Here is a 230,686-nt window from a genome sequence, read left to right as displayed (position 1 = left end):
CTTCACTTGCAGGCGCGGGCTCATTTCCCCAACGCCGTCGAGGAACAACGTGCCTCCCGCGGTCAGCTCCAACAGGCCGAGCTTGCCTTCGGCCCGGGCGCCTTCAAAGGCCCCGGGGCCATAGCCGAACAACTCGGTCTCGGCCATGGACTCCGGCAGCCCGGCGCAGTTGAGCGCCATCAGCGGTGACTGCCCGCGCGGACTGGCCAGGTGACAGGCGCGGGCCAGCAGTTCCTTGCCGGTGCCGGTCTCACCTTCTATAAGCAGCGGCGCGTCCAGCGGGGCCATGCGCCGTGCCTCGCGAACCACTGCCGCCATCACTTTCGAACTCTGGAAAATGCTGTCGAAGCCGCGCAGCTCCTGCTTGCGCACATTGTAGATACGCTCGCCGACCCGGTCGGCGCGGTGCAGGGTCAGCACCGCGCCGGCCATGGCTTCGCTGTCGTCGTGCTCCGACTGCAGCGGGGCGATGTCCGCCAGGAACACATCGCCCTTGACCTTGACCCGCAGCCCGTTGATACGCGACTGGTTGGCGCGCACCAGCTCCGGCAAATCGAAATCCTCGGCGTAGCGGGACAGCGGGATGCCGGGCACTTCGTCGACCCGCACCCCGAGCAACTGCGCCGCCGCCCGGTTGGCCGCGACAATAGAGCCGCCCATGTCGATGGACAGCACCGGAAACTCGAGAGCGCCGAGCAAGGCGTTGAGCTCCATGTGCCGACGCTCGCTGGGCATCAGCCCTACCCGCTTGACGCCGAATACCCCGGCGATCCCTTCGAACTTCGGACGCAACGCCTGGAACTGGATATTGATCAGGTTCGGACAGTGCAGGTAGATCGCATTGCCGTGCTCGCCCCCCACTTCGCCACGAGCGACGTTGATGCCGTATTCCACCAGCAGGTTGAGGATGTCCCGCAGGATACCGATGCGATTCTGGCAATGGACTTTGATGCGCATAAGAGGACCCAGGTGCATATGAGATAGAAAAGCGCGCCATTCCAGCCCCTCTGTGGCGAGGGAGCTTGCTCCCGCTGGGCTGCGCAGCAGACCCAAAACAGGGGCCGCTTCGCGCCCCAGCGGGAGCAAGCTCCCTCGCCACAAGTTTTTTCGGCGCAACAGCGCAAATAGCCGTCAAGATTATGTGACAGTTGTAGGACCTTTTACAGCCTGCTATCCCTTCAAAGCGGCGATACCCGCAAATACGTAACGAAAAGTTTACAGAATTGCCGCAGATAAGCCTTTCAATCTTGAATCGACCTGCTGCACCCGCTCCCGCTTCGAGTTATCTCTAATGCATCGCTGGACATAACAAAAAACAAGTCTTCCCTTGAGGGATATCAGCAGGAGAGCAGCATGAAGCAGACGCAATACGTGGCCCGCGAGCCCGATGCGCAAGGTTTTATCGACTACCCCGCCGAAGAACACGCGGTGTGGAACACGCTGATCACCCGCCAGTTGAAAGTCATTGAAGGCCGTGCGTGCCAGGAATACCTGGACGGCATCGACAAGCTTGGCCTGCCCCACGACCGCATCCCGCAACTGGGGGAAATCAACAAGGTGCTCGGCGCGACCACGGGCTGGCAAGTCGCCCGGGTACCGGCGCTGATTCCGTTCCAGACGTTCTTCGAACTGCTCGCCAGCAAACAGTTTCCGGTCGCGACGTTTATTCGTACCCGTGAAGAACTCGACTACCTGCAAGAGCCGGATATTTTCCACGAGATCTTCGGCCACTGCCCGTTGCTGACCAACCCATGGTTCGCTGAATTTACCCACACCTACGGCAAACTTGGCCTACAGGCTTCCAAGGAAGAACGCGTTTACCTGGCGCGCCTCTATTGGATGACCATCGAGTTCGGCCTGGTGGACACCCCGCACGGTCGGCGCATCTACGGCGGCGGCATCCTGTCCTCCCCCAAGGAAACCGTTTATTGCCTGTCGGACGAGCCGGAGCATCAAGCCTTCGACCCGCTGGAGGCCATGCGCACGCCGTATCGCATCGACATCCTGCAGCCGGTGTATTTCGTCCTGCCCGAGCTCAAGCGCCTGTTCGACCTGGCCCACGAGGACATCATGGGCATGGTCGGGCGCGGCCGGGAACTGGGCCTGCACGCGCCGAAATTTCCACCGAAAGCGGCGTGAACCGCTACTTTTGCTTTCAATTGAGTCTGTTGCGCCACGCGGCTTTGCTTTAGCGTGGGCGCATCGACGTTTTCCAAATATTCGATCCGGGAACACACCATGAACACTCTGAACCAAGCCCATTGCGAAGCCTGCCGCGCCGATGCCCCGCAGGTCAGCGACGAAGAACTGCCGATCCTGATCAAGCAGATCCCCGACTGGAACATCGAAGTGCGCGACGGCGTGATGCAGCTGGAAAAGGTTTTCCTGTTCAAGAATTTCAAGCATGCCCTGGCGTTCACCAACGCGGTCGGCGAAATCTCCGAGGCTGAAGGGCATCACCCCGGCCTGCTCACCGAGTGGGGCAAAGTCACCGTGACCTGGTGGAGCCACTCCATCAAGGGTCTGCACCGCAACGACTTCATCATGGCCGCCCGTACCGACGACGTCGCCAAGACTGCCGAGGGCCGCAAGTAATGCATTTCGATGCCATCGGCCGCGTGCCCGGCGACCCGATCCTCGGCCTGATGGAGGCCTACGGGGCGGACAGCAATCCTGGCAAGTTCGACCTGGGCGTGGGTGTCTACAAGGATGCCCAGGGCCTGACGCCGATTCTCCAGTCAGTGAAACAGGCCGAACAGCAACTGGTAGACCGTCAGTTCACCAAGACTTACATCGGTGGCCATGGTGACGCCGCGTTCGGCCGGTTGATCAATCAACTGGTGCTCGGAGCAGACTCGCCGCTGCTCGCCGATAAACGCGCCGGCGCCACCCAGACGCCGGGCGGTACCGGCGCCCTGCGCTTGAGCGCCGACTTCATCGCCCAGTGCCTGCCGGGCCGTGGCGTCTGGCTGAGCAACCCGACCTGGCCAATCCACGAGACCATTTTCGCCGCCGCCGGCGTCAAGGCCAGCCACTACCCCTACGTCGGTGCCGACAACCGCCTGGATTTCGAGGCAATGCTGGCAACCCTGAGCCAGGTGCCAAAGGGTGACGTGGTGCTGCTGCACGCCTGTTGCCACAACCCCACCGGTTTCGACCTGACCCATGAACAATGGCGCCAGGTGCTCGACGTAATGCGCAGCCGCGACCTGCTGCCGCTGATCGACTTCGCCTACCAGGGCTTTGGCGACGGGCTGGAGCAGGACGCCTGGGCTGTGCGGTTGTTCGCCGAAGCGCTGCCCGAAGTACTGATCACCAGCTCATGCTCGAAGAACTTCGGTCTTTATCGCGACCGCACCGGTGCGCTGATCGTCTGCGCGCGCGATGGGGAGAAACTGATCGACATCCGCAGTCAACTGGCGAACATCGCTCGCAACTTGTGGTCGACGCCACCGGACCATGGTGCGGCGGTGGTTGCGACGATCCTTGGCGATCCGCTGTTGAAAGGCCTGTGGGCAGATGAAGTGGAAGCCATGCGCCTGCGCATCGCGCAGTTGCGCAGCGGCCTGCTGGAAGCGCTCGAACCCCACGGTCTGCGCGAACGCTTCGCCCATATGGGGGTGCAACGCGGTATGTTTTCCTACACCGGACTCTCGCCGGAACAGGTCGGGCAACTGCGCGAGCGCCATAGCGTCTACATGGTCGGCACCGGCCGGGCCAACGTGGCCGGCATCGACGCGACGCGCCTGGATGCGCTGGCGCTGGCGATTGCGGATGTTTGCCGTTAACCCAGCGGGCTATTGCCGTTGTGGCGAGGGAGCTTGCTCCCGCTCGGCGGCGCAGCCGTTGTAAATAGGCTAACGCGTTCCGTCTGAAGGATTGCGTTGCCGCCTTCTGGGTCTGCTGCGCAGCCCAGCGGGAGCAAGCTCCCTCGCCACGAAAGCAACGCCAGGGTTTATGCCTGTGGCCCGTTCCATTCCTGCACAAACTGCCCGATATCTTCCTGCGGCGCCGCGCGCGCCTCTTTCTGCGGTGTACCCAGGTAAAGGAAGCCGATCACCTCCTCCCCTTCTTCAAGCCCCAGCCCCCGCGCGACGTGGGGCGAATAGGCCAATTCCCCGGTACGCCACACCCCGCCAACGCCCTGGGCATAAGCGGCCAGTAAAATCCCATGGGCCGCGCAGCCGGCTGCCAGCAATTGCTCAGGCTTGGGAATCTTGAAATGGTCCTGCAATCGCGCGATCACCACCACGACCAAGGGCGCGCGCAATGGGCCGTTAAGGGCCTTCTCCACCACGGCTTCCGGCACCAGCGGATCATTGAAGCGTGCCGCCTCGGCCAGCAGCTCACCCATGCGGTGACGTGCTTCGCCTTCGACGGTCAGGAAACGCCACGGGCGCAGTTGGCCATGATCCGGCGCACGCATCGCTGCGGCGAACATGACCTGGCGTTGTTCGGGCGTGGGCGCAGGGTCCACCAGACGCGGAACGGAAACACGGTTGAGCAAAGCGTCGAGAGCCTGCATCGGCGACCTCCTGGAAAAATGTTCGGCTATTCTAGTGGCTTGTGCCGCCAGTTCGTTAGTGCAAATTCAGTTGCAAGCAGCGCCGGGCGCCGGTTTACATGCCGCTTGTCACAGGTAGAATGGCGCCCTTTCCCCTATCAGCCCGAGCGGACTTCATGGCGTTGCCGACCCTGCGGATCATTGGTTTCATCATCGGCATCTTCCTGATCACCCTGGCGATCTTCATGATCGTGCCGATGGCCACGTTGCTGATCTACGAACGCACCAGCGACCTGCCATCATTCCTCTGGTCGAGCATGATTACCTTTGTCGCCGGCCTCGCGTTGATTCTTCCCGGACGCCCCGAGCACATCCACCTGCGCCCCCGGGACATGTACCTGCTGACGGTCAGCAGTTGGCTGGTGGTGTGTGTCTTTGCCGCGCTGCCGTTCTTGCTGACTCAGCACATCAGCTACACCGATTCTTTTTTCGAAAGCATGTCGGGCATCACCGCCACTGGCGCAACGGTCCTCAGCGGCCTGGACACGATGTCGCCGGGGATCCTGATGTGGCGCTCGCTGCTGCACTGGCTCGGCGGTATCGGCTTCATCGGCATGGCGGTGGCGATTCTGCCGTTGCTGCGCATCGGCGGCATGCGGCTGTTCCAGACCGAATCATCCGATCGCTCGGAGAAAGTCATGCCGCGCTCGCACATGGTGGCGCGGCTGATCGTGGCCTCCTACGTCGGCATCACCATTCTCGGCACGCTGGCACTGTGGTGGGCCGGGATGAGTCTGTTCGATGCGATCAACCATTCGATGTCAGCCATTTCCACCGGCGGTTTTTCCACCTCCGACCTGTCCCTGGCCAAATGGACGCAACCGGCCGTGCATTGGGTCGCCATTGTCATCATGATCCTCGGCAGCCTGCCGTTTGCCCTCTACGTCTCGACCCTGCGCGGCAACCGCCGGGCGCTGATCAAGGACCAGCAAGTCCAGGGGCTGATCGGCGTGCTGCTGGTCACCTGGCTGGTGCTCGGCACCTGGTACTGGGCCACCACCGACCTGCATTGGCTCGACGCCCTGCGGCACGTGGCGCTGAACGTGACGTCCATCGTCACCACCACCGGTTTTGCCTTGGGCGACTACAGCCTGTGGGGCAATTTCTCGCTGATGTTGTTCTTCTACCTGGGTTTCGTCGGCGGCTGCTCGGGTTCGACCGCCGGCGGGATCAAGATTTTCCGCTTCCAGGTCGCCTACATCCTGCTTCGGGCCAACCTTAACCAACTGATTCACCCGCGCGCGGTGATCAAGCAGAAATACAACGGTCACCGCCTCGACGAAGAAATCGTCCGGTCGATCCTGACATTCTCGTTCTTCTTCGCCATCACCATCTGCGTGATCGCGCTGCTGCTGTCGCTGCTGGGCGTCGAATGGATGACGGCACTGACCGGCGCGGCCAGTACCGTGTCCGGTGTCGGCCCGGGGCTTGGCGAGACCATCGGCCCGGCCGGCAACTTCGCCCCGCTGCCGGATGCCGCCAAGTGGATTCTTTCCGGCGGCATGCTGCTCGGCCGGCTGGAGATCATCACGGTGTTCGTGCTGTGTATTCCGGCGTTCTGGCGTCACTGACCGGCGTCGCTACAGCCCGCGCCCGGTATTCGCCGGGCGTGGTCCCGAACCAGCGCCGAAAGGCCCGGAAAAAATTGCTCGGGTCGGCAAACCCCAACAGATAAGCCACTTCCAGCAGCGTCATGGTCGGCTGCGCCAGGTACTGCTCGGCCAGTTCGCGGCGCGTATCGTCCAGCAAGTTCTGGAAACTCGTGCCCTCATCCTGCAAGCGCCGCTGCAAGGTACGTTGCGACAAGTGCAGGGTCTGCGCGACCACGTCCCGCTTGGGCTCGCCCCGGGGCAGCAGCCGGCAGAGCACCTGCCGCGCCTGGTGGGTCACGCGGCTTCCGGAAAAACGCGCGAGGTATTCGCCGGCAAACCGATCGTGGAGCTGCGCCATGGCCTCGTTGGCCGTGGGCAGCGGCGCCTCCATGTCTTCCTGCTGGAAAATCAGCGCGTCGTAGGGAGCATCGAACACCAGTGGCGCGCCAAAAGCCTGTTGATACGGTGCCAGGTCAACGGGTTCGGAACCCTGGAACAGTACCTTTACCGGATGCAAGGTGCGTCCGGTCAACCAACTGCACAAGGACAGCGCGCAGGCCAGGGAGGCTTCGGCACTTTGCCGGGTCGGCGGAAGGTGATCGCCATGCACGGTGAGAATCAGCCCATAGCTCTCCTCCAGATGACGAAAACTCAAGTCGGCGCTTTCGGCAATGATCCGCTGGTAGCGCACCAGCCGCTGGAAGCCTTCGACCAGCGTGCGACTGGACATCAATGCGTAACCGACCACATGGAACGATGCCGGGCGTACCACCTTGCCCATGTTCAGGCCGATGGCGGGGTTGCCGGAGCGAGCCACCGCCAATTGCCAGAGCCGAGTCATCGAGTCCTGGGTAAAGCGCGCGTCGGGATCTTCCAGCGCAGCAAAATCCAGCGCCAGTTGCTTGAACAGCGCTCGACAGTCCAGGCCGTCCATTTCCAACGCCTTGACAATCCCCATCGCCCAGCTTGAAGAAGTCGTTCGTTCGCTCATGACGTTTTGCTTGCATGACGAGCCGCAGGGTACGGCTGGATTTGCGAAGGATACTAAAGTGGCGCTGATTGTCACTGGCTGTTGCGTTTGGTAGCTCTAGACTTCAAATATCAGAACAATAACCAAAGAGCCTGCATTCTTGGAAAACACCAAACGATTCAACACCTTCGCCGAGTTCTACCCGTATTACCTCAGCGAACACAGCAACAGCACCTGCCGGCGCCTGCACTTCATCGGCACCTCTCTGGTCATCCTGGTTTTCGCCCTGGCCCTCGTCGTCGGCGCCTGGTGGCTGTGGGTTGCGCTGCCGGTGGCCGGCTACGGCTTCGCCTGGGTCGGGCACTTCTTCTTCGAAAAAAACCGCCCTGCGACTTTCCAACACCCTCTCTACAGTCTGCTCGGCGACTTCGTCATGTACCGCGACATGCTGCTGGGCAAGGTGGCGTTCTAAGGAGATTGCCGATGACGTCTCACGCGCGCTTCACCCACATGCAGGACGGCAGCCGGGAAGACTGGGCAATCATCGCCGCCGACTTCAGCGCTTACGCGCGGCAGTTGCCGGGCCGGATTCTGACCCACCTGAGATTGCTCGATGGCGACTTCGGCGGTTTCCCCGTGGATCGCCTGACCCACTCCCTGCAAACCGCCACCCGTGCCTACCGCGACGGGCGAGACGAGGAGTACGTGGTCTGCGCCCTGCTCCACGATATTGGCGACACACTGGGTTCGTACAACCATCCGGACATCGCGGCGGCGATCCTCAAGCCGTTCGTCAGCGCCGAGAACCTGTGGATGGTGGAAAAACACGGGATATTCCAGGGCTACTACTTCTTCCATCACCTGGGCATGGACCGGCACCTGCGCGAGCAGTTTAGGGAGCACCCGCAGTACCAGGCGACGATCGATTTCTGCGCAGAATACGACGCCGCGGCGTTCGATCCCGAGTACGACACGCTGCCCCTGAGTTTCTTCGAACCCATGCTGGAAAGGCTGTTTGCGGCACCGAAGCAATCAATCTACAAGGCGGCGATGGCCGAAACGTGAAAAACACACTTCCCTGTGGCGAGGGAGCTTGCTCCCGCTGGGCTGCGCAGCAGCCCCCTCTCGGTGTGCCTGAATGATCACGGATCCAGTGATTATTCTTAGGACTGCTTCGCAGCCCAGCGGGAGCAAGCTCCCTCGCCACAAAAGCTCCTCTGCACTAAACGTTTAAAGTTCAAGCAGGCTCAGTCACTTTCAACTCAGCCTTGACCAGCGCTTCGCGCGCCTGGGCGTCCGCCAGGCGATAGAGCTCGATCGAGCCGTCCCAATGCTCGATCAGCGCCGTGCACGACTCGACCCAATCGCCGCAGTTGAGGTACTCCACCCCGCCCACCGTGCGAATCTCGGCATGGTGGATGTGCCCGCACACCACGCCATGCAATTCACGCTTCACACATTCATGGGCGATGGCTTCTTCAAAGTCGCTGATGAAGCTGACGGCGGTCTTGACCTTGTGCTTGAGGTACGCCGACAGCGACCAGTAACCGTAGCCGTAACGGGCCCGCCAATGATTGAGCCAGCGATTGAGGGTCAGGGTGAACTCGTAGGCCGAATCCCCAAGAAAGGCCAACCAACGGTGATAACGGGTAATCACATCGAACTGGTCGCCATGGATCACCAGCAGGTGTCGACCATCGGCGGTGACATGCACCGCTTCGTCCACCAGTTGAATGTTGCCCAGGATCAGCTTCGAATAGCGTCGCAGGAATTCGTCATGGTTGCCGGTGACATAGATCACCTCGGTGCCGCGCTTGCTCATGGTCAGCAGGCGACGAATGACGTTGGTATGGGCCTGGGGCCAATACATGCCACTGCGCAGTTTCCAGCCGTCGATGATATCGCCCACGAGGTAGACCTTGTCGGCGTGATAGCCCTTGAGAAAGTGCGACAGGTGCTCGGCCTGGCAATCTCGCGTACCCAGGTGAACGTCGGAAATCCACAGGGTGCGGACACGCTGTTTGCGGCTGGGCCTGGCGAGCTCGGCGCTGGTCATTGGGCAACCCTCTGATCGTTTTCACCACAGTGCACCCCAGCGGTTAATGGCCCATGACACTAATACGTCGGTTGCATGACAGCGCGAGGCGGCGCGCCCTCGGTGTAGACTGGCCGCCTGCCACGGGAGACCGCGATGAGACCGATCCTCACGCTACGCCACTACAGCCACGATCTGATTGTCCACAGCCACGATCATGCGCAGCTGGTGTTCGGCTTGTCCGGCGCGCTGGACTTCGAAGTCGAAGGGCGTGGCAGCCAGGTGGTGCAGCAGAGTTTCGTGGTGGTACCCGCCGGCGCCCATCACGCCTGCGGCAGCCCCCAGGGCAGCCGTTGCCTGGTGCTGGATGTGCCTGATGATGACTGGGTCGGGCAGTGCCTGGGCGATCACGCCGATGCCAGCCGGCGCTTGCTCGACCGCAATATCCGCCTGCCCCTGGATACGGGGCAGAGCCAGTTGGTAAGTTGGCTCGCGGGCAGTCCGGTGGACGATCCGCTGATCGCCCAGCAAGGCGCGGTGCTGCTGTTGGCCAGCCTCAACGGCACCCGCCAGCAAACGAGCGGCAGCCGGCGCCTGCCCTATGCCGCGCTGGACGCTCATATCGACCAGCACGCGGCCTATCCGCTGCAAGTGGCGGACCTGGCGCGGGTCGCCGGGCTTTCCAGCGCGCGCCTGCATGCGCGCTTCGTCGCCGAACGCGGGCAGACGCCAATGGAATACATCCGCAGCCGCCGCCTGCACAAGGCCGTGGGACTGTTGCGAGACTCAAACCTGCCCATCGGCGAAATCGCCCATCAGGTTGGCTACAGTTCGCAAAGTGCCTTCGCGGCGGCGGTGCTGCGCGAGTTCGGTGTTTCGCCGGGCAAGCTTCGGCGCTAGATCCGCGCTAAAAATCGCTAGGTTCGCGACAGACAGAAGCGGCTGGCAAAGGGTTCAATAGCCGGACGCTCAACCGCTCAACAAGGATTGCAATGACTCCCCGTACCGCCCTCGGCGCCTTGCACATCGGCGCGCTCATGTTTGGCCTGACCGGCGTGTTCGGCAAACTGGCCGCCGCCTCGCCGGCGGTCATTGTGTTTGGCCGTGCGGTGTTCGCCGTGCTGGCCCTGGCGGTGTTTGCCCGGTTCGCCAGCCGCACCCGCTGGCAAAAACTGCGCGGCCGCGACGCTCGCCGGTTGCTGCTCGGCGGGCTGTTGCTGGCCGGACACTGGGTCAGTTTTTTCATCTCGGTAAAAGTCGCCGGGGTGGCCATCGCCACGCTGGGGTTCGCCAGTTTCCCGGCCTTCACCGTATTGCTCGAAGGGCTGATTTTCCGCGAGCGGATCCGTGCCAACGAAATTTTCCTGGTGGTGCTGGTGAGCGTCGGCCTGGTGCTGGTCACACCGGATTTCGACCTGGCCAGCGGCGCCACCACCGGTTTGCTCTGGGCCGTGGCTTCGGGACTGTTGTTCTCGCTGTTGTCGCTGACCAATCGCGCCGGCTCCGCGCACGTACCGCCGGTGCAGGCCGCGCTGTGCCAGAACGTGGTCGTGGGGTTATGCCTGTTGCCGATGGCCGCGCCACAACTGAGCGATGTGCGCCCCATCGACTGGTTGTGGATCGGCCTGCTCGGGGTGTTCTGCACCGGCCTGGCCCACAGCCTGTTCGTCGCCAGCCTCGCGGTGATCAAGGCGCGCACCGCGGCGGTAGTGTTCGCCATGGAACCGGTCTACGGCATCACCATTGCCTGGCTGCTGTTCGATGAAAACCCGACGCTGCGCATGCTGCTCGGTGGCGCGCTGATCATCGTTGCGATCGTCGTGTCGAGCCAGCTCGACGGCACGAAAAAATCCAGCGCCGGCGCCCAGGCCTCGTCTCACTGAGCCAGGTTACTGAAACGAGTCACTGGACCCGGTCGTTGTGCCCCAGGTCGCGCTCCGGGTCGATCCGGTCGCGGACCCGCTGTTTGAGGACCTTGGCCTCGGGAAAACCGCCGTCAGCCTTGCGCTCCCAGACCTGCGTACCGTCACAGCGGATATGGAACACCCCGCCGGTGCCCGGCACCAGGGACACCTTGCCCAAATCGTCGCCAAACGTGCTGAGCAACTCCTGGGCCAGCCAGGCGGCGCGCAGCAACCATTGGCACTGCGTGCAGTAAGTGATGACGACTTCCGGTTTGTGAGCGGTCATTGCGGGTGAACTCCTGCGGTCAAAGGCCTCGTTATACTACCGCCTTTGACCGCCTGCCCCGAGATTGACGATGCGCCGCCTGCTGCCATGCCTGCTCCTGCTACTGCTGCCCCTGTTCGCCAACGCGGTCGAAGCGCCGCGACCGAAGATCGGCCTGGTACTTTCCGGCGGCGCGGCCCGTGGGCTGGCGCATATTGGCGTGCTCAAAGCCCTGGAAGAACAAGGCATCAAGATCGACGCGATCGCCGGCACCAGCATGGGCGCGGTGATCGGCGGCCTATACGCCTCCGGGTACAAGATCGACGAGCTGGAGAAGCTCGCCCTGGGCATCGACTGGCAGCAGGCGCTGTCCGATGCCCCGCCGCGCAAGGACGTGCCCTTCCGGCGCAAGCAGGACGATCGGGATTTCCTGGTCAAGCAGAAACTGAGCTTTCGCGACGACGGCAGCCTCGGCCTGCCATTGGGCGTGATCCAGGGACAGAACCTGGCCCTGCTCCTGGAAAGCCTGCTGGCCCACGCCAGCGATACCCGGGATTTCGACAAGCTGCCGATTCCCTTCCGCGCCGTGGCGACCGACATCGCCACTGGCGAAAAAGTCGTGTTCCGCAAGGGCCACCTGCCCAAGGTCATCCGTGCCAGCATGTCGATCCCGGCGGTGTTCGCCCCGGTGGAACTGGACGGGCGGCTGCTGGTGGACGGCGGCATGAGCGACAATATTCCCTTGGACGTGGCCCGGGAAATGGGCGTGGACATGGCCATCGTCGTCGATATCGGCACGCCGCTGCGTAACCGCAAGCAATTGGTCACGGTGGTGGATGTGCTGAATCAGTCGACCACCCTGATGACCCGCCGCAACTCGGAGGAACAACTGGCGACGCTGAAAAACAACGACGTGCTGATCCAGCCCGCCCTGGCGAGCTTTGGCTCCACCGATTTCGGCCGCGCCACGGAAATAATCGACGCTGGTTACCGCGCCACCCGGATACTCGAGGCGCGCCTGGCGCACCTGCGTCGCCCTGAACCGGCCGACGCCGAGCTGATGGCGGCGCGCACCCCCAGCGAACGCACGCCGGTCATCACCGCGATACGGGTGGAAAATGATTCGAAAGTCGGCGACGACGTGATCCGCTATTACGTTCGTCAACAGATCGGCGAGCCGTTGGACCTGGGTCGGCTGCAAACCGACATGGGCACCTTGTACGGCCTGGATTATTTCGAGCAGGTGCAATACCGCGTAGTACACAAGGGCGCGGACAACACCTTGGTGATCAGCGCCCGGGGCCGACGCACCGGCACGGACTACCTGCGCCTGGGCCTGAGCCTGTCGGACGACATGCGCGGCGACAGCGCTTTCAACCTCGGTGCCAGCTACCGGGTCAACGGTATCAATCGCCTCGGCGCCGAATGGCTGACACGGGCGCAGATCGGCGACAAGCAGGAGCTGTACAGCGAGTTCTACCAGCCGCTGGACGTCGGTTCGCGCTACTTCATCGCGCCCTACGGACAATTCGAATCGCGCAACGTCGAGTCGATCCTCGATAACGACCCGGTCGCCCAGTATCGGGTCGAGCGCTATGGCTTCGGCCTGAACCTGGGCCGGCAGATCGGCAACAGCGGGGAAATCCGCTTCGGTGTCGGCCAGGCCTGGGGCAAGGCGGACGTGCGCATCGGCGATCACGACCAGCCCAGCGAAAACTTCAACGAAGGCTTCTACGAGCTCAAGTATTCATTCGACTCGCTGGACAACGTCTACTTCCCCCATGAAGGGGAAGACATCGGCTTGTCCTGGCGCCAGTACGAACCCGGATTAGGTTCCGACCAGCGTTATCGCCAGTGGGAATTCAGGTTGGACAAGGCCCTGAGCAGCGGCCCGGATACCTTCATCCTCGGCGGTCGTTATGGCCGGACCCTGGACACCGCCGAGGTCGTGACGTCGAGTTTCGTCCTCGGCGGCGCCCGACAGCTGTCGGGCTTTCGTGAAGACGGGGTATCCGGCCAGAACATGAGCCTGATGCGCGCCGTGTACTACCGCAGGCTCACGCCGCGCGCCTACCTGCCGCTGGATTTCCCGCTGTATGTCGGCGGTTCGCTGGAGCGCGGCCGGGCCTGGAACAACGACAATGAATTCGACAGCGGCTACATCAACGCCGCCAGTATTTTCCTCGGGTTCGACACGCCGCTGGGGCCACTCAACTTCAGTTACGGCTTCAACGACGATGATGAGCAGGCGGTGTATCTGAATCTGGGGCAGACGTTCTAGCGTCATGCACCAGCCCCCCTGTGGGAGCGAGCCTGCTCGCGAAGAGATGGTTCAGCCATGGAGATCCTGCCGCCATTTTCGCGAGCAGGCTCGCTCCCACAGGGGTAATCAACGAATCCCGGCCAGCAGCACCCGGGCCGTCTCCTTGAGCGGCTCGTCGCCCTCTTCCACCAGTTCCTCCAGCAGCGTAATAGCGCTCTTGAGGTCTCCCTCATCGATACGATTCTGGGCTTCTTCGAGCTTTTCGGAATGCTGCGAGGGTTGCGCCTCAAAGGACACCGGTTCGAGCGACAGGGAGTCGAATTCCGGTTCGGCGGTCAGCGGCTCCAGCTCCAGCGACTGCTCTTCGTCGGCAAACCCGTCGAGAAAATCATCGTCCAACGACTCGGTTTCCAGAGGCGCGCCCCATTGCAGGTCGGGCTCATCGAACCCCGAGAGCGACAAGGTGCCGGTTTCGAAGGTTTCCAGGGGTTTCGGTTCAGCGGCTGCCTGCGGGGTGTCGGTCAGGTCCCAGCTGTTCTCCATGGACAAGCTATCGAGCTTCAGTTCGAATTCGTCGCTGGGGGGACTGGGCGGTTCGGGCTCTGGGATGCGTGCCAGGGGTTCTGTCGGCGCAGGCGCATCAAGCGGCGTATCACGCGGCGTATCAAGGGAGGTCTCAACGGCCGCGGTAACCATGGAGATCCTCGGGTAGCGCCCGCGGACTTCTTCCAGCGCCTGGCGATCGATACCCTGGGCCAGCAGGTGGTTCTCCTGGGCCTGGAAACCGATGACATCGCCCTGCTTGCCCAGCACGTCGAGCAACTTGAGGCCCAGGTCGGTACGCTCCGGCTCCGCCAGCAACGCGGCGCGCAACAAGCCCGCCGCTTCGGTGAAGCGGCCATAGGTCAGGTAGATTCCCACCCCTTCGAGCACATCGCCGAGAGGCGCATCGCCGTTGTTGAACGACGCGGCGACTTCAGGGCGTTCGGCGTCCGATTGCCCGTAGGTTTCGGGTTCGTCATCGTCCAGGATCAATTCGCGAGGCTCGGACATCGGCTGCGGATCCGCCAGATCCTGCTGTTGCCGACGGCGAAGAATCAACAACACGACGAGCAACCCCAGCAGCCCCACCAGCCCCGCCACCCACACCCAATCGATGCCCTCTGCCTCGTCGGCCGGCGCCGCCTCGACCACCGGAGTGGGCTCGACGTTTACCGCTGGCGCCGCTGTCGCGGCAACGGCATCCGGCGGCTCCTGGGCCAGTTGCGCCTGCAACTCGCTGATCTGCTGGCGCTGGCCGGCGATTTCCGCGTCCTGGGCCTGAAGCCGAGCTTGAAGTTCGTCGATGGTTTTCTGTTGTTGCTGGTTTTGCAGCACCGAGGCGGCGAGTTGCTCGGCATTGCTGTCGGGGGCGACAGAGGCCGGCGTTGAAGGGGTTGCGGCGGGAGGCGGCAATATGGCCGAGTCGGGCAGCAACAGGCGCTGACCGATGGAAAGCCGCTCGCTGCCAGGGTTCAGCGCCTGGATGCCCTGCATGAGCTCATTGACAGAGGCATTGCTGCCGGCGTCATGCAGGCGTTTGGCGATGATCCAGGGGTTGTCGCCCTGCACGACGGTGTAGCGCTTGCCTTGTGTGGCCGGTGGCGGCTTGATCGCGGGTGTCGCTTCGGCCGCAGCGGAAGGCTCGTCCATAGCCGGCACAATCCCTGGCGTGCCCGGCGGATCGATCAGCACGGTGTATTCGCGCAGCACCCGGCCGTTAGGCTGGTTGAGCTGTACCAGGAAATTGAGGAAGGGTTCTTCCACCGGCTTGCTGGAAGTCACCCGGATGAAGCTGCGCTCGCCGCGCAACACCGGCGTGAAACGCAGGCTGTTGAGAAAAAATACCCGCTCCACCCCGGCGCGACTGAAATCGTCCGGACTCGCCAGGCTGGCCGACAAATCCCCCTCGCCCAGGCCGGCCGCATCGACCAAAGCAATATCGGCGCGCAACGGCTGGTTCAGCGCGGAATGAAGCGTGATCTCACCCAGCCCCAGCGCCGACGCCAGGGCCGGAAAGCCCAGGGCACCCACGACTATCAACACGTTGACCCAGTTGCGCAACGTGGACTGCAGACTTTCAAGCATGGGCATCCCTTTCGATTACCAGAACCAACCTCGGCGCAAACGCTTCCATTAGGAGCGCTTACTACTGGTTATAGTTCGCTAACCGGCGAATCTCAAAAAGCTGGTGTCAGGGATGTGCCTCAGGATTTTTCCAGGTTGGCCAGGATTCTGCCGTGAACCCGCATGCACACCCGCATATCCTCTTCGTCAACGCCTTCAAACAACTCCCGACGCAGCTGCGTGGCAATGGTTTCGATCTGTTCAATCAGCGGCAAGGCCGGCGCGCAGAGCACGATTTTCTTGGCGCGGCGGTCCTCGGCCACGGCCTGGCGCTGCACCAGTCCCTGGGTTTCCAGGCTATCGAGCAAGCGGGCCAGGGTCGGGCCTTCAACGGCGACGCTCTGGGCCAGCTCACGCTGGGTCGGCGCCTGTTCAAAGCGGGCCAGGTGCAGCAGCACCAGCCAACGCGCCTGGGACAGGCCCAGCCCGGCGAGGCGACGGTCCAGCTCGGCTCGCCAGCCCCGGGACATTTGCGCCAACTGCATGCCAAAGCGGTGTTGATCGGTTAGAGGCATAAAAAACTCATCAGAATCTAAATAGAGAAATACTAATTATTAGTCAGCTAAGCATGAGCTTCGGATTCAAGCAAGGCTGGCACTGTAGTGAATCGTTAAAGGAGCGTAACCATTTGATCAGACTTCAAATTCCGATTGCAGTGCAGCCCTGACGCAATACAGGACGCCTTCCGGAACGCGGCCTGCAAACAGCGCGGCAACGTCAGATACCGCGGGCAATTCACCCTCGCCGTCGAGAAACGCGTCCTGGATTTCGCCCATCAGTTCTTCGGGCAAATCCAGCGCCTGCTCCAAGGAAAGCTGCTGCTGGCCGATCGCCTCGGCCAGCATCGTGTAGACATTCTTTTCCGAACACTGCAGTTGCCCGGCGATCTGTAGCGGGGTCATGCCGGCACGAGCCAGCGTGATGAGTTCGTGGCGTACATCGGCCACGGCTTTCGGCGCTTCGGCTTCGCCGCCGAGCACCTGCAGGAAAGCCTCGCCGTAACGCTCCAGCTTGCGCGCACCAACGCCACTGACCCGGGCCATTTCCGCCAGGGAAGTCGGTTGGCTGCGGAGCATTTCCAGCAAAGTCGAATCGGGGAAAATGACATAGGGCGGCACGCCATGCTCCTCCGCCAGCTTGCGCCGCAAGGCGCGCAAGGCCTCCCACTGATCGCGCTCCTCGCCACGCACCAGTTGGCTGGCCTGGCTCTTGCTGCTCTTGATCGCTGTTGCGGGCTTGAGGTCGCGGCGCAGTTCCAGGCTGACCTCGCCTTTGAGCAAGGGCCGGCAGGTCGCGCTCAGGCGCAGGCCGCCATAACCTTCCAGGTCGATGTCCGCCAGGCCGCGCGCCACCAGTTGCCGAAACAGCGAGCGCCATTCGCTCTCGGCGCGGGCCTTGCCCACGCCGAACACCGAAAGGTGCTGGTGGCCAAAACTGCGGACCTTCTCGTTGTCCTTGCCCAGCATTACATCCACCAGATGCCCCACGCCATAGCGCTGGCCGGTGCGATAGATGGCCGACAGCGCCTGGCGGGCCGGCTCGGTGGCGTCCCAGGTCTCCACGCCATCGACGCAGTTGTCGCAGTGCCCGCAAGGCTCGGGCATGTCTTCATCGAAATAGGCCAGCAAGGTCTGGCGGCGGCAACGGGTTTCCTCGCAAAGCGACAGCATCGCGTCGAGTTTGTGCTGTTCCAGGCGTTTGTGGCGCTCATCGCCCTCGGAGTTCTGCAGCATCTGCTTGAGCATCACCACGTCCTGCAGGCCGTAGGCCATCCAGGCATCGGCCGGCAAACCGTCACGACCGGCACGGCCGGTTTCCTGGTAATAGGCCTCCAGGGACTTGGGCAGATCCAAATGCGCGACGAACCGTACGTTGGGCTTGTCGATACCCATGCCGAACGCCACGGTGGCGACCATGATCAGGCCTTCCTCGTTGAGAAAGCGCTTCTGGTGATAGGCCCGCAGATCGTTGGGCAGGCCGGCATGGTAGGGCAATGCCGGAAAACCTTGCTCGCTGAGGAACGCCGCCACCTCCTCGACTTTCTTGCGCGACAGGCAATAGACGATACCCGCGTCGCTGCGGCGCTCGGCGAGGAACGCCAGCAATTGCTTGCGCGGCTGTTCCTTGGGCACGATGCGGTAGAAAATGTTCGGGCGGTCGAAGCTGGAGAGGAACCGCTCGGCGTTCTGCAGGTGCAGGCGCTCGACGATTTCTTCGCGGGTACGTTTGTCGGCGGTGGCGGTCAGGGCGATGCGCGGCACGTCGGGAAACAGCTCGGCCAATTGCCCCAATTGCAGATATTCACGACGGAAGTCATGGCCCCATTGGGATACGCAGTGGGCTTCGTCGATGGCAAACAGGGCGATTTCCAGGCTCTGGAGAAAAGCCAGCATGCGCGGCTGCACGAGACGTTCAGGCGCCAGGTAAAGCATTTTCACTTCACCGCGCTTGATGCGTTCCGCCAGGTCCCGCTGCTGCTCGGCGCTCAGCGTGGAGTTCAACGCGGCGGCGGCCACGCCCAGTTCTTCGAGGGTCGCGACCTGGTCGTCCATCAAGGCGATCAGCGGCGACACCACCACCGCGAGGCCGTTGCGCAGCAGCGCGGGTACCTGGAAGCACAAGGACTTGCCGCCGCCGGTAGGCATGAGCACCAAGGCATCGCCACCGCTGGCCACGCGCTCAATGATGGCACCCTGGCGGCCACGAAAACTGTCGTAGCCGAAGATGTCCTTGAGGACGCGTTGAGCCTGTTCGAGCATAAAAACTCCAAAAATCACCGAAACATCCCTGCAAGGCTGGTCCAGAAACACAAACGCTGCACCAGCGAATCGTAAGTGCACGTTTCGAACCGCCGGGATGCCGCAGGGCATCACAAAACGCGGCAGTATACCCGAGGGCTTCGTTGCGAAGGGGGTTGCTGACAGGAGGTTTCAGGGCAAATGCCGGACAAGCCCCACCCCGTGGCGAGGGAGCTTGCTCCCGCTGGGTGGCGAAGCCGCCCCAAAAAAACAGGGCCGCTGCGCGACCCAGCGGGAGCAAGCTCCCTCGCCACAGGGACTCTGTAGGCTCGAGACCAGGTGATGCATGACCGGCAAGAAAGCAAATCCACCACGCGGCTGGCCTGAGCGCTCAAGAAAGCCTAGAATTCCCGCATTGTTTATTCCCCAAGGTAGCCTGTAATGTCCTTCGCTGAGCAACTGACCCGCCTGCAAGTCTTCCTCGACGCCGATGAGCTGCACGAAGAAGCGCTGGATTACGTGGCCGCTCATGGCTACCTGACCGCCCTGTCGATCTGCTCCGAGCAGGTGCCGGAGCGTGAATGGATCGACGCCCTGTTCGCCGAAGAACCGCACTACAGCGACGAAGCCCAACGCGCCGAAATCGAAGCGACGCTGGTCGGCCTCAAGGCTCACATCGCCCGCCAACTGGCTTCCGATGAAGAATTCGAGCTGCCGTGCGAGCTGGACCTGGGCGACGATCCGGACGATTCGGAACTGCGCGGCTGGTGCATCGGCTTCATGGAGGGTGTGTTCCTGCGCGAAGCGGCCTGGTTCGAAACCGCCGAAGAGGAAGTCAGCGAAATGCTGTTGCCGATCATGGTCGGTTCCGGCCTGTTCGACGAGCAACCGGAGTTCTCCGACATTGCCGCCGACGCGAACCTGATGGACGACATGATCGTGCAAATCCCCGAAGCGCTGACCGCCTTGTACCTGCTGTGCAACGCCCCGGACGAGAAACCGGCGATCCTCAAGCCGCGCCACCACTGAGTCAGCGGGTGCCTGCGCCCCTCGGCAATCGCCCGCTGATCCTGCGCTACGCTCTGCTCGCCATCGGCTGGCTGAGCGTGGTGCTGGGCGTCATCGGCATCTTTATTCCCGTCCTTCCCACCACCCCCTTCCTGTTATTGGCCGCGGCCTGCTTCGCCCGCAGTTCGCCACGCTTCTACCGCTGGCTGGTGGAGCATCCGCGCCTCGGCCCCTGGATCGGCGACTACCTCAGCGGCAACGGCATCCCGCTCAAGGGCAAGGTCTACGCTATCGGGTTGATGTGGGCGAGCATCCTGCTGTCGTGCTACCTGGTGCCCCTGCCATGGGCGCGGGTGTTCATGCTGACCAGCGCGGTGCTGGTGACGGTGTATATCCTCAGGCAGAAGACGCTACGCAAACCTGATTGAACGCCCTTGTGGCGAGGGAGCTTGCTCCCGCTGGGAGGCGAAGCCGCCCTGAAATCAGCTGATGCGATTCCCCAGGCAGACCGCGCCTGCCGATTTTACGACTGCTGCGCAGCCGAGCGGGAGCAAGCTCCCTCGCCACGACAGCTGTGTCTTCAGGCATGCCTGGGTCCGGGAAAATTTTGCGCGGGCCAAAATGAAAAACCCGCCATCTCCAGAGCAGAGATGGCGGGTTTTGTCGTTTCAGCTCATCTCACACTGTGTCGACCTTCAACGAATGGTCGTTCAGCATGCCGTTGATGATGGTCGCGGTATCCGCGCCGCCGATCATCCCGCCCGCGCCCGGCGTGACGCCGTAGTGACTGGCGAGGTTGACGCCGGCCAGGTCGATGGTCTGGTTCGGCGTGGCGCCGGCGGTGCTGCTGACGTCGATGCTGGTGATCAACGAGGCTCCACTGCCGGTCACGCTGAAGTGCAGATAGTCATCAAGCGACGCCGCGCTGCCGTTCTCGCCCAGCAGCAGTTGCGACAGGTCGAGTTTGTCGAGGCCCGGGGTGAAATCCGTGATGACGTCGTGACCGCTGTTGCCCGCTTGCCATTGGAACGTGTCGGCGCCGTTGCCACCGGTGAGGGTGTTGTTGCCCAGGCCGCCGATCAGCAGGTCATCGCCGTCACCGCCGTTGAGCACGTCATGGCCGAGGCCGCCGTCGATGCGATTGCTCAGGCTGTCGCCGGTCAGGTGGTCGTTGAAGTTCGAGCCGACCAGGTTCTCGATGCCAGCCAGGGTGTCGGTGCCGGCCCCCAGGGTGTTCTGTCCGGCCAGCAGGCCGAGATTTACCGTGACGCCGCCGGTGGCATGGGCATAACTGGCGGTGTCGTTGCCAGTGCCGCCGTCGAGCAGGTCGTTACCGGTACTGCTGTAGAGCAAGTCATCGCCAGCCCCGCCATGCAAGGTGTTGTTGCCCGCGCCGGTGCTGAGGATGTCGTTGCCGTCGCCGGCGTTGAGCACGTTGTTGCCATTGCCGGCCAGCAGTACATCGTCGCCCGTGGTCCCCGTCAGGGTGTGGCCCGCCTGATAGCTGATGCCCACCCCGGCGGAGTCACTGCCGCCGTGGTTGTCGCTGGCAGTGTAGCTGCCGTGATAATCGGGTGCAGTGTCCTGGGCACCGGCGTAGTTGACGGTCAGGGTCAGTTGGTAATTTTCCGAGGCATTGGCGTTGCCATTGCCGGGGTTGGGAATGTTGGTGACGTGGATCTGATAATTGCCATCCGCCGCCGCGGTGAACGAGGCGCCGTCGTTGATTGCGATGAAGGGGCCGCCGTTAAGCGAATATTCCATGGCGATGCGACCGGCCGTGAGATTGTGATCCAGGGTCAGGGTTTCGCCTTGCTTGAGGCTGATGTTGAGCCGGTCTTCATCGTTGGCGTTGTTGTTCGACACCGCTCCCAGCGCCCCGCTGACCACCAGCACTGCGGTCATGCTCGCGGTGTTGGCGACGAAGGCACTGCGGTTGAGGCTGATCGACTGGGCGTTGTTGCCAGTGAAACTGGCGGTACCGGTGCTGCCGGTGAAATCCGCGCCCCTGGCCACCCAACCGGTGTTAAAACTGGTCGGCGATGCGGAGAGCGGGTCGCCGTTGGCGTCGCTGTCATTGCCCAGCAGCAGTTCACCCGGAACCACGATGTTGCCCGAGAGCACGTTGGTGATGACGTTGTCATCGACCGCCACGGGCGCACTGTTGGGTTGGACCTTGATCACCAGGTTGGAGCCCGCCAGGTCACCATCGTTATCGCTGAGGGTGTAGCCGATGTTCTCGGTGATCAAAGTGCTGGTGGTGGTCTGGGAGGTGTAGCTGAACGCGCCGGTATCAAGATTCACCACGAGCATGCCGTCATGCCCGGTGGCGATGCTGACGGTGTTGGTCGCGGTGTTGAAGGTGCCGTGGTTGGCCCCGCCGCTGACGGCCAGCGCGCCCTGGCCACCGTTGGCATCGGGGTTGTAGCTGTAGGTCGTGCCGTCCACCACCAGGCTTTTGATAAACCCGCCGTCGGCACCGAACGAGCCGCCTTCGCCAAACAGGCTGCCGGTAACCGGCACACCTTGCACCGTGCCGGAAAGCACCGAATTGAGCTGGTTCAAGTCAGTCACCACCACCGCGTTGGTGTTGGTGTGGGTGCTGCCGTCGTAGGCCAGAGGGTCAAGATTGACGTTTCTGGCGCCGCTGCCCAGGCCGACGGCGTAATTCTTGATGCTGTTGGCGTCGAGGAAGGCCTTCCACGCGGCCTCGTCCGCCGGGCCGATGTCGCCCTTGGTCGGCTTGCCGTCGGAGAAAAAATAGCCAATGTTCTGGGCGCCGGTCAGTTGCCCCGGTGTTGCGAACGCCGTCTTGGCCATCTCCACGGCCGCATCGTAATTGGTGTCACCGTCCGCCTTCAGCGCGGCGATCAGTGTCTTGGCGGTTGCCACGTCCACCCACACGGCACTCTGGCCGGTGGCGCTGCCGCTGAAGGTCACAAGCTGGACTTTCACGTCGCCCATGTCGTCGTATTTGTCGAGCAAGGCGCTGATCGCCTGTTTGGCCAGGTCCATTCGCGAGAGGCCCGGCACACCGGAATCGTCTTTCATGCTGCCGGACACGTCGAGCACGATCAGCAGGTTCGAATCGATCTCCACCGCCGTGACCGAACGCTCGGACGCGACAGCCTTGGGCACATCGTCGACGATACTCACCACCAGGTTGCCGGTGGTGCTGTTGCCCAGGGAATCGGTGGCCTGATAGGTGAAGCTTTCGGTCAATACGTTCGGGCCATTGTTGGCATGCGGCGTGGTATTCGCCGGCGAGGTCAGCGTATAGGTGTAAGAGCCGTCGGCATTGAGCAGCAACTGGCCGTGGGCGCCATTGGCGTCTCCCACCAAGGCAAATGTCACGGCGCCGGTTGCACCGCTGACCGAACCGACCAAGGTGCCGGTGGCGGTTTCGCCGGTGCTGCCCGGCTCGCTGCCGGTGGCGGTGCCGGGGGCCAGGTCCTGGCCATCCTGTTTCAGGTCCAGGGCTTTTTCGTAAACGGTGACGTCATGATCGGTTTCAGCCACCAGGCAACTGTTGTGCACGTCGATGGTGATGGTCGTGGTGCTTTCATCCCCATCGGCGTCGCGCACGGTGTAGGTGAATACATCGGTGGCACCCGGTACGCCAACGGAGTCCGGATTGCTGTGATAGACCGCGTTGCCATTGGCATCCAGGGTCAGGTAGCCGTAGGTGCCGTTGATCTGGCTGTTCAGGCCGCCGTTGGCCGGGCTTGACGTATCGTTGCCGGACCGCACGCCGATCACCACGCCACCATCGGCGCCGAGCACGTCGTTATCCAGCACGTTGCCGCTGACCGTCCCGCCCTCCACCACCGCGGCGGTATCACAATGCGCCTTGGGCACGTCGTCAACAATGTTGATGACGATGGTGCTGGTGACGCTGTTGCCGAGGGAGTCCGTAGCTTGATACGTGAAGCTTTCGCTCAACACGTTCGGACCATCATTGGCGGCGGGCGTTGTCGTGGCGGGCGACGTCAGGGTGTAGGTGTACGAACCGTCCGGGTTGAGCAACAGTTGTCCATGGGCGCCAGTGGCATTGCCGATCAGGGCGAAGGTGACGGCGCCGACGGCACCGGTCACCGAGCCGACAAGGCTGCCGCTCGCGGTTTCACTGCTGGCATTCGGCGCACTGCCGGTGACGGTGCCGGGGGCCAGATCCTGGCCATCCTGGTTGAGATCCAGGGCTTTTTCATAGACGCGGATTTCCTGGTCAGGGGTTGCGGCCAGGCAGCTGTTGTAGACGTCAATGGTGATGGTCGTGGTGCTCTCGTCGCCATCGGCGTCGCGCACGGTATAGGTGAACACATCGGTGGCGCCCGGTGCGCTGACGGCATTCGGGTTGCTGTGGTAGACCGCGTTGCCGTTGGCGTCCAGGGTCAGGTAGCCGTAGGTGCCATTGATCTGGCTGTTGAGGCCGCCTACGGCGGAGGTCGATGTATCGCTGCCGGCGCGTACGCCGATCACTGCGCCGCTGGCGGCAGGCCCGTCGGCGCCGCCCTCGTCGTTGTTCAGCACGTTGCCGCTGACCGTCGCGCCCTCTTCCACCGAGGCGGAGTCGGCGTGGGCCTTGGGCAAGTCATCGACAATGTTCACGTCCAGGTTGCCGGTGGCCGTGGTGCCGTTGTCATCGGTGACCACCACGCTGAACTGCTCGCCCAGGCTGTTCGCGCCGTTGGCATTTGGATGCGCTTCGTTGTCGAGCAAGGTGTAGCTGTAGCTGACCACGCCCGTGGCGGCGTTGAAGCCGGTGACGGTCAAGGTGTTGCCCAACGCGGTGGTGATCGATTGCGGGAAACCGGCGGCGACGCCACCGCTGACCACAGTGATACCGCCGACGCTCAGGGTCTGCACGCCGTCCAGCGCGGTGATGGTGAACGTGCCGCTCTGGGCCAGCGCCGAGGCGTCCGGGTTGCTGCCGTCGCCGAGGTTTTTCTCCTGCACCGTGAGCTCGCCGCCCTCGGTGTCGAGGCCGTTGATGATCACCGGGTCGTCGTTGTTGTGCACTTGCAGCACCAGGTTGGCGATGCTGGTATCGCCGTCGGCGTCGGTCAGGGTGTAGGTGAAGGTTTCGCTGCCGTTGCCGCCGCCGTGCAGGCCTTTGAAATCGGTGTCGCCAGGGTTGAGCGTGTAGGTGTAGGAGCCGTCCGCGTTGAGCACCAGCGTGCCGTAGGTACCGGTGAAAGTGCCGGGAGTAATCGGCCCGGACGCCACCTGATCGGCGCCTTGGCTGTCGTTGGGCAGCACGCTGCCGGTCAGGGTCAGGTTGTTTTCCGAGGCGATCCCGGCGTTGCTGTCGTCGATGGCTTGAGGCACGTCATCGACAATGTTCACGTCCAGGTTGCCGGTGGCCGTGGTGCCGTTGTCATCAGTGACCACCACGCTGAACTGCTCGCCCAGGCTGTTCGCGCCGTTGGCATTTGCATGCGCTTCGTTGTCGAGCAAGGTGTAGCTGTAGCTGACCACGCCCGTGGCGGCGTTGAAGCCGGTGACGGTCAAGGTGTTGCCCAACGCGGTGGTGATCGATTGCGGGAAACCCGCAGCGACGCCACCGCTAACCACAGTGATGCCGCCGACGCTCAGGGTCTGCACGCCGTCCAGCGCGGTGATGGTGAAAGTGCCGCTCTGGGTCAGCGCCGAGGTGTCCGGGTTGCTGCCGTCGCCGAGGTTTTTCTCCTGCACCGTGAGCTCGCCGCCCTCGGTGTCGAGGCCGTTGATGATCACCGGGTCGTCGTTGTTGTGCACTTGCAACACCAGGTTGGCAGTGCTGGTATCGCCGTCGGCGTCGGTCAGGGTGTAGGTGAAGGTTTCGCTGCCGTTGCCGCCGCCATGCAGGCCTTTGAAATCGGTGTCGCCAGGGTTGAGCGTGTAGGTGTAGGAGCCGTCGGCGTTGAGCACCAGCGTGCCGTAGGTGCCGGTGAAAGTGCCGGGAGTAATCGGCCCGGACGCCACCTGATCGGCGCCTTGGCTGTCGTTGGGCAGCACGCTGCCGGTCAGGGTCAGGTTGTTTTCCGAGGCAGTACCGGCGTTGCTGTCGTCGATGGCTTGAGGCAAGTCATCGACAATGTTCACGTCCAGGTTGCCGGTGGCCGTGGTGCCGTTGTCATCGGTGACCACCACGCTGAACTGCTCGCCCAGGCTGTTCGCGCCGTTGGCATTTGGATGCGCTTCGTTGTCGAGCAAGGTGTAGCTGTAGCTGACCACGCCCGTGGCGGCGTTGAAGCCGGTGACGGTCAAGGTGTTGCCCAACGCGGTGGTGATCGATTGCGGGAAAACCGCAGTGACGCCACCGCTGACCACAGTGATGCCGCCGACGCTCAGGGTCTGCACGCCGTCCAGCGCGGTGATCGTGAAAGTGCCGCTCTGGGTCAGCGCCGAGGCGTCCGGGTTGCTGCCGTCGCCGAGGTTTTTCTCCTGCACCGTCAGCTCGCCGCCCTCGGTGTCGAGGCCGTTGATGATCACCGGGTCATCGTTGTTGTGCACTTGCAGCACCAGGTTGGCGGTGCTGGTGTCGCCGTCGGCGTCGGTCAGGGTGTAGGTGAAGGTTTCGGTGCCGTTGCCGCCGCCGTGCAACGCAACGAATTGCGGGTCGCTGGTATTCAGGGTGTAGGTGTACGTACCGTTGGGGTTGAGCACCAGCGTGCCGTAGGTACCGGTGAACGTGCCGCCGATGATCGGCCCGCTGTCGGGGCCGGTGGGTATGCGATCAGCGCCCTGGTCATCGTTGGGCAACACGTTGCCAGTGAGGGTGACGAGGGTCTCCGATGCGCTGCTGGCGTGGCTGTCGTCCACGGCTTGAGGCACGTCGTCGGTGATGTTGACGTCCAGGGTTCCGTTGGCCGTATCGCCGTCGTTATCGACGGCCACGACCGGGAATTGCTCGCTGATGGTGTTGGCACCACCGCCCGCCGGATGGGTTTCGTTGTCGGTCAGGGTATAGGTGTAGCTCACCACGCCAGCGGCCGGGTCATAGCCGGTGATGGTCAGCGTGTTGCCCAGCGCCGAGGTGACGGACTGCGGGAAACCTGAAGCCACGCCGCCAACGATCACGCTGATACCGCCGATGCTCAGGCTGTTCAAGCCGTCGGGGGCGGAAATGCTGAAGGTGCCGCTTTGCACCAGCGCACCAGGATTGCTGGCGGTACCGTCGGCAAGGTTGGCCTCGTTGGTGCTCAGCTCTCCGCCGTCCACGGTCACGCCATCAAGGGTGACGGGGTTGTCCGGCGTTTCAGGAATGACCGGCGGCACGGTTCCATCGCCATCATCGCCATCGTTGGCGTCCGGATCAGCCGCCAGCTCCAGTTGTGGAAACTCGGGAATCCCGTTGAACCCGGCGGTTGGGAAGCCAATCAGAGGATCAACCTCCCCGGCTACCTCCTCCAGCAGCACAAAGCTGTGCCCACCGCCCACTCCGCCCGGGTTGCCGCCCTCGGCGCCCGCCGCCGTGGCCTCGCCCGTCTGGGTCGGGTCGGCGCCGGCGGCGATGGCTTGCTGCAATTGCTGCACATCGGTCAGTTGCGCATTACTTGGCACTGGCGCTTCGGGCGTGTCGACAGGCGCTGCCTGGTTGGCGAGTAGCTGCGGGGTCAGGGTCAGGTCACTTTCGCGGCCCAGGGTCAGTTCCCGGCCGTTCTGCAACTGCACCGCTACCGCCCCCTCAGTGCCGGTGATCAGGTGCTCACCGGCGTACAACCGATCACCTTCGATCAACGGGCGCCGCAGCCCACCGGCGGCCTCTGCGAAAACCTGCCCTACGACCTTGCTGACGGTACCGATGAGCGCTGCCATGTGCATTTCCTCCGTTGCCAACCGTAGTCGGCACCTGTGCTGGGTGAAGAAGCGAGACTCAGGCTGGCCGTCAGAATCTGGAAAATCTGCCAGCTTTCGCGAGATCGGAAGGTAGCGGATTTTCGCCACAACGACAAAAAACCGTCACGTATACCGCCTCACTTTTAAATCTTTTTGCCCTTCTTCACATCGTTTCGAAATTTATCTGGAACTTTTTATTGACGTCTGTAATCCGTCAAGAGCCTTAAATACAAAGGCTTTCCCGTTGAACAATGTGCCGGTTTTTTCCGAGCTCATAAGTTTTTTTTGGAATAAGTATTATGAGAAATTCTTCTTAGGCTTTTCCTGGAATGTTCTTAGCTGTGTTGTTACAAGGTTGAAACGGTTTTGATCTTTTACACGTCAATATTCTGGCGACAACGAAGCACAACAGACCTCAGGAGATGCATCCCATGCGCGTTCTTACCCCTCTCTGCAGCGCGGTTTTGCTGGCCATGGCCTGCTCTTCTCAAGCGCAGGCCCTGTCCTTGACCGAAGCGATACAGAGCACCATCGCGACCCACCCGGAACTCGCACAGCGGGTGGACAGCCGTTTGTCGGCCAATGAAGACGTCAAGGTCGCCCGGGGCGGTTTTTTCCCGTCGGTGGATTTGAACGCCGGCTACGGTCGGGGCTACAGCGACAACACCAACACCCGGGCGCTGGGCAACCATCACACCAATATCCTCACCTACACCCAGTCGGAGCTGCGCCTGCGTCAGATGATCTTTGACGGGTTCAATACCGCCAACGAAGTGGAACGCACCAAGGGTGTGGTCAACTCCCGCGCCTATTACGCCCAGGGCACCGCGCAGGACCTGGCCCTACGGACCATCGAGGTCTACCTGGAAGTACTCAAGCGTCGCGAGCTGGTAACCCTGGCCAAGAACAACCTGCAGGCGCACCTGCGCGTCAACGACCAGATCGGCCTGCGCACCGAGCGTGGGGTGGGCAGCACGGCCGACTCCGACCAGTCCAATGCCCGTCGGGCCCTGGCGGAAAACAACTACGATACCGCCCAGGTCGACCTGGCCGATGCCGAGGCGAACTTCTACAGCGTGGTCGGGCGCATGCCCGATGAGCTGGAAGCCCCGCCGTCGACCAAGGGCGAAATCCCGGTTGACCTGCGCGAAGCTCAGCAGAGCATGGTGGATAACAACCCGTACCTGAAATCGGCCCAGGCCGACATCCAGTCCGCCGAAAGCCAGTATGAAGTGGCGAAATCACCCTTCTACCCACGCTTCGATGCGGAAGCGGCGGTGGGTGCCAACAACAACCTCGGCGGAGAAGAGGGCCACGACAACAACTGGCGGCTGGGTGTGGTGATGAACTACAACCTGTTGCGCGGTGGTAGCGACAAGGCCCGGCTGGCCTCCAACGCCCACCAGATCAACCAGGCTATGGACATCCGCAACAACGCCCTGCGCCAACTCAACGAAGACACGCGCCTGGCCTGGAACGCGATGCTCAACGCCCGCAAACAGACCCCGACGGCCCGTGAGTACGCCGACACCACCGCCCGCGTGCGTGCCGCTTATCAAGACCAGTTCGGCCTCGGCCAACGGACCCTGCTCGACTTGCTCGACAGCGAAAACGAGCTGTACAACGCCAACCGTCGCTACACCGAGGTGCGCTACACCGAGGAATACTCCATGTACCGCGTGCTGGCGAATATGGGCCTGTTGTTGAGCAAACAGCGGATCGTGCTGCCGGCCGACGCGGTCGCCCAGACCGAAGTCAAGAACCAGGCACGGCTGCCGGAACTGAAGTAGTCCATGGGAGCGATCGACATGACCCGCATGGAACCGGTAATCCCCGGCGCCGACCCGCGCCTGAACTTCGATGACCCGTTGCTGGACGGCTTGTTGATCCTCTGCAAACTCCATGGCGCGACTGTCAGCCGCGCCAGCCTCAGCGCCGGGTTGCCAATGGCGCACCAACGCCTGAGCCTGGACCTGCTGCCTCGCGCAGCGGCCCGGGCCAGTCTGCAGGCGCGGCTGCTGCGTCGCGACCTGGCGGACATTTCAGCGCTCAATCTGCCGGTGATGCTGATTCTGGCCGGAGGTCGCTGCGCGATATTGCGCCGCTGGGGTGATGACGGCCAGGCGCTGATCCTGCCCAGCGAAGCCGATGGCGGCGAACAATGGGTCAGCCGCCAGGAGCTGGCCGCCGACTACAGCGGCCAGGCCTTGTTCGCCCGACCGCGCCACGAACTGGAAGATTTGCGCGCGCCGCTGGTGCCGCGAGTCGAGGCCTGGTTTCGTGACACCTTGAAATTGTCGCGCTGGCTGTACAGCGACGCGATCCTGGCGAGCTTCCTGATCAACCTGCTGGGATTGATGGTGCCGCTGTTCGTAATGCAGACCTACGACCGCGTGGTGCCGAACCAGGCCACGTCGACATTGTGGGTGCTGGCCGTCGGGCTGCTGATCGGCACCGGGTTCGAACTGGTGTTGCGGGTCGTGCGGGCTCATCTGCTGGACAGCGCCGGCAAAAAGACCGATGTGATTCTCTCCGCCACGCTGTTCGAACGCATCACCGGCATGGCGATGAAAGCCAAACCGGTGACCATCGGCGGCTTCGCCCAGAGCATCCACGACTTCCAGGGCCTGCGGGAATTTCTCACCGCCGTGACCCTGACCAGCCTGATCGACTTGCCCTTTGCCGTGCTGATGCTGGTGGTGATCGGCCTGCTTGGCGGCTGGCTGGTTGTGATACCCGTGGTGGCGTTCCCGATCACCGTGGTTTTCGCCATGATCATCCAGGCGCGCCTGCGCGACACCGTGCAGAAAAGCCTGGCCCTCGGCGCCCAGCGCCAGGCCTTGCTGATCGAAACCCTCGGCGGCCTGGAAACCCTCAAGGCCTGCAGCGCCGAAAGCGAACGCCAGCATCAGTGGGAAAGCACTCATGGCGCCCTCACCCGCCTCGACAGCCACGCCCGCAACCTTTCGGCGCTGGCAACCAATGGCACGCTGTTCCTGCAACAACTGGCCGGCATGGCAACCATCGTTGCCGGCGTCTACAGCATCATTGCCGGCAACCTCAGCGTCGGCGCACTGGTGGCGACCTACATGCTCGGCAGCCGGGTCCTCGCGCCGCTGGGCCAGATCGCCGGGCTGATCACTCGCTACCAGCAAGCCCAGCTCACCATGCGCAGCACCGATGCCTTGATGGCCCTGCCCCAGGAGCGCGACGCCAGCCAGCGTCCGCTGGAGCGCACCCAATTGCAGGGCGCCCTGGATGTCAGCGGCGTGACCTTCCACTACGACGGCCAGAGTACTCCGGCGTTGGCGAACGTCAGTTTCAGCCTCAAGCCTGGCGAGCGCGTCGGGATCATCGGCCGCAGCGGCTCGGGCAAAAGCACCCTGGCGCGCCTGGTGATGGGTTTTTATGCCCCGCAGGAAGGTCAGTTGCTGCTCGATGGCCTGGACCTGCGGCAACTGGACGTCGCCGACCTGCGTCAACAGATCGGCTACGTCGCCCACGACCTGCCTCTGCTGGCCGGCAGCCTGCGCGACAACCTCACCCTTGGCGCCCGCTACATCAGCGACGGCCGCATGCTGGAGGTGGCGGAACTCACCGGCGTGACCGAACTGGCGCGCCAGCACCCGCAAGGCTTCGATCGCCCGGTCGGCGAGCGCGGCCAGCTGCTGTCCGGCGGTCAGCGCCAGGCCGTGCTGCTGGCCCGGGCCCTGCTGCTCGACCCGCCGATCCTCTTGCTCGATGAACCCACCAGCGCCATGGACAACAGCAGCGAAGATACCTTGCGGCAAAAACTTCACGCCCATGTGCAGGGCAAGACCGTGCTGCTGGTCACCCACCGTACCTCGATGCTGAGCCTGGTGGATCGCCTGGTGGTGCTGGAAAACGGACGGGTCGTGGCGGACGGACCGAAGGACGCGGTGATCGATGCGCTGCGCAAAGGGCGGGTGGGGTCTGCGGCGGTGTAGAAGCCGACACATATCCTGTTTGGTCCGGGGAAACATGGCGAGGGAGCTTGCTCCCGCTGGGCTGTGAAACAGCCCCAAGGCCATTCACCTGGTTGTGTCAGGCAGACCGCGTCGGCAGGTTTTACGACGGCTTCGCCGCCGAGCGGGAGCAAGCTCCCTCGCCACAAAAAGCAGCACTGTGAATCTATTAATCAACGGGTACCGTCCATGCCAGCTCAAACACCTGATTCAGCCGCCCGAAGCTACTTCGGCAGTTTCAGCAAAAGCGCCGAAAGCGAGTTCATGCCGGAAACCGCCAGCGCGACATTGCAGGACTCGCCCCGGCGTTCGCGCGTGACGGTGTGGCTGGCCGCCGGGCTGATTGTCAGCGGGTTGGTCTGGGCCAAACTGGCCGTGCTGCAGGAAGTCACCACGGGCGAAGGCAAGGCGATTCCATCAAGCAAGATCCAGGTGATCCAGAACCTGGAAGGCGGCATTGTCACCGAGATTTTCGTGCGCGAAGGCCAGATGGTGAACAAGGGCGAGACCCTGCTGCGCCTGGATGACACGCGGTTCCTGTCAAACAAGGGCGAGAGCGAGGCCGATCGTTATGCCCTCACGGCCCAGGTCGAACGCCTGTCGGCCGAGGCTGAAGGGCGGCCGTTTGCGCTGTCGGCAGAGGTGACCGCCAAGGCCCCGCAAGTGGCCGAGGACGAACGTTCGTTGTATCAACAACGCCAGCGGCGCCTGGCCAGCGAGCAACGCACCCTCACCGAACAGCTGCGGCAGAAAACCCAGGAACTCGCCGAGTTTCGCTCCAAACAAGGCCAGTTCAGCTCCGCCCTGTCCTTGCTGCAGGAAGAAATGAACATGTCGGCGCCGCTGGTGCGCACCGGGGCGGTTTCACCGGTGGAAATCCTCCGGCTCAAGCGCAGCGCGGTGGAGGCGCGCGGCTCACTCAACGCCACCACCCTGGCGATCCCTCGGGCCGAGTCGGCGATCAACGAGATCAAGAGCAAGATCGACGAATCGGAGCAGTCCTTCCGCTCCGACGCGGCCAAGGAGCTCAACGAGAAACGCACTGAACTGTCGAAAATCACCGCATCGAGCATCGCCATCGATGACCGGGTGACCCGCACCACCGTGGTCTCGCCGGTGCGTGGGGTGATCAAGCAGCTCAAGGTCAACACCATTGGCGGCGTGGTCCAGCCGGGCAGCGACATGGTCGAAATCGTCCCACTGGAGGACAACCTGCTGATCGAAGCCAAGGTCCGCCCACAAGACGTGGCCTTTCTCCACCCGGGCCAGAAAGCCATGGTCAAGTTCAGCGCCTACGACTACACGATCTATGGCGGCCTGAGCGCCAAGCTCGAACTGATCGGCGCCGACACCATCACCGATGACAAGGGCAACAGCTTCTACCTGATCCAGGTGCGCACCGATAAAAACCATTTGGGCGGCGATGCCAAACCGTTGCTGATCATCCCGGGGATGGTGGCCACGGTGGACATCATTACCGGGGAGAAAAGTGTACTGGATTACCTGCTCAAGCCGGTGTTGAAGGCGCGGACCGAGGCGATGCGTGAGCGCTGAGCCGGATTCCACTCAACCCGTGGCGAGGGAGCTTGCTCCCGCTGGGTTGCGTAGCAGCCCCGAGACCATTCACCTCGTTGGGTCAGGCAGACCGCGCCAGCGGGTTTTACGACGGCTGCGCCGCCGAGCGGGAGCAAGCTCCCTCGCCACAGGGTTCTTCTAACCTCCATGGTTTTTTTGGAAGATCTCCTCCCCCATCGCCGCGATCTGCCCCTCGATCAGCGCCTCGAACGGCCTCAGCAACGGCTCGAAACTTGTCGGTGCTTCGAGGGTTTGCAGTGCCTGGACAATCGCCTCCACCGTCGACAACGCGCCCGGCCCGGGCGCCTTGCGCAAGCGGTAACGGGACACGCCGCCGTTGGCCAGGGTGACCCTCGGCAGCGCCGCCAGCAACGGGTTCAGGTGCAGCAGCTTGCGCGCCTTGCGCCAGGTGCCGTCGGGGACGACCAATAACAGCGGGTCATCGCTGGGACCGTAGGTTTGCATCGGCTGCGCATCGTCGGCGGGAAACAACAACCGCGCCTGATACCCCGGTTGATCAAGCAACCTGGGCAAATCCTCGAACACCTCGCCGACGATCAATTCGGCGTTGTTCAGGCCCAATGCCGCCAACCGCGCCGTGTTCAAGGCATGGCTCACCTCGCTGGGATGCTGCAACAGCAGAACGCGGGTGCGGCTGTCGAGACTGGGGACCAACGGGCACAGGCAATGGCTTTGCGGACGGTGGCAACGCGGACATTGAATTCTGGACATGGTCAGGCCTGGTTCAGTTGAGCTTTGAGCAGATCACGGAAGGTCTGGATCAGCGGCTCGCGGCTGCGGCCACGGCGCACGATCATCGAAAACGGCGCCTGATAACCAAAGGTCGCCGGCAGCAGCACGCGCAGATCGCCCTTGTCGACCCAGGCCTGGGCGTAGTGCTCGGGCAGATAACCGATGTAGGCACCTGACAGCACCAGAATCAGTTGCGCTTCCATACTTTCTACCGTCGCCGCGCTGTGCTTGAAGCCGTGGCGCGCCAGTTCGGCCTGGCTCCAGTAACCGCGCCCGACCATACGCTGCTGGGTAATGAGTTGTTCGGGGATGCGCCGTTCGTTGAATAACGGATGCCGGTTGCTGCAATACAACCAGTGCTGTTCGCGGTACAGCGGCATATAGACCAGCCCGCTCATGCGCGTGGAAAACGCGCCGATGGCCAGGTCCAGGCGATTGTCCTGCACGCCGAGTTGCAACTCGTAGGGGCTCATGACCGACAAGTGCAAATGCACCGCCGGGTGCTCCTGGCTGTAGGCGCCGATGGCTTCGGCGAACGGCAACGCCTTGTCGCTGACCGTCGAATCGATCACGCCCAGGTTCAGCGTACCGCGCAACTCGCCCTTGAGCGCCGCGGCGTATTGCTCGAAACCTTCGAGCTCGCCCAACAGGCGCAGGGTTTCCTGATGGAACAGCTCGCCTTTGCTGGTCAGGCTGAACCCGCCCCGCCCACGATGACAGAGCACCAGGCCCAGGGCCGATTCGAGTTGGCTCATGTAGGTGCTGATCGCCGACGTGGAAAGGTTGAGCTCGTGCTGGGCATTGGCAAACCCCTGGTGCCGGACCACGCTGACGAAAATGCGCAGCAGTTTCAGGTCGGGTAGAGCGTTGGCCATGGGGGTATCTCCAGATCACACATATACAGAGCCTGCCGTGCTTTTGTGGCGAGGGAGCTTGCTCCCGCTGGGCTGCGAAGCGGCCCCAAAACCATTCACCTTGATGTATCAGGCAGACCGCGTTGGCTGGTTCTGCGATGGCTGCGCCATCGAGCGGGAGCAAGCTCCCTCGCCACAGAGGTTAATCGTCTGCCCCAGGATTGCGCTGCTGCGGAGTCTATCGCCCCACTTACCATTAGTTTAGAAAAATCTGAACTAAGTATTTGCCACCAGCGATTCTTCACGGCGAAGGCTTTTCGCAGAATCGGCCCCTGATAAATAAAACAAACGATGAGGCCCTACCCGTGGACAAGATTCTTCACCAACCACTGGGCGGCAACGAAATGCCGCGCTTCGGCGGCATCGCCACCATGATGCGCCTGCCCCATTTGCCCACCGCCGCCGGCCTGGACGCAGCCTTTGTCGGCGTGCCACTGGACATCGGCACCTCCCTGCGCGCCGGTACCCGCTTCGGGCCCCGCGAGATCCGCGCCGAATCCGTGATGATCCGTCCCTACAACATGGCCACTGGTGCCGCGCCGTTCGACTCGCTGTCGGTGGCGGACATTGGCGACGTGGCAATCAATACCTTCAACCTGCTGGACGCGGTGCGGATCATCGAAGAGTCGTACCACAAGATCCTCGAACACAACGTCATCCCCCTGACGCTGGGCGGCGACCACACCATCACCCTGCCGATCCTGCGGGCGATCCACAAAAAGCACGGCAAGGTCGGCCTCGTGCACATCGACGCCCACGCTGATGTGAACGATCACATGTTCGGCGAGAAAATCGCCCATGGCACCACCTTCCGCCGCGCCGTGGAAGAAGGCCTGCTCGACTGCGATCGCGTGGTGCAGATCGGCCTGCGCGCCCAGGGTTATACCGCCGAAGATTTCAACTGGAGCCGTAACCAGGGCTTCCGTGTGGTCCAGGCCGAAGAATGCTGGCACAAGTCTCTGGCCCCATTGATGGCCGAAGTGCGCGAGAAAGTCGGTGGCGGCCCGGTGTACCTGAGCTTCGACATCGACGGGATCGATCCGGCCTGGGCGCCAGGCACCGGCACCCCGGAAATCGGCGGCCTGACCACCATCCAGGCGATCGAGATCGTCCGTGGCTGCCAGGGCCTCGACCTGGTCGGTTGCGATCTGGTAGAAGTTTCGCCGCCGTACGACACCACCGGCAACACCTCGCTGCTGGGCGCCAACCTGCTGTACGAGATGCTCTGCGTACTGCCCGGCGTGGTCCATCGCTGAGGCGCCGCCATGAGCCATCCAGATCAGGTTCTCAAGGCCGCCGCCGAGCTGGTGTCGGCCTTTGCCCGTAATGACCGCGAGGCTTACTTCGGCGCTTTCAGCGCTGATGCGAGCTTCGTGTTCTACACCCTCGAACAGCCGCTGCTGTCACGCGAGGCCTACCAGGCCTTGTGGGACCGCTGGCGCGCCGAGGATGGCTTCGAGGTGCTGCGTTGCACCTCGAGCAACGCCTTCGTCAGCCTGCAAGGGGACGTGGCGATTTTCATCCATGACGTGGCCACCGAGCTGCGCATGCAAGGGGAGCTGCACTTTAGCCAGGAGCGCGAAACCATCGTGTTTCGCCAAGAACAACAAGGCCTATGGCTGGCCTGTCATGAACATTTGTCCGCAATGCCGGAAGGGCTGCCACCCCCTTAGCCAAGCAGGCGACGTTCACATCCGATGAACGCGCCTCGATGATCGGAGCAGATCATGAATAACAATAACGATAAAAGCCTTACGCAAATTGAAACCAACGGGGTCGAACAGATCCCCGACCACCAACGAACCGCCGGCCCAGGGGATCTGTTTCGACTGATCTTCGGCGGCGCCAACACCTTTGCCACCGCAGTGCTCGGCAGCTTTCCGGTGCTGTTCGGGCTGTCATTCCAGGCCGGGGTCTGGGCGATCGTGCTGGGGGTACTGGTCGGTTCGATCATCCTCGCGCCGATGGGCCTGTTCGGCCCGCTCAACGGCACCAACAACGCCGTGTCCTCGGGTGCGCATTTTGGCGTCCATGGGCGAATCGTCGGCTCCTTCCTGTCGCTGCTGACCGCCATCGCGTTCTTCTCGCTCTCGGTGTGGAGTTCAGGCGATGCGCTGATCGGCGGCGCCAAGCGACTGGTCGGCGTACCGGAGACCGACCTGAGCCTGGGCCTGGCCTACGGCCTGTTTGCCCTGCTGGTATTGACGGTGTGCATCTACGGCTTTCGTTTCATGCTGTGGGTCAACCGCATCGCCGTATGGGCCGCCAGCCTGTTGTTCCTCTTGGGCATCTTCGCCTTCGCGCCGAGCTTCGACAGCCAGTTCGCCGGCACGGTCAGCCTCGGCCAGCCGGGCTTCTACGCGGCCTTCATCGGCGCGGCGCTGGTGGCCATGAGCAACCCGATTTCCTTCGGCGCGTTTCTCGGCGACTGGTCACGCTACATCCCGCGCAACACGCCCAAGCCACGCATCATGCTGGCGGTCATCGCCGCTCAGTTGGCCACGCTGATCCCGTTCCTGTTCGGCCTCGCCACCGCCACCATCGTCGCGATCAAGGCGCCGGACTACATCGCCGCGAACAACTACGTGGGCGGCCTGCTGGCGGTCTCGCCGGGCTGGTTCTTCCTGCCGGTGTGCCTGATCGCGGTGATCGGCGGCATGTCCACCGGCACCACCTCGCTGTATGGCACCGGGCTGGACATGTCCAGCGTGTTCCCACGACTGCTGTCGCGGGTCAAGGCGACGCTGCTGATCGGCGTGCTGTCGATTGCGTTCATCTTCATCGGGCGCTTCGCCGCGAACCTGGTGCAGAGCGTCTCTACCTTCGCCGTGCTGATCATCACCTGCACCACGCCGTGGATGGTGATCATGATCATCGGCCTGGTGGTGCGCCGCGGCTTCTACTGCCCGGACGACCTGCAAGTGTTCACCCGTGGCGAAACCGGCGGGCGCTACTGGTTCAGCCATGGCTGGAACTGGCGCGGCCTGGGGGCGTGGATTCCCAGCGCACTGGTGGGGCTGTGCTTCGTCAACCTGCCGGGGCAATTCGTCGGGCCGTTGGGAGAGCTGGCCGGTGGCATCGACGTCAGCCTGCCGGTGACCCTGGGGCTGGCTTCGGTGGTGTACCTGCTGTTGCTCGGGCTGTTTCCGGAACCGGCGGCGGTGTATGGGCCGCAGGATCCGCGAAGCGCTGATCCGCTCAACCCGTCAGAACTGCGACAGGCCGCCTGACTGACCAATTCCCGTGGCGAGGGAGCTTGCTCCCGCTGGGTTGCGCAGCGACCCCAAGGTTCCTGACTTTGAAAAGCGGCGACTGCTGCGCAGTCGAGCGGGAGCAAGCTCCCACGCCACGAAAGCCCGTTCGCACCGAGGCTGCGGTGTCAGCGCCAGCAGCCTCGCCCCCATAAAAAAGACAACCGGAGACACGCCATCATGGCCTTGGATTTAATCGTCGTTCTCATCTACGCCACCGGCATGATCGCCCTGGGCTGGTACGGCATGCGCCGCGCCAAGACCCGTGACGACTACCTCGTCGCCGGGCGCAACCTCGGTCCGGGCTTTTACCTGGGCACCATGGCCGCCACTGTGCTGGGCGGCGCGTCGACTATCGGCACCGTGCGTCTGGGTTACGTCCACGGCATTTCCGGGTTCTGGCTATGCGGCGCCATCGGCCTGGGCATCGTCGGGCTGAGCCTGTTCCTCGCCAAGCCGTTGCTCAAGCTGAAGATCTACACCGTAACCCAGGTGCTGGAGCGTCGCTACAACCCGGCCGCGCGCCATGCCAGCGCGGTGATCATGCTGGTCTATGCGCTGATGATCGGCGCCACCTCGACCATCGCCATCGGCACGGTCATGCAGGTGCTGTTCGGCCTGCCCTTCTGGGTTTCGATTCTGGTGGGCGGCGGCGTGGTGGTGTTGTATTCCACCATCGGTGGCATGTGGTCGCTGACCCTGACCGACATCGTCCAGTTCCTGATCATGACCATCGGCCTGGTGTTTCTGCTGATGCCAATGTCCATCAGTGACGCTGGTGGCTGGGACGCGATGGTGGCGGCCTTGCCGGCGCGTTATTTCGATTTCACCGCCATCGGCTGGGACACCATCCTCACGTATTTCCTGATCTACTTCTTCGGCATCTTTATCGGCCAGGACATCTGGCAACGGGTGTTCACCGCCCGTAGCGAAGGCGTGGCGAAAGTCGCCGGCACCGCGGCCGGCCTGTATTGCGTGCTCTACGGCCTGGCCGGTGCGCTGATCGGCATGGCCGCCAAAGTCTTGCTGCCGGACCTGGAAAACGTCAACAACGCCTTCGCCAGTGTGGTGCAAACCAGCCTGCCCAACGGCATTCGCGGCCTGGTGATCGCAGCCGCGTTGGCGGCATTGATGTCCACCGCCGCAGCAGGCCTGCTCGCGGCATCCACCACGGTGGTCCAGGACTTGCTGCCCCGCTTGCGCCAGGGCCGTGAAAGCGGCGACGGCGACGTTCACGAAAACCGTATCGCGACCCTGCTGCTGGGCGCGGTGGTATTGGCTATCGCCTTGGTCGTCAGCGACGTGATCAGCGCCCTGACACTGGCCTACAACCTGCTGGTCGGCGGCATGCTGATCCCGTTGATCGGGGCGATCTACTGGAAACGCGCAACCACCGCCGGCGCGATCACCAGCATGTCGCTGGGCTTCGTCACCGCGCTGTTCTTCATGTTCAAGGATGGACTGGATGCGAACACGCCGATCTACTACAGCCTGAGCGTGGCGTTGGTGAGCTTCGTGGTGGTGAGCCTGCTATCGCCACGGTCGGAAGTGGTGGCCAAGGCGGTTTGATCAGGTAGCGGAGAGTTTTCTTCGAGGGGTATGGCGTCGGTGGCCATGCCCCTTTTTTGCCAAATCGATCCCCGTGGCGAGGGAGCTTGCTCCCGCTGGGCTGCGCAGCAGCCCCAAGATGCATCTATCACCACGGTGTGTCAGACGTGACGCCGGGGCCCGCTGCGCAGGCCAGCGGGAGCAAGCTCCCTCGCCACAGGAGGGCTCATGACACAAATAAAAAAGATCGCAGTCTCGGGCCGTTTCAATTGAAACGGCCCGAGACTGCGATCTCTCCAAAAAAGTGGGTTTACCGGCGGCGCGGCTGGCGGCGGCGTTGCTCGTCGTCGGTGCGGATCGGAATCGGCTGCATGGGCGGTTCGATCAGGCCGAGCGCGACACCCAAGTCGTGAAGCCAGTTCTGGATTTTCTCTTTCATCGTGGTGCCCCCTCAGGGTGGTGCGAGCGGCAGATTTCTGTGGCCCCTTCGCACTGATAATAGTCCGAAGTCCTACGCAATGCTCGTTACAGATTGCAATGATCTGTTACTGAATTGATCCAAATCCCACGCGGGGAGTTCAAGCCGATTGCGCCGTGATCATTGGCGCCCGCGGCCACGCTTGTTGCTGCAACTCGATCCAGGCGTTCAGGTTGGCGCCGACCATGCCTTTGCGCCACATCAACCAGGTCGTCGCGCTGGCAAACGGCTCGGCCAACGCATGCACATTTACCCGTTCCCGCCCCGGCAGGCTGGCGAGCATCGACTCGGACATCAGCGCCACTCCGGAGCCGGCAATCACACAGGCCAGCATCCCCTGGTACGACTCGATTTCCATCGCCCGGCCCATGGTCGCATGATCATGGGCGAACCAGGCTTCCAAGCGCATCCGGTAGGAACAGCCACGCCGGAAGGTGAACACTGCACGGCCTTGCACGTCCAGCGCGCTGCGCACCGGTGGATGGTCGGCCTCGGTGATGAGCACCAGTCGCTCGTCGCACAACGGCACGCCATCCAGCCCGGCCAACTCCAGCGGACCGTCCACCAGCGCCGCATCGAGGCGATTGGTGAGCAGACCTTCAAGCAATTCTCCACTCGGCCCCGATTGCACTTGCAGGTTCACCGCCGGGTAGGCCCGGTGGTAAGCCGCCAGCAAGTCCGGCAGATGGGTCGCCGCCGTGCTGTACATCGTGCCCAACACAAAATCCCCGGCCGGCTGGCCGCCCTGCACCGCCGCATGGGCTTCGTCATGCAGGGCGAACAGCTTGGTCGCGTAGTCCAACAGGACTTTTCCCGCAGGCGACAATTGCAAACGCTGACGCTCGCGCAGGAAAAGGTCCACGCCAAGCTGCTCTTCGAGCTGCTTGAGCCGGGTCGAGAGGTTCGAGGGCACCCGGTGCAAGCGCTCGGCCGCCCGGGTGATGGAACCTTCCTCGGCCACGGCCTGGAAAATCCGTAACTGGCTGAACTCCACGACATTCTCCAAAAAAGAACAAGTTACTCACTATTATTCATTTTTAATGAAAGTCAATCGGTTCTAGCCTGACGGTCAATCACCTCGACGCCGGAGATCGACCATGTCGCCCTTGATTCGCCTGCTCGCCAGCTTCATTGCCTTGATGATGGCCATGGGCATCGGCCGCTTCGCCCTTACACCGCAGTTACCTCATTTGATCGGCGAAGGTCAGGTCGACTTGACCGCCGCCGGTCTGATTGCCGCCGCCAACTATCTGGGTTACTTCCTCGGCGCGCTGGACGCCATGTTCGCCCGTCGCGCCGAACAGGTGCAGCGACGGCTGTTGGGCGGCCTGTGGTTATGCGTGCTGCTGACGCTGGCGTCGTTCTGGGCCTGGGGCTTCTGGCCGCACCTGGCGCTGCGCTTTGGCACCGGCGTGGCGAGCGCCTGGGTGATGGTGATGATCACCGCGTTGAGCCAACCCCTGGCGGCGGCAGCGGGACGGCCTCGGCTGGGCGCGTTGGTCTTTGCCGGGCCGGGCATGGGGATTTTTCTTACGGGCTTGCTGGCCCTTGGCTCGAACCTGTTGGGCCAGACATCCGCCACCTTGTGGCTGGTGTATGCCGGCGCGGCACTGCTGATGCTGCTGGTCATCCTGCCGGCCCTGCCGAAACCCGCGCCGGCGGCCACCCTCGCAGCGCCAGTCGTCGCTTCCGGCAGCAGCGGCATCGCCCGTCTTTGCGTGGTCTACGCCTTGTATGGCGTGGGCTACATTATTCCAGCGACGTTTCTGTCGCAGATGGCTTCGGCGCAATTTCACGGGCAATGGCAGGCCGACCTGTTCTGGCCCTGCTTCGGCCTGGCCGCCGCCACCGGTGTGCTGCTGGTGAGCCTGCGCCGGCCAAACCCGAACACCACCAGTCGCTGGCTGATGGCGACGTTGTGGCTGCAAGCCGCTGGCGTGTTTGCCTGCCTGCTGGGCAGCGGCTCGGGTCTGGCCCTGGGCGTTTTTCTCTGTGGCGCGCCGTTTCTCGCCTGCATGCAACTGATGGTGATGCGTGCCCGGGAACTGGCGCCCCACGCGACTCAGCGCAACATCGGCCTGCTGACCGCGTGTTTTGCCATTGGCCAACTCAGCGGCCCCCTGCTGGCGGCGCTGAGCAGCCATTTCAGTGGCGACCTGCAACCGGCACTGATCGTCGCCGGCAGCGGACTGCTGTTGGCCGGCGGACTGTTGCTGCGGCCCGCCAGACGTGGCGCGACGAGCCCCTGCGCGCAGACCGCCCTGCGCTGATCAGGCCTGGCCAGCCGGGTTGAGCGAGGTATTCAGTTGTAGGGCTGGCTCACGCCGCGCCAAGGCGAAATACAGCACCCCGCCGAGGAAACACCCGGTGAACCAGGCAAAGTTGGCCATCGGTTGCAGCAGCGGTGTGAAGGTGATTGCTACGCCCATCAGCGTCGCCGGAATCAACGCCTTGACCGCCGTCCAGTTGATGCCGCCGCTGTAGTAATAACGCCCGCTCGGCCCATCATTGAACAGCGCGTCGACGTCGATCTGCTGCTTTTTGATCAGGTAGTAATCCACCAGCAAGATGCCGAACAACGGGCCGATAAACGCCGCCAAAACGTCCAGGGTGTAGTGGATTACTTCAGGGTTGTTGAACAGGTTCCACGGCGTGATGAAAATCGAGGCCACCGCCGCGATCATGCCGCCGGCGCGCCAACTGATCTTGCTCGGTGCCACGTTGGCGAAGTCGAAGGCCGGGGACACGAAGTTGGCGACAATATTGATGCCGATGGTCGCGGTCACGAAGGCAAAAGCCCCCAGCAACACCGCTACGTCGTTGTCAATGCGCGCCACGGTGGCGATCGGGTCATGGAGCATTTCGCCGAACACTGGCAACGTCCCGGACACAATCACCACGGTGACCAGCGAGAAGGCCAGGAAATTTACCGGCAGCCCCCAGAAATTGCCCCGACGCACGTCAGACATGCTCCGGCAGTACCGGCTGAAATCACCGAAATTCAGGGTCGGGCCGGAAAAATACGAGACCACCAGGGCTGTTGCCACGATCACTTGGCCGAACGCCTGCCAGCCAGACAGGGATTTCTCGGCCAGGGTAAAGCTGATGTTGCTCCAACCGGCCTTCCAGACGATCCAGCCGGCCAACAGGAACATCACCGCATACACCACCGGCCCGGCCCAGTCGATAAAACGCCGGATCGACTCCATGCCCGTCCAGAACACCAGCGCCTGGACAAACCACAACCCGAGGAAACCGAACCAGCCCAGGTAGGACAAACCGGCAAAATGCGGCGTTGCGTAGGCTTCCATCGAAGGAAAGAACCGCAGCACCACAATGATCAGTGCGCTGGACGCCAGATACGTCTGGATGCCATACCAGGCCACGGCGATCAAGCCGCGGATCACGGCCGGAATATTCGCCCCAAACACGCCGAACGCCAGCCGGCATATCACCGGATAAGGCACCGCCGCCTGTTGGCTCGGCTTGGCGACCAGGTTGGCGATCAACTGCACAATGCAAATCCCGCCGAGCAGCGCGATGAGCACCTGCCAACTCGCCAGGCCCAGAGCGAACAAGCTGGCGGCAAACACATAGCCGCCGACGCTGTGCACGTCGCTCATCCAGAACGCAAAGATGTTGTACCAATTCCATTTCTGCGGCAGCGGCCCCAGGTCTTCGTTATAGAGACGGGGGCTGTAGCCGTTGGGCAATTGCTCGGACATTGCGGGGCTCCTTTTGAGTACCGCCGTGCCCCCGAATTGATTGTCCACCACACTGCGCACGGGAGCCGGCATGGTTTGTATACGGGTTGCTACGCAGAATGCGTGCCACAGGTGCAAGATCCGCGACAAACCGCGGTTTGCAGAGCAAGGGAAGGCCGAGCGAGCACAGGCATGCGCCCACGAACGGGGCGCGGGTGCATGCTTAGGGTGCAGATTTTTGTATACAGGGGAAATCACCGTGGCGAGGGAGCTTGCTCCCGCTGGGCTGCGAAGCGGCCCCAAACAATGTCCTTATCGCCACGGTAGGTCAGGAAGGACGCCGGGGCCCGCTGCGCGGGCCAGCGGGAGCAAGCTCCCTCGCCACGAGATAAAAAGCCCACGAGCCCACGAGATCAAGAGCCCAGAAGCCCACAGGTCACAAGCCCAGTAGTGCGATCAGGCCAACTCAATACGATCCGCATGAATGACAATCTGCCCGTTCTTGTACAGCGCACCAATGGCCTTCTTGAAGTTGCCCTTGCTCACGCCGAACAGGCTGCTGATCAGCGCCGGGTCGCTCTTGTCGCTGACCGGCAGCGTGCCGTTGTTGTCGCGCAACTTGGCGAGGATCTTCGCATTGAGGCTGGTCGCCGCTTCCTGGCCCACTGGCTGCAAGCTCAGGCTGATCTTGCCGTCCGGGCGGATTTCCTTGATGAACCCCTTCTCCTGCATGCCGGCGCGCATGAACTTGAAGATTTCGTTCTTGTGGATCAAGCCCCAATGCTTGTTGTTGATGATTGCCTTGAAGCCCATGTCAGTGGCTTCGGCAACCAGCAGATCGACTTCCTGCCCAGGCGTATAGTTGGCCGGAGTCTTGTCCAGATAACGGTCCAGGCGCGCCGTTGCGGTGATGCGGCGGGTGTGTTTGTCGAGGTAGACGTGCACCACGCAGTATTCGCCGGCGGTCATCTGGCGTTTTTCTTCGGAGTACGGCAGCAGCAGATCCTTGGGCAGGCCCCAATCCAGGAACACGCCGATGCTGTTGACCTCAACCACTTTCAGGCTGGCGAACTCGCCCACCTGGACTTTCGGTTTTTCCGTGGTAGCGATCAGTTTGTCGTCGCTGTCGAGATAAATGAAAACATTGAGCCAGTCTTCATCTTCACTCGGAATATCCTTGGGGATATATCGGTTGGGCAGCAGGATTTCGCCGTCCGCACCGCCGTCCAGATATAAACCGAAGTTGGTGTGCTTAACCACTTGCAAACTGTTGTAACGCCCGACTAAAGCCATTTCCAGATACCCTCATTACGTGGGCGGCATTCTACCCGGTTTTGCCGCGTGATTCGTGGTCGCCGGTGCAGCCATTGATTTTCCTGGGTTTTCACTGAGGGAGCGGCCATTCGTCAGACGCCGGCTAGGGCGAATCGCCCCATTTCGAGCCCGAACCACGTCAAAGGTTGTTATTTAAAACAGTGGCTTAGGGCGATAAACGTACATAAATCGGTAATATTTCCGGCCTCGCTGCGCTATATTCCGGAGGGATATTTACCAAGCAATTGTCAAGTATTTCCTGTACGATGCCTGGCCCAATTAATTATCCATAGGTTAATGGCCGTCATGCGCGTAAAAGCATCCAACAGCAAAGCAAAGCCAGCTCCAGCCGTTGAAACCAGCGAGTCGATCAACGACCAGATCGCTGCGTTCCTCAAGTCCGGCGGTGAAATCCAGCAGATTGCCAAAGGTGTCAGCGGCCAGACCTTCGGTCCGTCCAAGCAGATCAGCCTGGGCAAGAAGTAATCCCCGTTTCACCTGGTCCCAAAGCGCTTTGAATCTCGAAGCGCTTGGACTGGAACCTCCCCCGCTTGATCCCCTTCACGCATAAATCGACGAACGGCCATCGCTGCCGGGTATTCGCCGGTATGCTTGCACCTCTCTAGCTCAAGCGTTTCAGCTTGGTTACGATTCCCTGCTCCTCGCTATTCATGGAGTGAAGCATGCGCATTCCTGTTGTCCTGCTGACGTTCAGCCTGCTCGCTTGCCCCGCTTCTTATGGGCAGGTGTTCCAGCGCGAGCTCGGCGACTTCGATCTCAAACTCGGCACCACACCCAGCCGCAGCATGGCCCAAGGCCTGGTCACGCCGTCGAGCACCGGCTCGTTCCACGGTGGCCTGGACCTGAGTCATGACAGCGGTTGGTACGTCGGCCAGTGGTCACCCAGCGCCGGCGTATCCGCCGACCTTGAGATCGATTCCTACATGGGTTTCAAACAGCCCTTCGACCAGACCCTGGGCTACGAAGTCGGCTTGATCCACTACAGCTACCCTACCGTCGATACTCTCGACAGCCAGGAATTCTACGGCGGCCTGACCCTGCTCGGCAGCCGCTTCGGCGCCGCCTTGAGCAACGATCCGGACAAACAGAACAGCACCCTGTTCGCCGACCTGGGCGGCAACGTGCCGTTCGGCATTGGCATCAGCGCCAAATACACCACCCACCAGCTCAACTCGCCGGTTTCCGTGGATAACGGCTACGTAAGCAGCTTCAGTGACTGGTCGTTGAAAATCTCCCGCCCATGGAAAGGCATCGACCTGGACCTGATCTACAGCGACTCAAGCCTCAGCGGCAGCAGTTGCTCCGCCTACTCCGGCCACAACAGCGAATGCGACAGCTTGCTGACCCTCAAGATGGCCCATCCTTTTTACTAAGCGTTACTTATTAATCGGCTGAACTGCCGCGCGCCTGCCATGCTCAAACAAAGCACCTCCGCCTTCGCAAGGACTCGCTCATGTCGCGCTGGTTAACACGCACCGCCATGTTCATCGCCCTGCTGCTGACACTCACCGCTTGCAGCCGCGTCGGCCTGGCCTACCGCAACCTCGACTTGATCATCCCCTGGACGCTCAACGATTACCTGGAGATCAACGGCGAGCAGAAAGACTGGTTCAACGACCGCCTCAAGGAGCACCTGAGCTGGCATTGCACCACGCAGTTGCCCGGCTACCTGGATTGGCTCGATCGCCTCAAAACCATGGTGCAGACCGACCAGGTGACCGACGAAGCCCTGCAGCAACGCACCCGCGAAGCCAAGGCCGCCATCGCCGAAACCGCCCGGGAAATCACCCCATCGGCCACCGAACTGTTACAAGGCTTGAGCGATGACCAAGTGGCCGACATGGACTCCGCATTCATCAAGGATCAACGCAAACGCCAGCGGGACTACCTCAAGCCGACCTTGCAACAACAGATCAAGGAACGCGCCGAGCGCATGGAAAAACGCCTGAACGACTGGATCGGCCTGCTCAACGACGCCCAGCGCCAACGCGTACAAGCCTGGTCGACCGCGCTTGGCGATCAGAACCAGCAATGGATCGCCAACCGCGCCCACTGGCAGAACCAGTTCAGCGAAGCCGTCGCCCAGCGCCACAGCCCCGACTTCCCGAAACGCATCGAGCAACTACTGGTGAACCGGGAAAGTCTGTGGACGCCCGCCTACCGCGAGGCCTACAACAAAACCGAAGCCCAGGCCCGCAGTCTGTTGGTGGACCTGATGGCACAGAGCACCCCGACGCAGCGTGAACAGCTGTTGAAGAAGATTGACGGGGTGAAGAAGGATTTCAGCGATCTGAAGTGCCTGAAAGCAGCACAGCCCTGAAGCCCACCACACATCCCATGTGGGAGCGAGCCTGCTCGCGAAAGCAATCTGACAGACAACTTGTCTTTGACTGTCAGGCCCCTTTCGCGAGCAGGCTCGCTCCCACAGGAGAATGGGTGAATCCCATCAGGCAATCTCCGCCTTCGAAGCCAGATCATCAAAAGTAAACTCATCCAGCGCATCTTCCTGCTCATCCAGCACCTGGCGCGGATGATCATTACCCGGAATGCTGCTGTCGATCAGGCTCAACAACCGCGAGCCACGTGGCGTCAGCACAAAATTCTCGCCATTGCCGCCCTCTTCCTCCGGCCGCGGCTCGATGTACCCCCGCTCCAGCAGCAGTTTTTCATACTCCCCGGCAACCGCTTTCAGATCATCGAGGTTCTCGATGTCCTCGCCCAGAGCCGCCTTTTCCGCCGCGTACTGCTCCGCATAGGGCCGAGGGGTAAAACTGTGGCCGGCGCCGTTTTGCACTTCGTGCAGCAACCGTTCGATCAAGTCCCAGTTGTAAGTCGTCATCCTGGTCCATCCTCTAGAGAGTGAGATGCCTACTCAGTTTGTGACCGAGGCGGTGCGGCGCCGTTCAGCCGGGTTTACCGGCGGCGTCTTTCCCACGCCGACCAACGGATTGTCGAATCCGCCGGCCGCCAGACGACTAGCCGTTGCAATCGTCGATCAATGAGTCTCTGAGGAGAAGCCCCATGAACATCGAGCACCATCAGGTCGTCTCGCGGGAAGCCTGGCTCGCCGCCCGCCGCGAACACCTCGCCCACGAGAAAGCGTTCACCCGCGAACGGGACAAACTCAGCGCCGAACGCCGCGCGCTGCCCTGGGTAAAAGTCGAAAAATCCTACCGCTTCCAAGGCCCTCACGGCGAACTGAGCCTGGCCGACCTGTTCGGCGGCCGCAGCCAACTGATCATCTACCACTTCATGTTCGGCCCCGGCTGGACCGAGGGCTGTCAGGGTTGCTCGTTCCTGTCCGACCACATCGACGGCGCCAACCAACACCTGGCCCACCACGACGTCGCCGTCGTGGCCGTCTCCCACGCCCCGTTCGCCGAATTCCAGCCGTTCAAACGGCGCATGGGCTGGGCCTTCGACTGGGTCTCATCGGCAGGCTGCGACTTCAACCACGATTTCGGCGTCAGCTTCAACTCACAAGACAGCGCCGCCGGAACAGCCACCTACAACTACGAAAAAACCGACAGCGCCGAAAGCGAACTCCCAGGCCTGAGCGTCTTCTATCGCAACGAAGCCGGCGACATATTCCACACCTACTCCACCTACGCCCGCGGCCTCGACATCCTGGTCGGTACCTACAACTACCTCGACCTCACGCCAAAGGGCCGCAACGAAGACGAAATCATGGACTGGGTGCGCCATCACGATAAATACCAGGAAGCCAAGCCCCACGGCTGCTGCCATGGCTGAAGCGCCAACCACCCCAGTCGAGCGCGATCCCGTGGCGAGGGAGCTTGCTCCCGCTCGACTGCGCAGCAGTCGCCTGCTTTAAGCCGAAAAATGCCAAGCGAAACGCCCTACATGAAGCTCGGAAAATGGTGTCTTGTGGCGATGGAGAAGGTCGGCCTATAGTCCTTCGTCGCCCAAAATAGCGACCGGGTTTGGTGACCCGAATCAACAGAGAGACTCATCAACCTCCGAGGCTCTTGCTATGACCAGATACATGCCCATCACCGGCGTCGACTGCACACCCGCCACCCTGCTCATCGACACCGAAGCCCCACTCGACGTTCTCTTTGAAACTGCCGACTATCGCATCCGCTGCGTAACCCAAGTCCTGGAAAATATCGCGTTCCGCTCAGAAATCAGCTCCGATACCGTCGTGCTATCCGACTTTTGCAAGCTGTTGACGATTTCTCTGCGCGATGGATGTGACGTGATGGATGTGATCGGAATACGGTTGCGGGCGCAGGCTGCCGGGTAACGAAAACGGGCGACCTTCGGGGTCGCCCGTTTCACATTATGGGCTCACGCTTGCTGCTAAATATGCAGCCTTGCTTTTTCTGTATTTTATAGACTACATTTTATGAAGAAGATCGAATCCAGCAAATTCCGATCCTGGCTGAAAAAGCTTAAGGATGACACCGGTAGAGCTCGTATCACCTCACGGATCAATCGACTGATAGAGGGTTTACCCGGCGATGTCGCTCCAGTCGGCCATGGTATCAGTGAGCTACGAATTCACTATGGGCCTGGCTACAGGGTGTATTTCTACCGGCAGGGCGACATGCTGGTGATTCTGCTCTGCGGGGGTGACAAGGGCAGTCAGAGCCGCGACATTGAAACCGCCCACCAGATAATGCAGGCGTGGAGAGCACAAAATGACTGAGATTTTTACCGAATTCGACCCAGCAGAATACCTCTGCACTCCCGAGGCCATCGCGGAGTTCATAAGCGATGCCTTGGAAACCGGCGATGCAAGTTATATCGCCAAAGCGATGGGAGTCGTCGCACGAGCCAAGGGGATGACCGAGTTGGCCAGGGAAACGGGCCTGTCGCGCGAACAGCTATACCGCTCCTTTAGCGAACATGGTAATCCCACTCTGAAAACAATGCTGGCGGTCATGAAGGCACTTGGCGTCGACATGACGGCTCGGCCACACACGCATACGGGGTCGTGAAAAAAAAGGAAAAAAGGGGACAGATTTATTTTCCGATCAGCTTTGCCCCTACACAATCAACCAGGGCCTGATCACTCCGCTTCATCACACTGCAAAGCAGATCGAGATGTGGAGCGCTCCGCTAGTCACGAGAAAAATAAAATCTGCCCTCTTTTTCCTTTTTTTTATTACTCGAATTCTTTATTCTGCAATTCAGCTTTTAGAAAAAGCTGAGCACGTTCAGATAGCTCACTCCACTGATACATGTTTAGAACTACATTTCTCTTACTCGAATAAAAGTTAAATTCAATAACCCCCTTCTCAGATATTCCAATATCCATAAACGGCTCACTCCCACCCTTAAAATACACACACAAATATGGAAAAAAATATTTATATCACCTACCTTCTCAAACTCTAGCTGCTTATCATTGCACTCCACGAAAGCCGATATTTTCGCAGAAGGTGGCCAAAAAAAAGGACCACCAAAAAAGCAAAACTGCGTTAAATAAATCCGTCCTCTTTTCTCCGGTCCCCTTTTCTCCGACAGTCCCCTTTGCACCATTTTATTCGTGCTCTCGCCTAGAGTATAAAAATCCACTAATCGGATCTAAATCTCGCTTAGCACCCTCCGCATGCACGCACTGGATATCAATTTTTTTGATCGCCTGCTCTTTCCCTCCCAGCGCATCTAAATTTGTAGCTACAACCTCTAGGCTCTCCAAATCAAAGTCTGTTGGCTGACGATCAAGATAGTATCGAATTAACACAGAACCACTATTATGATATCCGACGGCGATGGCTCTAATATTAGGGTATATCTCGCCAAGTAGCGCAACGCGGAAGCACGCCACGAGCCAATCCGGCAATTTTTTCGCGAATAGCATCTCAGTTCCTCGCTGGAACAATATGGGCACCATTTTTCCCATAGTGGGAAAAAAGGGGACAGATTTATTTTCCGTTCTTCCCCCTTGGCCGCCCCTGACCTCGTTGTTCTACCCGAATACCAACAATTCGCTCTACTTCATCAACGAAGCGCCCTGTCCCGGTCAACTGACCTCGCTGCAATGCATCACGGATCAATCGGACCTGCTCTGTAGGTATGGCCTCATGCACGAAAGCCTTATATCTACGACGCCGATCCACAGTCGTAGCGCCTAGAGCAACGAAGCAGGGATCGACATCCAGCCATCCGCTGTCAGGCCCATCACCCAACCGGCTTCCGTAGCTCGACCATTGGTAATCTGCTACGTCGGCCACCATTTGAGCGCGTACAGGATTCAATTCTATGTAACGACAACAGGCAAGGAGATAAGCATCTGACTGCACGACACTGGATTTGTAACGGCTTTCCCATAGCGTACCGGAGCGCCCTTCCAGCCGATTGCGGTAACGTGTGGCACGTGCCGCTAAAGCCTTCATCATCTGCCCCAACCCAGCGATCGACTCACCCGGGGCCAGCAGCAGATGGACATGATTGGTCATCAAACAATAGGCGTAGACCCTAACTCCAAAAGCATCCTTGAGCTCGCGCAGATCCGCCAGGTAGCGTTGATAATCCTCGGGAGCCGCAAAAACCACCTGACGGTTATGGCCGCGCTGCACGATATGGTGTGGATAATTCGGCAAAACAATACGTCCCATCCTGGGCATATTTGACCTCTCCTCCGTGGAAGCTTTCAGCGTAGCAAAGGTTCAGAAAATAAATCTGTCCCCTTTTCTCCGATGCCCTGATCGCTCAGGCCACGACCAAGGCGAGCAGTGAAGGACGGGAGGTTTTGCAGTAAGCGGAAAAAACAACACCGGCGCAAGGCCGGTGCCAGATCAACTCGAAACTTCTACACATTAAGTGCACCGACTAAAAGCCAAGCGCAACGCAGCACCTACATCAGAAGGGCAACTACCACAGGGGATAATGACATAGTCACTCTCACTTACGCCCTTGCCACTCCAGGCTTCTAGCTTTTCGTGATGGCTAGGGCGAATAGTTATCTGTCCTCTCTTACTTTCGATACTGCATTTTTTCATATCTTTAAATAATGCACGCTTGGTCTTGTAGCCATAGCGTTCCAAAGTGCTGCCAACCCATTGATCATATCGTTGATTGGTCAGGTTGTAGTCGTAGAGTTCCATATCAAAAGTAGCTTCAGGATGAATCCAAACATCCTTTCGCGGCTCGGGAAGCACAAATCGGCTATGAGCCAAGGCGTCAAGCACAGCAAGGCCTAGCTCTTTATCGGCAGCGTCAGGGCTGAAAAAATGCTCCACACCTTGCGGATCTGCTTGGCTACTTCGATAGCCAGAAAAAGTTTTTACGGAAATAAAATCTTTATTAATTTTCGCATCTGCCCAAGCTGTTTTTACGACATCACTCATCTTAATCTACCTTGGTAATTTTCACCGTAACGCCTTTGCTCTGACCGTACTCAATAGCTCTATTAATTTGATCCCACTGAGCACTCGTCGTAGCCTTTGGAACTGCCACTTGCAATTCACGACTAGTAATTTGACTAGAGGATACTGTTATGTCTTTCAAACCGTACTCAGTAAACCCTGCGGCGGTATCAATATTTCCTTTGAGCGACGAATAAACCTGACTTGGATTGGCCATTTTAGCCGCAGTGGTCGTATCAAGTGTTTTTGCACTAGTCGCAACACCGGTCGCTCTATCAAAAAAATCAAACGTTTTGAAGTTTGGCGGTAGTCGAGAGCCAGCTGGCAGTTGCGTCCCAAGGTAATCCTCCCAAGGCATGCTCTGCCCTTGGATACCTTTACCCCACTCACTCCCAGTAGTAGCACGGTCTACCGCCCCGCCAGTTGCTTTGCACCCACCAGCACCGTATCAGCACCACCAGCCGCAGCAAGCCGCCTAGCCAGCAACGCCCTTAATACCGCAGGCGCCCCCGTAGCTGCAAGCGCAGCTTCCAGATCCCAAGTGACGCTTTTGATCCCACCGCCAACGATGGTTGAAACCCTTTGCACCAAATCGTTGAACTCGTCCCTGCTACTGGAAACCCCAGCAATTTCCCTCAAGTAAGCGGTAGCGCTCTCCTCGCCAAATTGCTTCTTCCAAGTTTCAGGGACCTTGCCAGTCTCGGTCCGGGACCACAAAGAATCCGTATTACAAAAAGGGGACAGATGTATTTTCCGTTCTTCCCCCTTGGCCGCCCCTGACCTCGTTGTTCTACCCGAATACCAACAATTCGCTCTACCTCATCAACGAAGCGCCCTGTCCCGGTCAACTGACCTCGCTGCAATGCATCACGGATCAATCGGACCTGCTCTGTAGGTATGGCCTCATGCACGAAAGCCTTATATCTACGACGCCGCTCCACAGTCGTAGCGCCTAGAGCAACGAAGCAGGGATCGACATCCAGCCATCCGCTGTCAGGCCCATCACCCAACCGGCTTCCGTAGCTCGACCATTGGTAATCTGCTACGTCGGCCACCATTTGAGCGCGTACAGGATTCAATTCTATGTAACGACAACAGGCAAGGAGATAAGCATCTGACTGCACGACACTGGATTTGTAACGGCTTTCCCACAGCGTACCGGAGCGCCCTTCCAGCCGGTTGCGGTAACGCGTGGCACGTGCCGCTAAAGCCTTCATCATCTGCCCCAACCCAGCGACCGACTCACCCGGGGCCAGCAGCAGATGGACATGATTGGTCATCAAACAATAGGCATAGACCCTAACTCCAAAAGCATCCTTGAGCTCGCGCAGATCCGCCAGGTAGCGTTGATAATCCTCGGGAGCCGCAAAAACCACCTGACGGTTATGGCCGCGCTGCACGATATGGTGTGGATAATTCGGCAAAACAATACGTCCTATCCTGGGCATATTTGATCTCTCCTCCATGGAAGCTTTCAGCGTAGCAAAGGCTCAGAAAATAAATCTGTCCCCTTTTATCCTTTCGACCGACTCACCCGGCGCCAGCAGCAGATGGACATGATTGGTCATCAAACAATAGGCATAGACCCTAACTCCAAAAGCATCCTTGATGCTCGCACAGATCCGCCAGGTAGCGTTGATAATCCTCGGGAGCCGCAAAAACCACCTGACGGTTTGGCCGCGCTGCACGATATGGTGTGGATAATTCGGCAAAACAATACGTCCCATCCTGGGCATATTTGATCTCTCCTCCATGGAAGCTTTCAGCGTAGCAAAGGCTCAGAAAATCAATCTGTCCCCTTTTTCCCTTGTCCCCTTTTTCCCTTCAGCTTGAGTGCAAGAGGACTACAGGATAGGTATAGGAAGGGTGCAGACAGGGTGCAAAACACCGGCGCAAGGCCGGTGCCAGATCAACTCAGGTCATTTAAAATTGGCTTACTTCAGACCTTACTTACAGAGAAAGTTCCTGACGCACTTTATCGACTATTTTATCAATAATAAACTCAGGCCCGAATATAGTAAGACCTACGAATGTTTCTGACTCAATTTTAACTTTACCACCCATCAACTCAACCTCTGCGACTTCAATTTCTTGAGAGCCTCCAACCGCCCATGACTTATCAAGTCCTACAGCACCAAGCCTGACTAAAACAATGTGTAGGGCGTTACGCAACACCGCATCGTATTCATCACCCAGTACTATTGATGTAAATTCATCACTCATATTTAAAAACCTAAATCCTTCCCGCCTGAACGACTTGCAGACTCAGTTATCTGCTCCCAGCTTTTGCCTTTAGCTCTCAGCCAATCAATGGATGGCCCAAGTTTGTCCCCGTATACTCGCAAGTTTCGCTCATAAATCTCTGCAAGCTTATCAGGTGGTGTTAGATCCTTATATTGAACACCTAACTCACGGCGTGTCTGATGGAGTTGGCGAGCGACTTGCTCTGGTGTTGCACCCGCTGCGCGCATACTGAGACTAATCTCTGACAAACTATTAACTTCATCGACATATGCTTGCCGTAGAGGTGGAAGCTTATCTACCGGACCAGTTGCTTTTGCCCCCACCACCACAATATCAGCACCACCAGCCGCAGCAAGCCGCCTAGCCAGCAACGCCCTTAATACCGCAGGCGCCCCCGTAAATGCAAGCGCAGCTTCCAGATCCCAAGTGACGCTTTTGATCCCACCGCCAACGATGGTTGAAACCCTTTGCACCAAATCGTTGAACTCGTCCCGGCTGCTGGAAACCCCAGCAATTTCTCTCAGGTAAGTGGTAGCGCTCTCCTCGCCAAATTGCTTCTTCCAAGTTTCAGGGACCTTGCCAGTCTCGGTCCGGGACCACAAAGAATCCGTATTAAATAAATTCGGATCAACGAACTGAGCCGTCGTCGACTGAAACGCATGCACCTCGGAGCCATTGGCGACGATTGTGCGGCCATCACCCCACGTAAGTGTCGTGTTCTGAGCAGCCAAACCTCGGATGCTTTTGGTCGCCGTTAACAAGTCTTGCGCAAGATGCTGACCTTCAGGGTTGCCCGGGGGGAAACTGTTCACAAGTGCCTGCAACCGCGCGTTTTCGGTAGCGTCAACTTGTGTATAAAAGGGGACGGATTTATTTTCCTTCACTGCAAATCAGGTTCAGGATGCGGAGCATCTGCTGGTCGCCAGAGGGAAATACGCACCGTTTTCCTCGAAAATAAATCCGTCCCCTTTTTGCGGTCCCCTTTTTGCTACTTTTTGCTCAGAAAATAAATCTGTCCCCTTTTATCACACTTTTATCACCTTTTATCCTTTTATCCATTACTCAGGAGCTCCATCTTCATAGGCCTCAAACTCCCAAAAACCTAATCTTGATACTTTTTTTGCAACTTCGCTCCAGCTCGCTCCCGAACAACCCAACAAGAACTTTTCAATTGCCTGAACAATTTTTTTATAGTTGTACTCACGAACAATAAGGTAATGCATTCCAATTAGAACATCCCCTTCTCCAAGGTTCTTTTCAATCCATTTTGGAGTGCAAACCTCAATCTCAAAAGACTCCTCACCGTCCTCACCTGCCGGCCCAATCATCGCTTGCAGGAGGAAGCCAAAATTATCCGAGCATTCAGGATGGTAACTTTCAAGATTATAAATGTCGGGGCTATGAACCCGTTTTAACTCTGCATTCATAGTTTAATCCGTAATATCTAAGTGAGCATTTGACTGCCACTTCTTTGTTTCCTGACCTGGAAACCTTTGCTCAAAATTAGCCTGGGTTTCCTGCCGATTTGGTTTGTAAGTAGGTGGCCTATACTGCCTCAAACCATCTTGACTAACCAAAGTTTTTCCGTCACTAGCTACTTTATACCCATTACCAACCCAAGCTTTTCCCATAACATCTGCTTGCTCTCTGGTCCCTGAACCAATGCCGAAATTACCTTTCCCTTTCGTAGCCTCAGTGAGTTGGCCACTCAATTTTGCCCAATCGCTTGCGCCTTTTGGACCATCACCTATAACCCCAAGCTTAACCCCAGCTGTAGCACCCTTCCCCCCAGCAGTCGATGAGAACAGATCCGCCCCAGGATACAGCGCATCCAAAGCCACGTCCGTCAGCAGCCCCACCACCTCGCCGTTTTCAGACCGAGACTTTTCTACAATGCCGGTATTAATGGCTTGCTGGTTATTCTGTGCAGACAGCCAAAGCTGTATCGAATGCACAAAACTATTTTTGCTACCAGAGCCCCTAACCTCTTTCAGAAATTTGTCATTAGCAGGCACTTCATCTGCCAACTGCTGCGTAACGCTCGCGCAACCCGTTGGGTTCTGACGATAGTACTGCCCAAACTCCTTGTTCCGAACAATGTCAAGGTTGTTGTAATAATCCCGGATGGACTGGCATTCGGCTTGCGTTGTGCAAGCATTCAGTTTTTGTTCTCTTTCGACCAGCTCCGCGTGAAACAGATAGTTGAAGGTAGTCGCGTTCTCGGCGATCTTGGAGCCTGTATCCAGATCGCCTCCGACCGCGGCTGCCGCCAACAACCCCGTCAGCTGCGATAGCGCAACTTGCAGCTCCTCGTTCCCGTTTGCAATTTTGGTCATGCCGGGAATGAGCGCTTCATTCAAACCAGCGGCCACCGCCCCTGTCTTGAAATCACTCCCCGTTAGCTCAGCCAGCAACCCTCCCATGATCGCGTGTGCAACGATTTTCTGAAGGCCGCCATCGGGGAACTTGATGGTATCGCCAACCCATTTGAACCCAGTGGCCATCGCCACACTGCCGGCCTCCCCCAACAGTGCCGAACCCAGATTGTCGCCAAAACTGCCGCCACCGATTGCGGTTGAGATACCGCTAGAGAGCACCGCCCGGCCCCCCGCCCGGATAGCGATATCAGTGAAATTAGTACTGGTCAGCAGGTTGGCGAATTTTTGACCTTGCGATGCAGCGGCGAACCAATTGGCGTCTGCGTAATTAAGTACGCCAGCGGTGACCCCGGCTATAGCAGCCCCCTTCAGGCTATCCGAACTAAACGTTTCCTTAAGCGCAGCACCCAGGTCGCCTTTGTTGTTGATAGTGCTGGTGACCGCTGTAGTCGCCAGACTGGTAGCAACGACGCCGCCGGCACTAGCACTCACTATGCCCAGCCCTGCCGGCCCCATGACGACCGACATCAAAATGGCAATAATGAGTTGCGAAGCAGGCCCCAGCCCGGAATTGCTGTACTTGAACGACTCGTGAATCTCCTTCACTTGCCGCCAGTCGACGTCACCCCGCGCTTCTGCTTCTTTCAGCCAGGCCAGTTTCGGATCCGCTTTGACCATCGCATCGATGGATTGGCTGACCGTTTCCTGATTGACTTGCTTGACGTCGATTTGGAGGCCATCGACGGCGTTGATCATGATGTTGCCTTTGGCAATCATCTGCGTCTGACGCAACGTCTCGTCGGTATTGCCTTTCCCCTTCGACGATGTCCAGAAAGCATCACCATCACTTTTCAGATGGCTCTCGTCATGCAAATCCTTCAAAGCTTCGAAAGTAATCGAACCACCACTGTCGAGCGAAATATCCCCACCACTCTCCAGTTTCGCCACCTGATACCGCTGATCACCCCCACTGACCAACGTCAAATCCCCCCCAGCGCTGATCTCGCTCCCGATGTTCTTCACATCCGTCACTTCATCGCGCTGAGTCTTCTTGCTCCCCCAACCGCCCTTCTTTTCCATGTCATACGGAGTTCTGTGCGGCCAGCAGTTGCAGTTTGTTCTGCGCCACCAGATACGCTTCGTTCGCGGCGCTGATGCGGCTGGCGATCAGGGTCATGTCGTTGCCGGCGCCCAGCACGACGTCGCCGCCGGCTTTCACGGTGGTGGCGACCTGGCTGACGTGGTCTTCCTTGCGGGTGACGCTTGAGCCTTTGTTGTACGAATGCACTTCATCCGCCGCCGACGCCAACGTCATGTCGCCGCCGGCGCTCATGCCTACGTCGCGCTTGGCTTCGAGTTCGCTGGCGATGGCTGTCAAGTTGCGACCGGCCGTGACATCCAGGTCCCGGCCTGCCGTCACTTCGGAAGCGAGCTGTTTGATCGCCGAGTCATCGTGATCGCCGTGGTCGGTGATGCGGTCGGCTTTCTGCGCCGAGACGATGTTCACGTCGCGGCCGGCTTCGAGGGTCAGGTCGTTGCCGCTGCGCACGATGCTGCCGATGGTGTTGAAGTCGCGTCCGGCGTCGATGCTCAGGTTGTTGCCGGCCTCGATCCGGGCGGCGCTGTCGGCAAAACCCATCGACCATGACCAGGCGCCGTTCTTGTCGTCGTAGTTGGTCACCGTGCGTTCGTTGACCACGTCGCCCCGCGCCGTGGTGAGCGACACGTCGCGCCCGGCGATGATGCCGCCGGCCTTGTTGGTCAGGTCGTTGCCGGCCAGCAGGTCGAGGCGGTTGCCGGCCTCCATCAGGCCGCTGTTGGTCAGGTCGTTGGCGGCGGTGGCCGAGAGGTTGTTGCTGGCGCGCAGGGTGCCGGCGTTGCTCAGGTCCTTGCCGGCGATCAGGGTCACGTCCTGGCCCTGGATCAACGCGCCGTTGGCGGCCAGGCGGTTGTTGGCGTTGGCCAGGTACAGGACCGGCGTGAGGACTTGCTCGCCGTTGACCTCGACGTTTTCCATCCAGACGATGTCGTGGGTCAGGGCGGCGACTTGTTCGGAGGTGATGGCGGCTGTCTGTCTTCAGTCCCTGCCTAAAATTCCTACGCAAACCTCGGAAACCGGTGCCTTGTGGCATTGGGAAAATGAGGCCTATAGTCCCTGCGTCGTCCACATGGCGACTCGGGTTTGGCGACTCGATTGAATGAAGTGCAAAAGCTCCTGCTACATTGCAGGGGTTCTTGCACCCGCAGAACTGTTCAATGGCAGTTGTGCGCGGGAGACCTCAGGGTCTGCCGGTTCGCTTCATTCCCGGTTCGCCAACCCGCGTACAACTGCCACCCATTCGTTTGGCGACGCATGAGTGGTAGTCCTTTCAACTGAATGAAGGTGCTGCTCATGAACCGATACATGCCCATTACCGGCGTCGATTGCACTCCCGCAACTCTGCTCATCGACACCGAAGCCCCGCTCGACGTTCTCTTTGAAACCGCCGATTACCGAATCCGTACCGTGACCCAGGTGCTGGAAAATATCGCATTTCGTTCGGAGATCAGCTCCGATACGGTGGTGCTTTCTGATTTTTGCAAACTGCTGACGATATCGCTGCGCGATGGATGTGACGTGATGGATGTGATTGGGAGGCGATTGCGGGCGCAGGTAGCGGATTAATGAAGGATGGGCGACTGTAGTCGCCCGGCTTACGCTATTCTGAACTTTTCACCAAATGCGCTTTGAGTTCTCGCAGACCCGCGAGGTAGCGCTGATAATTTTCGGCCACTGGACACCATCTGACGGTTATGGTCGCGGTTGGCCACATGGTGCGGGGTTATTTGGCAAAAAATACATTCCATTTGGAGCTTTCTCACTCTTCCTTCTGCGTAGCTATCAGCGTAGCAATAGAACAGAAAAATAATTCCCCTTTTTCCGCAACACAGATTGATTCCGTTGTGCGCTACCATGCTCACCCTCGCAGGGCCTTCTGGCGGCTATAGCGATTGGGCAGCGCGACGGTAAACTGGTAGCTCTGAAGCTTGCCCCCCCTGAGATGCCCCAACAGTAATTATTTTTTAAAAATCGAAATTGTGTTTGGATTAACCAAGACAGCCCCCAACTAAGCTTCGATTTGATCTGAAACCCGACTTAATGCAAACGATTTTATCGAGTAATAACGTTCTACAGGAGCACCAATCATGTACAAAAGGGTTACGGGAGTCGTTTTTTTCCTAATGAGCGGCTGCTCACTGCACCCGTATACCAAAGAGGACCTTTTGAACGCCGGTATAACCAGCCCCGAGTATTGCTTGACGCAAGAGCGGACGATGGTTGAAGAACGAGTGCAGAACTATCTGAACCACTGCTTCCATCCGCAAATAACCGAGCTTACTACCGGTGGCACACTCGTCAACACCATTCAATTGAAAGTTGACAGGAATACCGAAAGGAGCGATATGACGCTATGGGCACCGACGATTTATGGCAATCAGTTTTATATGAATGTTATCGTCTCGAAAAAAAAACCCGCCTGCGCAACCACCATGACAGCCGTGGCTTCGAGCTGGGTCTTTGAGCGAAATTTCCAGAAGATCTTGGAGCGTGCAAATGGTGGAAATCCTTGGTGTCCAATATGATTTCTAGCCTCCCCCACACATCTACTTGCGAAGATCGGTTGCTGACAAATGGCATTTGTGATGCCTAGCGCACTGCTATGCAGTGGCGTTTCTCTTATATGTCACCGCTGTAGTTCAGGCATAAAAATTTTAATTTTTTTCTTTAAAAATCACATGAAAAATCATGTTCAAAACTCACAAAAAGAAAAATTATTTTCATTGCGACGATCTAATAAAGATAAGAACACCCGCTCGACATAAGTTAAAAATTAACTCACCTCTTCTCTGGTCGCAGACCAAGGCAACCTTTTTTATTTTATTACAGAGCTTTCTGTTAGTTAGCCGTTAAGTCCCACTCAGCCCCGTCCCTTACCCTAAGGATTAACGATTTTTTTGACGGATTACCTTATACCACTGAAAGGGTCGCTAATTGAACATCCAAATTCGGATAACGCAGAGCGTATTTCCAAAGCCACCTCCGGGGACAAGCTGTCATCGCTTTGGGAGCAGACATAAGTAAATAATCCTTCAAGCCCTAATTGCGCAGCCACACAAATAGTTTTTTCTGCTGTCTCCAGATCATGCCCATCCCAGCAAGATAATAATGAAACCTCCACTCTCCGCCGCAGGTCCTCAGGAAGTATTGTATAGGTATGCCATTGACGTTCGCTTAGCTCAGAGACCGCGTTTAGGAAGACAGCAGCGGTACATCCTAAACGTTCGAAGCAGTTCACCACCTCAAGAAACTCACTATATAACTCTGCCTTATGCATACTATCAGGCAGGGCATAATAATACGCTATGTCTTTCATTTAAAATCCACCGGAATATGCGTTAAATTTGATGGCTTCCTGTAAAGCACCCCATCCTGACCTAACAGTTTGTTACCAATTTTTATTTGCGCTGTCCATCCCGCCCCTGAATTAGACTCGGGAAATTTCGCTGCGGCACTAGCGTCGGGCGCATGCCACTTAACCTCAACTCTTTGTCCATTCCATACGTACTGGTATTTTCGACCTTCAGTGATCGAAGCAGATGCCTTAAAAGTATCCGGAATTCCTGGAGGCATCAACTTCTCTAAATCCGTTGCATTAATTCGCCCGTTCTTTATAAATTTCGTCGCGGAACCTTGAGGGTCAAAAAAAGCAGGATTGGTAGCAGGTCCTGGTTGGTTTAGGTACCCAAAATTGTTATCGGCTTGGGACGCAGCGTTGTCCAGCGTAGAATTTGCTTTCGTCGATGCGCCTCTTGAGCCTGCGCCACCATTCATATTTCCAGAGGTGCCAATCTTTGGAATCCCAAGGCTCGCGGCATTCATCGCTCCGACCACGATATTGCCAATGCCGTTCCATGTATCACCATCGTCGACTTGGCCCACACCGTGGCCAGCCTGAAGTACACCATTCGCCGCAGCTGAGATCCGAATCATCGTGCCGAGGTTACCCGTCAGAAAATACAGAGCAGGCGCACCCACGTCGCCCATAGCTTGCATTTCCCCATTGATGCGCAGGTAGCCTTGAGCATCGCGATACAACATCTCACTGGCGCTTTGATCTCTGGACCAGAAGATATTGCCGATAGATACACCGTCTTGGGCTCGCAAGGCATCCGCGTAGGCAATTCGCTCTTGCGTAGTACCGCCCGCAAACGGGTAATCCCTATAAGGACTCGGCCCGTTCATAAGCAAATTGTCGATGCTGGTTCGAGCAGCCGCTTCCCCATACTTGAGGCTTTGCTCATAGCCATACACCTGAAGGTAGGCGGCTAACTCAGTCTTTTCTGAGGTAGACAGGGAGCCAGGATCGGTGTGAAAGCGCTCCAATAGTCCATCGCTGCGTTGATCTGCCCCTTGCAGCACAATCATCTTTTTGGCGGCGTCTAGGCTTTTGGTTTCGTCATATTCTTTGAGGGCTCTGTCTCGCTCTGCTTGGGAGTGATTGCCTAAAAAGTTGTAACGCGTGCCATTTTCAGCCACTTGCGCAGCAACGGCCAAATCCCCGTTCGAAGCTGCTGCTCCCAGTACGCCGACAATTTTTGAAAGTGCGACCAAGTACTCTTGGGCTCGAATATATTCAGCCGTACCGGGTTCCAGATGCGAGGGCAGTAGCGTATCCCCGAGCAAGCCGACCACAACTTCGTTTGCTCCACCCGCTATCGCCCCCGTGCGGAAATCTCCTCCCATAACCTCTGCCATCAACCCGCCCAAGGCCGAATGAAGGAGAATTTTCTCAAGCCCCCCTTCCGTTAGTGGCAAATCACCTATTTTTCCAGCGCCATAAGCCCCAGCAATGCTCGCGGCCGTTCCGGCCAACGAAGTTGCGAGGTTGTCCTTGAAACTACCCCCGTAGACAGCTGTCTTGATCACTGCGTCAGCCGCCGCTTTCATCGCAACCGTCTTCAAACTCTCAACATTCAGGCCGACTGTGCCGGGATTGTAATTCAGCCCCTGCGTAATACCCGCTGTAGCTACCGAGACGGCGTACCCTTTCAGGCTATCTTTAGAGGTAACGTCCTTGAGCACGGCGCCGAGATTGCCTCGGTTGTCGATAGTACTTACCGTTGCTTTAGTTGCGACACTGAGTGCTCCAGCCTGAACCATCATATTCATGCCAGCCATCATCGGTCCCAACACGGCGGCCAAAGCAATGGCAATGATTAGTTGGGAAGCAGGCCCCAGCCCGGAGTTGCTGTACTTGAAGGACTCGTGGATTTCCTTCACTTGTCGCCAATCCACGTCACCTCGCGCTTCAGCCTCTTTCAGCCAGGCCAATTTCGGATCGGCCTGGACCATCGCATCAATGGCTTGGCTAACCGTTTGCTGATCGACGTGCTTGATATCAATCTTCAGCCCTTCAACCGCCTTGATGGTGATACTTCCTGCCGCCACCATCTGCGTCTGACGCAACGTCTCGTCGGTATTGCCTTTCCCCTTCGACGATGTCCAGAAAGCATCACCATCACTTTTCAGATGGCTCTCGTCATGCAAATCCTTCAAAGCTTCGAAAGTAATCGCGCCACCACTGTCGAGCGCTATATCCCCACCACTCTCCAGTTTCGCCACCTGATACCGCTGATCCCCCCCACTGACCAACGTCAAATCCCCCCCAGCGCTGATCTCGCTCCCGATGTTCTTCACATCAGTTACTTCATCGCGCTGAGTCTTCTTGCTCCCCCAACCGCCCTTCTTCTCCATGTCATACAGCGTGTAGTCGGAGTTCTGTGCGGCCAGCAATTGCAGTTTGTTCTGCGCCACCAGATACGCTTCGTTCGCGGCGCTGATGCGGCTGGCGATCAGGGTCATGTCGTTGCCGGCGCCCAGCACGACGTCGCCGCCGGCTTTCACGGTGGTGGCGACCTGGCTGACGTGGTCTTCCTTGCGGGTGACGCTTGAGCCTTTGTTGTACGAATGCACTTCATCCGCCGCCGACGCCAACGTCATGTCGCCGCCGGCGCTCATGCCTACGTCGCGCTTGGCTTCGAGTTCGCTGGCGATGGCTGTCAAGTTGCGACCGGCCGTGACGTCCAGGTCCCGGCCTGCCGTCACTTCGGAAGCGAGCTGTTTGATCGCCGAGTCATCGTGATCGCCGTGGTCGGTGATGCGGTCGGCTTTCTGCGCCGAAACGATGTTGACGTCGCGGCCGGCTTCGAGGGTCAGGTCGTTGCCGCTGCGCACGACGCTGCCGATGGTGTTGAAGTCGCGTCCGGCGTCGATGCTCAGGTTGTTGCCGGCCTCGATCCGGGCGGCGCTGTCGGCAAACCCCATCGACCATGACCAGGCGCCGTTCTTGTCGTCGTAGTTGGTCACCGTGCGTTCGTTGACCACGTCGCCTCGCGCCGTGGTGAGCGACACGTCGCGCCCGGCGATGATGCCGCCGGCCTTGTTGGTCAGGTCGTTGCCGGCCAGCAGGTCGAGGCGGTTGCCGGCCTCCATCAGGCCGCTGTTGGTCAGGTCGTTGGCGGCGGTGGCCGAGAGGTTGTTGCTGGCGCGCAGGGTGCCGGCGTTGCTCAGGTCCTTGCCGGCGATCAGCGTCACGTCCTGGCCCTGGATCAGCGCGCCGTTGGCGGCCAGGCGGTTGTTGGCATTGGCCAGGTACAGGACCGGCGTGAGGACTTGCTCGCCGTTAACCTCGACGTTTTCCATCCAGACGATGTCGTGGGTCAGGGCGGCGACTTGTTCGGAGGTGAGGCTGACGCCCACGGACAGGTCGAGCGCCTGCTTGCTGGCGAGGGCGTTGTTCATCAGGTACTTGAACATGCCCTCGTTGGAGGTCTGGCCTTCGAGGAAGCGCTGGCCGGTGCGGGCGATGACGGCTTGCTGAACCAGGCGCTGTTCATAGAGGCCGTCACCCAGGCGCTTGGCGCTCTGGTCGGGGTCGTAGCCGAGGCTCTGCAGCAGGTAGTCCGAGCTCATGAATTGCTTGAGCTCGGTGAGCGCCGGGTTGGTTTCGATCAGGTATTTGTGCGGGTTGGAGGTGACTGTCGCATCGGGCAGGGCTGCCACGCGCGCCACCGTCTGGCTGGCAACAGGCTTGGGAATTGCCACCGAAACATCAGTCGCACCAGCGCCTCCGGTGCCGGTGCCTTCGTGGGTATGTCCAGGCAACTGAGGCATGCCAGTAGCGGGGTCCGTCGGGATTGCGGTCTGGATGGTTGAGGCGCCGACGGTAATGTCAGCACCTTCGCGAGCCAGTAATTGCAACTGCCGATCGGCCGCCGAAACCTGCCCGACGTCAGCAATCTGAAGGTTGCGCCCGGTGAGGGCCGGTATACCGGTGGTCCGGTCCGAGGCGCTCACGCTGGCGCCGCCTATCGTCCAGGTGGATGGCACCACCGGCGCCTGAGAGGCCGGCGCACTGCTGCTGCCCTGCCCGCTCAAGCGGAACAGGCCATTCTGGCCTTGGGGCATGACAAAGCCCGGCAAAGCCAGCGGGTCGACCCGTTGCTGGGCCAGGTCAGGTGGAAGCTGGCTGTTGAGATGAACAATGAACGGGGTGGTTGCCCGCAGCGTGCCGGTGTCGTCGACCTTGCTGTCGCTGGTGAGAATTGGCGCGTTGACCGTTTGTACGCTGTTGTTCAGTGAGGTTGAGGCAATGATCGTGGTGCTGCCGCCGGACTGGATCACCGCGTTGACGCTTTTGCCGGTGCTGGCCGTCTGCGTTGCGGAGAAAACGCCGTACCGGGTGACTTCCACGGGCACGGGCATGTTTTTCGACGGGTCGTAATCCGGATTCAGCTCGGTGCTTAATCCGCTTTCCTGCTGGTAGAAGTAGCCGCCATCGGCCCGTCGGTACAGCGGCACGTATTTGGCGCTGTATTTGTTGTATTCGTTGACCGCACCGCCCGGGCCGATCAGCCCCAGGTAGATGCTGCCCGGCTCCCTGTCGGCCGGGTTCCGGTAGTTGCTGCGGTAGGTGATGGTCTCGAGGTTGACGCCTTCGTTCTTGAACGTATCGACGGTGATGTTGATGTTCTTGGCTGCCGACACCGAGCTGTACTGGTTGAGGAAGTTCGAGCCGGTGACGGCCAGGTTGCCGCCGGACGTGATGAAGGCGGTCGGCGAATCCTTGTCGAGCGTGGTTTCGTAGACTTCGTTGACGTAATACCAGACGTTCCACTCGTCCGAGCAGTGGGCGCAACTGTGAGTGATGTAGCCATTTACCCGTTGCTGCGTGTAACTCAGCTCATCTTTGCGGTTGGTGATGGAAGTGGCGAGCAAGCGCATGTCGCCGGCGCTTTCCAGGGTGCCGGAAATGTTTTCGATCACATCTGCCCGGGCTCCTGCCGCGTTTCGGGAGATGGTCAGGTCACCGAAGCTGTAGATGTCCGCGTAGTTGTTTTTCAGCGTATCGCTGCGCAGTTGCATGCCCGCGCCGCTGAAGATCAGGCCCCTGTCGTTGAGCAATTGCGTGGCATTGACGGTGAGGTCCTGGGCACTGCCCAAAGTGCCGTAGTTGTTCAAGGACGACGTATTGAGCAGCAAGTCGTCATTGGCGGTCATGCGTCCACGGTTGATGATCGAGCCCGCGCTGATGTCGGTCGATCCGCCCCCGGTAATACGGCCGGCGTCAGGCAAGGACACACTGGCCGCTTTCAGCGAAAGACGCCCCAGGCTGCTGACTCGGCCAACACCCGAATAGGTCCCGCCCAGGCTCAACTGCAGGTCGCCATCACTGGCGATCAAGCCGTTGTTCACCCAATTCCCACCGGTACCCTCCAGCCGCGTCGAAGCCAGCAACTGGCCGGTTTCCGTCTGGGTGAAGTTGTTGACGTTCACGTTCAAGCGCCCAGCCTGGATGGCCGTGGTGTTGGTCCAGGTATCGGCGTTGAGCGTCAGGCCGCCGCGGGTGACGAGGGTACCGCCGGCGCCGGTGACGTTCGGCAGGGAGATATCGAACGTGCCGTCACCCAGGTGCAGCAGTTGGCCGCCGCTGTTGAGAAAGCTGTTGGCGGCCAGGGTCAGGTTGGTGTTGGCCGTTTCCAGGCTACCGTTGCGGTTATCGAACAGACTGCCGATTTGGAAATCCGTCGTTCCGCTGGTCCCCAGGGCGCGCAGTTTGCCGCCCTGGTTGTCCACGCTCGCCGCGCGCAGCGCCATCGTGCTGTCGCTTTCGAGGATGCCGCCAGAGTTGGTCAACACCCCGCTCAGGCCCAGTTCGATACGGTTGCCGGCGATCTGGCCGGCGCTGTTATCCAGGTTGGCGCCGCTAACATTGACCAGCCCGGTGGCGTAGAGGCCACCGTTGCGGTTGTTCAGGTCGGTGGTGTTGATGATGACATCGCCGGCCTGGGCCGCGATTCGCCCGCCGTTGTTGTTCAGGCCCGCCAAGGCGCGGATGTTCAGGCGCTGGCCCTGGATCACGCCGCCCTTGTTGTTCACGTCCAGACCGTTGCGCAATACGCCCACGGTGCGCGCTTCAATCGCGCCTTTGAGTGCGGCGAGGGTGCCGCCGCGGTTGTCGGTGCTGGCAGCGCTGACGCTGACGTCGCCGGTCTGGGCGATGAGTTTGCCGCCCTGGTTGTCGAGGTTGCCGCTCAGTTCGAGGTCCAGGCCGGTCTGGCCCTGCATCTCGCCCTTGCCGTTGGCAAGGCTTGCGGCATTCAGTTCGACATCAGCCGTCTGGCTGTAGATCAGGCCGTTGGTATGGTTCAGCACGGCGCCGGTGGCGGTGATCGCCAAGGCATTTTTTGCCGCGACGGTGCCGGTGTTGCTGTTGTCCAGGGCGCCGGTGAGCAGGGTCAGTTGATCCTGGCTGGCGATCTGGCCGCCCTGGTTGTTGATCGCGGTCGCGCCTTTTACGGTCAGCGGACCGGCGCTGGCAAGCTTGGCGCCGCTGTTGTCGAGCACGCCATTCAGGTTCAGGTTGACGGCTGCGTTGCCGATCAGGCTGCCCTGGCGGTTATTCAACCCGGCGGTGTCGACTGTCAGCGCCTGCTGAGCACTGATAGCGCCACTGACGTTCGCCACGGAAGTGGCCTTGATGGTCAGGTCCGCGCCGCTGTCGATCAGGCCGCCCTGACCGTTATCCAACGCGCCGCTGAGGGTGAGGTTCTGCGCACCGCCGCTGCTGAGAATGCCCTTGGTGTTGTCCACCGAACCGGCCGTCACGCCCAGGCTGCCCTGGCTGACCAGCGCCCCGCCGTTGCCGTTGAGCAGGTTGCCCAGCAGGTTGAGGTTCACATTGCCGTTGCGGCTGGACAGTGTGCCGTTGTTGCGGTTATCCAGGCTCGCGCCGTTGACCAGCAGCCCCTGCCAGCCGGAGATCAAGCCGTTCTGGTTGACCAGCGCCTGGCCGTCGAGGCCCAGGTTCTGGCTGCTGATCAGCTTGCCGCCGCTGTTGTCCAGGGTCCGGCCTTTGAGGTTGAAACTCTGGCTGCTGGAAATTTCGCCGCCCTGGTTGGTCAGGTCGCGCAAGGCATTAAACGTCAGCGGACCTTTGGCGGTGATCAGGCCGTTGCGATTGTTCAGGTCGCCGTTGCCGAGGTTCAGGGTGACGGCTTTTTCGCCGAGCAGGCGACCGCCGTCTTGGGTCAGCGATGCCAGGGTCAGGTTGATGTCGCCCTTGGCCGACACTTCGCCGCCATCGCTGGAATCCAGGGAGTCGGCGCCGAGGGTGAGGTCGCCTTGGGCATTGATCAGGCCGTTGGCGCTGTTGTTCAGGGCCATGGCGTTGAGGACCAACGCGCCGCTGGCCAACACGCTGCCGCCCTGGTTGTTCAGGTCACCACTGTTGAGGGTGAGCAGTTGCGCCGCGCTGATCAGGCCTTGGGCCTGGTTATTCAGCTGTTGATCGACAGTCAGCTCAAGGCCGCCGCGGCTGGTGATCGTGCCGCCATTGTTGTTCAGGTTTTGCGCCTTCGCATCGACGCTGGCCGCGCCGATCAGGCCCTTGACGTTGCTCAGCGCCTGGGCGATGCGCAGGGTCAGGCTTTGGCTGCTCAGCAGCTTGCCGCTGTCGTTGGTGAGGTTTTGCGCCGTCAGGGTAAAAGCTTGCGCGCTGGAAATTTCACCGCCCTGGTTGTTCACACCGTTGAGGTTTTTCAACAGCAGGGCGCCCGGGGCGTTGATCAAGCCGCCCTGGTTGTTGAGCTGGCCGTTGTGCAGGTCCAGGCTCAGCGAGGTGTTGCTGAACAGTTGACCGCCCTGTTGGTCCAGGCCGGTGACCGACGCGGTCAACGCGCCTTGGCTGCCGATGCTGGCGCCGTCCTGATTGGTGACCTGGCCCGCGACGAGGTTCAGCGTGCCGCCGCTGTTGAGCCGGCCCTTCTGGCTGTTGTCGAAGGCACCGGTGGTGACGTTTACCGCACCTTTACCGCTGAGGTTGCCCTGCTGACGATTGTCCAGCGCGGCGCTGGTGAGCAGCAACGCGCCGTCGGTGAGCAGTTCGCCGCCCTGGTTGTCGACGCGACCCAGGCTGTGCACGGTCAGGTCCGCCGCGCTGGACAGGCTGCCGCCGGTGTTCGTCAGGTTCGCGGCGGTGACGTTCAGGGTGCCTTCGCTGCTGAGCTGGCCTTGGTTGTTGAGCAGGTCGCGGCTCAGGTTGATGCGCTGGTTCTGCTGGCTGATCAGGTAGCCACCGCTGTTGTCGAGCGAGCCACCGTTGAGCTCCAGTTCGGTCTTGGCGCTGAGCAGGCCTTTGGTGCGGTTGAGCAGTTTATCCACCGTCAGCTTCAGCGCTTGTCCGGCGAACACCTGGCCGCCGTCGCTGTTGTCGAGGCTCTGGCTGACCAGCGTGACGTCGGCGTTACTCGACAGCTCACCGCCACGGTTGTCCAGCTCATCCACGTCAAGATCCAGCGCTTTTGTCGCGCCGACCAGGCCGGCCTGACGATTGTCGAGGCTGGAGGCCTTCAGCGTCAGGGCATCGGTGCTGATCAAGGTGCCTTGACGGTTATCCACCGCGCTGACGGTGGCATCGAGCCCGGTCTTGCCGGCGATACTCCCGGCGCGGTTGTCCAGGCGATCAGCGACCAGCAACAGAGCGCCGTCGGCGATCAACGAGCCGCGCTGGTTGTCGAGCAAGGTGCCGACAGTCAGGTCGAGTCCGTCGCGACTGCTGATCAAGCCGTCGCTGTTGTCCAGGCGGTTGCTGCGACTGTCCAGCGAGGCGGCGGAAATGGCGCCCCGGGCGTTGCTCAGCACTTGGGCAATTCTGAGCATCAGGCCTTGGTTGCTCAGCAGTTTGCCGCCGCTGTTATCGAAGTTTTCTGCCGCCAGCGTGAACGCCTGTTTGCTGGAAATTTCCCCGTCCTGGTTATTCACGTCCTTGAGGTTACTCAGCAGCAACGCACCCGAGGCGTTGATCAAGCCGCCCTGGTTGTTCAACTGGCCCTGGTTCAGGTCCAGGCTGAGGCTGGTGTTACTGAAGAGTTCGCCGCCCTGTTGATCCAGGCCGGTGACACTGGCCTCCAGCGCCTTGGCACTGGCGATGCGGCCGGCGGCGTTGTTCACCTGCGTGGCGTTGAGCGTGAGGGTATTGCCCGAGGTCAGGAGCCCGCCCTGGCTGTTGTCGAGGGCCCCGGTGGTGACCTGGGTCGCGGCCTTGCCCGATATCAGGCCTTTCTGGCTGTTGTCCAGGCTGGCGCTTTTGACGGTCAGTGCGGCGTCGGTGCTGATGGAGCCGCCCTGGTTGATCAACCCTGCACCGCTGGCAATCGACAACATCGCGGCGCTGCTCAGGCTGCCCGCGGTGTTGTCGAGGCTGCCCGCCTCGACAGTCAACTCGCCTTCGCTGCTGATCAGGCCTTTGCTGTTCAACAGTGCGTTATCGAGGGTGATCACCAGGCCGTTGAGGCTGTTGAGCAGGCCCTCGCTGTTGTCCAGCGAGCTGCCGCTCAAGGTCATGTGGCCTTGGGCGTGAATCAGCCCTTTGCTCTGGTTGATCAGCTCGGCAACTTTCATCTCCAGGTCGGTGCCGACGATGAGCTTGCCGCCGTTGCTGTTGTCCAGCCGCTGGCCGCCTATCGTTGCGCCAAGACCGGCGGACAATTCGCCCGCCCGGTTGTCGATCTGCCCAACCTGCAGATCCAGTGCTTTTGTGGTGCCGACCAAACCGCCGTTGCGGTTATCCAGCGTGTCGGCGCTCAGGCTGAGGTTGCCTTGAGCGACCAGCGCACCGCCCTGCTGTTGCAGGGCGCCGAGGTTGGCGGTGAGTTGGCCTTGGCTGGAGATGCGACCGAGGCCGTTCTGAACTTCATGGGCCTTCAAGGTCAGCGGGCCGACGCTTGTCAGCAACCCCGCGCGGTTGTCCAGACGCGCGCCGTCGAAGGTGACGCTGCTTTTGCCGGAAATGACCCCGGCATCCCGGTTGTCCAGTTGATCGACCGTCAATTGCAAGGCCTTGTCGGCACGCAGGTTCCCGCCACGGTTATCAACGGAGTCGCTGTGCACGCTCAGCAGGTCAGAGCCGGCCAGACGACCGCCGCGGTTGTCGAGATGACCGGTTTGCAGGTCAATCCCCCCCTTGGCAACCACTTCGCCCTTGTTCTGATTGTCCAGCACACCGCTGATGCGTGCGGTCAGGCTGCCGTCGCTGATCAACTGGCCGCCGGCGCTGTTGTTCAGGCTGGCCGCCTTGATCGTTACAGCCTTGCCCGAACCGAGCACGCCGTTGCGGTTGTCCAGCGCACCGCTCAGGTCAATGTCCAAGGCGTTATCGCCGAGCACCTGGCCGTTGCTGTTATTCAAGGCCAACGCGTTGAGCCGGGTCAGGCCCGCGCTGGAGATTTCGCCATCGACGTTGGTCAATGTGCCGTCGATGTTTACCGTCAGGTCTGCATTGCTGCTCAGGTTGCCGCCGCTGTTGTCCAGGCTTGTGGCGTTCAGGCTGAACGCCTGGTCGCTGGAGATTTCGCCGTCGCGGTTGTTCACGGCCGCCAGGTTTTTCAGCAACAGGCTGCCGGGGGCATTGATCAGCCCGCCCTGGTTATTCAACTGCCCATGGTTAAGATCGAGCGCAACGCTGGTGTTGCTGAACAACTGACCGCCCTGTTGATCCAGGCCGGTGACACTGGCGTCCAGCGCCTTGGCACTGGCGATGCGGCCGGCGGCGTTGTTCACCTGGCCGGCCTTCAGTTGCAGCGTGTCGCTGCTGATCACGCTGCCCTGCGCGTTGAGCAGTTGCCCCGCCAGGTTCAGGTTCAGCCCCTGTTGGGTCGAAAGAGAGCCCTGGCGGTTATCCAGCGACGCGGCGCTCAATTGGGCGTTCTTGCTCGCCGTGAGGCGCCCGCTCTGGTTGTTTATCTGGCCGCTGGCGCTGATGTCGAGCATCTGCCCCGCCGCCGCCAGACCCGCGACGTTATCCAGCGAGGCAACGCGCAACGTGATGTTGCCCAGGCTACTGAGCTCACCGGCGTTGTTGATCAACTGCCCGACATTGGCCGTCAGATTACCATTGCTGCTGACAATGCCCTGCGTGTTGAGAAGTTTGTCGGCAGTAACGCCCAGCGCGCCGCTGCTCAGCAGCCGGCCCTTGTTCTGGTTGTCCAGCGTCCCGGCTTTTACCGTGGCGGTTTGTACGGCGCTGAGGGTGCCGCCCTGGTTGTTCAGGGTTTGCGCAACGTTGGCGGTGAGGTTACGGCTGGCGACGATGCTCTTGCCGTTGTTGTTCAGGTTCTGCGCTGTAACGCTCACATCACCCGAAGCATTGCGCGTGGTGTCGGCGTTGACCCCGGCTTCAATAATGCCGTTGTTGCTCAACTGCCCACCGGCATTCAAAGTGATGCTGTCCCGCGCGGCGAGGGTTTGCCGGTTGCTCAGGTCACCCTGAGTCTGCGCATTCAACGTCGTGCCGGCGTAAACCGGCCCTTTCGCGTCAAGACTCGCCGCCTTGACGTTGACCGCCCCGCTGGCCGAGGTATCAACCATGCTCAAATGCCCATTGGCATCGAGCTGAATATCCCCGCCACTGGCAATCAACTTGCCGTCCAGCTTCACCCCAACCCCAGCCTCGGTGCCGACCAGCTTGATCGCGCCGGCGTACATGCCACCCAGGGCCGAGGAGTCGATCGCCAGTTCCGGCTTCACACTGCCGTCGTCGGCGCGGGCAGTAGCGTTGAGGGTGTCGGCGTTGACGTCGTTGCGCCCAGCGACAATCGTCAGGTTCCTGGCCTGAATCTCGGCATTGATCTTGGCGCTGCGGGTGATGATTTCGAAGTGGTCGACATTGCTCGCATTGAGGCCCGCGCCTTCGATGGCGACGCTGCCCTGGTCCACCTGGTAGCGGTCCAGCCGACCGTTTTCCACCACCGGCTTACCGGTGCTCAAGGTCACTTTCGGGCTGTTGATAAAACCGCAGCCGTTGCAGGAGATGCCGTAGGGGTTGGCGACGATGACGTGGGCCGATTGCCCGGCCACTTCGGTGTAGCCGCGCAACTGGCTGGGGCTGCCGCCGTTGACTTCGTTGAGGATGGTCGTGGCGGCCGCGCCTTGGAGGTTCGGGTTGCCGACGATGATCCCACCCAGTTGCGTGGATTGGGTGCGGGAGGTGGCGTTGTTGAGGATTACGCCGTTGCTGCCGACGTTGTAGTCCTTGAACTGGTTGTGGGACAGGCCGTTGGCATTGGGCTTGGCGATGTTGACGATGGGCACGCCGTTGCCCGCCCGGTCCAGGCCGGTGCCCGGAGCGCTGACCACGATACCTTCAGCCTGGGCCCACATCGGTTGCCAGAACATGACGTTGGCCAACAGGAACGCCAGGCCGCGCTTGGGCATCCCGAGAAACCGCTCGCGGTTTTCCAGGGCAGCAGAAGGTTGGCGGGCCAGGAAGGCGTATTGGCGGTCGTCCATGATCAGGTCTCGTTGCAGCAGATTAAATGGATACGTCTACGCGGAAGTAGATCGGCGCTTCGCGCTCGGTCAGGGCATCCGGACGTTCCAGGGAATGGGCGAAGGTGACGCTGGCGCTCAGGTGCTGGCCACGGGCGAACAGCTCCAGCGAGTTGCTCGACATACGCCCGTGCTGATCGTCGTTGTAGCGATCGCCACGGATCACGCCTTGGTCATAACCAAGGCTGGTGCCGTATTCGGCGAACACCGGGCGCAGCCATTCCAGCGTCACCGGGCGGCTCCAGCGCAGGTCGTTGCGCCAGTAGCCGCCGCTGTCGCCGGACAACGATTGGTCCTTGTAGCCACGAATCGACGACTGCCCGCCCAGGCTCATGCGTTGCGGGCTGAACAGCACGTCTTCGCTGCGCTGGCCGGTCATCAGGCTGCTGAAGCTGAACGACTCGCCCCACACCTTGAAGGGTTGCAGGTAGCTGGCGGTGGCCGTGTACTTGCGGTAACGCGCGTCGGCCTGGCCGGGGCCCGGGTCGTTATCACCCTGGGCATCGAAGGCACCGATGCCTTGCTGCACGCCCAGGTCCAGGTTGACGAAGGCGTTGCCGATCCGGCGGCCATGGTTGATGCCGAACTGGCCTTCGCTGAGGCGATTGCTGCTGACATCGAGCTTGCTGTCTTCGATGAAGTTGTTGGTGCGCAGGTACGCCAGGCCCGTGTTGAGGGAGGTCTTGCTGACGGCGTCACGGTGGATCACCCGTTCGACGCGCAACTGATGGTTCTGGCTGTCGCCGGTCTGCTTGAAGTTGAAGCCGTTGGCCGGGATCTGCGAGCGATATTCGCTCTGGCTGTAGGTGTAGCTGAAGTTCCACCAGCCCCAAGGCAGGTTGTAATAAAGCATGGCGTTGTTGGAGGTGTGCTGGTGGTCGGTCATCGCGTCGTGACCGCCGCGCAACATCAACTGATCGGCCAACCCCAACGGGCTGTCCCATTCAAAGCTGGTGCCCCACTGTTGCTCGCCGGTGCTGCGCTGGCCGTCGTTGCTGCGGGACAGGCCGGCACGCCAGGGCTTTTGCGGATCGTTGGTCACCTGAACTTCGCTGCCACCGACGTTCTGGCCGGGGGTCAGCTCCATTTTTGCCTGGTTCGAGGGCAGGCGATTGAGCTGGTCCACCAGTTGTTCGATTTCCCGCAGGTTGACCAGCTCGCCGGTCTTGCCGGGAAACGCCATCGCCAGCTCCCGCGGTGACAACCGGCTGTTCTCGGCGCCCTTCAGGCCTTCCAGACGCCCCTCCACCACCAACACACTCAAATGCCCGGCGGACAGATCCTGTTGCGGCAAGTAGGCGCGGCTGGTGACCAGGCCTTTTTCGATGTAGTGGTCGGTGATGACTTTGAGCAGTTCGTTAAGCTGCGGCACGCCCAGGCATTGGCCGATGTAGGGCTTGAGCAACTGCTCGCGCTCGCTGGCGGACAGGCTGTCGGCGCCTTTGAGTTCGATGGTCTTGATCGTGAAACAGCGAGTCTCGGCGGGCGTCGTCGGCTGGGCCGGTTGCGCCTCCTTGCCTGGCAAGTCCTTGAGTTCCTCGAGACGCCGGCGTTGCTCTTCGAGCAAGCGGTTCTGGCGCTCCCGGATCAGGTCGGTGTCACCGGGCGTCGGCGCGGCGAGAGCAAGGGTAAGCGGAGAGAGGCACAGCAAAGCCAGGCACAACCTCGCCCAAGGGGCGGGTGAGAACATGTTCGATCCCTCGAAATCAGTGACATCAAAATAGTGGCGCGATATTAATGAGCCATCATTTTGACGTCAACCAACCGTTCAAGCTTTCAGGTAAGCGCTGCGACCATTCATCCGAAATCAGACGATCCTGAAAATCGGGAAACCTCGTTGCCGGGAACCGCGCAAATGAACTTTCCCTGGTAGCCCGGCCTCAACCGTTTACCTGCCCAACAAAGGAATACGAGGCCCGAGCCCATGAAAAACCTCATCCAACTCACCCTCGCCGCCACCCTCACCTGCGCCCTGCCGGCCTGGGCGACTTGCACGCCCGAAGAAGCGACCATCAAGCGCGAGCAACTGGCGGATAAGGTGACCAAGCTCACCGAACAGGATCCGGCCAAGGCCAAGGAAATGAATGAAGAATTGCAGGCGATGAACCTGGAAACGTCCAGCAAGGACGTACCGGACAAATGCCAACTGATCGATAAGCGCCTGAAGGAGCTTGAAGAGGCGCAGAACAAGGCCGAGTGATCAGCCTGGCGCGGATAGGAATGGACTGCCCAGGCCGGGCTGGGGTCGCCCGGTCAATTCGCCGCGAGGCCGAGCGCAACCCCGGGCTGGGCCAACCTCAGGAACCGGATCAAGGCCTCGCGTTGCGCCAGGGCATCCTGTCGCCCCAGCTCGATCAGTTCGCTGCAATAGCCTTTCTCGAATAACAGATAACTCAACACACTCGCACCGCTGGTCTTGGTCGCACCCGGCCCGCGCAGGAATACCCGCAACGCTCGGGGCAGCTCCTGGCGATGCCGCGCGGCAATTTCGTCGATCGGCTGGCTCGGGGAAATCACCAGCACTTCCACCGGTGCCGCGCCGAGGGCGTGGGCCGGCACATCGTCTGGCAGCATGTGGCTGAATCTGTTCAGGCGCTCAAGCAGCTCGATGTCGCTTTCCAGGCTGTCAATAAACGTGCTGTTGAGCATGTGCCCGCCGATCTGCGCCAGGGTCGGTTGCAGGCCGGTGTAGCTGCGTTCCAGTGGATCCTGGGCCGACACGCCGCGCGGGTTGCCGCTGACGCCGATGACCAGCACGCGGTTGGCCCCCAGGTGCAGGGCCGGGCTGATGGGTGCCGATTGGCGCACCGCGCCGTCGCCGAAAAATTGCGGGCCGATCTTCACCGGCGCGAACAGCAAAGGGATCGCCGAGCTGGCGAGCAGGTGTTCCACCGACAGCTGCGTGGGCACACCGATACGCCGATGACGCAGCCAGGCGTCGATGGTGCCGCGGCCCTGATAGAAGGTCACCGCCTGGCCGGATTCGTAGCCAAACGCAGTGACCGCCACCGCGCGCAATTGGTGCTCGGCAATCGCCTGCTCGATACCCGCGGCATGGAATTGCGCCTGGAGCAGTTCGCGCAGCGGCGAACTGTCGATCAGCGCCACCGGCAGCTTGGCTCCCAGGCCGAGCAAGCTATGGCCGATGAACCGCGTCGCCTGGCCCATGACCCCGCGCCAATCGCTGCGCATCACCTGGTGGCTGCGCACGGCTTGCCAGAAGACCGTCAGGCGTTCGATGGCGGTCTTGAAGTCCATCGCCCCGCTCGCCAGGCTGACCGCATTGATCGCACCGGCAGAGGTACCGACAATCACCGGAAACGGGTTGCGACCGCCCTCCGGCAGCAACTCGGCAATCGCTGCCAATACACCGACCTGATACGCCGCTCGAGCCCCGCCGCCGGAAAGAATCAAACCTGTTACCGGTTCAGCTGGGGTCATCGCGATACTCCGTGTCCAGTCATAGGGCTATATGATCAACCGCGTTTATCGTACAGCTTCGGCTCGCCGAGCGGCCGGGTCTTGAAGCGCCGGTGGGCCCAGAGGTATTGCTCGGGACACTGGCTTACCGAGCGCTCGACCCATTGGTTGATGCGCAGGCAATCAGCCTCTTCGGTCTCGCCGGGAAAATCCTCCAGCGGCGCCTGGATCACCAGACGATAGCCGCTGCCATCGGCCAGGCGCTCCTGAACGAACGGCACGACCAATGCCTTGCCCAGGCGCGCGAACTTGCTGGTCGCGGTGACCGTGGCCGCCTGGATGCCGAACAGCGGCACGAACACGCTTTGCTTGGCGCCGTAGTCCTGATCCGGTGCGTACCAGATTGCCCGGCCGGCGCGCAGCAACTTGAGCATGCCGCGCACGTCCTCACGTTCTACGGCCAGGGAATCGAGGTTATGCCGTTCGCGGCCACGGCGCTGGATATAGTCGAACAACGGGTTCTTGTGCTCGCGATACATGCCGTCGATGGTGTGCTGCTGGCCGAGCAGCGCCGCGCCGATTTCCAGCGTGGTGAAATGCAGCGCCATCAGGATCACGCCCTTGCCGTCGCGCTGGGCCTGCTTGAGATGCTCCAGGCCTTCGACATGGGCCAGCTTCGCCAGCCGCGAACGCGACCACCACCAGCTCATGGCCATTTCGAAGAACGCGATGCCGGTGGAGGCGAAATTTTCCTTGAGCAGACGCTTGCGCTCAGCGGCGGATTTCTCGGGAAAACACAGCTCCAGGTTACGGCTGGCGATGCGCCGTCGGTCGCCGGCTGCCCGATACATCAACGCCCCCAAGGCGCGACCGATCCGCAACAGCAGCGGATAAGGCAACTGGATGATCAGCCACAACAGCCCCAGGCCGCACCACAGCAGCCAGAAACGCGGATGAAAAAAAGCAGCTCGAAAACGCGGGCGATCCATTACAGCTTCCATTAATACCTGGGCCGCGCATTCTACATCGTTCGTCCCGGCTTGCGGCTCGCGGACGATCTCGTTATAAGTCTCGGCACTTTTAGTGACAAGCCGTTGTACGCCGACCATGAGCCAAACCGAACCGCTAGACCAAGATCCCGTGTTCCAGCTGAAGGGCAGCATGCTCGCCATTACGGTGCTGGAGCTGGCCCGTAACGACCTGGAAGGCCTTGACCGGCAACTCGCAGCGAAAGTCGCCCAGGCGCCGAATTTTTTCAGCAATGCCCCGCTGGTACTGGCGCTGGACAAGCTGCCGGCCGGTGAGGGCTCGGTCGACTTGCCGGGGCTGATGCGCGTTTGCCGCCAGCATGGGCTGCGCACCCTGGCGATCCGCGCCAGCCGCATCGAAGACATCGCTGCCGCCATCGCCGTGGACATTCCGGTGCTGCCGCCCTCCGGCGCCCGTGAACGCGTGCTGGAGCTGAGCCCGGCGGAACCGAAAAAACCGGAAAAACCGCCGGAGCCGACCATCAAGCCGACCCGCGTGATCACCTCGCCGGTACGCGGCGGGCAGCAGATCTACGCCCAGGGCGGCGACCTGGTCGTGGTGTCCTCGGTCAGCCCGGGTGCGGAACTTCTCGCCGATGGCAACATCCATGTATACGGCCCGATGCGCGGCCGTGCGCTGGCCGGTGTCAAGGGTGACACCAAGGCAAGGATCTTCTGTCAGCAGTTGAGCGCTGAACTGGTCTCTATCGCCGGGCAATACAAGGTTTCCGAGGACTTGCGGCGCGACCCGTTATGGGGCGCCGGGGTCCAGGTCAGCCTGTCAGGCGACGTGTTGAACATCATTCGGCTTTAACGGATACTGCCGCATTTTCCAAGCATCTCTAAAACCTAGCGAAAACGGCTTGAATGACGTAGGAAAAAGGACCAGGCAGTGTTTACCCAAGGTAGACCCCGCCCGCATCCGATTCCAGCCAAGCCTGTCCAGTTGCAGCAGTTTTTCCAGAGATGTTTTTCAGGGGCTGACAAAGTCCTTTTTCCTTAGGGGTGAAACACCTTGGCCAAGATTCTCGTGGTTACATCCGGCAAGGGTGGTGTGGGTAAGACCACCACCAGCGCCGCTATCGGTACCGGCCTCGCCTTGCGCGGCCACAAAACAGTCATCGTCGACTTCGACGTCGGCCTGCGTAACCTCGACCTGATCATGGGTTGCGAGCGTCGCGTAGTCTATGACTTCGTCAACGTGGTCAATGGCGAAGCGAACCTGCAGCAGGCCCTGATCAAGGACAAGCGCCTTGAGAACCTCTACGTACTGGCCGCCAGCCAGACCCGCGACAAAGACGCGCTGACCCAGGAAGGCGTGGAAAAAGTCCTGATGCAACTCAAGGAAGACTTCGAATTCGTGGTCTGCGACTCCCCGGCCGGTATCGAGAAAGGTGCCCACCTGGCCATGTACTTCGCTGACGAAGCGATCGTCGTGACCAACCCGGAAGTCTCGTCGGTACGCGACTCCGATCGCATGCTCGGCCTGCTGGCAAGCAAATCCCGGCGTGCCGAGAACGGCGAGGAGCCGATCAAGGAACACCTGCTGCTGACCCGCTACAACCCGCAACGCGTCAGCGACGGCGAAATGCTCGGCGTCGAAGACGTCAAGGAAATCCTCGCGGTGACCCTGCTGGGCGTGATCCCGGAATCCCAGGCGGTACTCAAGGCTTCGAACTCCGGCGTGCCGGTGATACTTGACGACCAGAGCGACGCCGGCCAGGCGTACAGCGATGCGGTCGATCGTCTGCTGGGCAAAACCGTCGAGCATCGATTCCTCGACGTCACGAAGAAAGGTTTCTTCGAGCGCCTGTTTGGAGGTAGGTAATGAACCTTTTTGACTTCTTTCGTGCCAACAAAAAGCCCAGTACCGCCTCGGTCGCGAAAGAGCGTCTACAGATCATCGTGGCGCACGAACGCGGCCAACGCAGTACCCCGGACTACCTGCCTGCCTTGCAGAAGGAACTGGTGGAAGTGATCCGCAAGTACGTCAATATCGGCAACGATGACGTGCATGTCGCGCTGGAAAGCCAGGGCAGCTGCTCGATCCTGGAACTCAATATCACCCTGCCGGATCGCTGATCGACCCAGCAGGTGCCACGGCGGCTCGGGCCTTTCTCCCCCCTCACAAGACAAGGAGAAGGGTTCGAGCCGCCGTTGGCGTTTGTTACGAGACTGTTCAATGCCCCTGTCCAACATCCGCATCATCCACCAGGACGCCGCCGTACTGGTGGTCGACAAGCCGACCCTGCTGCTCTCCGTGCCTGGCCGGGCGGACGACAATAAAGATTGCCTGATCACCCGCCTGCAGGAAAACGGTTATCCGGAAGCGCGAATCGTGCACCGGCTGGATTGGGAAACGTCCGGCATCATCCTGCTGGCCCGTGACCCGGACACCCATCGCGAACTGTCCCGGCAATTTCATGATCGAGAAACCGAAAAAGCCTACACGGCATTGTGCTGGGGCCAACCGGAGCTGGACAGTGGCAGCATCGACCTGCCCTTGCGCTACGACCCGCCGACCAAGCCCCGCCATGTGGTCGATCACGAACAGGGCAAGCATGCCTTGACGTTCTGGCGCGTGCTGGAACGTTGCGGTGACTGGTGTCGGGTCGAATTGACACCGATCACCGGGCGCTCGCATCAATTGCGCGTGCACATGCTCTCCATCGGCCATCCGCTGCTGGGCGACGGGCTCTATGCCCACCCGCAAGCCCTCGCCGCCTGGCCAAGGCTGTGCCTGCACGCGAGCATGCTCAGCTTCACCCACCCGCAAAGCGGCGAGCGCCTGCGCTTCGAGTGCCCTGCACCGTTCTGAAAAACACCTCCGACACAGTGGCGAGGGAGCTTGCTCCCGCTGGGTTGCGTAGCGACCCCTTTTTGGGCCTGCTGCGCAGTCCAGCGGGAGCAAGCTCCCTCGCCACAGTTCCGCCTGGAGTGCTCACCGACGCTGCTAATACGGTAAACTCCCGCCCATTGCTGTCTGGAGTTCTTTATGCGTGCACAGTTGAACCAGGGCCTGATCGACTTCCTCAAGGCCTCCCCTACCCCGTTCCATGCCACCGCCAGCCTTGCCCAGCGCCTGGAAGCGGCGGGTTACCAGCGTCTTGATGAGCGCGAAACCTGGGCCACCGAGGCCAATGGTCGTTATTACGTCACGCGCAACGATTCCTCGATCATTGCCTTCAAACTGGGCCGCAACTCACCGCTGCACGACGGCATCCGCCTGGTTGGCGCCCACACCGACAGCCCCTGCCTGCGGGTCAAGCCGCAGCCGGAACTGCAACGCCACGGGTTCTGGCAACTGGGCGTGGAAGTCTACGGCGGCGCGCTGCTGGCGCCGTGGTTCGACCGCGACCTGTCCCTGGCCGGGCGGGTGACCTTCCGCCGCGACGGCAAGGTCGAGAGCCAATTGATCGATTTCAAGGCGCCGATCGCCACGATCCCGAACCTGGCTATCCACCTCAACCGTGAAGCCAACCAGGGCTGGGCGATCAACCCGCAGAACGAACTGCCGCCGATCCTCGCGCAATTCGCCGGTGACGAACGCGTCGATTTCCGTGCCGTACTCACCGACCAGTTGGCCCGGGAACATGGCTTGAACGCCGACGTGGTGCTCGACTACGAGTTGAGTTTCTATGACACCCAAAGCGCAGCGGTCATCGGTCTGCACGGTGACTTCATCACCGGTGCGCGCCTGGACAACCTGCTGTCGTGTTATGCCGGCCTGCAGGCCTTGCTGACCGCCGACACCGAAGAAACCTGCGTGCTGGTGTGCAACGATCACGAAGAAGTCGGTTCCACCTCGGCGTGTGGCGCCGACGGTCCGATGCTCGAACAGACCCTGCGCCGCCTGCTGCCCGAAGGTGAAGAGTTCGTACGCACGATTCAGAAATCCCTGCTGGTTTCGGCGGACAATGCCCACGGCGTACACCCCAACTATGCCGACAAGCACGACGCCAACCACGGCCCCAAGCTCAACGCCGGCCCGGTGATCAAGGTCAACAGCAACCAGCGCTACGCCACCAACAGCGAAACCGCCGGGTTCTTCCGCCATCTGTGCATGGCCGAGGAAGTGCCGGTGCAGAGCTTCGTGGTGCGCAGCGACATGGGTTGCGGCTCGACCATCGGCCCGATCACCGCCAGCCAGCTGGGCGTACGCACGGTCGACATCGGCCTGCCGACTTTCGCCATGCATTCGATCCGCGAGCTGTGCGGCAGCCACGACCTGGCGCACCTGGTGAAAGTGCTGAGCGCGTTCTACGCGTCTCGCGAATTGCCGTAAGCCTTTGTGTGGCGAGGGAGCTTGCTCCCGCTGGGTGGCGCAGCCGCCCCAGATCCGCGACTGAACGCGGATTTTGCCAGTGCTGCGCACTGGAGCGGGAGCAAGCTCCCTCGCCACAAGAGCATGCGTCACGGTGTGTGCATACCCGCCTTCCTCGCCAAACCCCAACTAGACTGACCTTATCCCTCCCGACAAGGCTGTCGCCATGATTTCCATGACTTCGTTCAACGCCATGCTGGTGCCCATCATCGCCGGCATGATCCTGCTCGCCATCGGCTTCAATTTCCGCGACAAGAACGTCGGCGTGTTTGCCATGTGGATCGGCATGTTGCTGATTCTCGTCACGGTACTGTTCAGGATCCTGGCCAAGCTCAACGACGTCTCCTGAACGCGCCTCAGGCCGACTGTTCCGGCACGTCCACCCCGACATGGATCGCATCGTGGCGCCAGAACTCCAGGTCGCAATCGATCAGCCGCTGATGCTGGTCGTAATTGACCCGGGCAATCCGCAGGCCGGGGCTGCCGACCGACACTTTCAGCGCCGCCGCGGCTTCCGGCTGTAGCGATGTCGGCACGATTTCGAATTTCACCCGGCCGTAGCGCAGGTCGTAGTGGCGGGCGTAAAGCTCGGTCATCGACTGGTTGAGATCAAATTCGAGGATGTCCGGGAAGTAGGCGGGATTCAGGTAGTGCTCGACGTACAGCACCAGGCGTTCGTCGATGCGCCGGGTGCGGCAGATCTGGATGACGCTGGACAGCGCCGGCAATTGCAGCCAGGCACAGACCGCCGCCGACGCGGGTTGCAGGCGGGCCGAGATCACCTGGGTCGACGGCACTCGTCCCTGGGCACTGACCATCGCGTGGAAATGACTGCGCTGCATCAGGTTGTAGGCCAGCCGTGGTGGCGACACGAACCAGCCCCGGCGCTCTTCCCGGTAGATCTGCCCCTGGGCCTCGAGCTGCAACAGCGCCTCGCGCACGGTAATCCGGGTGGTGCCGAACAGCTCGCTGAGCTTGCGCTCGGCCGGCAACTTGCTACCAGGCGCCAGCAAGCCGTGATCGAGCTGCTCCTGCAGGACCTGCCCGATGGTTGTCACCGCTTTGGTTGTCTCAACGCGCATCAACGTTACCTATCTGGACTAGACCAGCACTGTTTCGGGGCAGGATTCGATCACACATCAATCCACGGCTCATGCCTGCAGCCTAGGCACTGCGCATGACTGATAGATGACACAACCGCTGAACGGTCAACACATCGGCTTGCAAATTAACGGCCAAGGCCTTGCAGATCAGCTGCTTACTCATGGTCTACGCTTATGACGCAGCGACGCTTCATGAGCCCGACGATTGCTGGCGAACCCTGCATCGACATCAAAATGTCATGGGACGCGCCTACATTGGCTCAGGTATTGCTGACCTAGACCAACACCATCGCAATCGCAGCGTTGAAAACGCCCATAGGAGCTTCGGATGAAACAGCTTTTCCTGGCATCACTGTTAGGCTCGACCATTGCCATGTGCACCGCCGCCATGGCCGCTGATACCGATCTGAAAACATTGGAAGCCGCTGCGAAAGCGGAAGGCGCCGTCAACAGCGTCGGCATGCCCGATGACTGGGCAAACTGGAAAGGCACCTGGGACGACCTGGCCAGACTCTATGGCTTGAAACACATCGACACCGACATGAGCTCGGCCCAGGAAATCGCCAAGTTCGCCGCCGAGAAGGACAACGCCAGCGCCGACATCGGCGACGTCGGTGCCGCCTTCGGCCCGATCGCGGTCAAGCAAGGCGTGGTCCAGCCCTACAAACCAAGCACCTGGGAACAGATCCCGGACTGGGCCAAGGACAAGGACGGCAACTGGGCCCTGGCCTACACCGGCACCATTGCGTTCATCGTCAACAAGAAACTGCTGCACGGCTCCGAAGTGCCGACCAAATGGGCCGACCTGAAGACCGGCAAGTACAAAGTCTCCATCGGTGACGTGAGCACCGCCGCCCAGGCCGCCAACGGCGTGCTGGCTGCGGCCCTGGCCAATGGTGGCGACGAGAAGAACATTAAACCGGCCCTGCTGTTGTTCGCCGATATCGCCAAGCAAGGCCGCCTGTCCATGGCCAACCCGACCATCGCCACGATGGAAAAAGGTGAAGTCGAAGTCGGCGTGGTCTGGGACTTCAACGGCCTGAGCTACAAGGCCAAGATGGCCAGCCCGGATGACTACGTCGTGCTGATTCCGTCCGACGGCTCGGTGATCTCCGGCTACACCACCATCATCAACAAATACGCCAAGCACCCGAACGCCGCCAAGCTGACCCGCGAATACATCTTCAGCGACGCCGGCCAGATCAACCTGGCCAAGGGCAACGCCCGGCCGATCCGCGCCGAGCACCTGAAACTGCCGGAAGAAGTCCAGGCCAAGCTGCTGCCGAACGAGCAGTACAAAGGCGTGACGCCGATCAAGGATGCCGACGCGTGGGAGAAGACCTCCAAGGCGCTGCCGCAGCAGTGGAATGAAGAAGTCATCGTCGAGATGAAGTGAGGCGCTAGCTCCCGCTTGGAGATCCAACAGAGATCCAATTGTGGGGGCAGGTCCTGTGGGAGCGAGCCTGCTCGCGAAGACGGTGGCACAGCCAACACCTGTGCCAATTGACCCGCCGCCTTCGCGAGCAGGCTCGCTCCCACAGGGGCCCGCTCCCACAATCGACCTGTGGAAAATTCGAGTTATCTGGTATCTGCCCGGAGTCCCGGTCCCCATGAAGCACAACGTCATCCTGGTGGTGCTCGACGGCCTCAACTACGAAGTCGCCCGGCATGCCATGGGACATTTGCAGGCGTATGTCGGCGCAGGACGCGCGGCGCTCTACACACTGGAATGTGAACTGCCCGCCCTGTCCCGCCCACTCTACGAATGCATCCTCACCGGCGTCGTGCCCATCGACAGCGGGATCGTGCACAACAATGTCTCGCGCCTGTCGAACCAGCGCAGCATTTTCCATTACGCCACCGACGCCGGCCTGAGTACGGCGGCCGCGGCCTATCACTGGGTCAGCGAGCTGTACAACATGTCACCCTTCGTCGCCGGTCGTGATCGCCATACCGAAAACCCCGACCTGCCGATTCAATACGGACATTTCTACTGGAATGACCACTACCCCGATTCCCATCTGTTCGCCGACGCCGAACACCTGCGTCAACGCTACTTGCCGAATTTCCTGCTGGTGCACCCGATGAACATCGACGACGCCGGTCACAAGCACGGCCTCGACACCCCGCAGTACCGCAACAGCGCCCGCTCGGCGGACATCAACCTGGCGGTTTACCTGCAAGCCTGGCTCGACGCCGGTTATCAGGTGCTGGTGACTTCCGACCATGGCATGAACAACGACCGCTCCCACAACGGCCTGCTACCGGAAGAACGGGAAGTGCCGCTGTTTGTCCTCGGCGATGGCTTCAGCCTTGACGCCAACGCGACCCCCCGGCAAACCGAACTGTGCGGCACCATTTGCCAGCTGCTCGGGGTCGCCCACGACAAACCTTATTGCCAGGAGTTGCTCAAGTGAATGCCATGACGCGCGGCAAATGGCTGGCAGTGCTGTGCCTGGTGCCCTTCGCAATTTTTTTCATTGTGTTCCAGGTCGCCCCGCTGCTCTGGGTGCTGGTCAACAGCCTGGAATCGGAAGAGTTCGGCTGGGGCCTGGCCAACTTCAGCAAGATCTTCAGCTCGAAATTCTACCGACAGGCGATCCAGCACAGCCTGGAAATCAGTTTCTGGTCCAGCGTGTTCGGCATCATCATCGCCGTGCTCGGCAGCTACTCCCTGCGCCGCGTCGATTCGCGGCTGCGCAACTTCGTCAACGCCTTCGCCAACATGACCAGCAACTTCGCCGGCGTGCCCCTGGCCTTCGCGTTCATCATCCTGCTGGGGTTCAACGGCAGCATCACGATCATGCTCAAGCAAGCGGGGATCATCGAGGATTTCAACCTGTATTCGAAAACCGGGCTGATCATTCTCTACACCTATTTCCAGATCCCCCTCGGCGTGCTGCTGCTTTACCCGGCCTTCGACGCGCTGCGCGAAGACTGGCGTGAGTCGGCGTCCCTGTTGGGCGCCAGCGGCTGGCAGTTCTGGCGGCACATCGGCTTGCCGGTGCTGACCCCGGCGCTGCTCGGCACGTTCGTGATCCTGCTGGCCAATGCCCTCGGCGCCTATGCCACGGTCTATGCGCTGACCACCGGCAATTTCAACGTCCTGCCGATTCGAATCGCGGCGATGGTTTCCGGCGACATTTCCCTCGACCCGAACATGGCCAGCGCCCTGGCCGTGGTGCTGGTGGCGTTGATGACCCTGGTGACCGTCATCCATCAGTTGCTGCTCAAGAGGAGCTACCATGTCTCGCGCTGAATCGGGCCCGGCCGGGGTCTATCATCGAGCGGTGGTGTACCTGCTGTTCGCCATCCTGCTGCTGCCGCTGGCCGGCACGCTCATCTACTCCATCGCCAGCAGTTGGTCGGCCACCGTGCTGCCCAGCGGCTTCACCTTCAAGTGGTACTTGCAGCTGTGGAGCGACCCGCGCTTTCTCCATGCCTTCGGCCAATCGCTGATTGTCTGCGTGGGCGCGCTGGTGCTCTCGGTGGTGCTGATCCTGCCGCTGCTGTTCGTGGTGCATTACCACTTCCCAAAACTCGACGCGCTGATGAACATCCTCATCCTGCTGCCCTTCGCGGTGCCGCCGGTGGTGTCTTCGGTGGGGTTGTTGCAGCTCTATGGCTCCGGGCCGCTGGCGATGGTCGGCACGCCGTGGATCCTGATTGGCTGCTACTTCACCGTTGCCTTGCCGTTCATGTACCGGGCAATTACCAACAACCTGCAAGCGATCAACCTGCGCGACCTGATGGACGCCGCCCAACTGCTCGGCGCCAGCACTTTCCAGGCCGCGTTGCTGGTGGTACTGCCGAACCTGCGCAAGGGCCTGATGGTGGCGCTGCTACTGTCCTTCTCGTTCCTGTTCGGCGAGTTCGTGTTTGCCAACATTCTCGTCGGCACCCGCTATGAAACCCTGCAGGTGTACCTGAACAACATGCGCAACAGCAGCGGCCATTTCACCAGTGCGCTGGTGATTTCCTACTTCTTCTTCGTACTGGTCCTGACCTGGGCGGCCAACATCTTGAACAAGGACAAAAGCCAATGAGCTACGTCAGCGTCCGACATTTGCAGAAAGGCTACGCCGGCACGCCGGTGTTCAGCGACATCAACTGCGAAATCCACAAGGGCGAATTCGTCACCCTGCTCGGCCCTTCCGGGTGCGGCAAGTCCACGCTGCTGCGCTGCATTGCCGGCCTGACAGCGGTGGATGCGGGCCAGATCCTGCTGGACGGCCAGGACATCGTGCCGCTGAGTCCGCAGAAGCGCGGGATCGGCATGGTCTTCCAGAGCTATGCGCTGTTCCCCAACATGACCGTGGAGCAGAACGTCGCCTTCGGCCTGCGCATGCAAAAGGTCGACGCTTCGGACAGTCGCCAGCGTGTGCTGGAAATTCTGCGACTGGTGGAGCTGCATGACTTTGCCGCCCGCTACCCGCATCAACTGTCCGGCGGCCAATGCCAGCGCGTGGCCCTGGCCCGCTCCTTGGTCACCCGGCCGCGCCTGTTGCTGCTGGACGAGCCGCTGTCGGCGCTGGACGCGCGGATTCGCAAGCACTTGCGCGAACAGATCCGTCAGATCCAGCGGGAACTGGGCCTGACCACCATCTTTGTCACACACGATCAGGAAGAAGCCCTGACCATGTCTGATCGGATTTTCCTGATGAATCAGGGAAAGATCGTACAGAGCGGCGATGCCGAGACCCTTTACACTGCCCCCGTCGATGTCTTTGCCGCCGGCTTCATCGGCAACTACAACCTGCTCGACGCCGACGCCGCGAGCAAGCTGCTGCAACGCCCGGTGAACGGTCGCATCGCCATTCGCCCGGAAGCCATCGAGCTGAGTCGCAACGGCGAACCCGACGCGCTGATCCGCAGCCACAGCCTGCTGGGCAACGTGATCCGCTACCGGGTCGAGGCCCGCGGCGTGGAATTGGTGGTGGATGTGCTCAACCGCTCGGCTGCCGACCTGCATCCCGATGGTGCACGGCTGGCACTTTCCATCGATCCATCGGCGCTGTGTGAGGTAGCCTGATGGTCTGGTTGATTTTGAAGATATCTTGAAAAGGGAAGCGCGTTGATGGCTCTGGCAATTTTTGATCTGGACGAAACCCTGATCCACGGCGACTGCGCCACCCTCTGGAGCGAGCAGATGGGGCGCCTGGGCTGGGTCGATCCCGAGTCGTTCATGCGCCGCAACAACGAACTGATGGACGCCTACAGCCACGGCAAGCTGCGCATGGAAGAGTACATGGACTTCAGCCTGGAACCGATGATCGGCCGCACGCCGGAAGAGATCGAACATCTGGTGGCGCCGTGGGTAGAGGACTTCATCGAACCGATCATCTTCAGCGACGCCACCAAGGCCATCGCCGAGCACCGCAAGGCCGGTGACCGGATCCTGGTGATCTCGGCCTCGGGCACGCACCTGGTCAAGCCAATCGCCGAACGCCTGGGCATCGATGAGATCCTCGCGATCGAGCTGGACGTCGCCCATGGCGTGTACAGCGGCAAGACCGTGGGCACCCTGACCTATCGCGAAGGCAAGATCGCCCGACTGCTGGATTGGCTGGACGCCGAGGAAGAAAACCTGGAAGGCGCGAGTTTCTATTCCGACTCGCGCAATGACCTGCCGTTGCTGCTCAAGGTCGATCACCCGCACGTCGTGAACCCGGACCCGGTCCTGAAGGCCCACGCCGAATCGGCCGGCTGGCCGATTCATACCTGGAAGTGAAGCAGATCAACTCCACAATACCTAAGGCCATAATGGCTTGTGGCTGTTGTGGCGAGGGAGCTTGCTCCCGCTCGGCTGCGAAGCAGTCGTAAAGCTGGCTGACGCGATCCTTCCGAACAGTCGCGTCGTCCGGATTGGGGCGGCTACCGCCGCCCAGCGGGAGCAAGCTCCCTCGCCACAGGGGACCGACTCCCGATCAGCTCAGGCTGTCATCGACCACCAGGACCAATTTCCCGGACACCTGATTGGTCGCCAGCTCGGCAAACGCCGCCTCGGCATCGCTGATCGCAAACGTCCTGGCCAACTGCGGGCTCAGGCGCTTGTCGGCGAACAACGGCCACACCTGCTGCCCCAACTCGGCGATCAGGTCGGCCTTGAACTGATCATTGCGACTGCGCAAAGTCGAGCCCAGCAACTGGATACGCTTGCCCAACACCTGGGCCAGATCGAGTTCGGTGGTGCGCCCGCCCATGAGCCCGATCAATACCCAGCGCCCGTCAACTGACAAAAGTTTCACGTTGAGGCTGGCGTAGTTGGCGCCGACCGGATCGAGGATCACGTCGAACGGCCCGAAGTCGTTCAGGCTGTTGATGTCGTCGGTGCGCACCACGCCGCCCTGGGCACCGAGCGCTTCGCAATAGGCCAGCCGCTCGGCCGAACCGACGCTGACCCAGCACGGGTTGCCGAACGCCTTGCACAGCTGGATCGCGGCCGAACCGACGCCGCTGGCGCCGGCGTGCAGCAGCACTTTTTCACCCGGCCTGAGCCCGGCCAGCTGGAACAGATTCAGCCACGCGGTGGCGTAGACCTCAGGCAGCGCGGCGGCTTCGGCCAGTGACAGGCCTTCCGGCACGGGCAACACATGCCGACCATCGACCACCACTTCCTCGGCCATTGCGCCGCCTGCCAGCAAGGCGCAAACCCGGTCGCCGACCTGCCAGGAGGAACCCGGCCCGACTTCACTGATCACCCCGGAACATTCCAGTCCCAACACCTGGCTGGCGCCGGGTGGCGGTGGATAATGTCCGGCTTTCTGCAACAAATCGGCCCGATTCAGGCCAGCGGCCGCCACACGGATGCGAACTTGCCCGGCATCACACGTCGGACTTGGCTCATCTGCCCATACCACTTGGCCTTCAACGCCTTGCAATGCTTTCACGGTGCCTCCATAGTGAGTCTCGACTGGGCCCGCTGCTGTAACAACGCCGGGCTTTCTTGCATTATGCGCCCGGGCCACATGGAACCGGCGACTTCAAAGACGGCCTAATATGCGTGATCAATTGTCCCTGCGTCGAATCAGCATGAAGCACTTTTTCCCCAGCACTGCACTTGCCCTCTTCATTGGCCTTGGCGCTTCAGCGCTCTCGAACACTGCGTTCGCGGCCAACAGCTGGGACAAGCTTCAGCCCGATCGCGACGAGGTGATCGCCAGCCTTAACGTGGTTGAATTGCTCAAGCGCCATCACTACAGCAAGCCGCCACTCGATGACGCGCGCTCGGTCATCATCTATGACAGCTACCTGAAGCTGCTTGATCCGTCGCGCAGTTATTTCCTGGCCAGCGACATCGCCGAATTCGACAAGTGGAAGACCCAGTTCGACGACTTCCTCAAGAGCGGCGACCTCAACGCCGGGTTCATTATCTACAAGCGCTACCTGGACCGCGTCAAGGCGCGCCTGGACTACGCCCTTGCCGAGTTGAACAAGGGCGTCGACAAGATCGACTTCAATGCCAAGGAAACCTTGCTGGTCGACCGCAAGGACGCCGCTTGGCTCAAGAGCACCGCCGAACTCGACGACCTGTGGCGCAAACGCGTCAAGGACGAAGTGTTGCGTATGAAGATCGCCGGCAAGGATCCCAAGCAGATCCAGGAAACCCTGACCAAGCGCTACAAGAATCAACTCGCGCGCCTGGACCAGACCCGCGCCGAGGACGTCTTCCAGGCCTATATCAATACCTTCGCGATGTCCTACGACCCGCACACCAATTATCTGTCGCCGGATAACGCGGAGAACTTCGACATCAACATGAGCCTGTCCCTGGAAGGCATCGGCGCGGTACTGCAGAGCGATAACGATCAGGTCAAGATCGTGCGCCTGGTGCCGGCGGGCCCTGCCGACAAGACCAAGCAGGTCGCCCCGGCGGACAAGATCATCGGCGTCGCCCAGGGCAACAAGGAAATGGTCGACGTGGTCGGCTGGCGCCTGGACGAAGTGGTCAAGCTGATCCGCGGCCCGAAAGGTTCGGTGGTCCGCCTGGAAGTCATTCCGGCCAGCAATGCGCCGAACGACCAGACCAGCAAAGTCGTGTCCATCACCCGTGAAGCAGTGAAGCTGGAAGAACAGGCCGCGAAAAAATCGGTCCTCCAGCTCAAGCAGGACGGCAAGGACTACAAGCTCGGCATCATCGAGATCCCGGCTTTCTATCTGGACTTCAAGGCTTTCCGCGCCGGGGATCCGAACTACAAGAGCACCACGCGCGACGTCAAGAAACTGCTCACCGAACTGCAGAAGGAAAAGGTCGACGGCGTGGTCATCGACTTGCGCAACAACGGCGGCGGCTCGTTGCAGGAAGCCACGGAACTGACCAGCCTGTTCATCGAAGAAGGCCCGACCGTGCTCGTGCGTAACGCCGATGGCCGGGTCGATGTGCTCGAGGACGAAAACCCCGGCGCGTTCTACAAGGGTCCAATGGCCCTGCTGGTCAATCGCCTGTCGGCCTCGGCCTCGGAGATTTTCGCCGGCGCCATGCAGGACTACCACCGCGCGCTGATCATCGGCGGCCAGACCTTCGGCAAAGGCACCGTGCAGACCATCCAGCCACTGAACCACGGCGAACTGAAACTGACCCTGGCAAAGTTCTACCGGGTTTCCGGGCAGAGCACCCAGCACCAAGGCGTGCTGCCTGACATCGATTACCCGTCGATCATCGACACCAAGGAAATCGGTGAGAGCGCCCTGCCCGAAGCCATGCCGTGGGACACCATCCGGCCTGCAATCAAGCCGGCCGTGGATCCGTTCAAGCCGTACCTGGCCCAGCTGAAATCCGAGCATGACGCCCGCACAGCCCAAGACGCGGAGTTTGTGTTCATTCGCGACAAGCTGGCCCTGGCGCAGAAGTTGATGATGGAAAAAACCGTCACCCTCAACGAAGCCGAGCGCCGCGCGCAGCATGCCGACATCGAAGCCAAGCAACTGGCCATGGAAAACCTGCGTCGCAAGGCCAAGGGCGAGGAGCCGCTCAAAGAGCTGAAGAAGGAAGACGAAGACCTGATCACCGAGCCGGAAAAAACCAAGCCGGAAGACGACGCCTATCTGAGCGAAACCGGTCGGATCCTGCTCGATTACCTCAAGCTCAATACGGCGGTCGCCAAACATTGAGGTGATGGCCTTTTAATGGTGATGCTCGTCGGAGTGTCATCAAACTGACATCAGTCTGTCGTGAAATACAGGACCGGGCGCACCCCAGCAGGGGTTGCGCCCAGTCCTTTTTTTATCGCCAGAGATCGCCATGACCACGACAGAACAGCTGAGTGCCTTGAGCTCAATCCTGAGTCAAAGCGGTTTGCACAGCCTGTTCCAGCCGATCATCTGTCTTTCCGAACGACGCATCCTCGGCTACGAGGCCCTGACCCGTGGCCCGTCGAACAGCCCGCTGCACTCCCCCATCGCGTTATTGTCCGTGGCGCGCCAGGCCGGACGCCTCAGCGAACTGGAGCTGGCCTGCCGACGCAGCGCCTGCCAGCGCTTCAATGAACAGAAGCTGCCGGGCAAACTGTTCCTCAACGTCTCGCCAGAATCGCTGCTCGAATCGGCCCACCAGACCGGCCGCACCCTGCAGCTGTTACAGGACTTCGGCATTCCGCCCAGCCAGGTGGTTATCGAACTGACCGAACAAACGCCTATCGATGACTTCCAGCTGCTGCAAACCGCCCTGCATCACTATCGAGCCATGGGTTTTTCCATTGCCCTGGATGACCTTGGTGCCGGGTATTCAAGCTTGCGGCTGTGGTCCGAATTGCGACCTGACTACGTGAAGATCGACCGGCATTTCATCGATGGCATTCACCAGGACGCACTCAAGCGTGAATTCGTCGGTTCCATTCTCAAGATCGCCCAGGCTTCACGGGCCCAGGTGATCGCCGAAGGGATCGAATTGCCGGAAGAGCTCGCCGTGTTGATCGAAATGGGCGTCGACCTGGTCCAGGGCTACTTGCTCGCCCGGCCCCAGGAGCATCCATCCCAGGACGCCAAGGCCTTGATGCCCCGCCAGGACAGCGGCGTGGTGCCGCTGGGCGATGAGGTCAACGACCTCACTGCGCTGCTCAACGAGCAACCGGCAGTCGCCCACGACACACCGACGGCAGCGGTACTGGAAGCGTTCCGGCGCCAGGCCAACCTCAATTCCCTGGCGGTGCTGGACGATCGCGACCAACCGTGCGGGATCGTCCATCGTCATTCGCTCTCGGATGCCCTGCTCAAGCCTTTCGCCACCGACCTGTTCGCTCGCAAGCCCATCAGCCGCCTGATGAGCGATGATTTCCTCGCGGTTGAACTGAGCCAGTCACTGCAACAAGTCAGCCGCCTCATCACCAGCCGCGCCCGCCAGCGCATCGAAGAAGACTTCATCATCACCCTCAACGGCGGCTACCTGGGCCTGGGCCGGGTGATCGATGTGCTCAAGCTCATCACCGAACTGAAGATCCAACAGGCGCGCTACGCCAACCCGCTGACTTTGCTGCCAGGCAACGTGCCCATCCAGCAGTGCCTTACACGCCTGCTGCAGCAGCGCCAGGAGTCGGTGATCTGCTACGTAGACATCGACAGTTTCAAACCCTTCAACGACATCTACGGCTACGGTCGCGGTGACGAAGTCCTGCTGTGCCTGGCCCAATGCCTGAACGAACGCATTGACCCCAGCCGCGACTTCGTCGGCCACATCGGCGGCGACGACTTCCTGCTGGTCCTCGGCCCGGACGATTGGCGCAAGCGCCTGACCCAACTGCTGAGCGACTTCCAGAACCACTGCCGCCGCTTCTACCGGCCCGAGCATCTGGAAGCCGGATGTTTTACCGCGTTGAACCGACAGGGCATACGACAGGACTTCGCCTTGCTGTCGTTGTCGATCGGGGTGGTGCACCTGCGCGCCGAGGCCTGTGCAGAGCTGGATGCCAGCCAGTTGGCGGAAATGGCTTCGCAGGCCAAGCACCATGCCAAGGAGATCGTCGGGGGGAGTTTGTATTTGATTAACGGGCTGGTTGAGCAGGCGCCCGTCGCGGAGCTGGGTTTCTCAGCGTGAGCTCCAGGTGAAAACCCTGTGGGTGATAATCACGCTGTGAGAGGTGATCATCCCGTGGCGAGGGAGCTTGCTCCCGCTGGGCTGCGTAGCAGACCCTCTGGACAGCGCCTCGGTGTGCCTGCTTGATCGAGCAGACTGGTTTGGGGCGGCTTCGCCGCCCAGCGGGAGCAAGCTCCCTCGCCCCGAAAAAAGCGATTTCAGGGTTCCTTGCTCTCGAGCGCCTTGAGCTTGATCTCGGCCAGCGGATGCCCGGCCTTCAGGGCCAAGGCCCACCAACGCGCCGCTTCGTCCGGATCCGGCGCCTTGGTGGTAGAGCCTGCCAGGCTGATGACGCCGACCTGGTAGGCGGCCTTGCCGTCACCGGCCAGCGCCGCCAGGCGGAGCAAGCGAATGCCTTCTTCCCGTGCGCCGAGCCCTTGGCCGCGAAATGTCAGGATATGCCCGTAGAAGCTCTGGGCGTCGACGTCGCCCAGGTTCGCCATGCGCGCAAACTGGCCTTCAAGCCAGGCCCAGCCACGGGGCTGCCGAACCATCCATGACCAATGGAACAATCGGCGCGCCAGCCAATAACCGGCCCGGGCCTTGATCCGCCAGAGCACTCAGGCCTCCGCCGACTCGGGGTACTCGTATTCGAACACCCGGACCACTTCCGACGCATGCCAGGATGCGGCGGCGACGCCGTCGGAGGGGCCGGAAAAGCGCCCGAGGCGTTCAACACATTCGAAAAAACCGGTGCGTGGCAGGCGACTGGCCCCTTGGCTGATGACCAACGAACTGCGCAATGGCTGTTCGGCCCGGGCGTCCAGCGCCGCCAGGTGTTCGAGTGCGGCGGTCAATGTCTGCATGGCCGGGCTGGGCAGCTGCAAGCGCTCCAGCAAGGCGCGGTACGTCAATAAATGGCGCTGGCGACGCGCCTGGTCCAACTCACCCAACAACCCGTCCCAATGTTGCCGACTGATGCGTACACTCACGATTCATCCCTCCAACCCGGCACCGTCAGTTCCCAGGCCAGACTGCGCTTGATCGCGGCATCGGGCTGACGCTCGCCGCTTTCGATCATGGCCAGATAAGACGGGCTGATGCCTACCGTGCGGGCCAGCGCCTCGATGGCGATGCTCTTCCCTTCGCGCAAACTGCGTAGTTGATCCAGGCCAGGGAGAACCTGGCCGGGTGCCGCCGCATGGCGGACCGTGGCTTCTTGCGGTGCTTGATTGATGCCGGCTGCCTTCAGCAGCGCCTGGTACTGATCCCACGGCAAAACCGCGTACTCGGGCTCTCCGTCGCGCGTGATTATTTGAATATCCATGATTACCCCGTAGGACAACAACACTTAGCAAGTAAGCTTTTTCTTGGAAGTGTAATCCTAATAGCGGCCAAGGTCGCGGGGCGATCAAATCTCGCAGGGAAACGGGCCAGATCAGCTTTTTTTCGGCCCTTGCAACTGGAGTTGTTCCGGGGTGTCGGGAAGCCTTTCAACTCGCGCAAGCTTCTCCGGCGACTGCTGTTCGCGCCAGGCACGGAAGGCCCCCAGCTCGTCATCGAGGGTTTTCATGATCCAGGCCAGCACCGCGATGTCGTCGAACATGCCTAGCATGGGCAGCAAGTCCGGGATCGCATCCAGCGGGCTGAGGAAATACATGAGGCCCGCCACCACCGAGAGCATCGATTTGGCACTGACGGCGCGGTATTCGCCCCGCCAGTAAGCCAGACACAGAGCCTGCAGCAGACGCAGGTCCTCCTTGAGCTTGCCGAGGCGACCGCCCTCCCGGGCGCCCTTGCTGGCAACGGCGAACAGCAGCGTGGGCAGTCTGCCGCGGGCCAGGAGCCGTCCCGCCAGGGGAAGAAATCGCGCGAAATTCCACGGGGCCTTCATTTTTTCTCCCACTGAAATGTTATCCACACAAATTGTGGATAACCTTGTGAACAGAGCTGCATTTCAACGCTGCGCCCCCCGTTTCATAAGGGCCGGGCTTAGATCGGGCGTTTTTTACTCACATAAATAAACGGCAACCACCTACCCGACGGGTCGACCGCATCCAGCACAGCGCTGTACTGCCTATGACTGTAGCTTGCCCTGCGCGTTCGGTTTTTTTGCCTCGTCGAATGCCAGATACAAAAACGCCCCGCATGAGCGAGGCGTTTTCATCAAGACAGGCGCAATTACTTGGCTGCGCCTTCTTTTGCCGGATCCTTGATTGCCAGCAGTTCCAGGTCGAATACCAGGACCGAGTTGGCAGGGATCGCCGGGCTCGGGCTCTGGGCGCCGTAGGCCAGGTCGCTCGGGATGTACAGCTTGTACTTCTCGCCGACGTGCATCAATTGCAGGCCTTCGACCCAACCCGGGATCACACCGCTGACCGGCAGGTCAATCGGGCTGCCACGCTCCACGGAGCTGTCGAACACAGTGCCGTTGGTCAGCTTGCCGGTGTAGTGAACGGTCACCACGTCGGTCGGCTTAGGCTGCGCGCCGCTGGCCTTCTTGACCACTTCGTACTGCAGGCCGGAAGCGGTGGTGGTAACGCCGGCCTTCTTGCCGTTTTCCTCAAGGAATTTCTTGCCGGCGGCTGCCGACTCTTCACTCATCTTGGCCATGCGCTCTTCGGCACGTTTTTGCAGCGCGGCAAAGGCTTCGACCAGTTCTTCGTCTTTCAGCTTCTGTTCTTTCTTGCCGACGGCATCTTCGATGCCCTGGGCGACTGCCTTGGAGTCCAGGTCATCCATACCTTCCTGAGCCAGGCTTTTGCCCATGTTCAGGCCGATACCGTAGGAAGCTTTCTGCGCCGGGGTTTTCAGCTCTACGCTGGTCTGCGAGTCACAACCCGCGAGTACCAGGCCAACCAGGGCTACCGCCGCCGCCAACCGATGCTGTTTCATGCTATTTCCTTGTTCATGCGCCTAAAGGGCAATCGAGTAAAGCCGCGAGCTTATCAGGCGGCCACGACCAATGGCTACCGGCATGTGAGCCACAAAGCGATGATAAGTTCAGGTCGGCAAACGCTTTTTGATCCCCGGCAGATGAAGCATCTGTCATCTGTTTCATACACGGCCAGATCGGCCGCTACTCGTAGCGCGGGATAATGGCCACTTGCCGGCCAAGCGGCGCTGAGGCATAAGGGCATATTAAAAAAACAAGGACGTAAACCGTGCGCCTCCTCTCTCGCTTTTTATTGCTGATCCTTGCGCTGGTCATCGTGGTCGTGGCCGTGGTGCTTTATTACGTGGCCAACCCGCGCCTGCCGGCCTACACGCCTGTCCAGCAGGTGCACTACCTGGACCAATGGAGCGCCGCCGAGCGACAGACTTACTATTTCACGCCTCAGGGCACTCAGGTCAAAGGCCTGCGTTACGAGTGGTTCACCGCGCTTGAATTGCCGTTCTCGCAACAGCGCTTCGCTTCGCCGGAATACCTGGCGCGCTTCGGTTTTCTGGTCGATCCGGCGCAGAAAGCCACGCCACTGAACCCCGGCAACTTACCGGTGGGCTTCACCCGACACCAGAACGCCGGCAGTAACGAGCAATACCTCGACATTACCTGCGCCGCCTGCCACACCGGCGAATTGCATTTCAAGGGCCAGGCGATCCGGATCGATGGCGGCTCGGCCCAACACGTATTGCCATCGACTGTTCCGACATTGCGCGGCGGCAGTTTCGGACAGGCACTGGTGGCAAGTCTCGCCTCGACTTACTACAACCCATGGAAATTCGAACGCTTCGCCCGCCAGGTGCTGGGCAATGACTATGACGCTCGCCATGAAGAGTTGCGCAAGGCCTTCAAGGTGTCCCTGAATGCGTTCCTGCGCACTGCCTGGAACGACACCCATCGCGGTCTCTATCCCACCGAGGAAGGTCCGGGCCGTACCGACGCCTTTGGCCGTATCGCCAATGCCAGCTTTGGCGATGCCATTTCGGCAGAAAACTACCGGGTCGCCAACGCACCGGTGGATTACCCACAGTTGTGGGAAATGTGGACGTTCGACTGGGTACAGTGGAACGGTTCGGCGCAGCAGCCGATGGCCCGCAACGTCGGCGAGGCGCTGGGGGTTGGCGCCACGTTGAGTTTCTTCGATGCCCAGGGCAAGCCGCTGCAAGGCGATGCGCGCTACCCTTCCAGCGTGCGGGTGCGCGACCTGAACAAGATCGAAGAGACCTTGCAACTGCTCAAGCCACCCGTATGGCCGGAAGCGTTGCTGGGTTCGATTGACAAGCCCCTGGCGGCAAAGGGCAAGGCGTTGTTCGAAGAAAACTGCGCCGGCTGCCATGTGCCCAAAGTCGTCCAGGGCCCTGACCGGCCGGTGCAACAGTTGCATATGCTGCCAGTGAAGGTGATCGGCACGGACCCGGGCACCGCGAACAATATTGCCGATCACCGTTTCAACCTGACCAGCCTGCAATGGGACCCGGCCGAACTGGCGAAGCTGGAAGTACAACTGCACCCTGCCCCGACAGCGCCGCTGGACCTCAGCCGGGTCTCGGTCGCCAAGGGGTTGGCCTACGTCACCGCATTCGTCGAAAACCGCGCTTACCGGGATGCCGGCGTCACGCCGGTGGAACGTCCGGCACTGGACGGTTTCGGGCTGCCCATCGGCGTCCGTGAATTACGCGCCTACAAGGCCCGGCCATTGGCCGGCGTGTGGGCAACACCGCCGTTCCTGCACAACGGCTCGGTGCCGACGATCTATGAGTTGCTGTCGCCGCAGGCCGAGCGGGCGACCACCTTCTATAAGGGCAGCTTCGAATACGACCCGCGGCACCTGGGCTATCGCACCGAAGCGTTTGCCAATGCCTTCCTGTTCGACACCCGCATCACTGGCAACCATAACAGCGGCCATGAATTCCGCGCCGGCGAACGGGGCAATGGGGTCATTGGCCGTTTGCTGCAACCGCAGGAGCGCTGGGCGCTGCTGGAGTACTTGAAGGTGCTGGGCGGACCGCTGGAGTCGCAACTGTGATGATGAATCTTTCAGGTAAAAGGATTGCGCCATGCTCATAAAGCTCTGGCTGCGCCTCGGCGCCTTTCTGGGCAAGACGCTCCTCTGGCTGCTGGGCATCGGCCTGCTCGGCTGGGCCCTGGCCACGGCCTGGTTCGCCTGGCAACACAGTGGGCCGGTCGCGGACAGGGAGCAGATACCGCCCGGTGAAAGCGCCATGACCCAGGACATCATCCAGACCGCCATCCGCATCGTCGACCAGCACCGCGACGGCACGCGCTACCTGCGCGATGCCCATGCCAAGGCCCATGGCTGCGTGATGGCCGAAGTCCAGGTGCCCGGCGATCTGCCGGCACCGTTGCGCCAGGGCGTATTCGCCGAACCGGGCAAGACCTGGCAGGCGACGATCCGCCTGTCCAACGGCAACGCTTATCCACAGTTCGACAGCCTGCGCGATGCACGTGGCATGGCCATCAAGCTGCTGGATGTGCCTGGCAAGCAATTGCTCGCTGACCGGCAATCGCAGGGCGAGCAGGACTTCGTGATGTTCAATCATCCGAACTTCTTTGTCAGCGATGTCGCCGAATACCGTCAGAACGTGGCGGCCCAGGCTGACGGAAAAAAGGCGATGGCTTTCTTTCCGAGCCTGGACCCACGCAGTTGGCAGATCCGTCATCTGTTCATCGCCCTGGCGACACTCTCCCCGCCTCCGGCGAGCCCGACCCAGACCACTTATTTCTCGGTATCGCCGTACAAGTTCGGCGCGGCCAATGCCAAGTTTCGCGTCGCGCCGGATCCGGACAACTGCCCAGCCTATACCCTGCCCAAGCAGAACCAGGACCTGCCGAATTTCTTGCGCAGCGCACTGACTCAGCAGTTATCCACAGACCGCGTGCCAGCCTGTTTTGTGCTACAGATCCAGCGTCAGGACCCGGGCAAATACATGCCGATCGAAGACACCAGTATCGAGTGGCAGGAAAGCGATGCGCCATTCGAGACGGTGGCGCGAATCAAGGTGCCGGCCCAGGATTTCGATACACCCAAGCTGAACCTGGCTTGCGACAACCTGTCGTTCAACCCGTGGTTTGGGCTCGAGGCGCATCGGCCTATTGGCGGTATCAACCGTTTGCGTAAAGCGGTGTATGAGGCGGTCAGCGATTATCGGCATAGTCGCAATGCTGAGCAGTAGGCTGTGGTGTGGTGTGTATATCCGTTTCTGCGGTGATACTCGCGAAGCGGCGTCATGGCTGATTAAGATGTCGCACGTGCCGGCCTCTTCGCGGGCAGGCCCGCTCCCACAATTAATGCTGTTCACTTAAGAAAAAACGACGGACCTGTGGCGAGGGAGCTTGCTCCCGCTCGGCTGCGAAGCAGTCGTATTTCGGCGGGTACGGTGTGTTTGATGCTGCGTATTCGGCAGGTTTTGGGGCCGCTACGCAGCCCAGCGGGAGCAAGCTCCCTCGCCACGGGAATGTCGATACCTTAAGTGAACTGCATTACGCTCCCACAATGGGCTCTGCGTTCGACCCTGGATTTGCCTGAACAATATCGAAAGCAAAAAAAACGGCGCCTTCCCTCTCTTTAAGGAAAAGCGCCGCTTCTGGCGGGTACCTGGCGTTCAGCGTTCCAGATACCAAATATGGCGCAGCGGACGGGACTCGAACCCGCGACCCCCGGCGTGACAGGCCGGTATTCTAACCGACTGAACTACCGCTGCGCGTAACATTGAAAGTTTGGTGGGTGATGACGGGATCGAACCGCCGACATTCTGCTTGTAAGGCAGACGCTCTCCCGGCTGAGCTAATCACCCTGCACTTTCGATGCGGGGCGCATTCTCTCACAGTTTTTTATAACGTGCTGATTTAATTGATAAATCCAGCAAAAAAAATGTGATTCACGCGCACCACGGAAACTCCAGACAGCAAAAAGCCCGCGTTAGCGGGCTTTCTGTGGTGACCTGGCGTTCAGTGTTCCAGGTTACCGAATATGGCGCAGCGGACGGGACTCGAACCCGCGACCCCCGGCGTGACAGGCCGGTATTCTAACCGACTGAACTACCGCTGCGCATAACACTTGAAGCGAATGGTGGGTGATGACGGGATCGAACCGCCGACATTCTGCTTGTAAGGCAGACGCTCTCCCGGCTGAGCTAATCACCCTTCGCTTTCGGTGTGGCGCGCATTCTACGGAGCACTTCCTAAGCTGGCAAGCACTTTTTAATTTAATTTTTTCAGGCCTTCCAAAGGCTTAGCGAAGGGTTGGCCTATGGCGCCGCGAAGAGAATAATGCCCCCCTTTGTATAAAGGAGAGACTCACCCCATGTGGTTCAAGAACCTGCTTATCTATCGCCTGACCCAAGATCTGCCTGTTGATGCCGAGGCGTTGGAAACTGCACTGGCGAGCAAACTGGCACGCCCCTGTGCAAGCCAGGAGTTGACCACTTACGGTTTCGTCGCGCCATTTGGCAAAGGCGAAGACGCCCCCCTGGTGCATGTCAGCCAGGACTTTTTGCTGATTGCCGCACGCAAGGAAGAACGCATCCTGCCGGGCAGCGTCGTCCGTGACGCGGTCAAGGAAAAGGTCGAAGAGATCGAAGCCGAGCAGATGCGCAAGGTCTATAAGAAGGAACGGGACCAGATCAAGGATGAAATCATCCAGGCTTTCCTGCCTCGCGCCTTCATCCGCCGTTCGTCCACGTTCGCCGCGATCGCGCCGAAACAGGGCCTGATCCTGGTCAACTCGGCGAGCCCGAAACGCGCCGAAGACCTGCTTTCGACCCTGCGCGAAGTCATCGGCACGCTGCCGGTGCGCCCGCTGACAGTGAAGACGGCCCCGACCGCGATCATGACCGACTGGGTCAAGACCCAGAAAGCCGCAGACGATTTCTTCGTGCTGGACGAATGCGAACTGCGCGATACCCATGAAGATGGCGGCATCGTCCGTTGCAAGCGCCAGGACCTGACCAGCGACGAAATCCAGCTGCACCTGAACACCGGCAAGGTGGTGACGCAACTGTCGCTGGCCTGGCAAGACAAGCTGTCTTTCGTGCTCGACGACAAAATGGTGGTCAAGCGCCTGAAGTTCGAAGACCTGCTGCAAGACCAGGCGGAACAGGACGGCGGCGACGAAGCCCTCGGCCAACTGGACGCCAGCTTCACCCTGATGATGCTGACGTTCGGCGAGTTCCTGCCGGCGCTGGTTGAAGCGCTGGGTGGTGAAGAGATTCCGCAAGGGATCTAAAAGTAGCGGATAGCCCTTGTGGGAGCGAGCCTGCTCGCGAAAGCGGTATGACAGCCACAGCGATGCTGACTGACACCCCGCTTTCGCGAGCAGGCTCGCTCCCACACGGGTATTCGGTGTTTTTTATAACAAGGATCAGATCATGCGTGCACTGGCTGCATTGAGCCGCTTCGTCGGCAATACGTTCGCTTACTGGGTGTTGCTGTTCGCCGTCGTGGCGTTCTTTCTGCCGACCTGGTTCATCGGTCTCAAAAGCGCCATTGTGCCGCTGCTGGGCCTGGTGATGTTCGGCATGGGCCTGGCACTGAAGCTGGAAGACTTTGCCGAAGTGGCTCGTCGCCCTGGACGGGTGGCCCTGGGGGTGATTGCCCAGTTCGTGATCATGCCGGGGACAGCATGGCTGCTTTGCCAGGTATTCAGCCTGCCGCCCGAAATCGCCGTCGGCGTGATTCTGGTGGGTTGCTGCCCGAGCGGCACGTCCTCCAACGTGATGACCTGGCTCGCCCGCGGCGACCTGGCCTTGGCCGTAGCGATATCCGCCATCACAACCCTGCTTGCCCCGCTGCTGACCCCGACGCTGATATGGCTGCTGGCCTCGGCCTGGCTGCCGGTGTCGTTCTCGGCATTGTTCTGGTCGATACTGCAAATTGTGTTGCTGCCCATCGCACTGGGTATCGTTGCCCAACGTTTGTTGGGTGCGCGGGTCCGTCATGCCGTAGAGGTGCTGCCGCTGGTATCGGTGGTCAGTATCGTGATCATCGTTGCGGCGGTGGTGGCAGCCAGCCAAGCGAAGATCGCTGAGTCCGGCCTGCTGATCATGGCGATCGTGATCCTGCATAACAGCTTCGGCTACCTGCTGGGGTATTTCACCGGTCGGCTTTTCGGGTTGCCGTTGGCCCAACGCAAGACGTTGTCGCTGGAAGTCGGCATGCAGAACTCGGGCCTCGGTGCGGCATTGGCCAGCGCACACTTTTCGCCGCTGGCGGCAGTGCCCAGCGCGCTGTTCAGCGTCTGGCACAACATTTCCGGCGCCCTGCTCTCGACCTGGTTCCGGCGCATGAGTGAAAAACAGGACCGCGAAGAGCTCACCCGACAAACCGCGGACTGACCGAAGGACTTGACCGAATAGTCAGCATTGGGCACTCTTGCGCCCAATGCGGGGACGACCCCGCAATGCCATGAAGTTTTTATCCGGGGACGACCCCATCCATCGATGAGGTGTGTGATGTCCTGGATCATTCTGTTTTTCGCCGGCCTGTTCGAAGTCGGCTGGGCTGTCGGCCTGAAGTACACCGACGGCTTCAGCCGCCCGCTCCCTACCGCACTGACAATCGCCGCCATGGCGATCAGCCTCGGCCTGCTCGGCCTGGCGATGAAGGAGTTGCCGCTGGGCACTGCCTATGCCATCTGGACCGGGGTCGGTGCCGTCGGCACGGTGATCGCCGGGATCATCCTGTTTGGCGAGTCGATGGCGCTGATTCGGCTGGCCAGCGTTGCGCTGATCATAGCCGGGCTGGTCGGGCTCAAGGTCAGCGCTTAAGCCACTACACCTTCGCGAGCAGGCTCGCTCCCACATTAGATCAAATGCCTTTGTGGGAGCGAGCTTGCTCGCGATTGCGGTCTGTCAGCAACATCAATGTCGACAGGTATATGGCCATCGCGAGCAAGCTCGCCCCCACAGGTTTTTGGTTTATCTGACCGCCCCGCGCAACTCTCCGACCAACGCCTGCAACTTCGCCGGCTCCGCCGCCTCGACCGCCACCGCCGTCCCCGCCACCAGCGTCACCCGCGACCAGAACCGCCGAAACAGCCCCTTGCTCGGATCACGGCTGAAAAAGCTGCCCCACAAGCCCTGCAATGCCAGGGGAATCACCGGCACCGGGGTTTCTTGAAGGATGCGCGTCAGCCCGCTCTTGAACTCGTTGATCTCACCGTCGGCGGTCAACTTTCCTTCAGGGAAGATGCACACCAGCTCACCGTCCTTCAGGTATTGGGCGATGCGGCTGAAGGCTTTTTCATAGATGTGGATATCCTCCTGGCGCCCGGCAATCGGAATGGTCCCGGCGGTACGGAAGATGAAGTTCAGGATCGGCAGGTTGTAGATCTTGTAGTACATCACAAAACGAATCGGCCGACGGACAGCGCCACCAATCAGCAAGGCATCGACAAACGATACGTGATTGCACACCAGCAACGCTGCGCCCTCATCCGGGATCGTTTCCAGATTGCGATGCTCCACGCGGTACATGGAATGGCTGAGCAGCCAGATCATGAAACGCATGCTGAACTCGGGGACGATCTTGAAGATGTAGGCGTTGACGCCGATGTTCAGCAGCGACACCACCAGGAACAGCTGCGGGATCGACAGCTTGGCCAGGCTCAGCAGGACGATGGAAACGATCGCCGAGACCACCATGAACAAGGCGTTGAGGATGTTGTTGGCGGCGATCACTCGCGCCCGCTCGTTTTCAACGGTGCGCGACTGGATCAATGCATACAGCGGCACGATGTAGAAACCGCCAAAGATACCCAGCCCGAGGATATCGATCAGCACCAGCCAGGCGTGGCCGAAACCCAGAATTTGCAGCCAGCCATGGCCGTCGACGCTGGCGGGGATTCCACCGGAATGCCACCACAACAGCAAGCCGAACACCGTCAGCCCGAACGAACCGAACGGCACCAGGCCGATCTCCACTTTGCGCCCCGAGAGCCTTTCGCAGAGCATCGAGCCCAGGGCGATCCCCACCGAAAACACCGTCAGGATCAGCGTCACGACGGTTTCGTCGCCGTGCATCCACTCCTTGGCATAGGCCGGGATCTGGGTGAGATAGATCGCGCCGACAAACCAGAACCAGGAATTGCCGACAATCGAGCGGGATACCGCCGGGGTCTGCCCGAGGCCCAGCTTCAGGGTCGCCCAGGACTGGCTGAAGATGTTCCAGTTCAAACGCATCTGCGGCGAAGCGGCCGCCGCCCGCGGAATGCCGCGGCTGGCCAGGTAACCGGCCACGGCAATGCCGACAATCGCCACCGAGACCACGGGCGCGTAATTGGCCGAGGACATCATGATCCCGGCGCCGATGGTGCCGGCGAGGATCGCCAGGAACGTCCCCATCTCCACCAGGCCGTTGCCGCCGACCAGCTCATCCTCGCGCAGGGCTTGCGGCAGGATCGAATATTTCACCGGCCCGAACAGCGCCGAGTGCGTGCCCATGGCGAACAGCGCCACCAGCATCAGCCACAGATGATCGAACAGGAAACCCACCGCGCCGACCGCCATGATCGCAATTTCGCCAAGCTTGATCAGGCGAATCAACGCATCCTTGGCGAATTTTTCGCCGAACTGGCCCGCCAGCGCCGAGAACAGGAAGAACGGCAGGATGAACAGCAGCGCGCAGAGATTGACCCAGATCGAGCGATCACCCTCGATGGTCAATTTATAGAGGATGGCGAGGATCAGCGACTGCTTGAAGATATTGTCGTTGAACGCGCCGAAGGACTGCGTGATGAAGAACGGCAGGAAACGCCGCGTGCGAAGCAAGGTGAACTGCGAGGGGTGACTCATCTTCCATGTTCCTGAGTGGCTTGGACGCTTATTGGAATGACGCTTTTTCGATCCAGGCCACACATTACCTGTCTTTGACGATTATTTCCCCAGCCCCGCAATACAAGGCGACACGAACAACTCACCGTGCCAGGCGCCCAGCACCGTGCGCCGGGCGACGATCAGCCACATCACCGCCAGCATCACCACCAGTGCGCAACCCAGCAGGTTGAAAAATACCAGCCCCAGCACGCTCGCCAGTTTCAGCGTGGTCAGTGCGTACACGCCCAAGGGAAAGGTGAAACCCCACCAGCCGAGATTGAACGGGATGCCTTCGCGCAGATAGCGCCGGGTGATCAACAGCGCCATCAACATCCACCACAAACCCAAGCCCCACAGGGTGATGCCGGCCACCAGCCCCAGCCCCGAGGCAACCTCGCCCACGCCCGGCAAGCCATTGGCAGCGAAAATCATCGGGGCCTCGCCTCCCAGCAGCAACATGCCCAGGGCGCCTGTGCCGATAGGGCCGAGGGCCAGCCAGCTCGAAGCGGCCATGTTTTCATGCGGCAGTTTGTGCAGGGCCATGCGCAGCAGCAGGATGGTCAGAATGCTGAACGCCACCGGTAGCGAAAATGCCCACAACACATAGCTAGTGACCAACGTGACCAGTTGCGCATGGGCGTCGCCAAGGTGTGGCGCCAGCAACCCGCCACTGGCAGCGGCCACCTCGGCGGCCACCACGGGCAACAGCCACACGGCGGTCATCTGGTCGATGCGGTGCTCCTGGCGGGTGAACATCAGGAACGGAATCAGCACGCCGCAGGCCAGCGACATCACCACGTCGATCCACCACAACACCTCTGCCACCGCCACCACGCCATCCCCCCAGCGCGGCAACCCGAACACCAGAAAGCCGTTGATGATCGTCGCCAGGCCCATGGGAATGGTGCCGAAAAACATCGAGACCGTTGAATGGCCGAAAACTCGCCGGGCCTCGTTGAAAAAAAGCATCCAGCGAGCGCCGTACAGCCCGGTGAACAGTGCAAACAGGAAAATGTTGAACAACCACAGCCCTTCAGCAAATGCGTGGAATCCGGCATTGCCGCCTGGCACTTGCGCCAGGGCCAACGCCAGCACACCAGTCCCCATGGTGGCGGCGAACCAGTTCGGGGTGAATTGTCGGACGACCTCCAAGGGTCCGGCCAAGTGGCTCAGCGGGCGTAAACGGTTTTTTGCAGCGCAGCTAGTCATGGTCAATCCTCGTTATCGGATGAGGTAAAGCCATGCTAGAACTGAAAAGAATATCTATATAACGGGTAATTTCTCTATATCTATTCTGTTTTACAGATAAACCCTCACGATCCCACCCCCTCCGCCAGCGGTTCTGCAGGCTGGCGCAGCAAGCCCGCCAGCGCACCGACTGCCATCACAATCAGCACGGCGCCGTAGCCATCGGTGGTCGGAATCAGCCCGAAAGTACGCGTGAGGTTTCCCGCCAGCAACGAAGGCAGGCTGAAGGCCAGGTAACTGAGCACGTAGAACGCCGACATCAGGCCGGCCCGTTCGTGGGGCAAGGCTAGCGGCATGATGCTGCGCAGGGCGCCGAGGAATCCGGCGCCAAAACCGCTGCCAGTGATCAAGGTGCCAATGAAAAACCACGGCAGACTGGCCGTGTGTACGGCCGTCAATACCAGGCCCAGGCCGAGCACCAGCAGACTGGCGCCAAGCCGCAGCATCGTTCTTGCCGCCCGGTTACGCAGCGTGTAGATCGACAAGGCACCACTGAGAGTGAGCACAGCCACCAGCGCGCCGCCAATCAGGTTCGATGTCGAACCGGTCGCGGCCCGCACCAGTGATGGCGCGAGGGACAAATAGAATCCCCCGACCGCCCAAGCCGCCAGGTCCAGAGGCAATATCAGCCACAAGGCGCGCCGGGCCTGGACAGGTACATGCAAAGTCGGGCGCAACGATCGCCACGCCCCGGGCTGCGGGCTGACGCTTTCCGCCAGGCGCCACAGGTAAATCGCCTGGAAGAGAAACAATGCCAGCAGCAGCCAATACGTCAATTGCAGCGGCATCGGCGCGAACTCAGCCAGCAGGCCGCAGCCCATCGCGCCACACGCCATGCCGAGCAATGGCGCCACGCTGGTGATCAGCGGCCCCTGCTGACGATCGAAGTCCAGCAACGCCGCCCCCAATACACTGGTGGCCATTCCGGTGGCAAAACCCTGAATCAAACGCGCACCGATCAACCAGGCGACGCTGTCGGCGTTGATAAACAGCAGCATCGCCAGCATGTTGAGCAGCAATGCCGCAAAGATCACTGGCTTGCGACCGAGGTAATCCGACAGCGAACCGACGACCAGCAAAGCCGCCAGCAGACTGAACGCGTACACGCCGAAGATCAGTGTCAGGATCGCCGGGGAAAACTGCATATGTTCCTGGTAGAGATGATACAACGGCGTCGGCGCGCTGGACGCCGCCAGGAAGCCGAGCAAGGTGAGCGCCAGAAATATCAGGCTGGCGCGGGTCGAAGCTGGACGAGACATGGGCACGCTCCACAAGGCATTCACAAAAGCTAATTTTTTGCTTTTGCGGAGTGTGCTACCGGCATGCGCTTAAAGCAAATTCTTTGTGTTAAGGTCCGATTCATGGCTATTAAAGAAGGTTTACGCCCCGGCGGCAGAAGCGCCCGGGTCCAAGAGTCGATTCATTCGGCCGTTCACGCGTTATTGCAGGAGCAGGATCGCGCCAGCCTGACCGTGCCGCAAATCGCCGCGCGCGCCGGGGTGACGCCGTCCACCATTTATCGGCGCTGGGGCGATCTGCAAGCGCTGCTGGCCGATGTCGCCATCGCACGCATGCGTCCGGACGGCGAGCCGGCCAATACCGGCAGCCTGCGCGGCGACTTGCGTGCCTGGGCCGAGCAGTACCTGGACGAAATGAGTTCCGAGCCCGGCCGCAACATGATGCGCGACATCCAGGCCTGCGCCACGCCGGGCTATTGCGTGGGCATTATCAGCGGTCAGTTGCAGATCATCCTGGACCGCTATCCCGATGAGCCGAATCCGGGCATCGAGCGGCTGGTGAATGTGATCGTGGCGCCGACGGTGTTTCGTATCCTGTTTGCCACTGCGCCGTTGGAGGTTGAGGAGTTGTATCGGTTGGTTGACATAGCGTTGGGTCAGTAGGGCCGCTTTCGCGAGCAGGCTCGCTCCCACATGGGGTCTCCGGCGGGCATAAGATTTGTGTGCCCCGCAGATCCACTGTGGGGGCGAGCCTGCTCGCGAAGAGGCCCAAAAGAACACCCGATAACCCGAGCACTCCACCCCACCCGCGACACCCCGCCACGCCCCGACCTTGGTCGACACTGACGAACCCGAGCGGGCATGCGAGACTGTCGTGCCGGGCCCGAGCCCGGGGATATTTGTCCGGGAGTTTCCATGTCGCTGTCCAGCGGGCTGATTGCCGTTGTCGCCCTGGCCTATATGGCCATCATGTTTGCCATCGCCTTCTACGGCGACCGACGCAGCACGCCGTTGCCGCCGCGCGTGCGGGCCTGGGTCTACAGCCTGTCGCTGGCGGTTTATTGCACCAGCTGGACCTTCTTTGGCGCCGTGGGCCAGGCCGCCGAACAGCTCTGGTCGTTCCTGCCGATCTACCTCGGACCGATCCTGCTGCTGGTGTTCGCGCCGTGGGTCCTGCAGAAGATGGTGATGATCAGCAAGCAGGAGAACATCACCTCCATCGCCGACTTCATCGCCGCCCGCTACGGCAAGTCGCAGTCCCTGGCGATTGTGGTCGCCCTGATCTGCCTGGTCGGGGTGCTGCCCTACATCGCCTTGCAGCTCAAGGGCATCGTGCTCGGGGTGAACCTGCTGATCGGCGCCGGCGCCGACGCCATGGGCACCCGGGCCCAGGACACCGCCCTGATCGTCTCGCTGATCCTGGCGCTGTTCACCATCGTCTTCGGTACCCGCAACCTGGACGCCACCGAGCACCATCGCGGCATGGTCCTGGCGATTGCCTTCGAGTCGCTGGTCAAGCTGTTCGCCTTCCTGGCCGTCGGCGCGTTTGTCACGTTTGGCCTCTATGACGGTTTTGATGACCTGTTCAACCAGGCGATGCTGGCGCCCCGCCTGGAGCAATACTGGAAGGAAACCATCAACTGGCCGTCCATGGTCGTGCAAACCGGCGTGGCGATGATGGCGATCATCTGCCTGCCCCGGCAATTCCACGTGACCGTGGTCGAGAACATCGACCCGCAGGACCTGCGCCTGGCCAAGTGGGTGTTCCCCGCGTACCTGGCGCTGGCCGCGCTGTTCGTGGTGCCGATCGCCCTGGCCGGGCAGATGATGTTGCCCAGTTCGGTGCTGCCGGATTCGTTCGTCATCAGCCTGCCGCTGGCCCAGGCGCACCCGGCCCTGGCGGTGCTGGCGTTCATCGGCGGCGCGTCGGCCGCCACCGGCATGGTCATCGTGGCGAGTGTCGCCCTGTCGACCATGGTCTCCAACGACATGCTGCTGCCCTGGCTGTTGCGCCGCAACAACGCCGAGCGGCCCTTCGAGGTGTTCCGCCAGTGGATGCTGTCGGTACGCCGGGTGAGCATCGTCGTGATCCTGCTGCTGGCTTACGTCAGTTACCGGCTGCTGGGGTCGACGGCGAGCCTGGCGACCATCGGCCAGATCGCTTTCGCCGCCGTGACTCAGCTGGCGCCCGCGATGCTCGGCGCGCTGTACTGGAAACAGGCGAACCGACGCGGCGTGTTCGCCGGCCTCGCCACGGGGATCTTCCTTTGGTTCTACACGCTGGTGCTGCCGATCGCCGCCCACAGCCTGGGCTGGTCACTGAGCAGTTTTCCCGGCCTTGCCTGGCTGCACGGCAACCCGCTGGACCTGCCGATTACTCCGCTGACGCAAGGGGTGGTCTTGTCCCTGGCCGGCAATTTCATCCTGTTCGCCTGGGTCTCGGTGTTGTCCCGCACCCGCGTGTCGGAGCACTGGCAGGCCGGGCGCTTCATCGGCCAGGAAATCAGCGCCCGCCCCAACCCGCGTTCGATGCTCGCGGTACAGATCGACGATCTGCTGCAACTGGCCGCCCGGTTCGTCGGAGAAGAACGCGCGCGGCAGAGCTTCATCCGTTTCGCCTACCGCCAGGGCAAAGGTTTCAACCCGAGCCAGAACGCCGACAGCGAATGGATCGCCCACACCGAGCGCCTGCTGGCCGGTGTGCTGGGCGCCTCTTCGACGCGGGCGGTGGTGAAGGCGGCAATTGAAGGGCGGGAGATGCAACTGGAGGACGTCGTGCGGATCGCCGACGAAGCGTCCGAGGTGCTGCAGTTCAATCGCGCGCTGCTGCAAGGCGCCATCGAAAACATCACCCAGGGCATCAGCGTCGTCGACCAGTCCCTCAGGCTGGTGGCCTGGAACCGTCGCTATCTTGAGCTGTTCAATTACCCCGACGGCCTGATCAGCGTCGGCCGGCCAATTGCCGACATCATCCGCTACAACGCCGAACGCGGCCTCTGCGGCCCCGGCGAGGCCGAGGTCCACGTTGCCCGGCGCCTGCACTGGATGCGCCAGGGCCGCGCGCATACCTCGGAACGGCTGTTCCCCAACGGCCGGGTGATCGAGCTGATCGGCAACCCGATGCCCGGCGGCGGCTTTGTCATGAGCTTCACTGACATCACCGCGTTCCGCGAAGCCGCCCAAGCCTTGACCGAGGCCAACGAAGGGCTGGAGCAACGGGTGGCCGAGCGCACCCGGGAACTGTCGCAGCTGAACCTGGCGCTGACCGAGGCCAAGAGCACCGCAGAAGCCGCCTATCAGTCCAAGACCCGCTTCCTTGCCGCCGTCAGCCATGACCTGATGCAACCCCTGAATGCCGCGCGGCTGTTCTCCGCCGCGCTGTCCCACCAGCATGACAGCCTGCCCGGCGAAGCCCGGCAACTGGTGCAGCACCTGGACAGCTCGCTGCGTTCGGCGGAGGACCTGATAACCGACCTGCTCGACATCTCCCGCCTGGAGAACGGCAAGATCAACCCCGATCGCAAGCCCTTCGTGCTCAACGACCTGTTCGATACCCTGGGTGCCGAATTCACCGTGCTGGCCCAGGAGCAAGGGCTCAAGTTCCGCGTTCGTGGCTCGCGGCTGCGGGTCGACAGCGATATCAAGCTACTCCGGCGGATCTTGCAGAACTTCCTCACCAATGCCTTCCGCTACGCCAAAGGTCCCGTGCTGTTGGGCGTGCGCCGCCGCCAGGGCGAGCTGTGCCTGGAAGTCTGGGATCGTGGCCCGGGTATTGCCGAAGACAAACAGCAGGTCATTTTCGAAGAGTTCAAACGCCTCGACAGCCATCAGACCCGCGCCGAAAAAGGCCTCGGCCTGGGCCTGGCGATCGCCGATGGCCTGTGCCGCGTGCTTGATCACCGGTTGCGCGTGCGTTCCTGGCTAGGGCGCGGCAGCGTGTTCAGTGTCAGCGTGCCGTTGGCCAGCACCCAGGCCGCTGCTCCCAGTGCCGCGCCCGAACCCAACGGCCAATTGCCGAGCGGGGCCCAGGTGCTGTGTGTGGATAACGAAGACAGCATCCTGATCGGCATGAGCAGTTTGCTGACGCGTTGGGGGTGCCAGGTCTGGACCGCGCGCAACCGCGAAGAGTGCGAGCATTGGCTCGCCCAGGGCGGGCGTCCGCAACTGGCCCTGGTGGATTTTCATCTGGACGACGGCGAGACGGGCACCGAGCTGATGGCCTGGCTGCGCACGCGCCTGGGCGAGCCGGTGCCGGGGGTGGTGATCAGCGCCGACGGCCGGCCGGAGACGGTGGCGCAAGTGCATGCGGCGGGGCTGGATTACCTGGCCAAACCGGTGAAGCCGGCGGCGTTGCGGGCGTTGTTGAGTCGGCATTTGCCGTTGTAGTAAAGCGGGGGCACGGTCTCCCGTGGCGAGGGAGCTTGCTCCCGCTTGAGTGCGCAGCACTCATAAAAGAGGGGCCGCTGCGCAGCCCAGCGGGAGCAAGCTCCCTCGCCACGGGGGGGGGCGCTTTCAGGCCTTGAGAAGTGCTTCAGCCTTGGGTGTCCGTGCTGGGTTCTTCCGCCACCTCAGGCAACCCATCCACATCCGCCATTGCCCGTTCCAGCAGCTCCGTCGGCAGGCTTTTGCTCGCCCGGGCGCCGAGGAGTTTCAGTTGTTCGCTGCGGCTGATCAGGTTGCCGCGCCCTTCCGTCAGCTTGTTGCGCGCGGCGCTGTAGGCTTTGTCCAGTTGCTGCAGGCGATTGCCGATTTCATCGAGGTCCTGGATGAACAGCACGAACTTGTCGTACAGCCATCCGGCGCGCTCGGCAATTTCCCGGGCGTTCTGGCTCTGACGCTCCTGCTTCCACAAGCTGTCGATGACCCGCAATGTCGCCAGCAGCGTCGTCGGGCTGACGATCACGATGTTGCGGTCAAAGGCTTCCTGGAACAGCGTTGGCTCGGCTTGCAGCGCGGCGGAAAACGCGGCCTCGATCGGCACGAACAGCAACACGAAATCCAGGCTGTGCAAACCGTCGAGGCGCTTGTAGTCCTTGCCGGCCAAGCCCTTGACGTGGGCTCGCAGCGACACGACATGCTGCTTGAGAGCGAGCTGGCCGATGGCGTCATCTTCGGCGGCGACGTATTGCTGGTAAGCCGTGAGGCTGACCTTCGAATCGACTACTACCTGTTTGTCGCCGGGCAGGTAAATCAACACGTCCGGCTGGAAACGCTCACCGTCCGGGCCCTTGAGGCTGACCTGGGTCTGGTATTCGCGGCCCTTTTCCAGGCCTGCGTGTTCGAGCACCCGCTCGAGGATCAGTTCGCCCCAGTTGCCTTGGGTTTTCTGCCCCTTTAGGGCACGGGTAAGGTTGGTGGCTTCATCACTCAGACGCAGGTTCAATTGCTGCAAGCGCTCAAGCTCCTTGCCCAAGGAAAACCGCTCGCGAGCCTCGGCCTGATAGCTTTCCTCAACGCGTTTCTCAAACGACTGGATGCGCTCCTTAAGCGGATCGAGCAATTGCCCCAGGCGCTGCTGGCTGGTTTCGGCGAAGCGCTGTTCACGTTCGTCGAAGATTTTTCCGGCCAGCTCGGCGAACTGCGCCCGCAACTCGTCGCGCGAACCTTGCAGGTCATTGAGGCGCTGCTGATGGCTTTCCTGCTGCTCGCGCAGCTCGGCGTGCAACGAAGCCGCCTGGGCATCGAGCCGCCGCAGTTCCGCTTCCTTGTTGGCCCGTTCGAGATTCCAGGCGTGGGCCGCGTCCCGAGCATTGTCGCGCTCGATCTGCAGCAATTCGACTTCGCGACTGGCCGCCGCGAGCTCGGCCTGTTTGGCGGCATTGGCCTGGCTCAGGTCACTGATTTCGTCGCGGCAAGCATCCAGCTGGGCGTTCAACCCGTCGTGGGCCATGTGCGCGGTCGCCAGGCGTTCTTCCAGCAGGGCGAGTTCGGTCTGCGCCGCGCTGGCCTGTCGTTGCAGATGCCAGGCCAGGGCCAGCAACGGCAGCGCAGCGCCCGCCAGACCAAGCAACAGGCTGGTCAAATCCATAGCCATGACAATTTCCGCGGATGAAATAAAGCCCGAAGGTTAACCAAGCAACCCGGCGTTGCCCAGCTCAGTCTTCGATTTCACCCAACGCCTGGCGAGCGCGGTGATCACCTGCCCGGGCAGCCTGGCGCAGCAGGTCCTGGCCGATGCGCCGGTCCCGAGCGTTACCGCATTCGCGGCACATCAGCTGGCCGAGACGGCTCTGGGCCGCCACCACGCCTTCACGGGCCGGTTGCTTGAGCAGGCGGCCGGCCAGGTGCTTGACGCTGGGGCTGTCCCCCAGGCGCGGGCTGTCGAGTAACCATTCGGCCACGCGCATCGAAATACGCTTGGGTGGGGTAACACCCTGGGGTGTGGAGGTAACAGGATTTGATACTGAGCGGAACTTCATAACGCACTACGGTGACAGGTCAGAAGGCGCGCCACTCTACTCCTTTTTTCGTACGGGTAAAGTCGAAAAAAACCGGCACGCCCGTCCTAGAGCAAGCGCTTGGGACAATCCACAGAAGCTGTGGATAACTCAGTGGACAACCTACCCTGAACTCGCCGCAAGCCCTGTGGAACGGGGCCTGCGCTCAAACTGACGATTTTTTCACCAGCTAAAAAAAGCGATGTTTTTCATTGACTTAAATTTTGGATACAGGCACCCACCTCAGAATGTTCCTACATGACAGTTCGGTGACAAGCCTCGTCGCAAGTGTGCACAAGTAACACGCGAACGGTTATATCGCCGCGCTTTTTGAGGCATTCGCAGAGGTGGGACCTGGGGATAACCCGGGAGAGTGCCTTGGCTGATCGCCCGGGCTCGCCAGCCACGCAAGGCAGAGCGCGGCGTCCCACTGGTCGGGTTTGAATATTTATTGATCGATGGCCTTCCCTTCGGTATTCCGATCCGTTAGTATCCGCGGCGTTAGTACCAAGCTGAAAGTCAATTCCGGGTCGAACACATCTCCACGGTCAGCCACCCTCAAGGGCAGCCCCACCGATAAAAAGAGACCGATCCCCTCGATGGTTTCCAGGTAAATCTTGCGTCAGCACTGCCTTTGATCGAATGCAAAGGGTGCCTGCCAGGCTCGTTACTCTGACCGAACCAACCTGCAAAATTGATCAGGATCTTCACCCCGGGCCCAGAACCTTTGCCCTTGATGTGTTGCCTGCCCTCCTAAGTACCTACCTGCCAGCCCAAGCGCGCCTTTTTATAGCGCTCAAACTGGCTGCTTTGTTCCAGTCGGGTTCTTCGTTCGACCAATGGTGGTCGACGTTACTGGAACGTTTTAACGCGGCACGGTTCTTAACCGTGTCATTTGCAGGAACACCCATAACATGTCTACTCAAATCCATACCCAGGATGCCATCCGCACCCTGACCAACGCTTTTGCCCCAATGAACTGCCTGATCATGGCCGCTCGCAAAGGCTGCTTCAGCTTCACGCTGGTCAACGAACACGGCATCGCCCGTCACAGCGAACGCCTGTATCCCGACCAGTACTCCAGCGCAGAACCGCTGCAGGCCGTGATCGAGCGTACCCGCCAGGCACTGGTTGCCTGAGACGCCCGGAAAGCTGAAACCGAAGACCCCGCCCCGAAAAGCGGGGTTTTTTATTGCCTGGCATTTCTCGATAAAGCGCAACGGCTTAAGTACAAAGCGCTATAACGACCATAACCGTTCGATGAAGATGGTTTAAAAACAGTCCTTTACAGCAGGGATATGACACTACACTTCAAGTCAAGCGGCCTGATCCGCTTCCGGCGGAGCCTGAACCGATCCACTGCTGCCAAGGCCACATCTTCAGGCTTCGCCCCTTTTCCCGTCTCGAGGGTTTTATGGGTATCGCTGCCAGCGAACTGTGTCGATACGTGATCCGTCCGACGCTCCTCTACCTGGGGAGTCACAGCACGACGGCGGAGACCTTGCTGCTGGGCATCGCCGCCAGCCAGTCCGGGCTTGGCGCGGCGTTGCACGATCGGCGCGGGCACGGCCTATACCGCATCACCGAACCTCGCCACCGAGCCTTATGGGACGACTATCTGGCGCTGGACCCGGAGCGGGCCAGCCTGGTACGCGGCCTGGCGAGCCAGCATGCGTTCCTGAGCGGTCCCCATCTGGAACTGACCGTCAACCTGCGCTACGCCACGGCCATCGCCTGGCTGCTGGTGGAGGAGCAGGCCACACCGCTGCCCGAGGCCGGCGACCTGTTGGGCATGGCGCGGATCTGGCGGCAGACTTTTCACCCCCAGGGACGCCTGCGAGATTTCACCTGTGCCTGGCAAAACTGTGTTTCCCCACTGAATCAGGTCGCTTGCTGAATGGAAAATCAGAAAGTTCCTACAACTTCAGTGAATTTGGTCAGATTGTCCTACAAAACCCCTCTAAATCAAGCCATACAAGCTATAGCGCTTGAAGGAAAATGTTGGTAATTTTCGCGTCGGTGATCACCTGGAGTTCTAACAATGAAAAAAATGATGCTCAAAACCACCCTTGGCCTTGCCGTTACCTTGGCATCCACCCAACTCTTTGCCAGTGGTTTTGCCCTGAACGAACAAAGCATCAGTGGCATGGGCACTGGCTTCGCGGGTCGTTCTTCTTCTGCCGATGATGCAAGCACCGTGTTTGGCAACCCTGCCGGCATGTCGCGCCTCAAGCGCGAGCAAGTGACCGGCGGCTTCGCCGTGATCGACGCGTCCACCGATATCAACGATGCCAGCGGTACCCGCTCCGGCACCAACGACGGCGACATGGTTCCGTTCACCGGCGTTCCGATGGGCTACTACGTCAAGCCTATCGATGACAAATGGGCATTCGGCCTGGGTGTCTACGCCCCGTTCGGCCTGATCACCGATTATGAAAACAGCTTCCAGGGCCGCAACTTCGGCAGCAAGAGCGAAGTGAAGGTCGTGACCTTCCAGCCAACCATCAGCTACGCCTTCAACGACAAGGTTTCGATCGGTTTCGGCCCGACCATCAACCGTATTTCCGGCTCGCTGGAATCGGCACTGACCACACCGTTCTCGCCTAACGACGGCAACGTCAAGATCAAGGGCGATGACATCGGCTACGGCTACAACATCGGCTTGATGGTCCAGGCTACCGACAGCACCCGTGTCGGCCTGACCTACCACTCCAAGGTCAAGTACAAGCTCGAAGGCCACACCGAAGTGAGCCCGGGCGCCGGTACGCCGGGCTTTCTGTTGAGCCGCGCACGTTATGACGCTTCGCTGGACATCACCACGCCTGAATCGGTGGACTTCTCGGTTACCCAGGAAATCAATGACGCCTGGACCGTCTATGCAGGCAGCACCTGGACCCGCTGGAGCCGCCTGAAGGACATCACCGTCGATAACGACCTGACCGGCGGCGGAGCCCTGAACCCAGCCCTCTTCGGCACCATCACCGAAGAACAGAACTGGCACGACACCTGGGCCTACGCCATCGGTACGTCCTACCAGTTGAACAAACAGTGGGTACTGCGCACCGGCCTGACGTTCGACCAGTCGCCTGCCAACAACGAAGACCGCTCGCCACGCATCCCTACCGGCGACCGGACCATCTTCAGCCTGGGTGCCGGTTGGAGCCCGACCGACGACCTGACCATCGACGTGGCCTATTCCTACCTCAAGGAAGAAAAAGTCAACGTCAACCGCAGCAACGCCTTGGGTCAGGCCTACAACGCTGAATACGAAAACAGCGCCAACGGTTTTGGTGTCGGTGCAACCTACCGCTTCTGATGATTCACGGCGAAGCTGAACACTTCGCCAGCTGAAGCGAAAAAAAGCCCCGCGCTCTGCAAAGAGGCGGGGCTTTTTCGTGGCTGGCGGTCAGGGTTTCGAAGCGATGGCCGTTTCCACTGCCTTGATGAAGTCAGGATCGTCGGGTTTGATCCGGCTGGAAAAACTGCCGACCACCCTGCCCTGGCGATCTACAACGTACTTGTAGAAATTCCATTTCGGCGCGCTGGACTGTTCGGCCAGGTGCCTGAACAAGGGGATCGCGTCCGCGCCGCGCACTGGCTGCGGCTCGGTCATGGTGAAGGTCACGCCGTAGTTGACGTAGCAGACCTTGGCCGTCTCCGCGCCATCCTTGGACTCCTGCTTGAAATCGTCAGAGGGTACGCCCAGTACTTCCAGCCCTTGCCCCTTATAGTGCTGGTTCAGCGCTTCGAGGCCTTTGAACTGCGGTGCAAAACCACAGAAGCTGGCGGTGTTGACCACCACCAGGGGCTTGCCGGCGAAGCGCTGGCACAGGTCGATGGTTTCCTTGGCCCGCAGCTTGGGCAGCGAGCCCTCCAGCAGCGGCGGACAATCAGCCCCCCAAACTTGCCCGGCCGCAGCCAGCAACAGGGTGGGAACAGCAAGCCAGCGCATCAGCATGTCGGATTTTCCTTGAAAGCCTGTCAGACCAGGACGTTACTCCGCCCGCCCGACGCCGTCCATTGTTCAGCAGTTACCCATGCCCAATTGCATCAAGGCCAACCCGCCCTGGTGCCAGCCCCACCAGGCGAAGGCCAGCAACAGCGCGGCGCCGGCCGCGACCAACCACGGACCGACGCGACTCATGCGGCACCGGCCTGTGTTTGCAGCCGCGCCACCGGACGCTCGCGCACCGGCCAGTTCAATGCCGCCGCCAACAGGCTGAGCAGGATCGACACTTGCCAGATCAGGTCATAGCTGCCGGTGCGGTCGTACACCACCCCGCCCAGCCAGCCTCCCAGGAACGATCCCAACTGGTGAAACAGGAACACCATCCCACCAAGCATCGAGAGGTTTCGCACACCAAACAGGGTCGCAACCGTACCGTTGGTCAACGGCACCGTCGACAGCCACAAAAAGCCCATCGCCATGCCGAAGACATAGGCCGTCGTTGTGGTCACGGGGAGCCAGAGGAACAGGCCGATCACCACCGCCCGCGCCAGATACAACGCGGTCAGCAGCCGCGGCTTGGACATGCGTCCACCCAGCCAGCCGGCCGTGTAGGTACCGAAGATATTGAACAATCCGACCAGCGCCAGCACCGTTGTGCCGACACTGGCCGGCAAGTGCTGATCGACCAGGTAGGCCGGCAGGTGTACACCGATGAACACCACCTGGAAACCACAGACAAAAAAGCCCACGGCCAGCAGCCAGAACCCCGAATGACTGCAAGCCTCGCGCAACGCTTCGGACAGCGTCTGCTCATGCCCGGACAGGGGCGCCGGTGCGTCCTTGAGCATGCTCACCAAAGGCACGATCAACGCCACCAACAGACCCAGCGCCAGCAGCGCGGCGGACCAGCCGAGCCAGCCGATCAGGCCCAGCGTGCCCGGCAGCATGGCGAACTGGCCGAAGGAGCCGGCGGCGCTGGCGATGCCCATGCCCATGCTGCGTTTTTCCGCTGGCACGGCCCGCCCGACCACGCCGAGGATCACCGAGAACGAGGTACCGGACAGGCCGATGCCGATCAACAGACCGGCGCTCAACGACAGCGACCAGGGCGAGTCGGCCATGCCCATCAGGAGCAGCCCGACGGCGTAGAGAACGCCACCGATCAGCACCACTTTCGCCGCGCCAAAGCGATCGGCCAGCGCACCGGTAAACGGCTGCGCCAGGCCCCAGATCAGGTTCTGCAAGGCAATCGCGAAGGCAAACACCTCGCGGCCCCAGCCGAAATCCGCGCTCATCGGCGCCAGGAACAGCCCGAACCCATGCCGCACACCCAGCGACAACGCCAGGATCAGCGCGCTGCCCACCAGGACCCAACCACAGGTACGCCACATCGATGTCATTATTGTTCTCCGGTCGCGGGTATATACCCACTTATCAGCGGACGAACCGGCATCACGCCAGTTCATCCAGCAAGGCCAACAGGGTCGCACGCTTTTCCGCGCCCAGCTTGTCGATCAGTTTCTGTTGCGCCGTTTCCCAGGCCGGCTGCGCCGCCGCCAGTCGGGCACGTCCGGCCTCGGTGAGCTCGACGATACGGTTACGCAGATCCTCGCCCTCGGCCAGCTTCACCAAGCCCTCGCCTTCTAGCACCCGCAAGTTGCGCCCCAGCGTGCTGCGGTCCAGGCCCATGGCCTCGGCCAGGGAAGAAATGCTCGGCTGGTCCAGGCGCGCCAGGTTGTTCAGCAGAGAATACTGGGCAACGTTGATCCCGAAGCCGTCGAGGGCGCCGTCGTAATACCTGCTGACGCCACGGGCGGCACGACGCAGGTTGATGCACAAACATTGAGAGGCAAGCATGGTGCGTGTATATACCCGCGATTAAGTTAACGCAAGTTAATTCAAGGAATGTCACTGCTCCAACACACGGCAAGCAAGTCCCAGCGATATGTCCTACAAGCTGCGTGACCTCGGCCTGACAGCCTTTTCCCAGTGACCTGCTTAAAGTCCGCACCTGTCAATCCTGACAGGTTCTGCCGGGATTGAATCCCGATATAAGGAGGTATCCCCAGTCCTGACCCAGGCCTGGGGGGCGCCGTGCAAGCGACAGCAGGACAGCACCGCGTCCACGCCATCAATGATGATGAATGGGAGATTCAATCATGTACCAAGCCAGCACTGCTTCAAGTCGTTCGCCAGCAGGCTCTATCCGACACCGCTGCCTCTCGCCTTCAAGACAGCTACTTTTTCCAACATAACCCAAGAGCAGGCCGAGCAAGGCATCGTTTGGCTCATCGAGCCGTATGGCGTTCATATCCTGCCAATCTGGGACCCAGCCAACCAGATAGGTAAAGGCGAAGTGGCCTATCTCATTGAAGGTAAACCTGCCAAGTCCACTCCAACCAACACCAAGGTAGGGCTAGCGCAGGGGGAAGGCAGCTGCAACGTCCCGGCTAATCCTTGACCTGACAATCATCGCTGCGCGACAGACAGCTGCCTTGTCGAGGCGACTGTCTGTCATGGCTTTGATGTTCTCTCGGCACATTTCGGAAAAATCCTACATACGGGTCGCATCCTGCCCTATAGCCTGCGCCGCCTTCTGTAACTGCTCGCCGATGGTGCCCTATGTCCACTGCTCGCTCGTTCAAGCTGCATCCTTTGTCCCGTACTTTGAAACTGCTCTCCTGCGCACCGCTCTGGTTGTTTTCCGACGTTGCCCTGGCAGCGCGGGTGCTCGTTCCCGGGGAAGTCCTGACCATCGACAACAGCACGCCTGCGGACAATTATGTGTTGAATGGTGCCTCGACGCTGAACGTCAACGGCGCCCAGACCCGGGATATCCTGGTCAATGAATCGACCCTGAATCTCACTGGCGCAGCGGTACAGGCCACGGACGAAAGTGGCGTCCACGTTGTGGCGGGCACAGCGAGCATCGCCCAAAGCAATATCTCCTCCAGCGACCGCACCGGATTGGCGCTCTCCAGCGATACGGCCGCGACCAAGGGGGCCAGTGTAACCGTCTCCGATAGCCTCATCAGCGGCGCGATCGCCGGCGCCAGCGTCAATGCCTTGACCACCTTGACGGTGCTGCGCTCGACACTGTCAGGAACCGGAACCGGAACCGGAAGCAGCGGTGATGGCCTGCGCATCTTCAACGGCAGCGTAACGGCCGTAGACAGTCGCATCAGTGGCAGCAGCGAGGGAATTCTTTTTGCCGGCGATGCCAGGCTGGACGTACCCGGTACATTGGAGTTGAACAATACCCACGTGGAAGGGCTCAACGGCTCGGCGATTCTGGTCGACACATTGGGTGTAGGACCGGTGCAGGCCGATATCGCCGTACTCAACGGCTCTACCCTGACCGCCAGCAACGGTATCCTGATGGATGTGCGCCGTGGCGCCGAGGGCAACCTGCGGGTGGGCAACAGCAACACCACGCTGGTCGGCGACATCCGTGCCGACGACACCAGCACGGCCAACGTGACCCTGGAGCAGGGCGCGAGCCTGACCGGCCGGCTGATCAACGTCGATGCGCTCGCGGTCAACAGCGGTGCGACCTGGGCGATGGTCGAGGACGGCGTGGTGGATAGCTTGACCCTGGATGGCGGCAACGTTCAGCTGGGTAGCCCTACCGAGTTTTATAAGCTCTCGGTAGGCAATCTGTCCGGGACTGGCAATTTCATCATGGACGTCGATTTCGCCACCGGCCAAGTCGATACGCTCGAAGTCACCGGCACCGCGACCGGCCGCCATACCATTCTCATGGGCAGCAGTGGCCAGGATCCACTCGCGCCAGGCACTATCCCGGTGGTGCATATCGCAGACGGCGATGCGCAATTTTCTCTGCTCGATGGTGCGGTGGATCTCGGGACCTATTCCTACGACCTGGTCAAGCATGGTGACAATGATTGGTACCTGGACACCACGTCCCGAGTGATCAGTCCTGGTACGCGCTCGGTGCTGGCGCTGTTCAATACCGCTCCAACCGTATGGTACGGCGAGTTGAGTACATTGCGCAGTCGCATGGGCGAGGTGCGTATGAACCCCGACAAGGCCGGCGGCTGGATGCGCTCCTACGGCAACAAATTCGACGTCAGTGCCAGTTCCGGCCTGGCTTATCAGAAAGTCCAGCAAGGGGTGTCGTTCGGTGCCGATGCGCCCTTGCCGTTCGGCGATGGGCAGTGGCTCGTCGGGCTGTTGGGGGGCTACAGCCAGTCCGACCTGGATTTGAGCCGGGGTACCAGCGGCACGGTCAACAGCTATTACCTGGGTGCCTACACTACTTGGCTGGATCAGCAGAGCGGCTACTACCTGGATGCCGTCATCAAGTTCAACCGTTTCCAGAACAAGTCCGATGTACAACTGAGCGATGGCAAAAAGGCCAAGGGCGACTACAACAACCATGGCGTTGGTGCCTCCCTGGAAGTCGGTCGTCATATCAAACTGGCGGATGATTACTTCATCGAGCCGTTCACCCAGCTTTCCGGCGTCGTTATCCAAGGCAAGGATTACGATCTGAACAACGACCTGGCTGCCGAAGGCAGTCGCACCCGTTCAATCCTGGGCAAGGCGGGCGCTACCGCCGGGCGCACTTTCAGGCTTGCTGAAGGCAAGACGGTGCAACCCTACCTGCGTGCAGCCTATGTCCATGAGTTCGCCAAGAACAACGAAGTCGAGGTCAACAACAACGTCTTCAATAACGACCTCTCGGGCTCCCGTGGCGAGTTGGGCGTCGGTGTTGCAATGACCTTGACCGACAAAGTCGCAATCCACGCCGATTTTGACTACAGCAACGGCGACAAGATCGATCAGCCGTGGGGAGCCAACATCGGCGTGCGCTATCTCTGGTAGCGCGGGCTGAACGGGCGCCAAACGTCGGGGGGCGACCCTGGCGTTTGCCCCCTGCGGCATTCGAGTGTTCATCAAGCGTGTGATGCCCCGCTCTCGGGACTGGGGATTCTGATTGCCAGCAACGGAGAACATGAAAGATGTCATCAGCCCAGTTCAACCAGCTCCCGTGCACGATGACCGCGCCCTGGACACAGCCCAAACCACTGCCTGATATTCCCGGGGGGGAGCCGAACCTGCTGCACCGTACGGCCTGGAGTGACCCGAGCAACCCCTTGAGGCTAGAGTTCAAGCCCTGGTACGAATCTCCTCCGCTAACGGGTGAGGAGCGGGTGGATGTTTTCCTTGACGATGACGAAGGCAATATCATCGCTACCCGAACATGGGTACTGCCTATGCGAGCGGATGATTATTACGTTGAGATCAGCGCCGACCGGTTGTTGCCGGGTTGCCGATACTCGGTTTCGAGGCGAGCGAAACGAGCGGCGTAACGTTCGCGCAGGTACTGGGTCCAGAATGGCTGGAGCTGGCCGTAGTTGAGCAGGCCTCCCAAGCGCTCCTCCTCCAGAACAATCTGTACCACCCTGGACAGCTCGCCGTGCCTGATCCGGGCAGCGCCGGCAAATGCCATGCTTCCAGGCGCGACAAGAAGGCCGAGGGGCTCGCGCGTGCCGATCAGGTAAGCCATGCGTACCTCGGCAACATCACGTCCCCCGGCCTGCCGATTGGCAATGACCTCGACCGCATCGGCCCGATACTTGGCCCGTAGCCGCTGGTAGAACCAGGCCCCTCGTTGCTCCTCCGGCATGCCGGCCGGCAGCGCCTGATGAACCATGGCCTCGGTTTCGATCCGGGCGAATTCGACACGCAAGCCATCCACACAGGTTTCCCCCTGCGCGCGCATCCGCGCGCCCTCCTCGGCCATATCATTCAATCGGCGCCGCAACACCGCGTCGTTGCCAGCTTGTTCAAGGACCGTCCAGACCGAGCCGATCAGTTCAGGTCGGCGGGCAGCGTGGAAAAAATCGTTGGTTTGCCGCAGTTGATTGATCATGGTCATGAGGTTCGAAGCGCCTGCCCGCCCGATGTCTTGCCATAGTTGCCGGCGACGTGCCGCTTCGAGTTCATCGAGTCCTTCGAGCCATGGGTCGACACTGGGCGTAGGGACCGGTCCCGGTTGAGCGAAATGATCAAGCTGCAAGTCATCCAGTTCGAAGGTAAAGCGAGGGATACCCGGCTGCACCGCGGCCATCGAGTCGAGCAATCGCTGGGAAAGCTCGGGATCGAGCGGGTTGCCGGCCAGCACTACTTCGGTGGATGCCTGGTGATTGCCTCCGTTGCTGAATACATCTTCCGGAATGTGGGTGAGGAGATTTTCGGACAGGTCGAGTTCTTCCAGGCTCGATAGCAAGTGTGCGTCTATCCAGCGGGGAAGCCGCCGGCGGCAGGGCCTTGCCCCTGCAACTGGACGTGCGCGACGAGACGGCGGTAGGCGCGGCCATGGACAGGGCCGCCGAACACTTCGGCGGTATCGATGCCCTGGTCAACAACGCGGGAGCGATTCGGCTCATGGGCGTCGAACATCTTGTGCCGAAACGCTTCGACCTGATGTATCAGATCAACACGCGTGCAGTGATGGTCTGCAGCCAGGCGGTCCTGCCCTACCTCAAGCGCAGCGGCGGCGGCCACATCCTCAACCTCTCGCCACCGCTGAGCCTGTCGTCCCGCTGGTTCGCCCAGCACGCACCCTACACCGTCACCAAGTACGGCATGAGCATGCTCACCCTCGGCATGAGCGATGAGTTCGAGAAATACGGCATCAGCGTCAACTCGCTATGGCCGAAGACCGTCATCGCCACCGCCGCCATCGAGTTCGAACTCGGCGGACGCCAGGCCTTCAAGCGCGCCCGAACCCCCGCGATCATGGCCGATGCCGCCCATGCCATTCTCTCCAGCAGCAATCGCCACGTCACCGGCCGCCTGCTGATTGATGAAGAGCTGCTGGCGGAACAAGGCCAGACCGAGTTCGGACAGTACCGCTACGACCCGCAAGGCGGCCCGCTGACACCCGACCTGTTTGTCGATTGATCTCGGCGCCGTCCTGTAATCAGCTCAATGCCCAACCCACCAGAACCGCCATCTCCAGCAGTTCCAGCAAGGCCCCCGCCGTGTCTCCGGTGCACCCGCCCAAGCGGCGCAGCATTATCCGGCGCAAGCCGATAAAGCCCAGCGCCGCGACCAGCAACGCCACCAGGCCGGCCCAGCCCGCCACCAGCCCGGAGGCCAGCGCAACGGCGCACAGCACCTGCCAACCGACGCGGCGTGGCAGGTGGTCGGCGAGCGCCTGGCCCAAGCCACCGGCACGTACATAGGGCGTGGTGAGGAACAGTGCCAGCAACGCACCACGCCCGAGGACCGGCACGATGAGCAGCGCCAAGGTCTGCTGCTGTTCGATCAGCGCCAGCAACGCGCTGAATTTGAGCAACAGCACCAGCACCAGGGTGACCACCGCGATCGGTCCGCTGCGCGGGTCCTTCATGATCAGCAGCGTACGCTCGCGATCACCGAAACCACCGAGCCAGGCATCGGCGCTGTCCGCCAGGCCATCGAGGTGCAGGCCGCCACTGAGCAACACCCAGGCCGTCAGCAGCAGCGCCGCATGCAGCAGCAACGGTGCGCCTGACAACCAGGCATCGAGCCCGCAGAGCAAGCCGCCGAACATCACCCCTACCAGCGGATAGAACAGCAGCGAACGACCCAGTTGCGCAGGTTCGGGCATGCCCGGCAAGCGCACCGGCAGGCTGCTGAGAAATTGCAGGGCGATCCAGAAAGGCAACATCTTCAGACCGCCTCTTCGAGGACTGGACCGGACGCCACCAAGAGAGAAAACAGCGCGCCGTGGGCGACTTCGACATTGAGCAATTGCTCGCGCGGCAGGCCGCGGGCGCGGGCCAGCAGCAGCCGCATCACGCCGCCATGGCTGACCAGCAGGATGCGCTGCCCGGCGTAGGCTTGATGCAAGCGTTCAAGCGCCGCCAGCACTCGCGCCGAAAACTCGAGTACCGGCTCACCTTCCGGCGGCGTGAAGCCGTAGGGATCGGCCCAGAACCGCCCCAGCGCCTCGGCGTCAGTCTCCATCAATGCCGCCGCGCTACGGCCTTCCCAGGCGCCGAAATGCAATTCCTGCAGGTCCTTGTCCAAGTCCACCGGCACGCCGAGTCGCGCACCCAGCTGTTCGGCGAAACGCGCGCAACGCTGCAAGGGCGAACTCACCAGCCGATCCCACGGCCCGCCCGCTGCGACCGCCGCGTGCATCTGTTCCCAGCCTCGTGGCGTCAGGGCGTCGTCGAGACTGCCGCGCAGCCCGCCGCCCAGTTCGGTCTCGCCATGGCGCAACAGGTCCAGGCGCAAGGTCATGCCGGGCGATCCGCCACGGCCGCTTCGGCGAAGGTCGCCATCTGCCCATGGAGGTCACAGGCCAGGCGCAACAACGGCACCGCCAGCGCCGCCCCGCTGCCCTCGCCCAGGCGCAAGCCGAGGTCCAGCAGCGGTTCGGCAGCGAGGGTTTCCAGCACGTGGCGGTGTCCCGGTTCGGCGCCACGGTGGGCGAACAACAACCAGGGCCGGCACGCCGGATTGAGCCGCACCGCCACCAGGGCCGCGACGCTGCAGATAAAGCCATCCACCAGCACGGCGATGCCTTGTTGGGCACAGGCCAGATAGGCGCCGATCAACGCGGCGATTTCAAACCCGCCAAGGTTGCACAGCGTTTGCAGCGGGTCGCCGTTCGACCCACCGTGCACGGCCAGGGCGCGTTCGATGACCTGGACCTTGCGGCTGATACCCGCCGCATCCAGCCCGGTGCCCGGCCCGACCAGATGCGCCACCGGGCAATCGAGCAAGGCACAGGCCAGCGCGCTGGCCGCCGTGGTATTGCCGATGCCCATCTCGCCACCGATGAACAGTTGCGTGCCGCTGGCAGCGGCGCGCATGGCACTGTCGCGTCCGGCTTGCAGGGCCTGTTCGCCCTGGACCAGGGTCATGGCCGGGCCCAGGAGGAAATTGGCGGTGCCCGGGCCGACCCGCAAATGCCGCACGCCGGGCAAGTCCAGCGAAGGCGTCACGGTGCCCAGGTCGACGACCTCCAGGGAAGCGCCCAACCGCCGCGCGAGCACGCTGATGGCCGCGCCGCCGCTGACAAAGTTGAGCAGCATCTGTCCGGTCACTTCCTGGGGATAGGCCGAGACGCCTTCGGCCACCACACCGTGATCGCCGGCAAAAATCGCGATCCACAATTGTTCAAGACTTGGCTTGACCTGCCCTTGCAGGCCCGCCAGTTGCACCGCCACCGACTCCAGGCGCCCGAGGGAGCCGGCCGGTTTGGTTAGTTGTTGTTGCCGCGCCATCGCTTGCTCCAGCACTTGGCTATCAACGGGCTTGCACGGGTCCAGCCACCAGCGGTGATTCATAACGCAATACCTTTGAGAGTCAGGGGCAGGCCGGCAACGGTCAGCACAACGCGCTGGCAACGTTCGGCCAGGGCTTGATGCAGCCAGCCGGCTTCATCGACGTAACGGCGAGTCAGCTCGCCCAGCGGCACGACACCCAGGCCGGTCTCGTTGCTGACAAAAATGATTTCACCGGGCAGCGCGCCGATGCAGTCCAGCAGGGCTTCGCGCTCGGCAGCCAGTCGGTCGGCATCGTCGAGCACCAACAGGTTGGTCAGCCAAAGGGTCAGGCAATCCACCAGCAGGCAGCGCTCGCTCGCGGCGGTTTCGCGCAACACCTGCGCCAGCGCCAGCGGTTCCTCCACCAGCGCCCAATCGGTCGGGCGCCGGGCGCGATGCTGAGCGACACGCTGGTTCATTTCGCCGTCCAGGGGTTGGCTGGTGGCGATGTAGGTCACCGGCAAGCCGGTGCCCGCAGCGAGTTTCTCAGCCAGGCGACTCTTGCCGGAGCGGGCGCCGCCGAGGATCAGTTGCAGCATGGGTCATTACCTTCTATCTGCCGGTGTGGCGACTGGCGCCATCGCGAGCAAGCTCGCTCCCACATTTGAAATGCATTCCAATGTGGGAGCGAGCTTGCTCGCGATGAGGTCAGCCCGGCCACCTCAAATCCCACAGAGTTCACGCAACACCCCGGTATCCAGATGCCGCTCCACCAGGTCCGCCAACCGCTCGATATCCCGCTCGCGCAACCCGTGGTAATCCACCGCCTGCACGTCCTGCACGCCCGCCCAGCGCAGCAACGCGCTGCTCGCCGCTGGCGTTTCAAACAGCCCATGCAGATAGGTGCCGAAAATCTGTCCGTCGAGGCTTCGGGCGCCGTCGCAACGGCCGCCGTCCAACGTCACCGCAGGGTTTTCCAGGGCCGGGCCAGTGGTCACACCCGCATGAATCTCGTAGCCGCTGACCTCGGCATCCTCCACGGCCAACCGCCCGCGTACGTTGCGCAACTGCTTCTCATGCTCCAGCGTCGTCTCGAAGTCCAGCAGGCCCAGCCCGGCACTCGAACCGGCCGCGCCTTCCAGCCCGAGCGGATCGTGGACCTGGCGGCCAAGCATCTGCAAACCACCGCAGATGCCCAGCAACTTGCCGCCGTAGCGCAGGTGCCGATTGATTGCTGTCTCCCAGCCGTTGGCGCGCAGGTAGGCCAGGTCGCTGCGCACGCTTTTCGAACCGGGCAGGATGATCAGGTCGGCCGGCGGGATGGTCTGGCCGGGGCCGATGAACTGCAGGTCGACCTGCGGGTGCAGGCGCAGCGGATCGAAATCGGTATGGTTGCTGATGCGCGGCAGCACCGGCACCACAACCTTGAGTACCTGTTCGGCCTTGTCGGCCTGACGCTGATCGAGACCGTCCTCGGCTTCCAGGTGCAGGTCCAGCACATAGGGCAATACGCCAATCACCGGTTTGCCGGTGCGCGCTTCGAGCCAATCCAGGCCGGGTTGCAGCAACGCCAGGTCGCCACGAAAACGGTTGATGATGAAACCTTTGACCCGGGCCTGTTCGCTGGGCGAAAGCAACTCAAGGGTGCCGACCAGGTGGGCGAATACGCCGCCGCGATTGATGTCGGCGATCAGCAGCACCGGGCAATCGACGGCCTCGGCAAAACCCATGTTGGCGATGTCGCCGGCACGCAGGTTGATCTCCGCCGGCGACCCCGCGCCCTCGACCATGATCACCGGATACGCCGCGCGCAAACGCTCATGGGAAGCCAGCACCGCTTGCATCGCGATGGCCTTGTAATCGTGATACGCCACGGCGTTCATGCTGGTCACGGCGCGGCCATGGATGATGACTTGGGCACCGGTGTCGCTGTTGGGCTTGAGCAGCACCGGGTTCATGTCGGTATGCGGTTCGAGGCCACAAGCCTGGGCCTGGACCGCCTGGGCCCGGCCGATTTCGCCGCCATCGGCGGTCACCGCGCTATTGAGCGCCATGTTCTGCGGCTTGAATGGCACCACGCTCACGCCCTGGCGCCTGACCCAGCGGCACAGCGCCGTGACCAGCGTGCTTTTGCCGGCATCGGAGGTGGTGCCCTGCACCATCAAGGTGGTCATTGAATGTCCTTGGCGTAGGCCTCGAAAGCCTGTTCGAGACGCAGGAATTCTGCGTCATTGGCCGGCAGCCCGAAGCGCAGACTGCTGGTGTTGATGAACAGCCGCAGGAGAATGCCGCGCTGGGCCATGAATTCATAAAGGGCCCGGGCGTGCTCGGTAACCACCCACTGGAACAACCCGCAACCGCCATCAGGCTTGAAACCGTAATGCTCGAGCAGCAGCGCCAGGCGCTCGCTGGTTTCTTCGCAACGCTGGCGCTGGCGGGCGTGGGCCTCGGTATCCAACAGGCACGCCTGGCCCAATATCCGCGTCGGCCCGCTGACGGCCCACGGCCCGACCTGTTCGGCGAGCAGCCTGAGCAAGCGTCGCTCGGCCAGGACGAATCCGAGGCGAACCCCGGCCAGGCCGAAAAACTTGCCGAACGAGCGCAGCACGATCAATCCGACCTGATGGGCGTAGGCGGCAAGGCTCAGGTGCGGTGTGATATCCATGAACGCCTCGTCCACCACCAGCCAGCCACCCCGCTGGGCCAGCCGCGCATGCCAATCCAGCAGGCGTTCGGGGTCCAGGCTCAGGCCCGTGGGATTGTTCGGGTTGACCACCACCAGCACGTCGAGGCTGTCGAGAAAGAAATCCACTTCCGCTTCCAGCACTTCGCGCACGATGTAGCCGCTGCGGCGCCAGGCTTCGGCGTGCTCGGCGTAACAAGGCGACAGGACCCCGACCTTGCCCGCTCGGCGTAGGCGCGGCAGCAGTTGGATGGCCATTTGCGAACCGGCCACCGGCAGCACATGCGTCGCTTCGTAATAGTCGCAAGCGGCCTGTTCCAGACCATCGTCGGTCTCGGGCAGGCGCGCCCAGGCGCGCAATGGAATCGCCGGGATCTCGAACGGCCAGGGCGCGAGGCCACTGGACAGGTCGAGCCAGTCGGCCTCGGCAATCCCGTATTGCCGGGCGGCGTTGCGCAGTCGTCCACCATGCTCAAGCATAAAACTCGGCTCCGAGGCAGAGAATCAGCAGCCATAACCATACGCCGCGTTGCACCAATTGCCAGCCTCGGTCAATCGAATCGGCACTGGCCGGCACGCCCTCGCCCAATGGCGGGCGTTGATGCAGTTCGCCGTGATACACCGCCGCGCCCCCCAGTTCCACACCCAGCGCGCCGGCACCGGCGGCCATCACCGGCCCGGCATTCGGGCTGTCCCAGGTCGGGCCCTGGCTGCGCCAGCATTTGAGTGCCAGGCGGGTCTTGCCGAGCGCAGCGTAGGTCAACGCCACCAGGCGTGCGGGGATGTAGTTGAGCAGGTCGTCGATTTTCGCCGCCGCCCAGCCGAAACGCTCGAAGCGCTCGTTGCGATAGCCCCACATAGCGTCGAGGGTATTGCTCAACCGGTACAACACCACGCCGGGCGCACCGGCCACGGCGAACCAGAACAGCGCGGCGAACACCGCGTCGCTGCCGTTTTCCAGGACCGACTCGGTGGCGGCGCGGGCAACGGCGGCTTCATCCAGCTCGGCGGTTTCGCGGCTGACCAGGTAACCGACGCGTCGGCGCGCCTCGTCCAGCTCACCGCTGCGCAGCGCCCGGGCCACCGGCTCGACATGCTCGCCAAGACTGCGCAGGCCGAGGGCGCAATACAGCGCCAGAATCTCCACCAGCCAGCCAATCATCGGTGCCCAGGACAGGGCCGTGGCGAGCAAGGTCAGCGGCACCACGGCGATCACCCACGCCGTCACTCCATGGCTGCGCCAGCCACGCCCGCCGGAGTTGAAACGTTGTTCGATGCGATCGGCAAAGCCGCCGAACGCCACCAGCGGATGCCAACGCCGGGGCTCACCCAGCAGCGCATCCAGCGCCACCGCGGCGGCACTGAGCAACGCTACGCTCATGGGCGCACTCCCCAGTGGTTTTCGTAAAGCAGTTCAGTGAGCGGACGCGGTTGCGCCCAGCCTTCCAGGGCCAGCATCGGCGCTGGGTAGAAGCCTTCGACCGGCCCCAGGCACAGGACCGCCAACGGCTTGGCCCCGGCGGGCAGGCCCAGCAGGTCAGCCAGGGCCTGGGGCTCGAACAGCGACACCCAACCCATCCCCAGCCCTTCGACGCGGGCCGCCAGCCACAGGTTCTGGATGGCGCAGGACAGCGAGGCCAGGTCCATTTCCGGCAAGGTCCGGCGACCGAATATGTGCCGCTCGCGGTCGTCCATCAACGCCGCCACCAGTACCTCGGCGCAGTCATTGATACCTTCGACCTTGAGCTGCATGAATTCATCGCTGCGCTCGCCCAGGGCTTCGGCGGTACGGATGCGTTCCTCTTCCACCAGTCGCTGGATCTGCCCACGCAAGGCGCGGTCGCTGATACGGATGAAGCGCCACGGTTGCATCAGCCCGACGCTGGGCGCCTGGTGCGCGGCTTCCAGCAGACGGCGCAGCAACGCCGGCTCGACGGTGCCGCCGCTGAAATGGCGCATGTCGCGGCGTTCGGCGATGGCGCGGTAGACGGCTTCGCGTTCGGCTGAAGAGAAAGCGTTGTCAGTCATGACGGCTTCGCGAGCAGGCTCGCTCCCACAGGGTTCAGGTGATCAAATGTGGGAGCGAGCCTGCTCGCGAAGACGGCCGCAGGGTCGGGCGCAAGCAACGCGGCAATCGCCCCGGGATTGGACGGAAAGTAAAAATGCACATAGGAAGCCGTCATCCGCCCCAGGCGGAAAACCGCCTCAGCCCCTCGCCCACCGTTCGGGCTGTGCCCACGGGCGATCGGCTCGAGTTCAGTGCTGGTCAAGGAGTGATGATAGGTATGCCCGCGCAGCGTGCCTTCCGGCAGCTCGACTGATTGCAACGCCAAGGCCGCAAGGCGCTTTTGCATCTGCGCTTCACCGCTCAACAGGCCGAGCAGCTCGGCGCGATTGCCCTCGACGTCGGTCAATGAATCGAGCAGGTAGAGCATGCCACCGCATTCGGCGAGCAGCGGTTTGCCGGCTGCGTGGTGGGCACGGATCGCCGTCAGCATCGGCACGTTCCGCGCCAGTGCAACGTGGTGCAGCTCCGGGTAACCGCCAGGCAGATACAGGCTGTCCGCCTCGGGCAGTTCGGTGTCATGAATAGGGGAAAAGAAGGCCAGTTGCGCGCCCATGGCCCGCAGCAGGTCGAGGCTCGCGCCATAGGTGAAGGCAAACGCTTCGTCGCGGGCGACAGCGATGCGCACACCGTCGAGCCACGGCTCGACGGTTGTCAGTTCGGGCGCGGCGAACTCGACCTGGGGCGGCAGCGACACTTCACAACTGCCGGCCAATGCTTCGGCCGCTGCGTCGAGGCGAACGTCCAGGTCATTCAGTTCGCTGGCCTGGACCAGCCCCAGGTGGCGGCTCGGCAGCTCGATGCCGGTTTCTCGCGAGAGCGCGCCGTACCAGCGCAGGCCTTCGGTCAGGCTGCCTTCGAGCAATTGCGCGTGGCGCAGGGTGCCGACCCGGTTGGCCAGTACGCCAGCGAACGGCAAGTCCGGCTGATAACGGGCCAGGCCCAGGGCCAGGGCACCGAAGGTCTGGGCCATCGCCGTGCCGTCGATCACGGCCAGCACCGGCACGCCGAAGTGGCGCGCCAGGTCAGCGCTGGACGGGGTGCCGTCGAACAGCCCCATCACGCCTTCGATCAGGATCAGGTCCGCTTCGGCGGCGGCTTCCCACAACAGTCGGCGACTTTCCTGCTCGCCGACCATCCACATATCCAGTTGATAGACCGCTGCGCCACTGGCGCGCTCAAGGATCATCGGATCAAGGAAATCAGGTCCGCATTTGAACACACGCACCTTGCGCCCCTGGTTGCGATGCAACCGTGCCAGCGCCGCAGTGACGGTGGTCTTGCCCTGGCCGGAAGCCGGCGCGGCAATCAACACCGCCGGACAGTGGCGGCTGGTCATCGAAGCATCATTCACAGTTCGACGCCCTTCTGCGCCTTGATGCCGGCCTGGAAGGCATGCTTGATCATGCCCATTTCGGTCACGGTATCGGCCAGCTCGATCATTTCCGGCTTGGCACCCCGGCCGGTGACCACCACGTGTTGCATCGGCGGACGGGCCTGCAGATCGCTCAACACCTGATCGAGATTGAGATAACCGTGCTTGAGAGCGATGTTCAGCTCATCAAGCACCACCAGGCCGATCGATGGATCGCCGAGCAGTTGCCGCGATACCGCCCAGGCCGCTTCGGCGGCGGCGATGTCGCGCTGACGATCTTGGGTTTCCCAGGTGAAGCCTTCGCCCATGACGTGAAAGCGCACCTGCTCCGGGAAGCGTCGGAAAAACAGCTCCTCGCCGGTGCTGTTGCGCCCCTTGATGAACTGCACCACGCCGCACTGCATGCCGTGGCCCATGGCACGGGCGAGCATGCCGAACGCCGAACTGCTCTTGCCCTTGCCGTTGCCGGTCAGCACCAGCAGCAGGCCACACTCGTTCGGTGAATTGGCGATGCGCTCGTCAATCACGGCTTTCTTGCGCAGCATGCGCGCCAGGTGGCGTTCGTCGCGATCGGGCGTATCGGTCATGAGGGGAGCTCTCCGTTGGGACTGGATAACGGCGGGCGGGCAGAAAAAAGGACGGCAGCGAGCCTGGCATCGCCCACCGTGATGCCGTTGGATGAATCAGGCCGGTCTCCGGGCTCATGAGCGGCGTAATGCCTGGCTGCGCGCCTTCCCATGTCTTGCGACACAGTGGCCTAGGCACAGCGTTGACTCATTTACCGTTGCGGGGGCAGCGCCGGGTTCGCGTTCGCTCACCGGCTTCCCTGTTTCACTCTGTCGGCCGCGACCGCGCCACAGAGCACCTGAAACAAGCCGCGAAGGTTAGAGGGTTGGGGATGGAGCGTCAATTAAAGCCGCCACCTGTATCCACTCGTTGACTGGCCCTGATCAATAAACTGACAGCGATCTTGTGTGAAGCTGCGGCAAGTGATATCAAATAGACACCACGACCCGATATCACAAGAACAAGAGGGCAAACGCATGCAAGGCATGATCATCAGCAATCCGAAGCTGGAGTTTCTACGCCCGGTGCTGGAACGCTGGTTCGACTGTATCGATCGCTACAACGCCGTGCGCGGCGATAACGACACCCCCTACTGGCATGATCAAAAAGCCAACCTCGGGTTGCTGTCTGCCGCTGCCTGGATGGCTGAGATGGTCACGCTGCAGAACGCAGCGACGCGCAAGCAGAACGAAGAAGGCGAACGCAACGTCAGCGCCGACCTGTTCATTGCCAGCGCCGATGAGCGCGCCTTTATCCAGGCCACCCAGCGCTGGCCGAAGGTCAACAACCTGAACCTGACCCAACCCTTGCTCGAAGCCGCCAGCGACGCCAAGCGCATCAGCTACGCCAGCGACCTGAAACTGGGCTGCCTGTTCGTTGCCCCGCAAAAAGCCCAGCAAAGCGCCACGCCAGAAGAGTTGCAGGACATGATCGACGACCTGCAGAAGGAGAACACCTGCGCCGTGGCCTGGTACTTCCCCTACGCCTATCGCAAATTGCGCAACGAGGCGGGCCAGTACCATCCGGGTATTGCGCTGCTGCTGAAACAGGCGCACGGCTGACTTCTTAAGGGTCTGCGGGGACCCTGTGGGAGCGAGCTTGCTCGCGATGGCGGTGCAACAGTCGACATCGATTTGCCGGATAGACCGCTATCGCGAGCAAGCTCGCTCCCACAGGGAAACTCGTCTGTCTGGAGGGGCATTATCCTCACCGTTGAACCATCCCACGTCTACGCTCCTCTATGAATAACCACATGCACTCATAGGGAAGCCCGCATGCTCAAGCCACCTCATCTGTTAATCATTGCCCTGGCTACGGGGCTTGTCGCGTGTGGCGAGTCTTCCACATTGCAGGTTTCCGACGGCACCGGCCCGTCGCCGAAACTGCCCGAACCGAACAAGACCCTGATTCCCACGGTGAATATCGCCGAAGCGGTCGGCTGGCCGGACGGCGCCAAGCCAACCCCGGCCCAAGGCCTGCAGGTAGTCGCGTTTGCCGAAGGGCTGGATCATCCGCGCTGGCTTTACGTACTGCCCATTGGCGATGTACTGGTGGCCGAAACCAACGCCCCGCCCAAGCCCGACGATACCCAGGGCATTCGTGGCTGGGTCATGAAAAAAGTCATGGGCCGGGCCGGTGCCGGCGTGCCCAGCCCCAACCGCATCACCCTGCTGCGAGACGCCAATCACGATGGCGTCGCCGAGACCCGGACGATTTTCCTGGAGAACCTCAATTCGCCGTTCGGCATGACCCTCGTCGGCAATGACCTGTACGTGGCCGACACCGACCGGTTGATCCGCTTCCCATACAAGGAAGGCGACACACAGATCAAGGCACAGCCAACCAAGGTGGTCGACTTGCCGGGTGGCACTTTGAACCACCACTGGACTAAAAACGTCATCGCCAGCCGGGACGGCAGCAAGCTGTATGTGACCACCGGTTCGAACAGCAACGTTGGCGAGAACGGCATGGAAGCGGAAGAAGGCCGGGCGGCGATCTGGGAAGTCGACCGGGCCACAGGCACTCATCGCATCTTCGCCGCGGGCCTGCGCAATCCCAATGGCCTGGCGTGGGAGCCACGCAGCGGTGCGTTGTGGACGGCGGTCAACGAACGGGACGAGATCGGCAGCGACCTGGTGCCGGACTACATCACGTCGGTGAAGGATGGCGGCTTCTATGGCTGGCCTTACAGTTATTACGGGCAGAACATCGATGTCCGGGTCGAGCCGCAAAACCCCGAGCTGGTGGCCAAGGCCATCGCCCCCGACTATGCGGTGGGCCCGCACACCGCCTCCCTGGGGCTGAGCTTCGCCGAGGGCAGCAAATTGCCCGCGCCGTTCACCGAAGGGGCTTTCATCGGGCAACACGGTTCCTGGAACCGCAAGCCCCACAGTGGCTACAAAGTGATTTTTGTTCCGTTCAGCGGCGGCAAACCGGTCGGGCAACCAGTAGATGTGTTGACCGGTTTCCTCAATGCAGACGAAAAAGCCCAGGGCCGGCCGGTGGGCGTGGTGATCGACAAGCAGGGCGGGTTGTTGGTGGCGGATGATGTCGGGAACAAAATCTGGCGGGTGTCAAAAAACTAGAGCTGAAAACCCGTGGCGAGGGAGCTTGCTCCCGCTCGGTTGCGTAGCGACCGCTAAAAGCTTGGGGCTGCTGCGCAGCCCAGCGGGAGCAAGCTCCCTCGCCACAAGAGCCTACCCGGCAGAAATCAGGGATTACGCGCCAGATGATCCGGCTGCAGTACGCGCTTGGCGCCCAGGTAGGCTTTCTGCCAATAGGCCTTTGACAGGCTGTCGAGCTTGACCGTCCCGCCCGTGGCCGGCGCATGGACGAAGCGCCCCTCCCCGACATAGATTCCGGCATGGCTGACCTGAGAGCCGCCATTGGTGGCAAAGAACACCAGATCGCCGCTCTGCAACGCATCCTTGCCGACTTCCGGCGCGCGCATGCTGATCATTTCGCGCGTGGAACGTGGCAGCGAGATGCCGGCGGCGTCACGGTACACATAGCCAATCAAGCCACTGCAATCAAAACCTGAATCCGGCGTGTTGCCGCCCCAGCGATAAGGCGTGCCCACCAGGCCCAAAGCCCGGAACAGCACGTCTTCGGCGGCGGGAGAAAAAGTCTGGGAAGGTGCGAACACCACCGGGGCCCGCACTGGCGCGGGAGGCGGGGTGCGACTGGCGCACGCGCTGAGCAGTGCAGCAAGAAACATGAGAGCGAGGCGGGCCGACGTCGACATAGGCACAACAATCCTGATCTGGATGCGGCTATTTCTGCCGTGGAGATGGAAACAAGTCCGCCCGCGTAGTACGCAGGCGGATTGCCATCAATCAATGATCATGGATTCTAGCGGCTATGGGCCAAACTTCAAGTAAGACTTTAAGTTTGCCCTACAAACTGTGCGTTTACTTGCGAGCCGTCACTACAGTCGGTGCCATGGCGAGGGCACGCTTGGCTTCGATGAAGGTCTTGCTCCAGTAGCTGTCGCCCAGGCTGTCGATTCGCACCCCACCGCTACGGCGGCTGCTGGAGTGGATGAACTGGTTGTCGCCCAGGTAGATACCGGCGTGGCTGACGCGACCGCGACGACCGTTGGTGCTGAAGAACAGCAGGTCACCGGGTTCGAGCTGGTTGCGAGCGACCAGCGGGGCCTTCACGTTGATCATTTCACGCGTGGAACGCGGCAGGGTCATACCCGCTTCTTCGCGAAACAGGTAGCCGATGAAGCCGCTGCAGTCGAAGCCGGCTTCGGAGGTCCCGCCAAAACGATAACGTGTGCCGATCAACGACATGCCGCGCTCCAGGATGCTGTCTGCCAGCACTGGAAGCTGATAAGGCTTGCTGCCGGCGAAGTCTGCCAGCTCTTTGTCGGAGGCCATTTCTTCCTGGAACGCAACGGCGGAAGACTGGGCGGTAACGGTGTTATTCACCTGTGGTTGGGGCGCTTGCTGGGTCACTGGGGAGTGGGCAGCGCAACCGAACAACAGGGTAACGAGTGCGAGAGGCACGAGGGGTGCGAAGCGATTTAGCATGGGCACGACCGTGGCTGAGGTAGTAAAGATGGCGAGACTATGCCTTCTATCAACCTCATTTGCAAATTCAATCGATGCAAATGTGACTTCTTGATTTCTCGTTTACATCTAAGCGCTTAAGCCCGTATTGAGCGGCTTGCAGGCCTCCAGCCCAGTAAAACCGCGGGCTTCGTCGGGTCAAGAAGAGGCTTTAAGCCATCATCTCGCGACCGTTTTACCAGCCTAAAGTTTCTTTCAAAAAAGGAATGGTCAGCTTGCGCTGGGCCTGGAGTGAGGCCTGGTCGAGACGTTCGAGCAGTTCGAACAGCGCGCTCATGCTGCGGGTGCCACGGGTGAGGATGAAATGCCCGACCTCGTCGGTCAGGTGCAGGCCGCGTCGAGATGCACGCAATTGCAACGCGCGAAGCTTGTCTTCGTCGGAAAGCGGGCGCATCTGGAAGATCAGCGCCAGGGTCAGGCGGGATTTCAAGTCGGCCAGCTTCACTGGCAACTCCCGTGGCGAGGTCGATGCGGCAATCAACAGGCGCCGGCCACTGTCGCGCAACCGGTTGAACAGATGGAACAACGCCTCTTCCCAATCGGCCTTGCCGGCCACTGCCTGGAGATCATCCAGACAGACCAGTTCGTACTGCTCCAGGTTGTCGAGGATTTCCACGCCGCGATCCAGCAGCTCGGCCAGTGGCAGGTACACGGCAGGCTCACCCAACTGCTCGAAGCGCAAGCACGCCGCCTGTAACAGATGCGTGCGCCCTACCCCGTCCTTGCCCCACAGATAGATCAGGCTCTCGGTCCAGCCGGCGTCGGCTTCGCAAAGCCGCTCGACATAGCCGAGTGCAGCGGCATTGGCGCCTGGGTAGTAATTGATGAAGGTGGCGTCGTCACGCAGACGCACACCAAGGGGCAGCTGAATCGGTTTCATGCTGACTGAACGGTTCCAAGGGAACCATTAGTGGCCTCTGTGTAAAGTTTGCAAAGTTTATACCCGTGGCGCGGACCGCACAATGCGCCGGACCACGAGCAAAATCAAAGGTTTGCAGCAGCAAGGGCACGGAGCGTCAGTTTCCCTGACGCCGCGCCTGCCATTTGCCCTAGAGGTCGGGGTCCTCTGCGCCGCTATATATGTCGGAATCCTTGTACAGATCGTGCATATGACGCACCAGCACCATGATCACCGCCGCCACCGGCAGCGCCAGCAGGATCCCGGTGAAGCCGAACAACTCGCCACCCGCCAGGATCGCGAAGATCACCGCCACCGGGTGCAAGCCGATACGATCTCCCACCAGCAACGGCGTCAGCACCATGCCCTCCAGCGCCTGCCCGACCATGAACACCGCGACGATGCCGACCATGGGATACAGGTCGCCGCCAAACTGGAACAGCCCGGCGATCAACGCCGCGCCAATCCCTATAACAAACCCCATGTAGGGCACGATGGCCGCCAACCCGGCGATCAGGCCGATCAACAGGCCCAGCTCCAACCCTACCAGCATCAGCCCCGCCGCGTAGATGAAACCCAACGCGACCATGACCAGCAACTGCCCCCTGACAAACGCCCCCAGCACTTCGTGGCATTCGCCAGTCAGCGTCATGATGCGTTCTTCGCGATGACGCGGCAGCAGGCTGCGGATCTTCGCCATCATCAGGTCCCAATCGCGCAGCAGATAAAAGGCCACCACGGGAATCAGCACCAGGTTCGCCAGCCAGCCGATCAGCGCCAGGCTCGAAGCCGTGGCCTGGCTCAATACCACGCCGACGATATCGGTGGTCTGCCCCATGTGCTCACTGATGGCGGCCTTGACCTTGTCGAACTTCCAGAAGCCGTCCGACAGGCCCAGCTTCGATTGCACCCAGGGCACTGCGGTGTGCTGCAGCCAATCGAGCATCTGCGGGGCCAGCTCGTACAGGCGCACCAGTTGCTTGGCCAGCATGGGTATCAGCACCAGCAGCAGAGCGCTGACGATCAAGGTAAACAACGCGAACACCGCCACCACGCCCCAGGTCCGGGACAGTCCGAGTTTTTCCAGGCGATCCACCACCGGATCGAACAGATAGGCCAGTAACAGCGCAACCAGGAACGGCGTGAGGATCGGGTGAAGCAAGTAGATAAATGCAATCAGCAGGGCGACCCCACCCAACCAGAACCAACGCCGCGTATCGCCCATGAACCACTCCTGCCCCTATAAAAGAAAGAAAACTACCAGCGGAATCGCAAGTTAGCCGCCGGCGACGGTGTCGGTGTCGCGACGGGAACCGTTCCGTCGGCGGCCGGCTGCGCCGCAGGCGCTTGCGCGACGGCTTCACCCGGCGGCAATTCCTGCAGTTTGGCCAGGGCCAGTTGTGCCTTCAATTGCTCGGCGCTGCCGTTGACCTTGTAGACGATCATGTCGCCCTCGACCCGCTGCACCTGGCCAGCGAACGGTTCGAGCAGGCGCCCCAACGCCGCGTAACGCTCAAGATTCATACCTTGGACTTCCAGCAACTGCTCGGTCGCCACGCCCGGCCTGGCCACGAAACGCGGCGCCAGGCGCTGGCTCACCGCCAACATCACGGCATCGGCCAGCGCAGCGGGATCGGCGCCCTGGGCGCTGCCCTGTTCGCGCTGGTCGCCCAGCCACAGGCGCCAGGTGGCCTGCCACTGGCCACCCTCCTCCTTGGCATGGACTGCCAGCAAGGCATCCGAGCCATACCGGTCCGACGCCTCACGCAACGGCGCCGGGTCGTTGCCTTGCAACGTCGGCGCGGTGGCGACAATCTGCTCACTCAAGTCCGCCAACGGCAAGTGCAACGGCAAGCCCCGGTGCTGGGCCGCGCGGCGCAGAGGCGTGGCGCTGGCCTGGCCATCGCCGACCAGGCTGGAGCCTTCTGCCGAGTCATTCAGCCACCAGCCTAGAATAGATGGACGATTCGCGCCCCAGAGCGGCAGCCCCGCCGAACGCAATGCCCGGTCGGTGCTGGCGGGATCGAAGTCCACCTGCAGGCTTTCCGGAGGACCGGCCTCGTAGCCGTACTGCAGAATGATCTGCTGCGGGTCCTTGCGGATCGCCGCCAGGCCGGAGTTCTGCGCGGCCTTGGCGTCGCCGGTCAGGCGCAGCACCAGGGTGTCCAACGCTCGCAACGTTGCCTGGTTACGCTCATCCGGCGCCTGGCTGCTGACCGGCTCACGCACCTGATAAAGGTTATTGAGGGTTTCGGCATGGCTCGCCAGGCTGATCAGCGACAGGCAGCCCATGGACAAGAATTTGAAAAGACGCATGGAAGATTCCCGGACATAACGGCTGGCACCGGCCGTGTGGAGAAGATTGAGCATGGCTGTGACCACGGCACCGGGGAAAACATTCACCACCCGGCGCAGTTTTCTACTGTCATAACCATAGCCGCTTACCGCTACACCTTATACAGACGCGTCGCCCAGTACCAATACAAGAAATAACGGTTTTTTTTGGCGGATATGTCCCTGCCCGTCGGCGCGAGGATGGCCGCTGGTCCACAAGCCTGATAAAATCGCGCGCCTTCGCAGACCGGCAATGGCTGGGCTCCCGGAATAATTCGTACAACGGTTATTCAATGGCCCCGGCGATCGGTCGTTACCCAGAAATCCCCCCTTTAAAGGCCTGGATCATGAGCAAGCAACCCTCCCTGAGCTACAAGGACGCCGGTGTAGACATCGACGCCGGTGAAGCATTGGTCGAACGCATCAAGAGCGTCGCCAAGCGCACCGCGCGCCCGGAAGTCATGGGCGGCCTGGGCGGTTTCGGCGCCCTCTGCGAGATCCCGGCCGGCTACAAGCAACCGGTCCTGGTCTCGGGTACCGACGGCGTCGGCACCAAGTTGCGCCTGGCCTTGAACCTGAACAAGCACGACAGCATCGGCATCGACCTGGTGGCCATGTGCGTGAATGACCTGGTGGTCTGCGGCGCCGAACCACTGTTCTTCCTCGACTACTACGCCACCGGCAAACTCAACGTCGACACCGCCGCCCAGGTCGTGACCGGCATCGGCGCCGGCTGTGAATTGTCCGGCTGCTCCCTGGTCGGCGGCGAAACCGCTGAAATGCCAGGCATGTACGAAGGCGAAGACTACGACCTGGCCGGTTTCTGCGTCGGCGTCGTGGAAAAGGCCGAGATCATCGACGGTTCGAAAGTCGCCGCCGGCGACGCCCTGCTCGCCCTGCCATCTTCCGGCCCGCACTCCAACGGCTACTCGCTGATCCGCAAGATCATCGAAGTCTCGGGCGCCGATATCGAGAACACCCAGCTCGACGGCCAGCCACTCGCCGACCTGCTGATGGCCCCGACGCGCATCTACGTCAAGCCCCTGCTCAAGCTGATCAAGGACACCGGCGCCGTCAAGGCCATGGCCCACATCACTGGCGGCGGTCTGCTGGACAACATCCCGCGCGTGCTGCCAAAAGGCGCCCAGGCCGTGGTCGACGTGGCGAGCTGGACCCGCCCGGCGGTGTTCGACTGGCTGCAGGAAAAAGGCAACGTCGATGAAACCGAAATGCACCGCGTGCTGAACTGCGGCGTGGGCATGGTCATCTGCGTGGCCCAGGAGCACGTCGAAACCGCGCTGAACGTCCTGCGCGACGCGGGCGAGCAGCCTTGGGTCATCGGCCAGATCGCCACCGCGGCCGAAGGCGCCGCACAGGTCGAGCTGAAAAACCTCAAGGCACACTGATGTCCGCAACCTGTGACGTCGTGGTGCTGTTGTCCGGCACCGGCAGTAACCTGCAGGCCCTGATCGACAGTACACGGACCGGCGACAGCCCGGTCCGGGTCCGCGCGGTGATTTCCAACCGCGCCGATGCCTACGGCCTGCAACGTGCCAAGGAGGCGGGTATCGATACCCGCGTCCTCGATCACCAGGCGTTCGACGGCCGCGAGGCCTTCGATGCCGCGCTGATCGAACAGATCGACGCCTTCAATCCGCAACTGGTGGTCCTGGCCGGTTTCATGCGCATCCTCAGCGCCGGTTTTGTGCGTCACTACCAGGGCCGCCTGTTCAATATCCATCCGTCGCTGCTGCCCAAATACAAAGGGTTACACACTCACCAGCGTGCGCTGGAGGCCGGTGACACGGAGCATGGCTGCTCGGTTCACTTTGTCACCGAGGAACTCGATGGCGGACCACTGGTCGTACAGGCAGTAATACCGGTAGAGTTGCACGACACGCCGCAAAGCCTGGCGCAACGGGTCCACGCCCGCGAACACCAGATCTACCCGATGGCCGTGCGTTGGTTTGCCGAAGGCCGGCTGACACTCGACGATCGCGGAGCCTCACTGGACGGCCAGTTGCTCGCCGCCAGCGGCCATTTGATTCGATACTAGGAGATTTTATGCGTCGCGCCCTGCTCTTCGCTTGCGCTCTGCTTGCCCTGCCCCTGGCACAGGCCGCAGACCTTCAACCGTTCTCCGCCAGCTATACCGCCGACTGGAAACAGCTGCCCATGAGCGGCACCGCCGAGCGCAGCCTGACCAAGGAGGCCAACGGCACCTGGAAGCTGAGCTTCAAGGCATCGATGATGATCGCCAGCCTGACCGAAGAAAGCACCCTGACCCTGGACAAGGACACCCTGCTGCCGCAGTCCTATCACTTCGAGCGCGGCGGCCTGGGTAAAGCCAAGAAAGCAGACCTGGACTTCGACTGGAACGCCAAGATGGTCACCGGCACCGATCGCGGTGACGCGGTCAAGCTGCCATTGAACCGCGGCATGGTCGACAAATCCACGTACCAACTGGCCCTGCAGCACGACGTGGCGGCCGGTAAGAAAAGCATGAGTTATCAGGTCGTCGATGACGGTGAAATCGATACCTATGACTTCCGCGTGCTTGGTTCGGAAAAAGTCGACACCAAGGCCGGCCAGATCGACGCCATCAAGGTCGAGCGCGTGCGCGACCCGACACAAAGCAAGCGCATCACCGTGCTCTGGTTCGCCAAGGACTGGGATTACCTGCTGGTACGCCTGCAGCAAGTCGAGACCGACGGCAAGGAGTACAACATCATGCTGCAGGACGGTACGGTCAACGGCAAGGCTGTGAAAGGCAGCTGATCAACTCCGAATGCAAAAAGCCCCGCAGATGCGGGGCTTTTTAATGCGAGGATTTCAGGTTCACTGTGGGAGCGAGCCTGCTCGCGAAAGCGGTGTGTCAGTCAACATCCTTACCGGCTGATCCGACGCTTTCGCGAGCAGGCTCGCTCCCACAGGGTTAGGCGTCCGCTTGACGACATGAAATTTTCTTCATGAACGCCACCTGCGACCAAACGCCGCGCCCTGCCTGGCCTGCACGAGGGCTGCGCGCTTCATGAAAACTTCTTAATCGCCCCGGCCATTTACTTAGCTCGCTATCCAAATCTATAACAAAACCCTGCACACGCCTTGCTGCAGATAACAGAGATTGGAGCTTGCAAGATGACTGTGAAAGTAACTGAACGCGACGATGCCCACATGTCCCACGAAGGTATTGCCGCCGGGATCCGGATCTGGGATGTGCATCAACAGGATCTGCTGGTGGGCATGTTCCATTCCGAGACGGACGCTCATAACTACAAGGCCGAGCTGGAACGTGAGGAGCGGCAGCGTTTGCGTGAGACCGTAGAATCCTGAACCACACAAAACACCTGTGGGAGCGGGCTTGCTCGCGAAGGCGGAGTGTCAGGTAACGATTATGTCGACTGATCCACCGCTTTCGCGAGCAAGCCCGCTCCCACACTAGGTTTTGCGTTTAGCTTGCTGCCCCGCTTACCACATCAAATCATCAGGAATCTGATACGCCGCGTACGGATCATCGGCATCCACTTCTTCGGTCTGGGTGTTGAGCTGGACGATGCGCTTGGGGTCGCGTTCCTGGATCTTCAGCGCCGCTTCGCGCGGGATCACTTCATAGCTCCCGGCATGATGGACGATCGCCAGGGAACCGCTGCTCAGCTTGTTACGCATCAGCGCATTGACCGAGATGCGCTTGACCTTCTTGTCGTCGACGAAGTTGTAGTAGTCATCGGTGGTCAGCTTCGGCAGGCGCGACACCTCGATCAATTGCTTGATCTGCGCGGCACGGGCCTTCTGCTCGGCCTTTTCCTGCTGCTGGCGGTTGAGCTCCTGGTCGCGCTTGACCTTCTCGGCCATGGCTTCCTGGGCCGCACGCTGCTGGGAGTCGTCCAGTTCGACCTGGCCTTTGTGGGCCAGGCGTTGCTGCTTCTGTTTCTCTTTGCCGACCTGCTTGGCCTGCTTTTGGTTGACCAGCCCTGCTTTGAGCAACTGGTCGCGAAGGGAAAGGCTCATGGTGCTTACTCACTTAGGCAACGGCCTCAGCCACAGCTGGGCAAATTCTTTTCCTGACGTTTGGCTTCGCCCCACAAGGCGTCCAACTCTTCGAGGGTGCAATCTTCCATGGGACGGTGGGTCTCGCGCAATGCCTGTTCGATAAATCGGAAACGTCTTTCAAACTTTGCATTGGCGCCACGCAGGGCCGTTTCGGGGTCGACTTTCAAGTGTCGAGCCAGGTTCACCACGCTGAACAGCAGGTCACCCACTTCGTCGCTGATGGCCGCGGTGTCATTGTCCGCCATGGCTTCGAGCACTTCGTCGAGCTCTTCACGGACCTTATCGAGCACCGGCAGCGGTCCCGGCCAATCGAAACCGACCTGACCGGCGCGCTTCTGCAACTTCGCCGACCGCGACAAGGCCGGCAATGCCGCCGATACATCATCAAGCAGTGACAACTGCTCGGGCACCGAGGCCTTCTCGGCGCGCTCCTCTGCCTTGATTTCCTCCCAACGCTGCTTGACCTGCTCTTCGCTCAGGCGCGGGGTATCCACGGCTGCGTAAAGGTCACCGGTGGGAAACACATGGGGATGGCGGCGAATCAGCTTGCGGGTGATGCTATCGACCACGCCGGCGAATTCGAAACGGTTTTCTTCCCGGGCCAGCTGGCTGTAATACACCACCTGGAACAGTAAATCGCCCAATTCACCTTGAAGGTGATCGAAGTCGCCGCGCTCGATGGCGTCGGCCACTTCGTAGGCTTCCTCCAGGGTGTGAGGGACGATGGTTGCGTAGGTTTGCCTGATGTCCCACGGGCAGCCGTATTGCGGGTCGCGCAAGCGGTTCATCAGGTGGAGCAGGTCTTCGAGGCTGTACATCAATCATCCCACCACAAAAAATCCCTGTGGGAGCGAGCCTGCTCGCGAAAGCGGTACATCAGTCAAAACATACCAGCTGACACACCGCCTTCGCGAGCAGGCTCGCTCCCACACTTTTGGACTGTGCCTGACCTTTAGCCCGGTGTCCGATTACGCCGGGTCTCGATGATGTTCGGCAACTGGGAAATCCGCCCCAGCAACCGCCCCAGTGCATCCAGCCCCGGAATCTCGATGGTCAGGGACATCAGCGCGGTGTTGTCCTCCTTGTTCGAGCGGGTGTTGACCGCCAGCACGTTGATCCGCTCGTTGAGCAGCACCTGGGACACGTCACGCAGCAGGCCGGAACGGTCGTAGGCGCGGATGATGATGTCCACCGGGTAGGTGAGCACCGGCACCGGGCCCCAACTGACCTGGATGATCCGCTCCGGTTCGCGACCGGCCAGTTGCAGCACCGAGGCGCAATCCTGGCGGTGAATGCTCACGCCACGGCCCTGTGTGATGTAGCCGACGATCGCATCCCCCGGCAGCGGCTGGCAGCAGCCCGCCATCTGGGTCATCAGGTTGCCCACGCCCTGGATCTGGATGTCGCCGCGCTTGCCGGGCTTGTAGCCGGTGGCCTTGCGCGGGATCAGTTCCAGTTGCTCGTTGCCGCGTTCCGGCTCAACCAGTTGCTGGGCGAGGTTGACCAGTTGCGCCAGGCGCAGGTCGCCGGCGCCAAGGGCGGCGAACATGTCCTCGGCGGTCTTCATGTTGGCTTTTTCAGCCAGCTTGTCGAAATCCACCTGCGGCAGGCCCAGGCGACTCAGCTCGCGCTCGAGCAGGGTCTTGCCGGCGGCGACGTTCTGGTCACGGGCCTGCAACTTGAACCAATGGACGATTTTCGCCCGCGCCCGCGAAGTGGTGATGTAGCCCAGGTTCGGGTTCAGCCAGTCGCGGCTCGGCGTGCCGTGCTTGCTGGTGATGATTTCGACCTGCTCGCCGGTCTGCAGGCTGTAGTTGAGCGGCACGATCCGCCCGTTGATCTTGGCGCCACGGCAGTTGTGACCGATCTCGGTGTGCACCCGGTAGGCGAAGTCCAGCGGCGTCGAGCCCTTGGGCAAGTCGATGGCGTGGCCGTCGGGAGTGAAGATGTAGACCCGGTCCGGCTCGATGTCGACCCGCAGCTGTTCCGCCAGGCCGCCGATGTCACCCAGTTCCTCGTGCCATTCCAGCACCTGGCGCAGCCAGGAGATTTTCTCTTCGTAATGGTTGGACCCGGACTTGACGTCGGTGCCCTTGTATTTCCAGTGGGCACAAACCCCCAGCTCGGCTTCTTCGTGCATGGCATGGGTGCGGATCTGCACCTCCAGCACCTTGCCTTCCGGGCCGATGACCGCGGTGTGCAGGGAGCGGTAGCCGTTTTCCTTCGGGTTGGCGATGTAGTCGTCGAATTCCTTGGGAATGTGCCGCCACAAGGTATGGACGATCCCCAGCGCGGTGTAGCAATCGCGCATTTCCGGAACCAGCACGCGCACGGCGCGAACGTCGTAGATCTGGCTGAATTCGAGGCCTTTGCGCTGCATTTTGCGCCAGATCGAATAGATGTGCTTGGCCCGGCCACTTATATCGGCTTCTACGCCGGTGGCCTGCAATTCCTCACGCAACTGAGTCATGACATCGGTGATGAAGCGCTCGCGATCCAGCCGTCGTTCATGCAACAGCTTGGCGATCTGCTTGTACTGGTCAGGCTCCAGGTAGCGGAAGGACAAGTCCTCCAGCTCCCATTTGATGTGACCAATACCGAGACGGTGGGCCAGCGGCGCGTAGATGTCGAACACCTCACGGGCGACACGGTTGCGCTTTTCATCGTCGGCGGATTTCACGGCGCGGATCGCGCAGGTGCGCTCGGCCAGCTTGATCAGCGCGACACGCACGTCGTCGACCATGGCCACGAGCATCTTGCGCAGGTTTTCCACCTGGCCCTGGGTGCCCAGGACCATGGACTGGCGCGGGCTGAGGCTGGCGCTGATGGCCGCCATGCGCAGAACGCCGTCGATCAGCTTGGCGACCACGGTGCCGAAACGCTGGTTGACCATCGGCAGCTGGATCTGCCCTTCACGCACGCCGCGGTACAGCACCGCGGCGACCAGCGAGTCCTGGTCGAGCTTGAGGTCGGCGAGGATTTCGGCGATCTCAAGGCCCGTCTGGAAACTCGAGGTGCCTTCGGACCACAGGTTCTTCGCCGCGTTGTGTTGCTGTTCTGCCTCGCGAGCGAACTCGCAGGCTTGCTTCAAGGCTTCGCGATCCAGTGCCGGATCGATACTGACCGCGTGATCGAGCCAAGCCTCGAGATTGATACTGCCGTCGGTGTTGATCGGCTGGTGTGCTCTCACCTGTACCATCTTTACTTACCTTCCCTATGACGCAGATTCAATGCGTCCACATCGCTGACCTTCGTTGCCCGTGTTTCCGCCCAGGGCTGTGGCGGGTCGGCACGAACGGGTCAGTCGGACAAGCCATCCTGGCTCGCTTCAAATAACGCCATGGCCTCGACATGCGCCGTCTGAGGAAACATATCGAGAATCCCGGCACGTTTTAACCGGTAGCCCTGCTTGATCAATTCGACCGTGTCCCGGGCCAAAGTTGCCGGGTTGCACGACACATAAACCAGCCGCCTGGCACCCAGCGAGGCCAGCTTGCGCACCACCTCGAAAGCACCATCACGGGGTGGGTCCAAGAGTACCGCAGAAAAGCCTTCGCCGATCCACTCGGCACCCGCTAAAGGCTGGGATAAATCGGCCTGAAAAAAGGCAGTGTTATGCAAATTGTTGCTGAGGGCGTTCGCCGCCGCGCGCTCGACCATGGTCTGCACACCCTCCACCGCCACCACCTCGCGCACCTGCCTGGCCAGCGGCAAGGCGAAGTTGCCCAGGCCACAGAACAGGTCCAGCACTCGCTCATCGGGTCGAGGCGCCAGCCATTGCAGCGCCTGGGCGACCATCGCCTCGTTGACGGCGGCGTTCACCTGGATGAAATCCCCCGGCCGGTAAGCCAGCTCCAGGTCCCAGGTTTCCAGGCGATAACCCAGGGCCTGCCCCGGATCGACCGGTTGCGGCTCGCCTTCGCCATGCAGCCACAATTGGGCTTGGTGGAACGCGCAGAAATCCTTGAGGATCGTCAGGTCGGCTTCCGACAACGGCACCATGTGCCGCAGCAATAACGCCAGGGACGAGCCGGCGAACAACTCGACATGGCCCAAAGCCTGAGGTTTACCCAAACGACGAAGCATTTCCGGCAAGCGGCTCATGATCGGCTGCAAGGGCTGTACCAGCACCGGACATTCGCCAATGGCTACGATGTCCTGGCTGCCGACGGCACGGAAACCCACTTCAAGCTTTTTCGCTTTCTGGTCCCAGCGCACCGCCACCCGGGCGCGACGACGGTAGCCGAATTCCGGCCCGCTCAACGGCGCGGCCCACTCATCCGGCTCGACACCCGCCACCCGCGACAGTTGCTCGGCGAGCATGCGCTGTTTCAGGGCGAGCTGTTCGCCATGGGGCAAATGCTGGACGCTGCAACCGCCGCAGCGACCGGCATGCACGCAGGGCGCTGCACGACGCAGTTCGCTGGAGGAAAACACCCGTTCGGTGCGGGCCTCGACCACTTTGCCGTGGGCACCGAGCACCCGCGCCTCGACCTCTTCACCCGCCAGGGCGCCGATGACAAACCAGGTCCGCCCGTCGACAAACGCAATGCCCCGGCCATCGTTGGCCAGGCGTTCAATGGTCAGGCGCTGCTTCTTGCCGGTGGGCACTTGCGGGGCCCGGCTTCCGCCGCTGGGCTGGAAGCGCAAGCCTCTTTCTTGTTTGGCCATCAGTTGGGCGCGTCGAAGATGCCGGTCGACAGGTAACGGTCGCCACGGTCGCAGATGATCGCGACGATCACTGCATTTTCCACTTCCTTCGACAAACGCAGCATGCCCGCCACGGCACCGCCCGAAGACACGCCGCAGAAAATACCTTCTTCACGGGCCAGGCGACGGGTCACGTCTTCGGCTTCGCTCTGGGCCATGTCGATGATGCGATCCACGCGATCGGCCTGGTAGATCTTCGGCAGATATTCCTCGGGCCAGCGGCGAATGCCGGGGATGGCCGAGCCTTCCATCGGTTGCAGGCCGATGATCTGCACGTTCGGGTTCTGTTCTTTCAGGTAGCGAGAAGTACCCATGATGGTGCCGGTGGTGCCCATCGAGCTGACGAAATGGCTGATCGTGCCGTCGGTCTGGCGCCAGATCTCCGGGCCGGTGGTGGTGTAGTGGGCTTCTGGATTGTCGCCGTTGGCGAACTGATCGAGCACTTTGCCCCGGCCCTCGGCCTGCATGCGCTCGGCCAGATCACGGGCACCTTCCATGCCCTCTTCCTGGGTCACCAGGATCAGCTCGGCGCCATAGGCCGTCATCGCCGCCTTGCGCTCGGCGCTGGAGTTGTCGGGCATGATCAGGATCATCTTGTAGCCCTTGATCGCCGCCGCCATCGCCAGGGCGATGCCGGTGTTGCCGGAGGTCGCCTCGATCAGCGTGTCGCCGGGGCGGATCTGCCCGCGCAATTCGCCACGGGTGATCATCGACAGCGCCGGCCGGTCCTTGACCGAACCCGCCGGGTTGTTGCCTTCGAGCTTGAGCAAAAGCGTATTGCTGGTCGCGCCAGGCAGGCGCTGCAAGCGAACCAGCGGAGTGTTGCCGACGCAATCGGCGATGGTTGGGTACTGCAAAGTCATGGCGTATTCGCAATCCGGGCTGCGGGGGCGCCTATCATACCGGCAAACCCGGCGAGGCCATATCACGCAAAGTGTGGTGGTTATGGCTTATGGGAATAAGCAGCTCCAGCCCAAACGCATTCACGTGGCGAGGGAGCTTGCTCCCGCTGGGTGACGAAGTCGCACCAATTCGGGTTTGGTGGTGTCAGGCAGGTTGCAGGGGGCCGCTGCGCGCCCCAGCGGGAGCAAGCTCCCTCGCCACGGGGGCGGTGGCTGCTTGAGTGGCGACCAGACGCAGGTTCAACCGCAAGCCCTTCCTGCCGTTCTGCGCCCACAGCCGCCCACCCTGGCGCGCCAGCGCATTACGGGCAATGCTCAGCCCCAGCCCGAAACCGCCGTCTCCCGGGCGAGAGCCATCGAGACGGGTGAACGGGTCGAAGATACGCTCAAGATCCTGCTCGGCCACGCCACCGCCTTCGTCTTCAAGCCACAGCAGCCAGAAACCGCTCTCACGTCGACCGTCCAGCCGCACCACGCCGCCGGGCGGCGAGTGACGGATGGCGTTGCGCAGGATGTTTTCCAAAGCTTGCGCCAAGGTATTGAGGTTGCCTTGGACCCAGCAATCGGCATCGACCGCACATTGCAGTTGAGCGCTGGGCCAGCCGCTTTCGTAACAGGCATTTTCCGTGAGCATTTCCCACAAGGCCTGGACCTGGATCGCCTCGACCGCCAACGGCGCGCGTTCGGTGTCCAGCCAGGCCAGTTGCAGGGTGTCCTCGACCAGTCGCTGCATGCCCTCGACTTCCCGGGCGACGCGCTCGCGCAACTGGTCCAGGTCCTGCTCGCTGTCGCTGGCGACTTGCAGGCGACTCAGCGGTGTGCGCAGCTCATGGGACAGGTCGCGGAGCAGTTGTTGTTGCAGCGCGACGGTCGATTGCAACCGCTCGGACATGTGATCGAACGCCCGACCCAGCTCACCCAGTTCGTCGGCACGCTCGGTGGTGCGGCTGGACAGGCGCACGCCCAACTGATCGGCCCGCCAGGCATTGGCCTGTTCGCGCAGTTGATTGAGCGGCACCACCAGCAGGCGATACAGCCCGACACAGAGCAACAGGGTGAACAGTCCGGGGATCACGCCGTTGGTCATCACACGCCAGAACAACTGGTACTGCCCCGGCAGGAAACGCTCGGGCAGTTCGATCACCAGGCTGCCGACGGACGGGTCGCCGGGGAACGGCACCCGCAGCCACGGTCGCCCCTTCTTGTGGATCGGCCAATCGAGGCCACGGAGGAAGGTCAGCCGCTCGACCTCTTTCTCGGTCAACGGCTGCCCGCTCAACGATTGCAGGTCGGGGCCGATCACCCCCACCCAGCTTGCCTCGCGCGGCTGCATGCCTTGCAACCAGCGGTCCACCCCCGCCTGTCGGCCGGAACGCCAGGCGTGCTCGGCCTCGGCGGCGTAACGCGTGAGGGTGCCGCGGGCCTGGTCCGAGAGAAACTGGTTGCGCTCCTCCATATAACGGCCCCAGGACCAGCTCAGCCAGATCATCAGCAGACAGAACGCCACCAGCAGGCATGCCAGTTTCCAGAACAACGAGTGCCGCCCAGGCAGATCAGACCACTTCATCGACGGCACTCAACACGTAGCCCTTGCCCCACACCGTGCGCAGCTCCCGCGCGGTGTAGCCGATAGACTTGAGCTTGCGGCGGATCTGGCTGACATGCATGTCCAGGCTGCGATCATGCGGTGCATAGCCGCGCTGCAACACATGCTGATAGAGGAAGGCCTTGCTCAGGACTTCACTGTCACTGCGGTGCAGGACGTCGAGCAAACGGTATTCGCTGCGCGTCAGCCCTGCCCATTGGCCCTGGACCTGTACATCGCTGCGCTGCTCATCAAAGTCCAGGTCCTGCGCCTGGGGCAGAGTCATCATTTGAGCCGGGCGCCGATCCAGCGCCACTCGGCGCAGGATGGCCTCGATGCGCACACGCAACTCCGCCATGCTGAACGGTTTGGGCAGGTAATCGTCGGCGCCGAGGCGAAAGCCGCTGATGCGATCCGCTTCCGCGCCGAGGGCAGACATCAGCAACACCGGGGTCGAATGACTCAGGCGCAAACGGGTCAGCACTGCAAGGCCATCCAGCCCGGGCAGCAGGATGTCCATCAGCACCACGTCGAAAGCCTGCCGGCAGGCGATATCCAGGCCATCCTGGCCGTTCTGGCACCAGGTCACTTCGAAGCCGTTGCGGGCCAGGTGCTCATGGACATAAGCACCCAGCACGGGGTCGTCTTCGATGGCAAGGATGCGCGGCGGCACAGCGGGGATGGGATTCATCAGTATCTGCAAACAATTCTCAGTTGGACGATTATTCAAGATCGGCTCCCGACAGGCAACCGCCGTGTATCGCCACGGCAAATGGCCAGCCGGTCGGGATGCGCGAGGACATGAATTTTACGAAGAAGGCTCGCCTGCAAATCGCTACACTGCGCAGATGTTGCGCGCCGGATGCGCGCAAAGCTCAATCGGACCGCTGGATGCAGGAGACAAGTGTGCTCAAGAAACTGGGAATCAAAGGCCGTGTGCTGCTGCTCACCCTGCTGCCGACCACCTTGATGGCGCTGGTCCTGGGCGGTTATTTCACCTGGATGCAGCAATCGGACCTGCACGCTCAGTTGCTGCAACGCGGTGAAATGATCGCCGAACAACTGGCCCCGCTGGTCGCTCCGGCCATGAGCCGCCAGGACATCGAGCTGCTGGAACGCGTCGCCACCCAGTCTCTCGAGCAAGCCGACGTTCGCGCGGTGACCTTCCTCGCCCCCGACCGCACACCGCTCGCCCATGCCGGCCCGACCATGCTCAACCGGGCGCCGGAGGGCAACAGCAGCCAACTGCTGCAACGCACCGGCAACGATGCCACACGCTACCTGCTGCCGGTGTTCGGCAAGCATCGCAACCTGGCTGGCGAACTGATTCCCGAAGAAGCCGATCGCCTGCTGGGCTGGGTCGAGCTGGAGCTCTCCCACAGCGGCATGTTGCTGCGCGGTTACCGCAGCCTGTTCGCCAGCCTGTTGCTGATCGCCGCCGGCCTGGGTTGCACCGCGCTGCTGGCCCTGCGCATGGGCCGCACCATCAATCGACCGCTGAGCCAGATCAAACAGGCCGTGGCGCAGCTCAAGGACGGGCATCTGGAAACCCGCCTGCCACCGTTGGGCAGCCAGGAGCTGGATGAGCTGGCGTCGGGTATCAATCGCATGGCCGGCACCTTGCAGAATGCTCAGGAAGAGTTGCAGCACAGCATCGACCAGGCCACCGAAGACGTGCGCCAGAACCTGGAAACCATCGAGATCCAGAACATCGAACTGGACCTGGCCCGCAAGGAAGCGCTCGAAGCGAGCCGGATCAAGTCCGAATTCCTCGCGAACATGAGCCATGAAATCCGCACGCCGCTCAACGGCATCCTCGGTTTCACCCATTTATTGCAGAAAAGCGAGCTGACCCCGCGCCAGCTCGACTATCTGGGCACCATTGAAAAATCCGCCGACAGCCTGCTCGGCATCATCAACGAGATTCTCGACTTCTCGAAGATCGAGGCCGGCAAGCTGGTGCTCGACAGCATCCCCTTCAATTTGCGGGACCTGCTGCAGGACACCCTGACCATCCTCGCCCCCGCCGCCCACGCCAAACAGCTGGAGCTGGTGAGCCTGGTCTACCGCGACACGCCGTTGTCGCTGGTGGGTGACCCGCTGCGGCTCAAGCAGATCCTCACCAACCTGGTGAGCAACGCCATCAAGTTCACCCGTGAAGGCACCATCGTCGCCCGCGCCATGCTCGAAGATGAGCACGAAGACAGCGTGCAGTTGCGCATCAGCATCCAGGACACCGGCATCGGCCTGTCCAGCCAGGACGTGCGGGCGCTGTTCCAGGCCTTCAGCCAGGCCGACAACTCCTTGTCCCGGCAGCCCGGCGGGACCGGTCTGGGCCTGGTGATTTCCAAGCGACTGGTGGAACAGATGGGCGGTGAGATCGGCGTCGACAGCACGCCGGGCGAAGGCTCGGAGTTCTGGATCAGCCTGCGCCTGCCCAAGACCCGTGACGACGCCGAAGACCTGCCCGGCCCGCCGCTGCTGGGGCGCCGCGTGGCGGTTCTGGAAAATCACGAGCTGGCCCGCCAGGCCTTGCAGCACCAGTTGGAGGACTGCGGTTTGCAGGTGACGGCGTTCAATACCCTGGAAAACCTGACCAACGGCGTCACCGTCGCCCACCAGACGGATCAGGCGATTAACCTGGCCGTACTCGGCATCACCAGCAACGACATGCCGCCGGAGCGTCTCAACCAACACATCTGGGACCTCGAGCACTTGGGCTGCAAGGTGCTGGTGCTGTGCCCCACTACCGAACAGACGCTGTTTCATCTCTCGGTGCCCAACCCCCACAGTCAATTGCAGGCCAAGCCGGCCTGCACCCGCAAGCTCCGCCGGTCGCTTTCCGACCTGGTCAACCCGCGCCCGACCCGCAACGAACCCAATGAACCGGTGGCCAGCCGCGCGCCAAAAGTGTTGTGCGTGGACGACAACCCGGCCAACCTGCTGCTGGTGCAGACCCTGCTCGAAGACATGGGCGCCCGGGTGCTGGCGGTGGAAAGTGGTTACGCGGCGGTCAAGGCCGTGCAGAAGGAAACCTTCGACCTGGTCCTGATGGACGTACAAATGCCCGGCATGGATGGCCGCCAGAGCACCGAAGCGATCCGCCAATGGGAAAGCGAGCGGCATTGCACGCCACTGCCGATCGTCGCCCTCACCGCCCACGCCATGGCCAACGAGAAGCGCGCCCTGTTGCAAAGCGGCATGGACGACTACCTGACCAAGCCTATCAGCGAGCGGCAATTGGCCCAGGTCGTACTCAAGTGGACCGGCCTGGCGCTGCGCAACCAGACCCCGGATCGGGGCGCTGATGCCCAAGGCAGCAGCGAGCTGCTGGTGCTCGACCACGAGGAAGGCCTGCGCCTGGCCGCCGGCAAGGCCGACCTGGCGGCGGACATGCTGGCGATGTTGCTCGCGTCCCTTGAAGCCGACCGCGAAGCGATCCGCCAGGCCAGCGAGGCCAACGACCACAACGCCCTGATCGAACGGGTCCACCGCCTGCACGGGGCCACGCGCTATTGCGGCGTACCGCAACTGCGCGCCGCCTGCCAGCGCAGCGAAACCTTGCTCAAGCAGCAAGACCCGCGGGCTGCCGCGGCTCTGGAAGACCTGGACCGTGCCATCCACAGGCTGGCCAGCGAGGCGCGCATCAGCGCCTGACCCAGCGCAATGGTCACCGGCGCAATGGCTGTTAAGCTCGGTTCATCCCAGCGCCAGGAGGCCGCCATGCGTGCAATTCTATTCAGCAGCCAGACCTACGATCGTGACAGTTTCAGCAAGGCCGCCGTACCCGCCGGCCTTGAATTGCAATTCCAGCCGGCACGCCTGAGCCTGGACACCGTGGCCCTGGCCGAACGGTGCGAGGTGGTGTGCGCCTTCATCAACGACGACCTGAGCGCGCCGGTGCTGGAACGACTCGCGGCCGGCGGCACCCGGCTGATTGCCCTGCGCTCGGCCGGCTTCAACCATGTCGACCTGCCCGCCGCCAAGCGTCTGGGGCTGAGCATCGCCCGGGTGCCGGCCTACTCGCCCCATGCGGTGGCTGAACATGCGGTGGCATTGATCATGGCCTTGAACCGCTGCCTGCACCGCGCCTGCAACCGCACCCGGGACGGCAATTTCAGCCTGAATGGCCTGACCGGCTTCGACCTGGTGGGCAAGACCGTTGGCGTGGTCGGAACAGGACAGATCGGCGCAACCTTCGCCCGGATCATGGCCGGTTTCGGTTGCCAGTTGCTGGCCTACGACCCGTTCCCCAACCCTCAGGTCGAAGCCTTGGGGGCCCGCTACCTGCCTTTGGCCGATCTGCTGGCGCAGGCGCAGATCATCAGCCTGCACTGCCCGCTCAACGACCAGAGCCGACACCTGATCAATGCTCATTCCCTGGCAACCCTGCAACGCGGCGCCATGCTGATCAACACCGGACGCGGCGGCCTGGTGGATACGCCGGCACTGATCGAAGCGCTGAAAAGCGGCCAGCTGGGTTACCTGGGGCTGGATGTCTACGAGGAAGAGGCCGAATTGTTCTTCGAGGACCGCTCCGACCTGCCGTTGCAGGACGATGTGCTCGCGCGGCTGCTGACCTTTCCCAATGTCGTGGTGACCGCACACCAGGCGTTCCTGACTCGCGAAGCACTGGCCGCGATTGCCACCACCACCCTCGACAACATCGCCGCCTGGGCGGCTGGCGCTCCGCAGAACCTGGTGGATGGCTGACCCCAGCAACAAGACTTGTGGGAGCGAGCTTGCTCGCGATGGCAATGGATCAACCTGCCTTGATGTCGACTGACACACCGCCATCGCGAGCAAGCTCGCTCCCACAGGGATGGAGTTTCGTCGGCTTGACCTTCATCAGGCCCGCCATCTGGATCATCCCAAGCCAGCCCCCGTGCTAGCATGTCGCGCCTATCTGGAGGACCCATGGCCGAACACGATTTTCGCTACACCCTGATGAACCCGCAGCACACCTTGACCGAGGTCCGCGCCCTGGCGCCGGGCCGTTACCAGGTCACCGGCAATGGCGGCTCGATCCAGGCCAACGATGTATTGCTCGTCACCCTCAAGGGCAGCAAGGATCTTTCCATGCGCCTGACCGTCGACACCGTTCGCCATCTGCTCAAGCCGATCGGCCAATGGACCGCCATGACCACCGGTCCGGTGTTCGGTGAACTGGCGATCCACACCTGGCAGGTCAAGTGCGACCAATGCGCCAAGGAACTGAGCTTCGAGTTCGCCGTCGATGCCAAGCTCGGCACCAAGGCCCAGAAACCGGCCGCCAGCGCACGCATTGCCGAGCTGGGCTGGACGACCGACGGGGAGAAACACCGGTGCCCGAAATGCCAGGAAGCCGCCTGATGAAACATCTGGTCCTGGCCACGCTGATGGGCGTCGGCCTGATGGGCTGCGCCGCCGATCCGGTGCAACTGCAACACAACCGCAGCTACATCCTCGAATGGATCGGCGAGCGGCCGTTGATGGATTACAGCCACCTGACCGTCACCCTCGACGACGATGGCCGTGCCTACGGCAATGCCGGCTGCAACCACTGGTTCGCGCCCTACACCTTGGAAGGCGACCGCTTGAGTTTCGGCAGGATCGGCAGCACCCGCAAACTCTGCGCCCCGGCGTTGATGGAGCAAGAGACGCGTTTCTTGCAGGCGCTGGAGAAGGTCGAACGCTGGGACGTATCGCCTACGGGCCAGACGCGTTTCTGGCCGGCCCAGGGCAAGCCGCTGCGGTGGTGGTTGGAAGAGGGTTGAACCTGGGCTGACCGATGCACCAGTCCGGACTAGAGAAAAGGTTGACTCCTGTGGCCTGGTTAACCCCCCTGTGGCGAGGGAGCTTGCTCCCGCTGGGCTGCGAAGCGGCCCCAAAATGGATCTGCCACTGCGCTGTGTCAGATAGAAAGCAGGGGCCTGCTGCGCAGTCCAGCGGGAGCAAGCTCCCTCGCCACAAAAAACCTGCCTCGCCATGGAGTGCTATTTCAGCGCCTGCAACGCCTCCAGCCTGGCCATTACCGCCGCCGCCGTCTGCTCTCCCAGCAGTTGCTCACGCACCTTGCCCTGGGTATCGATGATATACGTCACCGGCAGGCCTTCGCTGCGCGGGACATCAAAGAACTCGGCCGGATCCCGGGCCAGTACGGTGAAGCGGATGCCCAGCTTCTCGCTGGCACTCTTGAGTTCTTCGCCTTGCACCTGATCGAAGTTGACCCCGAAGACACTTACGTTGCGTCCCTTGAGCTGTTCGGCCAAGGCATTAAATTCGGGGATTTCAGTGCGACACGGCGCGCACCACTCGGCCCAGTAGTTGAGCACCAGCCATTGGTTGTCCAGCCGCTGCGCGGCAATTGGCTGACCGTTCTGGTCCACGCCGTAATCGTTGCCGCAGCCGCCGAGCAATAAAAAGCCGATGAATGTCAGTGCCGCCGCCAATCGCCTTGCCATGTGCCGATCCTTGTCTGAATGTGAACAGCTGCGCGCCCCATCAGGTGCTAGGGGCCTCGCAGCACAGTAGAATAGCCGCCACCTTACGCAAGATGCGACCCGCTCATGACTGATCTGACGCTTTATCACAACCCGCGCTGCTCGAAATCCCGCGGTGCGCTGGAACTGTTGCAAGCCCGTGGCCTGGCGCCAACCGTGGTCCGCTACCTCGAAACCCCGCTGGACGCTGCGCAGCTGGAGCGGCTGCTGGGCAAGCTCGGCATTGAGGCACGCCAGTTGTTGCGCACCGGCGAAGATGAATACAAGACCATGGACCTGGCTGACGAAAGCCTGAGCCAGGCGCAGTTGATCGCCGCCATCGCCGCCCACCCGAAACTGATGGAACGGCCGATTCTCGAAGTCGGCGACAAAGCGGTGATCGGCCGCCCACCGGAAAAGATCCTGGAGATCCTGCCGTGAGCACGCCCTATATCCTGGTGCTGTATTACAGCCGCAGTGGCTCTACCAACGAAATGGCCCGCCAGATCGCCCGCGGCGTCGAGCAGGCCGGGCTTGAAGCCATGTTGCGCACGGTGCCGGCGATTTCCACCGAATGCGAGGCGGTGGCGCCGGATATCCCCGAACAGGGCCCGCTCTACGCCAGCCTCGATGATCTGAAGAACTGCGCCGGCCTGGCCCTGGGCAGTCCGACCCGCTTCGGCAACATGGCCGCGCCGCTCAAATACTTCCTCGACGGCACCAGCAACCTCTGGCTGACCGGCGCCCTGGTGGGCAAGCCGGCCGGGGTGTTCACCTCCACCGCGAGCCTGCATGGCGGCCAGGAAACCACGCTGTTGTCGATGATGCTGCCACTGCTGCACCACGGCATGCTGATCACCGGCCTGCCCTACAGCGAGTCGGCCCTGATCGACACCCAGGGCGGCGGCACACCCTACGGCCCGAGCCACCACGCCGGCGCCGACGGTAAAAGCGGCTTGAATGAACACGAAGTCGCCCTGTGCCGCGCCTTGGGCCTGCGCCTGGCAAAAACCGCTTTGTTGCTGGAGAACCGCCGTGGCTAAGAAGCCGAAGATCCTGCCGCCGGTCGAGTGGCTGGAGCCGCGTGTGCACATCGCTCGTAACCTCAGCCTGCTGTGCTTTTTCGGCCTGGTGGGGCTGCTCAGTGGGTATTACCTGCTGATCGCCGATCTGCACGGCGCGCGCCCCTGGGTGATTCTGCTGATCGAACTGGTGCCACTGCTGCTACTCGCGCCGGGCATGCTCAGCGGCAGCGCGCGCGGGCATTCGTGGATGTGCTTCGTGGTGAATCTGTATTTCATCAAGGGCGCGCTGGCGGCCTACGATCCGAACCGGCAATGGTTCGGCGTGCTGGAGATGGCGGCGAGCGTGGCGCTGTTCTGCTCGGCATTGCTATATGTGCGCTGGCGTTTCCAGTTGAACCGGCGGTTGGCTGGCGAGGGCGAGATCTCCGTCGCCTGAGAAACCGCTTTCGCGAGCAGGCTCGCTCCCACAGGGGATTTGTGACACCACAGATCCAGTGTGGGAGCGAGCCTGCTCGCGAAAGGAGCGACGCGGTCTCAATGATTCACTGTATAAGCCAGCATCATCGAGATCTGGCTCAGCGGCCGCCCGCCACTCTCTTCATGCCACTGGTTGAACGCATTCTGCACGGTAGCCAGGTCCCGCAGGCTGGTCGGGACTTTATCGATGAGGTCCTGGGCATTGAGCGCCGCCACGACGTCATAGCTGGGCACGAACGTATCCTTGCCCATCATCCGCAGGAAACGCGGCGCCGACAGGCCGCCCAACTGATGGCCGTGTTTTTTCAGGTAGGTCCACAAGCCGACGATATCGGTCACCGGCCAATCGGCGATCATCGCACCGAAGCTGCCCTTTTCATGGGCCACATCCAGCACCAGCTGCGCGTTGCGCGGCACGCTCTTGAGCTTACCGAGGTGGCGGATGATCCGTGCATCCTGCATCAGCCGCTCCAGGTGCTCGGCACTCATCAGCACGACCTTTTCCGGGTCGAACCTGAAAAACACCTCTTCGAACGCCGGCCATTTCGCATCGACCAGGCTGTGCTTGAGCCCCGCGCGAAACACCCGCAGCGCCATGGTCGAGAGGTAGCGATCATCGCTGATCTTGCGCAGTTGCGCCGGGGTCTTGGGTACAGGCAGGTGGGCTTCCAATTCAGCCGCCGAACCGAAGCGGTTCAGACAATACTCGTGCAGCCACTTGTAATCGCGCATGCCCTCTCCTGGGATTGAAATGAAAACGGCGCTTGCAAGCGCCGTGAATGCAAGCTGTCGGTAGCGTCAGAGATTCACCACATTGACGAACCGAGGCGTGGCGCTTTCGTCGATGCGCAGGTTGGCGAAATCGAACAGGTTGCGGTCCGCCAGTTGCGACGGAATGACGTTTTGCAGGCCCCGGAAAATGCTCTCGGTACGGCCCGGGGTCTTGCGCTCCCATTCCTGGAGCATCTCCTTGACCACCTGGCGTTGCAGGTTTTCCTGGGAGCCGCACAGGTTGCAGGGAATGATCGGGAACTGCTTGAAATCCGAATAGGCCTGGATGTCCTTCTCGCTGCAATAGGCCAGCGGACGGATCACCACGTTGCGCCCGTCGTCGGCGCGCAGCTTGGGCGGCATGGCCTTGAGCGAGCCGTTGTAGAACATGTTGAGGAAGAAGGTCTCGACGATATCGTCGCGGTGGTGACCCAGGGCCATCTTGGTCGCGCCGATCTGGTCAGCGAAGGTATAGAGCGTTCCACGGCGCAGGCGCGAGCACAGCGAACAGGTGGTCTTGCCTTCGGGGATCAGTTCCTTGACCACCGAATAGGTGTCTTTCTCGACGACGTGATATTCAACGCCCAACGATTCGAGGTAGGCCGGCAGCACGTGCTCGGGAAAGCCCGGCTGCTTCTGGTCCATGTTCACGGCAACGATGTCGAACTTGATCGGCGCAACTTTCTGCAGATGCATCAGCACGTCGAGCAAGGTGTAGCTGTCCTTGCCGCCGGACAGGCAGACCATGACCTTGTCGCCATCCTCGATCATGTTGAAATCGGCGACGGCCTCACCGGCCAGGCGGCGCAGGCGCTTTTGCAGTTTGTTCTGGTTGACCGTGAGAGTGCCCATGACGCGAAATCCGTGAGGTGTGACGAAAGGCCGGCATTTTACGCAAAAAATCCCTCCCGTGGCACCGCCCTTCGTGGCGAGGGAGCTTGCTCCCGCTGGGTTGCGAAGCGACCCTCTGGGACTGCCCTGTTGGCGTCTGCTTCGCAGCCGAGCGGGAGCAAGCTCCCTCGCCACGGGGCGGATTTGCCTGGCATGGCGTACAGCGCACAGATCAGGTCGCGATTAAGCCGCTTCGTTACAGCGCGATTTGCTCTAAGCCGCCCATCCCCTTGGCGGTCACTCCTTTCTATACTGCGGCATAAGGTCGCACACACTTACAGACCTTTACTTACCCGGCCCTTTGGCCCGTAGGCGCTCCGTTGGGGGGCGATGGCAATAACAAAGGAGTGACTGACTATGATCCATCATGTCGTGGGGCTCTTTACCCACCCTGATCAAGAATGGAAGGAAATCCGTGGCGATCAGGAGGAAAGCATCAGCCACATGTACCTCACCCACACGCTGATCCTCGCGGCTATCCCGGCGGTGTCGGCGTTCATCGGCACCACGCAGGTGGGATGGGTCATCGGCAATCGCCCACCGGTCATGCTCACCCTGGAAAGCGCGCTGTGGATGACCATCATGTCGTACCTCGCGATGTTGGGCGGCGTGGCGGTGATGGGCGCGTTCATCCACTGGATGGCTCGCACCTATGACGCCAACCCGAGCCTGGCCCGTTGTGTCGCGTTCGCCACCTACACCGCGACGCCGTTGTTCATTGGCGGGCTGGCAGCGCTCTACCCGCACATGTGGCTGGGGATGATCGTCGGCACCGCGGCGATCTGCTACACGGTCTACCTGCTGTACGTGGGTTTGCCGACGTTCATGAACATCCCGCAGGACGAAGGCTTCCTGTTTTCCAGCTCGGTGCTGGCCGTCGGCCTGGTCGTGCTGGTCGCCATCATGGCGTTCACGGTCATTGTCTGGGGATTGGGCGTGGGTCCGGTCTATACCAACTGAAGGCTTGCACACGCCCTCCGGGAAAAAAGACGATCTGCCAACACAGGCCGCCGCAAGGCGGCCTTCCTGTGCCTGGGGCCGGCGAAACGACCGCTGGGCAGCTGGGCGATTCGCAACGGCCAGCGCTTGCGGCATACTCGGCTTTCTGGAGACCCGTAAAGCATGCTCGAGCAACTCAATACCCGCGTCGAAGAGTGTTACCAACAAGCCGAATCCTTTTTCAAACGTCCTTTCAAACGCCCGGTGGTCAGCCTCAAGTTGCGCGGCCAGAAGGCCGGTGTCGCGCACCTTCATGAAAACCTGCTGCGTTTCAATCCCCAGCTGTACCGGGAAAACGCCGACGACTTTCTCAAGCAGACCGTTGCCCACGAAGTCGCGCACCTGATCGCCCATCAGTTGTTTGGCGACCGCATCCAGGCCCATGGCGAGGAATGGCAACTGATCATGCGCGGGGTCTACGAACTGCCGCCCAACCGTTGCCACACCTACGAGATAAAACGCCGCACCGCCACCCGCTACATCTACAAGTGCCCGTGCGACGGCAGCGACTTCCCCTTTACCGCACAGCGCCACAGCCTGGTCCGCCAGGGGCGGCGGTACTTGTGCCGAAGTTGTCGCAATACGTTGGTGTTCAGCGGGGAGACGCGGGTCGAGTAGCTGGTTTTTGTAGTGTCTGGGTTGGCCCCTTCGCGAGCAGGCTCGCTCCCACACAGGGTCTGCGGCGTTCACAATCCCTGTGGGAGCGAGCCTGCTCGCGAAAGGGCCCGAGAGAGCACTACACAACCACCCCGTCATCCCGCAGCCGGGCAATCCGCTCATCACTGAACCCCAACTCCCGCAACACCTGCTCCGTATGCGCCCCCAGCCTCGCGCCTATATGCCGAGGCTCGGGCAAGCCTTCGGAAAACTTCAACGGGCACGCCATCTGCGCCTGGCTCGACCCGTCGCCACGGGGCACCTGGGTGACCGGATGCCTGGCCTTCAACTGCGGATGCTCAAGCGCTTCGTCCAGCTCCAGCACCGGCTCGACGCAGGCATCCACCTCGGCGAATAGCGCGCAAAGGTCAGCAAAATCGCGCTTCTCGAACTCGGATCGCAATTGTTCTTTGAGCCGTTGCTGCTGCTCGGGCGCCAGCCCTTGGGCGGCGAGCTCCGGCCGCCCAAGGGCCGCGCACAATGCCTGCATGAACCCTGGCTCGAGACTGCCCACCGACATCCAGCGACCATCCCGCGTGCGGTAGTAATCATAAAAACTGCCACCGTTCAGCGCATGGTTTTCCCAACCCGGTTTCACACCGCAGGCCAGGTAACCGGCGCCGGCCAGTGCGTTCAGGCTGAAGACGCAGTCGGTCATGCTCACGTCCAGGTGCTGGCCCTGCCCGCTCTGCTGACGGGCAATGACCGCCGCCAGCAGGCCGATCACCCCGTGCAGCGAACCGCCGGCGATGTCCGCCGCCTGGATGCCCAGCGGCAGCGGCCCGCTGTCGGCCCGACCGGTGTGGCTCGCCAGCCCGGCCAGGGCCAGGTAGTTGATGTCGTGGCCGGCGCGATCCTTGAACGGGCCGGTCTGGCCATAACCGGTGATCGACACGTAGATCAGCCGGGGATTGATCGCCTTCAAGGCTTCGTAACCCAGGCCCAGCCGCTCCATCACGCCGGGGCGGAACTGCTCCAGCAGGATGTCGTGGTCGTCCAGCAACCGCTTGATGATCTCCAGTGCCGCCGGCTGCTTGAGGTCCAGGGCCAGGCTGCGCTTGTTGCGGTTGAGGTAGGCATGGCTGGCCGAGGTGTCCTGGTCGTGGGGCGGCAATATCCGCAGCAGGTCAGGACGCTCCGGCGACTCGATGCGCAGCACCTCGGCGCCCATGTCCGCCAGCAACAACGAGGCGAACGGGCCGGGCAGCAGGGTGGAAAAATCCAGAACCTTGAGCGATGCCAGTGGGCCTTGCATGGGCGATCTCCGCTTGAATGGTGCGTTCAAGACTAGGCAGGGCCTGGCGATTGGGCAATTACCGGGGGCGTCGTTCGGGCTGACAAATCCGCTCAGCGCGAGGGCTGTCGTGGCGAGGGAGCTTGCTCCCGCTGGGTTGCGAAGCAGCCCCAGGATCTATCTGCCACCGCATAGCTTCAGGTCATACGCAGGGGGACTGCTGCGCAGTCCAGCGGGAGCAAGCTCCCTCGCCACAAAAGCGCCTCACCTGGAAAATGCGGCGCAACAAAAAACCCGCCGAAGCGGGTTTTTCGTTGCAGCCTGAAGCTTACTTCACAGCGCCTGGAGCAGCGGATTCAGCCGCGACAATCTGCGCTTGCGCAATCTGCTCGTCATCTTCACGCACGTCGGAGATACCGCGACCACCGGAAGCCAGCTCGGTCTGCAACTGGTCTTCGTCCAGTTCCTTGACCCACTTGGCAACCACGATGGTAGCAACGGCGTTACCGACCAGGTTGGTCAGCGCACGAGCTTCGGACATGAAGCGGTCGATGCCGAGGATCAGCGCCAGGCCGGCAACCGGCAGGTGGCCCACGGCCGACAGGGTGGCAGCCAATACGATGAAGCCGCTACCGGTTACGCCGGCAGCACCTTTGGAGGACAACAGCAGGACCAGCAACAGGGTGATCTGATGCGTGATGTCCATCGGGGTGTCGGTGGCCTGGGCAATAAACACCGCAGCCATGGTCAGGTAGATCGAGGTACCGTCGAGGTTGAACGAGTAGCCAGTCGGGATCACCAGGCCCACCACGGACTTCTTGGCACCCAGGCGCTCCATCTTGATCAGCATGCGTGGCAGGGCCGATTCCGACGAGGAGGTGCCCAGCACGATCAGCAGTTCTTCACGGATGTAGCGGATCAGCTTGATCACGCTGAAGCCGTGGGCGCGGCAGATGGCGCCAAGCACCACCAGCACGAACACCACGCAGGTGATGTAGAAGCAGATCATCAACTGGCCCAGTTGCACCAGCGAACCGACACCGTAGGCACCGATGGTGAAGGCCATGGCACCGAACGCACCGATCGGCGCGAGCTTCATGATCATGTTGATGATGATGAACATGACGTGAGCGAAGCGATCGATGAAGTCCAGCACCGGCTTGCCGTAGGCACCCAGGCGATGCAGGGCGAAACCGAAGAGCACCGAGAACATCAGCACTTGCAGGATGTCGCCGTTGGCGAAGGCGCCGACGATGGTGTTCGGAATCACGTTGAGGATGAAGGCAACGATGCTCTGGTCTTTACCGGCATTGATGAAGCCGGCGATCTTGCTGGTGTCCAGGGTCGACACGTCGATGTGCATGCCGTTGCCCGGCTGCACGACGTTGACCACGACCAGGCCGATCAGCAGGGCAATGGTGGAAACGATTTCGAAATAGAGCAGTGCATAGCCGCCCGTCTTGCCGACCGATTTCATGTTCTGCATGCCGCCGATGCCGCTGACGACGGTACAGAAAATGATCGGGGCGATGACCATCTTGATCAGTTTGATGAACCCGTCACCGAACGGCTTGAGGGCAACGCCGGTCTGCGGGTAGAAGTGGCCGAGCAGAATGCCGATGGCAATGGCTACGATCACCTGGAAATACAGGGATTTGTACAGTGGCTGACGAGTCGTCATGGCAAACCTTCCTCAAGAGTCCCGCGTGACAACATCCACCTGTTGTCCACGACACCTCAATTGCGAACCCTCCTGCACTGGAGGGATTTGTTTTTTGTCGGCTGCACGCGGCAGACCTGTGTATGGCATCGCAAGGCCCGTGCCATTTTTACGAAACGTCCTACAAGTGCCGGGGCAGACGGCGTTTGCTTCTTCCCCGGAAATTAAACGCACGCCCAAACTTGGCGGTTTTCCGCCAACCTCCCGCGTCACGTTCCTGGATTTGGCGGATATCCGCCTTGTCGAGCCCAGACGCCCTGTTACCATCCGTCCGCTCAACGGACGGATTTGTGCCATGCGCCAACGCACCATCGCCAGCCACTTCGCCCGCGCCGCCCTGGGTGGCGCGCGTCGCCAGGGGTTCGACTACGTTCCCCTGCTGCAGCAACTGGGAATCAGCCCGGAGCTGCTGGACGAGCCGCGCGCGCGAATTGCCCCCGAGCAATTCGCGCGCCTGTTGCAGGCGCTGTGGGTCGCATTGGCGGACGAATACCTGGGATTCGGCCGGGCACCGAGTAAACCCGGGACGTTCGCCATGATGTGCCACACGTTGATCCACTGTCGGACGCTGGGCAAGGCGCTGCAGCGCGGCCTGTTGTTCTACAGTTTGTTCCCCGACGCCCCGAGCCTGACCCTCGAAGCTGAAGGCGAACGGGTAAGGCTGAGCCTGGACGAGTCGACACTGCGTGATCCCGACCACTTCCTGACCGAAAGCCTGCTGGTCATCTGGCATCGCCTCGGCAGTTGGCTGATCGGCCAGCGGATCGGCCTGGAACAAGCGACGTTCAGCTATGCCAGGCCAAGCCACGGCGCGGAGTACGACTTGCTGTTCCCCTGCCCCTTGGTCTTCGAGGCGCGAAGCAGCAGCCTGTTATTCCATGCCCGCTACCTGGAAATGCCGTTGCTGCAGGACGAGCGAACCCTCAAGCACTTTCTCGAACGCTCCCCCGCCGACCTGCTCTCGCGCCCGGACGATGGCCACAGCCTCACCAGCCAATTGCGGCGCCTGCTCAGCCGCGACACGGCGCGCTGGCCGGACCTGGACACGGTCGCTGCGCATCTGCATATCAGCTCGCAGACCCTGCGCCGGCATTTGCGCGAGGAAGGCACCAGCTTCCAGGAGCTCAAGGATCAGTTGCGGCGGGATATCGCCATCTACCACTTGGGCCGCGCAGACCTGTCGTTGCAGCAGATCGCCGAACAGCTGGGGTTCTCCGAACCGTCGGCGTTTCATCGGGCGTTCAAGAAGTGGACGGGGGTGACGCCGGGGGCTTATCGGGAGCAGGAGAACTGATTTTCCGGGGATTTTTGCCGTCTGGACTGGCCTCATCGCGAGCAAGCTCGCTCCCACAGGGGATTTGTGCGTACCGAAATCCAATGTGGGAGCGAGCTTGCTCGCGATGGCGCCAGTGAGCCCACCAAAGATTCAGTCAAACCACCGAAAAATGAATCCGGAACGCCGCTCCGCCCAGCTCTGAATCTCCCAGCGTCAACCGGGCGCCATAGCTCTCGATGATGTCTTTTACCACCGCCAGGCCGATCCCCTGCCCCGGGTGCTGGCGATCCAGCCGTTCACCCCGCTGCAGGATCCGTGCACGCTGGTCCGGTGGCACGCCCGGTCCGTCGTCCTCGATACTCAACTCCGTCCCGCCGAGCGTCTGGTGCACGCTCACCCGCACGTGCCCCAGGCACAGCCGATAGGCGTTTTCCAGCAGGTTGCCAAGCATCTCCAGCAAGGCGCCCTGCTCGATCGGCACCTGGCAATCCTCCGGCAGGTCGAATTCGACCTGCACGCGCTTGTCGCGATAGACCTTGTCGAGCGTGTCGCAGAGGCTTTGCAACACCGGGCGCAAGGGCACCTGATGGCGCACCAGGCCGCTTTTGCGCAGGCTGGCGCGCTGCAACTGGTAGCCGATCTGCTGGCTCATGCGCTCGATCTGGGTTTGCAGCACCCAGGCCTGCCCACGATCCTCGGGACGCCGGGCCATGTCCTCGCTGACGCCTTGCAGCACCGCCAGCGGAGTCTTGAGGCTGTGCGCCAGGTCATCGAGGGAGTCCCGATAGCGGCTGCGCTGCTCACGCTCGCTGTGCAGCAGGCGGTTGAGCGAGCCGGTCAGGCGCAGCAGCTCGCGGGGATGCGCGGTGCTGAGGCTTTCGCGGGTGCCGGTTTCGATCTCATCCAGCTCCTGGCTCAGACGGCGCAACGCCCGCAAGCCCCAGGTCAGGCCGATCCATAACAGCGCCAGCAGCACCGCCAGCGCGGCGCCGAACCCCAGGTAAAGGTTTTCTCGCAGGCCTTGCAGCGTCATTTCGTAATCGTGCACCGGCTGCAGGGTGACGATGCTGAACGCCGCGCTCTGGCCCCCGAGCAGCTTGACCTCGACGTCGTAGACAAAAAACTCCTGGCCGTTGTCCTCGCGGATGCGCGCAAACTGGTTGCCCAGCCCGTCGTAGCGCGGCGCGTAGTTGATGTGTTCTTCCTGGGTCGCCTTCGAACGCCAGACCAACCGCCCTTCGCGATCATAGATGTAGCCCAGCAGGCGGGCATCGGCGAGGTTGAAGCGCTCATCGGGCAATTGCGCCGGCATCTTCAGGCGATTGTTTTCGACCCGGGCGGCGGAGATCAGCGTGGTCACGTCCGAAGCCAGGCGCTGCTCGATGGATTCCTGCAAGGCCAGGCTGAAGGCGCCCTGCATCGCCGGCAGCAGCGCCAGCATGAACAGCACCGCCAATGTCATGGCGGCCAGCATCAACCGCAGCCGCAGCGAACGAATCACTGGCAGCGCTCGTTGAACAGGTAACCCAGGCCACGCACGGTATCGATCGGCTTGAACCCGGCGGGGGCTTCCAGTTTGCGGCGCAGGCGCCCGACCAGCACTTCGATCACATTGGGATCGCGCTCGTCGTCATCGGGATAAAGCTGCTCCATCAGGCGATCCTTGGCGACCACCTGCTGGTGATGGCGCATCAGGTACTCGAGGATGCGGTATTCGTAGGCGGTCAAGGCCAGCGGCTCGTCGCCGAGGGACGCCTGCTTGCGGTTGAGGTCGAGCAACAACGGACCGGCCACGATGGTCGATTGGGTGAAACCGCTGGAGCGACGCAGCAGTGCATTCAGCCGGGCTTCGAGCTCTTCGAACTGAAACGGCTTCACGACGTAGTCATCGGCCCCCGCAGCCAGGCCTTCGACCTTGTCCTGCCAATTGCCGCGGGCGGTCAGGATCAGGATCGGGAAGGTCTTGTCCTGCGAGCGCAACCGGCGAATCAGTTCCAGGCCGCTGATGCCCGGCAAGCCCAGGTCGATCACCGCCAGGTCGTGATTGAATTCGCCGACCTGGTACAAGGCCTCCTCGGCATTGGCCACGGCCTGGACCACATGGCCGCTGTCGGTGAGACGGGTTTGCAGGTGGTGGCGCAACAACGCTTCGTCTTCGACAACCAATAGTTTCATGGGCCTCTCCCAGGCGAATCAAACAACCAATTTCCAACCAAAGGCGCCGGATCGTACGCGCCGATCCGGCTTCACGTCATCATTGCCCTGCCGCCTAGAACGTATAGTTGGCGGACAGGTAGGTCTGGGCGCTGCTGGTCAGGTCCAGCGATCCCACCTTGGCGCCATCGCGCGGGCTCATCTCGGTGCTGGCATTGCTGCGCAGGTAACGGTAACCCAGTTCCACCGAGGTGTTTTGCGAAATCTGCTGCAGCACGCCGCCTTGCAGGCCAACGGCATAACCGATATCGCTGTCGCGGCTGAAGCCTGGGGAATCCTGGGTCAACTTGGTCAGCCCCGCCGTGCCACCTCCGAACAATTTGGTGCTGGCGGTCACCGGATAGAACAGATCGTAGCTGCCCAGCAGGTTCTCCTGGCGCAGCTTGATTCCGTTGTGGGTGCCCGATACGTTGTCGTAGGTGGCGTAGTAGCGGCCCTGGTCATTCTGCCGACCCAGGCGCAGGCCGTAGGTGGTGTCCTTGCCGATGATACCGTCGGCGTTCGGGTTGTTCAGCGCGCTGTCCAGGGCATTGGATTTCTTGACCTTGTCGCTGGTCTGGCCGAGGGTCAGGCCGGCGAAGTTGTCATCGGCATGGGCCAGGGCGCTGGCGCCCAGCACGGTGAAGGCCAGCAGCAGTTTTTTCATATGAGTCATGGTCAGGTTCCTTGTGATGCGGTGGTTGTGTGAAGTCGCAGCCACGATATCCAGGGGTCCCTGAACCCCTCTTGAACGTTCTCTGAACCTGGGCTGAATGAATCGGCTAGTCTGTTCCAACAAACTTTTTAAGGAGATCGATCATGCGCAGGTTGCTTGCTGTTGTACTTCTGGCCTTGAGCGGCGCGAGCCACGCCGCCATCCAGACCCAGGAGATCCCCTACACCAGTGCCGACGGCACGAAGCTGATCGGCTACTACGCCTATGACGACGCGGTCAAAGGCCCGCGCCCCGGCGTGGTGGTAGTGCATGAATGGTGGGGCCTGAACGACTATGCCAAGCGCCGCGCCCGTGACCTCGCCGGCCTGGGCTACAGCGCCCTGGCCATCGACATGTACGGCGACGGCAAGAACACCGAGCATCCGAAGGACGCCCTGGCCTTCATGCAGGCCGCGCTCAAGGATGGCAAGGCGGCCAGCGCGCGCTTCCAGGCCGGCCTCGACCTGTTGAAGAAACAACCGCAGACCGACCCGGACAAACTCGCCGCCATCGGCTACTGCTTCGGCGGCAAGGTGGTGCTGGACGCGGCGCGCCAAGGCGTTCCACTGGCCGGCGTGGTGAGTTTCCACGGCGCGCTGGTCACCAACACGCCGGCCACCCCCGGCAGCGTCAAGGCCAGGATCCTGGTGGAGCACGGCGCGCTGGACAGCATGGTCACCGAAGACAACGTCACCGCGTTCAAGAGCGAGATGGACAAGGCCGGCGCCGACTACAGGTTTGTCAGCCTGGAAGGCGCCAAGCACGGCTTCAGCAACCCCGACGCCGACCGCCTGAGCCATGGCGGCCATGGTGGGCCGGACATCGCCTACAACAAGGAAGCTGACGAGAAGTCGTGGGCGGATATGCAGAAGTTCTTCAAGAAGATTTTCAACTGACGGCGGGTCTTTCAGCTGAAACCATCACCCGTGGCGAGGGAGCTTGCTCCCGCTCGGTTGCGCAGCGACCGCAAGATTTCAGGGCCGCTTCGCGCTGGAGCGCCAGCCCGCCCAGCGGGAGCAAGCTCCCTCGCCACAAAAGCCTCCTCGCTCACAGCCCCTGCCACTACCCAGGCGCAAGCCAACCCGGCAAAATGCCCGGCATGAACCCACTCCCTGCCCTGCCCGCCTGCTGTTCGCCCCTGGATGACCAATGGCTGCTGCCTGACGCCCTGCCCGATACGGTGCTGCTCAGTACTCGCTTCGATCCGCTGTTGCTTGTCGCTGACGATTTTCCCAACAGCGCCATCGAGCCTCCGGCGAGCATCCGGCGTTCGGTCGCCAAGCGTCAGGCGGAGTTTCTCGCCGGGCGGATCTGTGCCCGGGCGGCACTGCTGCGCCTCGACGGTCAGGCCGACGTGCCGGCCATCGGCGAGGACCGCGCCCCGGTGTGGTCGGCCCATGTCAGCGGCTCGATCACCCACAGCACCGGCCGGGCCGCGGCAATCGTCGCGCAAAAACGGGATTGGCAAGGGCTGGGCATGGATCTGGAAAACCTCCTCGACCCCGAACGCGCCGAGCGCCTGGCCGGTGAAATCCTCACCCCGGCGGAACTGCTGCGCATGGCCACCGCGCCGCAGGATGATCGCGCATTGCTGGTCACCCTGACTTTTTCGATGAAAGAAAGCCTGTTCAAGGCGCTGTACCCCATCGTCGGGCAGCGTTTCTACTTCGAGCATGCCGAAATAGTCGAGTGGTCCCACTCCGGGCAAGCGCGGCTGCGGTTATTGACCGATCTGTCGACCGAGTGGCGCCATGGCAGTGAGCTGCAGGGGCAGTTTGGGGTGAAGGATGGGCAGCTGTTGAGCCTGGTGGGCGTCAAGGCCTGAGATTTCTGGCGCTTTACAGGGCCTCATCGCGAGCAAGCTCGCTCCCACAGGTGGGATGCATTTCAATGTGGGAGACTTTCGGGGACCTCTTCGCGAGCAGGCTCCCACATGGATTCGGGGTTGGGCACGGCATTGGTGTTCACCAGATCTACTGTGGGAGCGAGCTTGCTCGCGATGACGGCAGGTCGGGCACCCCATATTTCAAGACCGATCCTGATGCCTCGGCCAGCTCAAGCTGAAACACGCCCCGCCCAAGCGCTTGCTCTTGCCGATCAGCGCCCGGCCGTCGTGCCAATGGATGATCCGCCGCACAATCGACAGCCCCAGCCCATGGCCGCCCGACGCGCGTGCGCGGCTGTCGTCCAGGCGCAGGAATGGCTTGAACACCCGCTCCCAGGCCGCCTCCGGTACGCCCGGGCCGTCATCCTCGACATCGACCCGACAGCGCAATTGGCCGACCTGGTAACTGACGGTCACCTGGGATCTGGCGTGGCGCATGGCATTCCCTACCAGGTTCTGCAACGCCCGATGCAAAAAGCGTGGCTCGGCCTCGACCCAGGCGCCGTCGCAATCGGCGGCGGACAGGCACAGACCGCGCTCCACGGTAACCCCGGCGCGCAACGGGCCCAGTTCTTCGATGACCTGGTTGACCAGCGCATCCAGGTCGACCCGTTGGAAATTCAACGCCGGCGACCCTTGCTCCAGCCGCGCATACGTGAGCATTTCATCCACCAGCCGATCCAGGTCTTCAATGTCGTGATCCATGCCGGCCAGGTACTTGTCCCGGGCCTCGGGCGTGCTGGCGCTGCCGAGCATTTCCAGGCCGAAGCGCAGGCGCGCCACCGGTGTACGCAGTTCATGGGACACCGCGCGCACCAACTCGCGCTGGATCGCCAGCAGTTGCTGCAAGTGCTCGGCCATGCCGTTGAACGCTGCGGCCAGGCGCCCGACCGAGTCAGCACCCCGAGCGGGTACGCGGGTCTCCAGGCTACCCTGGGCGATCTGGGTCGCGGCCGACTCCAGGCCACGCAGACGCCGCTCCAGCTGGCGCACCAGCAGATAGACAATCAGGCCGATCAGGCTCAACCCGAGCGCGGCGATCAGCACCAGCCACTCGGGCGGGTACGGATTCATCTGGTACAGCGGGCCGATTTCCAGCACCCACGGCGTCCCCACCATGCCGGCGAACACCCGGATCGAGTCGGCGCCCTTGCCCAGGGCCATCACCGTGTCGCCCTCGGCCACCCGCCGGCGCTGGTCGTCGTCCATGTCCGCCTGCTCGACAGTCATCAGGCGCAGGTCGAAACCGAAGCCTTTTTCCTGCTTGAGTTGCGCCAGCCGCTCGGGTTGCTCGGCTACCGGATAGCGCACCAGTTCGTCGGCCAACAGGTAAATGGTCGCCCGGGCCAGTTGCTCGCTGATCTGGCGAACCTCCCCGACCAGGGTCAACTGCTCGCCATCGCTGACCAGCCGATAAACCTTCGCCGCATGCGGCCCGATCTGCTCCACCAGGACCTGCCCGCGCAATACCCGGGTGCGCTGGCCCAGGTCGAGGTCGGTCTGGCTGAACGTCTGCAACGCCAGCGGAATGCCCAGCAGGCGCTCCCACACCGCCAGGGCCCGGCGTCGTTCGGTGTCGTTCATCGGTCGCAGGTTGTCGGCCATCAAGGAAAACGTGCCATGGGCCAGGCGCTCGCGGTATTGCTCGCCGCGCGTCTGGTTGAGCAGGTGCAGCGCCAGCACGCCAAGCACCGCCACCAGCACCAGTGCCGCGCACATGCCGCCATAGATGCGCAGGAAGATGGAGTTCACGGGGTCGCGTCTACGCAGGCTTCAGGGACGAACAGGTAGCCTTTGCTGCGGATGGTCTTGATCAATCGAGGATGGTCCGGGTCGTCGCCGATCTTCGGACGGATGCGCGAGATGCGCACGTCGATGGAGCGATCCTGGCCGTCATAGCCGATACCGCGCAGGGCGGTGAAGATTTCCTCGCGGGACAGGATGCGCCCGGCGTTGGACACCAGCAGCCAGAGCAGGTCGAATTCGGCGCTGGTCAGCTCGATACCGTTGCCCTGCAGCCAGGCTTCGCGCAAGGCGTTGTCCACCACCAACGGGCCGAACTCCAGGCGCCGCTGCTTCGGCGCTGCGGACGGCTCCGGCTCGCTACGCCGCAACAGGGCCTGGATGCGGGCCAACAGGACGCGCGGGCGCACCGGCTTGCAGACATAGTCGTCGGCGCCCAGGTCCAGGCCCTGGATCTGGTCGGTGTCGTCAGCCCGCGCGGTGAGCATCAGGATCGGCCCGTCGTAGTGCTCGCGCGCCTTGCGACAGATGCTCAAGCCATCTTCGCCGGGCAGCATCAGGTCGAGAATGACCAGGTCCGGCTGCTCGTCGATGATCCGCTGGGCCGCCACCGCGCCGTTGCCCTCGATGGCGACGCGCAGGCCGTTGCTTTCCAGGTATTCGCGGGTCAGCTCGGCCAGGCGCTGGTCATCCTCGACAATCAATATCTGCCAGGCTTCTTGTTCCACGGAGGGGCCTCGTCTTGTTGTAGCTATAAAAAGAAAGGATGAACGCTCACCCTGTGGCGAGGGAGCCTGCTCCCGCTCGGTTGCGCAGCGACCGTAAAATTCTGGGGCCGCTACGCAACCCTGCGGGAGCAAGCTCCCTCGCCACAACAGTGCCCAGTGGGAAACCTGCGTCCTCCCATCTTTTTGTCATATCAAAGGAGGATCATCGCGCTCATGCACCGGCCGATTGTATAAACGGCGGCTGCATGGAAAACAAGCGGACAAATGCGTTCGGTCGAGCCGGATGTGTGTGGTAACGTGCGCGCCCGCAAAAACACCAAGCTGTTTTCGGCCGCTCGAAATCGTTGAAAAAAGGCTCGCTCCAGCAAGGTCGCGGCCTACAGAGCAGTTCCACGTTTCGCACACAAATTACGCACAGGCTTATCCACAGGTAGCACGTTGATTCATCCCCAAAAACGCATTATCTTGTAGCCCGCCGCGCAAAAAACCCTACATGTAGGGTTTCAGGCCAAAAACCAAACACAAGTCGGATAGAGAATTCAAGCGCTTTTCTTGCCTCTGTCTTGCTGCAACAGCGCATTTTTCCAAACCCAGACCGCCCCTGCGGATGGCAACTGTTTCCAAGGTCGAAAACGACCGGAACGGTACGGGTGTTGCAGTCCTTTGCTGCCCACCTTGGCAAACCCGGTTTCGAGCCCAGGCTCGCGACCCGAGAACTTCGGATGGAAGCGGCGCCACCGGCCCGCTTCCTACTGTCCCGAAGTTGTTATACCCGGCGCCAGCCGGTTGTAGTGCTTCAGGACGGAACGGTGGGCACCGTGATGGTGCCCAAATAAACATAGAGAACGTGGAGACACCCATGCACACCGACACAACTCGCGAGAACCCGCAGGGCACCGCGCCGCTGGCCGCTGATTCGAGCCCGGATCTGTCCGCCACCGCGCCTGGCCAGCTGCGCGTGATCAAGCGTAACGGGACTGTCGTTCCTTACACCGATGACAAGATCACCGTCGCCATCACCAAAGCGTTCCTCGCAGTTGAGGGCGGCACCGCTGCCGCCTCGTCGCGAATCCACGACACCGTGGCCCGCCTGACCGAACAGGTCACCGCGACCTTCAAGCGTCGCATGCCGTCGGGCGGCACCATCCACATCGAAGAAATCCAGGACCAGGTCGAACTGGCCCTGATGCGTGCCGGCGAGCAGAAAGTCGCCCGCGACTATGTGATCTACCGTGACTCCCGCGCCAAGGAACGCGCCATCCGCGCGCCGGCCGACGCACCGGTCCAGGCCCACCCATCGATCCGCATCGCCCGCGCCGACGGCAGCCTGGCGCCGCTGGACATGGGCCGCCTGAACACCATCGTCACCGAAGCCTGCGAAGGCCTGGAAGAAGTCGACGGCGACCTGATCCAGCGCGAAACCCTGAAGAACCTCTATGACGGCGTCGCCCTCAAGGACGTCAACACCGCGCTGGTGATGACCGCCCGCACCCTGGTAGAGCGCGAGCCGAACTACTCGTTCGTGACCGCCCGCCTGCTGATGGACACCCTGCGCGCCGAAGGCCTGAGCTTCCTGGAAGTCGCCGAGAGCGCGACCCACCACGAAATGGCCGACCTGTACGCCAAGGCCCTGCCGGCCTATGTCGCCAAGGGTATCGAGTACGAATTGCTGAACCCTGTCCTGGCCGAATTCGACCTGGAAAAACTCGGCAAGGCGATCAACCACGAGCGCGACCAGCAGTTCACCTACCTGGGCCTGCAAACCCTGTACGACCGTTACTTCATCCACAAGGATGGCGTGCGTTTCGAACTGCCGCAGGTGTTCTTCATGCGTGTGGCCATGGGCCTGGCGATCGAAGAGAAGCAGCGTGAAGACCGTGCCATCGAGTTCTACAACCTGTTGTCGTCCTTCGACTACATGGCGTCGACCCCGACTCTGTTCAACGCCGGCACCCTGCGTCCACAACTGTCGAGCTGCTACCTGACCACCGTGCCGGACGACCTGTCGGGCATCTACGGCGCCATCCACGACAACGCCATGTTGTCGAAATTCGCCGGTGGCCTGGGCAACGACTGGACCCCGGTTCGCGCATTGGGCTCCTACATCAAGGGCACCAACGGCAAATCCCAGGGCGTCGTGCCGTTCCTCAAAGTGGTCAACGACACCGCCGTTGCGGTCAACCAGGGCGGCAAGCGCAAGGGCGCGGTCTGTGCCTACCTGGAAACCTGGCACATGGACATCGAAGAGTTCATCGAGCTGCGCAAGAACACCGGTGATGACCGTCGTCGTACCCACGACATGAACACCGCCAACTGGATCCCGGACCTGTTCATGAAGCGCGTCTTCGATGACGGCAAGTGGACCCTGTTCTCGCCATCCGAAGTGCCAGACCTGCACGACCTGACCGGCAAGGCCTTCGAAGAGCGCTACGAGTACTACGAAGCCCTGACCGAGTACAACAAGATCAAGCTGTTCAAAGTCGTCCAGGCCAAAGACCTGTGGCGCAAAATGCTCTCGATGCTGTTCGAGACCGGCCACCCATGGCTGACCTTCAAGGACCCGTGCAACCTGCGCAGCCCGCAGCAGCACGTGGGCGTGGTCCACAGCTCGAACCTGTGCACCGAGATCACCCTGAACACCAACAAGGATGAGATCGCAGTCTGCAACCTGGGCTCGATCAACCTGCCGAACCACATCGTCGACGGCAAGCTGGACACCGCCAAGCTGCAACGCACCGTGAATACCGCCGTGCGCATGCTCGACAACGTGATCGACATCAACTACTACTCGGTGCCGCAAGCGAAGAACTCCAACTTCAAGCACCGTCCGGTCGGCCTGGGCATCATGGGCTTCCAGGACGCGCTGTACCTGCAGCACATCCCGTACGGTTCGGACGCTGCGGTCGAATTCGCCGACAAGTCCATGGAAGCGGTCAGCTACTACGCGATCCAGGCTTCCTGCGACCTGGCCGACGAGCGCGGTTCGTACGAGACGTTCCAGGGTTCGCTGTGGTCCCAGGGCATCCTGCCGCTGGACTCGCAACAGATCCTGATCGCCCAGCGCGGCCAGAAGTACATCGATGTCGACCTGAACGAATCCCTGGACTGGGCTCCGGTTCGCGCCCGTGTGCAGAAAGGCATCCGTAACTCCAACATCATGGCCATCGCACCGACCGCGACCATCGCCAACATCACCGGCGTGTCGCAGTCGATCGAACCGACCTACCAGAACCTGTATGTGAAATCGAACCTGTCGGGCGAATTCACCGTGATCAACCCGTACCTGGTTCGCGACCTCAAGGCTCGCGGCCTGTGGGACTCGGTCATGATCAACGACCTGAAGTACTACGACGGTTCGGTACAGCAGATCGAGCGCATCCCGCAGGAACTCAAAGAGCTCTATGCCACCGCGTTCGAAGTGGACACCAAATGGATCGTCGACGCCGCCAGCCGTCGCCAGAAGTGGATCGACCAGGCTCAGTCGCTGAACCTGTACATCGCCGGCGCTTCGGGCAAGAAGCTCGACGTGACCTACCGCATGGCCTGGTACCGTGGCCTGAAAACCACCTACTACCTCCGTGCCCTGGCCGCCACCAGCACCGAGAAGTCGACCATCAACACCGGTAAGCTGAACGCGGTTTCCGCTGGCGGCAACCACGGTGACGATTCGGTCCTGGCTGCTCCAGCCGGCCCTGCGCCAGTGCCAAAAGCCTGCGCCATCGACGAGCCGGATTGCGAAGCTTGCCAATAAGCTGAGCGGGTGGGCGCTGAAAGGCGCCTGCTGAGGAAAGCCCCCGATAGACCGCTGGTTTATCGGGGGTTTTCTTTTGTCTGGAATAAAGTGTTGACTGACCCAGCGCTTTCGCGAGCAGGCTCGCTCCCACATTGGAATGTGTCCTCTCGTGGGAGCGAGCCTGCTCGCGAAGAGGCCGGCACAAACAATACAAAACCATCACCCATGAAAAAGCCCCTCTTGCGAGGGGCTCCTTGTGCAGCTTCAAGCAACCATCGGCATCAAGTCATCTGAATAATGGTCTGCATGATGGTGCTCTGGGTGGAGATGGTCTTGGCGTTCGCCTGGTAGTTGCTCTGGGCCTTGATCAGCTCGACCAGTTCGTTGGTCAGGTTGACGTTGGACTCTTCCAGGGAGTTGGAGACGATCGAACCCAGGGTGCCGGTTTCCGGAGAGTCGTAGCCCGGGATGCCCGACGCGAAGGTTTCTTTCCAACTGGTGCCGCCTACCGGCTGCAGGCCTTGCTCGTTGGTGAAGCTGGCCAGGGAGAGCTGGCCGATCGGCTTGGTCTGGTTGTTGCTGAAGTTCGCCAGCAACACGCCGCTGCCGTCGATGGTCAGGTTGGTGATCTGGCCAGTGGCGTAGCCATTCTGAGTAGGAATCGTCCGCGAGGTGTCAGCATTGAACTGCGTGGTCTTGGCCAGGGAAAGTGTGATGGTATCAGCGCCATCGGCACCGTTGGCGCTCCACACACCATCTTTCACGGTGCCTGGAATCCAGCCTGTGAGCAGCAGATCGCTACTCTCGCGCGGCGCGCCCGACGGCATCGGCGTACTAACCTTAAGCAACTCGCCGCTCTCGCCAAAAGTCATGGTCGAAGGGACCGCAAGGGTGGTTGCGTCGGTCGGCGAATTACCGTCCAGGTTACGACCATCGATCAGGGTGTAGACGTCCCAGGTGTTGGCGCCCGTCTTGACCATGTACTGGTCCATGGAATGCTGGTTACCCTGGGCATCGTAGACCGGGGTGGTGAACTGCTTGGTGAAGGTGGCGGTATTGGCCGGATCGAACTTATAGGTCGCCGTCTTCGGAATCGCGTCTGCCGTCGAGTTCAGGTTGATGGTCGACGAAATCAGGTCGGTGGGCTTGGGCGGCAGGTTGGACGTGTCGATGCGCAGGTCGGTCAGGATGCCGTTCTGGATCTTGCCGTTGGCATCCACGCCATAACCCTGCAGGCGCGCGGTGCCTTCGCTGTTGGTGATGAAGCCTTCCTTGTCGGTCTTGAAGGTACCGGCACGGGTGTAGCTCAGCGAACCGTTGTTGCTCAGGACAAAAAAGCCCTGGCCCTGGATACCCATGTCCAGCACGTTGCCGGTGTTGTTCACGTCACCCTGGCCGAACTGCTGGGAAACGTTGGCCAGGCGCACGCCGTTGCCGACGGTCTTGGAGCCCGAGCCCAGCTTGGTGGCCGAGTAGACGTCGGCGAATTCCGCGCGGGACGACTTGAAACCGGTGGTCGCCACGTTGGCGATGTTGTTACCCGTCACGTCCAGCTGTTTGTTGGCTGCATAGAGACCGCTAAGGCCGATATTGAAAGACATATTGCACTCCTTTTTGCCGGGTTAGTCGGCTCTTACATACCAATAGTTTGTACGCGTGACAGCGGGATGCTGCCCAGGCCGGCGAGGTTGAGCATCAGCTCGCCGCCGGTCTGGCTGATCGTGACGCTGCTGACCGTGGCCGGCAGGTTGGTGACCAGCGAAGTCGCCTTGCCATCGATGGTGGTCGAGGCGGCGAAGGTATAGGTGCCCGACTCGAGCGGGGTGCCGTCTTCGCCCTTGCCGTCCCAGATGAAATCGGCCTTGCCGGCGTTCTGGCTGCCCAGCTCGATGGTGCGCACCGTCTTGCCGTCCTTGTCGTTGATCTTGATTGAGAGGGAAGACACCGATGTCGGTACCACCACCGTGCCGTTGAGGCTCTTGGAGGTGTCGACCACCGCCTTGTCGCCCGGGGCAATGACCGAACGGCCCACCAGCGAAGAAGCCTGCAGGGCCTGGGACGAGTTGTAGTTGCTGGCAATACCCCTGACGGTGTCGTTGAGGGTGGTGATGCCTTCCAGGCTGCTGAACTGCGCCAACTGGGCAACGAACTCGCCGTTGTCCTGTGGCTCCAGCGGGTTCTGGTTATTCAGCTGAGTGACGAGCAACTGCAGGAACGCGTCCTTGCCCAGCTCTTTCTTGCCCGTCGCCGCAGCCGACGCCGCGCCCAGGCCATCGGTCGTGGTGTTGGTCTTGACCGAGGAGTTGGCCAGTACTTCGTTGAGGCTCAAACCGGTGGTATTGGTGACGCTCATGTGACTCGCCCCTTATCACTGACCGAGGGTCAGGACCTTCTGCATCATGGCTTTGGCGGTGTTCATCATTTCGGCGTTGGTCTGGAACGAACGACTGGCGGAAATCATGTCGGCCATTTCTTCAACGACGTTGACGTTCGGGTAGTAGACGTAACCCTTGGCGTCGGCGGCCGGATGATTCGGCTCGTAACGGGCGTCGAGGTTGCTCTGGTCTTCAACCACGCCGAGTACCTGTACACCCTGCCCGGCCGCGTCCTGGTTCTGGAACAACGAGTCGCTGCCGCCGGACTGGCCGCCCTGGAACATGGTGGCGAATACCGGGTGGCGGGCGCGGTAGGTCTGGTCGATGCTCGACGAGACGGTCTCGGCGTTGGCGATGTTACTGGCGACGGTGTTCAGGCGAGTGGTCTGGGCACTCATGGCACTGCCGGCGATGTTGAATACGCTCGCGATCGACATGACTTACTCTCCACGCAGGGCTGATACCAGCCCTTTGAATTTACTGTTGAGCAGGGTGAAGCTGGCCTGGAAGTTCACGGAGTTTTCCGCGTAGTTGGACTGTTCCAGTTGAGCATCCACGGTGTTCTGGTCGATCGACGGCTGCATGGGCGTGCGATACATCAACGATCCGTCGCCACTGCCAACGCCCTCGGCTTCGATATGACGGTTGTTGGTCATGTTCAAGGCGAAGTGGCCGTTCTTGGTTTTTTCGTTCTGCTCGGCGAGCACCTTGGAAAAGTCCAGGTCACGGGCCTTGTAGTTCGGGGTGTCGGCGTTGGCAATATTGTTGGCCAGGACTTCGGCACGCTGGGCGCGGAAGCTCAGGGCCTGTTCGTGGATACCGAGCGCTTTATCGAAGCTGATGCTCATGGCGGAAACCTTTGGGTGACCAGAATGTTCGTACGATGGCTTTAGCAATCACCGTGCCACTTTCCAAAAGCCCGTAAACCGGGGCTTTGCGGGGATCGGCAAAGCGGCAATGCCAGAAAAGCGGCAATCGGTTTCCGCTGGCTGCCGCTTTTCTGCCGCTTCTGCAGGATGAATGCATTTCTTTTGTGGGAGCGAGCCTGCTCGCGAAAGCGCTGTGTCAGCCACATTGGTGTCGCCTGGGATAAAGCTTCGCGAGCAGGCTCGCTCCCACGGGGGGACGGTGGTGGCCGGAGGGCAAAAAAAACGGGAGTCCCGTAGGGCTCCCGTTTTTTACAACCCAGGCCAATCACTTCGCCTGATAGATGATCCCCGGACTGCACTGGACCATCTGGTAATGATCCGGCAAGCCGTTCAACGCCTCGGACGCGCCAAGGAACAGGTAGCCGCCCGGCTTCAGGGTGCTGTGGATACGCAGCAGGATGTCTTTCTTCACCTCGGCGGAGAAGTAGATCAGCACGTTGCGGCAGAACACGATGTCGAACTTGCCCAAGCTGGCATAGCTGTCCAGCAGGTTGAACGAGCGGAACTCCACGCGGCTCTTGATCGGCGCCTTGACCACCCACTTGCCCGGCCCTTTCGGATCGAAATAGCGTTGCAGGCGATCAGGCGACAGGCCACGGCCGATCGCCAGGCTGTCGTACTCACCGGTCTTGCAGTTGTTGAGCATGGTCCCGGACAGGTCGGTGGCGACAATTTGCACGCCCATCTTCAGCTGGCCGAGGTTGGAGCGTTCGAACTCATCGATGGACATCGACAGCGAATACGGTTCCTGTCCCGACGAGCAGGCCGCCGACCAGATGCGCAGGCGTTGCCCCGGACTGGCCTTGATGGCCGCCGGCAACACTCGGTTCTTCAATACCTCGAAGGGATAGGTATCGCGAAACCACAGGGTTTCGTTGGTGGTCATCGCATCCACCACCATCTCGCGCAAACCGCTGCGGGGCTGGGTCTGGATGCGCTGCACCAGTTCGCCCAGCGACTTGAGACCCTGTTGTTCCATCAATTTGTTGAGACGGCTCGACACCAGGTACTGCTTGTTTTCACCAAGCAAGATGCCACAGGCTTTTTCCAGGAAGACCCGGAACTGTTCGAAATCCAAATTACCCGTAGACAAGATACCGCCTCTTTTCACTGTGTTGACTTGCCGGGCGCACAACGCGCCCGACCTTTATTCTGCTGCCTTGATTCGCTCGACCACCCGCGACGCCAGGTCATCGGGCCGGAACTTGGCCAGAAAATCATCGGCGCCGACTTTCTTGACCATCGCCTGGTTGAAAACCCCGGACAACGAAGTATGCAAGATGATGTGCAGCTTCTGCATGCGCGGGTCGCTGCGAATCTCCGACGTCAGCGTGTAGCCATCCATCTCCGGCATCTCGATGTCGGAAATCATCATCAGGAACTCTTCTTCCGGCTTCTTGCCCTCATCGACCATCTGACGCAGGTAATCCAGCGCTTGCCGTCCGTCGTTGAGGGCGACCACTTCGACGCCGACCGTTTGTAGACACCGCGTGACCTGCTTGCGTGCCACTGAAGAATCGTCGACGGTCAGGACTCGCAGCGAAATCGCCTTGTGCTGGGTCTCGGCATCCACCACGCCGACGGAAATCGTCTCCGGGGTCGGCGCCACTTCGGCGAGGATCTTCTCCACGTCGATGATTTCCACCAACTGGTTGTCGACCCGGGTCACCGCCGTCAGGTAGTGATCGCGGCCGGTGCCCTTGGGCGGCGGATGGATCTCTTCCCAGTTCATGTTGACGATGCGCTCCACCGACCGCACCAGGAACCCTTGGGTCTTGGTGTTGTACTCGGTGATGATCACAAACGGATTGCTCTGATCCAGCAGCCGACCGGAACCGGTCGCCATTGCCAGGTCGAGAATCGGGATGGTCGCACCCCGGATATTCGCAACACCGCACACGACGGGACTGGATTTCGGCATCAGGGTCAGCTTAGGGCATTGCAGCACTTCGCGAACCTTGAATACGTTGATCCCATACAGTTGTTGGCCATCGAGACGGAACAACAACAGCTCCAGGCGATTCTGACCGACCAGCTGTGTGCGCTGGTTTACCGAATCCATCACTCCCGCCATGCCCTGACTCCTACCTAACGCTAATGTGTCCGACGCGCATTCATCACTAAACGGCACGGGGCTTGCTATTGAACCGGCATGAACGCACAAACGACATTTTCTCGACGCCTGACCACTCACTGCCGCCACTGGCTCGGTGCACTGTTGGCCGTCTGCCTGTTCGCGGTCGGCGGACGCGCCGTCGCTGATGTGCCGGTTACCTTGCCTGATCTCCTTATCGGCGTCACGCAGGGCTTTCTTGAATTCACCGTAGAAGACTACCTGGCAACCAGTCAAACCGAAGGTCGCTACGAGATTGAAGTCAACCAGCTCGACCCGCGCCTGCGCATGCCGATGTGCGACAAGGAATTGACTGCCTCGCTGGAAAGCCCGGCAAGGCCCCTGGGCCGGGTCACGGTGAAGGTACGTTGCGACAGCGCCGCGCCCTGGACGGTTTTTGTGCCCGCTCAAGTGCGGCTGTTCCGCGAGATCGTCACGACCACCCGTCCGCTCAAGCGCGCCGGGATTGTCGAGCCGCAGGACGTGGTGTTGCGTGAACGCGACATCAGTCAGATCAGCCAGGGTTTCCTGACGTCCGTCGATCAGGCCATCGGGCAGAAACTTGTCCGACCAATGGTCGCCGATCAGGTCGTCACCCTCGTGCACCTGGAGCAGGCCGAAGTGATCCGCAAGGGCGACCAGGTCGTCATTACCGCCCGCAGCGGCACCCTGGCCGTGCGGATGCCCGGCGAGGCGCTGGCCAATGGCGGCGTACGCGAGCAGATTCGGGTAAAGAACCTCAATTCGAAACGGGTGATCAAGGCGCAGGTGATAGCGCCCGGCCACGTGGAAGTGGCCATGTAACGGGGGTAGACAGGCTGGCGCTTGACCTCGGTGTTCCCTAGACTGTGCCTTACGCAAAGGCAAGCGCAGACGTGCGCACGTTCATTTGATAAATGAGCCTAAAGTTATTTTGGGAATGGCCGAAAACATGGCAAGCGTCCAAATACCCAGAGGTTTTTTACCATGGTCATCGATTTCAATCGTTTAAACAGCTCCTCGCCGCTGACAGGCACAACGCGCACTGGCGCCAGCAAGGAAACCGTCGAAACCGACAAGTCCAAGCCAGCTGACAAGGCCGTCACTGTCAACAACGGGGAGTCGGTACACCTCAGCAATGAGGCTCAGCAGTTGCAGAAGGTCACTGACAAGCTGCGCGATCAACCTGTCGTCGACGACGCCCGCGTGGCGCAGTTGAAAGCAGCAATCGCCGATGGCAGCTATAAAGTCGACAGCAACCGTGTAGCCAGCAAACTGCTCAACTTCGAAGCCCAGCGCTAGGCTGATGCCAGCGCCAGGCTTTTGGACGCTTAAGACCCAAGGCCAGCCATGCACGATACTAATTTGTTGCAATTGATCATCGACGACTTTGCCCCGGCGCAACAATTGCTGGAGCTGTTGCAGACCGAAGCCCTGGCATTGCACGGGCGGGATATGCCTCTGCTGGAAAATCTTCTGGCGCAGAAACAGGCATTGATCATTTTGCTCGATCAGCATGGCCGCAAGCGCAGCGAGATTCTCGCCAGCCTCAACCTGCCCGCTGACAACAACGGCCTCGCGCAACTGGCCAGCCAGTCGTCGGTTGGCGATCAGCTGTTGTCGCAAAGCGCGGTGCTCAATGACCTGCTCAGCCAGTGTCAGGCCGCCAACGCCCGCAACGGTCAATCCATCCAGATGCAGCAAGTCGCTACCGCCAACCAGTTGCGGATCCTCAATGGCGGCGAAATCCCGACGCTCTACGACGCTCGCGGTTCGACCGCAAAAATGGTCAAGCACCGTCCGCTCAGCCAGGCGTGAAACGAACGATGCCTGCGCACTATCAACGCGCGATACATGCTGGCAAAATGCTGGCTCTTTGTAGTCGTATTTTGCCTGGAGATTGACCCACCGTGTTCAATGCCACAAACGCGGATGATGCTCCGCAGCCGCCCATGGTCCTCACCACCCCCTTGGAAATCTCCGGCAACCTGCGGATGCTGCAAGAGAGCCACGACCCCCTGATCATTACCTTTCATGAGCGCACCCAGCGTTTCCAGAGCTACCTGGTGGATGTCGATCGCGAGACCAACACCATCGCCCTGGACGAAATGATCCCACGGGACGGCGAGCGTTTCCTGCTGGCCGGCGAGCCGTTTCGGGTCGAGGGTTTTCACGACGGCGTGCGCATTGCGTGGGAAGGCAACGGTCCGCTGACCATCCAGGACTCGAAGGACGGCCGCTGCTACCGCGGCGCCCTGCCTGAAGAAGTGGTTTACCACCAGCGCCGCAACGCCTTCCGGGCCGCACTGAAACTGGCGCAACTGGTGAATGTTGAACTGGGTGGCGACAAGCTCAAGTCACCGGTGAACGGCAAACTGCTGGATATCTCCGCAACCGGCTGCAAGCTGCGCTTCGATGGCGACATTACCGCACGCCTGCAACTGGGCCAGGTCTACGAACGCTTTGTCGCCGCCCTGCCCTTCGGCAACATGACCGCGCCGGTCGAACTGCGCTACCTGCATTTTGAAGAGCGGATCAATACCACCTTCGCCGGCGTGCGCTTTCACAACATCAGCGGCCTGGTGCAGCGCCAGGTCGAACGCTTCGTGTATCAATTGCAGCGTGAAGCCCGGCGGTTCGACAAAGACGATTTCTGATTTTTCGCGGGCGATAAAAAACGGGCAATCCCTTGCAAGGGTTGCCCGTTTTTTTATCGCCGCTTCAAGGCCTGGCCCGGGTGAAATCCGAAGGTGGCGGTTCGTCTTCCGCGCCTTCGGTGACCGGCTCCAATTCCGGCTCAGGCTCAGGCTCCACGTCAGGGTTGGGCGAGGTCTGCATCTGATCCTGGACAACCTGCTCGTCTACCCGAGGGTCGAGGCACGCCACCAAGGGTGAGCTGGTCATGTTGTCCGGCATGGCCACGTGGTGCAGCGGCGCATCATCGACCTGATGCAGGTTGGTGACCGCTTTCGGCCGGATCCGCCACACCAGCACCAAAGCGAACAAGGCGAAAAATCCGTACAACATCTGGCTACCGAACAGCTTCATCAGCACCCCGGCCGCCAACGGACCGATACTGGCTCCCACGCCGTAAGTCACCAGCAACATGGCCGTAAGCGACACTCGGCGATCGCCTTCGACGTGGTCGTTGGAAAACGCCACCGCCAACGGATACAAACAGAACTGCACCAGCGAACAGCAGAATCCCGCGATGAACAGGACCTCCACCGGCACCTTCGACAGGATCGCCAGTGGTAACGCGCACACCACCAGGATCAGCGCGAAGCAGCGGATCAGCAGCGCACGATCATAACGATCCGACAGCCAACCCAGCGGCCACTGCACCAGCAGGCCGGCAAAGATGCAGCTACCCATGAACAGACCGACCTGCTCGGTAGTAAGCCCCTGCTGGGAAGCGTACAGCGGCGCCAGGCCGTAGAAGGAACCGACGATCAGCCCCGAGCCAAGCACCGTGGTCAACGATTGCGGCACGCGTTTGATAAAGAAGCGCGGCTCCATCGGTGCCGGATGCAGCGGCGCCGGGTGAATCCGCCGAGTCAGCGCCACGGGCACCAGGCACAGGGCGAAACACAACGCCACCAGCATCAGCAGCTCCAGGCCCAGGGCCGGGTGCATGACCAGAATCAGCTGGCCCAGCACCAGCCCCAGGTACGAGGCGATCATGTAGCCGCTGAACACCACCCCGCGCTGCTTGGCCTCCGCCTGCTCGTTGAGCCAGCTCTCGATGACCATGTACTGGCACATCATCCCGAGACCGACAATCATCCGCAGCACGATCCAGGCCGGCAGCCAGTTCACCAGGCCGTGGCCCAATACCGCCGCGCCGACGATCCCGGCGCACGCCGAATAGGCGCGAATATGCCCGACCCGGGCGATCAGCCGATGGCCGATTTTGCCGCCCAGCACCAGGCCGAAATAGTTGGCGGCCATCAGCGCACCGACCCACAGGCTGTCGACGTTGTCGGCAGCCAGACGCAAGGCCAGGTACGTACTCAGGAGGCCCGAGCCGATGAGCATCATCAGCGAGGCGAAATAAAGCGCTCGAAAAGGTTTCCAGATTTGGCGCATCGGCGTTCCGAGCGGCTCCTTGAGGTGAGTGAGGGCTATCTTCTGAAGATAGCCCGAATGCGACGGTTGGTTATGCCTGGGCCGCCAGGACGCGCCGCTCCCAAGGCGTGATCTCGTCAAAGAAACTGGTCAGTTCCAGGCTCTTCGACGCGATGTAACCTTCGATGAACTCGCTGCCGAACAGTTCCTTCGCCAAGTGGCTACGCTTGAGACGCTCAAGGGCCGCATGCAAGGTACATGGCAGGGAGAGATTCTCCGGCACTTCGAATTCGCCCTGGATTGCGGCGCTTGGCTCCAGCCGGTTTTCGATGCCATGCAGCCCGGCCGCCAGGCTCGCCGCGATCGCCAGGTACGGGTTGGCGTCAGCCCCCGGCAAGCGGTTCTCGACCCGTCGGGCCGCCGGCGAACTGGCCGGAATGCGCAACCCGGCCGAACGATTGTCATGGGACCAACAGGCGTTGTTTGGCGAAGCAAACGGGTGGCACAAGCGGTGGTAGGAATTCACGTTCGGCGCGAACAGTGCGGTGAAATCCGCCATGCCGGCCTGCTGCCCACCAATGAAGTGACGGAAAACAGCCGTTGGCTCGCCCGCCTCGTCGCTGAATACATTCCGCCCACTGTCCAGCTCGACGACGCTCTGGTGAATGTGCATCGAACTGCCTGGCGTCTGCGCCAGGGGCTTGGCCATGCAGACCACCGTCAGGCCGTGCTTGAGCGCCACTTCCTTGAGCAAGTGCTTGAACAGGAACGTCTGGTCGGCCAGCAACAGAGGGTCGCCATGCAGCAGATTGATTTCGAACTGGCTCACGCCCATTTCATGCATGAACGTATCGCGCGGCAAACCCAACGCCGCCATGCATTCGTAGACTTCAGTGAAGAACGGGCGCAAGCCATTGTTGGAGCTGACGCTGAACGCCGACTGGCCGTCTTCGCGGCGTCCGTCCAGGCCCACCGGCGGTCGGAACGGCTGGGTCGGATCCGGATTGGCTGCGAAGACAAAAAACTCCAGTTCCGTCGCGACGACCGGCGCCAGCCCAAGCGCCGCATAGCGCGCTATCACAGCCTTGAGCTGACCACGGGTCGACAGCGGCGAGCTCTCCCCGCTGAGCTCGTCGGCGTCGCAAATCGCCAGGGCACGGGGCGGATGACTCCATGGCAAGCGATGGATCTGTTTCGGATCGGCCACCAGCGCCAGGTCGCCATCATCGCTGCCATAAAAACGCGACGGCGGGTAACCGCCCATGATGCATTGCAGCAGCACGCCCCGCGCCATCTGCAACCGCCGGCCTTCGAGGAAGCCCTCGGCGGTCATCACCTTGCCTCGCGGCACGCCATTCAAATCCGGCGTGACACATTCAATCTCATCAATGCCCGTCAGTCGCTGTGCGAGTGAACGCTGGCCATCGGTCGTCATGACGCAATCCTTGTTATGTGCGAGCCGCGAACGGCAACCCGTACAAAATAGGCTCCAGCTGTTCGGAATATCAAGCAGCTACAAAAATAAACAGCTGCTACTGAAACAACTGTGGGAGCGAGCCTGCTCGCGAAGGCGGTGGATCAGCCAACTCAGTATCGAATGGGCGGACGCCTTCGCGAGCGGGCTCGCTCCCACAGGTGAGGGAAGTGTTGCGAGAGGTTTTGTTCAGGGCAGATAAAGCCTGAATACCCCGCCGCCCAGCACGCCGCCATTGGCAATCTCGGTACGCCCGCTCAAGCCACCCCGCTGATGCAGACCGGCGATCCTCGCGGCGAAATACAGGCCCAGGCCGGTGCTGCCGGAGCTGTGGTTGATGCCCTGCACATACTCGGCCTGACGCTCGATCATCGCAGCTGGATAGCCTTCGCCGTCGTCATTGATGGTCAATACCAGTTGCCCGGCCTCGTCGCTCACGCTGATCAAGAGCGTCTGCCGAGCATGGCGAATCGCGTTGTTGATCATGTTGTCGAGCACCGAGGCAATCAACTCACGATCAAAAAAGCCCAGCGGACTCAGCGGGTCGACTTCGTAGGTGGCCATGATTCCGCGGCTGCGGAACACGTCCTGATGGCCGGCCAGCTGCGCTTCGATGAAGTCATCCAACTCATGATAGGCCGGATGCAACGGCAACTGGTTGACCCCCAGTTTGTACAGCCCCAGCAGTTGCACCAGCAGGCCGTTGAGGTGGGCGAACTCGAAGTCCATCACGCCCTGCTCCGAAGTCTGCCGCTCGGACTCCGGCAAACGCTCGAGCCATTGCGTATGAGCCTGCATGAGCAAGGTCAGGGAGTTCTTCATATCGTGCACGGTAGATGCAATCACCGTGGAAAAATCGAGAGCCTGTTCGCTGTCATTCATCGCCAAATGCCTTGCTTCGCAGTTTCTGATAGCGCGCAAAACGCGCATCGGTATCGGGCATCATGCCCACCAGTTTCAGGCAGGCGCGACATTCCTGGAGCAGCTCCGATTCGACGCTGGTATCGGTGCCGTGCAGCAGGGATTGCGCCATGTTCAGGGCAATACTGATGTTTTTTGGTTGCAGCTTCAGGGCGCGCCGGAACAGCTCTCGCGCCTCGGGCAAGGCGCCGGTCTTGTAGACGCGCACACCTTCACGGTTCAGCTCGGCGGCGGCGTTGCCCTGATTGAGAATGTTCGGGTCATCGGTGAGCTTGGCGATGCCTTGCATCACTGTCGGATCATCGCCGTAGATTTCCGCGCAGTTCTTCAGCATCGACTCGCCGGCGCTAGTCTGCCCAAGCATCTGCAACTGCTTGGCCACCAGCAAGGCGGCTTCGGCGCTCATGAATTGCTCCATGCCGTCGAGGCGCTGCAACGCCTGCTCGGTGAGCTTCTCGGCGGTTTCGGCATCGTTGAGCAACAGGCTCGTGGCCTTCATCAGCCGCGCCCGGACTTGCAGCCCCGGATCGCTGGGGTTTTCCTTGGCCACGGCGCTGAGCGTCGTGTTGATTTCCAGGCGAGTGCGGGTATCCAGGCCTTTCTCGCTGCCCTTGCTGATCAGCGCATGGGCAAGGCCGAGGTTGGTTTCCGGGTCCTTGAAGCGCGACTGCGCGCCCTGCCCCACCGCCTGGCGGTAGGCTCTCGACGCGGTGTCGTAATCTTCGTTGGTCATTGCCAGCTTGCCCAGCAGCGCTTGCCGGCGCACCGCCAGGGGCGACAGGCGCACCGCCTCTTCCAGCACGTTTTGCGCCTGCTTCGTATCACCTTCGGCCACCAGCACATCGGCCATGCCGTCGTACAGGGCGGGCATCATCGGAAAAGCTTTCAAGGCTTTTTCATAGACAGCCTTGGCCTCGCCCACCTGCCCGCGCTTGAACAGCAGCTTCCCCAGCCCCGCGTACGCCCAAGGCAACGGACGATCCGCGATGATGGAGTTGTACAAACGTTCAAGGGCCTCGTTCTGATTCAGGTCGCGTAACGCATCGGCGCGATAACGCAGGCACAGCGGCCCGTAGCGAGGGTCCTGCTTGCAAAGGGCGATACAGGCATTGAGCACCTCCATCGGCTTGCCACGGTCAAGGGCTTGCAGGATCGGCTTGAGCAAGGTCTTGCGCTGCTCGAGCCGCTCCAACCGCTGGGCCAGGCCGGAGCGATTGAACGGCTTGGTCAGGTACGCATCCGGCTCATGTTCCAGGGCACTGAGCACCATCGCCTGGCTGGTCTCGGCGGTCACCATGAGGAACACACTTTCATGGCTGATCAGCTTCTCGACCATCAGGTCTTCCAGCACCTGCTGGCCATTCTTGCGCCCGTCGCCCAGGTGATAATCCTGCAGGATAAAGTCGTAGCGCTTCTGCGAGCACATGCGCAGGGCCACTTCACCGGTATCGGCGGTATCCACGTCCTTGACGCCCAGCTCCCGCAACATGGACCGGACGGAACTGCGGAAATCCGAGAAATCATCGACGATCAGAAAACTTTTTTGGTGGTACGCCAGCATCGAGGATGTCCAGGCAAATAAGAAAAAATGAACTCAATGGCGAAACAAACGAAACACCGCTCCACAACGCCGGGACGTCAGGAAAGGAGACTCATCGGGTTATCGGCAGCAGATGGCGTTCCGTTAAGGGAGAGTAGATCGGCGTTGGGGGGCTGGTGCGAAAAATGGTGTCCCAGGGCAGGTTCGAACTGCCAACCTTCCCCTTAGGAGGGGGATGCTCTATCCAATTGAGCTACTGAGACACGGGTCGACCGCGAGAAACGCGGTGCGTTGGACGGCGTGCATGTTAACGGCCGCTCTCGCGTTTGTCATGTCGTCGTTGCCTGATAAGTGTAGGCAAATGGTGCGGCTGGGCCGCTGCGCAGAGCACAGACCTGGCGAATTCAGCCACCATTCATCCATCCCCGGCTCGTCGGCCTAGTAAATCGGCATTTTGCCACTATCCTATACAAAGCAAGGACAGTCGCCATTGTGCTCCGTAGCGGTTATCCGCCAAACGGTATGGCACAACGACACGATGCAGTGGTCACAAATGCGGAACCTGTATGTTTTTTCAAACCAGTCCGCATTTTTTGACGAAGGGTGCTGGCATAACGCCTTTACCCGGATCAGAATTTGTCACAGAATTGGCGCCAATGATCTGGCAATTTTGAGGCATCATGCGGGCCTCTTAACAATTCAGGTTGAACATTTGGCTGCGGACCTTGTCCTATCGACATCCTGCGGCCAATCCCGAGAACCGCTCCCCTGAACTAACCGGTTAAATAAATATGCGCCCAATGAAACAGGCAATTTATTCCAGCCGTACGGCTGACAAGTTCGTCGTGCGTCTGCCAGACGGAATGCGGGAACGCATTGCCGAGGTGGCTCGTAATCATCACCGCAGCATGAACTCCGAAATCATCGCGCGCCTTGAGCAAAGCCTGATTCAGGAAGGGGCACTGGGTGAAGAGTTGAGCATGCGCCTGGACAGCCCTGAGCTGTCGTTGCACGAGCGCGAGTTGCTTCAACGCTTCCGACAACTTTCCCATCGTCAGCAGAACGCCCTCGTTTCGCTGATTGCCCACGACGCAGAAATGGCCGCAGACGCGTCCTGATCACCACCCAATTATTAAAGCCAGCCTTGTGCTGGCTTTTTTTTCACTTGAAAAAAATGAAGTACCCGTGGCGAGGGAGCTTGCTCCCTCGCCACGGGTTCGTCGGTTGCCTTAAGTGAACAGCATTACGCCAATCAAGCGGGCTTTTTGAGGAGCCATTCAGAGCAGGAAAATCGTCGCCAGGCCCAGGAAGATGAAGAACCCTCCACTGTCCGTCATGGCGGTAATCATCACGCTGGCGCCCATTGCCGGGTCGCGCCCCAGGCGGGCCAGGGTCATCGGGATCAATACCCCCATCAACGCCGCCAGCAGCAGATTGAGCGTCATCGCCGCGGTCATCACCACACCCAGCGACCAACTGCCGTATAGCAGGTACGCCACCACGCCGATCACGCCGCCCCAGATCACGCCGTTGATCAATGCCACAGCCAGCTCCTTGCGCATCAATCGCGAAGTATTGCCGGTGCTGACCTGGTCCAGCGCCATGGCGCGAACGATCATGGTGATGGTCTGGTTGCCAGAGTTGCCGCCAATGCCGGCTACGATAGGCATCAACGCCGCCAGCGCTACCAGTTTCTCGATGGAGCCTTCGAACAGGCCGATGACGCGAGAAGCGACAAACGCCGTAACCAGATTGACCGCCAGCCAGGCCCAACGGTTGCGCAGGGATCTCCACACCGAAGCGAAGATGTCTTCCTCTTCTCGCAGACCGGCCATGCTGAGGACTTCGCTTTCGCTTTCCTCACGAATCAGGTCAACCATTTCGTCGATGGTGAGACGGCCAATCAGTTTGCCGTTCTTGTCCACCACCGGCGCGGAAATCAAGTCATAACGCTCGAATGCCTGAGCCGCGTCGTAGGCATTTTCGTCGGGATGGAAACTCACAGTGTCGCTGGCCATGACCTCGGCAACCTGCTTCTCCGGGTCATTGACGAGCAGCCGCTTGATCGGCAGCACGCCGGTGAGCACGCCGTCGTAATCAACCACGAAAAGTTTGTCGGTATGCCCCGGGAGCTCCTTGAGGCGACGCAGGTAACGCAAGACCACTTCAAGGCTGACGTCCTCGCGGATCGTCACCATCTCGAAGTCCATCAGCGCACCGACTTGCTCCTCGTCGTAGGACAACGCCGAGCGCACACGCTCGCGCTGTTGCCCATCAAGGGCTTCCATCAGCTCATGGACAACGTCGCGCGGCAGTTCGGGGGCGAGGTCGGCGAGCTCGTCGGCGTCCATCTCCTTGGCCGCCGCCAGCAGCTCGTGATCATCCATGTCGGCGATCAGGGTTTCACGAACCGAGTCGGACACTTCCAGCAGGATGTCACCGTCGCGATCGGCCTGGACCAGTTGCCAGACTGTCAGACGTTCTTCCAGTGGCAAGGCTTCGAGGATGTAGGCGACGTCGGCCGAGTGCAGGTCATCGAGCTTGCGCTGCAACTCGACGAGATTCTGCCGGTGGACCAGGTTCCCGACCCGATCGGAATGAGGGCCTTCCTGGCGATGCGTCAGGTCTTCCACGACCCGCTGACGATGCAGCAGCTCAACGACTTGAGCGAGGCGATCCTGAAGGCTTTCCTGCGTTTTTTTTACTTCTACTTCGGTCATAGGCGAACTCCACTCCCAGCAGTGGAGCACGCCGGAAGGATCAATCAGTCAATTCATGATTGGTAAAACGCGATATTGAGTAACTACTGGGTAAGTCCATGAAGATATTCCAAAGCCCCGGCGGGGCTGACGGCCGCAATCATACACCGCTTGACGCTCTAGAACGTTAAAAAATCGTGGCAAGAACAAGCGCTTGCGAGACAAACCTGAACACAGGCTGAACCTCTGCATTTACGACGACTTATTCTGAAAAGAAAACACACGCTGCGGCGCAAATGTAGCGGCTACCCTTCTTTACCAACGGTCAAGGAGGAAGCCCGGATGCTCGCAAACCGCTGTCTGTTTCCACTCGCCGCCTTAGCCTGCTTGCCTCTCTGGAGCGTCGCACAAACCGTGCATCGCTGCGAAAACGGCGCCGGGCAGGTGACGTTCACGAGCCTGAGCTGCCCGTCCGGGGAGATCCTGTCCGTACAGCAAATAAACTCATTCAACCCAGGCCACGTCGCACCGCTGCTGCCGGAAGCGCAGCCGCTGAAAACATCCGGCAACACAAACAGACGCAAGGCACCGACCATCGTTGGCCAGTTGGAGGACGACTGCGGGAATCTGATCGACGCCAGTCAGCGCCGGGAGGCAATCATGGATCGGCGGGTAATCGCTGGCATGAGCCAGCAAGACGTGGAGAGCGCACTCGGCAGGCCCGACACGATCAAGGTGCGGAATTCGAACACGCGCTATACCTACAAAAAGAGGAACGGCCGCAGCACCGAGGTCGCGTTCGATGGAAAAGGCTGCGTGAAACGTTAAATCCCAGACAGCAAAAAGCCCGCGTTGAACGCAGGCTTTTTGGTGTTTGGTGCACTCGACAGGATTCGAACCTGTGACCGCTCGGTTCGTAGCCGAGTACTCTATCCAGCTGAGCTACGAGTGCAAGTTGTGGTTTTATACCAGATCACAACTGGTTGTAGCCAAGTTATTTGCATCGCTGCAAGCAACTCTTAAATGGTGCACTCGACAGGATTCGAACCTGTGACCGCTCGGTTCGTAGCCGAGTACTCTATCCAGCTGAGCTACGAGTGCATTTGTTGCCGCGCATTATAGGTCGCCGAATCTTTTTGTAAAGCGCTTTTTTCAGTAATTTCAAACACTTACCGATCAAGCCAGAGACAGCGCACTAAACGAATAATGGCGGAGAACGGGGGATTCGAACCCCCGACACCCTTTTGAGGTGTACTCCCTTAGCAGGGGAGCGCCTTCGGCCACTCGGCCAGCTCTCCGCAACACGGGGCGTATATTAACCACCTTCATCCCCGTTTGCAAACATAAAAATCGATAAAAATTAATGGCTTGGTTCGTCGTCCTTCTCTTTCTTGATACGCAGGTAAATTTCCTCCCGGTGCACAGCGACCTCTTTCGGCGCGTTGACGCCGATACGCACTTGGTTTCCTTTGACGCCGAGCACGGTCACGGTGATTTCGCCATCGCCAATAATCAGGCTCTCTGCGCACCGACGGGTCAGAATCAGCATACCTTTCTCCTCACGCGATTCAGTTCAGGAACAACAGTCTGCAAAAAAAGGGCATGACACCTACAACCGAAACGGTCGCAGCCCACAGGCCTAGTATTGACCAGCGGGCGCAAAAGAACAGTTTTGGGACATGCCATCCGGAAAAACAAAGGGCGCGGTCGAAACCGCGCCCTCAAGGCAACGCCTTACTCGCCCTGTCGGGCCGCAGCGTCGAGCTCAAAAGCCGTGTGCAGGGCGCGCACGGCCAGTTCCAGGTACTTCTCTTCGATCACCACCGACACCTTGATTTCCGAGGTGGAGATCATCTGGATGTTGATGCTTTCCTTGGCCAGCGATTCGAACATGCGGCTGGCCACGCCTGCATGAGAGCGCATGCCGACGCCGACGATCGAGACCTTGGCGATCTTGGTGTCGCCCACCACTTCCCGAGCGCCAATCTCGCCAGCGGTCTTTTTCAGAACGGTTTCAGCGGCCTGGTAATCGTTGCGGTGCACGGTGAAGGTGAAGTCGGTGGTGTTATCGTGCGCGACGTTCTGCACGATCATGTCGACTTCAATGTTGGCCGCGCTGATCGGGCCGAGAATCTTGAACGCCACGCCGGGAGTGTCTGGCACGCCACGGATGGTCAGCTTGGCTTCATCGCGGTTGAAAGCGATGCCGGAAATGATCGGCTGTTCCATGGATTCCTCTTCATCGATAGTAATGAGGGTGCCCGGACCCTCCTTGAAGCTGTGCAGAACGCGCAGCGGAACGTTGTACTTGCCGGCGAACTCTACCGCGCGGATCTGCAACACCTTGGAACCGAGGCTGGCCATTTCCAGCATCTCTTCGAAGGTGATCTTGTCCAGGCGCTGAGCCACGGGCACGACCCGCGGATCGGTGGTGTAGACGCCATCCACATCGGTGTAGATCTGGCATTCGTCAGCCTTGAGGGCTGCCGCCAGGGCCACGCCAGTGGTATCGGAACCGCCACGGCCGAGGGTGGTGATGTTGCCGTGCTCGTCCACGCCCTGGAAACCGGCGACAACCACGACGCGGCCAGCCTTCAGGTCACCGCGAATCTTCTGGTCGTCGATCTGCAGGATACGCGCTTTGTTATGCGCACTGTCGGTCAGGATACGCACCTGGTTGCCGGTGTAGGACACCGCCGGTACGCCACGCTTGATCAGCGCCATGGCCAGCAAGGCGATGGTCACCTGCTCGCCAGTGGAAACGATTACGTCCAGCTCACGGGGGACCGGTTGCTGGTCGCCGCTGATTTGCTTGGCCAGATCGATCAGACGGTTGGTCTCGCCGCTCATTGCCGACAGCACGACCACCAGGTCATCGCCAGCGTCACGGAATTTCTTAACCTTGTCGGCGACTTGTTCGATTCTCTCGACGGTGCCGACCGAGGTGCCTCCAAATTTCTGTACGATCAAAGCCATTTCAAAGCCGCCTCTGCCCATGAAGGGCGCCCAAATAATCTCGACAGCGCCCGGGCCCGCCTTGGCGAACCCGGGGCGCTGCCTTAAATGCCCTGCTCTACAAATGCAACGGTCTGGGCCAGTGCCGCGTCCAGAGCGCTGGCGTCGGTACCGCCGCCTTGCGCCATGTCCGGACGACCACCGCCCTTCCCGCCCACTGCCGCAGCGGCCTGCTTCATCAAATCACCGGCTTTGAGTTGGCCAGTCAGGTCTTTGGTCACGCCTGCGACGAGAACGACCTTTTCCTCATGGACACCGCCGAGCAGGATCACTGCGCGGCCGAGTTTGTTTTTCAGTTGATCGACCAGCGCCAGCAGCGCCTTGCCGTCCTGGCCGTCGAGACGCACGGCCAGCACCTTCACGCCCTTGACGTCCACCGCCTGGGCCGACAGATCGTCGCCCGCGGCGCTGGCAGCCTTGGCCTGCAACTGTTCAAGCTGCTTTTCCAGCAGGCGGTTGCGTTCCAGCACAGCCGACAGCTTGTCGATCAGGTTGTCACGGCTGCCCTTGATCAGGCTCGCCGCTTCCTTGAGTTGTTCTTCAGCCGCGTTGAGGTAGGCCAGCGCAGCAGCGCCAGTGACCGCCTCGATACGCCGCACACCGGAGGCCACGCCGCCTTCACTGATGATCTTCAGCAGGCCGATGTCGCCGGTACGATTGGCGTGGATGCCACCGCACAGTTCCACCGAGAAATCGCCCATGCTCAGCACGCGCACGTTGTCGCCGTACTTCTCGCCGAACAGCGCCATCGCGCCTTTGCGCTTGGCGGTCTCGATGTCGGTTTCCTCGGTCTCTACCGGGGAGTTCTTGCGGATCTCGGCGTTGACGATGTCTTCCAGCGCCTTGAGTTGCTCAGGCTTGATCGCTTCGAAATGGCTAAAGTCGAAGCGCAGGCGCTGGCTGTCCACCAACGAGCCCTTCTGCTGAACGTGTTCGCCCAGCACCTGGCGCAACGCTGCGTGCAGCAAGTGTGTGGCGGAGTGGTTCAACGCAGTCGCGTGACGGACCTCGGCGTCGACATGGGCGGCCACGGGCGCTGCGACCATCAGGCTGCCGGAGGCCAGCACGCCGTGGTGCAGGAACGCGCCGCCGGTCTTGGTGGTGTCACGCACATCGAAGCGCGAGTTGCCCGCCTGCAAGTAGCCGCTGTCGCCGATCTGGCCGCCGGACTCGGCGTAGAAAGGTGTCGTGTCCAGCACGATCACGCCTTCCTGGCCTTCGCTCAGGATATCGACCGATTGCCCGTCCTTGTAGATCGCCACGATCTTGGCCGAGCCGGTGGTCGCGGCGTAACCGGTAAATTCGGTGGCCACGCCAACCTTGACCAGGCTGTTGTAGTCCATGCCGAAGGAACTGGCGGAGCGCGCACGCACGCGCTGGGCTTCCATCTCGCGCTCGAAACCTTCCTCGTCGAGGGTCAGGTTGCGTTCGCGGGCGATGTCGCCGGTCAGGTCCATCGGGAAGCCATAGGTATCGTACAGCTTGAACACCACGTCACCGGGAACCACGTTGCCCTTGAGCTCGGCCAGATCCTGCTCGAGAATCTTCAGGCCCTGCTCCAGGGTCTTGGCGAACTGCTCTTCTTCACCCTTGAGGACACGTTCGATGTGCGCCTGCTGAGTCTTGAGTTCCGGAAAGGCCTCGCCCATCTCGGCCACGAGCGCCGCGACGATCTGATAGAAGAAGCTGCCCTTGGCGCCCAGCTTGTTGCCGTGACGGCAGGCGCGACGAATGATCCGGCGCAGCACATAGCCGCGACCTTCGTTGGAAGGCAGCACGCCGTCGGCGATCAGGAAGCCGCAGGAACGAATATGGTCGGCCACCACTTTCAGCGAGGCCTGGTTGTCGTTGGTGCAACCGATGGCCTTGGCCGAAGCGGCCAGCAGGCTCTGGAACAGGTCGATCTCGTAGTTGGAGTGGACGTGCTGCAACACCGCACTGATCCGCTCCAGGCCCATGCCGGTGTCTACCGACGGCGCCGGCAGCGGATGCAACACGCCGTCGGCGGTGCGGTTGAACTGCATGAACACGTTGTTCCAGATCTCGATGTAGCGGTCGCCGTCTTCTTCCGGCGAGCCGGGTGGGCCGCCCCAGATGTCGGCGCCGTGATCGTAGAAAATCTCGGTGCAAGGGCCGCACGGGCCGGTATCACCCATGGTCCAGAAGTTGTCGGAAGCGTAAGGCGCGCCTTTGTTGTCGCCGATGCGCACCATGCGTTCAGCCGGGACACCGACCTCTTTGGTCCAGATGTCGTAGGCTTCGTCGTCGGTGGCGTAGACCGTGACCCAGAGCTTTTCCTTCGGCAGGTTCAGCCACTTTTCGGAAGTCAGGAAGGTCCAGGCGAAGGTGATGGCGTCGCGCTTGAAATAGTCACCGAAGCTGAAGTTACCCAGCATTTCGAAAAAGGTGTGGTGACGAGCGGTATAGCCGACGTTTTCCAGGTCGTTGTGCTTGCCACCGGCACGCACGCATTTCTGGCTGCTCACCGCGCGGGTGTAGGCACGTTTTTCCTGGCCCAGGAAGCAGTCCTTGAACTGGTTCATCCCCGCGTTGGTGAACAGCAGGGTCGGGTCGTTGCCCGGAATCAAAGAGCTGGAGGCTACTCGGGTGTGGCCTTGCTCTTCGAAGAAGCGAAGGAAGGCTTCACGGATTTCTGCGCTTTTCATTAGGTTCTTCCACGGAGGCTGCGGCCAAAGGCCTGTGCAAAACGTCAACAGACGAAGCAACGGCAAAGGGCCGCATTATATCGGCCCTTTGCGTGGGGTACAGTGTGTTATGCGATAGAAACCGTCAATCGGACCGCTGAAAGGATCAGTTGCGGGAAAATTCGACGAAAGTGCTGATCACTTGGTCGATTTGCCCGGCGCCGACATCCATGTGGGTGACCATGCGCAGACGGGGCGCGGCACTGAGCTGGATGCCTCGCTCGGCGGCATAGGCCTTGATCGCCTCGGCCCGTTCGCCGATCTGCACGTAGACCATGTTGGTCTGCACCGGCTCGACGGAATAACCCGCCGCACGCAAGCCTTCGGCAAGCCGCTGGGCATTGGCGTGATCATCGGCCAGGCGCCGGACGTTATGCTCCAGGGCATACAGGCCCGCCGCCGCGAGAATCCCGGCCTGGCGCATGCCGCCACCGACCATCTTGCGCAGCCGACGGGCCTTGCCGATCAATTCGTCAGTGCCGCACAGCACCGAGCCCACCGGAGCACCGAGCCCCTTGGACAGGCACACCGACACCGAATCGAAATGCTGGGTGATCTCCCGGGCGTCCACGTTCAGCTTGACGGCGGCGTTGTACAGCCGCGCGCCGTCCAGGTGCAGCGCCAGGCCATGTTGCCGAGTGAAACGCCGGGCTTGCGCCAGGTATTCCAGCGGCAACACCTTGCCCTGCATGGTGTTTTCCAGGGCCAGCAGGCGGGTGCGGGCAAAATGGAAATCGTCGGGCTTGATCGCGGCGGCCACTTGCGCCAAGTCCAGCGAGCCGTCCGCCTGCACTTCCAGGGGCTGGGGCTGGATCGAACCGAGCACCGCCGCACCGCCACCCTCGTATTTGTAGGTGTGGGCCTGCTGGCCGACGATGTATTCATCGCCGCGTTCACAGTGGGCCATCAACCCCAGCAGGTTGCTCATGGTGCCCGTGGGCACGAACAACGCCGCCGCGAACCCCAGGCGCGCGGCCAGCTCGGCTTCGAGACGATTGACGGTCGGGTCTTCGCCATACACATCGTCGCCGGTCGGCGCGCTGGCCATGGCATCCAGCATGCCGGCGCAAGGTTGGGTCACCGTGTCGCTGCGAAGGTCGATAACGCTCATGAATCTGGCCTCGGTTTCAGATGGGGAAATTCCCTTTCGAAGGGCAATTACTGCGGGCATGGGCAGGAATAATCAAGCCCGGTGAAAGGAAAAGAACACCTGTCCTGAAGATTGATCAGTTCCCTGTGGGAGCGAGCCTGCTCGCGAACGCGTTGGGTCAGCGACATTTATTTAGCTGACACACCGTATCGCGAGCAGGCTCGCTCCCACAGGGGGTTATGTGTTAAAAAACCTGCGCCGCCACAAAACGTGACGGCAAAACGTTCTCAGGGCGGGGTGCAACTCCCCACCGGCGGTAATTGCGCGCAATGCGCATAGCCCGCGAGCGCTTGGTGCTACACGGTCTTTACAGTGCAGCGACAAGGTCAGCAGACCCGGTGTGATTCCGGGGCCGACGGTCATAGTCCGGATGAAGAGAGAACGGGATTGACACCCAAGGGCCGCCTGCGACTGTCTTGTGCGCTGCGTACCCTCGAATCCCCTTCGATTCATGACGCCCTGTTTTTCACACAAACAGGAACCAGAACATGCAACCCACCGCAATCGACAGCAAGACCAAAACCCATCCGGGCGAGCGCGTCGCGTTCATCCAGGCCTGCTGGCACAAGGAAATCGTCGACCAGAGCCGTAAAGGCTTCGTCACTGAGATGATCAGCCAGGGTTATCAGGAAAGTGACATCGACTTCTTCGAAGTCGGCGGCGCCTTCGAAATCCCGCTGCACGCCAAGCTGCTGGCCAAGTCAGGTCGTTACGCCGGCATCGTCGCCGCCGGCCTGGTGGTGGACGGTGGCATCTATCGCCACGAGTTCGTCGCCCAATCGGTGATCAGCGGTTTGATGCAGGTTCAGCTGGAAACCGAAGTGCCGGTATTTTCGGTCGTGTTGACGCCGCATCACTTCCACGCTGGCGAAGAACATCAGAAATTCTTCTTCGAGCACTTCGTGCACAAGGGCCAGGAAGCGGCAAAGACCTGTGCCGATACGCTGCACAAGACGCGGGCGTTGCGCCGCAGTGAGCAGCGGGCGGTAGCGGTCTAAAGAAACACTGAGACCCTGTGGGAGCGAGCTTGCTCGCGATAGCGGACTGTCAGTCACCTTCAACATTGACTGAAGCACCGCAATCGCGAGCAAGCTCGCTCCCACATTGGTTCTGCGTTGGCTTTAGGCCAGGTTCTCGTCAGTCGCTGGCACGATCAGGATGCCCGCCCGCAAGCCATTCTTGACCTTGGGGTTCGGGAAGATGATCCGCGCGCCGTCTTCTTCGATCACCCAGCGGGTCTGGGCGATGTCCTCGGCCAGGACGTAACCTTTTTCAAGCTCCGAGAAGTTCTCGATGTCCGCCGGCAGGTTCAGGCGGAAGCTGTCGCTGTGCTTGATGATTTCTCGCGCGACGCTGAACAGTTGCAGACCGTCCAGGCTTTCTTCCAGCTCTGGCTCGTTGCCTTCGATGATCTGGTGCAGGCGGGTTTCCAGCGGGTTCACGTTGACGCCATCGTTCTGCCCGAACGGCCGGGCCTTGCCCAGCTCCAGGGTGAAGGACTCGGCGCCGAGCTGATCGTAGGTGTACGCGCTGAAGACGATGGACGGTTTGTTCTGCAGCAACACTGCCTCCATGCCTGCCGCGCGCAGGCGCGCCAGCTCGCGACGTGAGTGTTGGCGACCTTCCTTCCAGGGGTACAGGGCGAACTGCTCGATCTTCGAACCGCGAATGGCGGTGTGCAAGTCGTAGTGCAGACGGCTGCGGTCGGGCACGCTGAAGAAACTCGCGGCCAGCCGTTCCAGCTCGCAGGCGCGCAACGCCTCGGGACCGCCGCTCAGCTCGTGACGGCCATTGAACAGCCGGTTGACGTCCTGCTCGACAAAACGCTCGCCGCGACGGATCGCCTCGGGGTTGCCGAACAGGAACAGAATGCGCGCCCGGGGCTTCAGGTCGCCACGGGCAATGCCATGCAGCAGGCGATCGAGCAATTCGATCGGTGCGGTTTCATTGCCATGGATACCGGCCGACAGCAGCAGGTCCAGGCCGTTGTCCCGGGCTTCGGGCGGCTTGACCTCCAACGCGCCTTCGCTCAACCAGCGCATCCGTACGCCTTCGACAGTCAGTTGAGTCTTCTCCGCCGGTTCGCGGCCGGCGAGGGTCAGTTCAAGCAGTTTGCCGAGGGCGAGCATAGCGCGGTTTCCTTAGTGGTCGTGGCCGCAGTCAGGGCCATGGACATGGTCGTCATCGCCGATGTCGGCCGGTTCCATTTCCAGTTGCAGGCTGACCAGGTTGGTCGCCAATGGACGCAGCAAGAGGTTGGCGTATTCCGCGTCCCCTTCCTCGACGTCGACGCCGATCAACAGCTGGCCACGGCCGTCCTGCTGGATCCACAGCTCCTTGCCCTGCCACATCACCGCGACGCGGGTGCAGGAGGTTTCCAGTTGCGTGCCGTCGGTGTCTTCGAGGATCAGCTGCAGGGTATCGCTCATGTCTTTACATTCTCGTCTGGGATAAGGCAACGCGCCCTGCTTTGACTGTAGTCAGGTCGCGCGCGCTTTCAATTGATCTGGAAAGGATAAACCGCGCCAAGTTTAAGGATTTGTGTCAGTTCATCCAGTGCCGACCGGCATTCAAGCAACAATTGCGGGTCCGCCAGGTCGTTTTCGGTCATGCGGTCGCGGTAATGGCGCTCGACCCATTGGGTCAACGACTCATACAGCGGCGCGGTCATGATAACCCCTGGGTTGACGGCCGCCAGTTCGGTTTCGTTAAGCGCCACGCGCAACCTCAGGCAAGCGGGGCCGCCGCCGTTCTGCATGCTTTGCTTGAGATCGAAGACCTTCACTTCGCGAATCACCCCGCCAGAGCCCGTCAGGCCTTGCAGGTAGTTCCAGACGCGTTCGTTGCCACGGCATTCTTCCGGCACGATCAACAGCATCGAGCCGTCGGCACGCGACAGCAACTGGCTATTGAACAGGTAGGAACGTACCGCATCATCCACCGTGACCGCCGAACGCGGTACGCACACTGGTTGAAATTTCCCACCGACCTTGGCGATTTTATCGCTCAGCTCGGCCAGCATCCGGTCCGTGTCGAGGAACGCGTCCTCGTGATAGAACAACACTTCGCCGTTACCGACCGCGATCACGTCATTGTGAAAGACGCCCTGGTCGATCACCGCCGGGTTCTGTTGGGCGTACACCACGCCCTCCTCGCTCAGGCCGTGCAGGCGGGCAACGGCGCGGGACGCTTCGAGGGTCTGGCGCGCCGGGTATTTCTGTGGCGACGGGTAGCGGCTGTCGAAGGCGCTGCGGCCGAAGACAAAAAACTCGACGCCGGCCTCGCCATAGGCACGGCAGAATCGCGTGTGGTTGGCCGCGCCTTCATCGCCGAACTGCGCCACCGCGGGCAACGCGGCGTGATGGGCGAAGTGCTGCTGGTCGGCGAACATCGCGCCCAACACACGGCTGGTGGTCGGGTGCTCGATGCTGCGGTGGTACTTGCAATTGAGGTTGGCGGCGGTGAAATGCACCCGGCCGTCAGCGGTGTCGGCGCTCGGGCTGACGGTGGCGGCGTTGGCCACCCACATGCTCGAGGCCGAGCAACTGGCAACCAGCAGCGGCATCGCTTCCTTCGCGGCGCGCTGGATGACCTGCGCATCGCTGCCGGCAAAGCCCAGCCGACGCAAGGCCGCCACATCCGGACGCTCCTGCGGCGCCAACACGCCCTGCTGGAAGCCCATGTCCATGAGCGCCTTCATTTTCGCCAGGCCTTGCAGCGCCGCCTCCTTGGGGTTCGAGGATTGCTGGCTGTTGCTCTGGGACGCGACGTTGCCGTACGAGAGCCCGCCGTAGTTATGGGTCGGCCCCACTAGACCGTCAAAGTTGACTTCATAGGATTTCATCAGCGAGGCTCCACGAGAATCTGTTTTTTTATAGACATCAAGTAACAACCGCGGCGCGGCTTTCGTCGGATCGCCGCCCGGAGCAAGCTCACTCCCACAGGGTTTTGCGCAATCCTTTGTGGGAGCGAGCTTGCTCGCGATTGGGGTTCACACCATTCTCACGCCAGGAGTGAGGGCAGCCGGCATCGCCAGGCTTGGTGTCTCCAGCGACGCAACCGGGTACGCGCAGTAATCCGCCGCGTAATAAGCACTGGCGCGGTGGTTGCCCGAGGCGCCGATGCCGCCGAACGGCGCGCTGCTGGCGGCGCCGGTCAGTTGTTTGTTCCAGTTGACGATGCCGGCGCGGCTTTGCAGCCAGAACTGGTCGTAACGTTCTTGCGAATCCGAGAGCAAACCGGCGGCCAGGCCATATTGGGTATTGTTGGCTTCGCTGATCGCGCCGGCGAAATCCTTGTAGCGGATCACCTGCAGCAGCGGCCCGAACAACTCTTCGTCGGGGCGCTCGGTCACGGCGGTCACGTCGAGGATCCCAGGGGTCAGCAACGCGGCCTGGGGCTGCGGCTGGGTCATGGCGAGCAGTGGCACGGCGCCCTTGCCCAACAAATGATTTTGCGCATCCATCAGCGCCTTCGCCGCGCCTAAGGAAACCACCGAGCCCATGAACGGCGCCGGTTGCTGGTCAAAGGCGCCGACTTCAATCGTCGAGCTGACCTGCACCAGGCGCGCCAGCAAGGCATCGCCCCAGGCACCCTCCGGCACCAACAGGCGGCGCGCGCAGGTGCAACGCTGGCCGGCGGAAATGAACGCCGACTGGATGATCGTGTAGACCGCCGCATCGACGTCGGCCACTTCATCCACCACCAGTGGGTTGTTGCCGCCCATTTCCAGCGCGAGGATCTTGTCCGGACGACCGGAGAATTGCTGATGCAACAGGTTGCCGGTGCGACTGGAACCCGTGAAGAACAGCCCGTCGATGCCCGGATCCGCCGCCAGGGCGATACCGGTTTCCCGCGCGCCCTGCAGCAGGTTCAGCACGCCCGCCGGCAGGCCGGCCTCGACCCAGCATTGAACCGTCAGCTCGGCGACTTTCGGGGTCAGCTCGCTCGGCTTGAACAACACGCAGTTACCCGCCAGCAGCGCCGGCACGATGTGCCCGTTGGGCAAATGGCCGGGGAAGTTGTAGGGGCCGAATACCGCCACCACACCGTGAGGTTTGTGCCGCAGCACGGCGGTGGCGTCGCCCAGGGGGCCGCTCTTTTCGCCGGTGCGCTCGCGGTAGCTCTGTACCGAAATCGCCACCTTGTTGATCATGCTGGTGACTTCGGTGGCTGCTTCCCACAGCGGCTTGCCGGTTTCCTCACCGATGCAACGGGCCAATTCGTCAGCATGCGTCTTCAAGGTGCCGGCGAAGGCTTCGAGCACCTGGATGCGTTCATCCAGCGAGCGCCGCGCCCAATCCGGGAACGCCTGGCGCGCCGCCTGCACGGCCGACTCGACCTGCGCCGCCGTGGCGCCCTTGCCCGTCCACAACACTTGCTGGGTGACCGGGTTCAACGACTCAAAGACGTCGCCTTGGCCTTCCAGCCAGCTTCCCGCGATGTACAGCGATTTCATTATTTGGTCTCCCGAGCGGCGGACAACGCCACGGCACGCACCTGGTCGCCGGCGTTGAGTTGAAGACGTTTGGCGGTCAGCGGATCGACCACCAGAGTGCCCGCGGCGAAGCGCGCAGGCGCAGCGGTGATGCGGCAGTCCTGGCACTTGCGGTTATGGATGAGGAACGGCGTGGCGTCATCGCCCGGCGTACCGATGGCCAGCACCAGTGCCTGGCTGTCGCGAATCGCGCGGATCTTGCCGGTCTCGCATTCGACGGCGGGGCCGGCGTCGAAGATGTCGACATAGCCCTGATAACTGAAGCCTTCGCTCTTGAGCATCGACAGCGCCGGTTCGGTGTCGGGATGGACCTGGCCGATCACGGCCCGGGCATCCTCGGACAGGAAGCAGGTGTACAGCGGAAACTTGGGCATCAATTCGGCAATGAAAGCCTTGTTGCCCACGCCGGTCAGGTAATCGGCCTGGCTGAATTCCATCTTGAAGAAGTGCCGGCCGAGGCTTTCCCAGAACGGCGAACGGCCGTTTTCGTCGGACATGCCGCGCATCTCGGCGATGATCTTGTTGCCGAACAGCTGGGAGAATTCGGCGATGAACAGCAGCCGCGCCTTGGCCAGCATGCGACCGTTCAGGCCGTTGCGGTAGTCGGCGTGCAGGAACAGCGAGCACAGCTCGGAATTGCCGGTCAGGTCGTTGGCCAGGAACAGCGTCGGGATTTCCCGGTAGATGTTCAGCTCCTGGGAAGCGCTGACCGTCAGGCCGACGCGGAAGTTGTACCAGGGCTCGCGCAGCCCCACGGCACCGGCGATGGCGGAAATGCCCACCACGCGACCGTCGTCGTCTTCGAGCACGAACAGGTAGTCCGCATCGCCGCGCCCGGCTTCGCCGCGAAAGGTCTTCTCGGCCCAGCCGACCCGATGCGCCAGGCGCTCTTCGTTGGCCGGCAAGGTGGTCAGGCCGGTGCCGGTGCTGCGGGCCAGGGCGATCAGCGCGGGTAAATCGCTGCTGCGTACGGGACGAACGATCATGCTATCTCCTCAAACGGGCCGCTCAAGCCACCCGCGAAAAACTCGTCTGTAAAGCGTTATACGGCTACCAGGCGCACGCTGGCACCCTCGCCGACGCCCAGGGCTTCGGCCGCTTCCATATCCAGTGTCACGGGCTTGCCCGGCGCGTAATCGAGTTCGAGCAGCACGGCGCGGTAATCCTGCAGTTGGGCATTGGCCACCAGGTACTGGCGGCCCACGCCCTTGACCGTTTCACCGATCTTGACCGGCACCACGCGGCTCTGGGCGATCGAGCGGATCCCCGAGACACGCGCATGCAAGGTCGGACCGCCGTCGAAGATGTCGATGTAGTGATCGGTCTCGAAACCTTCGCGCATCAGGATGTCGAAGGTGATCTGTGCACGCGGGTGGACCTGGCCCATGGCTTCCTGGGCGGCGTCCGGCAACAGCGGCACGTAGATCGGGTAATGCGGCATCAGCTCGGCGAGGAAGGTCCGGCTTTTCAGCCCGCACAGGCGCTCGGCGGCGGCGTAATTGAGGTCGAAGAAATTGCGACCGATGGCGTCCCAGAACGGTGAATCGCCATTCTCGTCGCTGTAGCCGACGATCTCGGTCACCACCGAATCGGCGAAGCGCTCCGGATGGCTGGCCACGAACAGCAGGCGTCCGCGAGAGTTGAGCTCCGCCCAGGGCGAGCCGACCAGTTCCGGGACCACGTAGAAACTGGTCAACAGACTGTTACCGGTCAGGTCGTGGCACTGGGACAGGACGTGAATCTTGTTGTGGATCTTCAGCTCGCGGGAGGCATGGACGAACGTCTCGTTGCGAAAGCTGTAGAACGGCTCGGAATAGCCCGCCGACGCGACGATGGCCGAACAGCCCACCAGCTTGCCGGTGGTGGTGTCTTCGAGGACGAAGAAATAACTTTCCTCGCCGTTGAAACTGACTTCGGCGGCGAACGAGGCTTCGCTTGCAGCGATCTTGTCGCTCAGGCGTTCCACGTCGTCCGGCAAGGAAGTGACACCGATCGGACTGTCCGCAGCCAGCCGCTGTACCTCGCCCAGGTCAGCCATTTGCGCGGGGCGCATCACCAGCATGGTGTCACTCCTTAACTTGAAATAAACGGTTCGACCGTGAGGCCGATACACAGAGAATAAAAACCGGACACTGAAGTGAACCTCCTGTGGGAGCGAGCCTGCTCGCGAAGCAGACGACTCGATCTGCCTGGCGGACCGAGGCGATTCCATTCGCGAGCAGGCTCGCTCCCACAAAAGCCCGACCCCCACCGGGGCCGGTCAAGTCTGGATCAGGCTTGCGTCAGCTTCGCCGCAGCCCGCTCGAAGCGGTCCAGGCCGGCGTCGATGTCGGCGTCTTCCACTACCAGGCTCGGGGCGAAACGAATCACGTCCGGGCCGGCTTGCAGAATCATCAGGCCTTCCTGCTCGGCGGCGTTGAAGATGTCCTTGGCCTTGCCTTTCCAGGCGTCGTTCAGCACGCAGCCGATCAACAGGCCCAGACCGCGCACCTGGGTAAACAGGCCGTATTTCTCGCCGATCTGCTCCAGGCGCGCCTTGAATTTCTGATGCTTGGCTTTGACGCCGCCGAGCACTTCAGGCGTATTGACCACGTCGATCACCGCTTCGGCCACCGCGCAGGCCAGCGGGTTACCGCCGTAGGTAGTGCCGTGGGTGCCGACCACCAGGTGCTTGGCCAGCGCTTCGGTGGTGAGCATCGCCGCGATCGGGAAACCACCGCCCAGGCTCTTGGCGCTGGTGAGGATGTCCGGAACCACGCCGTAATGCATGTAAGCGAACAATTCGCCACTGCGGCCCATGCCGGTCTGCACTTCGTCAAATACCAGCAGCGCATTGTGTGCATCGCACAGCTCGCGGGCGCCTCGCAGATAAGCCAGATCGCCCGGCAACACGCCGCCCTCGCCCTGGATCGGCTCCAGCACCACGGCGCAGGTCTTGTCCGAGACCGCCGCCTGCAAAGCCGCCAGGTCGTTATAAGGAACGTGGGTGATGCCGGTGATTTTAGGACCGAAACCGTCGGAGTACTTCGACTGCCCGCCAACGTTGACGGTGAACAGGGTGCGCCCGTGGAAACTGTTGAGCGCGGCGATGATCTCGTATTTCTCGCTGCCAAACCGATCAAAGCCGACGCGACGGGCCAGCTTGAACGCGGCCTCGTTGGCTTCGGCGCCGGAGTTGCAGAAGAACGCGCGCTCGGCAAAGGTCGCGTCGACCAGCTTGTGGGCCAGGCGCAAGGCCGGCTCGTTGGTGAGGACGTTCGACACATGCCACAACTTGTTGGCTTGTTCGGTCAGGGCTCCAACCAGGGCCGGGTGGGCATGGCCCAGTACGTTGACTGCGATACCGCCAGCAAAATCGATCAGCTCGCGACCGGACTGGTCCCACACGCGGGAACCGGCACCACGCACAGGGATAAAGGCAGCAGGTGCATAGTTGGGAACCATTACCTGGTCGAAATCGGCGCGTTGGACCGCGGCTTGCTCAACGGACATCGGAGTCTCCTGAAGAGGAACACCCGCCTGGAACTGGCGAGCTTGGTGAGGATTGTAAGGACAGTTTTCAGCCCGGCCTTGCCGCCAAGCGACAACTTCTTATAGCGCCAACCCACGATTTTCGCGGGTTTACGCCAATGCGACAAATAGCATCGCAAAGGCGCAGTTTAAACGTTGGCGCAGGATTTGCGGCGACAGCGTCGAGATTTGCTTCAAGCATCGGCCGGCATCGCCCATGCCATACATATGTAGTGCCTTTGCGTTGCGCAAATCAGGTTTGCTGGCGTACCGATCCCACGGGTATCGGCCTCCATCAACCTATTCGGAATCAACCATGAACACGCCCATCACCGTCGTGCTTCCCAGGCGCAAGATCGCCCATCACAAGCTCATTGAAAAAGCCCTGCCGGAGTGGATCGCCAAGAGCCCGCTCAAGCAACTCGAGCGATTGAAAACCATCCGGCCCGAACTTCCCGATTGGTTCAAGCAGGCCACGCCGGCACAACACAAGGAACTGAGAGGTACACACACAGACAGCTGGACAAAACGTAACGAGGTCGAAAAGGAGCTGGAGCGATTACTGGATGTGCATTCGTTTGCCGAGCCGCTGCTCAAGAAACACATCAAGCAACGCTTCAACATCGATCTGGATGTCAGGGAAACATTCATAAACCTCTATATTCCGACCAGACTTCCAATCATTGACCTGCCCACGGACGGCTCGAAGCAATGGCGTGTGTCGGTACTCGATGCAGCCTTGCATAACTTCGAGGCCTTCGAGGGAAAAGCGGATGCACACCTTCCCGAGTCCGGCTTCATCACCCGTCCTGACGCACATGGCCGGTTCAGGATACTCGACGAGGTCACCGGCAAGCTTCCGGTCGATCAGTTCGTCAGATTCTGCCGGGAGCTGGATATCGGTCGGCGCTACGACATCCATTTGAGGGAGGAGCTGGGCCTGGATGACCATGGCAAACAACTGCGCCTCAAAACCCGGATCATCGCCAGCCAACTAGCGGACCTGAAAGCCGCACTGCACCACGCTAGCCTGACTCTCGCCATCCAGAAAAGCAGCCTGCAGTCGCTGCTGGCCTTTATCGCGGGCCGGGATAATACATGGCAGACCTATGACCTGACCTTGCTCTCGACGCCATTGACCGGCCCCATGATCTTCTCCCCCGGTAATGAGTGGTCAGCCTCCGCCCCCGTCGTCGTCTACATCCCCCACGACCCGAAGGTCCCTCTCAAGGAATACCCATCGATGGCTGCGTTCATGACGCACCTCACCGAGAAACTACGCGGCGACAGCTACAAAAAGTTTTTCAGCCGCTTTATCCAGCACGACCAACTGGGCAGTTTTCACGGGGCCCTCAAACGCAAATACTTCCACGTCATCGAGGATCGCCCCAATGCCCCTGACTTCGCCATGCCGGAGTATGGATTCGATGAAGAGTTGAAGCCGATTGAACACCCAAGCCTGGACTACTCGGCTTCGAAAATATCCGGGAATTTCCTGGAAGAGCTCTACAGCAAACAATTGAGCAAGATCTTCAAGGACGCGAAAGTCATTGCTGTGTCTACCGACAGTGAAGACCGCAAGACCCGCCATGATCGCTGGGAGCGAATAAAGAGTATCGGCCTTGCGCTGTTCAACGCCGCGCTATTTGTCATCGCACCTTTTGTCCCGGTCGTCGGCGAGTTGATGTTGCTGCAGATGGCCTATCAACTGCTCGAAGACGCTTACGAAGGTGTACGCGACTGGGTGGCGGGCAAATCGATCGAAGCTTTTGAACATTTATTCTCCATTGTCGAAACCACTCTTCAGGCGGCCGGGTTTGCCGTAGGGGGCAGCATTGTCGGGGATTGGCTCGCGAAACCATCATCGTTCGTCAAAAACCTCAAGCCGGTGATTTCCACCGATGGCAAAACGCGGCTGTGGAACCCTGACCCGGCACCCTATGCACACCCGATCGAAGTACCGCCCACCTCGAAACCCGACACGCTTGGCCTGCACGAACATGACAGCCGCATCTTGCTGAAGCTGGCAGCGGATGACGATTCACAGCACACCCTGGCCCTGAGCAAAACCGCCGAAACAGAACGCTATACCCTGACTCACCCGACCCGGCCGGACGCCTACAGCCCGCGAATGGAACATAACGGCCAGGGCGCCTGGTTGATGGAGGGTGAACAACCGCAAGCCTGGAAAAGCCAGACACTGATGCGGCGCCTGGGCCACGCGACGGATGGCTTCAGCGATGCCGAACTGCAACAGCTGCGCATCATCAGCGGCACCGACGAAGGCGTTTTGCGCAGGGTTCATCTGCAAAACGAAGCCATGCCGCCTTTGCTGGACGATACCTTGGCGCGCTTCAGAACCTACCGGACTGTCGACCAGAATATCGGCCGTATCCGCGCGGGCGAAGCGCTGGACACCCAAGGCGGCTGGTTTGAACCCCTGGTAACCGAACTGGATGGCTGGCCCAGCGACAAAGCCCTGGAGGTATTTGCCGACTCCACATTAACCGGCACACCTCATCACTACGGGGCATCCGTCCCGTCCGACGACACCTTCAAGATCTCCCTGGCAGACTTGAACGGCGGAAAACTTGCTCCGCTTATTGTCGAGGGTCTCGATGAGCAACACCTCAGCGACTTGGTCGGATCGCAAGCCCCGAAAGAACAGGCGCCACAGCGGCTGAATGAAAAACTCGCCGACCGCGCCGCGAGCCGCAAGATGGAAATTTTCGAGCAGGAATACCGCGAACAAGAACCCAGGCAGGCGCCAGAAGCTGCACTGATCGAAAACACGATTGCGGACCTGCCTGCGCCAGTGACCCGGGTATTGCTCGACACGGCAACGCCTGCGGAAAAGACCGTTATGACCGACCAGAACCGCGTTCCCCTGCGACTCCGGAACCTGGCCGAGGAAATGCACGTACAAACCCGGATAACCCGCGCCCAGGAAGGTCTTCTTGAAGATGACCTGCTCACCCCAGAAGGTGAAACGCTGACGCTCGACACCCTCAAGGCTTTTTCCGACGCGATCAGCGATGTCCACATTGAAGTCCGCGACAAAGTAATTGACGGCACGCTGCGCGCAAACCATCAACCGCAGCGCGCTACGCTCAAACGCGTGCTGGTGCGCACAGAGCCAGGCAAATATGAAGTGCGTGACACGGATGACCAATTGCTGCATCCGGCCAAACGTTTCCACAACGCATTGCTCAATGCCCTGCCGCCGAAAAATCTCGGCAAATTGACCTCGCGCTTCAAGCCAGGCGAAAAATTCAAGCACTGGCTTATCGACCAGTACCAGAACACCCGCCAGATCCGCACCGCAATGGATTTCCCAGCCGTCGGCGCCTCCACCGCCCGCGAAACCGAAACCCTGCTGCGTGGGCCGATTTATAGCCGTTTATGGCCTGCGGCCGAAGCCGTCCCCGCCGAAGTCGACCCATTGGCTGAACGGCTGAAAGAAATCTATCCGACTCGAGATGAAGAGCAGATCGCCAACATGGCCAGCAGGCTCAACTCCGAGGAGCAACTGCAAAAACTCACAGAGTTGGAGACCGAGAAGGAGCAGCTTTTTGATGAGCTGGATAAGTGGGTCTCCACTCTTCCCAGACACATGGAGGTCCGCAGGATCCGCGCCGCACGACGAGAGGTCGCCGCTGAAATCAAGCAGTCCTGGCTACGGGGTGAAAAAGCACACATCTACACTGAGGGTTTTATCCTGGAAGAGGACTCGACACTGCGCCTGGAGGGGATATCGCTCGATAACGTAAAGCTCGAAGACCTCACGTTAAGTACGAAGCTGGCGCATGTTAAAAAGTTGAGCCTGGATGGTTGCGACCTGTCCTCACTCAGCGCGGATTTCCTGTCGAACTTTCCCAAGCTCCGGATCCTGACTGCCTCCGGCAACAATCTTCAACGCCTGCCGGAGGCATTGAACGCCCTGCCAACCCTCAGATTCATTGACCTTTCGCAGAACCGGATCGTTATAGATCCTTCCACGGCAGTTGGGCTGCAAAGGCTGCCGTTGCTGCGTTTTCTGAACCTCAGCCAAAACCCACTGGGACTCGCTCCCGACATCAGCCGACTACCCAATCTCGAAGCGCTCATACTGGACAGGACACAGATCACCGACTGGCCTGAGGGGCTGTTTTCGCGCCCAAGACCCGAGCATTTTGAGTTGCGGTTGCTGGGCAACGAGATAATCACTGTCCCTGCCTGCGAAGGCGCATCCCCCGAAGCCTGGATCGTGGCCCAGACCCATCTGGACCGGCAGAAACTCGATTTGCAAAGCGATAACAAGCTCGCCGAGTACCGCCGTTCCTGGGGCCTTGACCCTAATCGTACGTATCCACCGCGAGGCGACGAAGGCAGTGCTTTCTGGCTAGAGGGCTACCGGGGCCGAGACATAGAGGCGAAGAAAATCACCTGGGATCTTTTAGAACATGAGCACGGCTCCCAAGGTTTTTTCGAAGTGATTGCCAGGATGGAAATAAGCGACGACGTTTTCGAGACCGAACAAGATCAACAGGCCTATGAACAAAACCGCCCCGAGCTCACTCGGCAGGTCTGGCGAATCATAGATGCCGCCAGTGACGACACCAAGCTGCGCGAGAAGCTGTTCACAATGGCCGACGCCCCCACCAACTGCGCAGATGCCGGGGCGCAGATTTTCAATGCCATGGGGATCGAGACCATGCTCTCTGAGTTCTCTCACGCAGGCAGCGATGCGCCGACGCTGGAAAAAAACCTGATCGGCCTGGCCAGGGGCAAAGCACGGCTCAACAAGCTCTACGAAATCGCCCGCGCCGACGTGGCGCATCGTGTATTGCCTGTGGAAAAGGGCGGCCTGGGCCTGCGGTTCACCAGCGAGGTAATCAACGGCGAACCCGGCACGGTGGACGAGGTCGAGGTGCACACGGCCTATCAGGCTCGTTTCGTCAATAGCCTGGAGCTGCCGTGGGTATCGAAGCACATGGTTTATCGGAACACGGCGAACGTCAACAACCCGGAAATCGTCAAGGCGTATAGCCTGGTGCAGGAGGGTGAGCGTAATGGCGGCCTGGTCAATCAGATCCTTGATGTCGAGTTCTGGGACACTCACCTGAGCGACACCTACACCGATAGACTCCAGGCCAACGATGAACTCTACGAAGACCAGGCCGAGCAGCTAGAAGAACTGCGGGACCTGCAACACGAGTGGGTCGACTCCAACACCCGCCTGGAAGACAGGAATCCGGCAAAAAAACAGAGGCTGATTGAGCTCGCCAGCCAGTTGAGCGTGCCTGAAGCTGATGTGCTGACCGCAGGTAAAATGCCGGACAGCACGTATAACCGAGCCTACAGCGCCATCGCCGACCGGCGGAAAGAGCTCAGGCGCCAACTGACCAGTGAAGCGCTCACCCGGGCCCGCCTGATTCGACACTCGTCTGCACCTGGCAGCGATGGGCTCGGCGAGCCACCCTTCGCGAGCAGGCTCGCTCCCACAAGGGTTTAGGGCTGCCGCAGGTTCCGTATCCACAACAAAAAACCTGTGGGAGCGAGCCTGCTCGCGAAGCTCTTGAAACTGTGTACACCGCATCCACGCCGCGCCGCAGATAACGCAACACCGCGCGGCGTGCCATGCATTTCAGGCGCTATACATATGTAGTGCCTTTGGCTTGGGAAATTTTGTTTTGCTGGCGCCTTCACTTACTTTTGAAGGCCACGTTATGCCGCCACTCAACCTCTCAGTGGACACCGCCATCGCGGTTAAATCCCATTACCAGCACATGCTTGATGCCATCCCGTCCTGGGTGGGCAAGGCCCCCGCACAACAACAGACTGAGCTCAGGCAGGCCAAGCCGCTATTTGCTCCCTGGCTGCTCGGCGTACCCGCCTCTCGGCACGCGCAGATGAAGCGCTTGAACGCCGCCCAGTGGCGCGCACGCAATGGGCTCAAGGAGCAACTGCAAGCGCTGCAGGACATCAATGCCTTTGCCAAGCCGCTGCTTGAAGCCGCGATCAGGACTCAGTTCGGCTTGACGCTGGACGTCGAGAAAACCCAGTTATGGCTGTACGTACCACTGAATATTCCATGGCTGCCGATCCCCTCCGGTGGCGCGCGAACGTGGAAGGTTTCGTTGCTGGATGCTGCTTTGCACAACTTTGAACCGGACGAGGCAAAACCCGATGCCTACGAACCAGACTCGACCTATGTCGCCGAGACCACGAAGAGCTCGGAGGAAGGCGAGACGGGACGTTTCAAACCGCTGACGTCGATCAGGCAGCAGATGCCGATTCCGGCATTTATCCAGCTGTGTCGGGAACTGGATATCGGCGGCCAGTACCAGCGTCACCTTCAGCAACAACTGGGCATCGGCGACACCGTTGCAACCCGCGCACTGCAGCGCCAGGTCAGCGAAAGCCAGGAAGCGGCACTCAAGGCCGCCCTGCACCTGGCGCTGATGAAAAAAGACATCAGCGCGCAAAGCCACTCGCAGGTCCTCGGCCTGCTGGACGGTTTGCCAGGCATGCAGCTCGACGGCCAGCCACTGCGCAGCCATGACTTGAAGATCATGGACGTTGCGCTGACCGGCATAGTGCTGTTCGCCCCGGACTTCGAACAGGCGCAGCACACCGTGCCATTGGTGGCCTATATTCCCGACGATCCCCAAGGCGCGATCCAGGAATACGCCTCTTCAACGCTGTTCAGCTCGGCGTTGACTCAAAGGCTACGAGAAAAAAACTACCAGCAATTCTTCAGTCGCTTTGTCGGACACCAGGAACGCCCGTTGTTTTTCTTCGAGCTGAACCAGCGGCTGGCTTCCATCCAATGGCACCGACCGGCTCCCGGTGATTCCCGCCCACCATGGCGAGAAACCCCGGCCGATAAGCCCAACCTGCTGTTCAGCGCACAGTTGACCCCAGGCGACCTGATGCGGCACCTCTATCAAGGCAAGCTGAACAAAATCCTCAATGACGCGCGAACCATTGCCGTTTCCACTGCCAGCGCCGACCGCAACGCCCGCTGGAAACGCTGGGACGCCCTGTCCAGGATTGCCAGCGAACTGGTCAGTATCGCCGCGTTCATCGCCACGCCTTTTTTCCCGCCGCTGGGCGCCTTGATGCTCGGCTATGCCGCTTACCAACTGCTGGACGATACGTTCGAAGGAATCGTCGATTGGGCCGAAGGATTAAAACAGCAGGCTTTCGAGCACCTGATGAGCGTGATGGAAACTCTGGTCCAGCTGGGCGGCTTCGCCGTTGGCGTACCGATAGCCGAAGGTATGCTGCGCCAGGCACTGCCAAAGCAATTATGGACCTTCATCGACAACCTGATGCCGGTCACCCACCCTGATGGTCAGCAACGCTTGTGGTACCCGGACCTGACACCCTACCACCAGGATATCGAACCGGTCAGCAGCGCCGGCCCCGATCAGATCGGCTTGCATGAGCACCTCGGCCGAAAAATCCTGAAGCTGGACACGCAGCGTTTTGTCGTCAGGCAAGATGCTGGCGAAGGCATTTATCAGATCGAGCACCCGACACGCGCGGATGCCTACACTCCACAGCTCAGCCACAATGGCGCCGGCGCCTGGCGAACGGAGCTGGACCGCCCGTTGACCTGGGACGACACCACGCTGGTGCGCCGTCTAGGCCAGCAGACCGACGCATTCTCCGACGAGCAACTCCAGCAGATGCTCACCGTCAGCGGCACTCACCTCGATGCGCTGCGCAAATTGCACATCAACAACGAACCGCCACCGCCGCTGCTGGCCGATACGTTGGAGCGCTTCAAGATCGCCCAGGATCTTCAACGCTTCATTGACCTGATGGGAAGTGACGATCCGCTGCTTTATCGCCGCGTCGATGTGCAAACCCAAGTACAACTGTTGACCAGTTATGGACTGCTGCCATCGACCCGGGGGCTGCGCTTTCTCGATGGCGCCGGAAAAGTCGTCTGGAGTTATCCGCCCGCCTCGCGCCTGCCCATGATCGACATCCCCGAAGCGCAGATGAACAATGGGTCCATGCTCGATACGATCATGCAAAGCTTGAGCGAACCGGAAATCAAGACGCTGCTGGACGAGGAACCCGGCCTGCCGCCCACCAGCCTCGGCGCCCGAACGGCCCGGTTGCGCAAGCAGATGGCAAAACTGGCCGATGACAGAAGGACATCATTATTCGAAACGCGCTACAGCGCGAAGCAGGTCCCCGCCGATCCCGTGACACGAAACCTGATGGACCGTTATCAGGGCTTGCCTCGCAGCGTCGCCGAAGAGCTGCTGCGCACCGCCACGGTCGAGGAATACAAGGGCATCGGCGCCAACCGCTTTTCGCCGCGCATCGATGAACTGGCGCGCTGGACGCTTCTGGAAACCCGCACCGTTCGCGCCTACGAAGGCCTGTATATCGACAACCTTGGCGGGGCCGACACTGATCGGCTGGTCCTGCACTCTTTGGATCGACTGCCCAACTGGTCCCCGGACGTCCGCCTGGACATGCGCGCCTATTCCTTCAAGGGCATCGTGCACGACAGCGTAGGTTCCCCCCAGGCAAGGATCGTCAGGACCTTGGTTCGCGGCGACAACCTGGCTTATACCCCCTATGACGATGCCGGTCTCGAACTGCATGGCCCGACAGACATCTACCAAAGCGTGCTGCAGGCTTTGCCCGATGCGCAACGCAACGCGCTGGACATCCACATTGGCCAAGGCGACCGCCTGCGCCAGGCCATCGGCCGCTCCCCGCTGGACCGCGACAGCATGCGAGTACTGCTGGCCAGCGACCCAGTCCGCAAACCCCACTACGACAGCAAAATCATGCGCCTGCCCGGCGGCATGGATGGCTATCGGCCTGGCGCGTCGGCCAGTGGACCGAGCGCTTCACCAACGCCGGAGGAGCGCGCGCAAGACCTGTTTCCGACGTTCAATGCAGAGCAGATCCGCAATCTGGTCAGGTCTCTGGAAAGCCGCCCTGGAGGTGCCAACTCGACCTTGGTGGCATTGCAACAATCCTACTCGGCACTGGAGGTGGACCTTTCCCGATGGGTGAGCGATACGCCGCAACCTGCCCCCGAGACGGGAGTCATCGTGAACCGCAGCGAATATCTCGCAGCCAGACTCAACCGTCAGCGCTGGGCTGAAGAGATCAAGCGATGCCTGCGGCGGGAAACGGACATGGACGAGTTTCCCGGCAGCCACAACAGCCCCAGCCATGTATTGAAACTGGGAGAACCGATGCCAGGCCCCTTGCCGACCCTGAGGATGCGCTTCAGGCATGTGACCTATCTGCGATTCGCTGGCGACAACACCACCCAGGGCCTCGTCGAATTCCTGCAAGCCTTTCCCGGCCTCCGTCACCTGGACATCAATGGAATACCGATGCGAACGCTGCCGGAGCAGATCACCAGCCTGCCCAACCTGAGCGTACTGACATTGAACAATTGCCGGATTACGCTGGAAGCCAACAGCCATGCCGCGCTTTCGTCCATGACCCGGTTGCGTATGCTGGACCTGTCCGATAATCCACTCGGGGGGGCCCCCGATGTAAGCGGGATGGCAGAGCTGCGGCAGTTGAAACTCAGGAATACAGGTATCGATCAGGTGCCAGCAGGGCTTGAAACTCGTCCGCACCTGACCACCGCCAGGCTCGAACGCAACCGCATCACCGACCTGCCTCCCGCGCTGTTCGAGCTGCCGGGTGAGGTCACCAAAAAGATCGACCTCACCGGCAACCCACTTTCCCGGGCGACGCTCGACCGAGTGAAAGCCTATGCGCTGAAAAACGCCGAGCACATGAGTGTCGATGCCCCCCATGAATTGAGTCGCCGGGTACAGGCGCTCTACCCGTCACTTAGCCGCAGGGACGCCAATCGATTCATTTTCAGCCTGCCGGGTACGCTCGGCGAGGTCCCTGAGGGGCTGTCACGGCTGGAAAGCGAACTGGCCCAGCTCACGGCCGACCTGGAAGAATGGCAGCAGGACGTGTACTTGCTGGATCCGATCGACCTGGCAGAAGAGCAGCTCAGGCGCAATGCGCTCAAAGAGAAGCTTTTGGATTGCTGGCAACGCGACTTCTATCAAGACCCCGCCGAGCTTCCCGATAGGTTCGCGTTCGCCGGGAACATTCATGGCGCGATGCCCGGGCTCAATGCGCGGTTCGAGCACATTACGATAATCGACCTGCAAGGCGGCGTCGCCACGACCGCAGTGGATGGCCTGCTCCAATGCTTTCCCAATCTCCAGACCATGGCCCTGGCCGACTTCAACCTGGGGCAGTTGCCCGAATCGATATTCAACATGCGCCAGCTAATCGACCTCACCCTGCAAAACTGCAGGATTCGGCTGACACCTGCCGACGCAGGGCGTCTCGCCGGATTGACCGGGCTGGAAGACCTGGATTTGAGCGACAACCCGCTGGGTACTATGCCTGAGGTCTGGCGCATGAGCCGGTTGAAAACCTTGTTGCTACCCGACTCGCAACTGACGCGGGTGCCGGAAGGCGTTTTCAGCATGTCCGCGCTGGTGACACTCGACCTCAGCAATAACCTGATCACCGACCTGCCTGCCGATATTCTCGAAATGCGCGCCAAGGCCGGCGAGGACTTCTATCTGGACGGCAACCCGTTATCGGAACAGGGCCTGGGCCTCCTACGAATACGCTACCAGCAAACCGGCAACGACATGGGCGTGGTCGCGGCCAGGCTGGATGCACAAGGTAACCCGCTGGAGACGACTCCGTAGCAAATCTCAGCCACGTTCCGACGGCACCGACGATAATTCGAACGGACTGCTGCTGCGTCGCTGGTTGCGATCTTCCCGCGGCGTGGCGCCGAAGAAGTTGCGGTAGGCGCTGGAAAAATGCGGCCCGGAGGAGAAACCGCAGGACAGGCCGATCTGGATGATCGATTTACTGGTCTGCATCAGCATCTGCCGGGCCTTGTTCAGGCGCAGCTCCAGGTAGTACTGGCTGGGCACGCGGTTGAGGTATTGCTTGAAGATTCGCTCCAGCTGCCGACGGGAAACGCACACATGCTGGGCGATTTCGTCGGTGGTCAGCGGCTCTTCGATGTTGGCCTCCATCAGCAACACCGCCTGGGTGAGCTTCGGATGACTGGAGCCGAGGCGGTTCTGCAACGGGATGCGCTGGCGCTCGCCGCCTTCGCGAATGCGCTCGACCACCAGCTCCTCCGAGACCGCGCCGGCCAGCTCGGCGCCGTGATCGCGCGCCAGCACCGCCAACAACAGGTCGAGCACCGACATGCCGCCGCAGGCGCTCAGGCGATCGCGGTCCCAGTCGAACAAATGGCTGGTGGCGATAACCTTGGGAAAACGCTCGGAGAAATCGTCCTGCCAACGCCAGTGCACGGCGGCCCGGTAACCATCAAGCAAACCCAACTGCGCCAGCGGATAGACACCGGCGGACAAGCCGCCAATGACGCATCCGGCGCGCACCAGTTGCTTGAGCGCGCTGCTCAGCGGCGAGGCCAGCGACGTCGGCGGCTCGTCGGCCAGCAGGAACAGTTTCTGCAGGCCTTCGAGCTTGCCGGCCCAGGGTTCGCCCGGCAGCTGCCAGGCACCCTCGGCCGGCGGCTCGGCGTGCAAAAACGACAGCTCGTAGACCACGTCCGGATGCACTCGCTGCGCAACACGCAAGGCCTCCTCGGCCAGCGCCAGCGTCAACGCTTTAGTGCTGGGCCAAATCAGGAAACCTATTCGATGGGCAGTCATGGCAAGCGATCCGAAGCGAAAACAGTGTTAAAGCCAAAAGCGGCTGCAACCAAATTAGACCATCTGGCGCGCGGTGCGCAGCATGACCCAAATCAGGTGCGTACGGGAGCGATTACTTCAGGCTGCCCGACAGGAATTGTTGCAAGCGCTCCGATTGCGGATTGACCAGCACTTCGCGCGGGTTGCCGCTTTCTTCGACGATGCCTTTGTGCAGGAACACCAGTTGGTTCGACACCTCGCGGGCGAAGCCCATCTCGTGAGTCACCACCACCATCGTCCGGCCTTCCAGGGCCAGGGCCTGCATCACCTTGAGCACGTCGCCGACCAGCTCCGGGTCCAGCGCCGAGGTTGGCTCGTCGAACAGCATCACTTCAGGCTCCATCGCCAGCGCCCGGGCAATCGCCACGCGCTGTTGTTCGCCGCCGGACATGTGGCCCGGGTAGGCGTCCTTGCGATGCGCCACACCGACCTTGTTCAGGTAATGCTCGGCCTTCTCCCGCGCCTCGGCCTTGGCCACGCCCAGTACGTGCACGGGCGCTTCGATGATGTTTTCCAGTGCGGTCATGTGCGACCACAGGTTGAAATGCTGGAACACCATCGACAACCGCGAACGCATGCGTTGCAGCTGCTTGGGATCCGAGGCCTTCATGGCGCCGTCCTTGCCCGCCACCAGCTTCAGCTCTTCGTTGTTGAGCAAAATCTTGCCGGCGTGGGGTTGCTCAAGCAGGTTGATGCAACGCAGGAACGTACTCTTGCCGGAGCCACTGGAGCCGATGATGCTGATCACATCACCGGCGGCGGCTTTCAGGGAGACGCCCTTGAGCACTTCATGACTGCCATAGCGTTTATGCAGGTCTTGGACTTCAAGCTTGTACATGCGGTCGGTTCTCACAAAACGTCAGTCGTTGAGCAGTCGATCGGATCGATGCGTTATCAGTGCTTGCGCGGGGCCAGGTAACCCAGCCAGCGGCGCTCGGCCAGTTTGAACAGGCGCACCAGGATGAAGGTCAGGCACAGGTAGAAAACGCCGGCCGTGATGTAGGCCTCGAACGGCAGGTAATACTGCGCGTTCACCGTGCGCGCGGCGCCGGTGATGTCGATCAGGGTGACGATGGACGCCAGGCTGGTGGTCTGCAGCATCATGATCACTTCGTTGCTGTATTGCGGCAGTGCCCGGCGCAACGCCGAAGGCAGCAGGATCCGGCGGTACAGCTTGTAGCGCGACATGCCCATCGCCTTGGCCGCCTCGATCTCGCCGTTGGGCGTGGCCCGCAGGCTGCCGGCGATGATTTCAGCGGTGTAGGCGCTGGTGTTGATGGCGAACGCCAGGCACGCGCAGAACGTCGCGCTGGACAGCCATGGCCAGAGGAAGCTCTCACGCACCACCTGGAATTGCGCCAGCCCGTAGTAGATCAGGAACAGCTGCACCAGCATCGGCGTGCCGCGGATCACGTAGGTGTAGAGCCAGGCCGTCATGTTGACGATCGGCTGCTTGGACACACGCATCAGCCCCAGGGGCAACGCCGCCAACAGGCCGAAGAACAGCGACAGGGCCAGCAGCTTCAAGGTGGTCAGCAGGCCACTGAAGTACAGCGGCAAGGCTTCATAGATGACGTTGTAGTCGAAGATCATAGATCAGCCGCCCTTACGCCTACCGAGTAGCGCTTCTCAAGGTGACGCAATGCCAGCAACGAGACACTGGTGATCACCAGGTACATCGCCGCCACTGCGAGGAAGAAGGTGAAAGGCTCGCGGGTGGCATCCGCCGCCTGCTTGGCCTTGAACATCATGTCTTGCAGGCCCACTACCGAAATCAGCGCGGTGGCCTTGGTCAGTACCAGCCAGTTGTTGGTGAAGCCCGGAATCGCCAGGCGGATCATCTGCGGCACCATCACCCGGAAAAACACCTGGAAGCCGCTCATGCCATACGCCATGCCCGCCTCGGCCTGCCCCTTGGGGATTGCCATGAACGCGCCGCGAAAGGTCTCGGACAGGTACGCACCGAAGATGAAACCCAGGGTGCCGATACCGGCCGCCAGCGGGTTCAGGTCAATGTAGTCGTCATAGCCGAGCATCGGCGCAACGCGGTTGATCAAGTCCTGGCCGCCGTAGAAGATCAGCAGGATCAGCACCAGGTCGGGAATGCCGCGGATGACCGTGGAATACAGGTCGCCCAGCCACGCCAGCCAACGCACCGGCGAGAGGCGCAACGCGACACCGATCAGCCCCAGGACAATGGCCAGCGCCATGGACGACAAGGCGAGCTGAAGCGTCAACCATGCGCCATCGAGGATGACAGCCCCGTAGCCTTTCAACATGATTCAGGTCCTCGAAAGTGGGATGAAAAAATGGCGCAAACCGCAGAGATCCTGTTGCTTGCGCCATTTCGCCGCAGTGGCGGGACGTGGTTACTTGCCGTAGATATCGAAGGCGAAGTATTTGTCCTGGATTTGCTTGTACTTGCCGTTCTCGCGAATGGCGGTGATCGCGGTGTTGATCTTGTCTTTCAGCGCATCGCCCTTGCGAACCGCGATACCGATGCCGTCGCCGAAGTATTTCTCGTCGGTGAAGGCCGGGCCGACGAAGGCGAAGCCCTTGCCCGCGTCAGTCTTCAGGAAGCCGTCATCCAACAGCGTCGCGTCGGCCACGGTGCCATCGAGACGACCGGCGGAAACATCCAGGTAGATTTCGTTCTGCGAACCGTACGGCTTGATCTCGGCACCCAGCGGGGCCAGGACTTCACGGGCGAAACGCTCGTGGATCGAGCCGCGCTGCACACCGATGTTCTTGCCCTTGAGCTCGGCCAGGCCGTCGCTCACCTGGGTACCGGCCTTCATCACCAGACGGGCCGGGGTGTTGTAGTACTTGTTGGTGAAGTCGACGGACTTCTTGCGATCTTCAGTGATCGACATGGACGACAGGATCGCGTCGATCTTGCGTACCTTCAGCGCCGGGATCAGGCCGTCGAACTCTTGCTCGACCCACACGCACTTGACCTTCATCTCTTCGCACAGCGCATTGCCGATGTCGTAGTCGAAGCCGACGATGCTGCCATCCGGGGCTTTCGAGGCGAACGGAGGGTAAGCCGCTTCGATACCGATCTTCAGGGGTTTCTCATCGGCGAATGTCGGCAGGGACAGCACGGACAGTGCCAGGGCGCCAAGCAGCACAAGTTTCTTCATCTTGGAACTCCATCGGTAAAGGGCGAAAACGGCAGAGTGAGCAACAGCCCAATATGCGAATGGGTGGAACGAACTTGCGTCCTAGGAAGCTCACGATTTATCCAACGCGAGCCACGACGAGCGAGTGATCGGCATTCTAACGACAGGCCCGAAGCCGATATTTCTTCAATGCGACAACTAATTACAGAAGCACCGAGAAAGCTGTTCGAGCACATTGACAGCTCCGCAAATTCATGCAAGAGCAAAAGACAGGGAACCGATCCATGCTGCAAATAGCGGGCCCATTATTCGCAAACCCTTCTAATCCGGCAAGCACAGCGTGTCGGCTTGTTTTTCCATCGGTCCGAAACGGCCCTGAAACGGGGCTTTGCGTTTCACTTCGCCCCGTCGTGGCGCCTTCGGTTACACATTTCGAAACACCGGTAACGTTCAGACACCTCCTACTTTGAAGCCCGATATTTATTCAAACGCCTCCCGTGGCGAGGGAGCTTACTCCCGCTGGGCTGCGTAGCGGCCCCAAAACCAGGCACGCGGTCGCTCAGACATATCGCGCCGGCCGGTTGACGACTGCTGCGCAGCCGAGCGGGAGCAAGCTCCCTCGCCACAAAGGCGCCCCAAACCCAGGCACCGCGGCTACTGAGCTACACCCCATCGGCCGACCACCCTATCCATTCAAACACCGAACCCGTGGCGAGGGAGCTTGCTCCCGCTGGGCTGCGCAGCGGCCCCAAAACCAGGCACGCGGCTACTGAGCTACACCCCATCGGCCGACCACCCTATCCATTCAAACACCGAACCCGTGGCGAGGGAGCTTGCTCCCGCTGGGCTGCGTAGCGGCCCCAAAACCAGGCACCGCGGTCATTCAGGCATATCGCGCCGGCCGGTTGACGACTGCTGCGCAGCCGAGCGGGAGCAAGCTCCCTCGCCACAAAGGCGCTTGTTCCCGAGCCACATCGCGCGGCGGGCGCGCACAAAAAAGCCCCACCCGGCAAAACTGCCAGGCGGGGCTTTGTGTGTTGCACTGAGCGTCAGGCGACGTTCATGGTCTTGTGCGTCTCGATCAGGTGCGCCACCACACCCGGGTCGGCCAGAGTGGAGATATCACCCAAGCCATCGTATTCCGCCGTGGCGATCTTGCGCAGGATGCGGCGCATGATCTTGCCCGAACGGGTTTTCGGCAGCCCCGGCGCCCACTGGATCACGTCCGGCGAAGCAATCGGGCCGATCTCCTTGCGCACCCAGTTCTTCAGTTCCAGGCGCAGGGCTTCGCTGGTTTCTTCGCCAGCATTCAAGGTGACATAGACGTAGATGCCCTGCCCCTTGATGTCGTGCGGCACACCCACCACCGCCGCCTCGGCGACTTTCGGGTGAGCAACCATGGCGCTCTCGATCTCGGCGGTGCCCATGCGGTGGCCGGAAACGTTGAGCACGTCGTCCACCCGACCGGTGATCCAGTAGTAGCCGTCCTCGTCGCGACGAGCGCCGTCACCAGTGAAGTACATGCCGCTGAAAGTCTTGAAGTAAGTATCGACAAAACGGTCATGGTCGCCGTACAGCGTACGTGCCTGGCCAGGCCACGAATCGAGGATCACCAGGTTGCCTTCGGCGGCGCCTTCGATCAGGTTGCCGAGGTTGTCCACCAGCGCCGGCACCACACCAAAGAATGGACGCGTAGCCGAACCCGGCTTCAACGCGGTGGCGCCTGGCAGCGGGCTGATCAGCACGCCGCCGGTTTCGGTCTGCCACCAGGTGTCGACGATCGGGCAACGCTCCTTGCCGACGTTCTTGTAGTACCAGTCCCAGGCTTCCGGGTTGATCGGCTCGCCCACCGAACCCAACAGGCGCAGACTGCTGCCATCGGCACCTTCGACAGCGGCGGTGCCCGAGGCCATCATCGCGCGGATCGCGGTCGGCGCGGTGTAGAGAATATTGACCTTGTGCTTGTCGATCACCTTGGCCACCCGGGTGACGTCCGGGTAGTTCGGCACGCCTTCGAACAGCAGCGTGGTCGCGCCATTGGCCAACGGGCCGTAGACGATGTAGCTGTGGCCGGTAACCCAGCCCACGTCGGCGGTGCACCAGTAGATGTCACCGGGCTTGTAGTCGAATACGCGTTCATGGGTCAGCGCCGCGTACAGCAAGTAACCGGCGGTGGTGTGCTGCACACCCTTGGGCTTGCCGGTGGAACCGGAGGTGTAGAGGATGAACAGCGCTTCCTCGGCGCCCATCTCTTTCGGCGCGCAAACGGTGCCAGCCACTTTCATCAAGTCTTCGTACCAGATGTCACGATGCTGGTTCCACTTGATGTTGCCCGACGTGCGCTTGCACACGATGACTTTCTGGATGCTGCTGGTTTCCGGGTTGGTCAGCGCGTCATCGACGTTGGCCTTGAGCGGGATCTTCTTGCCGGCACGGATGCCCTCGTCGGCAGTGATCACCACTTTCGATTTGCAATCGATGATCCGGCCAGCCAGGGCTTCCGGCGAGAAGCCGCCGAACACCACCGAGTGGATTGCACCGATTCGGGTGCAGGCCAGCATGGCGACCACAGCCTCGGGAATCATCGGCATGTAGATAGTCACCACGTCGCCGCGGTGCACGTCCTGACCGCGCAGGGCGTTGGCGAACTTGCAGACTTCTTCATGCAGTTCGCGATAAGTGATGTTGCGGCTCTCGGACGGGTCGTCGCCCTCCCAGATGATCGCAACCTGATCGCCGCGCTCTTCCAGGTGACGGTCGAGGCAGTTGTAGGAAACGTTCAAGGTGCCATCGGCAAACCACTTGATGTCGACATGGTGATCATCGAACGAGGTCTGTTTAACCGTGGTGAAAGGCTTGATCCAGTCGAGGCGCTTGGCCTGCTCGCGCCAGAAGCCATCGGGGTTGACGACCGACTGCTGGTACATGGCCTTATAGGTCGCCTCGTCAGTCAGCGTACTGGCCGCAACCTCGGGACGAACGGGATACACAGAAGCCGCACTCATCTTTCTTACCTCGGTGACAATAGTTGTTTTTGTATGGTTCCGTTGTAGCTTGGGGCGGGCCTATAGAACCATTCGACGATGGTAGTAACAAGTCCCTACAAAATGTCGGTACTAACCTGCAAATCCACCTGAAGATATCTTCATGTGGGAGCGAGCCTGCTCGCGAAGGCGCCCTGGTGAGCCAACATCAGTCCAACGGGTAATCAGCCGATTGTTACCAGATCAACCAACAGTGTTTATCAAAACCAAGTCTGTTTACCCCTCCCCTCGCCTCCTAAAATCAACCCCGCCAACCGGCAAACCCGATTGACGCAACACAGCCCCCACGAAGGCCGTTGATCCAACTTCCAACACTTGCTCCACACGCAGCCTCAAAAAGTCTGCGTGACCCCACTCGACCTCAAGAAAGGTGAAATACAGATGAAAGCTTTATGGGTTCTGGTCCTTGGCAGCCTTTGCGCCACCGCCATGGCGGATGAGGCCCCGACCGATGTCGCACAGCAAAAACCGGCGATCGAGGAGTACACCTACTCCACCCACCTGGACATCGCCAAAGTCATTT

189 protein-coding genes, 8 tRNA genes, 2 pseudogenes and 2 riboswitches (2 of these 201 cut by a window edge) are annotated in these 230,686 nt (G+C 61.2%); of the genes and pseudogenes, 84 read left to right on the top strand and 115 right to left on the bottom strand.

Annotation, left to right across the window (positions count from 1 at the left end):
• A protein-coding gene (locus J3P89_RS07415) for a sigma-54-dependent transcriptional regulator (RefSeq protein ID WP_434697153.1) crosses the window boundary here: on the bottom strand, positions 1 to 957 show its 5' portion. It extends 603 nt beyond the left edge of the window; only the first 957 of its 1,560 coding nucleotides appear in the window; the start codon lies at positions 955 to 957; its stop codon lies beyond the left edge, outside the window.
• Between the two features lie 396 nt (positions 958 to 1,353).
• On the opposite strand from J3P89_RS07415, the gene phhA reads away from it, so the two are divergent.
• From phhA to J3P89_RS07400, 3 genes are all read left to right on the top strand, one after another.
• A complete protein-coding gene (phhA, locus tag J3P89_RS07410; RefSeq protein ID WP_434697152.1) occupies positions 1,354 to 2,139 on the top strand; it encodes a phenylalanine 4-monooxygenase in 786 nt (261 codons plus the stop codon).
• Positions 2,140 to 2,238: 99 nt separating this feature from the next.
• Complete coding sequence (locus J3P89_RS07405; protein WP_055101412.1) at positions 2,239 to 2,595, top strand: 4a-hydroxytetrahydrobiopterin dehydratase; 357 nt, start codon at positions 2,239 to 2,241, stop codon at positions 2,593 to 2,595.
• Positions 2,595 to 3,788, top strand: coding sequence for an amino acid aminotransferase (locus tag J3P89_RS07400; protein WP_434697151.1), 1,194 nt, complete (start codon positions 2,595 to 2,597; stop codon positions 3,786 to 3,788). Before J3P89_RS07405 ends, J3P89_RS07400 begins: the two co-directional genes overlap by 1 nt.
• A gap of 167 nt (positions 3,789 to 3,955) precedes the next feature.
• Here J3P89_RS07400 and J3P89_RS07395 read toward each other — a convergent pair whose 3' ends face one another.
• Positions 3,956 to 4,525: an NAD(P)H nitroreductase gene (locus tag J3P89_RS07395; protein ID WP_434697150.1), complete on the bottom strand. Its 570-nt coding sequence runs from the start codon at positions 4,523 to 4,525 to the stop codon at positions 3,956 to 3,958.
• Positions 4,526 to 4,680: 155 nt separating this feature from the next.
• Here J3P89_RS07395 and J3P89_RS07390 point away from each other — a divergent pair, with 155 nt between their 5' ends.
• On the top strand, positions 4,681 to 6,135 hold the full coding sequence (locus J3P89_RS07390) for a TrkH family potassium uptake protein (protein ID WP_434601487.1): 1,455 nt from the start codon (positions 4,681 to 4,683) through the stop codon (positions 6,133 to 6,135).
• Here J3P89_RS07390 and J3P89_RS07385 read toward each other — a convergent pair.
• Positions 6,092 to 7,147 carry an AraC family transcriptional regulator gene (locus J3P89_RS07385; protein ID WP_434629172.1) on the bottom strand — a complete coding sequence of 352 codons (1,056 nt, stop codon included), beginning with the start codon at positions 7,145 to 7,147 and terminating at the stop codon, positions 6,092 to 6,094. The genes J3P89_RS07390 and J3P89_RS07385 overlap by 44 nt on opposite strands.
• Positions 7,148 to 7,286: 139 nt before the next feature.
• Between J3P89_RS07385 and J3P89_RS07380 the strand changes: the two genes are divergently transcribed.
• Together J3P89_RS07380 and J3P89_RS07375 are read left to right on the top strand one after the other, a co-directional pair.
• Positions 7,287 to 7,598, top strand: coding sequence for an Mpo1-like protein (locus tag J3P89_RS07380; protein ID WP_434572579.1), 312 nt, complete (start codon positions 7,287 to 7,289; stop codon positions 7,596 to 7,598).
• An 11-nt stretch (positions 7,599 to 7,609) separates the two neighbouring features.
• Positions 7,610 to 8,191 carry an HD domain-containing protein gene (locus J3P89_RS07375; protein ID WP_434572577.1) on the top strand — a complete coding sequence of 194 codons (582 nt, stop codon included), beginning with the start codon at positions 7,610 to 7,612 and terminating at the stop codon, positions 8,189 to 8,191.
• Positions 8,192 to 8,363: 172 nt separating this feature from the next.
• Here J3P89_RS07375 and J3P89_RS07370 read toward each other — a convergent pair whose 3' ends face one another.
• The gene (locus J3P89_RS07370) at positions 8,364 to 9,182 is read right to left on the bottom strand and encodes a UDP-2,3-diacylglucosamine diphosphatase (protein ID WP_434572576.1); all 819 of its coding nucleotides are present in this window, start codon (positions 9,180 to 9,182) and stop codon (positions 8,364 to 8,366) included.
• Between the two features lie 135 nt (positions 9,183 to 9,317).
• On the opposite strand from J3P89_RS07370, the gene J3P89_RS07365 reads away from it, so the two are divergent.
• A complete protein-coding gene (locus J3P89_RS07365; RefSeq protein ID WP_434656443.1) occupies positions 9,318 to 10,061 on the top strand; it encodes an AraC family transcriptional regulator in 744 nt (247 codons plus the stop codon).
• Positions 10,062 to 10,153: 92 nt separating this feature from the next.
• The gene (locus tag J3P89_RS07360) at positions 10,154 to 11,044 is read left to right on the top strand and encodes a DMT family transporter (RefSeq protein WP_434697149.1); all 891 of its coding nucleotides are present in this window, start codon (positions 10,154 to 10,156) and stop codon (positions 11,042 to 11,044) included.
• 19 nt (positions 11,045 to 11,063) lie between these two features.
• On the opposite strand, the gene J3P89_RS07355 is transcribed toward J3P89_RS07360, so the two are convergent.
• A complete protein-coding gene (locus J3P89_RS07355; RefSeq protein ID WP_434697148.1) occupies positions 11,064 to 11,351 on the bottom strand; it encodes a SelT/SelW/SelH family protein in 288 nt (95 codons plus the stop codon).
• A 70-nt stretch (positions 11,352 to 11,421) separates the two neighbouring features.
• Here J3P89_RS07355 and J3P89_RS07350 point away from each other — a divergent pair, with 70 nt between their 5' ends.
• Positions 11,422 to 13,611 (top strand): patatin-like phospholipase family protein, encoded by a 2,190-nt coding sequence (locus J3P89_RS07350; RefSeq protein WP_434697147.1) that lies wholly within the window; start codon positions 11,422 to 11,424, stop codon positions 13,609 to 13,611.
• 108 nt (positions 13,612 to 13,719) lie between these two features.
• Here J3P89_RS07350 and J3P89_RS07345 read toward each other — a convergent pair whose 3' ends face one another.
• From J3P89_RS07345 to recQ, 3 genes are all read right to left on the bottom strand, one after another.
• Positions 13,720 to 15,720 (bottom strand): FimV/HubP family polar landmark protein, encoded by a 2,001-nt coding sequence (locus J3P89_RS07345; RefSeq protein ID WP_434697146.1) that lies wholly within the window; start codon positions 15,718 to 15,720, stop codon positions 13,720 to 13,722.
• A gap of 119 nt (positions 15,721 to 15,839) precedes the next feature.
• Positions 15,840 to 16,274 carry a MarR family transcriptional regulator gene (locus J3P89_RS07340; protein WP_305499533.1) on the bottom strand — a complete coding sequence of 145 codons (435 nt, stop codon included), beginning with the start codon at positions 16,272 to 16,274 and terminating at the stop codon, positions 15,840 to 15,842.
• 117 nt (positions 16,275 to 16,391) lie between these two features.
• Positions 16,392 to 18,518, bottom strand: coding sequence for a DNA helicase RecQ (recQ, locus tag J3P89_RS07335; protein ID WP_434697145.1), 2,127 nt, complete (start codon positions 18,516 to 18,518; stop codon positions 16,392 to 16,394).
• Between the two features lie 420 nt (positions 18,519 to 18,938).
• On the opposite strand from recQ, the gene J3P89_RS07330 reads away from it, so the two are divergent.
• Together J3P89_RS07330 and J3P89_RS07325 are read left to right on the top strand one after the other, a co-directional pair.
• Complete coding sequence (locus J3P89_RS07330; RefSeq protein ID WP_434629155.1) at positions 18,939 to 19,526, top strand: UPF0149 family protein; 588 nt, start codon at positions 18,939 to 18,941, stop codon at positions 19,524 to 19,526.
• A gap of 8 nt (positions 19,527 to 19,534) precedes the next feature.
• On the top strand, positions 19,535 to 19,933 hold the full coding sequence (locus J3P89_RS07325; RefSeq protein WP_434572566.1) for a YbaN family protein: 399 nt from the start codon (positions 19,535 to 19,537) through the stop codon (positions 19,931 to 19,933).
• Positions 19,934 to 20,183: 250 nt separating this feature from the next.
• Here J3P89_RS07325 and J3P89_RS07320 read toward each other — a convergent pair whose 3' ends face one another.
• On the bottom strand, positions 20,184 to 27,305 hold the full coding sequence (locus J3P89_RS07320; RefSeq protein ID WP_434697143.1) for a retention module-containing protein: 7,122 nt from the start codon (positions 27,303 to 27,305) through the stop codon (positions 20,184 to 20,186).
• Positions 27,306 to 27,757: 452 nt separating this feature from the next.
• Between J3P89_RS07320 and J3P89_RS07315 the strand changes: the two genes are divergently transcribed.
• The 3 genes from J3P89_RS07315 (at position 27,758) to J3P89_RS07305 (ending at position 32,866) form a co-directional block, all read left to right on the top strand.
• A complete protein-coding gene (locus J3P89_RS07315; RefSeq protein ID WP_434697141.1) occupies positions 27,758 to 29,116 on the top strand; it encodes a TolC family outer membrane protein in 1,359 nt (452 codons plus the stop codon).
• 18 nt (positions 29,117 to 29,134) lie between these two features.
• Positions 29,135 to 31,294 carry a type I secretion system permease/ATPase gene (locus J3P89_RS07310; protein WP_434697139.1) on the top strand — a complete coding sequence of 720 codons (2,160 nt, stop codon included), beginning with the start codon at positions 29,135 to 29,137 and terminating at the stop codon, positions 31,292 to 31,294.
• Positions 31,295 to 31,501: 207 nt separating this feature from the next.
• Positions 31,502 to 32,866, top strand: coding sequence for an HlyD family type I secretion periplasmic adaptor subunit (locus J3P89_RS07305; RefSeq protein WP_434697137.1), 1,365 nt, complete (start codon positions 31,502 to 31,504; stop codon positions 32,864 to 32,866).
• A gap of 159 nt (positions 32,867 to 33,025) precedes the next feature.
• Here J3P89_RS07305 and J3P89_RS07300 read toward each other — a convergent pair whose 3' ends face one another.
• Both J3P89_RS07300 and J3P89_RS07295 read right to left on the bottom strand, forming a co-directional pair.
• Positions 33,026 to 33,619, bottom strand: coding sequence for a tRNA-uridine aminocarboxypropyltransferase (locus tag J3P89_RS07300; protein WP_434697135.1), 594 nt, complete (start codon positions 33,617 to 33,619; stop codon positions 33,026 to 33,028).
• A 2-nt stretch (positions 33,620 to 33,621) separates the two neighbouring features.
• Positions 33,622 to 34,515 (bottom strand): LysR family transcriptional regulator, encoded by an 894-nt coding sequence (locus tag J3P89_RS07295; RefSeq protein WP_434572557.1) that lies wholly within the window; start codon positions 34,513 to 34,515, stop codon positions 33,622 to 33,624.
• A gap of 344 nt (positions 34,516 to 34,859) precedes the next feature.
• On the opposite strand from J3P89_RS07295, the gene speB reads away from it, so the two are divergent.
• From speB to J3P89_RS07275, 4 genes are all read left to right on the top strand, one after another.
• The gene (gene speB / locus J3P89_RS07290; protein WP_045155351.1) at positions 34,860 to 35,810 is read left to right on the top strand and encodes an agmatinase; all 951 of its coding nucleotides are present in this window, start codon (positions 34,860 to 34,862) and stop codon (positions 35,808 to 35,810) included.
• Positions 35,811 to 35,819: 9 nt separating this feature from the next.
• The gene (locus tag J3P89_RS07285) at positions 35,820 to 36,227 is read left to right on the top strand and encodes a YybH family protein (protein ID WP_434697133.1); all 408 of its coding nucleotides are present in this window, start codon (positions 35,820 to 35,822) and stop codon (positions 36,225 to 36,227) included.
• Between the two features lie 51 nt (positions 36,228 to 36,278).
• On the top strand, positions 36,279 to 37,784 hold the full coding sequence (locus J3P89_RS07280; protein WP_434697958.1) for a purine-cytosine permease family protein: 1,506 nt from the start codon (positions 36,279 to 36,281) through the stop codon (positions 37,782 to 37,784).
• A gap of 201 nt (positions 37,785 to 37,985) precedes the next feature.
• The gene (locus tag J3P89_RS07275) at positions 37,986 to 39,374 is read left to right on the top strand and encodes a sodium:solute symporter (RefSeq protein WP_434697131.1); all 1,389 of its coding nucleotides are present in this window, start codon (positions 37,986 to 37,988) and stop codon (positions 39,372 to 39,374) included.
• Between the two features lie 289 nt (positions 39,375 to 39,663).
• On the opposite strand, the gene J3P89_RS07270 is transcribed toward J3P89_RS07275, so the two are convergent.
• Positions 39,664 to 39,792 carry a PA1414 family protein gene (locus J3P89_RS07270; protein WP_256222727.1) on the bottom strand — a complete coding sequence of 43 codons (129 nt, stop codon included), beginning with the start codon at positions 39,790 to 39,792 and terminating at the stop codon, positions 39,664 to 39,666.
• A gap of 139 nt (positions 39,793 to 39,931) precedes the next feature.
• Positions 39,932 to 40,825: a putrescine utilization regulator PtrR gene (ptrR, locus tag J3P89_RS07265; protein ID WP_434697130.1), complete on the bottom strand. Its 894-nt coding sequence runs from the start codon at positions 40,823 to 40,825 to the stop codon at positions 39,932 to 39,934.
• Between the two features lie 103 nt (positions 40,826 to 40,928).
• On the opposite strand from ptrR, the gene J3P89_RS07260 reads away from it, so the two are divergent.
• Positions 40,929 to 42,101, top strand: a complete 1,173-nt coding sequence (locus J3P89_RS07260) for a YbfB/YjiJ family MFS transporter (protein ID WP_434697129.1) — start codon at positions 40,929 to 40,931, stop codon at positions 42,099 to 42,101.
• Here the strand turns inward: J3P89_RS07260 and J3P89_RS07255 are convergent, their stop codons facing one another.
• Together J3P89_RS07255 and J3P89_RS07250 are read right to left on the bottom strand one after the other, a co-directional pair.
• Positions 42,102 to 43,556, bottom strand: a complete 1,455-nt coding sequence (locus tag J3P89_RS07255; protein WP_434572548.1) for an NCS1 family nucleobase:cation symporter-1 — start codon at positions 43,554 to 43,556, stop codon at positions 42,102 to 42,104.
• Between the two features lie 435 nt (positions 43,557 to 43,991).
• Positions 43,992 to 44,828, bottom strand: a complete 837-nt coding sequence (locus J3P89_RS07250) for a CvfB family protein (protein ID WP_434572546.1) — start codon at positions 44,826 to 44,828, stop codon at positions 43,992 to 43,994.
• 318 nt (positions 44,829 to 45,146) lie between these two features.
• On the opposite strand from J3P89_RS07250, the gene J3P89_RS07245 reads away from it, so the two are divergent.
• From J3P89_RS07245 to J3P89_RS07235, 3 genes are all read left to right on the top strand, one after another.
• A complete protein-coding gene (locus J3P89_RS07245) occupies positions 45,147 to 45,335 on the top strand; it encodes a hypothetical protein (protein WP_018607615.1) in 189 nt (62 codons plus the stop codon).
• Between the two features lie 197 nt (positions 45,336 to 45,532).
• Entirely contained in the window at positions 45,533 to 46,243 is a 711-nt protein-coding gene (locus J3P89_RS07240) for a TorF family putative porin (protein ID WP_434572544.1), read from the top strand.
• 80 nt (positions 46,244 to 46,323) lie between these two features.
• On the top strand, positions 46,324 to 47,190 hold the full coding sequence (locus J3P89_RS07235) for a DUF6279 family lipoprotein (RefSeq protein WP_434697127.1): 867 nt from the start codon (positions 46,324 to 46,326) through the stop codon (positions 47,188 to 47,190).
• 126 nt (positions 47,191 to 47,316) lie between these two features.
• Here J3P89_RS07235 and J3P89_RS07230 read toward each other — a convergent pair whose 3' ends face one another.
• Entirely contained in the window at positions 47,317 to 47,709 is a 393-nt protein-coding gene (locus J3P89_RS07230; RefSeq protein WP_434697126.1) for a transcriptional regulator, read from the bottom strand.
• Between the two features lie 182 nt (positions 47,710 to 47,891).
• On the opposite strand from J3P89_RS07230, the gene J3P89_RS07225 reads away from it, so the two are divergent.
• The 4 genes from J3P89_RS07225 (at position 47,892) to J3P89_RS07210 (ending at position 49,834) form a co-directional block, all read left to right on the top strand.
• Positions 47,892 to 48,623 carry a DUF899 domain-containing protein gene (locus tag J3P89_RS07225; RefSeq protein WP_434697125.1) on the top strand — a complete coding sequence of 244 codons (732 nt, stop codon included), beginning with the start codon at positions 47,892 to 47,894 and terminating at the stop codon, positions 48,621 to 48,623.
• A gap of 241 nt (positions 48,624 to 48,864) precedes the next feature.
• Complete coding sequence (locus J3P89_RS07220) at positions 48,865 to 49,137, top strand: hypothetical protein (protein ID WP_434697124.1); 273 nt, start codon at positions 48,865 to 48,867, stop codon at positions 49,135 to 49,137.
• A 102-nt stretch (positions 49,138 to 49,239) separates the two neighbouring features.
• On the top strand, positions 49,240 to 49,542 hold the full coding sequence (locus tag J3P89_RS07215; RefSeq protein ID WP_434601506.1) for a type II toxin-antitoxin system RelE/ParE family toxin: 303 nt from the start codon (positions 49,240 to 49,242) through the stop codon (positions 49,540 to 49,542).
• Positions 49,535 to 49,834, top strand: a complete 300-nt coding sequence (locus J3P89_RS07210) for an addiction module antidote protein (RefSeq protein WP_434601507.1) — start codon at positions 49,535 to 49,537, stop codon at positions 49,832 to 49,834. The genes J3P89_RS07215 and J3P89_RS07210 overlap by 8 nt, the downstream gene beginning before the upstream one ends.
• 545 nt (positions 49,835 to 50,379) lie before the next feature.
• Here J3P89_RS07210 and J3P89_RS07205 read toward each other — a convergent pair.
• The 10 genes and pseudogenes from J3P89_RS07205 to J3P89_RS07160 all read right to left on the bottom strand — a co-directional run.
• Positions 50,380 to 50,700 carry a colicin gene (locus J3P89_RS07205; protein WP_434697122.1) on the bottom strand — a complete coding sequence of 107 codons (321 nt, stop codon included), beginning with the start codon at positions 50,698 to 50,700 and terminating at the stop codon, positions 50,380 to 50,382.
• A gap of 64 nt (positions 50,701 to 50,764) precedes the next feature.
• Positions 50,765 to 51,466 carry a transposase gene (locus J3P89_RS07200; RefSeq protein WP_434697120.1) on the bottom strand — a complete coding sequence of 234 codons (702 nt, stop codon included), beginning with the start codon at positions 51,464 to 51,466 and terminating at the stop codon, positions 50,765 to 50,767.
• A 192-nt stretch (positions 51,467 to 51,658) separates the two neighbouring features.
• Complete coding sequence (locus tag J3P89_RS07195; protein ID WP_434697118.1) at positions 51,659 to 52,189, bottom strand: contact-dependent growth inhibition system immunity protein; 531 nt, start codon at positions 52,187 to 52,189, stop codon at positions 51,659 to 51,661.
• 1 nt (position 52,190) lies between these two features.
• The gene (locus J3P89_RS07190; RefSeq protein WP_434697117.1) at positions 52,191 to 52,565 is read right to left on the bottom strand and encodes a hypothetical protein; all 375 of its coding nucleotides are present in this window, start codon (positions 52,563 to 52,565) and stop codon (positions 52,191 to 52,193) included.
• Between the two features lie 277 nt (positions 52,566 to 52,842).
• Positions 52,843 to 53,655, bottom strand: coding sequence for a transposase (locus J3P89_RS07185; protein WP_434697957.1), 813 nt, complete (start codon positions 53,653 to 53,655; stop codon positions 52,843 to 52,845).
• Between the two features lie 42 nt (positions 53,656 to 53,697).
• Complete coding sequence (locus J3P89_RS07180) at positions 53,698 to 53,934, bottom strand: transposase (protein ID WP_434697956.1); 237 nt, start codon at positions 53,932 to 53,934, stop codon at positions 53,698 to 53,700.
• Positions 53,935 to 54,157: 223 nt separating this feature from the next.
• On the bottom strand, positions 54,158 to 54,430 hold the full coding sequence (locus tag J3P89_RS07175; protein ID WP_434572520.1) for a hypothetical protein: 273 nt from the start codon (positions 54,428 to 54,430) through the stop codon (positions 54,158 to 54,160).
• A gap of 2 nt (positions 54,431 to 54,432) precedes the next feature.
• Entirely contained in the window at positions 54,433 to 55,335 is a 903-nt protein-coding gene (locus J3P89_RS07170; protein ID WP_434697115.1) for a hypothetical protein, read from the bottom strand.
• A gap of 174 nt (positions 55,336 to 55,509) precedes the next feature.
• Positions 55,510 to 55,878: an immunity 8 family protein gene (locus tag J3P89_RS07165; RefSeq protein WP_434697114.1), complete on the bottom strand. Its 369-nt coding sequence runs from the start codon at positions 55,876 to 55,878 to the stop codon at positions 55,510 to 55,512.
• Between the two features lie 3 nt (positions 55,879 to 55,881).
• A pseudogene (locus J3P89_RS07160) lies at positions 55,882 to 58,894 on the bottom strand (DUF637 domain-containing protein); the annotation flags it as partial.
• Positions 58,895 to 59,221: 327 nt separating this feature from the next.
• Between J3P89_RS07160 and J3P89_RS07155 the strand changes: the two are divergent.
• On the top strand, positions 59,222 to 59,494 hold the full coding sequence (locus tag J3P89_RS07155; protein WP_434601519.1) for a hypothetical protein: 273 nt from the start codon (positions 59,222 to 59,224) through the stop codon (positions 59,492 to 59,494).
• A gap of 650 nt (positions 59,495 to 60,144) precedes the next feature.
• The gene (locus tag J3P89_RS07150; protein WP_434601520.1) at positions 60,145 to 60,453 is read left to right on the top strand and encodes a hypothetical protein; all 309 of its coding nucleotides are present in this window, start codon (positions 60,145 to 60,147) and stop codon (positions 60,451 to 60,453) included.
• Positions 60,454 to 60,833: 380 nt separating this feature from the next.
• Here J3P89_RS07150 and J3P89_RS07145 read toward each other — a convergent pair whose 3' ends face one another.
• From J3P89_RS07145 to J3P89_RS07135, 3 genes are read right to left on the bottom strand one after another with little or no spacing between them, the layout of a single operon-like run.
• The gene (locus J3P89_RS07145) at positions 60,834 to 61,244 is read right to left on the bottom strand and encodes a hypothetical protein (protein WP_434601521.1); all 411 of its coding nucleotides are present in this window, start codon (positions 61,242 to 61,244) and stop codon (positions 60,834 to 60,836) included.
• Positions 61,241 to 73,717: a filamentous hemagglutinin N-terminal domain-containing protein gene (locus J3P89_RS07140; RefSeq protein WP_434697113.1), complete on the bottom strand. Its 12,477-nt coding sequence runs from the start codon at positions 73,715 to 73,717 to the stop codon at positions 61,241 to 61,243. Before J3P89_RS07140 ends, J3P89_RS07145 begins: the two co-directional genes overlap by 4 nt.
• A gap of 22 nt (positions 73,718 to 73,739) precedes the next feature.
• A complete protein-coding gene (locus J3P89_RS07135; protein WP_434601523.1) occupies positions 73,740 to 75,446 on the bottom strand; it encodes a ShlB/FhaC/HecB family hemolysin secretion/activation protein in 1,707 nt (568 codons plus the stop codon).
• 234 nt (positions 75,447 to 75,680) lie between these two features.
• Here J3P89_RS07135 and J3P89_RS07130 point away from each other — a divergent pair, with 234 nt between their 5' ends.
• Positions 75,681 to 75,956: a hypothetical protein gene (locus J3P89_RS07130; protein ID WP_305499507.1), complete on the top strand. Its 276-nt coding sequence runs from the start codon at positions 75,681 to 75,683 to the stop codon at positions 75,954 to 75,956.
• Between the two features lie 53 nt (positions 75,957 to 76,009).
• On the opposite strand, the gene J3P89_RS07125 is transcribed toward J3P89_RS07130, so the two are convergent.
• Together J3P89_RS07125 and J3P89_RS07120 are read right to left on the bottom strand one after the other, a co-directional pair.
• The gene (locus J3P89_RS07125; protein ID WP_434697112.1) at positions 76,010 to 77,197 is read right to left on the bottom strand and encodes a patatin-like phospholipase family protein; all 1,188 of its coding nucleotides are present in this window, start codon (positions 77,195 to 77,197) and stop codon (positions 76,010 to 76,012) included.
• A gap of 35 nt (positions 77,198 to 77,232) precedes the next feature.
• On the bottom strand, positions 77,233 to 78,165 hold the full coding sequence (locus J3P89_RS07120; protein ID WP_434697110.1) for a lipid A biosynthesis lauroyl acyltransferase: 933 nt from the start codon (positions 78,163 to 78,165) through the stop codon (positions 77,233 to 77,235).
• 118 nt (positions 78,166 to 78,283) lie between these two features.
• Between J3P89_RS07120 and minC the strand changes: the two genes are divergently transcribed.
• The 6 genes from minC to J3P89_RS07090 all read left to right on the top strand — a co-directional run bounded on the left by minC (position 78,284) and on the right by J3P89_RS07090 (position 82,877).
• Entirely contained in the window at positions 78,284 to 79,018 is a 735-nt protein-coding gene (gene minC, locus J3P89_RS07115) for a septum site-determining protein MinC (protein WP_030142350.1), read from the top strand.
• Positions 79,019 to 79,219: 201 nt separating this feature from the next.
• Complete coding sequence (gene minD / locus J3P89_RS07110; RefSeq protein WP_042728954.1) at positions 79,220 to 80,032, top strand: septum site-determining protein MinD; 813 nt, start codon at positions 79,220 to 79,222, stop codon at positions 80,030 to 80,032.
• A complete protein-coding gene (gene minE, locus J3P89_RS07105) occupies positions 80,032 to 80,286 on the top strand; it encodes a cell division topological specificity factor MinE (RefSeq protein WP_039594520.1) in 255 nt (84 codons plus the stop codon). Before minD ends, minE begins: the two co-directional genes overlap by 1 nt.
• A gap of 100 nt (positions 80,287 to 80,386) precedes the next feature.
• Entirely contained in the window at positions 80,387 to 81,022 is a 636-nt protein-coding gene (locus J3P89_RS07100; protein WP_018612476.1) for an RluA family pseudouridine synthase, read from the top strand.
• A gap of 177 nt (positions 81,023 to 81,199) precedes the next feature.
• Positions 81,200 to 82,489: a M18 family aminopeptidase gene (locus J3P89_RS07095; RefSeq protein ID WP_434572499.1), complete on the top strand. Its 1,290-nt coding sequence runs from the start codon at positions 81,200 to 81,202 to the stop codon at positions 82,487 to 82,489.
• Between the two features lie 205 nt (positions 82,490 to 82,694).
• Positions 82,695 to 82,877, top strand: a complete 183-nt coding sequence (locus tag J3P89_RS07090; protein WP_305499501.1) for a hypothetical protein — start codon at positions 82,695 to 82,697, stop codon at positions 82,875 to 82,877.
• A 7-nt stretch (positions 82,878 to 82,884) separates the two neighbouring features.
• Here the strand turns inward: J3P89_RS07090 and J3P89_RS07085 are convergent, their stop codons facing one another.
• A complete protein-coding gene (locus tag J3P89_RS07085; protein ID WP_434629121.1) occupies positions 82,885 to 83,610 on the bottom strand; it encodes a UTRA domain-containing protein in 726 nt (241 codons plus the stop codon).
• A gap of 349 nt (positions 83,611 to 83,959) precedes the next feature.
• Here J3P89_RS07085 and J3P89_RS07080 point away from each other — a divergent pair, with 349 nt between their 5' ends.
• The 6 genes from J3P89_RS07080 to J3P89_RS07055 all read left to right on the top strand — a co-directional run bounded on the left by J3P89_RS07080 (position 83,960) and on the right by J3P89_RS07055 (position 89,362).
• On the top strand, positions 83,960 to 85,027 hold the full coding sequence (locus tag J3P89_RS07080) for an ABC transporter substrate-binding protein (protein ID WP_434572496.1): 1,068 nt from the start codon (positions 83,960 to 83,962) through the stop codon (positions 85,025 to 85,027).
• A 214-nt stretch (positions 85,028 to 85,241) separates the two neighbouring features.
• Positions 85,242 to 86,048 (top strand): alkaline phosphatase family protein, encoded by an 807-nt coding sequence (locus tag J3P89_RS07075; RefSeq protein WP_434697108.1) that lies wholly within the window; start codon positions 85,242 to 85,244, stop codon positions 86,046 to 86,048.
• 5 nt (positions 86,049 to 86,053) lie between these two features.
• Positions 86,054 to 86,890: an ABC transporter permease gene (locus J3P89_RS07070; RefSeq protein ID WP_434574130.1), complete on the top strand. Its 837-nt coding sequence runs from the start codon at positions 86,054 to 86,056 to the stop codon at positions 86,888 to 86,890.
• Positions 86,877 to 87,677 (top strand): ABC transporter permease, encoded by an 801-nt coding sequence (locus J3P89_RS07065; RefSeq protein WP_305499495.1) that lies wholly within the window; start codon positions 86,877 to 86,879, stop codon positions 87,675 to 87,677. The genes J3P89_RS07070 and J3P89_RS07065 overlap by 14 nt, the downstream gene beginning before the upstream one ends.
• Complete coding sequence (locus J3P89_RS07060) at positions 87,674 to 88,663, top strand: ABC transporter ATP-binding protein (protein ID WP_434697106.1); 990 nt, start codon at positions 87,674 to 87,676, stop codon at positions 88,661 to 88,663. Before J3P89_RS07065 ends, J3P89_RS07060 begins: the two co-directional genes overlap by 4 nt.
• 45 nt (positions 88,664 to 88,708) lie before the next feature.
• Positions 88,709 to 89,362 carry an HAD family hydrolase gene (locus J3P89_RS07055; protein WP_434572490.1) on the top strand — a complete coding sequence of 218 codons (654 nt, stop codon included), beginning with the start codon at positions 88,709 to 88,711 and terminating at the stop codon, positions 89,360 to 89,362.
• Positions 89,363 to 89,558: 196 nt separating this feature from the next.
• On the opposite strand, the gene J3P89_RS07050 is transcribed toward J3P89_RS07055, so the two are convergent.
• A complete protein-coding gene (locus J3P89_RS07050) occupies positions 89,559 to 90,521 on the bottom strand; it encodes a zinc-binding dehydrogenase (protein WP_434697105.1) in 963 nt (320 codons plus the stop codon).
• A gap of 142 nt (positions 90,522 to 90,663) precedes the next feature.
• On the opposite strand from J3P89_RS07050, the gene J3P89_RS07045 reads away from it, so the two are divergent.
• Both J3P89_RS07045 and J3P89_RS07040 read left to right on the top strand, forming a co-directional pair.
• Positions 90,664 to 92,742 (top strand): carboxy terminal-processing peptidase, encoded by a 2,079-nt coding sequence (locus tag J3P89_RS07045; protein WP_434697955.1) that lies wholly within the window; start codon positions 90,664 to 90,666, stop codon positions 92,740 to 92,742.
• Between the two features lie 130 nt (positions 92,743 to 92,872).
• On the top strand, positions 92,873 to 94,660 hold the full coding sequence (locus J3P89_RS07040) for a bifunctional diguanylate cyclase/phosphodiesterase (RefSeq protein WP_434629110.1): 1,788 nt from the start codon (positions 92,873 to 92,875) through the stop codon (positions 94,658 to 94,660).
• Positions 94,661 to 94,857: 197 nt separating this feature from the next.
• Here J3P89_RS07040 and J3P89_RS07035 read toward each other — a convergent pair whose 3' ends face one another.
• The 5 genes from J3P89_RS07035 to J3P89_RS07015 all read right to left on the bottom strand — a co-directional run bounded on the left by J3P89_RS07035 (position 94,858) and on the right by J3P89_RS07015 (position 97,534).
• Positions 94,858 to 95,259 (bottom strand): sel1 repeat family protein, encoded by a 402-nt coding sequence (locus J3P89_RS07035; RefSeq protein WP_434572486.1) that lies wholly within the window; start codon positions 95,257 to 95,259, stop codon positions 94,858 to 94,860.
• On the bottom strand, positions 95,260 to 95,631 hold the full coding sequence (locus J3P89_RS07030; protein WP_003179080.1) for a hypothetical protein: 372 nt from the start codon (positions 95,629 to 95,631) through the stop codon (positions 95,260 to 95,262). It abuts the gene before it with no gap.
• Complete coding sequence (locus J3P89_RS07025) at positions 95,628 to 95,966, bottom strand: helix-turn-helix domain-containing protein (protein WP_434697103.1); 339 nt, start codon at positions 95,964 to 95,966, stop codon at positions 95,628 to 95,630. Before J3P89_RS07025 ends, J3P89_RS07030 begins: the two co-directional genes overlap by 4 nt.
• Before the next feature lie 111 nt (positions 95,967 to 96,077).
• Positions 96,078 to 96,533: a YkvA family protein gene (locus J3P89_RS07020; protein WP_434572484.1), complete on the bottom strand. Its 456-nt coding sequence runs from the start codon at positions 96,531 to 96,533 to the stop codon at positions 96,078 to 96,080.
• Positions 96,534 to 96,820: 287 nt separating this feature from the next.
• Positions 96,821 to 97,534, bottom strand: a complete 714-nt coding sequence (locus J3P89_RS07015) for an FKBP-type peptidyl-prolyl cis-trans isomerase (RefSeq protein WP_305499483.1) — start codon at positions 97,532 to 97,534, stop codon at positions 96,821 to 96,823.
• A gap of 269 nt (positions 97,535 to 97,803) precedes the next feature.
• Here J3P89_RS07015 and J3P89_RS07010 point away from each other — a divergent pair, with 269 nt between their 5' ends.
• Together J3P89_RS07010 and J3P89_RS07005 are read left to right on the top strand one after the other, a co-directional pair.
• Positions 97,804 to 99,609 (top strand): di-heme-cytochrome C peroxidase, encoded by a 1,806-nt coding sequence (locus J3P89_RS07010; RefSeq protein WP_434697101.1) that lies wholly within the window; start codon positions 97,804 to 97,806, stop codon positions 99,607 to 99,609.
• Between the two features lie 31 nt (positions 99,610 to 99,640).
• A complete protein-coding gene (locus tag J3P89_RS07005) occupies positions 99,641 to 100,777 on the top strand; it encodes a catalase family protein (RefSeq protein ID WP_434697099.1) in 1,137 nt (378 codons plus the stop codon).
• Between the two features lie 451 nt (positions 100,778 to 101,228).
• On the opposite strand, the gene J3P89_RS07000 is transcribed toward J3P89_RS07005, so the two are convergent.
• From J3P89_RS07000 to J3P89_RS06985, 4 genes are all read right to left on the bottom strand, one after another.
• Positions 101,229 to 101,305, bottom strand: a tRNA-Asp gene (locus J3P89_RS07000).
• A gap of 17 nt (positions 101,306 to 101,322) precedes the next feature.
• Positions 101,323 to 101,398 (bottom strand) — tRNA-Val (locus tag J3P89_RS06995).
• Positions 101,399 to 101,575: 177 nt separating this feature from the next.
• Positions 101,576 to 101,652 (bottom strand) — tRNA-Asp (locus J3P89_RS06990).
• 19 nt (positions 101,653 to 101,671) lie between these two features.
• Positions 101,672 to 101,747: transfer RNA gene (locus J3P89_RS06985), tRNA-Val, on the bottom strand.
• Between the two features lie 160 nt (positions 101,748 to 101,907).
• On the opposite strand from J3P89_RS06985, the gene rdgC reads away from it, so the two are divergent.
• The 3 genes from rdgC to sugE all read left to right on the top strand — a co-directional run bounded on the left by rdgC (position 101,908) and on the right by sugE (position 104,368).
• Positions 101,908 to 102,828, top strand: a complete 921-nt coding sequence (gene rdgC / locus J3P89_RS06980) for a recombination-associated protein RdgC (RefSeq protein ID WP_305499478.1) — start codon at positions 101,908 to 101,910, stop codon at positions 102,826 to 102,828.
• A 142-nt stretch (positions 102,829 to 102,970) separates the two neighbouring features.
• On the top strand, positions 102,971 to 103,936 hold the full coding sequence (locus J3P89_RS06975) for a bile acid:sodium symporter family protein (RefSeq protein WP_434697097.1): 966 nt from the start codon (positions 102,971 to 102,973) through the stop codon (positions 103,934 to 103,936).
• Positions 103,937 to 104,053: 117 nt separating this feature from the next.
• Entirely contained in the window at positions 104,054 to 104,368 is a 315-nt protein-coding gene (gene sugE, locus J3P89_RS06970; RefSeq protein WP_305499474.1) for a quaternary ammonium compound efflux SMR transporter SugE, read from the top strand.
• 150 nt (positions 104,369 to 104,518) lie between these two features.
• On the opposite strand, the gene J3P89_RS06965 is transcribed toward sugE, so the two are convergent.
• From J3P89_RS06965 to J3P89_RS06955, 3 genes are all read right to left on the bottom strand, one after another.
• On the bottom strand, positions 104,519 to 106,393 hold the full coding sequence (locus J3P89_RS06965; protein WP_434697096.1) for an MFS transporter: 1,875 nt from the start codon (positions 106,391 to 106,393) through the stop codon (positions 104,519 to 104,521).
• An 81-nt stretch (positions 106,394 to 106,474) separates the two neighbouring features.
• The gene (locus tag J3P89_RS06960; protein WP_434697095.1) at positions 106,475 to 107,623 is read right to left on the bottom strand and encodes a TDT family transporter; all 1,149 of its coding nucleotides are present in this window, start codon (positions 107,621 to 107,623) and stop codon (positions 106,475 to 106,477) included.
• A gap of 104 nt (positions 107,624 to 107,727) precedes the next feature.
• Complete coding sequence (locus J3P89_RS06955; RefSeq protein WP_434697094.1) at positions 107,728 to 108,921, bottom strand: MFS transporter; 1,194 nt, start codon at positions 108,919 to 108,921, stop codon at positions 107,728 to 107,730.
• A gap of 102 nt (positions 108,922 to 109,023) precedes the next feature.
• Here J3P89_RS06955 and J3P89_RS06950 point away from each other — a divergent pair, with 102 nt between their 5' ends.
• Together J3P89_RS06950 and J3P89_RS06945 are read left to right on the top strand one after the other, a co-directional pair.
• Positions 109,024 to 109,563 carry a TetR/AcrR family transcriptional regulator gene (locus J3P89_RS06950; RefSeq protein ID WP_434697093.1) on the top strand — a complete coding sequence of 180 codons (540 nt, stop codon included), beginning with the start codon at positions 109,024 to 109,026 and terminating at the stop codon, positions 109,561 to 109,563.
• Positions 109,564 to 109,815: 252 nt separating this feature from the next.
• Positions 109,816 to 113,286 (top strand): hybrid sensor histidine kinase/response regulator, encoded by a 3,471-nt coding sequence (locus tag J3P89_RS06945; RefSeq protein ID WP_434697092.1) that lies wholly within the window; start codon positions 109,816 to 109,818, stop codon positions 113,284 to 113,286.
• Positions 113,287 to 113,431: 145 nt separating this feature from the next.
• Here J3P89_RS06945 and rmuC read toward each other — a convergent pair whose 3' ends face one another.
• Both rmuC and J3P89_RS06935 read right to left on the bottom strand, forming a co-directional pair.
• Complete coding sequence (rmuC, locus tag J3P89_RS06940) at positions 113,432 to 114,820, bottom strand: DNA recombination protein RmuC (RefSeq protein ID WP_434631194.1); 1,389 nt, start codon at positions 114,818 to 114,820, stop codon at positions 113,432 to 113,434.
• Positions 114,821 to 114,995: 175 nt separating this feature from the next.
• Positions 114,996 to 115,319, bottom strand: coding sequence for a sel1 repeat family protein (locus J3P89_RS06935; RefSeq protein ID WP_434572466.1), 324 nt, complete (start codon positions 115,317 to 115,319; stop codon positions 114,996 to 114,998).
• A 932-nt stretch (positions 115,320 to 116,251) separates the two neighbouring features.
• Here J3P89_RS06935 and J3P89_RS06930 point away from each other — a divergent pair.
• From J3P89_RS06930 to J3P89_RS06920, 3 genes are all read left to right on the top strand, one after another.
• A complete protein-coding gene (locus J3P89_RS06930) occupies positions 116,252 to 116,476 on the top strand; it encodes a hypothetical protein (protein ID WP_007898912.1) in 225 nt (74 codons plus the stop codon).
• Between the two features lie 275 nt (positions 116,477 to 116,751).
• Positions 116,752 to 117,234, top strand: a complete 483-nt coding sequence (locus J3P89_RS06925) for a hypothetical protein (protein WP_305499463.1) — start codon at positions 116,752 to 116,754, stop codon at positions 117,232 to 117,234.
• A 144-nt stretch (positions 117,235 to 117,378) separates the two neighbouring features.
• Positions 117,379 to 118,653 carry an OmpP1/FadL family transporter gene (locus tag J3P89_RS06920; RefSeq protein ID WP_305499461.1) on the top strand — a complete coding sequence of 425 codons (1,275 nt, stop codon included), beginning with the start codon at positions 117,379 to 117,381 and terminating at the stop codon, positions 118,651 to 118,653.
• Between the two features lie 90 nt (positions 118,654 to 118,743).
• On the opposite strand, the gene J3P89_RS06915 is transcribed toward J3P89_RS06920, so the two are convergent.
• The 3 genes from J3P89_RS06915 to J3P89_RS06905 form a co-directional block, all read right to left on the bottom strand.
• On the bottom strand, positions 118,744 to 119,295 hold the full coding sequence (locus tag J3P89_RS06915) for a glutathione peroxidase (RefSeq protein ID WP_434697091.1): 552 nt from the start codon (positions 119,293 to 119,295) through the stop codon (positions 118,744 to 118,746).
• 182 nt (positions 119,296 to 119,477) lie between these two features.
• Complete coding sequence (locus tag J3P89_RS06910) at positions 119,478 to 120,677, bottom strand: MFS transporter (protein ID WP_434697954.1); 1,200 nt, start codon at positions 120,675 to 120,677, stop codon at positions 119,478 to 119,480.
• A gap of 61 nt (positions 120,678 to 120,738) precedes the next feature.
• Entirely contained in the window at positions 120,739 to 121,143 is a 405-nt protein-coding gene (locus J3P89_RS06905; protein WP_434601539.1) for a MarR family winged helix-turn-helix transcriptional regulator, read from the bottom strand.
• Positions 121,144 to 121,908: 765 nt separating this feature from the next.
• Here J3P89_RS06905 and J3P89_RS06900 point away from each other — a divergent pair.
• Entirely contained in the window at positions 121,909 to 124,134 is a 2,226-nt protein-coding gene (locus J3P89_RS06900) for an autotransporter outer membrane beta-barrel domain-containing protein (RefSeq protein ID WP_434697090.1), read from the top strand.
• Positions 124,135 to 124,543: 409 nt separating this feature from the next.
• On the opposite strand, the gene J3P89_RS06895 is transcribed toward J3P89_RS06900, so the two are convergent.
• Positions 124,544 to 125,383 (bottom strand): NEL-type E3 ubiquitin ligase domain-containing protein, encoded by an 840-nt coding sequence (locus J3P89_RS06895; RefSeq protein WP_434631189.1) that lies wholly within the window; start codon positions 125,381 to 125,383, stop codon positions 124,544 to 124,546.
• A 140-nt stretch (positions 125,384 to 125,523) separates the two neighbouring features.
• Here J3P89_RS06895 and J3P89_RS06890 point away from each other — a divergent pair.
• Positions 125,524 to 126,219: pseudogene (locus tag J3P89_RS06890) on the top strand (SDR family oxidoreductase); the annotation flags it as partial.
• A gap of 19 nt (positions 126,220 to 126,238) precedes the next feature.
• Here J3P89_RS06890 and J3P89_RS06885 read toward each other — a convergent pair.
• From J3P89_RS06885 to cobO, 10 genes are all read right to left on the bottom strand, one after another.
• Positions 126,239 to 126,970, bottom strand: coding sequence for an adenosylcobinamide-GDP ribazoletransferase (locus tag J3P89_RS06885; RefSeq protein WP_434629082.1), 732 nt, complete (start codon positions 126,968 to 126,970; stop codon positions 126,239 to 126,241).
• Between the two features lie 2 nt (positions 126,971 to 126,972).
• Positions 126,973 to 127,548: an alpha-ribazole phosphatase family protein gene (cobC, locus tag J3P89_RS06880; RefSeq protein WP_434629080.1), complete on the bottom strand. Its 576-nt coding sequence runs from the start codon at positions 127,546 to 127,548 to the stop codon at positions 126,973 to 126,975.
• A complete protein-coding gene (gene cobT, locus J3P89_RS06875) occupies positions 127,545 to 128,600 on the bottom strand; it encodes a nicotinate-nucleotide--dimethylbenzimidazole phosphoribosyltransferase (RefSeq protein ID WP_434629078.1) in 1,056 nt (351 codons plus the stop codon). The genes cobC and cobT overlap by 4 nt, the downstream gene beginning before the upstream one ends.
• On the bottom strand, positions 128,597 to 129,118 hold the full coding sequence (cobU, locus tag J3P89_RS06870) for a bifunctional adenosylcobinamide kinase/adenosylcobinamide-phosphate guanylyltransferase (RefSeq protein ID WP_434697089.1): 522 nt from the start codon (positions 129,116 to 129,118) through the stop codon (positions 128,597 to 128,599). The genes cobT and cobU overlap by 4 nt, the downstream gene beginning before the upstream one ends.
• Positions 129,119 to 129,241: 123 nt before the next feature.
• Positions 129,242 to 130,693: a cobyric acid synthase gene (locus J3P89_RS06865; protein ID WP_434697088.1), complete on the bottom strand. Its 1,452-nt coding sequence runs from the start codon at positions 130,691 to 130,693 to the stop codon at positions 129,242 to 129,244.
• A complete protein-coding gene (gene cobD, locus J3P89_RS06860; protein WP_434697087.1) occupies positions 130,690 to 131,682 on the bottom strand; it encodes a threonine-phosphate decarboxylase CobD in 993 nt (330 codons plus the stop codon). The genes J3P89_RS06865 and cobD overlap by 4 nt, the downstream gene beginning before the upstream one ends.
• Entirely contained in the window at positions 131,675 to 132,583 is a 909-nt protein-coding gene (cbiB, locus tag J3P89_RS06855; protein ID WP_434697086.1) for an adenosylcobinamide-phosphate synthase CbiB, read from the bottom strand. Before cbiB ends, cobD begins: the two co-directional genes overlap by 8 nt.
• Positions 132,580 to 133,230, bottom strand: coding sequence for a 5,6-dimethylbenzimidazole synthase (gene bluB, locus J3P89_RS06850; RefSeq protein ID WP_434697085.1), 651 nt, complete (start codon positions 133,228 to 133,230; stop codon positions 132,580 to 132,582). The genes cbiB and bluB overlap by 4 nt, the downstream gene beginning before the upstream one ends.
• Entirely contained in the window at positions 133,227 to 134,606 is a 1,380-nt protein-coding gene (locus J3P89_RS06845) for a cobyrinate a,c-diamide synthase (protein ID WP_434697084.1), read from the bottom strand. Before J3P89_RS06845 ends, bluB begins: the two co-directional genes overlap by 4 nt.
• 11 nt (positions 134,607 to 134,617) lie before the next feature.
• A complete protein-coding gene (gene cobO, locus J3P89_RS06840; RefSeq protein ID WP_434697083.1) occupies positions 134,618 to 135,229 on the bottom strand; it encodes a cob(I)yrinic acid a,c-diamide adenosyltransferase in 612 nt (203 codons plus the stop codon).
• Between the two features lie 82 nt (positions 135,230 to 135,311).
• Positions 135,312 to 135,526, bottom strand: a riboswitch (cobalamin riboswitch).
• Positions 135,527 to 135,685: 159 nt separating this feature from the next.
• Here cobO and J3P89_RS06835 point away from each other — a divergent pair.
• Together J3P89_RS06835 and J3P89_RS06830 are read left to right on the top strand one after the other, a co-directional pair.
• Complete coding sequence (locus J3P89_RS06835; RefSeq protein WP_434629064.1) at positions 135,686 to 136,270, top strand: hypothetical protein; 585 nt, start codon at positions 135,686 to 135,688, stop codon at positions 136,268 to 136,270.
• Positions 136,271 to 136,483: 213 nt separating this feature from the next.
• Entirely contained in the window at positions 136,484 to 137,794 is a 1,311-nt protein-coding gene (locus tag J3P89_RS06830; RefSeq protein ID WP_434697082.1) for a PQQ-dependent sugar dehydrogenase, read from the top strand.
• A gap of 125 nt (positions 137,795 to 137,919) precedes the next feature.
• Here the strand turns inward: J3P89_RS06830 and J3P89_RS06825 are convergent, their stop codons facing one another.
• The 5 genes from J3P89_RS06825 to J3P89_RS06805 form a co-directional block, all read right to left on the bottom strand.
• A complete protein-coding gene (locus tag J3P89_RS06825) occupies positions 137,920 to 138,453 on the bottom strand; it encodes a C40 family peptidase (protein ID WP_434572431.1) in 534 nt (177 codons plus the stop codon).
• 166 nt (positions 138,454 to 138,619) lie between these two features.
• Positions 138,620 to 139,246 (bottom strand): C40 family peptidase, encoded by a 627-nt coding sequence (locus tag J3P89_RS06820; RefSeq protein WP_434572429.1) that lies wholly within the window; start codon positions 139,244 to 139,246, stop codon positions 138,620 to 138,622.
• A gap of 214 nt (positions 139,247 to 139,460) precedes the next feature.
• Complete coding sequence (hda, locus tag J3P89_RS06815) at positions 139,461 to 140,165, bottom strand: DnaA regulatory inactivator Hda (protein WP_003178999.1); 705 nt, start codon at positions 140,163 to 140,165, stop codon at positions 139,461 to 139,463.
• Between the two features lie 169 nt (positions 140,166 to 140,334).
• Positions 140,335 to 141,408, bottom strand: a complete 1,074-nt coding sequence (locus tag J3P89_RS06810; protein ID WP_305499429.1) for an AI-2E family transporter — start codon at positions 141,406 to 141,408, stop codon at positions 140,335 to 140,337.
• A 32-nt stretch (positions 141,409 to 141,440) separates the two neighbouring features.
• A complete protein-coding gene (locus J3P89_RS06805; protein ID WP_434697081.1) occupies positions 141,441 to 142,499 on the bottom strand; it encodes a DUF2066 domain-containing protein in 1,059 nt (352 codons plus the stop codon).
• A 365-nt stretch (positions 142,500 to 142,864) separates the two neighbouring features.
• Here J3P89_RS06805 and purM point away from each other — a divergent pair, with 365 nt between their 5' ends.
• The 4 genes from purM to J3P89_RS06785 all read left to right on the top strand — a co-directional run bounded on the left by purM (position 142,865) and on the right by J3P89_RS06785 (position 145,850).
• A complete protein-coding gene (gene purM / locus J3P89_RS06800) occupies positions 142,865 to 143,923 on the top strand; it encodes a phosphoribosylformylglycinamidine cyclo-ligase (RefSeq protein WP_434572426.1) in 1,059 nt (352 codons plus the stop codon).
• The gene (gene purN / locus J3P89_RS06795; RefSeq protein WP_434697080.1) at positions 143,923 to 144,573 is read left to right on the top strand and encodes a phosphoribosylglycinamide formyltransferase; all 651 of its coding nucleotides are present in this window, start codon (positions 143,923 to 143,925) and stop codon (positions 144,571 to 144,573) included. Before purM ends, purN begins: the two co-directional genes overlap by 1 nt.
• Before the next feature lie 8 nt (positions 144,574 to 144,581).
• Positions 144,582 to 145,295: a DUF3108 domain-containing protein gene (locus J3P89_RS06790; RefSeq protein WP_305499421.1), complete on the top strand. Its 714-nt coding sequence runs from the start codon at positions 144,582 to 144,584 to the stop codon at positions 145,293 to 145,295.
• 360 nt (positions 145,296 to 145,655) lie between these two features.
• Entirely contained in the window at positions 145,656 to 145,850 is a 195-nt protein-coding gene (locus J3P89_RS06785; RefSeq protein WP_434697079.1) for a hypothetical protein, read from the top strand.
• 135 nt (positions 145,851 to 145,985) lie between these two features.
• Here the strand turns inward: J3P89_RS06785 and J3P89_RS06780 are convergent, their stop codons facing one another.
• From J3P89_RS06780 to J3P89_RS06750, 7 genes are all read right to left on the bottom strand, one after another.
• A complete protein-coding gene (locus J3P89_RS06780) occupies positions 145,986 to 146,525 on the bottom strand; it encodes a DUF2058 domain-containing protein (protein WP_305499418.1) in 540 nt (179 codons plus the stop codon).
• A gap of 26 nt (positions 146,526 to 146,551) precedes the next feature.
• Positions 146,552 to 147,385, bottom strand: a complete 834-nt coding sequence (gene mazG, locus J3P89_RS06775; RefSeq protein ID WP_434697078.1) for a nucleoside triphosphate pyrophosphohydrolase — start codon at positions 147,383 to 147,385, stop codon at positions 146,552 to 146,554.
• A gap of 134 nt (positions 147,386 to 147,519) precedes the next feature.
• The gene (relA, locus tag J3P89_RS06770) at positions 147,520 to 149,766 is read right to left on the bottom strand and encodes a GTP diphosphokinase (protein WP_434601575.1); all 2,247 of its coding nucleotides are present in this window, start codon (positions 149,764 to 149,766) and stop codon (positions 147,520 to 147,522) included.
• A gap of 101 nt (positions 149,767 to 149,867) precedes the next feature.
• Positions 149,868 to 151,238 (bottom strand): 23S rRNA (uracil(1939)-C(5))-methyltransferase RlmD, encoded by a 1,371-nt coding sequence (gene rlmD / locus J3P89_RS06765; RefSeq protein WP_434697077.1) that lies wholly within the window; start codon positions 151,236 to 151,238, stop codon positions 149,868 to 149,870.
• The gene (gene cysM / locus J3P89_RS06760) at positions 151,238 to 152,140 is read right to left on the bottom strand and encodes a cysteine synthase CysM (protein ID WP_305499413.1); all 903 of its coding nucleotides are present in this window, start codon (positions 152,138 to 152,140) and stop codon (positions 151,238 to 151,240) included. Before cysM ends, rlmD begins: the two co-directional genes overlap by 1 nt.
• Positions 152,141 to 152,324: 184 nt before the next feature.
• The gene (locus tag J3P89_RS06755; protein WP_434697076.1) at positions 152,325 to 153,746 is read right to left on the bottom strand and encodes a histidine kinase sensor domain-containing protein; all 1,422 of its coding nucleotides are present in this window, start codon (positions 153,744 to 153,746) and stop codon (positions 152,325 to 152,327) included.
• Positions 153,733 to 154,455, bottom strand: a complete 723-nt coding sequence (locus J3P89_RS06750; protein WP_434697075.1) for a response regulator transcription factor — start codon at positions 154,453 to 154,455, stop codon at positions 153,733 to 153,735. Before J3P89_RS06750 ends, J3P89_RS06755 begins: the two co-directional genes overlap by 14 nt.
• A 215-nt stretch (positions 154,456 to 154,670) precedes the next feature.
• Here J3P89_RS06750 and J3P89_RS06745 point away from each other — a divergent pair, with 215 nt between their 5' ends.
• The 4 genes from J3P89_RS06745 (at position 154,671) to J3P89_RS06730 (ending at position 159,520) form a co-directional block, all read left to right on the top strand.
• Positions 154,671 to 157,421: a response regulator gene (locus tag J3P89_RS06745; RefSeq protein ID WP_434697074.1), complete on the top strand. Its 2,751-nt coding sequence runs from the start codon at positions 154,671 to 154,673 to the stop codon at positions 157,419 to 157,421.
• A 66-nt stretch (positions 157,422 to 157,487) separates the two neighbouring features.
• Entirely contained in the window at positions 157,488 to 158,477 is a 990-nt protein-coding gene (locus J3P89_RS06740; protein WP_434629041.1) for a 2-hydroxyacid dehydrogenase, read from the top strand.
• 204 nt (positions 158,478 to 158,681) lie between these two features.
• Positions 158,682 to 159,116, top strand: a complete 435-nt coding sequence (locus J3P89_RS06735; protein WP_434572413.1) for a hypothetical protein — start codon at positions 158,682 to 158,684, stop codon at positions 159,114 to 159,116.
• Complete coding sequence (locus J3P89_RS06730; RefSeq protein WP_434697073.1) at positions 159,116 to 159,520, top strand: META domain-containing protein; 405 nt, start codon at positions 159,116 to 159,118, stop codon at positions 159,518 to 159,520. Before J3P89_RS06735 ends, J3P89_RS06730 begins: the two co-directional genes overlap by 1 nt.
• Before the next feature lie 219 nt (positions 159,521 to 159,739).
• Here the strand turns inward: J3P89_RS06730 and J3P89_RS06725 are convergent, their stop codons facing one another.
• Entirely contained in the window at positions 159,740 to 160,207 is a 468-nt protein-coding gene (locus tag J3P89_RS06725) for a TlpA family protein disulfide reductase (protein ID WP_434697072.1), read from the bottom strand.
• A gap of 105 nt (positions 160,208 to 160,312) precedes the next feature.
• Here J3P89_RS06725 and arsC point away from each other — a divergent pair, with 105 nt between their 5' ends.
• The 3 genes from arsC to J3P89_RS06710 are packed head-to-tail and all read left to right on the top strand — an operon-like array spanning position 160,313 to position 161,686.
• On the top strand, positions 160,313 to 160,666 hold the full coding sequence (gene arsC / locus J3P89_RS06720) for an arsenate reductase (glutaredoxin) (RefSeq protein WP_434697071.1): 354 nt from the start codon (positions 160,313 to 160,315) through the stop codon (positions 160,664 to 160,666).
• Positions 160,663 to 161,268 carry an NAD(P)H:quinone oxidoreductase gene (wrbA, locus tag J3P89_RS06715; protein WP_434697070.1) on the top strand — a complete coding sequence of 202 codons (606 nt, stop codon included), beginning with the start codon at positions 160,663 to 160,665 and terminating at the stop codon, positions 161,266 to 161,268. The genes arsC and wrbA overlap by 4 nt, the downstream gene beginning before the upstream one ends.
• Complete coding sequence (locus tag J3P89_RS06710) at positions 161,261 to 161,686, top strand: DUF2069 domain-containing protein (RefSeq protein ID WP_434697069.1); 426 nt, start codon at positions 161,261 to 161,263, stop codon at positions 161,684 to 161,686. Before wrbA ends, J3P89_RS06710 begins: the two co-directional genes overlap by 8 nt.
• Positions 161,687 to 161,784: 98 nt before the next feature.
• Here J3P89_RS06710 and J3P89_RS06705 read toward each other — a convergent pair whose 3' ends face one another.
• Both J3P89_RS06705 and ttcA read right to left on the bottom strand, forming a co-directional pair.
• Entirely contained in the window at positions 161,785 to 162,459 is a 675-nt protein-coding gene (locus J3P89_RS06705) for a DNA-3-methyladenine glycosylase I (protein ID WP_434697068.1), read from the bottom strand.
• Between the two features lie 66 nt (positions 162,460 to 162,525).
• On the bottom strand, positions 162,526 to 163,350 hold the full coding sequence (gene ttcA / locus J3P89_RS06700; RefSeq protein WP_434697067.1) for a tRNA 2-thiocytidine(32) synthetase TtcA: 825 nt from the start codon (positions 163,348 to 163,350) through the stop codon (positions 162,526 to 162,528).
• A gap of 396 nt (positions 163,351 to 163,746) precedes the next feature.
• Between ttcA and J3P89_RS06695 the strand changes: the two genes are divergently transcribed.
• Together J3P89_RS06695 and J3P89_RS06690 are read left to right on the top strand one after the other, a co-directional pair.
• Entirely contained in the window at positions 163,747 to 164,349 is a 603-nt protein-coding gene (locus tag J3P89_RS06695) for a Yip1 family protein (protein WP_305499396.1), read from the top strand.
• A 162-nt stretch (positions 164,350 to 164,511) separates the two neighbouring features.
• Positions 164,512 to 165,006 carry a SprT family zinc-dependent metalloprotease gene (locus tag J3P89_RS06690; protein ID WP_434656316.1) on the top strand — a complete coding sequence of 165 codons (495 nt, stop codon included), beginning with the start codon at positions 164,512 to 164,514 and terminating at the stop codon, positions 165,004 to 165,006.
• Positions 165,007 to 165,124: 118 nt separating this feature from the next.
• Here the strand turns inward: J3P89_RS06690 and J3P89_RS06685 are convergent, their stop codons facing one another.
• Together J3P89_RS06685 and J3P89_RS06680 are read right to left on the bottom strand one after the other, a co-directional pair.
• The gene (locus J3P89_RS06685) at positions 165,125 to 166,300 is read right to left on the bottom strand and encodes a CaiB/BaiF CoA transferase family protein (RefSeq protein ID WP_434697066.1); all 1,176 of its coding nucleotides are present in this window, start codon (positions 166,298 to 166,300) and stop codon (positions 165,125 to 165,127) included.
• A gap of 307 nt (positions 166,301 to 166,607) precedes the next feature.
• Positions 166,608 to 167,960 (bottom strand): dicarboxylate/amino acid:cation symporter, encoded by a 1,353-nt coding sequence (locus tag J3P89_RS06680; RefSeq protein WP_305499392.1) that lies wholly within the window; start codon positions 167,958 to 167,960, stop codon positions 166,608 to 166,610.
• Positions 167,961 to 168,294: 334 nt separating this feature from the next.
• Here J3P89_RS06680 and J3P89_RS06675 point away from each other — a divergent pair, with 334 nt between their 5' ends.
• Positions 168,295 to 169,293 carry an AraC family transcriptional regulator gene (locus J3P89_RS06675; RefSeq protein WP_434697065.1) on the top strand — a complete coding sequence of 333 codons (999 nt, stop codon included), beginning with the start codon at positions 168,295 to 168,297 and terminating at the stop codon, positions 169,291 to 169,293.
• 136 nt (positions 169,294 to 169,429) lie between these two features.
• Here the strand turns inward: J3P89_RS06675 and J3P89_RS06670 are convergent, their stop codons facing one another.
• The 3 genes from J3P89_RS06670 to J3P89_RS06660 all read right to left on the bottom strand — a co-directional run bounded on the left by J3P89_RS06670 (position 169,430) and on the right by J3P89_RS06660 (position 172,144).
• Complete coding sequence (locus J3P89_RS06670; protein ID WP_434629018.1) at positions 169,430 to 170,776, bottom strand: ATP-binding protein; 1,347 nt, start codon at positions 170,774 to 170,776, stop codon at positions 169,430 to 169,432.
• Positions 170,773 to 171,450, bottom strand: coding sequence for a response regulator (locus J3P89_RS06665; protein WP_434572398.1), 678 nt, complete (start codon positions 171,448 to 171,450; stop codon positions 170,773 to 170,775). Before J3P89_RS06665 ends, J3P89_RS06670 begins: the two co-directional genes overlap by 4 nt.
• A 94-nt stretch (positions 171,451 to 171,544) precedes the next feature.
• Positions 171,545 to 172,144, bottom strand: coding sequence for a hypothetical protein (locus tag J3P89_RS06660; protein WP_434629014.1), 600 nt, complete (start codon positions 172,142 to 172,144; stop codon positions 171,545 to 171,547).
• Positions 172,145 to 172,287: 143 nt separating this feature from the next.
• On the opposite strand from J3P89_RS06660, the gene J3P89_RS06655 reads away from it, so the two are divergent.
• Positions 172,288 to 173,079: a dienelactone hydrolase family protein gene (locus J3P89_RS06655; RefSeq protein ID WP_434697064.1), complete on the top strand. Its 792-nt coding sequence runs from the start codon at positions 172,288 to 172,290 to the stop codon at positions 173,077 to 173,079.
• A 203-nt stretch (positions 173,080 to 173,282) separates the two neighbouring features.
• Entirely contained in the window at positions 173,283 to 174,008 is a 726-nt protein-coding gene (locus tag J3P89_RS06650; protein WP_434656305.1) for a 4'-phosphopantetheinyl transferase family protein, read from the top strand.
• A gap of 201 nt (positions 174,009 to 174,209) precedes the next feature.
• On the opposite strand, the gene J3P89_RS06645 is transcribed toward J3P89_RS06650, so the two are convergent.
• Together J3P89_RS06645 and J3P89_RS06640 are read right to left on the bottom strand one after the other, a co-directional pair.
• Positions 174,210 to 175,820, bottom strand: coding sequence for an ATP-binding protein (locus J3P89_RS06645; protein ID WP_434629008.1), 1,611 nt, complete (start codon positions 175,818 to 175,820; stop codon positions 174,210 to 174,212).
• Positions 175,817 to 176,539 (bottom strand): response regulator, encoded by a 723-nt coding sequence (locus J3P89_RS06640; RefSeq protein WP_434601592.1) that lies wholly within the window; start codon positions 176,537 to 176,539, stop codon positions 175,817 to 175,819. Before J3P89_RS06640 ends, J3P89_RS06645 begins: the two co-directional genes overlap by 4 nt.
• 859 nt (positions 176,540 to 177,398) lie before the next feature.
• On the opposite strand from J3P89_RS06640, the gene J3P89_RS06635 reads away from it, so the two are divergent.
• Positions 177,399 to 180,290, top strand: a complete 2,892-nt coding sequence (locus tag J3P89_RS06635; RefSeq protein ID WP_434697063.1) for a ribonucleoside-diphosphate reductase subunit alpha — start codon at positions 177,399 to 177,401, stop codon at positions 180,288 to 180,290.
• A 263-nt stretch (positions 180,291 to 180,553) separates the two neighbouring features.
• On the opposite strand, the gene flgE is transcribed toward J3P89_RS06635, so the two are convergent.
• From flgE to J3P89_RS06605, 6 genes are all read right to left on the bottom strand, one after another.
• A complete protein-coding gene (gene flgE / locus J3P89_RS06630) occupies positions 180,554 to 181,873 on the bottom strand; it encodes a flagellar hook protein FlgE (RefSeq protein ID WP_434697062.1) in 1,320 nt (439 codons plus the stop codon).
• A gap of 32 nt (positions 181,874 to 181,905) precedes the next feature.
• Positions 181,906 to 182,625 carry a flagellar hook assembly protein FlgD gene (flgD, locus tag J3P89_RS06625; RefSeq protein ID WP_305499375.1) on the bottom strand — a complete coding sequence of 240 codons (720 nt, stop codon included), beginning with the start codon at positions 182,623 to 182,625 and terminating at the stop codon, positions 181,906 to 181,908.
• Positions 182,626 to 182,640: 15 nt separating this feature from the next.
• Positions 182,641 to 183,084, bottom strand: a complete 444-nt coding sequence (flgC, locus tag J3P89_RS06620) for a flagellar basal body rod protein FlgC (RefSeq protein ID WP_434572380.1) — start codon at positions 183,082 to 183,084, stop codon at positions 182,641 to 182,643.
• A gap of 3 nt (positions 183,085 to 183,087) precedes the next feature.
• Complete coding sequence (gene flgB / locus J3P89_RS06615) at positions 183,088 to 183,495, bottom strand: flagellar basal body rod protein FlgB (RefSeq protein WP_434572378.1); 408 nt, start codon at positions 183,493 to 183,495, stop codon at positions 183,088 to 183,090.
• Between the two features lie 346 nt (positions 183,496 to 183,841).
• Positions 183,842 to 184,669 carry a protein-glutamate O-methyltransferase CheR gene (gene cheR, locus J3P89_RS06610; RefSeq protein ID WP_305499372.1) on the bottom strand — a complete coding sequence of 276 codons (828 nt, stop codon included), beginning with the start codon at positions 184,667 to 184,669 and terminating at the stop codon, positions 183,842 to 183,844.
• Positions 184,670 to 184,723: 54 nt separating this feature from the next.
• Complete coding sequence (locus J3P89_RS06605) at positions 184,724 to 185,650, bottom strand: chemotaxis protein CheV (RefSeq protein WP_305499370.1); 927 nt, start codon at positions 185,648 to 185,650, stop codon at positions 184,724 to 184,726.
• A gap of 78 nt (positions 185,651 to 185,728) precedes the next feature.
• Here J3P89_RS06605 and flgA point away from each other — a divergent pair, with 78 nt between their 5' ends.
• From flgA to J3P89_RS06585, 4 genes are all read left to right on the top strand, one after another.
• Positions 185,729 to 186,493 carry a flagellar basal body P-ring formation chaperone FlgA gene (gene flgA / locus J3P89_RS06600; RefSeq protein ID WP_305499368.1) on the top strand — a complete coding sequence of 255 codons (765 nt, stop codon included), beginning with the start codon at positions 185,729 to 185,731 and terminating at the stop codon, positions 186,491 to 186,493.
• Between the two features lie 162 nt (positions 186,494 to 186,655).
• A complete protein-coding gene (gene flgM, locus J3P89_RS06595) occupies positions 186,656 to 186,970 on the top strand; it encodes a flagellar biosynthesis anti-sigma factor FlgM (RefSeq protein WP_434628992.1) in 315 nt (104 codons plus the stop codon).
• Between the two features lie 48 nt (positions 186,971 to 187,018).
• Positions 187,019 to 187,486, top strand: a complete 468-nt coding sequence (locus J3P89_RS06590; RefSeq protein ID WP_434572372.1) for a flagella synthesis protein FlgN — start codon at positions 187,019 to 187,021, stop codon at positions 187,484 to 187,486.
• A gap of 92 nt (positions 187,487 to 187,578) precedes the next feature.
• The gene (locus tag J3P89_RS06585) at positions 187,579 to 188,325 is read left to right on the top strand and encodes a flagellar brake protein (RefSeq protein ID WP_434601597.1); all 747 of its coding nucleotides are present in this window, start codon (positions 187,579 to 187,581) and stop codon (positions 188,323 to 188,325) included.
• A gap of 64 nt (positions 188,326 to 188,389) precedes the next feature.
• Here the strand turns inward: J3P89_RS06585 and J3P89_RS06580 are convergent, their stop codons facing one another.
• The 5 genes from J3P89_RS06580 to J3P89_RS06560 form a co-directional block, all read right to left on the bottom strand.
• Complete coding sequence (locus J3P89_RS06580; protein WP_434697061.1) at positions 188,390 to 189,757, bottom strand: MFS transporter; 1,368 nt, start codon at positions 189,755 to 189,757, stop codon at positions 188,390 to 188,392.
• A gap of 70 nt (positions 189,758 to 189,827) precedes the next feature.
• Positions 189,828 to 191,069 (bottom strand): glutamine synthetase family protein, encoded by a 1,242-nt coding sequence (locus tag J3P89_RS06575; protein WP_434697953.1) that lies wholly within the window; start codon positions 191,067 to 191,069, stop codon positions 189,828 to 189,830.
• A gap of 330 nt (positions 191,070 to 191,399) precedes the next feature.
• On the bottom strand, positions 191,400 to 192,092 hold the full coding sequence (locus J3P89_RS06570; protein WP_434697060.1) for a sensor histidine kinase: 693 nt from the start codon (positions 192,090 to 192,092) through the stop codon (positions 191,400 to 191,402).
• Positions 192,085 to 193,692: a response regulator gene (locus tag J3P89_RS06565; protein ID WP_434656293.1), complete on the bottom strand. Its 1,608-nt coding sequence runs from the start codon at positions 193,690 to 193,692 to the stop codon at positions 192,085 to 192,087. The genes J3P89_RS06570 and J3P89_RS06565 overlap by 8 nt, the downstream gene beginning before the upstream one ends.
• 165 nt (positions 193,693 to 193,857) lie before the next feature.
• Positions 193,858 to 193,934: transfer RNA gene (locus tag J3P89_RS06560), tRNA-Arg, on the bottom strand.
• Between the two features lie 528 nt (positions 193,935 to 194,462).
• Here J3P89_RS06560 and J3P89_RS06555 point away from each other — a divergent pair.
• Complete coding sequence (locus tag J3P89_RS06555) at positions 194,463 to 194,789, top strand: Arc family DNA-binding protein (RefSeq protein ID WP_010226671.1); 327 nt, start codon at positions 194,463 to 194,465, stop codon at positions 194,787 to 194,789.
• A 159-nt stretch (positions 194,790 to 194,948) separates the two neighbouring features.
• Here the strand turns inward: J3P89_RS06555 and mgtE are convergent, their stop codons facing one another.
• Positions 194,949 to 196,391: a magnesium transporter gene (gene mgtE, locus J3P89_RS06550; protein ID WP_434628968.1), complete on the bottom strand. Its 1,443-nt coding sequence runs from the start codon at positions 196,389 to 196,391 to the stop codon at positions 194,949 to 194,951.
• 321 nt (positions 196,392 to 196,712) lie between these two features.
• On the opposite strand from mgtE, the gene J3P89_RS06545 reads away from it, so the two are divergent.
• Positions 196,713 to 197,198, top strand: coding sequence for a cell envelope protein SmpA (locus J3P89_RS06545; RefSeq protein ID WP_434697059.1), 486 nt, complete (start codon positions 196,713 to 196,715; stop codon positions 197,196 to 197,198).
• A 47-nt stretch (positions 197,199 to 197,245) separates the two neighbouring features.
• Here J3P89_RS06545 and J3P89_RS06540 read toward each other — a convergent pair.
• The 7 genes from J3P89_RS06540 to ltaE all read right to left on the bottom strand — a co-directional run bounded on the left by J3P89_RS06540 (position 197,246) and on the right by ltaE (position 203,201).
• Positions 197,246 to 197,322, bottom strand: a tRNA-Arg gene (locus J3P89_RS06540).
• A gap of 72 nt (positions 197,323 to 197,394) precedes the next feature.
• Positions 197,395 to 197,471, bottom strand: a tRNA-Arg gene (locus J3P89_RS06535).
• A 106-nt stretch (positions 197,472 to 197,577) separates the two neighbouring features.
• A tRNA-Ser gene (locus J3P89_RS06530) sits at positions 197,578 to 197,668 on the bottom strand.
• A gap of 62 nt (positions 197,669 to 197,730) precedes the next feature.
• Complete coding sequence (csrA, locus tag J3P89_RS06525) at positions 197,731 to 197,919, bottom strand: carbon storage regulator CsrA (RefSeq protein ID WP_003178872.1); 189 nt, start codon at positions 197,917 to 197,919, stop codon at positions 197,731 to 197,733.
• A gap of 185 nt (positions 197,920 to 198,104) precedes the next feature.
• Positions 198,105 to 199,346, bottom strand: coding sequence for an aspartate kinase (locus tag J3P89_RS06520; RefSeq protein WP_305499355.1), 1,242 nt, complete (start codon positions 199,344 to 199,346; stop codon positions 198,105 to 198,107).
• 83 nt (positions 199,347 to 199,429) lie between these two features.
• Positions 199,430 to 202,051 carry an alanine--tRNA ligase gene (gene alaS, locus J3P89_RS06515; protein ID WP_434697058.1) on the bottom strand — a complete coding sequence of 874 codons (2,622 nt, stop codon included), beginning with the start codon at positions 202,049 to 202,051 and terminating at the stop codon, positions 199,430 to 199,432.
• A gap of 145 nt (positions 202,052 to 202,196) precedes the next feature.
• Positions 202,197 to 203,201, bottom strand: a complete 1,005-nt coding sequence (gene ltaE / locus J3P89_RS06510; RefSeq protein ID WP_434697057.1) for a low-specificity L-threonine aldolase — start codon at positions 203,199 to 203,201, stop codon at positions 202,197 to 202,199.
• A 258-nt stretch (positions 203,202 to 203,459) separates the two neighbouring features.
• Positions 203,460 to 203,627, top strand: a riboswitch (FMN riboswitch).
• Positions 203,628 to 203,728: 101 nt separating this feature from the next.
• Here ltaE and J3P89_RS06505 point away from each other — a divergent pair.
• Positions 203,729 to 204,238, top strand: coding sequence for a 6,7-dimethyl-8-ribityllumazine synthase (locus J3P89_RS06505; RefSeq protein WP_305499349.1), 510 nt, complete (start codon positions 203,729 to 203,731; stop codon positions 204,236 to 204,238).
• A gap of 123 nt (positions 204,239 to 204,361) precedes the next feature.
• Here J3P89_RS06505 and astE read toward each other — a convergent pair whose 3' ends face one another.
• From astE to J3P89_RS06470, 7 genes are all read right to left on the bottom strand, one after another.
• Positions 204,362 to 205,369, bottom strand: coding sequence for a succinylglutamate desuccinylase (astE, locus tag J3P89_RS06500; RefSeq protein ID WP_434697056.1), 1,008 nt, complete (start codon positions 205,367 to 205,369; stop codon positions 204,362 to 204,364).
• 12 nt (positions 205,370 to 205,381) lie between these two features.
• Complete coding sequence (locus J3P89_RS06495; RefSeq protein WP_305499345.1) at positions 205,382 to 205,669, bottom strand: topoisomerase II; 288 nt, start codon at positions 205,667 to 205,669, stop codon at positions 205,382 to 205,384.
• Positions 205,670 to 205,737: 68 nt separating this feature from the next.
• Complete coding sequence (astB, locus tag J3P89_RS06490; RefSeq protein WP_434628957.1) at positions 205,738 to 207,084, bottom strand: N-succinylarginine dihydrolase; 1,347 nt, start codon at positions 207,082 to 207,084, stop codon at positions 205,738 to 205,740.
• Positions 207,085 to 207,231: 147 nt separating this feature from the next.
• On the bottom strand, positions 207,232 to 208,701 hold the full coding sequence (astD, locus tag J3P89_RS06485; protein WP_434697952.1) for a succinylglutamate-semialdehyde dehydrogenase: 1,470 nt from the start codon (positions 208,699 to 208,701) through the stop codon (positions 207,232 to 207,234).
• Positions 208,698 to 209,723 (bottom strand): arginine N-succinyltransferase, encoded by a 1,026-nt coding sequence (astA, locus tag J3P89_RS06480; protein WP_434628955.1) that lies wholly within the window; start codon positions 209,721 to 209,723, stop codon positions 208,698 to 208,700. Before astA ends, astD begins: the two co-directional genes overlap by 4 nt.
• 56 nt (positions 209,724 to 209,779) lie before the next feature.
• Positions 209,780 to 210,799 (bottom strand): arginine/ornithine succinyltransferase subunit alpha, encoded by a 1,020-nt coding sequence (gene aruF / locus J3P89_RS06475; protein ID WP_434572348.1) that lies wholly within the window; start codon positions 210,797 to 210,799, stop codon positions 209,780 to 209,782.
• A gap of 209 nt (positions 210,800 to 211,008) precedes the next feature.
• Positions 211,009 to 212,229 (bottom strand): aspartate aminotransferase family protein, encoded by a 1,221-nt coding sequence (locus J3P89_RS06470; RefSeq protein WP_434697055.1) that lies wholly within the window; start codon positions 212,227 to 212,229, stop codon positions 211,009 to 211,011.
• 334 nt (positions 212,230 to 212,563) lie between these two features.
• Here J3P89_RS06470 and J3P89_RS06465 point away from each other — a divergent pair, with 334 nt between their 5' ends.
• Together J3P89_RS06465 and J3P89_RS06460 are read left to right on the top strand one after the other, a co-directional pair.
• A complete protein-coding gene (locus J3P89_RS06465) occupies positions 212,564 to 217,741 on the top strand; it encodes a dermonecrotic toxin domain-containing protein (RefSeq protein WP_434697054.1) in 5,178 nt (1,725 codons plus the stop codon).
• Positions 217,742 to 217,955: 214 nt separating this feature from the next.
• The gene (locus J3P89_RS06460) at positions 217,956 to 222,971 is read left to right on the top strand and encodes a dermonecrotic toxin domain-containing protein (RefSeq protein WP_434697053.1); all 5,016 of its coding nucleotides are present in this window, start codon (positions 217,956 to 217,958) and stop codon (positions 222,969 to 222,971) included.
• Positions 222,972 to 222,977: 6 nt separating this feature from the next.
• Here J3P89_RS06460 and J3P89_RS06455 read toward each other — a convergent pair whose 3' ends face one another.
• The 6 genes from J3P89_RS06455 to acs form a co-directional block, all read right to left on the bottom strand.
• Positions 222,978 to 223,958, bottom strand: coding sequence for a GlxA family transcriptional regulator (locus tag J3P89_RS06455; RefSeq protein ID WP_305499333.1), 981 nt, complete (start codon positions 223,956 to 223,958; stop codon positions 222,978 to 222,980).
• A gap of 112 nt (positions 223,959 to 224,070) precedes the next feature.
• Entirely contained in the window at positions 224,071 to 224,835 is a 765-nt protein-coding gene (locus J3P89_RS06450) for an ABC transporter ATP-binding protein (protein WP_434572344.1), read from the bottom strand.
• A gap of 56 nt (positions 224,836 to 224,891) precedes the next feature.
• Positions 224,892 to 225,590 (bottom strand): ABC transporter permease, encoded by a 699-nt coding sequence (locus J3P89_RS06445; RefSeq protein WP_434572342.1) that lies wholly within the window; start codon positions 225,588 to 225,590, stop codon positions 224,892 to 224,894.
• On the bottom strand, positions 225,587 to 226,276 hold the full coding sequence (locus J3P89_RS06440) for an ABC transporter permease (protein ID WP_434697052.1): 690 nt from the start codon (positions 226,274 to 226,276) through the stop codon (positions 225,587 to 225,589). Before J3P89_RS06440 ends, J3P89_RS06445 begins: the two co-directional genes overlap by 4 nt.
• Positions 226,277 to 226,366: 90 nt before the next feature.
• Positions 226,367 to 227,140 carry an ABC transporter substrate-binding protein gene (locus J3P89_RS06435; RefSeq protein ID WP_434697051.1) on the bottom strand — a complete coding sequence of 258 codons (774 nt, stop codon included), beginning with the start codon at positions 227,138 to 227,140 and terminating at the stop codon, positions 226,367 to 226,369.
• A gap of 1,028 nt (positions 227,141 to 228,168) precedes the next feature.
• Positions 228,169 to 230,124, bottom strand: a complete 1,956-nt coding sequence (gene acs / locus J3P89_RS06430) for an acetate--CoA ligase (RefSeq protein WP_434601607.1) — start codon at positions 230,122 to 230,124, stop codon at positions 228,169 to 228,171.
• A 420-nt stretch (positions 230,125 to 230,544) separates the two neighbouring features.
• Between acs and J3P89_RS06425 the strand changes: the two genes are divergently transcribed.
• Positions 230,545 to 230,686 carry the 5' portion of a DUF2790 domain-containing protein gene (locus J3P89_RS06425; RefSeq protein ID WP_305499325.1) on the top strand. It continues 122 nt past the right edge of the window, so 142 of the gene's 264 nt are visible here — the first part of the coding sequence; it begins with the start codon at positions 230,545 to 230,547; the stop codon falls past the right edge of the window.

Source organism: Pseudomonas sp. Z1-14 (genome assembly GCF_051132005.1).
In the GTDB taxonomy this organism is placed as follows: Bacteria; Pseudomonadota; Gammaproteobacteria; order Pseudomonadales; family Pseudomonadaceae; genus Aquipseudomonas.
This window is presented reverse-complemented; position numbering and strand designations above follow the sequence as displayed.

Excerpts from the sequence above, each read along its gene's own strand:
- phhA (WP_434697152.1), top strand. The coding sequence starts at position 1,354 with ATGAAGCAGACGCAATACGTGGCCCGCGAGCCCGATGCGCAAGGTTTT.
- J3P89_RS07405 (WP_055101412.1), top strand. The coding sequence starts at position 2,239 with ATGAACACTCTGAACCAAGCCCATTGCGAAGCCTGCCGCGCCGATGCC.
- J3P89_RS07400 (WP_434697151.1), top strand. The coding sequence starts at position 2,595 with ATGCATTTCGATGCCATCGGCCGCGTGCCCGGCGACCCGATCCTCGGC.
- J3P89_RS07395 (WP_434697150.1), bottom strand. The coding sequence starts at position 4,525 with ATGCAGGCTCTCGACGCTTTGCTCAACCGTGTTTCCGTTCCGCGTCTG.
- J3P89_RS07390 (WP_434601487.1), top strand. The coding sequence starts at position 4,681 with ATGGCGTTGCCGACCCTGCGGATCATTGGTTTCATCATCGGCATCTTC.
- J3P89_RS07385 (WP_434629172.1), bottom strand. The coding sequence starts at position 7,147 with ATGAGCGAACGAACGACTTCTTCAAGCTGGGCGATGGGGATTGTCAAG.
- J3P89_RS07375 (WP_434572577.1), top strand. The coding sequence starts at position 7,610 with ATGACGTCTCACGCGCGCTTCACCCACATGCAGGACGGCAGCCGGGAA.
- J3P89_RS07370 (WP_434572576.1), bottom strand. The coding sequence starts at position 9,182 with ATGACCAGCGCCGAGCTCGCCAGGCCCAGCCGCAAACAGCGTGTCCGC.
- J3P89_RS07365 (WP_434656443.1), top strand. The coding sequence starts at position 9,318 with ATGAGACCGATCCTCACGCTACGCCACTACAGCCACGATCTGATTGTC.
- J3P89_RS07360 (WP_434697149.1), top strand. The coding sequence starts at position 10,154 with ATGACTCCCCGTACCGCCCTCGGCGCCTTGCACATCGGCGCGCTCATG.
- J3P89_RS07355 (WP_434697148.1), bottom strand. The coding sequence starts at position 11,351 with ATGACCGCTCACAAACCGGAAGTCGTCATCACTTACTGCACGCAGTGC.
- J3P89_RS07350 (WP_434697147.1), top strand. The coding sequence starts at position 11,422 with ATGCGCCGCCTGCTGCCATGCCTGCTCCTGCTACTGCTGCCCCTGTTC.
- J3P89_RS07345 (WP_434697146.1), bottom strand. The coding sequence starts at position 15,720 with ATGCTTGAAAGTCTGCAGTCCACGTTGCGCAACTGGGTCAACGTGTTG.
- J3P89_RS07340 (WP_305499533.1), bottom strand. The coding sequence starts at position 16,274 with ATGCCTCTAACCGATCAACACCGCTTTGGCATGCAGTTGGCGCAAATG.
- recQ (WP_434697145.1), bottom strand. The coding sequence starts at position 18,518 with ATGCTCGAACAGGCTCAACGCGTCCTCAAGGACATCTTCGGCTACGAC.
- J3P89_RS07330 (WP_434629155.1), top strand. The coding sequence starts at position 18,939 with ATGTCCTTCGCTGAGCAACTGACCCGCCTGCAAGTCTTCCTCGACGCC.
- J3P89_RS07320 (WP_434697143.1), bottom strand. The coding sequence starts at position 27,305 with ATGGCAGCGCTCATCGGTACCGTCAGCAAGGTCGTAGGGCAGGTTTTC.
- J3P89_RS07315 (WP_434697141.1), top strand. The coding sequence starts at position 27,758 with ATGCGCGTTCTTACCCCTCTCTGCAGCGCGGTTTTGCTGGCCATGGCC.
- J3P89_RS07310 (WP_434697139.1), top strand. The coding sequence starts at position 29,135 with ATGACCCGCATGGAACCGGTAATCCCCGGCGCCGACCCGCGCCTGAAC.
- J3P89_RS07305 (WP_434697137.1), top strand. The coding sequence starts at position 31,502 with ATGCCAGCTCAAACACCTGATTCAGCCGCCCGAAGCTACTTCGGCAGT.
- J3P89_RS07300 (WP_434697135.1), bottom strand. The coding sequence starts at position 33,619 with ATGTCCAGAATTCAATGTCCGCGTTGCCACCGTCCGCAAAGCCATTGC.
- J3P89_RS07295 (WP_434572557.1), bottom strand. The coding sequence starts at position 34,515 with ATGGCCAACGCTCTACCCGACCTGAAACTGCTGCGCATTTTCGTCAGC.
- J3P89_RS07285 (WP_434697133.1), top strand. The coding sequence starts at position 35,820 with ATGAGCCATCCAGATCAGGTTCTCAAGGCCGCCGCCGAGCTGGTGTCG.
- J3P89_RS07275 (WP_434697131.1), top strand. The coding sequence starts at position 37,986 with ATGGCCTTGGATTTAATCGTCGTTCTCATCTACGCCACCGGCATGATC.
- J3P89_RS07270 (WP_256222727.1), bottom strand. The coding sequence starts at position 39,792 with ATGAAAGAGAAAATCCAGAACTGGCTTCACGACTTGGGTGTCGCGCTC.
- J3P89_RS07260 (WP_434697129.1), top strand. The coding sequence starts at position 40,929 with ATGTCGCCCTTGATTCGCCTGCTCGCCAGCTTCATTGCCTTGATGATG.
- J3P89_RS07255 (WP_434572548.1), bottom strand. The coding sequence starts at position 43,556 with ATGTCCGAGCAATTGCCCAACGGCTACAGCCCCCGTCTCTATAACGAA.
- J3P89_RS07250 (WP_434572546.1), bottom strand. The coding sequence starts at position 44,828 with ATGGCTTTAGTCGGGCGTTACAACAGTTTGCAAGTGGTTAAGCACACC.
- J3P89_RS07245 (WP_018607615.1), top strand. The coding sequence starts at position 45,147 with ATGGCCGTCATGCGCGTAAAAGCATCCAACAGCAAAGCAAAGCCAGCT.
- J3P89_RS07240 (WP_434572544.1), top strand. The coding sequence starts at position 45,533 with ATGCGCATTCCTGTTGTCCTGCTGACGTTCAGCCTGCTCGCTTGCCCC.
- J3P89_RS07235 (WP_434697127.1), top strand. The coding sequence starts at position 46,324 with ATGTCGCGCTGGTTAACACGCACCGCCATGTTCATCGCCCTGCTGCTG.
- J3P89_RS07230 (WP_434697126.1), bottom strand. The coding sequence starts at position 47,709 with ATGACGACTTACAACTGGGACTTGATCGAACGGTTGCTGCACGAAGTG.
- J3P89_RS07225 (WP_434697125.1), top strand. The coding sequence starts at position 47,892 with ATGAACATCGAGCACCATCAGGTCGTCTCGCGGGAAGCCTGGCTCGCC.
- J3P89_RS07220 (WP_434697124.1), top strand. The coding sequence starts at position 48,865 with ATGACCAGATACATGCCCATCACCGGCGTCGACTGCACACCCGCCACC.
- J3P89_RS07215 (WP_434601506.1), top strand. The coding sequence starts at position 49,240 with ATGAAGAAGATCGAATCCAGCAAATTCCGATCCTGGCTGAAAAAGCTT.
- J3P89_RS07210 (WP_434601507.1), top strand. The coding sequence starts at position 49,535 with ATGACTGAGATTTTTACCGAATTCGACCCAGCAGAATACCTCTGCACT.
- J3P89_RS07205 (WP_434697122.1), bottom strand. The coding sequence starts at position 50,700 with ATGCTATTCGCGAAAAAATTGCCGGATTGGCTCGTGGCGTGCTTCCGC.
- J3P89_RS07200 (WP_434697120.1), bottom strand. The coding sequence starts at position 51,466 with ATGCCCAGGATGGGACGTATTGTTTTGCCGAATTATCCACACCATATC.
- J3P89_RS07195 (WP_434697118.1), bottom strand. The coding sequence starts at position 52,189 with ATGAGTGATGTCGTAAAAACAGCTTGGGCAGATGCGAAAATTAATAAA.
- J3P89_RS07190 (WP_434697117.1), bottom strand. The coding sequence starts at position 52,565 with ATGCCTTGGGAGGATTACCTTGGGACGCAACTGCCAGCTGGCTCTCGA.
- J3P89_RS07185 (WP_434697957.1), bottom strand. The coding sequence starts at position 53,655 with ATGCCCAGGATAGGACGTATTGTTTTGCCGAATTATCCACACCATATC.
- J3P89_RS07180 (WP_434697956.1), bottom strand. The coding sequence starts at position 53,934 with ATGGGACGTATTGTTTTGCCGAATTATCCACACCATATCGTGCAGCGC.
- J3P89_RS07175 (WP_434572520.1), bottom strand. The coding sequence starts at position 54,430 with ATGAGTGATGAATTTACATCAATAGTACTGGGTGATGAATACGATGCG.
- J3P89_RS07165 (WP_434697114.1), bottom strand. The coding sequence starts at position 55,878 with ATGAATGCAGAGTTAAAACGGGTTCATAGCCCCGACATTTATAATCTT.
- J3P89_RS07155 (WP_434601519.1), top strand. The coding sequence starts at position 59,222 with ATGAACCGATACATGCCCATTACCGGCGTCGATTGCACTCCCGCAACT.
- J3P89_RS07150 (WP_434601520.1), top strand. The coding sequence starts at position 60,145 with ATGGTTGAAGAACGAGTGCAGAACTATCTGAACCACTGCTTCCATCCG.
- J3P89_RS07145 (WP_434601521.1), bottom strand. The coding sequence starts at position 61,244 with ATGAAAGACATAGCGTATTATTATGCCCTGCCTGATAGTATGCATAAG.
- J3P89_RS07140 (WP_434697113.1), bottom strand. The coding sequence starts at position 73,717 with ATGGACGACCGCCAATACGCCTTCCTGGCCCGCCAACCTTCTGCTGCC.
- J3P89_RS07135 (WP_434601523.1), bottom strand. The coding sequence starts at position 75,446 with ATGTTCTCACCCGCCCCTTGGGCGAGGTTGTGCCTGGCTTTGCTGTGC.
- J3P89_RS07130 (WP_305499507.1), top strand. The coding sequence starts at position 75,681 with ATGAAAAACCTCATCCAACTCACCCTCGCCGCCACCCTCACCTGCGCC.
- J3P89_RS07125 (WP_434697112.1), bottom strand. The coding sequence starts at position 77,197 with ATGACCCCAGCTGAACCGGTAACAGGTTTGATTCTTTCCGGCGGCGGG.
- J3P89_RS07120 (WP_434697110.1), bottom strand. The coding sequence starts at position 78,165 with ATGGATCGCCCGCGTTTTCGAGCTGCTTTTTTTCATCCGCGTTTCTGG.
- minC (WP_030142350.1), top strand. The coding sequence starts at position 78,284 with ATGAGCCAAACCGAACCGCTAGACCAAGATCCCGTGTTCCAGCTGAAG.
- minE (WP_039594520.1), top strand. The coding sequence starts at position 80,032 with ATGAACCTTTTTGACTTCTTTCGTGCCAACAAAAAGCCCAGTACCGCC.
- J3P89_RS07100 (WP_018612476.1), top strand. The coding sequence starts at position 80,387 with ATGCCCCTGTCCAACATCCGCATCATCCACCAGGACGCCGCCGTACTG.
- J3P89_RS07095 (WP_434572499.1), top strand. The coding sequence starts at position 81,200 with ATGCGTGCACAGTTGAACCAGGGCCTGATCGACTTCCTCAAGGCCTCC.
- J3P89_RS07090 (WP_305499501.1), top strand. The coding sequence starts at position 82,695 with ATGATTTCCATGACTTCGTTCAACGCCATGCTGGTGCCCATCATCGCC.
- J3P89_RS07085 (WP_434629121.1), bottom strand. The coding sequence starts at position 83,610 with ATGCGCGTTGAGACAACCAAAGCGGTGACAACCATCGGGCAGGTCCTG.
- J3P89_RS07080 (WP_434572496.1), top strand. The coding sequence starts at position 83,960 with ATGAAACAGCTTTTCCTGGCATCACTGTTAGGCTCGACCATTGCCATG.
- J3P89_RS07075 (WP_434697108.1), top strand. The coding sequence starts at position 85,242 with ATGAAGCACAACGTCATCCTGGTGGTGCTCGACGGCCTCAACTACGAA.
- J3P89_RS07070 (WP_434574130.1), top strand. The coding sequence starts at position 86,054 with ATGACGCGCGGCAAATGGCTGGCAGTGCTGTGCCTGGTGCCCTTCGCA.
- J3P89_RS07065 (WP_305499495.1), top strand. The coding sequence starts at position 86,877 with ATGTCTCGCGCTGAATCGGGCCCGGCCGGGGTCTATCATCGAGCGGTG.
- J3P89_RS07060 (WP_434697106.1), top strand. The coding sequence starts at position 87,674 with ATGAGCTACGTCAGCGTCCGACATTTGCAGAAAGGCTACGCCGGCACG.
- J3P89_RS07055 (WP_434572490.1), top strand. The coding sequence starts at position 88,709 with ATGGCTCTGGCAATTTTTGATCTGGACGAAACCCTGATCCACGGCGAC.
- J3P89_RS07045 (WP_434697955.1), top strand. The coding sequence starts at position 90,664 with ATGAAGCACTTTTTCCCCAGCACTGCACTTGCCCTCTTCATTGGCCTT.
- J3P89_RS07040 (WP_434629110.1), top strand. The coding sequence starts at position 92,873 with ATGACCACGACAGAACAGCTGAGTGCCTTGAGCTCAATCCTGAGTCAA.
- J3P89_RS07025 (WP_434697103.1), bottom strand. The coding sequence starts at position 95,966 with ATGGATATTCAAATAATCACGCGCGACGGAGAGCCCGAGTACGCGGTT.
- J3P89_RS07020 (WP_434572484.1), bottom strand. The coding sequence starts at position 96,533 with ATGAAGGCCCCGTGGAATTTCGCGCGATTTCTTCCCCTGGCGGGACGG.
- J3P89_RS07015 (WP_305499483.1), bottom strand. The coding sequence starts at position 97,534 with ATGAAACAGCATCGGTTGGCGGCGGCGGTAGCCCTGGTTGGCCTGGTA.
- J3P89_RS07005 (WP_434697099.1), top strand. The coding sequence starts at position 99,641 with ATGCTCATAAAGCTCTGGCTGCGCCTCGGCGCCTTTCTGGGCAAGACG.
- rdgC (WP_305499478.1), top strand. The coding sequence starts at position 101,908 with ATGTGGTTCAAGAACCTGCTTATCTATCGCCTGACCCAAGATCTGCCT.
- J3P89_RS06975 (WP_434697097.1), top strand. The coding sequence starts at position 102,971 with ATGCGTGCACTGGCTGCATTGAGCCGCTTCGTCGGCAATACGTTCGCT.
- sugE (WP_305499474.1), top strand. The coding sequence starts at position 104,054 with ATGTCCTGGATCATTCTGTTTTTCGCCGGCCTGTTCGAAGTCGGCTGG.
- J3P89_RS06965 (WP_434697096.1), bottom strand. The coding sequence starts at position 106,393 with ATGAGTCACCCCTCGCAGTTCACCTTGCTTCGCACGCGGCGTTTCCTG.
- J3P89_RS06960 (WP_434697095.1), bottom strand. The coding sequence starts at position 107,623 with ATGACTAGCTGCGCTGCAAAAAACCGTTTACGCCCGCTGAGCCACTTG.
- J3P89_RS06955 (WP_434697094.1), bottom strand. The coding sequence starts at position 108,921 with ATGTCTCGTCCAGCTTCGACCCGCGCCAGCCTGATATTTCTGGCGCTC.
- J3P89_RS06950 (WP_434697093.1), top strand. The coding sequence starts at position 109,024 with ATGGCTATTAAAGAAGGTTTACGCCCCGGCGGCAGAAGCGCCCGGGTC.
- J3P89_RS06945 (WP_434697092.1), top strand. The coding sequence starts at position 109,816 with ATGTCGCTGTCCAGCGGGCTGATTGCCGTTGTCGCCCTGGCCTATATG.
- J3P89_RS06935 (WP_434572466.1), bottom strand. The coding sequence starts at position 115,319 with ATGAAGTTCCGCTCAGTATCAAATCCTGTTACCTCCACACCCCAGGGT.
- J3P89_RS06930 (WP_007898912.1), top strand. The coding sequence starts at position 116,252 with ATGTCTACTCAAATCCATACCCAGGATGCCATCCGCACCCTGACCAAC.
- J3P89_RS06925 (WP_305499463.1), top strand. The coding sequence starts at position 116,752 with ATGGGTATCGCTGCCAGCGAACTGTGTCGATACGTGATCCGTCCGACG.
- J3P89_RS06920 (WP_305499461.1), top strand. The coding sequence starts at position 117,379 with ATGAAAAAAATGATGCTCAAAACCACCCTTGGCCTTGCCGTTACCTTG.
- J3P89_RS06915 (WP_434697091.1), bottom strand. The coding sequence starts at position 119,295 with ATGCTGATGCGCTGGCTTGCTGTTCCCACCCTGTTGCTGGCTGCGGCC.
- J3P89_RS06910 (WP_434697954.1), bottom strand. The coding sequence starts at position 120,677 with ATGTGGCGTACCTGTGGTTGGGTCCTGGTGGGCAGCGCGCTGATCCTG.
- J3P89_RS06905 (WP_434601539.1), bottom strand. The coding sequence starts at position 121,143 with ATGCTTGCCTCTCAATGTTTGTGCATCAACCTGCGTCGTGCCGCCCGT.
- J3P89_RS06900 (WP_434697090.1), top strand. The coding sequence starts at position 121,909 with ATGTCCACTGCTCGCTCGTTCAAGCTGCATCCTTTGTCCCGTACTTTG.
- J3P89_RS06895 (WP_434631189.1), bottom strand. The coding sequence starts at position 125,383 with ATGGCCGCGGTGCAGCCGGGTATCCCTCGCTTTACCTTCGAACTGGAT.
- J3P89_RS06885 (WP_434629082.1), bottom strand. The coding sequence starts at position 126,970 with ATGTTGCCTTTCTGGATCGCCCTGCAATTTCTCAGCAGCCTGCCGGTG.
- cobC (WP_434629080.1), bottom strand. The coding sequence starts at position 127,548 with ATGACCTTGCGCCTGGACCTGTTGCGCCATGGCGAGACCGAACTGGGC.
- cobT (WP_434629078.1), bottom strand. The coding sequence starts at position 128,600 with ATGAATCACCGCTGGTGGCTGGACCCGTGCAAGCCCGTTGATAGCCAA.
- cobU (WP_434697089.1), bottom strand. The coding sequence starts at position 129,118 with ATGCTGCAACTGATCCTCGGCGGCGCCCGCTCCGGCAAGAGTCGCCTG.
- J3P89_RS06865 (WP_434697088.1), bottom strand. The coding sequence starts at position 130,693 with ATGACCACCTTGATGGTGCAGGGCACCACCTCCGATGCCGGCAAAAGC.
- cobD (WP_434697087.1), bottom strand. The coding sequence starts at position 131,682 with ATGCTTGAGCATGGTGGACGACTGCGCAACGCCGCCCGGCAATACGGG.
- cbiB (WP_434697086.1), bottom strand. The coding sequence starts at position 132,583 with ATGAGCGTAGCGTTGCTCAGTGCCGCCGCGGTGGCGCTGGATGCGCTG.
- bluB (WP_434697085.1), bottom strand. The coding sequence starts at position 133,230 with ATGACTGACAACGCTTTCTCTTCAGCCGAACGCGAAGCCGTCTACCGC.
- J3P89_RS06845 (WP_434697084.1), bottom strand. The coding sequence starts at position 134,606 with ATGACCAGCCGCCACTGTCCGGCGGTGTTGATTGCCGCGCCGGCTTCC.
- cobO (WP_434697083.1), bottom strand. The coding sequence starts at position 135,229 with ATGACCGATACGCCCGATCGCGACGAACGCCACCTGGCGCGCATGCTG.
- J3P89_RS06835 (WP_434629064.1), top strand. The coding sequence starts at position 135,686 with ATGCAAGGCATGATCATCAGCAATCCGAAGCTGGAGTTTCTACGCCCG.
- J3P89_RS06830 (WP_434697082.1), top strand. The coding sequence starts at position 136,484 with ATGCTCAAGCCACCTCATCTGTTAATCATTGCCCTGGCTACGGGGCTT.
- J3P89_RS06825 (WP_434572431.1), bottom strand. The coding sequence starts at position 138,453 with ATGTCGACGTCGGCCCGCCTCGCTCTCATGTTTCTTGCTGCACTGCTC.
- J3P89_RS06820 (WP_434572429.1), bottom strand. The coding sequence starts at position 139,246 with ATGCTAAATCGCTTCGCACCCCTCGTGCCTCTCGCACTCGTTACCCTG.
- hda (WP_003178999.1), bottom strand. The coding sequence starts at position 140,165 with ATGAAACCGATTCAGCTGCCCCTTGGTGTGCGTCTGCGTGACGACGCC.
- J3P89_RS06810 (WP_305499429.1), bottom strand. The coding sequence starts at position 141,408 with ATGGGCGATACGCGGCGTTGGTTCTGGTTGGGTGGGGTCGCCCTGCTG.
- J3P89_RS06805 (WP_434697081.1), bottom strand. The coding sequence starts at position 142,499 with ATGCGTCTTTTCAAATTCTTGTCCATGGGCTGCCTGTCGCTGATCAGC.
- purM (WP_434572426.1), top strand. The coding sequence starts at position 142,865 with ATGAGCAAGCAACCCTCCCTGAGCTACAAGGACGCCGGTGTAGACATC.
- purN (WP_434697080.1), top strand. The coding sequence starts at position 143,923 with ATGTCCGCAACCTGTGACGTCGTGGTGCTGTTGTCCGGCACCGGCAGT.
- J3P89_RS06790 (WP_305499421.1), top strand. The coding sequence starts at position 144,582 with ATGCGTCGCGCCCTGCTCTTCGCTTGCGCTCTGCTTGCCCTGCCCCTG.
- J3P89_RS06785 (WP_434697079.1), top strand. The coding sequence starts at position 145,656 with ATGACTGTGAAAGTAACTGAACGCGACGATGCCCACATGTCCCACGAA.
- J3P89_RS06780 (WP_305499418.1), bottom strand. The coding sequence starts at position 146,525 with ATGAGCCTTTCCCTTCGCGACCAGTTGCTCAAAGCAGGGCTGGTCAAC.
- mazG (WP_434697078.1), bottom strand. The coding sequence starts at position 147,385 with ATGTACAGCCTCGAAGACCTGCTCCACCTGATGAACCGCTTGCGCGAC.
- relA (WP_434601575.1), bottom strand. The coding sequence starts at position 149,766 with ATGGTACAGGTGAGAGCACACCAGCCGATCAACACCGACGGCAGTATC.
- rlmD (WP_434697077.1), bottom strand. The coding sequence starts at position 151,238 with ATGGCCAAACAAGAAAGAGGCTTGCGCTTCCAGCCCAGCGGCGGAAGC.
- cysM (WP_305499413.1), bottom strand. The coding sequence starts at position 152,140 with ATGACTTTGCAGTACCCAACCATCGCCGATTGCGTCGGCAACACTCCG.
- J3P89_RS06755 (WP_434697076.1), bottom strand. The coding sequence starts at position 153,746 with ATGAAGTGGTCTGATCTGCCTGGGCGGCACTCGTTGTTCTGGAAACTG.
- J3P89_RS06750 (WP_434697075.1), bottom strand. The coding sequence starts at position 154,455 with ATGAATCCCATCCCCGCTGTGCCGCCGCGCATCCTTGCCATCGAAGAC.
- J3P89_RS06740 (WP_434629041.1), top strand. The coding sequence starts at position 157,488 with ATGCGTGCAATTCTATTCAGCAGCCAGACCTACGATCGTGACAGTTTC.
- J3P89_RS06735 (WP_434572413.1), top strand. The coding sequence starts at position 158,682 with ATGGCCGAACACGATTTTCGCTACACCCTGATGAACCCGCAGCACACC.
- J3P89_RS06730 (WP_434697073.1), top strand. The coding sequence starts at position 159,116 with ATGAAACATCTGGTCCTGGCCACGCTGATGGGCGTCGGCCTGATGGGC.
- J3P89_RS06725 (WP_434697072.1), bottom strand. The coding sequence starts at position 160,207 with ATGGCAAGGCGATTGGCGGCGGCACTGACATTCATCGGCTTTTTATTG.
- arsC (WP_434697071.1), top strand. The coding sequence starts at position 160,313 with ATGACTGATCTGACGCTTTATCACAACCCGCGCTGCTCGAAATCCCGC.
- J3P89_RS06705 (WP_434697068.1), bottom strand. The coding sequence starts at position 162,459 with ATGCGCGATTACAAGTGGCTGCACGAGTATTGTCTGAACCGCTTCGGT.
- ttcA (WP_434697067.1), bottom strand. The coding sequence starts at position 163,350 with ATGGGCACTCTCACGGTCAACCAGAACAAACTGCAAAAGCGCCTGCGC.
- J3P89_RS06695 (WP_305499396.1), top strand. The coding sequence starts at position 163,747 with ATGATCCATCATGTCGTGGGGCTCTTTACCCACCCTGATCAAGAATGG.
- J3P89_RS06690 (WP_434656316.1), top strand. The coding sequence starts at position 164,512 with ATGCTCGAGCAACTCAATACCCGCGTCGAAGAGTGTTACCAACAAGCC.
- J3P89_RS06685 (WP_434697066.1), bottom strand. The coding sequence starts at position 166,300 with ATGCAAGGCCCACTGGCATCGCTCAAGGTTCTGGATTTTTCCACCCTG.
- J3P89_RS06680 (WP_305499392.1), bottom strand. The coding sequence starts at position 167,960 with ATGACGACTCGTCAGCCACTGTACAAATCCCTGTATTTCCAGGTGATC.
- J3P89_RS06675 (WP_434697065.1), top strand. The coding sequence starts at position 168,295 with ATGCGCCAACGCACCATCGCCAGCCACTTCGCCCGCGCCGCCCTGGGT.
- J3P89_RS06665 (WP_434572398.1), bottom strand. The coding sequence starts at position 171,450 with ATGAAACTATTGGTTGTCGAAGACGAAGCGTTGTTGCGCCACCACCTG.
- J3P89_RS06660 (WP_434629014.1), bottom strand. The coding sequence starts at position 172,144 with ATGACTCATATGAAAAAACTGCTGCTGGCCTTCACCGTGCTGGGCGCC.
- J3P89_RS06655 (WP_434697064.1), top strand. The coding sequence starts at position 172,288 with ATGCGCAGGTTGCTTGCTGTTGTACTTCTGGCCTTGAGCGGCGCGAGC.
- J3P89_RS06650 (WP_434656305.1), top strand. The coding sequence starts at position 173,283 with ATGAACCCACTCCCTGCCCTGCCCGCCTGCTGTTCGCCCCTGGATGAC.
- J3P89_RS06635 (WP_434697063.1), top strand. The coding sequence starts at position 177,399 with ATGCACACCGACACAACTCGCGAGAACCCGCAGGGCACCGCGCCGCTG.
- flgE (WP_434697062.1), bottom strand. The coding sequence starts at position 181,873 with ATGTCTTTCAATATCGGCCTTAGCGGTCTCTATGCAGCCAACAAACAG.
- flgD (WP_305499375.1), bottom strand. The coding sequence starts at position 182,625 with ATGAGCGTCACCAATACCACCGGTTTGAGCCTCAACGAAGTACTGGCC.
- flgC (WP_434572380.1), bottom strand. The coding sequence starts at position 183,084 with ATGTCGATCGCGAGCGTATTCAACATCGCCGGCAGTGCCATGAGTGCC.
- flgB (WP_434572378.1), bottom strand. The coding sequence starts at position 183,495 with ATGAGCATCAGCTTCGATAAAGCGCTCGGTATCCACGAACAGGCCCTG.
- J3P89_RS06605 (WP_305499370.1), bottom strand. The coding sequence starts at position 185,650 with ATGGCGGGAGTGATGGATTCGGTAAACCAGCGCACACAGCTGGTCGGT.
- flgA (WP_305499368.1), top strand. The coding sequence starts at position 185,729 with ATGAACGCACAAACGACATTTTCTCGACGCCTGACCACTCACTGCCGC.
- flgM (WP_434628992.1), top strand. The coding sequence starts at position 186,656 with ATGGTCATCGATTTCAATCGTTTAAACAGCTCCTCGCCGCTGACAGGC.
- J3P89_RS06590 (WP_434572372.1), top strand. The coding sequence starts at position 187,019 with ATGCACGATACTAATTTGTTGCAATTGATCATCGACGACTTTGCCCCG.
- J3P89_RS06580 (WP_434697061.1), bottom strand. The coding sequence starts at position 189,757 with ATGCGCCAAATCTGGAAACCTTTTCGAGCGCTTTATTTCGCCTCGCTG.
- J3P89_RS06575 (WP_434697953.1), bottom strand. The coding sequence starts at position 191,069 with ATGACCGCCGAGGGCTTCCTCGAAGGCCGGCGGTTGCAGATGGCGCGG.
- J3P89_RS06570 (WP_434697060.1), bottom strand. The coding sequence starts at position 192,092 with ATGAATGACAGCGAACAGGCTCTCGATTTTTCCACGGTGATTGCATCT.
- J3P89_RS06565 (WP_434656293.1), bottom strand. The coding sequence starts at position 193,692 with ATGCTGGCGTACCACCAAAAAAGTTTTCTGATCGTCGATGATTTCTCG.
- J3P89_RS06555 (WP_010226671.1), top strand. The coding sequence starts at position 194,463 with ATGCGCCCAATGAAACAGGCAATTTATTCCAGCCGTACGGCTGACAAG.
- mgtE (WP_434628968.1), bottom strand. The coding sequence starts at position 196,391 with ATGACCGAAGTAGAAGTAAAAAAAACGCAGGAAAGCCTTCAGGATCGC.
- J3P89_RS06545 (WP_434697059.1), top strand. The coding sequence starts at position 196,713 with ATGCTCGCAAACCGCTGTCTGTTTCCACTCGCCGCCTTAGCCTGCTTG.
- csrA (WP_003178872.1), bottom strand. The coding sequence starts at position 197,919 with ATGCTGATTCTGACCCGTCGGTGCGCAGAGAGCCTGATTATTGGCGAT.
- J3P89_RS06520 (WP_305499355.1), bottom strand. The coding sequence starts at position 199,346 with ATGGCTTTGATCGTACAGAAATTTGGAGGCACCTCGGTCGGCACCGTC.
- alaS (WP_434697058.1), bottom strand. The coding sequence starts at position 202,051 with ATGAAAAGCGCAGAAATCCGTGAAGCCTTCCTTCGCTTCTTCGAAGAG.
- ltaE (WP_434697057.1), bottom strand. The coding sequence starts at position 203,201 with ATGAGCGTTATCGACCTTCGCAGCGACACGGTGACCCAACCTTGCGCC.
- J3P89_RS06505 (WP_305499349.1), top strand. The coding sequence starts at position 203,729 with ATGCAACCCACCGCAATCGACAGCAAGACCAAAACCCATCCGGGCGAG.
- astE (WP_434697056.1), bottom strand. The coding sequence starts at position 205,369 with ATGCTCGCCCTCGGCAAACTGCTTGAACTGACCCTCGCCGGCCGCGAA.
- J3P89_RS06495 (WP_305499345.1), bottom strand. The coding sequence starts at position 205,669 with ATGAGCGATACCCTGCAGCTGATCCTCGAAGACACCGACGGCACGCAA.
- astB (WP_434628957.1), bottom strand. The coding sequence starts at position 207,084 with ATGAAATCCTATGAAGTCAACTTTGACGGTCTAGTGGGGCCGACCCAT.
- astA (WP_434628955.1), bottom strand. The coding sequence starts at position 209,723 with ATGATCGTTCGTCCCGTACGCAGCAGCGATTTACCCGCGCTGATCGCC.
- aruF (WP_434572348.1), bottom strand. The coding sequence starts at position 210,799 with ATGCTGGTGATGCGCCCCGCGCAAATGGCTGACCTGGGCGAGGTACAG.
- J3P89_RS06470 (WP_434697055.1), bottom strand. The coding sequence starts at position 212,229 with ATGTCCGTTGAGCAAGCCGCGGTCCAACGCGCCGATTTCGACCAGGTA.
- J3P89_RS06465 (WP_434697054.1), top strand. The coding sequence starts at position 212,564 with ATGAACACGCCCATCACCGTCGTGCTTCCCAGGCGCAAGATCGCCCAT.
- J3P89_RS06460 (WP_434697053.1), top strand. The coding sequence starts at position 217,956 with ATGCCGCCACTCAACCTCTCAGTGGACACCGCCATCGCGGTTAAATCC.
- J3P89_RS06455 (WP_305499333.1), bottom strand. The coding sequence starts at position 223,958 with ATGACTGCCCATCGAATAGGTTTCCTGATTTGGCCCAGCACTAAAGCG.
- J3P89_RS06450 (WP_434572344.1), bottom strand. The coding sequence starts at position 224,835 with ATGTACAAGCTTGAAGTCCAAGACCTGCATAAACGCTATGGCAGTCAT.
- J3P89_RS06445 (WP_434572342.1), bottom strand. The coding sequence starts at position 225,590 with ATGATCTTCGACTACAACGTCATCTATGAAGCCTTGCCGCTGTACTTC.
- J3P89_RS06440 (WP_434697052.1), bottom strand. The coding sequence starts at position 226,276 with ATGTTGAAAGGCTACGGGGCTGTCATCCTCGATGGCGCATGGTTGACG.
- J3P89_RS06435 (WP_434697051.1), bottom strand. The coding sequence starts at position 227,140 with ATGAAGAAACTTGTGCTGCTTGGCGCCCTGGCACTGTCCGTGCTGTCC.
- acs (WP_434601607.1), bottom strand. The coding sequence starts at position 230,124 with ATGAGTGCGGCTTCTGTGTATCCCGTTCGTCCCGAGGTTGCGGCCAGT.